Origin of the sequence: Pseudodesulfovibrio aespoeensis Aspo-2, from assembly GCF_000176915.2 — a bacterium.
In the GTDB taxonomy this organism is placed as follows: domain Bacteria; phylum Desulfobacterota; class Desulfovibrionia; order Desulfovibrionales; family Desulfovibrionaceae; genus Pseudodesulfovibrio; species Pseudodesulfovibrio aespoeensis.
In genome coordinates, this window is sequence record NC_014844.1 from 2,115,501 (window position 1) to 2,344,994 (window position 229,494).

The following is a 229,494-nucleotide window of genomic DNA, read 5'->3' on the forward strand; positions in this document are numbered from 1 at the left end:
GATGACATCGCCGTCGTTGGCGCGGCCCACGGACTTGACGCCGTCGTGCTCGATGCGCACCGCCACGCCGGCCAGGGCGTCGGACCCCTCGGTCACGGCGTTGACCGAATAGAATTCAAGTTTCGGAGACATCCCCACAAGGGAGTAGATGGACTTGAACACCGCGTCAACAGAACCTTCGCCGAATTCGCTGGTGCGCCTGATCGCGACCTCATCCCCTTCGCGGCCAAATTCCATGACCATGGCCGAATGGGGCGGCACGATGCCGGTGCCGGAGAAGACGCTCATATCCACCAGCCGGAACCGGTCGCGGCGGCGGTAGACCTTCTCCAGGATCAGGGCCTCCACGTCCTCGTCAAAGACCTGCTCCTTCTTGTCGGCCAGTTCCTTGACCGCCTTGAAGAGCACCTGCACCTGTTCGTTGTCCAGCACGTAGCCCAGTTCCTCGGCCTTCCTGCGCACCGCGTGGGAGCCGGAATGCTTGCCGATGACGATGTCGTTGCTGGTGCGGCCAATGGAGGCCGGGGTCATGATCTCGTAGGTCAGCCGGTTCTTGAACACCCCGTCCTGATGCACGCCCGACTCGTGGGCAAAGGCGTTGGCCCCGACAATGGCCTTGTTGGGCGGGATGGGCATGCCGATGATCTGCGAGAGGCGGCGGCAGGACGGGAATATCTGCTCGGTGACGATGCCGGTCTCGACATCGTAGAGTTCCTTGCGGGTGTTCAGTGCCATGACCAGATCCTCCAACGCGGCGTTGCCCGCCCGCTCGCCAATGCCGAGTACCGTGCACTCCACTTGGCGCGCCCCGGCCCGGATGGCGGCCAGGCTGTTGGCCACGGCAGAGCCGAGGTCGTTGTGGCAGTGGACGCTGATGATCGCCTTGTCCACGTTGCGCACATTGTCCATCAGGTACTTGATCAGCTCAAAGTATTCAAAAGGCTGGGTATAGCCAACGGTGTCCGGGATGTTGACCACCCGCGCCCCGGCGTCGATGACCGTCTCGGTGACCTTGACCAGGAAGTCCCAGTCCGATCGCGAGGCGTCCTCGGCAGAGAACTCCACATTGTCGGTGTATGAGGCCGCGTGGCGCACGGCCTTCTCGGCCATGACCAGCACCTCGTCTGCGGTCTTGCCGAGCTTGTATTTCATGTGGATGTCGCTGGTGGCGAGGAAGGTGTGGATGCGCGGGTTCTCCGCCTCCTTGATGGCCTCCCAGCAGCGATCGATGTCACCGGTCACGGCCCGGCACAGCCCGGCCACCTGGACGTTGGAGACCGCCCTGGCGATGGCCTGCACGGCCTCGAAATCGCCCTGGCTGGCGATGGGGAACCCGGCCTCGATGATATCCACGCCCAGGGTCTCAAGCTGCCGGGCCATGCGGATCTTCTCGTCCAGATTCATGGTCGCGCCGGGCGACTGCTCGCCGTCGCGCAAGGTGGTGTCGAACACGTATACTCTGTCAGCCATTGCGTCCTCCGTTGCGGCCCTTTGCCAAGGGCCCTGAAAAAAGTTCGTGAATATGAATAAACCCGCCAACGCGCATCGTGTGCGCGGCGATCAGGGGTCAGTACGACGTACCAGTATGGGATGAGTGAGAGCTAGCCCAGCTCTTCCTTGGAGCTATCCCGTAGTAGTCGCTTGCCTCTGCGGGATAGTAGGAAAAGGGTGTAGAGCGGCCCGGAAACGATATAGCCCAGGAAGAAGACGAACCCCAGGAGTCTGGGACGGGAGGCGATCAGGGAAAAGACCAGGATCGCCGTGACCATCCAGCTGAAAGGATGGGCGGTGAACGCGCTGAGTTCCTTGAAGGAATAGAAGCGGATGGTGCTGACCATGAAGAAGGAGAGCACGTAGACCAGCACCAGGGTGGCGGTGGGCAAGAGCGTCTCCATGGCCGATGCTGGCAAATACACGGTGAACAGCACCAGGGTGGCCAGGGTGCAGGCCGCAGCCGGGATGGGCAAGCCCACGAAATGTTTCTTGGAGGTGGTGGCGGTCTGGACGTTGAACCGGGCCAGCCTGAGCGCGCCGCAGGCCATGAACAGAAAGGCGGCGATCAGCCCCAGCCTGCCGAAATCCTCAAGCACCCAGAGATAAGCCATGACCGCAGGCACCACGCCAAAAGCCACCAAGTCGGCCAGGGAGTCGAGCTGGACGCCGAACTCGCTGGTGGTGTTGGTCAACCGCGCCACCTTGCCGTCCAAACCATCGAACACGCAACTCGCCAGGATGCACAGGGCACAGGAAGTAAAATCCCCCTGGATGGCCCAGATCAGTCCCAGAAAGCCGATGAACAGGCTGGCCGTGGTCAGCAGGTTCGGCAGAAGGTAGACGCTCTTGTGTCGTGGCAGGCTCATTTCTCCAACCAGATTGATCTGTTATCCAACATTCTCCGGGGTTACGCCTTGCGCTTTTCCGCCAGAGCCGTCTCGCCTGCGACCACCGTGTCGCCGACCTTGACAAGTGATACATAGCCATCAGGCATGTAAAGGTCAACTCTTGAACCGAACTTGATCAAGCCAAACCGCTCTCCCCGCTTGAGCTTGTCCTGTGGCTCGGCCCAGCAGACGATGCGCCGCGCGATGAGCCCGGCGATCTGGACCACGGTGAAACGCTGGTTGCCCTTGCCGGTGATGACCATCACGTTGCGCTCGTTGTCCGTGCTCGCCTTGTCAAAGGAGGCGTTGAAGAACTTGCCGGGGATGTAACGGACCAGCTCGACCTTGCCGGAAACAGGCATGCGGTTCACATGGACGTTGAAGACGTTCATGAAGACGCAGATGACCTGGCGCAACTCGCCGCTGACCGGGTCCGACGCCTGGCCGACCTTGATCACCTTGCCGTCTGCGGGCGAGCACACGGCCTCGGCGTCCTCAGGCCCGACCCGCTCCGGGTCGCGGAAGAAATGGCCAATGAAGCAGGTGATCCCCAGACCGATGACGGCCATGGGCCAAAAGCCGATGACCGCGAATATCAGGGTCGCGAAGGCCGCGATGAGTATATAGGGAAGACCCTCAAGGGCAACGCCCACGGACGGTTTCAGCATGTCGTCTCACTCCTTTGTCTTTCCCGGATATCTACCCGCCACAAGCACAAACCGCAAGTTCGTTTTACAATTCGGGCCTCATGGCATATCATGGGCCATGGACCCGGTCACCCACATATCCTCGGGCGTCATGGGCGCGCTGGCGGCCCGCAGGTGGCTGCCAGGGGCGCGATATCTCGTCCCCTTTGCCATGCTCTGCGCGTGGATTCCGGACGCAGACATCTTCTTTGGCGACGGTGACCCGGAATTCGACCTGCTGCACCATCGGGGCATCACCACCTCTTTCTTCGGCGGGCTGGTCATGGCCCTGGCCCTGGCCGCGATCTACCGGCGCATTTCAAGGAACACCTCCTTTGCCGCAGCCGCTTTTTTCGCCTATGCCATGATCCTGACCCACATCTGGCTCGACCTGATCACCACCTACGGCACCCAGATCCTGGCCCCGTTCTCCACCCACCGCTTCGCCCTGGACGGCGCGTTCATCATCGACCCGCTCTTCACCCTCATGGCCCTGGCCCTGATCGGTCTCGCCATTGTCATGAAAAAATCCAGGCACGCCATCGCCCTGGCGGGCATGGTCTGGTTCTTCGCCTATCCGCTGGCCAACATGGCCGCAGGCGCGTATCTTGAAGGGGTTTACGCCCGCCAACTGACCGCGAGCGGCGTTGACTTCGACGAGGTCCACGTCACGCCCGACGCCCTGTCGCCCCGGTACTGGAAGGTGGTCACCACCCTTGACCAGGACTACCTGCTGGACACCATGGACCTGCTGGGCGGAGCGGTTGAACCGCCCCGCCGCTACCGCCGGGCCGACACCGGCGAGCTTGAAACCCTGGGCGGGCAGGAGTCCATGTTCGCCACCTACGCATGGTTCGCCAAATGGCCCTATGTCACCCGCGAAGCCTCGCCCGACCCCGCCGGGACCGCGGTCGCTTTTGGCGACCTGCGCTTTGCCAGCACCAATCCGGTCCTGGCCCGCCACTTTGGCGGCAGGCGGCAGCCCTTCGTGCTCACGGCCTTTGTCGACGAGGCGGGCAGGCTCAAGCGCTGGAGCTTTGCCAAGGGCGCAAGCTCCTTTGACGAATCCCTGGAGCATTGATCCGATCAAACGAAAAGCCCGGCACAAGGCCGGGCTTGAACGTCATCATCCCGAAACATCTAGGTCAAATACCGATAGAACCCCGTGCCCAGCCGGTGCATGGGCAGCACCCGCCCCTCGATGATCAGCCCCTGGGGGATGAACTCGGCGTTCATATACTCCGGCGGGGCCTGGAAGGCGTTCTCCTTGGCAAAGATGAGGGAGATGCCCGCCTGTCCACTGTGGGCGATGAGCCCCTCGGGGAAAAAGGCGGCCCGGTCCGCATTGCCTGCCACTGCGCCGAAAAAAGCCTTGTACTTGTTGAAGAAGTTTGCCTCGCACAGGGACTGCTGCATCCCGGCCACCATCTCGTTGGCCACGTAGCTGATCATGCGGCCGCGCAGGATGTTGTAGGCCCCTTCGCGGGTGGGGTCGGCCAGCATGACGCTGCCCGCGCCCAGCGAGTGGACCAGATCGTGGGTGCGCTCGCCCGAGACCGGGTCGGCCTGGAAGCCGAGGGTCTGCACGTCGGCAAAGCCGTTGCGCCGCGCCTGGATCTGCTGGGCCAACAGCATGATGCCGGTCCCGGCCCCGATGTCTACTCCGAGGTAGGGTCCAAGATAGGGTCCGTCATGGGGGTGGGATGGGCGGGGCGCGTCGCGCTGGCCGATGACCGCGCGCATGACGTGGGCCGCCCTGGGCGCGTCCGCCAGAGCCCGAAGCACCGGCGACCACTGCCTGAGCCGGTTCATGATCTCGATGTCGTCGCCCGGCTCGTTGAGGCTGTGATGCCGGGAGAACTGCCCATACAGCCCGGCTATCTCGCCGTACTCCACCCGCTCCCCGTGCGCCCCGTCATGGACGTAGGCAAAAAAATACTTCACCGCCACGTTGAGAAAACACTCGTCGGTCGCCACCTGATCCGGGTCGCACAGCCGCTCGATGTCCTGCGCCAGACTGTCAGGGGTGTAGAAATCCGGCGCAATGCCCGATCCCGCATAATCCAGGGCGGTCGTGAAATTCCTGGCCTGCATGCCTGCCGAGGCAAGCGGCGAGCCGTTCAGAAGGAACGCCGGGCGTTCCTCCCCGGCCCGGCGCGGCCCATGTGTCTGATGCGTCTTGTTCATATGTGGTGTGCGACGGTGTTTCGGTTTGGGAAATGTTTGCCGTCGCACGCCACTTTGCAGAGACCATACCGCCACGCGCGATAATCGTGACAAAAAAACAACCTTTGTCAATATTGCCAAAAATACCCTGTCCGCACAATATGTTGGATAATGGAGAGAAAGGAAGGCCTGTCGCTTGGCCAGGGAGAAAAAAGCCGACCCTCGGATAAGGGCCGGCTGGCATGCTCTGGAGCGGGAAACGGGATTTGAACCCGCGACTTCAACCTTGGCAAGGTTGCACTCTACCACTGAGTTATTCCCGCGCGTGGTGTTCGGGAAAGGGGCCGACCCGTAGGTCGGCCCCGAATAGCCTGGAGCGGGAAACGGGATTTGAACCCGCGACTTCAACCTTGGCAAGGTTGCACTCTACCACTGAGTTATTCCCGCGCTGTGGAGGCGACATCCGGATTTGAACCGGAGAATGGAGGTTTTGCAGACCTCTGCCTTACCACTTGGCTATGTCGCCTCTTCTGGAGCGGGAAACGGGATTTGAACCCGCGACTTCAACCTTGGCAAGGTTGCACTCTACCACTGAGTTATTCCCGCTCTCAAAAGCGAAACACTGTTTACCCACGCCACCTTGAGGTGTCAAGCCTATTTTGCATTTTGGCCGTAAAAGCAAAGAGTATGAACTCCTTGAATTTTTTCGACTAATGGAAAGGCTTTACTTTTGGGTCAGTTTTGGTATACCTACGCGCTTTAATTCGTTGATTTCCAATCGACGAAACCCCTCAACCGACCCGCTGCCAATCCAGGGGAGACGTATGGACGCACAAGACCTTCAGTACTTCAAGGATGCCCTGAACGGAATGCTCGATGATATTCTCAGGAAGAGCGAAGAGACCATCGAGGACATGACCGAATCGGGCGAAGTCTACGCCGACCCGGCTGACCGCGCCACTGCGGAGTCCGACAGGGCCTTCACGTTGCGCCTGCGCGATCGCGAGCGCAAGCTGATCAAAAAGGTCCAGAAGGCCATCAACCGCATCGAGGACGGTAACTTTGGCGTCTGCGTAGAGTGCGGCGACGACATCTCCATCCCGCGCCTCAAGGCCAGGCCCATGACCACGCTCTGCATCAACTGCAAGAGCAAGCAGGAAGAAGACGAAGCTGTTCGCGGCGACTAGCCGCCCGTTCGTCGCGCCGCCCGCCCCGCAAACGCCATGGAAGCAAACTTCTTTCGCTTCCTCGCCGCCGAGCTGGGCCACACGCTCCTTGGCCGCCGCATCGACAAGGTGTTTGGCCCTGTCCCCGGAGTGTGGACGCTGACGCTCCAGAGCGCGGGCGAACCGCTCCACCTGCTCTTCAGACCGGCCAGACTGGCCGGTCTCCTTTTCCTGTCCGTTGTCAAACCCCCCAATCCCAAGGACGCCCCGGCCATGGCCATGTGGTTTCGCAAACGGCTGCGCAACCGCAAGATCATCGGCTGGACCATGGACTGGCCTTCCCTGCGTCTGGCCCTGGAGCTGACCCCGCGCCAGGATCCGCCTTGCGGCGACCATCTCGTCCTTGATGTGCGAAACGGCATGAGCCTTGTCGATTCCTTAGAGCCCGGGTTCGGCGCACAGCCCGACTGGCCCGCCCTGGAAGACGTGCTTGAGGACCCGGACATCTGGCGCGAGTATCCGCACATCTCGCCGCCGCTGCGCAAGGCTCTGACCGGCCTGCCGCCTGACGAGGCGCACCGGCTCTACCTGAACGTGGCTGGCGGCACGGCGCAGACCTTTCATCTCCCGGCCCAATCCGACACGCCCCAGCCGCCCCAGGCGTGGCCGGGCGGACAGGACGACGACTCGTTCAGCACGGCTATTGGGGCGGCCAACGCCTTTGGCCAGCGCACCCTCTTCCCGCTCCTGGAGATGGAAGAGGAACGACCGGAGCAGACCCGGCTCAAGCGCGAACGAAAGAAGATCAAACGGAATCTGGCCCGGCTGGACGAGGAAGAGGCACGCCTGCGGGAACTGGCCAACGAGAAGATCATGGCCGAGGCGTTGCAGGCCGAGCTGTACCGGTTCAAGGACGCAAAGTCTCTGGAAGCAATCACCGTGACCCACCCGGAACGCGGACCCATGACCGTGGCCCTCAACCCGCACCTCTCGCCCGTGGAGAACATGACCCTCCACTTCAAGCGGGCGGCCAAGGCCGAGCGCGGATTTCCCCATATCCACCGACGGCGCGCCGAACTGCTGGACCAGCTCGACCAGCTTGAGCGCGGCGTGATCCAGCCCCTGGCCCGGCCCGACGAATCCGACATCCCCCTGCCCCAGGGGCCTCCCCCCCTGCCCAAGCGGTATAGAGGACTGGCGGTCACGGTCTTCAAATCCAGCGACGGCTTCACCCTGGTGCGCGGCAAGAACAAACGAGCCAACCACGACATGCTCAGCCGCGCGGCCAGCCCCTTTGACTACTGGTTCCATCTGGCGGACGCCCCCAGCTCCCACGTCATCCTCAAGCGCGACCACCCGGCCCAGGAAGTGCCGGAGCGCACCCTGATCGAGGCCGCCCGGCTCTGCGCCATCAAAAGCCACAGCAGGGACGATGGCAAGGCCGAGGTCATGTACGCCCTGGTCAAAGACGTGCGCAAGGTCAAGGGGTTCGCCCACGGCCAGGTGGTGGTGGACAAACGGCTGGGCACCCTGCGCGTGGACCTGGACCCGGACATCGAAACCTCCCTTTCCCGATAAAAAAGGCGCGGTTTCCCGCGCCTCAGAGTATTGACAAAGCCCACTCTGGCAGGCTGCTGAGAAAGGTTCGAGTGCTAGGCGCGAAAAAAAGGCAAGACCGACGCGTATATATAATACGCGAGGGTTTGCCTTTTTTGAAGCAACGACGCAATCGGGCCTTTGTCAGCAGCCTGCTAGACCATGCGGCTGAGCGGCGTGTGCTCCAGCATGTTCAGGGCCAGCTGCTTCTCCTCGTTCAACCGGCTGACCACGCTCTGGCGGACCCGCTTGGTGGACGAGCCAAACTGCCCCTTGCGGGTGTCGTACACGCCCTCGATGAGCTTCTCGCTGAACTCCCCCTCGCTGGCCGAGGTGACGAACCGGTCGATGACCTTGCCGAAAATCCTGGCCGCGCCGGTGGGACCGTGCTGCACCGCCGTGCTCCAGAGCACCTCGCGCAGGGCGGGCGGCGCATTGTCGAAATCAAGCCCGGTCTGGTCGAGGATCATGGTCCTGGCGGGCGCATAGGTCTGGTCGACGATGAACTCGTGCTGCAAACGCCCGAACCTCTCCGGGTCCTCGGCGGCAATGGCCTTCCAGGCGGCGGGCATCCCCCCGTGTGTTGAGCCGGTGTCCGCCGATCCCGCGTTGCGCAGTCGCTCGCCCCAGGCCGGGGCGTGCTCGTCGAGATAGGAGAGAAATTTGTCCATGGTGCCGGGTTTCGAGGCGATCTGGTAGGTGCCGTAGGAGGTGCCGCCCACGCTGTCGTAGCCTATTGCGGCCACCCCGGCTTTGCCGGACTCGAAACGCGCCGAAAGCGCGCCCACATCAGCCATGTCCGCGCCGGTCGCATCTCCCGTGGCCGACAGGCCGGAGCGCGCCCCCGGCCTGCCCGCCCCGATCCGGGGCAGCCCGGCCTCGTCGCGCATGAGCCGGTTGATGGTGGCCAGGGCCTCGAACATCATGGCGTCGTTGACAATGGAAACATCCAGGCCGCCCCTGCCGCCCTCTTCATAGTCCCTGCCCCGTTCGCCGAACAGGCTCTGGGTCATGTGCATCTGCGTTTCAAAGGCCTTCTGCAACGTCGAGTCGCGGCGACCGGGCTTGCTGGTCCCGTCCGCCTGCCCGTCGCTTCGCAGGGATGCCATGGCATCAAAATTCGCACTGGTGCCAAAGGTCATGACGATTCTCCCAAGTCAAAAGTTTGGCATGAAACCATGCCTCCGACCTGGATATAGCAAAGGGCGTGCCTTTCGCGGCAACAATCTGTTTTGACGGAAGAAACGGAATCAGTCGTGCCGACCGGCATCAAACCATCCGGCAGCGCGGGCATCGCGCTCCATGAACTCGATGAGCCGCCTGTGCCCGGCCGGAAAGGCGTACTCCGCCAGTTGCGCGGGCAGGACAAAGCCCCCTTCCGCGGCCTCGTTGAACACCGGGACCGGCTCGGCATCGCCCGTCAGGCGGCACCGATAACAGTGCATGGTCACCCGGTAGCGGGTGTAGGAATAGGCGACCACCGTGATCTTCTCCACCGGCTCTACCACAAGCTCGACCTCCTCGCGAAACTCGCGGGCCAGGGCCTGCCTCGGCGTCTCCCCCGGCTCGACACAGCCGCCGGGGAACTCCCACAGACCGGGCCAGACATCGCCGGGCCGCCGCTTCTGGATGAGCACCCGCCCGTGGCGCACCAGGACGCCGGTGGCCATCTCGATGCGGATGGCTTTGCGGGAGGGCGGAAGGACGGGCCGTGAGTCCGCCACGCCGCGGGCATGGGCCAGACAGTGCGCCCGCACCGGGCACTCCCCGCACCGGGGGCGCTTGGCGCAGACCAGCGCGCCCAGCTCCATGAGGGCCTGGTTGAAATCGCCGGGCCTGTCTTCGGGGATAAGGGCGCGCACAGTCCGTTCCACGGTCTGCCGGACACCGGTTTCGGCCACTGGCGCGTCCAGGTCGAGCAGCCGGGCAAAGACGCGCAGGACATTGGCGTCCACCGCCGGTTCGCACAGGCCAAAGGCGATGCTGGCCACGGCCCCGGCAGTATACGCGCCCACGCCGGGCAGGGCGCGGATGGCAATGGGATCGGACGGAAACACACAGCCGTGCGCATGCGCCAAGACAGACGCACTCTTGAGGATGTTGCGGGCACGGGAATAATAGCCCAGCCCCTCCCAGAGCTTGAGGACATCCTCCTCGCGGGCCAGGGCCAGGGATTGCAGGTCGGGATAACGGGCCATCCACCGGTCAAAATATCCCACCACGCGGTCAAGCTGCGTCTGCTGGGCCATGATCTCGGATATCCAGACGCGGTAGGGGTTGGGCTCGCGCCGCCAGGGCAGGTCGCGACCGTTGGCGTCGTACCAGTCGAGCAGATGTGAGGTGAAAAGGTTCCCGTCCATGACGGGCCAGCACTACCCGCCCTTGGCCTGATTGGCAACCGCCTCGGCAGCCCTGGCCGCAGCCTCCTGGTCGCCCAGGTAATACCGGTTCAGGGCTTTCAGGCTGTCGTCCAGCTCGTAGACCAGGGGCAGGCCGGTGGGGATGTTCAGCTGGGTGATGGCCTCCTCGTCCATGTCGTCGAGGTATTTGACCAGTCCTCGCAGGGAGTTGCCGTGGGCCACGATGAGCACGCGCTGGCCCGCATGGATTTGCGGGGCCACGGTCTCGAACCAGTAGGGCATGGTCCTGTCGATGGTGGCCTTAAGGCTCTCGCAGCGCGGCACCTCCCCCGGCGAAAGGGCGGCATAGCGGGGATCGTGGCCCGGATAGCGGGCATCGTCCGGTTCGAGCGGCGGCGGGGGCGTGTCAAAACTGCGTCGCCAGGCAAAGACCTGCTCGTCGCCGTAGCGGGCCGCGGTCTCTGCCTTGTTCAGCCCCTGGAGCGCGCCGTAGTGGCGTTCGTTGAGCCGCCATGTCTTGAAGACCGGCAGCCACATGAGGTCCATCTCCTCCTGGATCAGCCACAGGGTGCGGATGGCCCGCTTGAGATAAGAAGTATGGGCGATGTCAAAGGCAAATCCGCCGTCGCGCAGGAGGGCCGCGCCGTCCACCGCCTCGCGGACGCCCTGGGCCGTCAGGTCCACGTCGGTCCAGCCGGTGAAACGGTTTTCGAGGTTCCACTCACTCTGCCCGTGCCGCACCAGTACCAGCTTGTGCATGTCCCCCCTCCGTGTGCTGTGACAATACCTGCCCTGCATTGTTATCCGCAAACCGCGACAAATGGAAGAAGAGGGGAAGAAGAATCAGTAACGACGCGGGGCCGTGTCGCGCATCTCTTCGTCAAGCTGCTCGAACAGTTCCCGTTTTCGCTTCTCGAAGGTGAAGGCGCTTTTGATGGCCGCCATGGCGAGGCAGAGGATGCCCAGGATGATGACCAGCCCCTTGGTGAACTCCCACTGCTGGCCCCGGATGACATCGAGGATCCAGTTGCCCTGCACATCGCGGGTGAAATAGATGAGGCCGGGGATGGAGACCAGGGCCAGACCAAGGCCGATCAGCTCGAACCAGATGAAATTGCGCCCCAGCATGAGCACGAAGAGGGTGCCGTCCCGGATGATCCGCAGGGTCACCAGCCGCCCCTGCAGGGCGTCTATGCGCTCCTCTATCTCGTCGAGATAGCGGATGGATTTCCTGAAGTTGTCGGCGTCTTTCAAATGCTGGGTCTTGACCCAGTTGATCTTGTCGACGCAGAAGTTGAAATCCTTGTTGAATTCAAGCAGAAGCCGGGGGAAAGGAAACCAGGCCGCCTCCTTCTGGATGTTTCTGACCCGGTCGGCCTGATACTCCAGGTTGGCGTTGATGCGCTTGATCTCGCGCTTGACCTCGTCGTCGAGGCTGGACCCGAACTTCTCGGCCCCCCGGATCAGGAGCCTGAAGGCCACGAAGTTGTTGGTCGCGCCAAGCTTCTTGAGCCGCTCCAGCTCCTCGCTGGCCGTCTCAAAATAGGGGTGGCTCTCGTCGAACCGCTTGCCAATGTCCTCGGTCAGCTTGATCACGCGCTCGCGGACCTCCACGGCCTCCTTCTCGGCCTCGGCCCACCACTCCCACAGCGAGCTCATGAGCTGCACGCGCCCCCGGTCGAGTTCCGGGTCGATCAGGATGCGGTTGAACACATGGGGGTCGCGGCCTATGAGATCGTAGAACATGTCCATGGCCTGGCCAATGAAGCCCATTTTGACCATGCACACGGCCTGCCGGTAGACCGGATCGATCCATGTGGGCGAAAAGCTGTTGGCGTGCCTGTACCCGTTGATGGCGTCCTTGAGGTTGCCCTGCACCTCCATCAGGCGGGCCTGGAGATAGGCGAAATACCCCTGCTGAAGCGGGGTGTAGCTCATCCGCTCCGCCTCCTGCCAGTGGAAGAATGCCTGATCGGAATCGCGGCCTTCCATGTTCCAGAAGCCGAGCAGGGAATGCGGCTGGTAGCTGCGCGGGTATTTGAGCTGGGCCTGCTTGATCAGCTCCTCGGCTGCCTCCCGATCATTGTCCAGCAGGCTTTGCAGCGCATCCCAGACGTATTCCCCCTCCTGTGGTGCCAGCTGCTTGAGTCCCTCGCCCCACTCCTTGCCCCGGCTGCGCCAGACGAGCTTGAGGGTCCGGATCTGGCCGGGGCAGTTGATCTCGTACACGGACCGGGCCAGGACGCTCTCAAGACTGTTCTTGGTGTGGACCACATCGTGCATTGCCGAGGTGAAGTCCTTGCCCTGCACAGCGGCGTCTATGGCTGTAAACCCTTTGGTGAACTCCTTCATGTCCGTCTTGGCGAGCAGATGCCAGACCTGGGGCTGGGGTGTGGTCAGCTGCTTGGCCGGGCACTGCTCCGGCCTGTGGCTCTTCTGGCCGCAGTAAAAGCACTCGTTGCCCTCGGGGGTGGTGAAGGCGGCAGGCAGGGTCACCTGCATGGTGCCGTGGCCGAACTGTTCGCCACCCTCGCGCAGGCCGATGGTGCACCAGGAGTCGAGGGAGACCGCCTCGGTGCCATACCGGGCCTCGTTCATGCGGAACCATTCCGAGAGGAGAAACCCGTCCATGAACCGGACATGGGGGAAATCCGGGGCCATGCGATTCCAGTCCAGCCCTATCTTCTTGGGCAGATCGCCTGTGAACTGGAGGTTGCCCTGGGCCACGGCGACCATGACCACCGGCCAGTACTGCTTGGCCGGATCTTCCTTGAGGGTCTTGATAAGCGTCAGGATTTCGCTGCAAAAGGAGCGCAGCAACCGGAAGTTGTCCAGGGGAAAGAAAATGAAGCCGTCCTTGACATCGGAGATGTAGCGCAGCCCGTTCTTCTTGAGCAGGTCCACGATCTCGATGGAGAAATCCCGCCAACCGAGGATGCTGTCCTTGTCGGACATCTTGCCCAGGGGCTTGATGACGAAGTACCACTTGCGCACCGTCTCGTAGTCGAGACCATGGTCTGCGTGCAGGCCGAGCCAGTCCACCGGGGCAAGGCCATCCACGGTGCCGACGACCGGCGAGGTCAGCCCTGGAATGGTGTTCACCCGCTCCTTGAGCTTGGGATGAATAAACACCTCAAAATCTTCGGGAAAACGGCATTCCTGCCTGTCCAGCTCCACGGACAGGGAGACCGAATGGGCCATGTCATACCCCACCAGCAGGGTCAGGGGCACCACCTGGCAGAAGACCGGCACCGGATTGACCTTGGCCCATATCTGCAAACGGGCCAGAGCGCGAAAAATCTCGTTGGTGTTGCAGAACCAGAGGGCCTGGTCGATCTCGCGAGCCACCACGAGAGCACCGTACTCGCGGAAGGTGTTCTCCACCGCGTTGTTGAGGTTGCCTCTCCAGGCCACCCAGACGCCAACGCCGGATGCGACCAGACGTGATTGGCTGATCTCCGGCAGACTGTCTATGAGCTTGGCGATGGAAGGCACTCTCAACCTCCATCCCGGCGGGGCGTGGCCGCAAAGGCGCGGCAACGGGACCGGGCGTGTGTGTCAGCGGCGCGGGCCGACGTTTTCGTCATGAATTCAGGGGAACTTCCTTCCCCTCGCGGGCCATGCAAAACAGATTCCAAACGCGCTGGGCGTCTTCTGTTCTTCCCCTCTTTTCGCACCCTTGCGTATAAATGGCAACCTTGCGCTCCAATTCGTCCAAAGCCGCGGCGCGTTGCCGGGCGTCAAGTCCGCCACCCTGCAGGATCTTGAGCAGTGCGCGAATCCGGTGCTCGTCCGCACAAGGCACGCAGTTGGAGAGCTGGTCCGGCCTGCCGCCGTGCTTGACGGTCAGGGGCTCGGCCACCAGCCCGACCGGATAACGCAGGCAGGCCCGCAGCCACATGTCATAATCCTCGCAGGACGGCATGGCCTCGTCAAAGGGGCCGATGTCCGCCCAGGCGCGCCGGGTGAACATGGCGCACGAGGGGCTGATCAGGCACATCTTGAGCGACTCCTCGAAGAACCACCCCTCGGGCTTGGCGTACTTGTTCTTCTGGTTGACGCGCCTGCCATTCCTGATCCAGATCTCGTCCGTCTGGCATATGTCATAGCCGTGCCGCCGCATGTAGGCCAGCTGCCTCTCCAGCTTGTCGGGGAGCCACTGATCGTCGGAGTCGAGGAGGGCGATCATGGCACCCGAGCTGGCGCGGATGCCCGTGTTGCGGGCTGCGGAGACGCCCCGGTTCTCCTGGCGCAAACGGACCATGCGCGGGTCGTCATATTGGTCGAGCACGGCCTCTGTTCCGTCGGTGGAGCCGTCGTCGATGACCACCAGCTCCCAGAGCGGCCAGGTCTGGGCAAAGACCGAGTCCAGCGCGGTAGGGAGGAACCCGGCCCTGTTGTAGGTGGGGAGAATGATTGAAACGAACGTATCGTCCATGAAGGTCAGCCCTTGCATTCACGGTCGCGACCTGTCATGCTTTGTACACGACAACCCCTGACCGGTGGAATCAATGAAAATCTTCCAAGTCATCAACGTACGCTGGTACAACGCCACCGCGTGGTACGCCATCACCCTGAGCCGCCTGCTGGCCGATGCCGGGCACGAGGTGACCGTCCTGACCCAGGCCGGCACCCCGTCCGAGGAGGCCGCGCGCGGATTCGGCCTGAACACCGTGGCAGTGGACCTCAACACCAACAATCCGGTCCGCCTCGCCATCGCCGCAAGGCATATCATACAACTGCTCAAAGCGCACCGCCCGGACATCGTCAACTGCCACCGGGGCGAGGGGTTCTTTCTTTGGGGGCTGCTCAAGCTCCTGCGCTTCGACTACAGGCTCGTGCGCACCAGAGGCGACCAGCGCCCGCCGCGCAGCGACGCCTTCAACCGCATGCTCCACGCCGAGGTGGCCGACGCCGTGGTGGTCACCAACCGGCGCATGGCCGACTATTTTCTCCGCAAGATGCGCACCCCGGCCCACGGACTGTGGCTCATCCACGGCGGGGTCGATACCGCCCGCTTCGCCTTTGACGCCAAGGGGCGCGACAGGGTCCGGGCGGAATTCGGCTTCGGCCCCGGCGATGTCGTGGTCGGGCTGGTCGGACGGTTCGACCGGGTCAAGGGGCACAAGGAAACCATCGAGGCCGTGGCCCGGCTCCGCGACCGGGGCATGGACACCGTGCGCCTCTTCCTCATCGGGTTCGACACGGCCATGACCAGCTCCCAGATACAGGCGTCCATCGACGAACACGGCCTGGGCGACATCACCCGCATCAGCGGCAGACGCGATGACGTGCCCGCCTGCATCTCGGCCCTGGACATCGGCGTGGTCGCCTCGCTCTGGTCCGAGGCCATCGCCCGGTCCGCCCTTGAGATCATGGCCGCCGAGCGGCCCATGGTCTCAACCAGCGTCGGCGTCATGCCGGACCTGACCGCCCCGGCCATGCTTGTGAAGCCGGGCGACTCCACCGGGCTGGCAGACGCCCTGGCCGGGCTGATCAACGACCCTGCCCTGCGCAGACAGGTACTTGAGGCACAGAGGCGGACCCTGTCGCAACTGACGCTGGAGGAATTCCTCAAGCGCAGCCTCAACCTCTACACCAGCCTGATCGACGGCGGCTAGTTCCCGAAAAATTCCCCAGCCTTTCCTATCCTGTCGGCCACGGCCATGATGGTCAGGGCGTAACTCTGCGAATGATTGTAGCGGTAAATGACCTTGAGTTCGGCCTCGCGGTCGAGCCCGGTTTTCCAGCCGTGGCGCATGACGAAATAGGCCATGCTGTGCAGGGCGTCGGTCATGTCGAAGAGATCAACGCGGCCATCGCCGTTGCCGTCCCTGCCGTAGCTGACCGCGCTTGAGGGGATGAACTGGCACAGCCCGATGGCTCCGTACATGGAGCTTGGCATGGTCAGCGGGTCGAGGCCGTTCTTGTCGGCGTACTCGATCAGGGCCTTCAGTTCCTCGTAGGCCCAGTTGCCCTTCTGCTCGGTCCTGCTGACAAGCCACCCGGCCATCTCCGGCGAAAGGTCGGTGCGCGCGACAAGGGGCCTGATCAGCTCAAAGTCACGGGCCAGGGCCATGCTCGCCAGGATGGTCATGGCGTTGTGCTTGCCCACCTGCGTGCCGAGCTTGGTCTCCACCAGCAAGAGCGCGGTAAGCACGGTTCCCGGCACGCCGTAGCGCTTCTCGATGGCCGCGAGCACCTTGTTGTGCTCCAGGTAGAAGGCGTAGGCCCCGGCAATGAGGATGGGATTGAGGTAGCGCTCCATGACCTGGGGCTCGGCAGGCGGGCCGGGCTTGCGCGCCGCGAGTTTGGTCTTGAGCAGCGCGTTCATCTTCCTGGCCATGATCTCGGGCGAGAATTTCAGGCTGTCATCGGCAAACAGGGCGTTGACGCGGCTCTTGTCCAGGCCGTCGTCTGCCAGCCGCCGGACCAGCGGTGCCCAGGCAGGGTCACCGGCCAGGGCCGGTGTCCGGCAGGTCGCGACAAGGAGGAAAATGAAAACGGCGGCCAACGAGATGACGCTGGCCGCGCGTTGCATGTGTCCTTTCAGGTCGCGGTCAAATACGGTCCATGGGTACAAAGCCCATCTCCTCTTCAAAGTCGTCATCCATCTCCGGGACAAACTCCTTGAGGGGGTAGATCGTGCCACAGTTCGGGCAGCGCAGCATGACTTCGCGGCATTCACGATGGGCGGTCAGGTCCAGCCTGCACTTATCGCACACCATGCCCTTGGCCTGCCACGTCCTCTTGCGACGGGCGAACACCCCGGCTATTCCCCGGTGGTCAGGCCGAGGTTTTTCTCGCCCATGGAGACATAGAGCGAGGAAATGGCGGTGCCATAGTCGGCCAGAGCCTGGGAGAGCTGGGCCTCGCTGGTGGTCAGGCGGGCCTGGGCGTTGAGCACGTCGGTGTTGGTGCCCACCTGGGCCTGATAGCGGGCCACGGCCATGCGGTAGGCCTCTTCCGCGGCCTCCACGGACTTGTCGGCCACGTTGATGCGGTCGGCGGCCTCGTAGATGTTCAGCAGCGACTGCTTGACCTCGAACCCGGCATTGAGGCGCGTGTCCTCAAGCTGGGCCTCGACCTGCTTCACGATCTCCTCGAACTGCTTGTAGTCGTAGTAGTCCGCGCCCCACTCGAAGATGGACATGGAAGCGCCCACGCCGACAGTCCAGTATTCCTTGGAGGTGTATGGATAGACCCCGCCCCGGCTGAGACCGGCGTCCACGCCCTTGTTGTAGTAGTTCCAGTCCGCCTCCACCTGGGGGTAGAAGCTGCTGGCCGCGATGGTGGAGTCCTTCTTGGCGATCTCGACGCTCTTCTGGCCGATGACGAGGTCGGGCCTGCCCTTGTAGGCGCGGGTCAGGCACTCCGGCAGGGTCAGGCTGAAGGGAATATTGACCAGCTCGCCGACGTAATCGACGTTGGTTTCAATGGGAATGTTGAGCAGCGTGTTGAGCTGCGCCTGCTGGGTGGAGACATTGTTGCGGGCGATCAGGAGATCCTGTCTGGCGGTGGCCAGGTCAACCTCGGCGTCGAGCACTTCGGACTTGGGCTTGAGGCCGACATCGTAGAAGGCGGTGATGACCTTGAGCTGGGATTCGAGGCGGGCCACCGAGTCCTCACCGCTCTTGACATCCATGCGCGCCTTGAGCAGCGACAGGAAGTTGGACTGGACGCTGGAGATCAGGGACAACTCGACATCGGTCAGCGAAGCCTCGTTGGACTCCTCTGTCAGCTTGGACTTCTGCCAGGTGGCGAGTAGGTTGAAACCCTTGAACACCGGCTGATTGATGTTGACGTTGGAGACCCAGTCGTCATGCTTGTCGGAAGTGGACAGCCTGCGGCCATAATTGGTGTAGCCGTAGCTGCCGCTGACCGAAGGCAGGAACTTGCCGAAGGATGAGCGGGTGCCGAATCTCGAACCCTGGAGTTGGGCCCGGATGGCCGTCATGTTCGGGTTGAGGGACAGGGCGCGCTTGACACTGCGCTCAAGATCAAAGGAACCGGTGATGTCCTGTGCCTCGGCAGCCGCGTCCGTCCCCGGCTCGGGGTCCGCATCCGCGGCTATCGCCAGGCTGCCAATGGCCAAGAGGGCGGCAAGGGCCAGAATCATGACCAGAGACCGGGTGAAGCGCATAATGTCTATCCTGCTTTCATTTCAAGTTTTAGTTGAACTAGCAACAATTGATCTTGGGGAATATACCAATTCTCCCCCCGGCCTGCAACCAGAAAATGAGCGATTTACTTGCGTAAAACAGCGCAATCCGAGGGATCGCCCTGGAGTTTTTCCAGGGCGTGGCGCAAGGTTGGCAGGATCGGCTCCAGGCATTCGGCCACGGCCCTGGGGCTGCCGGGCAGGTTGACGATCACCGCCTGCCCCAGCGTCCCGGCCACAGCCCGGGAGATAGCCCCGTGCGGCGTCTTGGCAAGGCTGGCCGAGGTCATGGCCCGCTCGAATCCGGGCAGCCGCTTCTCGATGACGGCCAGGGTGGCCTCCGGCGTGATGTCGCGCGGGCCGACGCCAGTGCCGCCGGTGGTCAGGATCAGGTCGAACCCCTGGACCAGGGCGAGATCGACCATGAGCCCCTTGAGCAGTCCGGCCTCGTCCGGGATGACGAACCCCTGGACAAGACCGAGGTCGAGCTTCCCGGCCACCAAGGCGCCCACCAGGGGGCCGGACTCGTCCGTGCGCTTGCCAGCCGCGCCCTTGTCGCTCAGGGTGATCCAGGCCAGGGCATAGCCCGGTCTGGTCACCGTGAAGGGTCCAGTACCCGCAGGCACTTCGGTTTCGGCCCGCAGCAGGTACAGGGGACGCGAGGCGCGCCCCTCTCCGCCGGGCAGCCAGCCCACGGTGAGCAGGCACAGGGCCGCGCCCCCGCTGTCAAGCCGGTCGCCAGCCCGCAGGCCGGGCAACAGTTCCATGACCGTGGCCCATCCCGCCAGAGCGCCCTCGCCTTCCTGGCACAGATGCACGCACTCGCCCGAAGCGAGTGGAGCCGCAAAACTCACAGTGATCATACGATCGGACATGGCAACTCCTCCTGAGATCAGGCCAGCAGCACGGCGAGCACCCCGGCCACCAGCACCCCGCCAAAGGTTCCGGCCCCGCCGATGGAGACCAGGGGCGTGGCGATGCGGTTGCGCAGGCGCGGCGTCAGAAGCAGGGCCACGTTGCCGCCGAGGATGGTGCCCATGGTCCCGGCCACGTAGGCGGCCAGCGGGCGGATCGGCTCAGGCACGAAAAAATAGACGGACACGAAGGTCATCAGGGCGGGCATGAACAGCGGCACGCGCATCCCGGTGAGCACATCGGGCCTGGACACGGCGTAGCAACCAGCCGCCACCGCGACCAGGGCAAACCCGATCCAGCCAAAACCAACCGCTCCCACGGCATCGGCCATGCCGAGCAGGAAGGTCAGGCTCAGGAGCAGCGGCAGGACGCAGCCGCCCAGGTTGACGGCAAAGACCTGCTTCTTCAGCTCGTTGGCCGGTTCGTCCTCGACACACGCTCCCTGTCCGCGCGTATCCATGACGCAGCGCACGGAGATCGGGCGGCGGACCATCACCAGCCTCTGACTGGTATGAACCGGGATGTTCACGGTCCTGCCCACGACAATGGCCATGAACATGAGCACCCCCTGAAAAGTGGTCAGCCCCAGGCGCGAGAACGCCTCGGCCACAATACTCACAGGCAGGAAGACGAGGATGAAAAACAACCCGGCCAGGAAGAGCAGGGCTCCGATCACGCCGCCGGAAAATTGGAAGTATGGATTATTCATGTTTTTTTGTCATGTCGCGCGCGCCAGTTGCGGGTTGCTTTTTGGACTGTCCCGGACCTATAGTGCAATGCGTCCGCGCAGATGGGATGTACCCCAACTCGCATGCGAAGTAAATCACAGGACCAGCGAGGCCCCTTATGAAAGGAATCATTCTGGCGGGCGGCTCCGGCACCCGGCTGCACCCCCTGACCCGTGTGGTCAGCAAGCAGCTCCTGCCCGTCTACGACAAGCCAATGATCTACTATCCCCTATCCACCCTCATGCTGGCGGGCATCAGGGATATCCTGATCATCTCCACGCCCCACGACCTGCCCCGGTTCCAGGAGCTGCTGGGCGACGGCTCACGGCTCGGCATCAACCTCGAATACCGGGAGCAGCCGAGCCCGGACGGCCTGGCCCAGGCGTTCCTCATCGGCGAGGAGTTCATCGGCGACGACACCGTCTGTCTCGTGCTGGGCGACAACATCTTCTACGGCCACGGCCTGGGCTCCATCCTCAAGCAGGCTGGCTCCCTGACCCGCGGAGGCATCGTCTTCGCCTATCTGGTCAAGGACCCGGAACGCTACGGCGTGGTGGAGTTCGACGCCGCCTACCGCGCCCTGTCCATCGAGGAGAAGCCCGCCCGGCCCAAGTCGAAATACGCGGTCACCGGCCTCTATTTCTATGACAACGATGTGGTCAGGATCGCCAAATCCCTCACGCCCTCTGCGCGCGGCGAGCTGGAGATCACGGACATCAACAAGGCCTACCTCGCGCACGGTGACCTGGAGGTCCAGACCCTGGGCCGGGGCTACGCATGGCTCGACATGGGCACCCACGAATCCCTGCACGGTGCGGCCAGCTTTGTGCGCGCGGTACAGGAGCGGCAGGGCTATGTCATCTCCAGTCCGGAGGAAATCGCCTTTCGCATGGGCTTCATCGATGCGGCCCGGCTCCAGGAACTGGCCTGCGCCATGAGCAAAAACAGCTACGGCCAGTACCTGCTCAACATCGTGCTGGAAAGCGACGCCCGCCCCTGCGAAGCCTGACGCCCACAGCCCCGCGCACGCCCACAGACGAAAAGAGCCGCATTCCCTAGGGAATGCGGCTCTTCGCGGAAAAATGGCCGGGCGACACAGGGTCGCGCCGATTCTTCGTGTCTAGTGGTGATCCTCGGCCATGGCTTCCTTGACGCGGATAACGCCAATGGTCAGGATCCATGCGAGATAAATGAAAATCAGGGACACGCCGACAAAGCCGGCGCCAGTGCTGTGTGCCATCCCGGAAAGCAGTTCGCCAATCATGTCATTCCTCCTCGGTCAACCCGTCTATGGCTTGAAAAGATATATGTTCTTTGTCTTCTCGGCCACGAAATGTCAACCCCTCAGCCGGGAAAATGCGCATCGACGAACCGCCCTGGCCTGGCTGCCCCCTTGCCAAAGTCGCCTGTTTTGCATAGGCTCGGTCCGCAGTCCCGCTCCACGACAACACAACGGTGAATCATGGGTTTTCTTGACTTCTTCACAAACCTCTTCGCGCGCTCCGGCAAGGCGAAATCCAGGGCAAAGAAAAAATCCGCCAAAAAGACCCAGGCTCCAAAATCCGCGCCAGCGGCCAAGGGCGGCAAAAAAGGCAGCGGCGACGAATTTGGCGTGAGCCTTGCCAAGGCCAAGGAGAAAAAGCGCAAGAAATCCACCCAGGTCTCCGCCGCGCCCATCGACGAGAAAGCGCTTGGCTTCAGCATCTCCCTCAAGGGCGAGGACGCCCAGTCCAAGAAGCGGGAGGCCCTGCGCATCCGGGTGGACAACCTGTTCGTCCATGTCTCGCGGCTCAACAAGAAATATCCCGTCACCGACATCAGCGCCACGGGCCTCGGCTTTGCCTTTGAAAAACCGCGCGTCAAAGGCGGGGTGGAGCTGGTCATGACCATCATCGTCGATGGCAAGGTGGCGGCCAAGGACGTGCAGTGCAAGGTCATGCGCCACGAGCGCGGCTCGGTGGGCTGCGTGTTCGTGGACCTCGACCGCGCCCAGGATGATGCGGTCCACGCCATCGTGCTGCGCGGCCAAAAAGAGCAGGCCGCCAGAAAGGCCGCCCAGAAGAACCGCGACTTCAAGATTCCGGAGTGATCCCGGCTAGACTTTGCGCCTCAACTCCCCGATGAACACATCCAGATCGTTGGGCTCCCCCGGCGCGTGGTCCTCCGGATACAGCAGCGCGGTCATGAAGAAAACGCTGCCGATGCGCAGGGCCGTGCTCGCGCTCATGGAGAACTGCTCAAGCCGCTGGGCAATGGCCTTGCCCTCGTCCCCTTCCAGTCTTTTGGTGATTTTCCAGGCGTCCTCGTTCAGAGAGGCCAGCAATTCGGCCTTGGCCTCGGCCTTGATCTGAAAGGCCCGCTGTCCTTGGCCCGCCAGGACCGCGTCGGCCTCCCGCTCCAGCCGCCGGACCTCGTCCGCCTTTTTCTCAAGAAACTCTATCAATTCTTCAAGCACTTGTTTTTGCATGATCTCTCCTGGTTCTCTCCAGTGTAACCGCCCCTGCTCAAGAAAACAAGGACAGCGGCCACCACAGGCGCTCCGCCTGCCCGCGCCACTGCCGCGCGGCGAGGATTTGCTGGACATCGACACCGATTGGTCATACCTCATGGGCTGCCAGAAAACGGTCATTACGGGTATTTCGGAGGACAGGAAGTTGAGCATTCTCTCCGCCAGCCTCGGGCTGACGCGCTACCGGATCATCGAGGACGTTCCTGCGGACCTGCTGCGCCAGGTGCCGGAGAAACTGCGCCAGTTCTGCTTCGTGGACATCGACGCCACAGCGGAGGAGCGCTCGTTCGGCTGGACCAACATCGACGACATGCTGGACATGAACTGGACCAAGTCGCCACCGGAAAAAGCCGAGTATTTCGCCTTTGGCCTGCGCCTCGACACCCGCCGGATTTCGCCCGCGGTGCTCAAGAAGCACACCACCATCGCCCTGAACAGGGAGCTTGAACACAACAAGGAGCAGGGCAAGAACTTCGTCTCGCGCGACCGCAAGCGCGAGATCAAGGAACAGACCACCCTGCGGCTGCGCGCCCGCACCTTCCCCATCCCGGCGGTCTTCGACCTCATCTGGAACCCAGGTGCCAACCGCGTCTACCTGTCCACCACCAACGCCAAGGTGCGCGCCCTGTTCGAGGACTACTTCACCCTCACCTTCGATCTGCACCTTGAGCCGCTGACCCCGTTCTTCATGGCCATGGACCTGCTTGGCGAAGACGCCGCGCCCAGGCTCGAACACCTCGACCCGACCATCTTCGTATAAGGATCTGACGCCATGGATCTCTCCCTCGTCGAACGCGAAAACGTCCTGCTGGGCCAGGATTTCCTGACCTGGCTGTGGTTCAAGACCGACAGCGAAACCGTCCTCTTCTCCCTTGCGGACAAGCGCACCTTCAGCCTCCAGATGGAGCAGCGCGTCTCGGTCCAGGGCGGCGAGGGCGAGGGGCTGGAAACAGCCACCGTCTCCAGCCCGCGCGGCGAGCTGACCGAGGCCAAGACCGGCTTGCGCACCGGCAAGAAGGTCAACAAGGCCCAGCTGCTCTTCACCATGGATCAGGACCAGTGGCTGGTCCAGGTCAATGCTGCGGATTTCGGCCTCTCCGGCCTCAAGACCCCCAAGATCTCGACCAAGGACGACGAGGGCGAGGACACGGACGGCAAGTTCCTCGAAAAACTCTTTCTGCTTGAGCGGTGCCTGGAGATGTTCGACATCGTCTTCGCCCAGTTCCTGGGGCTGCGCATGAGCAAGGACTGGGCCGCTGAAACGGCCAGGGTCAAGCGCTGGATCAACGACTGAGACCAGGGAACCCCATGACATCCCCGGTTCGCATAGCCTGCTTTGGCGACAGCCTGACCGAAGGGTACGGCCTGCGCCCCGGCCAGGCCCTCCCGGCGGTGCTTGAACGGCTGCTCGACGAAGAGGGGATGCGCACCCGGTGCCTGAACTTCGGCGTGTCAGGCGACACCGCCTCCGACGGCCTCAGGCGCATCGACACGGTGCTCAAGGCCGTGCCTGACGCTGCTGTGGTGGCCTTCGGCGCCAACGACTGCTTTCAGGGCGACCCGGTCCCCCTGGTGCGGGCGACCCTGGGCCGGATCATCAAGACCCTGCTTGACCGCTCCATCCCGGTCCTGCTGGTGGGCATCACCGCCGCGCTCAATCCCGACGCAGAGTACAGACGCGCCTTTTACCCCATATTCACATCCCTGGCCGCAGAACACGGGCTGGACCTGTTCCCGGACATCCTTGTCAGCTACTCCGGCAACCCGGCCCTGACCCTGCCGGACGGGCTGCACCCCTCGGCCTCCGGGGTGGAAGCCATTGCCCGCGACCTGCTGCCCCAGGTCAGGCAGCTCGCTCTTTCCGCCCGCTAATCCCCTTTTTCGGCCTCGACAATCCTGCGCTTCATCCGGTGGACAACCACCGCCAGGACCACGCCCGCCGCGAGAAGGGCCACCGCCGCCTCGACCGAGGCCCGGCCCGTGATGCCCGAATGGAGCAGATGGCCGCCCGAGGCCAGGAGCAGCGTCTCGGGCAGCATGCACAGCCATGTCAGAAACACGAAGGGCAGCGGCCTGACCGAAACAATGCCCAGAAGATAGCTGGTCGCGGGAAACGGCATAACCGGGATCAGACGGCTCAGGGCCAGGACTCGAAGCGGATGGGAGACGCTCAGCCGCTGCATCGCCCTGAAGACCGGATGCTCCCCGTAGCGCCGGACAATGACCCGGCGCAGCCCGTGGCGGGCGGCCAGGAACGCGCCCAAAGCCCCGATGGTCATGCCGATGCTCGCCAGGAGCCCGCCGAGCTTCCAGCCGAACATGGCCCCGGCGGCCACGGTGAAGAGCGATTGCGGCACCAGCAGCATGACGGCCACGGCGTTGATGGTCACAAAGACCGCACCGGCAAGACTGCCCTGGGCCGCCACAAAGGCGGAGAGCAGGGTCATGCCCCCGCCGCCCCAGTGCTCCATGGCCCACGAGACCGCGCCGAGCACGGCCAACACCGCTCCGACCTTGAGGATAGTCCGCCACACCCCGCCGTTATGCCCGTGTTCCATGTTCACAAGAGATCGCTGCTCCGGATTTTGCGTCTTGAACTCGCCGCGCGGATACCATAGCGTACCGCTCAGGATTCCCCTGTCCGGCCATGATCTCCTGTGTACGGCGAATCGGCCGGAAATTGAAGAGGGAAAATCCGCAGAGGAGCACCATGCGCTACAAGCTGCAAATGATGAACACGGACTTCGGGGTCGGCATGTTCGCCGCCCTGCCCGATGTCAACCTGAGCTTCAACGAGATGGCGGCCCATCTCCGCACATATCCGTATGACGACTTCATGCACGAGTTCGTGCTCCAGGGGTTCAAGGAATTCCGCCCCCGCAAGATCGAAAAACTCATCAGCGAGGTCATGGCCGACACGGGCGCGTCCGACCCGGTCATGACCGCGGTCATGTACGAGGCGTGCCTCTGCCACCAGCGGCTGCGCTCCCTGCTGCCCCTGTTCGACGGCCTGGACCCGGCAAGCCTGCTGCCGCACACCCCGGCCATCCACATCCGCTCGAACCTGCTCGCGGACCAACCCCTGCACCGGGAGTGGATCAAGGTTTTCAGCGACAACATCTTCGGCCTGGCCCCCCTGCCCGCACCGGACGCGACCGGCCTGCCCCCGCTCTTTTCGCCGCAGGATCTGGAGCGGCCCGCGCCCATGGCCGCCGCCGAGGTGCGGCGATCCCTGGAGGGGAAACTTCCAGAGCCAAAACCCAGGCGCCCCCTGGCCGAGACCATTCAATTCGCCCTGGCCGCCCTGGAAAAGGCGGACGCCTTTCTCGGCCCGGCCATGGAACACAAGGCGTCACTGTCGCCCGTGGCCCGGCTGCGCCACTGGATGCCCAAGACGCGCTGCGTCAATGGCCGGATGAACAATGGCCTGGAAGGCATCCAGACCTGCTATGGCCGGGGGCTCACGCCGGAACGGGCCGAGGCGTCCTACGCCATGGAGATGGCCGAGCGGTTCTCGTCCTATGCCAGCTTCGGCCCCAGGGGCGTGCTGGGCTATGCCAACGACTACCCGCTCACCCGCGCCACCCAGGACGAGCTTGCAGCCGAGGCCCTTGATCTGCGCGCCATGCGCCTTGAGGTGCCCTATGCCGGGCAGACCCTGCACTGGTTCACCGGGCACACGCCGGACAGCGCGGGCGGCACGGTCCCCCTGCTCATCCCGGCCCAGCTCGTGTTCCTGTTCTGCAACCTCGACGAGCAGTCGCTGTTCTCGGCCCTGGGGTCCACCGGGCTGGCCTCGGGCAACACCCTGGCCGAGGCCAAGGTGGCCGCCCTGACCGAGGTCATCGAGCGCGACAGCGACGCCACCACGCTCTTCGACCCGGCCCGCTGTTTCCGCCTGGAGTCCGGCGACCCGGAGATAGCCCGGCTGCTGGCCGCCTACGAGGCGGACGGCGTCCATGTCTGGTTCATGGACGTGACCACCGAGCTGGGCGTGCCCTGCTACAAGTCCGTGGTCCTGGGCAACCTGGGCGACGTGAACAAGGGGTCCGGCTGTTCGCTGAACGGCAGGGCGGCCCTGGTCTCGGCCATGACCGAAACCGCCTACCCCCACCCCGGCCCCAAAAGCGGCCCGGCCCCGGACAACCTGCCGGTGCGAAGGCTCGAAGACCTGCCCGACCTCTCCACAGGCAGCGCCGAGGGCGACCTGATGGTCCTCGAAGCGACCCTGCTCGCCAACGGCTGTTGCCCTGCCTATGCCGACCTGACGCGCAAGGATCTTGGCATCCCGGTGGTCCGCGCCCTGATCCCCGGCCTGGAGATCATCTCGGATTTCGATCAATACTCTCGCGTCAGCCCACGGCTTTATGCAAACTATCTCGATATGTTCCGTTGACAACAACAGGCCGCACGGCCCGATTCCCGCCTCGAAGGGCGAAATCGGTATGCATTTGCGGAATGTTGATATTCCTCGACTGCGACTTGGACTATGATTTCTCTTGTACGCAAATTGATTCTTGCATATAGAGGACAGGAAACGCGTTTCTTTTTCCATCGTTCAATGAGCACTGTGACCTCCCCGGACCACCATTCTCCTCAGGAGGCCTCCATCCCCTGTGCTCATTGTTCATCGAGGGCATTCCCACCTCCCCGGGGATGCCCTCACCTTTTTGTCCGTCACCCCGGCTTTTCACCGCCCCCATTGTCCGCCACCGTCCCACCCGGCAAAAGACATTGACGCCGCGCCGCGTTGCGGGATAATGGAAAAACCCTTGCCGAGCCGCGGGGCGCAACGGCCCGTGGCCCGCGCCCGCCATCCGCGCCCCGCCTCCGCAACCCCAAGCCTGGGTGGTGGAAATGGTAGACACCCGAGACTTAAAATCTCGTAATCTTCGGATTGTGCGGGTTCAATTCCCGCCCCAGGTACCAAATTTCGATCCGGCACTGCCCGGGATTGTCCAGAAGGCCCCCGCACTACGGGGGTTTTCTTGTCCACTTGCAAAGGAGACGGACTTTCACCTAGCCCGATCAAAGGACAACTGGTCCGCGCTGAGGCGAACAGGATGCGGGTGGCAAACACCGGCGCGGAGCACTTGCCGGAGGCAAATAGATGATGCAGCATGGGCCGACTCCCTAGACAGCTTTAAAGGTGCGGCACGATTATTCCCATCCAAAGCAATGCCCGGCAGTTGACTGATGTTACCTGTGAGGTTACAACGTGATCAAGAGCTTTTCACACAAAGGGCTTGAAGTCTTTTTCAGGAGCGGGAGCACCAAGGGCATACAGGCCAAGCACGCGGACAGGCTCGGCAGGATATTGGACCGACTGGACGCCGCCGCCGAGGCCCGAGACATGAACGCGCCGGGCTACGATCTTCACCCTTTGAAAGGGAATCTGGCCGGGCATTGGTCCGTGAAGGTATCCGGCAACTGGCGTGTGACCTTCCGCATGGACAATGGCAACGCCCACATCGTGAACTATCAGGACTACCACTAGGAGACCGCACCATGGGCACCACAACCCGCAAGCCGACCCATCCGGGGGCAATCATTCGCCAGGACTACATGGAGCCGCTGTCTTTGACCGTCACGGGTCTGGCGGCACACTTGGGTGTCAGCCGCAAGCATCTTTCCCAGATTCTCCATGAAAGGGCCAGCGTCACATCCGGCCTTGCCCTTCGCCTTGCCAGGGCTTTCGATACCACCGCCGATCTTTGGCTCAACCTCCAGCGCAAGCGCGACCTGTGGGAAGCCGAGCGGGACACGCCCGGCCTTGAAAACGTCGAGCCATTGCCAGGGTTGCAGGGGATGGGCAGGGACGCACGATAGACAATATTTACGCGCGCTGGCTTGAGGGTAGTGACCTTCCTCCAAGTGAAAACCCCGGCCTCCCCCGAGGTTGGGTGTGACCTCACATAAGGGAACAGGTCGATGGAGGGGAAACAGTGAGTTCATTGCTAATAAGATTGGTTCCTCGACGCGGCGTGTGGAATTGACCCCATTGGTCTGTTCCAGCCTGGTCAGCGGGTAGCCGGGCAAGGCAAGGATGTTACCTACACAAGAACACCCCTCTTGAATAAAGAGCCTTTTCGGGTTATGGGTTTCCTCAAAAAAGGGACTCCCCGCTGTAAAGTCCCCTTTCATAGGGCCAGTTAACGGTAGAGACTCCCGACAGTTTTCGGGGGGGTTGCCCAGAGGGCAGGGGGTACCCCCTGCCCTCTGGGCAGCAAAATTTATCGGCGACATATTCCCCAGGGATTCATGAGGACGTCCCTCGTTGTACTCACGGATAAAGTCCTCCGTAATGGCCCGAACTTCGCTCAGGCTGTTGAACACGTACAAATCAAGCACTTCTTCTCTGTAGGTCCGGTTGAACCGCTCGATGTATGAGTTCTGGGTGGGCTTGCCAGGCTGAATGAACTCCAGATTCACGCCATGCGATTCTGCCCAGGCCGCCATGACAGTCCCCGAGAACTCCGGACCATTGTCCATTCGCAACCTTTCGGGATAGCAGCCACGCTCTTCGGCGACCCGATCCAGCACCCTTACCACTCTTCCTGCTGGCATATTGGTATCGATTTCCACGGCCAAGGCCTCACGGTTGTAATCATCTACAGCGTTGAAAGTCCTGAAGACGCGACCGCTGTAAAGGGTGTCCCGCATGAAATCGATCGACCAGCAATGGTTTGGCGCAAGCGGCTGGGCCACTGCCGTCCGAGAGGCTTGCGGAAGCCGCTTCTTGGCCTTGCGCTTCAGGTTCATTTTCAAGAGGCAGTAAACCCTCCAAACCTTCTTGTGGTTCCAGGGCTTGCCCTGCTGTCGAAGGACGTTGAAAAGTTTACTGAAGCCCCATGTAGGCTTTTTCTCGGCCAGTTCAGTCAAGGCTGCGATGACATCGCTATCGTCCCGCGGGTGCGGCTTGTAGGCGTAGTAGCTCCTACTGATGCCCATGGCCGCGCAGGCCTTGCGCGAGCTCAGCTCAAACGCGTTGACCATGTGCGTGACAACTTCCTTGCGTTGAACTGGCCTCAGAGTTTTTTTTCGATTACATCCTTGAGCGCCATGTTTTCCAGGCTGAGGTCGGCGAACATCTGCTTGAGCTTACGGTTCTCCGCTTCGAGATCCTTCATCCGTTGGATATCGGATGCCTCCATGCCGCCATACTTTGACTTCCACTTGTAGTACGTGGCGCTGCTCACGCCGTGCTCGCGGCAGACATCGACGACAGTCCGTCCGCCTTCCACTGCCTTCAGGATCTTGACGATCTGGTACTCACTGAACTTCGATTTACGCATACAAAACTCCTGTCCCATTTTGGGCCAGAAGTCTCTACTTGGCAATGGACCTAGTTTACGGGGACTTTACACCCGCCATGACCAAATCCAAGGTTCTTTTTCCTTTACTATTGCTGGTCTTTATTGCCGCAACCACACCCGTTCCGGCTCAAAAAAACTCCTTTGTGGAGGGTTTGATTAAGGCTGCCGAGCAGGGGGATGTGGATGCGCGATTTTGTCTAAGATTCAGAATGATTCAGTCTGAGTCAGACTCCCGCTGCCTACCTGATGAAAGCTAGCCTGAAAAGGTGGGGCTGTCTGGACGGATATCCGATTGATGAAAGGATGTGTATTGGTTATGAAAAATTTTGAGACGATCAAGGATGCTTTGTTCACCTTTTTAATGGAGTCTGTATTTTGATGACGATCATCGCCATCATGCTTGCTTGCATCTTGTTTGTCATGCTGTTCGGTAAAGACAAATTCTTTTGCTTGGCCATTATCGCAGGAGGTCTGTTACTGCTTGCCATCGTGCTTGGAGTCGCGGCCATAATCCTGTATTTTGCCTACGAAATCATTGTCAACAAAAGCGCCCCATTCTCGATCAGCCAAGAGACCAAGGAACTGTTCTGGCTGTGCATCTTGGTTGTTGGTGGAATTTTCGCCATTTGCTTGTTTGTCAGAGTTAACTTTATGCGAATGCGAGAGAATGGCAAGCCGCACAGGTCACTGTACATCGTGATAATTTATGGCGTCATTGGCGGATTTGTATATTGCTATTACGATTTTTTAAACACATTGATTGGCAATAATATTATTGGCTTAGTTTTTGGTAATATCGCATGGGTGGCCTACATTTTTGGTGTCCCATTTCTGGCTGTAATAGTCGAGGCATACATAGACAAGCGGAACAATAAAAATTAAGGGGCTGTCCTAGCTAAACACTCCGCTTAGGCTTAGGATGGCATCATGTACCAGAGGACGCTCCTCCGGGCCGCATTGGCGGTCCGGAGGATTTTTCGATTCCACGAAATCACGCAGCGTATCAACCGGGGCCAGTACCCCGGCCCGCTCCTCCTCCTTCCGACCTTTCTTTTAGCCTCGCAACAGGCTGATATGACAATGAAATACTGCCTCACCTTAGTGTGCACACGCACCTTGGCAATCCCACTCTCCCGATGACGCCACGGACTTTCCCAGCCCAAAGGCCGGGTTGCGTTATTTTGAACATATGCTCATTTTACCACTTGACAAACGGCCACATGGTCGTATCATCACATGAACACATACTCATGGAAGGGAGGCGTGTTGGGCAGGCGGAAAAAAAAACGAATGGTCGAGTCGGCCCCCTGTGCGGTGTTCTACAAGCCGCAGGGGATTCCCATGCGGGACCTGGAGAGCCTGGTGCTCTCCGTGGAAGGCCTGGAGGCCCTCCGGCTCGTGGACGGCGAACGGATGCAGCAGGTCGTGGCGGCGGACAGGATGGGCGTATCGCGCCCGACCCTGAGCCGAATCCTCGGCGAGGCGCGAAACACGGTGGCCACGGCCCTGTTCGAGGGCAAGGCCATCCGGGTGGATGGCGGAGAATATCTGCTGTCCTCAGAGCCGTGCTGCAAACGCAAACGCAAACGGCGCTGCCAGATGACGGACGAAATGCCGGACGAAATGCCGGTGGAAATGCCGGATCAAGGCGCGCCGCACGGAAAAACCGGCCCTTTTGACGCCGAGGACCACAACACGGGAGAATGACAATGCCAAGAGGTGACAGTCAATCAGGCAACGGACCAAGGTGCGCGGGCGGTCGCGGACGCGGCATGGGCGGCGGCGGTGGTCGCGGCATGGGCGGCGGCGGTGGCCAGGGCGGCGGCCAGGGCGGCGGCCAGGGCGGCGGCGGTCGTGGTGTCGGCGGCGGCGGTCGCGGTGTTGGCGGCGGCGGTGGTCAGGGAATGGGCGGCGGCGGGCGCGGCAGCGGCCAGGGAATGAATCAGATTTCCCCGTCCCAGGCCGACAGGCCTGTGCAGCCCCTGAACGATATCCGGAGCGGACAGGAATTTGCCGGCATCCGCAGGCTGGCCGTCACCAGCGAGGGACCGGCCATGACCGACCGCGTTGACCCGCGCTTTGGCCGGGCTGCCGGGTTCGTGGTCGTGGATCTGGAAACCATGGAGACCTCCTATGTGGACAACGGGGCGTCCCAGGCCCTGGCCCAAGGGGCTGGAATCCAGGCTGCCGAGACCCTGGCCAACGCGGGAGTCCAGGCCGTGATCACCGGCTCTGTCGGCCCCAAGGCATTCACCGCCCTGTCGGCGGCAGGCATCAGGATCGGCCAGGGGGTCGAGAATGTCACCGTGGCCGAGGCGGTCAGGCTCTTCACCTCGGGCTCGGTTCCCTTTGCCGACACCCCGAACAGCCCGTCCGGGGTCAACAAGTGATATACGCCATTGCGAGCGGCAAGGGAGGCACGGGCAAAACCACCGTGGCCTCGTCGCTGGTCTCCCTGTGGGACCGTCCGGTCACTGCCGTGGACCTCGATGTGGAAGAGCCCAATCTGCACCTCTTCCTCAAGCCGAACATCCACAGAACCGACCCCGCCTACATCGAGATACCGGAAGCGGACGAATCCAAGTGCACCCTGTGCCGGATCTGCTCCACCCTGTGCCAGTTCAAGGCCATCACGGTCATGGGCGACACCCTGCTCATCTTCCCGGAAATGTGCCACGGCTGCGGCGGCTGCCTCGCCGTCTGCCCGGAAGGGGCGCTGACGCCCGGTCGGCGGCAGCTTGGCGAAATCTGCCACGGACAGGCGGGCGACGCCCGGTTCATCATGGGCAGGCTGCGCGTGGGCGAGGCCATGAGCCCGCCGCTCATGCGCCAGGTCAAGGCGCTCTTCGGCGACATCACTGCCAAAGACCCCCAGGCGGACATCATCGTGGACGCCCCGCCCGGCGTCAGTTGCCCGGCGGTCAGCGCGGTTATCGACGCGGATTGCATCGTGCTCGTCACCGAGCCGACCCCGTTCGGCTTCCATGACTTCAAACTCGCCTGGGAGGCGTTCTCGCCCTTTGGCATCCCCATGGGCGCGGTCATCAACCGGGCCGGGATCGGCGACGACACGGTCAAGCGGTTCTGCGAGGACAAGAACATCCCCATCTGGGCAGAAATCCCCTTTGACCGGGCCATTGCCGAGGCCTATTCGCGCGGCGAGGTGGTGGCCCAGGCCCTGGCCCCGCTCAAGGAGACCTTTCACCAGCTCCGCCGCGCCATGCGCCAGGCGGCCCAGACACGACAGGAGGCCGCGACATGCGCGAAATAGTCGTCATCAGCGGCAAGGGCGGCGCAGGCAAGACCTCCATCACCGGGGCCTTTGCCCACGTGGCCGAGAATGCCATTATCTGCGACCTGGATGTGGACGCCCCGGACCTGCACCTGCTCCTCGACCCGCGCCACAAGGTCGAGCACGAATTCCACTCCGGCAACGAGGCGGTCATCGACCCCGAGGCGTGCATCGGATGCGGCCAATGCGCCGAGCTGTGCCGCTTCGACGCCATTGCCGGACCGGATTGTAATCATCCGGGCATAGCCTACCGCGTCCTTCCTTTCCGTTGTGAGGGGTGCAAGGTCTGCGTGGAGCTCTGCCCGGCCAAGGCCATCGCCTTCCCGCAGCGACACTGCGGGCAGTGGTATGTCTCGGACACGCGCTTTGGCACCATGGTCCACGCCCAGCTCTTTCCGGGCGAGGAAAACTCCGGGCGGCTGGTCACCCTGCTCAAGCGCGAGGCCCGGACCATCGCCCAGAGCCAGGGCATCGACCTCGTCCTGTCCGACGGCGCGCCCGGCATCGGCTGCCCGGTGATCAGCTCCCTGGCCGGGACCGATCTGGCCGTACTTGTCACCGAACCCACGCCCTCGGGCATCCACGACCTGATGCGCGTGGCCGAGCTGTGCGACGGGTTCAAGGTCAAGGTCGGGGTGATCATCAACAAGTGGGATATCAACCCTGGACAGGCGGACGCCATCGAGTCGTACTGCACCGGCAAGGGGTACACGGTGATCAGCCGCTTCCCCCACGACCGGGCCGTGACCGACGCCATGGTCAACCGGCAGGTGCTGACCGAATACGACCACGGTCATCTTGCCGACACCCTCAAGGCGGCCTGGGCCGACACCCTGGCCTTGCTCGACGCGGGCAAGGGCACGTAGCGACAATTTTTGGCCCCGGACGCGGCTCGTCCGGGGCATTTTCAGCACAACGCACACAATAAACCTGTCAAGGAGACCTGGATATGAATACTCTCGTAGCCCTTCCCACTGCCAACCCCGGCGGCATGGACGCCTCTCTGGACGCCCACTTCGGCCACTGCGACCTGTACACTGTCGTGGAGATCGAGGACGGCAAGGTCAAGGATGTCCGCACCCTGCCCAACGTCCCGCACCAGCAGGGCGGCTGCATGGCCCCGGTCAACCACCTGGCCCAGAACAGCGTCAAGGTGCTCATCGCCGGCGGCATGGGCATGCGCCCGCTCATGGGCTTCAACCAGGTGGGCATCGATGTCTACCACGGCAACGGCATGGCCACTGTCTCGGCGGCCATCCAGGCCTTCATCGAAGACAAGCTGCCCCGCTTCACGCAGGAGTTCACCTGCGGCGGCGGCCAATAGGCAAGATCATGACGCGGGCGGTCTGTTCACACAGACCGCCCGCGTCACGCGACAGACACCGACACGGAGAAGAGCCATGCCCATCTATGACATCCGCTGCGACGCCTGCGGCTATGAAGGCGAGGTCATCGTGCTCAAGAGCGACGCCCCGGCACAATGCCCGGAATGCGCCAGCCAGCGCACCACCAGGATCATGTCCCCCACCAGTTCCTTGACCGGAAAAAGCGCATCACCGCTTCCCGGCCCAGGCGACACCGGCTGCTGCGGCTCCGCGCCCGGCCACTCGGGATGTGCCGGACCCGGCTCCTGTTGCGGCAGAAACGTCGGCTGACCACGAACGATCCCCGCAGTCGCGCCATCGCCGCGCCTGCGAGGCTGACAGGCCGCTCCAAGGCGACCACCACATTGCAACGCTCCCCCGGAGAGACACAGCCATGCTCATCGTCATCGCATCCACCCGCGCCCAGGAACTCGGCCCGTTCCTCGCCCCCCTGAAACGCATCAAGGGGTGCAATCTCGTCTTTGCCCCCACAGGGTCTGCCACCCTCGAAATCGTGCGCACCGGCGCGCCGTCCTTTGTCGTGATTGACGAAAAGCTGCCCGACTTGGATCCGCTCAAGCTCGTGACCGAGATCATGATGGTCAACGCCATGGTCAACACCGCCGTGGTCACGCCCCTGTCCGACGAGGAATTCCACGAAGCCAGCGAAGGGCTCGGCATCCTGGCCTCGATCCCGTCCGCCCCGACCGCGAGGGACGGCGAGCGGGTCGCGGAGATATTCTCGCGCTTCATGTAGATCACGGGACACGGGGGTCCGCCCCGCGCCCGCTCAACCGCATATGGAGGACTGCATGGAAAAGATTCTGATCATCGGTTGTCGCAACACCATGGACGACGTGTGCATTGGCTGCTCCCGGTGCATGGTCGCCTTCAACCGCAGGGAAGGGTATTTCGCACGCTACAAGGACATGGATGCCGAGCTCATCGGCATCCTCAACTGCGGCGGCTGCCCCGGCACGAGCATCGTCCAGCGGCTGGTGCAGGTCAAGCTGTGGAACCTCCCGCTGCATGAGCAGCCCACCAAGATCCATGTCGGCCCCTGCCTGGTGGACCACTGTCCCTACTACGACGACCTGGTCACCAAGATTCACGCCAAGGCCGGAATCGAGGTCATCGAGGGCGCGCATCCGTACATGCCCGCCACTGTTTTCGCCTGACAACCGGGGTGCGCCCCGCAGGGCGGACCCCCATCCGGCCATTCCCGACGGCTGTTCATGAGGCCGGGACTGCGCGAGCGGCGACACGGCCCTGACGCACACGCGAATGCGCCCGTCCCGCCACCGTTCACCCCGCGGCCCGCTTCGTGAACAGCCGGTTGACTCCCGCGCCGTCCCCTGCCCGATGATCCGCCTTGCCCCCGCCGCGCCGATGTGGTGAAATGCCCCCACACATCCACCCCCGGACCGAGGCATTAATGCACACGACATTCCGCATTTCCACAATCTGGCGGACCTTCCTGATCCTGACCCTGCTGACGCTGACCGCCGCGCCCGCCCTGGCCGCGGTGATCGTCACCACCAAGACCGAGCACTATCCGGTGAACGGCCTGACCCACAAGGAGATCGCCGAGAACCTCAAGCGCCAATCGCCCATCGTCATGGACGGACGCACCTTCCAGGCCCACACCCAGTCCAACATCCGCTACGAATTCTCCTGGACCAGGCGAAATGGCCGCTGCGCCATGAAGCAGGCCACGGTCTTCATCGACATCACCTACAAATATCCAAGGCTGGCTGAGACGCCGGACAATGAGACCCTGCGCTGGTGGCAGGGCCATCTGGACAAGCTCGCCGAGCACGAACAGGTCCACGGCAAATATGCCCTTGAGGCGGCCCACGAGCTGGATAAGGCCCTCAACAGCTTAAGCGACCTGGACTGCGCCACGGTCAAGGAGGTGGTCAAGGCCCTGGGCGACGCCACCCTGGAGTCCTTGCAGGAGCGCCAACGCACCTACGACGCCCTGACCGAGCACGGGTTGCAGCAGCACGAGTACACGGGCCAGTAGCCCCCATTTTCCAACGCCACACGAAAAGGGCGCCGGGAGTGATCTCCCGACGCCCTTGCCGATTCGTTTTCAGGCCCGATTATCCCAGAGGCTCGGCTTCCTTCAGATCCCAGATGCCGCAGGGGCAGCAGTTGGCGCAAAAGCCACAGGCTATGCACTTGTCCGCGTCCACCACGCGCTCAAACGCCCCGCCCTCAAGCTCCACCCGGCGGATGGCCGACTGGGGACAGACGGTCTCGCACAGGTAGCAGTCCCGGCAGGCGCCGCAGGACGAGCACTCGGACGCGCACTGCTTCATGTCGCTGAACTCGATGACACGCGGGTCGAAGTATTCAAGCGTCATGCGCGAGTAGTCGATCATCTGGCGGGTGTCGGACTGCGGACGGCGGTTGTTGAAGATGTCGTCAATGACCTCGGCGGCGCGGCGGCCATGGCCGATGGCGTGGGTCAGCAGGCCGGGGCGCACGAGATCGCCGATGGCAAAGGTCCGGGAATCCGTGGTCTGATAGTCGCTGTTGACCACCACATGGCCGCGGTCCAGCGCGATGGTGTCGGGCAGGAACCCCACGTCCGGCTGGTCGCCGATGGACATGATGACCGTGTTCGCCTCCAGCAGCTCGCCGGACTGGAGCAGCACGCCCTTGTCCGTGATCTCCTTGGTGAAACAGGGCCACTTGAAGCGCGCTCCGACCTCCTCGGCCTCCTTGCGCTCCTTGCCGAAGGAGGCGGGTTCCTGGATGTCGATGAGGGTGATGTCCTCGGCTCCGAGCCCGGCGGCCACGGTGGCCACATCGCAGCCCACGTTGCCCGCGCCGATGATGACCACCCGCCTGCCGGGCTTGGCCTCGCCCCGCTTGGCCTGCTTGAGGAAGGTCAGGGCCGGGATAATGCGCTCATGACCGGGCACCGGGATGATGCGCGGCTTCTGCGCGCCCACGGCCAGGATCACGAAGTCGAACTCCTCCCTGAGCCGGACGAAATCTTCCGCCTTCAGCTCCTGACGCAGGTGGACGTGGGGCAGCACCTCGGCAGCGCGCTTGATTTCCGCCTCTACCACTTCTCTGGGCACCCGGCTGTTGGGAATGGCCGAGGCGATCTTGCCGCCCAGGGTCTCGGCCATGTCGTAGACCACGGCCTCGTGCCCCTTCATACGGATCTGCCACGCCACCGAGATGCCCGCCGGACCGCCGCCGATGACGGCCACGCGCTTGCCGGACAGGGGCGGCAGCTTGGGAGCCGCGCTCTTGTACCCTTCACGACCGAGCTTGGTGATGTCCACCGAGGCCATGTCGCCGGTCTTGCGGGTACAGCCGTCCATGCACAGGTTCGGACACAGGTAGCCGCAGACCGTGGCCGGGAACGGCGTGTAGGCCAGGGCGAGGTCCATGGCCTCGTCCACCAGCCCGTCGCGCACCAACTGCCAGCGCTCCTGCACGGGCATGCCCGTGGGACAGCTGGACTGGCACGGGGCCATGTACTTGCGGTTCTCCCACACCGGCACCTTGCGCCGCAGGTCGCCATGGACAATGAGCGGGATGGGCGAACGGTCGAGGCTGGTCAGGTCGCCGATGAGGCCGCCCCGGCCAAGCTCCGCGTCCCAGACTCCGGCCCGGAACTCGCGCATGGACCGGCGCGCCTTGCCCTTTTTCTCAAAGGGCGTCCTGGCCCGGATGAGCTGCCACTCCTCGCGCCGGGTCAGTTTCTTGACCAACCGGGTGCGTTTGATCTTGTTGAGGAATTCTGAGATGTTGACGGTCAGCCACTCCCAGGAGGCGTCATCGATGGGTTCCATCAGGGCATCGGCCTGGGAGAATCCGTCGATAGGACCGCGCACGAAGATGCGGCCTCCGACCATGCCCACGCAGGGACGGTAGCCGAGCACGTTGGCCGGGTTCTGCGGCTCGTGGCCGCAGACCACCGCCGTGCCGCCGGCCATGAACTCGCCAAAGTAGTCGCCCACCGAGCCGAGCACCCAGAGTTCGGGCGGGGCAAAGCGCGGGTTGGTCTTGGTCATGGTCATGGCGCGCGCGCCGAGGTTGCCCGCGATACGCACCTTGCCCTGGGCCATGGCGTTGCACGCGCCGTTGCTGCCATTGCCGTGGACGATGATCTCCGCGCCCGCGTTGAGCCAGCCCACGTCGTCGGAGATGCCCCCCATGACCTCAATGGTGGTGCCTGGGAATCCCTTGGAGCCGATGCGCTGGCCCGGCGAACCGGTGATGGTGACGTGGATCGGCTCTTCCCTGGATATCCAGAGCCTGCCGCCGATGCCGTGCTGACCCACGGCCTCCACCTCGATCCGACGCGCGCCCTCGCGCACGGCGCGCTGGATGCGCTCCTCAAGGATGCGCGACTCGATGCGGACCCCGTCGTCGTGGCCGCTGATGCGATGTATTCTTTTTGCCATATTGATTACTCCCGTACTCCCTGGAGCCTAGATCACGTATTTGATGTCCAGGCGTTCGGCGGCGTCCTTGTCGCTGATGCCGAGGCCGTCGGACATGCCGATGGGCAGCGAGGTGGACCGGCCAAGGGGCGCGAACACCTTGCGCAGCTCGATGTCGAAGGCGAGGTAGAAATCCACCACCCTCTCGGCCACCTGCTCCGGGTCCAGGCGGCGGTAGATGCGCGGGTCCTGCGAGGTGATGCCCTTGGGGCAGACGCCGATGTTGCAGACGTTGCAGCGATCCTTCTCGCTGCCCACGCAGCCCGCGCCCGCCTGCATGACATACTTGCCGATCTGGACCATGCTCGCGCCCAGCATGATGAGCGCCGCAGCGTTGGCCGCCAGGTTGCCATGCTTGCCGATGCCTCCCCCCGCGATGAGCGGGATTTCGTTCTGCGCGCCCGCCTGGCACAGGGCCTTGTAGCAGTCGCGCAGGTTGGAGGCGATGGGATGGCCCATGTGGTTCATGGACACGTTGTAGGCCGCGCCCGTGCCGCCGTCCTCGCCGTCGATGGCCAGCCCGGCGGCATACGGGTTGCGCACCAGATTGTTGAGCACGGCCAGCGACGTGGAAGAGGCCGATATCTTGGGATAGACCGGCACCCGGAATCCCCAGGCCATGGACATGGACTGGATCATCTTGGCCACAGACTCCTCGATGGAATACTGGGTCTGGTGGGTGGGTGGGCTGGGCAGGCTGACGCCAGTCGGCACGCCGCGGATGGCCGCGATGAGCTTGTTGACCTTGTACCACATGAGCAGGCCGCCGTCGCCCGGCTTGGCTCCCTGGCCGTACTTGATCTCGATGGCGCAGGGGTCTTCCTTCATCTCCGGGATGGCGTGGATGATCTCGTCCCAGCCAAAGTAGCCCGAGGCGATCTGCAAAATGACATATTTGAGAAAGCGCGAGCGCAGCAGGCGCGGCGGACAGCCGCCCTCGCCGGTGCAGATGCGCACGGGCATGCCCAGTTCCTCGTTGAGGTAGGCCACGCCCATCTGCAAGCCTTCCCACATGTTGGGCGAGAGCGCGCCAAAGGACATGCCGCCAATGACCAGGGGGTGTATCTCGCGCACGGGCGGCTTCCACCCGTTCTCGCGCTGGCAGCGGATCTCGTCTTCGGGCGAGAGGACGCGGCCCAGCAGCGTGCGCATGTCGAACTCGTGGCGGCCCGCGTCCAGGGCAGGGTCGGTGAGCATGGAAATGCGGATGAACTTGATCTGGTCGAGCAGGCTCTCGCCGCTGTTCCTGCGTCCGCCGCGGGTGCGCGGCTGGCCGCCCCGGTTGTTGTGGAATTGCAGGGTGGTGGAGTCGTACTGGCGGGTCGGCTCAATGGCGTTGTTCGGGCAGACCATGGCGCACATGGCGCAGCCGATGCAGGCATAGGCCGGGTCCGTGCGCTGGCGGATGCCGTAGTAGACGGAAAAGGTGTTGGACGGCTTGGCCTGAAGCCCCATGGGCGCGTTGATCTCGCGCTTGCGGAACACGCCAAGCTCAATGGCGTTCACCGGACAGACGGCGGTGCACCGGCCACATTTGGTGCAGGTGGCGATATCCCATTTGATCTGCCAGGGCAGATCCTTGACGCCTAGCGTTGCAGGGGTAACGGGTCGTTCTGAGAGCATTGGACAACCTCCCGGCAATCGGGTCCGACGATTGCGGTATCGAGATGCATGGGTTGAAAATCTTTGCTTCTGTCACGGTCGGGGATGGCGGCGTTGAGCCCGCAGATCTCGGACGAGAAGGCGAAGATGCCGGTCTGCGGATTGCCGCCCACCACGCCGGGGCGCAGTTTCTTGCGGTCCTGCACCATGAACATGGTGCCGTCGGGCAGGCAGCCGATGACGCAGTTGGGGCCGTCGATGATCAGCTTGCGGCATGACCGCTTGAGGCTGACGAGGAACTCCCTGTCCTGGTGGGTGCGCATCTCATCGTCGCTCAAGGGGGTGATGACGTGCTTGTAGGCGCGGATGTTGAGGCCCAGCTTGCGGGTCGCGAAATGGGCGATGTGGGTGAAGACCTCGGAATCGGACTGGTAGCCGGAGTAGCCCTCCACCCCGCGCGACATGAGGTATTCCCTGATGGGCACAAAGGCGGTGTTCTCGCCGTTGGTCATGGTGCTGATGCCTTCGATGAAGAAGGGATGGCAGGCATAGAGGTTGATGGCGTAGTTGGTGTTCTGCCTGCCCTGGGCCAGGATGCGCCGGGCGTGGAGCTCCTCGCGGCCAAGCTCCAGGTAGCTGCCCATTTCCAGGGGGTCGCCCACTTCCTTGATCATGATGGTGTCGGGCCACAGCGAGAAGGCCATCATGTCGCCGGTCCGCTCGCCCTCGGCGCGCAGGCCGAGCCGGGTCCGGACCAGAAGCCCGCCGCGCTCGTCGTCGGACATGTCCGCCCATGCGGCAGGCGGCTCGTAGGCGATGGCGGCGTAGGTGCCGCGCCTGGGCGTGCCTGTCGGCGGCGCTGACTTGGGCATGAAAAGCACGCTACGTTTGGGTTTGAAGCCCCGGCCCTCCATGTATTCATCCAGACGGCCCAGCCCGGCCTCGGTGAAAATGCCCGAGAGGATCGGGGACTCTCTCATCTCCCCGAAGGGGCCGCCTAGCCCGCTGAGGTACAGCCCCACGCCGGAACCGTCATGCCCTTCCTTCATTACATTGAGGGCGTCGATGGCAAGCATGGGAGACACCGGATCGCGGCTCGTGAGCGCAAATAAACGGCACATGATCTCAAGTCACTCCGCAGTTAAAGGGTTGGGCTGCCAAAAACGGCAGCGCGGCGCACACCGGCGGCACCGCCCTGCGCGGTTCGCCCGCGTCCAAAGGCGGCGCGGAACCGACGCCTGCGGACGGATAAGATAAAAATCAACGCAGTTGCATGCCGTTTCGCACCACCGCGTTGCAGGCGATTGACATTTTTGCAACTAGGCGTAGCCGCCCATTCAAACCGGGCCGCCCGGCCACGCCACCTGTACCGGCAGGCGAACGTAGACCAAAACCCAAAAGCCTGCAACCCGGTCGTTTGCGGCCATATTTGCATTTTTGGCAATTTGATAATGAAACAGGATTCAAAAGTGTCGCTGGTTTGCCGACTGCCAGATTGCCGACCACAAAACGCGCCACCAGGGCCGGTCTCTTATTCGGAGAACGGGTCGGACTTGAGGGCGTGCCGGGCGGCCACCCCCAGGAAGTCGGCGGGCGAGATGCCGTACTGGCGGCAGTATTTCTCGATGCGTCCGAGCAGGTAGGCGTGCATGACCACCCCGATCTCGACGAAATCGCCGTCTTCGGCCTGCACGGTGATGTTGATGGCCTTCTTGCCCGCACTGCCGGGCAGGGCGGCCACATCCTTCTTGGACATGGGCGCGGGCAGCTCCCCACCCTCTTCCAGAAAAAACTCGATGTAGAGCGAGAGCGCCTCATGGGCCTGATCCACGGCCTCGTCCAGGTCATCGCCAAAGGTAGTGCAGTCGGGAAAGTCGGGGAATGTCACGGAATAGCCGTGCTTTTCCTTTTCAAAAATGGCGACGTATTGCATCGGAATCGACTCCTGCGGGGGATGCCCGGTTCAGCCCGTCTATACAGCGGATCGCCCCGGCAGGCAATGGCCGTCGGCTTGACGGGCATACCCGATTGTTTTACTCAGATATTGACAAGGCACCGGACGCATCCGGCGCAAACCCCAGCCCGGACGCCGGGACACAGGCCATGAAACTCTCCGCACGCTCCCGCTACGCCGCACGACTCCTGCTCGCCCTCGCCATGCACAAAGGCGACGGACCGGTGCGCACCTCGGATCTGGCCGACCGCACCGGCATCACGGCCCAGTTCATCGAGCAGATCATCCGCCCGCTCAAGCAGGCGGGCATGGTTGCTTCGGTGCGCGGCGCATCCGGCGGCCACCTGCTCGACAGGCAGCCCGCAGCCATTACCCTGGGCGAGATCGTCCGGACCATGGAGGGCTCGGCCAACATCGCGAGCTGCCTCGACTGCGACACCGCCTGCGACCGCACGGGCGACTGCCTGACCAGAACCGCCTGGGAGCGGGCCTCGCGCGCCATGGAACGCGAACTGGACGCCATCACCCTGGCCGACCTGATGCCCGGCGGTGACTGCTGCGCCACCCCCTGCGCCGACATCTCCTGATCCCTGCCCAGCAAACCAGACGCGCCTGGAACGCTCCCCGGTACAAACCGACCGCTCACCGGGCCGCCCGGCGGCCCATCGTGCGCCCGACCGTTCGCCAGTTCCAACCGGCCATCCACCAGAGAGAACTTCGTGAACCGCCCCCCCCTATCGTATTGATGCCCATGCGCCGACAAGACGGACAGCGCACCACAAACTCGGGAGGTCGAAATGTACGTCTACTTCTGCAAGGATTCCAATTGCAAGGGACACACGAAAAGCTGGGAGCGATGCTGCGATCTGCGCGCCTTCTCCGCCATCAGAGCCGCACCCGGCGGGCACGCCGCGTCCAGAGTCGAATCCGCTCCTCCGAAACACGGGGCTTCCACTAGGCCGCTGCCGGTTTAGCCGGCTTGCAGACGCCCTGCCTGATCGCCTGGTTGTGAAGTTTCAAAAGGCTGTTCGCTCGCGCCGCCAGCCCCTGCCCCTGGCCGCCTAGTTGACCGAGGCAGAGGTCTGATCCGTCCGCGCGTCGAGAACCCGCCTGCTGACGAGCATGAAGACCTCGGATTGCTCCTGAAGATGTCCGGCCAGGGTCTCGGCCTCGCTGCCTGATCCGCAAAAGAGGTCCATGCGCGTTCCCTGGATGGCCCCGCCCGTGTCCTGGGCCAGGACAAGGGACATGAACGGCTCGGACTGGCCGGTGGCATAATCCATGAGCGAGGTTTTGAGGGCGAGCACCGACCCCAGCGGGGTCATGGCCCGGTCCACGGCCACGCTCACGCGCGGGGTCAGGATGGTATTCATGGCCCCGAACGGCCCGACATCCGAGAGACGAAAAAAGACATAGCTCGGGTTGGCGAACATCACTTCGCCCGCCTTGTCCGGGTTGGCGCTCAGGAACTCCCTGATGCGCTGCATGCTCATCTCCTCCCTGGGCACATGGCCCTGGTTGATGAGCACCTTGCCTATGGACACGTACTCGCGCCCGTTGCGCCCGCCATACAGGATGTGCCGCACCGATCCGTCCGGCAGCACCAGCCGCCCCGAACCCTGGACCTGCAAAAAGAAGATGTCCACCGGGTCCTTGACCCAGGCAATCTCGTGCCCCCTGCCCGCCAGCGCACTCTTGGCGTCTATGGCCGCCCGGTCATGGTACGGCTCAATGCCCTCCTGCCCCACGCGATAGACCAGGGACTGCCCCTGCCAACGCGGATGAAACTTGCCCAGGTCCACGGTCTTCAGATCGTCCGGCTGCGCGTACAGGGGATACTTGTATTCCCCGCCGGGGGTCAGCGAGGCCTCCAGCCAGGGCTCGTAATACCCTGTCAGGAGCGTGCCCGGCTCGACCCTGAGCCAGGCGAACCGCTCGGCGACCAGGCCGGGGTCAGCATCAAGCCCGGGCAGCAGCCCGATGAGCTCGGCCACGCCGTCGCCAAGCTGCGCCCAGGTCAGGGTCAGACCGGGTCGGCTGACGCAGACCGCGTTCTGGGGCCGCCTGAGTATATAGCGCAGACTGTCCTCCAGACCGGGACGGAGCGCGGTCCACGAACCGAGCCCCTGGACCCGGACGGACAGGGACGCGGCCAGCCCGGCGGCCTCGGCATCGCCCAGCAGGGCGTAGGCCGGGGTCATGTCCTTTACCGGGGCCGGTTTCGCCCCAGTCTCCGGGGCAGGCACCCCTTTGGCGCAGCCAGACGCAAACACCGCCAGCAGCAGAACCAGGGCAAAGGCCGGGAACAGTCGGAGCGTCATCGGCATCATTCCTCGCAATCCTTGAGGTCTTCGGCGTATTCCTCGACATATATCTGCAGCATGACCATGACCAGACTCAGGATGAGCGGACCGTAGAAGATCCCAAGCATCCCGAAGGTGTACACGCCGCCGAGGATGGCCAGAAAAATGTAGAAGGTGGACACGCGGGACGCCTCTCGCATGAAAATGGGCCGCAGGATGGTGTCGATGCCGACCACGACTATGCCGCACCACAGGGCCAGCAGGGTGGCTTCCTTCCACTGCCCTGACAGGAGGAGGAAGCCCACGGCAGGCACCCAGACCAGCCCGGTGCCCAGCACCGGAATGAGCGAGGCCAGCGCCATCATCGCCCCCCAGAAAAAGGCCGGGATGCCGACCACGGCCAGCCCGGCACCGCCCGCCAACCCTTGGAGCACAGCCACGAGCAGGCAGCCCATGAGCACCCCCCGCGCCACCCGCCTGAGGCTGTCGATGATGTAGTCCTCCTGCCTGGGTCGCAGGGGGGAGAGGAGCTTGACGTAGGCCACCATCTTGGCCCCGTCGCGCATGAAATAAAAGAGGATGAAGACCATGAGCAGGAAATGAAGCACCAGAATGGCCGCGTTCCTGACCAGTTCAGTGCCTGCGCCGATCATGAGCTGGGCGAAATCCCTTGAATACTGGATGATGCTGGCCTGGAGATCAATCTCGCTGATGCGCAGGAACGGCAACTCCCGCTGAAACCACAGCAGATACCCCTCCAGCCTCTCGCTGCTGGCCAGGGAGTCCAGCCCGCCCTTGGCCACCCAGGCGTTCAGGGTCACCAGGGATTCCACGCCCTGGCTGATGAGAGCCATGACCAGAAACGTCATGGGCAGGAGCAGGCAGAAGACGATGATGGCCACTGTGATCAGCGAGGCTATGTTTCGATGGCCCTTGACCGCAGGCAGCACCCAGGCGAACACCGGCGAGAAGAGCACGGCCAGGACCGTGGAAAAGATCATGGTGTGCAAAAAGGGCTCGACTATGGAAAAACCGAGATACAGCGCAAAAAGCAGCAGCAGGATGAAAAACACCTTGTAGATGCCGCCATCAAGCAGAGACGAAGATCCATTCAAACCGCTCATGGGGGTACGCTCTCCGGGGGGTTTCGCCGCCGCTTCGGCGTCTGGTTCATATCCTCAGAGTGGATTGTATGATTGCAGGGGCGGTGTCAACATCAACCGAACCGATCCCCACGGAACGCGGACACCCTCCCCTGCCGAGGACTTGGCACAAACATTCCTGCGCCTCCTCAAAACAGAATCTTCAACGTATTTTCCCGTGACTTATGGGCTGGAAACCGCAGCTTGTTCCCCGCATCGGACAATTCCCAGCACAAATGCCAATCCACCCCCGGAACAGGAGGAGCGCGGCAATTCCCGCATCTTGTTTTTTCCGGCGTTTGAAGCTAAAGGGAAATGTCGCGCTGTGATCAAAAGCCGTTGTTCCCGCGGCAACAGCAAAGGGACCAAAGACCCGACGCCGCCGTTTCAACCCGGACGACGGCCTGGGGCGAAGGGATACCAATCTAACTTTAGTTTCACTGGAGGAAAGGATGAAACGCGTACTCGGCCTTGTGGCGGCCCTAGCCACCCTCGTTTTTCTCGTCGCCTGTGGCCAGCAGCCCGAGCAGCAGGCCGGAGCCCCGGCCCCCAAGCAGGACATGAACGTCCGTCTGGAACTGAGCAAGGCTTCCGCCCTTGAGAAGATCATGCAGCGCGGCACCCTGCGCGTGGGCCTCGAAGCGGGCTACATGCCCTTTGAGATGACCGACAAGAAAGGCAACATCGTCGGCTTCGACGTGGACATGGTCACCGAAATGGCCAAGGCCATGGGTGTCAAGCTGGAACTGGTCAACACCGCCTGGGACGGCATCATCCCGGCCCTGCTCTCCGACAAGTTCGACATCATCGCCTCCGGCATGACCGTCAACCAGGAGCGCAACCTGAAGATCAATTTCGCCGACCCGTACATCATCGTTGGCCAGACCGCCCTGATCAACGCCGTGGACGCGGACAAGATCACCAGTTGGAAAGATCTGAACGCCGAAGGCATCACCATCACCTCCAAGCTCGGCACCACCGGCGAACAGGCTGTCAAGCGGCTGATGCCCAAGGCCACCTACAAGTCCTTTGAGACCGAGTCCGAGGCCATGCTTGAAGTCCTCAACGGCAAGGCGACCGCCACGGTTTACGACCTGCCCATGACCTCCATCTTCTACGCCGAGCGCGGCAAGGAAGGCGGCATGAAGTTCCTGAGCGAACCCTTCACCTACGAGCCCCTGGGCTGGGCCATCAACAAGGGCGACCCGGACTTCCTGAACTGGCTCAACAACTTCCTGCGCCAGACCAAGAACGATGGCCGCTACGAAGCCATCTATACCAAGTGGTTCGGGAGCAACGACTGGCTCCAGGACGTCCAGTAACCGCAAATTCATGACCTGCCGGGGATCGTACCAACGATCCCCGGCCTTTTTTTCTATGTTTTAAATCCATAGAGCTTTTTTCAATGAACGACATCACCCAGACCCTCGCCAGAGGCATTCCGAGCCGGAATACCCTCTGGAAGCTCCTGTTTATCGCGGGCCTCTCGGCCCTGTGCTTCGGCTTCTACATCGCCACGGAGCAGGCCAACTACATCTGGCACTGGAACCGGATTCCCCGATATTTCTATTACACCGAAACCATCAACGTCCGCGCCGAGATCGAGGGCAGGGTCTCCAAGATCACCCACAAGGGCAACGACGCGGTGGTCATCGTCGAGGGAGACGGCGCCTCCGAATTCTACGCGGTTCCCGGCTCGGACCTGAAGATATCCGAAAACGACACCCTGTACATGGGCGACATCATCGGCACGTATCAGGAGGGCAGACCGGGGCTCATGACCGAGGGCATGCTCATCACCATCGAGATAAGCATCATCGCCATCGCCTTCGGCATCGTGCTTGGCCTGTTCACGGGGTTGGCCAGGATATCGAGCAACCCGTGCCTCAAATGGTCGGCCATCACCTACATCGAACTCATCCGGGGCTCGCCCCTGCTTGTCCAGCTCCTGATCGCGTACTACGTCATCGGCACGCTGATAAACAACCTGCTCGTCAACGCAGGCCTGCCGCAGGTGCCGGGAATGTGGTTCGGCATTGCCTCGCTAGCCATTTTTGCCGGGGCCTACGTGGCCGAGATCGTGCGGGCGGGCATCCAGTCCATCCACAAGGGCCAGAGCGAGGCAGCGCGCTCCCTGGGCATGACCAAGGCCATGGCCATGCGCAAGATCATCCTGCCCCAGGCGTTCCGGCGCATCCTGCCGCCGCTGGCAGGACAGTTCATCAGCCTGATCAAGGACTCCTCGCTACTCGGCGTCATCGCCATCCGCGAGCTGACCAAGGCCACCCGCGAGGCCGTGACCACGAGCCTGATGCCCTACGAGCTTTATTTCGTATGCGGCCTGATGTATCTCCTGGTCACCTTCAGCCTGTCCATGTTCGTCCAGTATCTTGAAAAGAGGTCGGTGGAATAAGATGATAGATGTCAAGAACATATACAAGACCTTCTTCGTCCCCCACGAGGTGCAGGCCCTGCACAACGTCTCGTATCATGTCAATTCGGGCGACGTGGTTGTGGTCATCGGCCCTTCGGGCTCGGGCAAGTCCACCTTCCTGCGCTGCCTGAACAGGCTGGAGAAGGCCAACAAGGGACACATCACCATCGACGGCGTGAATGTGCTTGATCCGAAAACCGACATCAACAAGGTGCGCATGGAGGTGGGCATGGTCTTCCAGTCCTTCAACCTCTTCCCGCACCTGACGGTGCTTGAAAACGTCACCGTAGGCCAGGTATCCGTCCGCAAACGCCGCAAACTTGACGCCATCGAGAACGCCATGGACCTGCTCAACAAGGTCGGCATCCACGAGAAGGCGAGCAACTATCCGTCCCAGCTCTCGGGCGGCCAGCAGCAGCGCGTGGCCATTGCCCGCGCCCTGGCCATGGACCCCAAGGTGATGCTCTTTGACGAGCCCACCAGCGCGCTCGACCCGGAAATGGTCGGCGAAGTGCTCGAAGTCATGAAGACCCTGGCCAAGGAAGGCATGACCATGGTGGTCGTCACCCACGAAATGGGCTTTGCCCGCGAAGTGGCGGACCACGTCGTCTTCATGGACGAAGGCAAGATAGTCGAGGTCGGCCCCCCCGAGCACTTCTTCACCAACCCCACCCACGACAGGACGAAATTGTTTTTGAGTCAGATATTGTAGAAAAAGAACGACTGCGGATTGCGGCGCTTGCTTTGCAATCCGCGGTCTTCAAGATCGCACACTACATATTTCGCCATCACGACAATGAACCGGACAAGCCGACACTCCCATCTTCAGGAAAGCGACAGTCAATGAGCAAATACACCCGACCATTTTTAGATTATTATCAAGAGAACAGCATTTCACCCGTTTCTCAGGACATCAGCAACCTCCAGGCGCATTTCGCCCGCCGTGAAGCGCTGTATCGGCACCTGGGAATCATCCCCTCCTTTCTCAGAGGACTCACAATCCTTGAGTTCGGACCGGGGAGTGGCCACAATGCGCTGTACACGGCAAGCCTTTCGCCCAAACGCTATGTTCTCGTTGACGGCAACCCGACAGGGTTGGAGGAAACCAGAAAAAACCTACAGGCAGCCAAAACGGATGTGGTTGTCGTCGAAAGCCTCATCGAGTCGTTTTCCACTGACGAACGATTTGACATGGTTATGTGCGAAGGCGTTCTCCCCTGGCAAAAAGACCCGGAATCAATGCTCAGGAAAGTCGCTGAGTTTGTCGCCCCCGGCGGACTTCTCGTCGTCAGTTGTAACAATGAGATTTCCGCCCTCAGCGAGAGCCTTCGACGTCTCCAGGCCCGTCTCATCATCGACAAAAGCCTGCCGCTTCTTGATCAAGCCGAGCAATTGAAACCCGTTTTCCGGCAGGATCTCGAATCCCTCAACGGGATGTCCAGACCACACCAGGACTGGATTCTTGATCAGATTTTGCAGCCTTTCATCGGGCGCTGCCTAACGCTGGAGAACACCATTGCCGCTCTGGACGACGACTACAATACGTACTGCACCTCGCCCCACTTTCTCCTGGACTGGGCATGGTACAAGGAAGTTCCGCTTCGTCGGATGCCAGCCAACGAATTCGCCATCAGCACAATCCGCCGGAACAATCACAACTTCCTTGACTATCGGGTACAACTTGATCCCCGCGAGGAAGAAGGAAACATTCTGCTCGACACCCTTGCCCGACAGATTACCGAAGACGGCCTTCTCTTTGAAACCACGGGCGAAACTACATACCTGAAATCCGTTCGCGCTAAGCTTTCCGAGCTTGTGGTCCAGGCACGCACCTTCTCGCCTGTGACCGCCGAGAGCCTCGACAACTTCTGCCAGGGCCTGGGCGCATGGCTCGATACCGGCTCCTTCCCGGAACTGACGGCCTTCAAACCACTCTTTGGGAGAGGCCAGCAGTATATTTCTTTAATAAGAAAAGACCGCTGAGTCGCTCAGAACCAGTCAAGCCAGTATCCGGGATCATAATGAAGAACGCCCCAACCTACAAAATGAACCTCAAGTGGTTCAGACCTCTGTATTTTCCCATTCTGCTTCCGGTGGCCTTGCTCATAGCGCTTTACAACAAGCTCTCGCCGATCCCGTTCAAAATTTACGTTTTGCGAGTCGACAGAGTGGGACAGTTGGCGGCCAACCAGGAAGAATTCTGTTGCCACAGAGACCTGGGCATGCTGCCAAAAGAGTACAGGGTCTATATCTACCGGCACCGCCCGAGCAACACGACCCTCATGAACATGTGGAAACGGGTTCTCCGGGTCAGGCAGTCGGCTCTTCCGCTCTTCGACGTGTGCAACAAACTCGGCGGACTCGGAATAACTTCAATGTACATCCACCGCGTGACCACTGGATACGACCCGAATCACTTGGTTGAAAAGACACCGCAGCACATCGACTTCACCCAGGAAGAGGAAAGAGAGGCGCAAGCACAGTTATCCCGGCTGGGCATCGACATGGGCAAACCAATGATCCCGGTGCTGGGACGCGACTCGCTCTATCTCAAAAGCATTCGAGAAACCACCGACGAAGACAGCTACAGAAACGTAGACATCAACACCTTCATCCCGGCCATGGAACACCTTGCCGCCCGGTTCAACGTCATCAGGATGGGCCATGTCGCAGGCACACCTCTCAAAACAGACACTCCGGGCATTCTGGACTACTCCTTCTGCGGCGGCAGGACCGAATTGCTGGACATCTACATTTCAGCCCGGTGCCATTTCTTCTTCAGTACCGGCACGGGACTTGATAGCATCGCCTCACACTGCTTTCGAAAACCGGTCCTGTATGTCAACCTGATTCCCATGGAGGCAGCCATTGCCTTCAACACGAATTCGCTGATTATCTTCAAGCAGTTATGGCATGTTGAAAACAAAAGGTATCTCACTCTGAGCGAAATATTCTCCCTGGACATAGGGCTTGCCTGCACACCACGGGAGCTTTCGCCCCACGGCGTGGTGGCTCACGACAACAGCCCTGAGGATATCACCGCTGTGGTTGTGGAAATGGAGGCGAGGCTGGACGGGACCTGGGAAAGGGGCGAAGAGGGCGAAGCACTCCAAGCGCGATTCTGGTCGCATTTCAAGAAGAAATATCCGGACTCTCCGCCGGTCTCCAGGATTGGAACGGCCTTTCTGCGAAAGTACCCGCACTGGCTCGAGTAACCCTGCGCACCATTCTTCAAACGCTACGGCCTCAGACCGGATGGGCAGGAGCCGTGCGGAATCGGCTGGAAGCGATGGCCGCTATCCGACGACTTTGATCACTGCGGTTGTCCCGTCTTCCGCCTGAGCCCACGTCTCGATGAAACGCCCGCCCCTGTCGACGAAATCCTGATACTTGCGCATCACCTTGGCTTCATTGATCTTGGAATTGAATGGAAGGACGATGCAATAGTCAACGGGATGCGTGACCAATCTGTCTGGCGGGAATATTCCGAGATTGGATTTCGGCATGAAGAGGCCGTGCTTGCGCGGATCTTCATCGACAATGTAGTCAATGTACTGATAAACATCTGCAAAATTCAGATATCCGGAGCAACGGGCGCCCGAGCCGAAGCCAGCGATTTTTTTCCCTTGGGCACGCAAAGCCTTCAGGCACTCCCTGGCCGCATGCATGCTCTCAAGGAATCTGTCGCGCAACGCCAAACGGGCCGCCAGACGTTTCTGATCGCGGCCGCCATCAGTCAAGACCCTCTTGCCGCGCTTTGAGGTAGTTATAAGCGAACCGCCCGTGAAGGGAACTGTCCGCCACTTCCTGATCTCTATTCCGAAACGGCCAAACAGGGTGCGCAGGCTCTCCACATCAAAATAGTTGACATGCTGCTCCCATATACTGCTGAAATCGGCCCGCTCCTCAACCGGCGCAAAATCAGGCACTTCAAGAAAGAGCGTGGTTTGGTCGTCCATGAGGATGGAAAGTCCCTCGACAAAAGAGTCCAACTCCTGAACGTGTTCCAAGACATGCCGGGAAATGACGAGCCTGGGATGCCCATGCTCCCGGACGAAACGCTCGGCCTCTTCCTTGGAGAAATATACATTGCGCACGTTCAGTCCGGACGCCACCGCCTCTTTGGCGCAGTGGCGCGCAGGCTCTATCCCATAGAGATTTTCGTACCCGGCCTTGCGCAATGCGTTGAGAAAATATCCGTCATTACAGGCGATTTCCAGGATCATGTCAGACGGGGAAGACAGATGTTCCCCAACTATCTCGTCGATCTCTTCGCCGATATGCTCCGCCGGAAACATGGAGGTTGGGAGTTGGACATAATCATAGAACTCTTCACGTTTCGACGGCGTCTTGATAAAAACGAACCCGCATGTTTCGCAAAGAGACAGCGTCAGGTCCATGAGCTGCCCCTGCTGCCCCTGCCTGAGCAGGCACATGGTGTTGGGCTGCTCGCCCAAAGGCAAAAAGGGAACGACCTTGTCAGACAGGCACACTCTGCAAACAGAACTCATCTCAACAGACCCCTATAATAAAAAATGGAATGAAAACACCGGCTACGCCGACACTTCCACCGTTGGCAGACAGGAAATGAAGTGCCCGCCCTCTGCGACGTACCGGGCGTGCCTGCGATAAATGGGCCCGGCATATCGCCAGGCGAGATTGAGCACATAGTCCGGTCGATGCTCGTAGATCTCGGCGGAATCGTGTACCGGGATATGCTGGACCGGGCTGTAGGTTCCGATCTTGACCGGGTTGTCGTCGTAAAGCCGATCGAGAAAGGGCTCAAGACCAAAATAATAGATCAGCGAAGTCGAGCCGATGGAGGCTCCATATCCGGCAATGCTCTTGCCCTGCGCCTTGAGGCGGGTCAGCATGTCAACAAGCTCTGTCTTGACGGATTCGGCATATCTGGCGAACACCGTGAACGGTGCCATTCCCTCGAAACCAAGCTCGCGCTCAAGGGTGGCCAGACCCGAAACGTTGGACGAGACCGGCCTGGGCCCGCCCTTCTTCTGGACCATGCCCCTGATGGAGCCGCCCTTGGTCGGCACCCGCTTCACGTCGATGAGTTCCAGGCCGTGCCCATCGAAGAAAGAGAGCAGCGGCAGGATAGAAAAATAGCAGAGGTGCTCGTGGGTGAAATTGTCGATGACGCCGTTCTGCACGGTATCAACCATGTAGCCGGTCTCGAAGACAAACACCCCGTCGTCGCTCAACAATTCAAGGATGCCGTCCATGATGTCGGTGAGGTCATCAATGTTCGCCATCACGTTGTTGGCCGTAATGATGGCGGCGCTCCCCTTCTCGCTCCTGATCCGCCCCGCCACCTCGCGATTGAAAAAAGCCGCCCAGGTTTCCAGTCCTGCCTCGGTCGCCTTCCTGGCCAGGGCGCGGGCAGGGTCAATGCCGAGCACGGTCATGCCATGGGCCTGCATGCCCTTGAGCAGAGCACCGACATTGGAACCGATGTCGACCGTCAATGCCCCCTTAGGCGGTCTGACCTTGTCCATGAGATAGGCTGCGTAGTCCTCGAAATGCCTGACCAGTCCGAGCGACGAACTGGTTTCGTAGAGATAATTTGAGTAGATGATGTCGGGATTGATGACACTGGTAGACTGCAACAAACCGCAATCGTTGCAAAAATTGATCTCCAGCGGGTACTCGCCCTGCGGCCTGTCCAACTGTTCCCTGGTCACGAAGTCATCGCCCAGAGGAACAGCCTCCATGTCCAGAACCACAGCCATGTTGCGGGAGCCGCACAGCCGGCAGTCTTCTCTCTTGAAAAATTCCTTCACCTTGCATCATCCTTTATTTTTTCTGGTGACATCAATGTTGAGGCCAGCCAGCTCCCGGCACACGCCCTCGGGCCACTGGAGGGATGTCCCGCCATCCATCGTCAAATTCTGTCCGGTCACAAAGGAAGCCTTGTCGGAAAGCAGAAAGGCCACGACTTCAGCGCATTCAAGCGATGTCCCCATGCGGCCAAGCGGGGTCAGCTTCTCGTACAACGAGGTCAGCGCTCTGTTCTTTTCGTAGAATTCCCTGGACTCTTCCTTGAGCATGTTTCCGGGACGCACACAATTGACCCGGATGCCGAGCGGGCCAAGGGTCACCGCGTAGTAGCGCACGATCTGCTCGATGCCGGATTTGCCAAGGTGATAGCTCAACGGCTGCTCCGAGGCGACAAACTGTCCGGCGATAGAGCTGACCGCCACAATCGCCCTGTTGCCGCCAGTGGCAAAGCGGGGAACAGCCAGTTCGATGATATTCTTCGTCGCGGCAAGACTCACGGCGATCTCGCCCTGCCAATCGTCACCCGCGCCGCGGAATCGCTGGAAAAAGGCGACTTTCAAGAGCGGTCCGTTTTGAGCGACGGCGGCGTCGAGCATGGAGGGCAACGCCGCGGCATCCGTAATGTCGGCCCGCAGGAAACTGACGCCAGAAATTCCGGCATCGTCTGCCCGGGGTTCCCGACGCCCGACCACGGTAACATTGTCACCACGGCCTGCCAAAAGACGCACGAGCTCGCGCCCTGCGCCATGGGTTCCACCGATGATCAGCGCGTGGGCATTACCGCTCATGCCTCCTCCCTTGCCTTTCTGCCTGTCTCGGCAACAAAATCCCAAGCCCGCTCCTCGCCGTCCGCTGGAGCCCAGGAAGCGAACACAGCATCGTCCCTGTTGAACGGACCAAGGGTCGCCTCGCAAAACACCAGCACATCAGACTTAATGATCAGCATGTGCATGGTCCCCTTGGGGATGCGGCAATAAAACGGCCTGCCGCTTCCGTAGTCGCCCATGGTCATAAGTTCCAAAATGGTGCCGTCCTGCTCAAAGAGAACAATGTCCACCTCACCAGCAAGGATATGGATTGATTCGTCCCGGCCACGGTGCATATGCGGGCGCACATAGGCGTCGCGCCGATGGATGATGAACATCTCGTGCAAGGCCGAATCGGGCGTCTCGTGCGTGCACAGCCGGACGCGATGCCGCGCCGTCTCCGCAGCCATTCCGGCCAGGACAGCCATGTCTGTCTTCCCGAGCCGGGTCACGGCCTCGGTCGTGTACAAGACTTCCTCGTTCAATTTCTTGTATTTCATGCCTTCCATCCCAGATCGCAAAAACCCCTACACAAACCCCAGATGTTCCTCGTCGGCATCCAGGTAGTCGAGCAGCAGCTTGTTCTTGGCGTTGGCCACGCAATGATGGTTGCAGTGGACCGACGGATTGGTGGCGAAGAACTTGTCCTTGCCGGTCATCCAGAAATCCTTGAAGCCCTTGTGGGCGATGCTGCCGATCAGCCCCTGGTCGAGATTGTACGCCTTGTCCTGGCAGGAGTAGACGTTGAGGTCGGCGCCAATGACCGGCAGCACCTGGAGGTAGGGACACCATGTGTATTTCTTGTCGAACCGCTCGTCGAGCAGATGGTAGGCGTCGAACACCTCGAAGTCCGGCCCGGCAAGCTCGGCCATGACCCGGTCCACCTGCTCCCGCGCCTTATCGAAGAACGGGGCGTGATAGGCGTTGTTGGCCGAGCCCTCGTTCTCCACGATGCAGGGGGAAACCTTGACGCTGTCGCCGCCCATGTCGCGCACGCGCCGGGCCGCCTCGAAAATATGTGAGACATTCTCCTCGTCCACGATATAGCTGACGCCCAGGCGGCATGTGCCGCCATACGCCTTGAATTCGGCGATGTTCCTGAGAATGGCGTCGTACTCGCCATCGGCCACGCCGCGGTAGCGGGTGTAGCTGGCATTGTCCCAGCCGTCCATGGACACGCGCACCCAGGAGCCGTGATGCGCGAACAGTCGCGCCACCTCGCCGCGCAGCAGCCCGCCATTGGTCAGCGTGGCGAACTTGACGGGCGAATCGATGAGTTTGTGCAGCACGTCCACCAGATGCGGGTAGAACAGCGGTTCCCCGCCGCCGCTGAAGGTGACGCCCTTGACCCCCATGGCGATGATGTCGTCCACGATTTCGAGCATCCTGTCCCTGGGGATGGAGTCGGAAATGCGCATGTCCTTGCCCAGTTGCAGGGAGTCGGCGCGGTAGGCGCAATAGCGGCAGCGGTGGTTGCACCCGTTGATGGGCTTGATCCGGATGTGCAACGGGGGCAGGATCTCACCCGTCTCCCTGGGCAGCGAGTCCACTTTCTCCTTGAAGTGGAATATCTTCATCGGCGTGTAAATGTTGCCCACAGCGTCTCCTACTCGAAATAGATGAATTCAAAATCGCCGGTATACCCGAACTGGTCGAATATCCACTCCCACTCGCGCTGGCTGAAAAACGACTCGCAGGTCAATGCCCAGCACTGGAGATTGAATTGTTCCAGCTCGTTGCGATAGCTCTCCACGCAGACGTACTTGTTTATCCCCACCCGTTCGATTTCCCGCAACGCGGCCTTGAGGTCGAACAGCTCCAGGTTGTGCAGCGTGGTGATGCTGATGACCAGATCGAACTCGCCATCCTTGAACGGATACGCGTCCTGGGCGCGGTGGAGGAACAGGGTGTCCCTGATCTCCTCCTTGGCGTCGGCCAGCCCGTGCCGGGAAATGTCAAACCCATGCACGTCCATGCCCAGCTGCGCAAGCTCGTAGAGCAGGTAGGCCTTGCCGCAGCCCACATCCAGAATTCTGGCGCCCGGCTTGAGTCCGTAGGCGTCGATCATGGCCTGGGCCACAGGCTTCCAGCGGCCAGGCATGTACCGGTAGCCGCCATATCCGTACCTGCGGTCCCCGTCCCAGTAGTCCGCCTCGTACTCCTTGGCCTTGAGCATGCAATGGACCTTGTCGTCCACCATGCGGGCCAGATAGTCGCGGTTGGTGCCGGTATGCAGTTTGGTGACAAAATCCCTCAGCGTGCCCATGGAAACTCCGATACTATATGGAATGATATGTCCGCCGGATTCTGTCGCCTCAGACCCGGCACGGAATGAAGCGCGCCCGCGCCGACTATGCGCCGCCCTTGAGCAGGTCAAGGGCTGTCTCGGCCACCGGCTCGGGCCAGATGCCATAACGCTCCATGATCAGTTCCTGCGTCCCGTAGTGGTCCGGGAAAACATCGGGAACGCCGACCCTGCGGAACGGACGGAAGAGCCCGGCCTCCAGCATGGTCTCGCCGATGGCGCTGCCCAGCCCGCCGATGACGGTGTGCTCCTCCACACAGACCACGGCCCGCACCCCGCCGACAGCCCGAAGCAGCAGCTCGGTGTCCAGGGGTTTGACCGTCGGCAGATGAAGGACCGAAGCATTGACGCCCTGCCGGTCGAGAATCTCCGCCGCCTCCAGGCAGACGCGCAGCCCAATCCCGGTGGTAGCCAGGAGCACGTCGCCGCCCTGACGATACATCTGCCCCCTGCCGATGACAAAGGGAACCGACGGATCGGTGACGACCGGGTCATACCCCTTGGCCAGCCGGATGTAGATGGGATGGGGCCAGTCCACGGAAACATCCATGAACCGCTCCATCTCCTCGGCATCCGCCGGGCAGACCACGGTCATGTTGGGCAGGGCGCGCATGAGCGCGATATCCTCCACCGCCAGATGGGTGGAGCCGAGAGGGGCGTAAACAAGCCCGCCGCCGTTGCCGATCAGGCGGACCGGAAGATCGTGCAGGCACAGGTCCATGGCCACCTGCTCCAAGGCACGGCGGACGATGAAGGTGGCTATGGTGTTGACATAGGGGATGCGCCCTTCCAGGGCCATGCCCGCCGCCATGCCGACCACGTTCTGCTCGCTGATTCCCTCGATGAAGAACTGATCAGGCAGCTCCTCGCGAAAGGCGTCGAGAGTCTTGAATCCGAGATCGGACCCAATGAAGACGACCCGCCCGTCCCTGCGGGCGAGTTCGTGCACCATATCGAGACATTTCTTGCGCATGAATTATCCTTGGAGGCACTGACGCATGGCCGCGATGTCGTCTGCCGGAAGCTTGCTCTTGTGATGCCAGGCCAGATTGTTCTCGGCAAAATCCACGCCCTTGCCCTTGACCGTGTGGCAGATGATGGCGGAAGGCCTGCCCGCAGTGAACGGCACGGAACCGAGCGCGCTCCTGAGCGCCTCGACATCGTGGCCGTTGACCTCGACGCAGTGGAACCCAAAGGCCTCCCACTTGGCGGCAAAGGGCTCCAGTTCCTGGACCTCGCTGGTTTCGCCGTAGGACTGATATTTGTTGTAATCGACCATGGCCACGAGGTTGTCCTGGCCGCGCTTGCCTGCGCTCATGGCCGCCTCCCAGATCGACCCCTCGTTGCACTCCCCGTCGCCCATGACGACGAAGACGCGGTTGTCGCGTCCCCGGACCCTGGCGTCCACGGCCATGCCCAGGCCCACGGAAAGACCGTGGCCCAGGGCGCCGGTGGAGACCTCCACGCCCGGAATCTTGTTGGCACTTGGGTGGCCGCCGAGCAGCCCGTCGCAGGCGCAGAACTCCCGAAGGCGCTCGGCAGGGAAATACCCCTTGTCCGCCAGCAAGACGTACTGCGCCAGGCACCCGTGCCCCTTGCTCAGGATGCACCGGTCGCGGTCCATCCAGCCCGGATTCGCGGGATCATGCCGCAGGATGTCGTCGTAGAGCACGCGCATGATCTCGATGAGCGACATGGAGGAGCCGATGTGGCCGCGACCCGCGCACTCCAGCATGTCAACGACCCTCTGCCGCAACGCAACCCCGCGACTGTCGAGCGGGGTTGCCAGCGACGCCTCATGTGTCTGACGGACAGAGTCTTTCACTATTGCTCACCGTTATTTGGCGTTGAGGGACTGCATGCGCTTGATGTTGAAGTACTTGTCGTCTGTCATGGAGTCGGGGATCAGCCCCTTTTCAAAGGCGTCCTTCAGATCGAGAACGGCCTCCTCAATGGTATGCTTGGGCACGAACCCCAGCTCGTTTTTGATCTTGTCGGAGTTGACATGGTAGGACCGGTTGTCATTGGTCGGGGTGACCACGATTTCCACGTCCTTGGCAAGGGTCTTCCTGACCTTCTCGGCGATCTCCATGACCTTGAAGTTCTCGTAGCCGACGTTGTAGATCTTCTTCTGGATCTTGGCGGTATCCTGCTTGAGCATGAACAGATACACGCCAACCATGTCCTTGATGTGCAGGTTCGGGCGCTTCTGCTGGCCGCCGAACACGGTGATCTTGCCGTTGTTGATGGCGTGGTTGGTCAGGATGTTGACCGTCAGGTCCAGGCGCAGGCGCGGTGCCCAGCCGCACACGGTGGACGGGCGGATGGTCGTGGCGGTGAAGACGTCACTGGCCGCCCCATTGAGATATTCCTCGCACATGGCCTTGTACTTGGAGTAGTCGGTCAGCGGCTCAAGCGGCAGATCCTCGGTCACCTCCACGCCCTCCTTGATGCCGTAGACGGACGAGCTGGAGGCGTAGATGAACCGCTTGACACCGGCGGCCTTGGAGATATCGACCAGGGGCAGGAAGGCGTCGTAGTTGATGGACTTGGCCAGATCGGGGTCCAGCTCGTAGCTCGGATCGTTGGAGATGCAGGCCAGATGGATGACGGCGTCGCTGCCGGGAATGGTCTTCCCAAGCAGCGCGGCGTCCCGCAGATCGCCCTCGATGATGGTCAGGTCCGGGTTGTCCTTGACCGCGTCGAACACGTCCTTTCCATACCAGAAGATATCGTGCGCACGGACCTTGTACCCCTCGCCGAGCAGGGCGGGAATCAGCAGAGAACCAACATAACCGCCTGCGCCGGTAACAAAAACAGTCTTGATATCACTCATCGTATAACTCTCCATTTCTGGCGTTTGGTTGCATGTGTTCATCAAAGGACGACCGGAACCCGATACGACCCTGCCCAGAGGTTCAGGGTGAATCCCGATGCCCTGTTAGGGATAAAGGCCATCGGGTCAAAAAGCAATAGAACCGTTGGAATGCCCGCCTGCCCAGACGGGGGGAGGAGGCGCTGCCAAGCGCTCCGCCGCATCGGATGCCGCCCACGCCCATATGGACAGACCGTTCAGAAATCCTTGCTCAAAAGAGATCGACAAGGTGATGCAGGGCGATCCCGTGGCCGCATTCGGCCATGCCGTAGGTCTGAGCCGGCAGGTAGAAATTCAGATCGCCCAACGAGCGCATGGCGTTGTCCGGCGACATGGCGGTAAAAGTGACGGTGCGACCGGAAAGCCTGCCAGCCATCCTGACCGCCGCCACGGCGTTGGGCGAATTGCCAGAGCTGCTGATGGCGACCAGGATCTCGCCGGGCACCATGCGCTGTCCAAGGGGATAGGCAAAGGTCTGGTCATAGCCCATATCATTGCCTGTGGCCGTGATCAGGGCGCAGTCGGTAAACACCTCGGTGGGCACCCCGGCCATCTTGCCCAGGTCAGCCGAAAAATGGCTGGCCATGGATGCGCTCGCCCCATTGCCGACAAAATAGACGCGGCGTCTCTGTTCCCGGCATTCCTTGACCCAACCGACCAGCAGGCTGAAACCGGCGTCCGTGTCGAGGACAACGCCAGCACCGTCGGTGACAACCATGGTGTCCAGCACTTCAAACAAGTTGAGAAGGTTATGCTTCCACGGCATGTTCACTCACTCCTGTTTGCCAAGCCCTGTCCAGAGCTGGGGGATTGATTCGTCATGGGGAGCCCGCACGTAGTAGCTCTCCCCGCCGTCCCTGACCGTGCGCACCAGCATGGTCTTCCAGGGTCGGAAGTAGTAGTCCGCGCTGCCGCGTTCGGGCTCAGCCGAGACATCCTCGGGCAGGTTGCGCAGGTCACAGACAAGGGTGGTCAACCGACATATCTCCCGACCCTGCTGCATGGCTACATTGCGCGCCATGGCCAGCGCCTTGAGGTACACCTCAGGGGCCATGATGGCGCTGCCGAAATTCATGACCACGCCATTCTCCACTGTTTCCACCGCCGCCGCATAGTGGAGAAAATCGGTATACGAGGCCGCGCCCCAGGCCGCGCCGTCGCAATTGGGATGCTCGTGGACGATATCCGAGCCGATGCCCACATGCACGGTGAAGGGAATGCCCAGCCGATGGGCCGCCGCGAACAGGCTGATGTCCTTGTGCGGATACTCGCCGTCAAGGATCGCCCGACCAACGGACTCACCCACGCCCCACCCCTGGGCGACTCCATCGGCCACAATGTCGTTGAGCAGTCCGGTCTCCCGCCACAGCCCGAATTGTCCCTCGCTGATGTATTTCGCCACGCTCTCGGTGGTCCGGCCTATGAGCGCCAGCTCAAAATCGTGGATGGCGCAGGCACCGTTGCCCGCAAGGCAGGTAACGTACCCCCGCTCCATGAGATCAATGATGTATCGCTGCACGCCGGAGCGGATGACATGGGCACCCATCATCAGGATGACCGAGGCACCGAGTTCTCGCGCCCGGAGAATCTTCCCGCCGACCCTGGCAAGGCTCGGGTGGACAGCGGGCGTCGGGCGCAGGTCCGCGAGCACGGACAGGTCGAGGTCGTGCTCCCGCTGGCTCAAGGGCAGCACCCTGAGCCGCGATGTATCAAATTTCTTGAGCGTCACTTGAGCAGCGAGGTGACATGTTTCATGATCGCATCCCGCGTCACCGGCATCTTGTTGCCCACGATGCCCACGGCAATGGCCCCGACCACGTTGCCCAGGAAGGCCACCAGCTCCGGCCTGACCTTGAGACAGGCAGCCAGTGCGGCCACGGAAAAGAAGGCGTCGCCCGAACCGATCTTGTCCACAACCTTGCTTGCAAAGGCGGGCACCAGCACCCCCAGGCCGTCCACCGTCTGGACATAGGACCCTTTCTTGCCACGGGTCACGGCGACCATCGAAGCCCCCATCCGTGTGCGCACCATATCGGTCAGCGGGATGACGCCGGTCTGCTTGTCGCGGGTGTCCAGGCGCAATTCCGGCTCGGCAAGGCTGATAAAATCGCACCGCCCGTAGCTTGAGATGGTGTGAAACCCGCGATTGCCCGCGTTGGCCTGGGTGTTGACGGCCAGGAAGGGCACCTTGACAAGCTCCTCCCGGCACAGGGGACTGATGGCCCCGTGGCCGAAATCAGCCGCCACCACGAGATCGGTTTTCATGGCCCGCTCCATGAGCTTCGCGCGCAAGCGCTCGTCGGCCTGGCGGTCGAGCCCGGAGTCGTCCATGTGGTATATTTCGAAAAGCTTGGTCATGCTGTAGCCCTCGATATACCGCCGCTTGCGGATGGTCGGGGCATTCTTCTGATACTCAAAAAAAGGGGTGACGTTGGCGTTGAGGCTCTCCCTGATCATGTCCTCCCTGGTGTCGGTCTCGCCAAGCACCGTAAACAAATGAACCTGTTTCACCAGATTGGAGAGATGGTTGGCCACGGCCAGGACGCCGCCCGCAAACATATCGCTGTCAAGGTGGGAGAAGGCCATGACCGGCTCCTTGGACGACGCCCCCAGCGGATTGCAATAATGATAGTCGTCCAGGATGGTGTCGCCGACCACCGTCACCTCAAGGCTCTTCATCCTGTCCAGGATTTCCTCGATATCGCCAATGGTGTAGCGCGATCTGAAGATTTCCAGGTACTCCTTCACCTCGTCGGGAAACGCAGACATGAAACGGTTGATCAGGTTCGTTGAACTGAAGACGATCTCCTGGGTCAGCCGCAATTCGGCACCGATCTCCTCGCAGACCTCGGCCTCCAGTCGCAGCTTGCCCGTCGGATCGGAATCGATGCTCTTGAAATCCGATCCCTTGACATAGACATCCGGGCGGAGCTTCCTGAGCAGCTCCTCTGCCGTGGGCCACTGGTTGATGGCCACGAAATCCACCACGTCCTGGGAGGCCACGGCCTCGGCGCGCAACACCTCGGTAAAGGCGGGCCGATGACTGCCCTTGTCCACGAAACGGTCCGGCGACACGGTGACCACCAGAACGTCGCCCCACTGGGCAGCCTGACGAAAATAGCGGATATGGCCGATATGGAGCAGATCAAAGACGCCGTGACAATGGACGACTTTCCTGCCCTGTTTCCTGAACTCGGCAACAACCTCGATAAGCTCGTCGAGCGATTTGATTTTCTTGTCAATAATCATATGGATATACGCGGGACTCCATGTAATGAAACGGCTGAATCAGGCAATTTCGACAAAAAATGAACACCCGGTTCCTATTATTTCCAAGCGGCAAATGCAATCGTCAATTGATGCGAATGAACATATCGGCCATTACCGGGAAGAAATCAGGCATCCTTGTCCCGATCTCCATACAAAAGTCGCGAAAACGCTCTGCTCCTGGCATCGAGGCCATCGAGCATGGAGCGGGCCTTGTCCAGCTGGCGGGCCAGGGCGGAAAGCCTCCCCACCGATGGCTCGTGTCCCGCGAAACTGCGACGGGCCTGATCCTTTGGCACAAACTCGTTGAGAAGAATGCAGCACCACTTGAGCCCGAACAGCGGAAACATGGCGCTTGCCCGTTCCCGCTTGTAGCCGGTTTCCTCAAGCACGGGCAGGACCAAGCCAAGAAAAGCCTCCTGGAGGTCTTCGGACAAGGCCATGGCCGGGTGCAAACAGAAATCGGCAAGGGTCTTGGATGGATCGTCCCAGCCGAAGTATTCGTAATCAAAGAAGGAAAGACCGCCATCTGGCCGACGCAAGGCATTGTGCATACCGAAATCCGATGGACTGAGAATTTTCCATTCGTCTGGAATGGGCCGGTCCATGCGCATGCCCGCCTGGGCGAGGAGGGCTTCGCACGCCGACACATGGCGCGCCAGCGCCGGGCGCACTCCCTGCCCCAGGAACCGGGCAAGCTCCTCGCACAGGGGGCAGGCGGCCCCGGCGGCGTCCAGTCTGGTCAGTCGCGTTTCGATATTCTCCACCACTTCCACGGCAGAGAAATACGCCTCGGACGCCGGGGCGAACCCTGCCTGGCTGGCTGCCTGACCATGGGAAAGGCGAATGAGCCGGTTCAAAAAATCAGCGGCGTGGCCGATGTCCTTGAACGATATCCGATCAATCTTCTCCCCCACCACATACGTCAGCATGGTGGCCTGACGGTCGAGATCCAGCGCCAGGAGCAGGGGAGCCTCGCGGACCCCGGCCTGTTCAAGAAACCTGAGCGCCCTGGCCTCGGCCCCCTGGCGATCGCGCTTGTCGCGGGGATCGACGAAGTACCGCTTGAACACGAGAGGCTCGCGGCCCGGCGGTTCCAGCAAAAAGACCTGGCTGTTGCGCCCCCCGCCCAACGGGCTGACGTTCGTGCCGCGGGGCATGCCGAAAAATTCCGTATCCACATAGCTGTTGCGTATCATTCGCGACCACCCACAAACAAATATTCCGAAATGCTCGGCCAGGGGCCTGCCAGCGCGTAGTCATGGGTCGCGTCCAGGCACTCGCGGTACAGGATTCTGCGGACCGAGCCGTTCAGGTCCGGATGATCAAGGACCTCTCTCAGGTCATCCACGAAAACCGCACATCCAAGTCGATTGATGCGCGCGACCTTTTCCGCCCGCCTAGCCTCAAAGAACACGTCCGACCGGGCAAAGCCGAAGCCCCCGTCATGCACGGGAACAAAGAATCCCTGCTCCTCCATCCATCCCAGCGCGGCCTTCCGGAGATTCACCCCGCCCGGATCAATGGCGGCATGCTCGCTCTTGTGACTGACGATGCACAGATCAATCCCCCTGGATCGGCACAGGCGCAGGAATTCGGGCGCGCCCTCCATGAACACGCCCCGGCCAATGCCGGGCCCGTACACGGCGGCCTGCAACTTCTGCCACTCGAGGTCGTCGAACCGCTCCCACACATGGGCGCGCACAGCCTCCTTGTCTGCCGGTATGGATGGCGGGACAAGCCCACGCTCCACGGCCAGCTCCCGAAAGACCAGACCGTAGTGGATGAGCGTGTTGTCGAAATCAATACCTATAAGCACAGTTTTTTCCGGGATGCCAGGAGTTGCCGGGATCGCGCACAGACATGCAAATCATAGACTACCTACAGATGAAACCGGGCCGAGGTCAACCACTCGCTGCCACGGCAGACGCCCTTTGCCAACCGCCCGGCAACGCCCGCTTGACACGGTGCGGACATCGGCTATTAGTATGCCGATTGTTCTGGACGCACAGACACCACGCCGAAGAACGGCAAAAACGCGTTACCGGAATATTGATGCCGCCCCTGCTCGCCAGTGGCTTTACCATGGCTCGAACGCCCAGGACAGAGCGACAGCCAGCCATACCCACAATCAAGGTCACCTATGAATACCGTCACTTTCCCCCGCCCGGTCCGGTTCACCGTTGTCGTCCCCTGCTACAACGAGGAGGAGACGCTGCGCGCGAGCATGGAGCGGCTGCTTGCCATCCAGGACGACAGGCTCACCCTTGAGGTGATCATTGTGGACGACTGCTCGCGCGATAACAGCCTGAAGATAGCCAGGGAACTGGCCGAGGAGCGGACCGAGGTCGTGGTCCTGGCCCACAAGGAAAACCAGGGCAAGGGCGGCGCGCTCCAGACCGGATTCGCCAGGGCCACGGGGGAGTTTGTCGGCGTCCACGACGCGGACCTGGAATACGACCCCATGGACCTGCGCCATTTGCTGGTGCCCCTGGTGGATGGCCGGGCCGACGCGGTCCTCGGCTCGCGCTACCTGAACGCCACCGGCACCCGGCGCGTCCTCTATTTCTACCACACCATGATCAACAAGGGGCTGACCTTTGTCTCCAACCTGTTCACCGATCTTGATCTGACGGACATGGAGACCTGCTACAAGGTCTACCGCCGCGAACTGATCCAGTCCTTCGACCTCCAGGAGAAGCGGTTCGGCATCGAGCCGGAGATGGTCTCGCGGCTGGCCCAGTCGGGCGCGCGGGTCTACGAGCGCGGCATCTCCTACGCGGGCCGCACCTATGAAGAGGGCAAGAAGATCGGCTGGCGCGACGGCGTGCGCGCCCTTTACTGCCTCTTCCACTACAACGCCCACTGCGCGCCGCTGCCCCTGCAACTGCTCATCTATTTCTTCATCGGCGTGACCGCGGCCATCGTCAACACGGCCGTCTTCCTGGCCCTGCTCCCGGCCATGGCAACGGGCATGGCCGCGGCCCTGGCCTTTGTCATCGCTGCCGGAGCCAACTACTGGCTGTGCATCAAGGTTCTCTTCCGCCACGAGAGCCGCTGGAGCGCGCCGGGGGAGCTGGCCGTGTACGGCGCATCCGTGGCCGTGCTCTGCGCGCTCGACGTGGGCATCACCCTGGGCCTGATCGGCCTGGGACTCTCGCCGCTGGGGGCCAAGCTCATCGCCACCCTGATCGGATTCGTCCTGAACTTCCTGGCGCGCAGGATGCTCGTGTTTCCGGAAAAATCCAGGCTCAATCTCTAGCCGTGGAATGAAGCGACAATGACCCCAATCAACGCCTCCACCAATGACCGCAACCGGACCATCCTCATCATCCTGGGCATCTTTCTGCTCAGCGTGGCCGTGCGCGTGCTCACCGCCGAATACATCGACATCGGCGGCGACAACTCGGAGAAATGGAGGCAGGCGCACCGGCTGGTCGAGGGGCTGGGCTACTCGGTCTGGTACCAGCAGACCGTGCGCTGGGCCATCATGCTCCCCCTGGCAGGCATCATCAAGGCGTTCGGCCTCAATCCGGTCCTGGCCTACATCCAGCCGATCCTCTTCTCGTCAGCCGCGGCAGTGTTCATCTTCCTCATCGGGCAACGGCTGCACAGCCGCAGCCTCGGCCTGACCGCCGCCCTGGCCACCATCATCTTCCCGCAGATGGCCCAGACCGGCAGCCAGCTCTGGCCCGGCGTCTTCGAGCTGGGCTTTCTGTCCCTGTGCGTCTGGCTGATCCTCGTCTGGCTCGACACCCGGTCGCGGACCACCCTTGTCCTGGCCGCCCTGGCCTTCTTCCTCGGCTGGGGGAGCCGGGTGACCATGATCTACGCCGCTCCGGGGCTGGCCCTGCTCATCTGGCTGCCCGGCAGGAACTACAAGGCCCTGTTCAGCTTCGGCGCCGTCGTGGCCGCCCTGTTCCTGGTGGAGTGGGCGGTCTTCTGGCAGATCACGGGCAACCCCATGGGCCGCATCGGCATCATTACCGGCACCCACATCCAGTCCGCCGGGCTGGACATCACGCTGACAGAATATCTCCTGAGCTTCCTCAAGCTGTCCAAGCTCAAGGGGCTGGTTGCGGTCTGGGTCGCCTGCCTTGGCGGCGCAGTCTATGTGGCGGCGCGGGGCGACAGCCGTTGGCGCGCCCTGGCCCTGCTCTATGTCATCTACACGTTCCTGCTGCTCTACATGATCTCCGGCGTTTCCCCGCTCAAGCTGGCCATGCCGGTAGGCACCCGCTTCTGGGGCGTTGTCGCTCCCTTTGGCCTGCTGCTCCTGCTGCGCGCGCTTTTCGACCTGAAAGAGGTCCGGCCACGGACGGCCATGGCACTCATGGGCCTCGTCTTCGCGGCCTTCCTCGGATTCACCGCCAAGAAGATCCCGCCCGTGAACTCCCTGGCCCAGATCAGCCGCGACTACGGCCTGCTCGCGCCCATCCTGGCCGAACGCAAGCCCGTGCTCATGCGCTACGAGCACTGGCAGCCCGACTTCATCGAGGAGCACATCATCGCGGCCATCACCGGCAAACGCGGCACCCGCGTCCCGCGCGAGGACCATGTGCTGGCGGCCATACACCGCAACCACGCGCGCATGATCGCCCTGTTCCTCCCGGACGTGTCGCAGTACGACGCCTATCTTGAGGCTGACACGCTCACGGCCACGGACTATACCACCTATCTCTTCACGCCTCCCGGCGCAGCCCCGGACGAACCGCCCGCCGCGGAAATCATCTACGGACGCAAACTGCACAGGGCGATCGCCCTGCCCCGATAGGCACGACCCCAACACGGGGCAGCGCGTTGACGCTGCCCGGCATGACATAATGAAAGACACCCTTGACCTGACCACTTACGAACCACGGCGCATACTCGTCTGCCAACTGCGGCAGATCGGCGACGTGGTGCTCGCCACGCCGTCCATCCGGATGCTGCGCCAGCGCTATCCCCAGGCGCAGATCCATGTGCTGACCGAGAAAAAATGCGCTTCGGTGCTGGAAAACAATCCGCACATCGACCATGTCTGGGCCATTGACAAGATAGCATTGCGCAATCCTCTGAAGGCCCTGGCCTTTTATGCCCGTGTCGGGCGGTCCGGCTATGACCTCGTGGTGGATTTCCAGCAACTGCCCCGGTGCCGCTGGGTGCTCATGTTCTCGCGCGCGCCGGTCAAGCTGACCGTGGAGCCCTCCTGGTACAACCGGCCTTTCTACACCCACTGGAGCAAACCGGTCTACGGCTACGCGGCCCTGTGCAAGGCAGGAGTGCTCGGCCCGCTGGGCATCGCCTGGGACGGCATGCCGCCGGAAATCTGGCTGACCGACAAGGAAAAGGACTGGGCCAAAGACTTCATCACCGCCGAGGGAATGGCCCCGGAGCGGTTCGTCACCGTGGACCCGAGCCACCGCCGAATCACCCGGCAGTGGCCCGCCCGGCACTTCGCAGGGCTCATCCGGCTGATGCGCGAGGCCCATCCGCAGCTCAAGTTTCTCGTTCTCTACGGCCCCGGCGAGCAGGAAGTGGCCCGCGAGGTGGCTGATCTGGCAGGAGAAGGCGTCATTGTCCCGGACCGCATGCTCTCCCTGCGCGAGATGGCGGCGGTGCAGGCCAGGGCCGCGCTGCACCTTGGCAACTGCTCCGCGCCCAGGCACTTTGCCGTGGCCGTGGGCACGCCCTCGCTGATCATCCACGGGGCCACCGGTTTCGGCTGGCGCTTCCCGTCCGAGCAGCACGTCAGCACCACCAACCGGCTCGACTGCTTCTCCTGCAACAAGAACCACTGTGAAACGAGACAATGCCTTGAGGAGTGCCATCCTGAGGAGTGCATCGCCGAAGCCCTCCGGCTCCTGACCTTCAAGATGGCCTGATCCGTCCCGCCTTATCCGTCCCGGCGGACCGGAGTCATCCCCGCCTTGCCTTCCGCGTGGTGCGGATATATATACTGGCCCAGCATACGCGCTTGTTTCCCCACTGCAAAAAGCGAAAGAGCCATGAATCTATCCAAGAAAAAAATCCTGGTCACCGGGGCCGACGGCTTCATCGGCTCGCATCTGGTGGAGCATCTTGTCCGCCAGGGACACTCGGTGCGGGCGTTCGTCCTCTACAATTCCTTCAACTCCTGGGGCTGGCTCGACGAGTCGGCCCGCGAGATCACGGACGCGATCGAGATATTCGCCGGAGACATCCGCGATCCCAACGGCGTGCGCGAATCCATGAAGGGGTGCGACGTGGTCCTGCATCTGGCCGCGCTCATCGCCATCCCCTACTCCTACCACTCGCCCGACACCTATGTGGACACCAACGTCAAGGGCACCCTCAACGTGGTTCAGGCGGCCCGCGACCTGGGCGTGGAGCGCGTGGTCCACACCTCCACCAGCGAGGTCTACGGCACGGCCCGCTTCGTGCCCATCACCGAGGACCATCCGCTCCAGGGCCAATCGCCCTACTCGGCCACCAAGATCGGCGCGGACCAGATCGCCATGAGCTTTCACAACGCCTTCGAGATCCCGGTCTCCATCATCCGCCCCTTCAACACCTATGGCCCCCGCCAGAGCGCGCGGGCGGTCATCCCCACGGTCATCACCCAGATCGCGAGCGGGACGCGCCAGATCAAGCTGGGAGCCCTCACCCCGACCCGCGACTTCAACTACGTCATGGACACGGTGCGCGGCTTCGAGGCCGTGGCCGCGTCCGACGCCTGCGTGGGCGAGGTGGTCAACGTGGGCAGCGGCTTCGAGGTTTCCATAGGCGACACGGCCCGGGCCATTGCCGAGGTCATGGGCGCGGACATCGAGATCGTCTGCGACCAGCAGCGGCTGCGCCCGGAAAAGAGCGAGGTCGAACGCCTTTTCGCTGGCAATGCCAAAGTCCTTGAGCTGTGCGGCTGGGCACCGGAATTCGGCGGACTCGACGGCTTCAAGCGCGGCCTTAAGCTGACCGCCCAGTGGTTCGCCGAGCCAGGGAATCTGCGCCGCTACAAGTCGGACACCTACAACATCTAGGATTCGCCGTGCAGCGCATCACCGCCTTTATCCGGCACCTCTACGGCGAGCCGGACGCCTTCATCCCGCTCCATGCGCCAGTCTTTGCGGGCCGCGAGCGCGAGTACCTGTGCGACTGCGTGGACACCACCTTTGTCTCCAGCGTGGGCAAGTACGTGGACCGTTTCGAACAGATGACCGCCGACTATACCGGAGCGGGACGCGCCGTGGCCGTGGTCAACGGCACCTGCGCCCTGGAAATGGCGCTCCGCCTGTTGGATGTCGGCCCCGGCGATCTGGTGCTGACCCAGGCCCTGACCTTTGTAGCCACGGCCAACGCCATTGCCCACACCGGGGCCACCCCGGTCTTTCTGGACTCAGACCCGGACACCCTGGGCCTGAGCCCGGACGCGCTCCTGCGCTTCCTTCAGAACGATCAGGCCACAGGCCGCCGCGTGGGGGCCTGCGTCCCGGTCCACATCCTGGGCCACGCCTGCCGCATCCGCGAGATCTGCGAAATCTGCGCGGCCTGGAACATCCCGGTGGTGGAGGACGCGGCAGAAGCGCTGGGCTCCACCCTGAACGGCAAGCACCTGGGCACCTTCGGGCAGGTCGGCGTGCTCAGCTACAACGGCAACAAGACCATCACCACGGGCGGCGGCGGAATGCTCCTGACCGACGACCCGGCCCTTGGCGCGCGGGCAAAGCACCTGACCACCACGGCCAAGCAGCCCCACCCGTGGGAGTTTCGCCACGACGAACCGGGCTGGAACTTCCGCATGCCCAACATCAACGCCGCCCTGGGCTGCGCCCAGATGGAGCGGCTGGACGACATCCTGCGCGACAAGCGGGAAATCGCCTCGGCCTACCGCGATTTCTTCACCTCGTTCAACGGCGCGCAGTACCTTGACGCGCCCACCGGGTGCGACGCCAACTTCTGGCTGAACACCGTACTCTTCGAAGACAACACCCGGCGCGACGAGTTCCTGGAATTTTCCAACGCACACGGCGTCATGACCCGTCCCCTGTGGACACTGATGCCGGAGCTGCCCATGTTCCGCGACAACGCCCGCGACGACCTGTCCGTTGCCAGGAACAGCTGCGACCGCGCCGTCAACCTGCCCAGCGGACCACGCCTGCGGGGGGTGCAATCATGAGCCACGCCCCGGTCCTGATCATCGCCGAGGCGGGCGTGAACCACAACGGCGACCTGGACATCGCCCGCCGCCTCATCGACGCGGCGGCACGCGCCGGGGCCGACGCGGTCAAGTTCCAGACCTTCCGGGCCGACGAAATCGTCACCGCCGGGGCACAAAAGGCTGAGTACCAGAAGCAGGCCTCTGGAGCGACCGAGCCACAGAGAAACGAGTCGCAGCTGGATATGCTGCGCAGGCTTGAACTGGACGAAACAGCCCACCGCCTGCTTGCAGCCCACTGCCAGAAGCAGGGCATCGAATTCCTGTCCACCCCCTTTGACGCGCACAGCCTGGACATGCTCCTTGGCATGGGCGTGCGGATCATCAAGATCCCCTCGGGCGAGATCACCAACCTGCCCTACCTGCGCCAAGCCGGGGCCAAGGGCAGGCCCGTCATCCTGTCCACGGGCATGGCAACCCTGGCCGAGATCAGGGACGCGGTGGCGGTACTCGAAGCGGCAGGCACCCCGCGGACCGCGATCACCCTGCTCCACTGCAACACCCAGTACCCGACCCCGTTTCAGGACGCCAACCTCCTGGCCGTGCGCACCCTGGCCCGCGAATTCCCGGACTGCCCGGCGGGCTATTCCGACCACACGGCGGGCATCGCCTGCCCCATTGCCGCCGTGGCCCTCGGCGCGCGCGTCATCGAAAAGCATTTCACGCTCGACCAGACCATGCCCGGCCCGGACCACGCGGCCTCCATCGTCCCGGACGAACTGACCGCCATGGTCGCCGCCATCCGGGAGATCGAGCTGGCCCTTGGCACCGGGGTCAAAGAGCCGAGCGACAGCGAACGCGCCAACATCGGCATAGCCCGCCGCTACCTTGTGGCAACCCGTCCCATCCGTCGCGGCGAACCTTTTGACGCGACCAACGTGGCGGCCAAGCGGACCGGCACGGGCGGCGTCTCCCCCATGCGCTGGGACGAGATCATGGGCGCGCCCGCGCCCAGGGATTTCGAACCAGGGGAGGCCATCGAGCCATGAACATCTGCGTCTTCACCGGCACCCGCGCCGAATATGGCCTGCTCAAGCCGATCATGGACCGTATCCGGGCGGACAACGGCCTCACCCTGTCGCTCATCGTCTCGGGTTCGCACCTTTCGCCCCGCCACGGCCACACCGTGGACGCCATCCTGGCCGACGGCTTCACGCCGGACGCCCTGGTGCCGCTCCCCCTTGAGGACGACACGCCGCTTGGCACGGCCCGCGCCCTGGGCGTGGGCGTGGGCGAATACGCCAATGCGCTGGAGCGCATCAAACCGGACATGCTCGTCGTGCTGGGCGACCGCTACGAGACCTTTGCCTGCGCCACGGCTGCGGCCCTGATCCGGGTACCTGTGGCCCATCTGCACGGCGGCGAGACCACCGAGGGTGCAGTGGACGAATTCTTCCGGCATGCCGTCACCAAGATGGCCCACCTCCACTTCGCCTCCTGCGAGAAGCACCGGCAGCGCATCATCCAGCTCGGCGAACACCCGGACACCGTGTTCGATGTCGGGGCAGTGGGTGTCGAGATCGCCCTGTCCCTGCCCCTCCTGAGCAGGACGGAGCTGGAATCGGCCATCGGTTTCGCCATGGGCGACAAGTGCCTGCTGACCACCTACCACCCCGTGACCCTCGGCGACGACGGACCGGAACAGGTGCAGCAATTCTTCGCCGGGCTCGAAACAGTCCTCGGGCAGGACCGGGAAGTCACGGTCATCCTGACCGGAGCCAATGCCGACCCAGGCGCATCAGCCATCGACGCCGCAGCGGCCCGACTGGCCGGGCGTCATCCGGGCCGGGTCCACGCGGCTGCGTCCCTGGGCCAGTTGCGCTACCTCTCGGCCATGAAGCACTGCGCGGCAGTGGTGGGCAACTCGTCCTCCGGCATCATCGAGGCGCCGAGCCTGGGCGTCCCCACGGTCAATGTCGGCTCCAGACAGCAGGGCCGCGAACGGGCGGCCAGCGTGCTCGACTGCCCGGCCAAGGCCGAGGCCGTGGCCCGGACCATCAGTCGTGCCCTTGCCCCGCCCACCGGCGACATTGTCAAGGCGGCCCGAAACCCGTATGAAAAGACCGGGACGAGCCAGCGCATCGTCGCGGAGATCAAAAAGCGTGGCCCGGGAACTGTCAAATCATTCCACGACATCAAGCCATGCCCGCAAGGCGGCAATGGCGAGGGACACCATTCATGAAGGATTGGAGAAAAGCGGTCATCCCCCTGACCGCCACCGTGCGCGACGCCGTGGAGGCGCTGACCCTGTCGAGCGTGCAGATAGCCCTGGTGGCCCGCGAAAACGGCCACCTTGACGGCGTCATCACCGACGGCGACATCCGCCGCGGCCTGCTGGCGGGCAAGACCCTGAAATCACCGGCCCGCGAAGTGATGGAGACCAATTTCTTCACAGCGCGCGAGAGCGATGATCCGGCGGTCCTGCTGGCCACCATGCGCGAGCGGGACTTCCGACAGGTGCCGCTGCTCGACGCGGACGGGTGCCTTGTGGGGCTGCGCACGCTCATGGACATGATCACCCCGCCCAAGCGCGACAACTGGGTGGTGCTCATGGCCGGCGGCTTGGGCCAGCGGTTGCGCCCCCTGACCGAGGACTGCCCCAAGCCGCTGCTGTCCGTGGGCGGCAAACCCCTGCTCGAAACCATCCTCGGCCAGTTCGTGGAGCACGGATTCGAAAAATTCTACATCTCGGTCAACTACCGGGCCGAGATGGTCGAGGCGCATTTCGGCGACGGCTCGCGCCACAACGTGGAGATCCGCTACCTGCGCGAGAACGAGCAGCTCGGCACAGCCGGAGCGCTCGGCCTGATGGAAGAGAAGCCCGAGGCGCCCATCTTTGTCATGAACGGCGACCTGCTGACCCGGGTGGACTTTCCCGGCATGCTCGACTTTCACCTCGCCCAAAAGGCCAGGGCGACCATGGCCGTGCGCAGCTTCGACATCCAGGTGCCATTTGGCGTTGTCCAGGTGGACAACCACCGGATCACCAGCATCGAGGAGAAGCCGGTCCACCAGTTTTTCGTCAACGCGGGCATCTATGTCCTGGCCCCGGACGTGGCGGCGGCCATCCCCAAGGGAAACTACCTGGACATGCCCACCCTCTTCAGCCAGCTCATGGACGCGGGCGAAACCACGGCGGCCTTCCCCATCCACGAATACTGGATGGACATCGGCAGGAAACAGGACTTCGATCAGGCCAACTGCGACTACGACATGCACTTCAAGGGCATGCCCCAGGGCCGGTAGGGGCAGCCGGATGCGCTCCCTGATCATCGGATACGGCTCCATCGGCGCACGGCACGCCCGCCTGCTCGCGGAGATGGGCCACGAGGTGCGGTGCGTGACACGCAACCCGCAGTGTCCGTTTCCGGTCTTCACCGACCTCGCCGACGCCCTGGACGGGAACATGCCGGGCCTGACCGTGATCTCCACCCCCACGGCAGACCATCACGACACCCTGCGCGCCTTGCTCGCTCACGGGTTCAGCGGCCGCATCCTGGTGGAAAAACCCCTCTTCGACCATGTTCCGGCGACCCTCCCGCCAGAGACGGCACACATTTTCGCGGCCTACAACCTGCGCCTGCACCCCCTGGTGCAGGAGGCCGCCCGGCTCCTGACCGACCGCCCAATCTTCTCGGCCCGTTTCTTTGTCGGCCAGTATCTGCCCGACTGGCGGCCCGGCACAGACTACACCGCCGGGTATTCGGCCCGGCGCGATCAGGGCGGCGGCGTGCTGCGCGACCTCTCCCACGAGCTGGACCTCGCCCTGCACCTGCTCGGCCCGTGGCGCAGGGTCGCGGCCATCGGCGGCCATTTCAGCGATCTGGCCATCGATTCGGATGATGTCTTTGACCTGCTCCTTGAGACCAGCCGCTGCCCGTCGGTGTCCATCCACCTCGACTATCTCAACCGCACCGCCCGGCGGGGGTTCGAGATCAACGCCCAGGAACTGAGCATCCACGCGGACTTCATCACCGGACGGCTCGAAGCCGAGGGGCAGGCCAAGGTTTTCGACCTCGACCGGGACGCCACCTACCGGGCACAACTTGCGGCGCTGACTTCGGGCGAGACGGCCCGGCTGTGCTCCTTTGAACAGGGGCTGGCCGTGCTCGGCCTGATCGAGGCCGCCGAACGCGCCGCAACACAGGGCCAATGGGTGACGGCATGAAGATTTTCGGATTCATCTTCGCACGCGGCGGATCCAAAGGGCTGCCCGGCAAGAACATCAAGCCCCTGGGGGGCATCCCCCTCATCGGCCATGCCATCAACGCGGCCCGCGACTCGGGGCTTGTGGACCGGATCATCGTCTCCACCGACGACCCGGCCATTGCCGCCGTGGCGCGCGAACACGGGGCCGAAGTGCCGTTCATGCGCCCGGCCAATCTGGCCCGCGACGATTCGCCGGAATGGCTCGCCTGGAGACACGCGGTCAACGAAGTCGGGGAGTTCGACGTATTCGTCTCCCTGCCGTGCACCGCGCCCCTGAGAACCGGAACGGATGTCAGACAATGCATCGAACTCTATCTGCAAGGCGACTGCGACATGGTTGTCACCACGCGCAAGGCTGAGCGGCACCCCTCGTTCAACATGGTCGTTCTGGATGATCGCGGCTACGCCTCGGTGGCCATGCCGCCCGGCGCGGCCATCACCCGGCGGCAGGACGCGCCAGTTGTCTTTGACATGACCACCGTGGCCTATGTCTCCAGCCCGCGCTTCATCCTTGAACACGACGCCATCTTCCAAGGCCGGGTCAAGGCCGTGGAGATCCCGACCGAGCGGGCCGTGGACATCGACACCGAACTGGATTTCGCCTTTGCCCAATTCCTGCTGGAGCACAAACAATGAAAAGCATCAAGCAACTGATGGACCTGACCGGGCGCACCGCCCTGGTCACAGGCGGAGCCGGTCACATCGGCATGGCCTTTTGCGAGACCCTGGCCGAGGCCGGGGCGTCCGTGGCCGTTCTGGACATCGACCCGGCGCGCACCGAAGAGTGCGCGACCCGCCTGACGAGCCAATACGGAGTCAAGGCCATGGGCCTCGCCATTGATCTGGCCGACACGGACGCCGTGATCGCGGCCCCGGCCCAAGTGGCAGGGGCTCTGGGCGGCCTCGGCATCCTGGTCAACTGCGCCGGATTTGTCGGCACCTCGGGCCTGAGCGGCTGGGTCACCCCATTCGAGGGGCAGAGCGTGGACACGTGGCGGGCAGCCCTTGAGGTCAACCTGACCGCCCCCTTTGCCCTGATCCAGGCCGCGACCCCGCTGCTGCGCGCCTCGGGCCATGGCTCGGTGGTCAACATCGGTTCCACCTACGGCGTGGTCGGCCCGGACATGTCGCTCTACGAGGGTACGGCCATGGGCAACCCGGCGGCCTATGCCGCCAGCAAGGGCGGCCTGACCCAGCTCACCCGCTGGCTGGCCACCACCCTGGCCCCGGACATCCGGGTCAACTGCATCAGCCCCGGCGGCGTGGAGCGCGGCCAGCCCGACCCCTTTGTCAAACGCTACGTGGCCCGCACCCCGCTGGCCCGTATGGGCACCGAGGAAGACATGAAGGGCGCCCTGCTCTATCTCGCCAGCGACCTCTCCGCCTACGTCACCGGCCAGAACCTCCTGGTTGACGGCGGCTGGACCGCTTGGTAAGCAGGCCCTTCATGAAATTCAGGATCATACCGCGGCTGGACATCAAGGGGCCGAACCTCGTCAAAGGCATTCATTTCGAGGGCTTGCGTGTCCTTGGAAAACCAGAGGACTTTGCCCGCCACTACTACGAAAACGGGGCGGACGAACTGTTTTTTCAGGACGCCGTGGCCAGCCTCTACGACCGCAACAGCCTGCACGACATCGTCAAGCGGACCTCGTCGGAAATCTTCATCCCCCTGTGCGTGGGCGGCGGGCTCCGCTCGGTGGACGACATCCGCGCGGTGCTTCGGGCCGGTGCGGACAAAGTCGCCATCAACACCGAGGCCATCAAGCGGCCTGAACTCATCCGCGAGGCATCCGTGGCCTTCGGCTCATCCACCATCGTCGTGTCCATTGAGGCGATCCGGCGCGCCAACGGCGAGTGGGAGGCCCTGGTGGAATACGGCAGGGAGACCACCGGGGTGAACGCTGTGGAGTGGGCCAAGCGCGCCTGTGAACTTGGGGCCGGGGAGCTGATGATCACCAGCATCGACCAGGAAGGCACGGGCAAGGGGTATGATATCGAATTGACCCGGGCCATCGCCTCAGCCGTCTCCGTGCCGGTCATAGCGGGCGGCGGATGCGGCAGTCCCGCCGATGCGGCCAATGTGATCACGCAAGGCCGGGCCGATGCGGTCAGCATGGCCTCGGTTCTGCACTACAAGACCATTGAGTCCCTGATGGAAAAATCGAAATCCCACGAATACCAGCAGGAAGGCAACATCGAATTTCTCAAGACCGGGCGCACGTTCACCCAGCTCACGCCGTGTTCCATCCGCGACATTCAGGAAGCGATGCAAGCGCGCAATCTCCCCTGCCGGATGAAGGAAGCATATGTCTGACATCGATGTGGCCATCATCGACTACGGCCTGGGCAATCTCTTCAGCATCAAGCACGCTTGCGAGCATGTGGGCATGTCGGTGGAGATCACCCACGACGCGAAGCGGGTACTCGCGGCCAGAGCGGTGATTCTGCCTGGCGTGGGTGCCTTTGGTGACGCCATGAACGCCCTGCGCAGGCTCGATCTGGTGGTGCCGATCAGGGATGTGGCCGACAGGGGCACCCCCCTGCTCGGCATCTGCCTCGGCCAGCAACTGCTCTTTACCGAAAGCGAGGAGTTTGGGTGCCACAAGGGGCTTGACCTCATCCCCGGAACAGTCCGGTACTTTCCAGTCCAGCAGATGGCCGGGCGGATGCTCAAGGTTCCCCAGGTGGGTTGGAACACCATTGAATTGCCCCTGTCGCGCGGTGCGGCAGGCTGGTCCGGATCGCTGCTTGAAGGCGTCAGTCCCGGAGCAGACATGTATTTTGTCCACTCCTGCCATGTCGTGCCGGAAAACTCCAACGCCGTCCTGAGCCAAACCACTTACGGCGACGTGATTTTCTGTTCAGGAAGCATGCTGGGCAACATCACGGCCTTCCAGTTCCACCCCGAGAGAAGCGGGGTTGTGGGGCTGCAAATCTACACCAATTTCGCAAGGCAGATCCATTCTGCGGAGGCAGCATAAATGACCAGACCAAAGACCCTCTTCGGCCTTCCCGAGGAAGTCCGCTTTTGCAGAAAATGTGTCATGTCCAACCAGCGGCCCAGCTCCTACCCGGAGTTCAAGCATACCCGCGACAGGATCACCCCGACTCTGCACATAGACGAGGACGGCGTGTGCGACGCCTGCCGCTACAATGAGCAGAAGAAGATCGACATCGACTGGAAGGCGCGGGAAGACCATCTGCTCGCCCTGTGCGACAAGCACCGCAGAAACGACGGCGGCTACGACTGCATCGTGCCCGGCAGCGGCGGCAAGGACAGCGCGCTGGCCGCCCATGTCATCAAGTACAAGTACGGGATGAATCCGCTGACCGTGACCTGGCCGCCGATCATGTACACGGACTACGGATACCGGAACTTCCGCAACTGGATCGAGGTCGGCGGGTTCGACAACATCACCTTCAACCAGAATGGCCGGGCGCACAAGCTGCTGACCAAGCTGGCCATCGAGAACCTGCTGCACCCGTTCCAGACCTTCATCCTGGGCCAGAAGAACCTCGCCCCCAAGGTCGCGCTCGAATACAACATCCCGCTCATTTTCTACGGGGAGCCCGAGGCCGAATACGGCAACCCCATTGCCGAGACCTCGTCCTCGCTGCGCGACAAGTCGTACTACAGCATGAAGAACATCGACGACCTGTACCTTGGCGGCGTGTCCATCAAGGAACTCATCGAAGTCCACGGATTGCGCCTGAACGAGCTCTCAACCTATTTTCCGGCAGACGCGGACCGGCTGGCCAAATCCGCCATTGAGGTTCACTACCTCGGCTACTACGTTCCCTGGACGCCGCAGGAAGCCTATTATTTCGCGGTCGAGAACACCGATTTCAAGGCCCGGCCCTTCAGGACGCAGGGAACCTACAGCAAGTACAACAGCATCGACGACAAGATCGACGACCTGCACTACTACACCACCCACATCAAGTTCGGCATTGGCCGGACCACCTACGACGCCTCGCAGGAAATCCGCAACAAGCACCTGACCCGCGAGGAAGGCGTGGCCCTGGTCCACAAATACGACGGGGAGTTCCCGGATGTCTATTTCAACGAGATCATGGACTACATCGGGATGACTCCCGAGCATTTCCACGACCTGTGCGACAAGCACCGCTCGCCCCACCTCTGGGAAAAAGTCAACGGCGAGTGGAACTTGAAACACCGGGTGGAAAACCTGTAGCGGGCAGCGCACATGCTTTGCGTCTTCCAGGTCGAAATCATCATCCGCGAGCTGGACGGCGTGCTCTATCAGGCCCTCCATCTCGCCTCGCGCGGTCTCCCCACCCTGCTGGGCGACCGAATGGCCAACGAATATGTCATGCACAGCCGCAGCCCGCTGATCCTCTTTGACAGCGACCAGCAGGAAGCCACCAACACCACGGTGCTGAACAACAACGGCATTGTCCTCAACCTCAACTCCGAGGGACAGGGCTTTGTTGACGATCCGCCGGAGATGCAGAGAAATTTCGCCAGAGTCATTGATCATGCCACGGCCATCTGCATGTGGGGCCAACGGCAGAAGGACATCCTGGATCAGCTCGTGCCTTGCGAGCGGACCGACGACATCCTGGTCACGGGCCATCCCTCTTTTGACCTGCTCGCGCCCAAGTTCGTCCCCTACTACAGGAACCAGGACATCGCTGGCCGTCACGGCGAAGACTACTCCCTCATCAACACCAGCTTCGGCATGTTCAACCACGAGATGGGGTTTGAACATTACATGCGGATGCTCAGCCGCATGGACGAATGGAAGGTGTACGGCTCGCCGGAGCACCGGGCGCACCTTGAGCGGCGGTGCAGGCATCAGGAAAAGACCGCCCTGGCCCTGATCGAACTGGCGCGGACCCTGGCGCACGCCCATCCGAAAAAACATGTGATCATCAGGCCGCATCCAGCGGAAAACAGTCGCTTCTACTCGGAAAGGCTGGGCGGACTGCCCAATGTCTTTGTCACCAAGCAAGGCTCCGCGCGGGAGTGGATCGCCTCTGCTGGAGTCGTCATCCATCACGACTGCACCACCGGCCTGGAGGCCATGCTCATGGACAAGCCCGTGCTGCAATACGAGCCTTATGAAGGCATCGAAGGCTCTGCCACGCTGATGACCGAAATCGGCATCAGGACCACATCGCCGGACAAAGCGCTGGCGCACATGGAATGCAGCGCGGCCATGGCCGACGACGCCCGCAAGGCGCTCCTGGCCCGGATCAGCCCCTGTCTGGCCAATGTCGAAAAGAACGCGGCCAGGACCATTGCCGAACTCGCGGCAGTTCATGCCGCAGGCCGCGAAACATGGCTGCCCGAGCCGCTGGGGTTCTGGGAAAACGCCAAATGCTGGCGCAAATACTTGAGCAAATTGCTGCGGGCGCGGCAGCCGGGCAGAAACGGGCGCAAAGTGCGCTATGCCCTGAACAAGTTCCCCAGGCTGCACAAGACCGAGGTGGAAGCCAGACTGGCCGGTCTGCGCCGGATCGAGCCCGATCTGCCGGAGGTGGACGTGAAGCAGTTGTGCCTCAATACCTTCCTGATCGAGCCGGCGCGTCGGTCATAAAAAAAGGTTCATCCGGGTCAACGCAAAGATTCGCAAAAACAGAAATACTCTGCTATACTGATTTGGCTCGGCAACCCACCTGCCGCGTGCGGACAGCGCGCCCTGTGCGACATCTCCTAGAAGGGGAGGCCACTATGGACCGAATCAGCAAATTCTTCAAATCCAAAAGCCTTGCCGTCCTGCTCTTTCTTGTCGGGATGCTGCTATTCAACTGGCCCATCCTCTCCATGCCGTCCGGTGCCGGTGAAACAAGTATATTCAGCTACCTGATCATTGCTTGGTTCGTGATCGTCGTCCTGCTCATCGCGATGGGGGAATTCACCAGGCGGACCGGGAAAACGGACGGGGAGAGGTAGGCCGTGTTCAGTCCGTTGACCGTGTTACTCGTGCTGCTCGTCTACTTCGGACTGCTGTTTCTCCTGGCCCAATGGGTCGAGGGAAGTTCCTCCCTGAGCAAGAAAATATCCGGCAGCCCGGTCGTCTACGGACTGTCCCTTGCCGTGTACGCCACTTCCTGGACCTACTACGGCAGCGTGGGCAAGGCAGCCACTTCGGGCATGCTCTTCTCCACGGTCTACATCGGCCCCACCCTGACCATCATCCTGTGGTGGCAGATCATGCGCCGCATGGTCCGCATCAAGAACCGCTACCGCATCACATCCATTGCGGACTTCATTTCCGCCCGCTACGACCGATCCACATCCCTGGCAGCCCTGGCGGCGTGCGCCGCACTGATCGGAAACACGCCATATATTGCCCTGCAGATCAAGTCCGTTGTCGCTACCTTCACCATCATCGCGGGCGACCCCGTCCATGCCTCGTCCTGGATCCATGATCAGATTGGCCCCATCACGGTCGTCCTCATGATCACCTTCACCATCATGTTCGGCGTGCGCCGCATCGACCCGACGGAACGGCACCAGGGAATGATCACGGCCGTGGCCGTGGAGTCCATCGTCAAGCTGACCGCATTCCTGGCCTGCGGCATATTCGTCACTTACATCGCCCACAACGGGCTGGACGACCTCTTCCACAAAACCCAGACCATGGGCCATGATCTGGGAGAAATCATCACCCTGTCAGGCAAGAGCGAAACGCCTTACGCCACCTGGACCACATACATGATCCTGTCCATGTCTGCCATCATGTTCCTGCCGCGTCAGTTCCATGTAGCCGTGGTGGAAAATTCCGACGAAAAACACATCGCCACTGCCATGTGGCTGCTTCCGCTCTATATGCTGCTCATTTCGCTCTTCGTCATACCCATCGCCTTGGACGGACTGCGCATCGGCTTTGCCAAAACCATGGCCGATACCTACGTCCTTCGCCTGCCCATGTGGTATGACCAGCCCTGGCTGGCCCTGTTCGTCTACATCGGCGGAGTGTCTGCAGCCCTGGCCATGGTCATGATCTCATCCATGACCCTGTCCACCATGTTGACAAACCACATCGTATTGCCGGTCATTCGAGCCGTAAAGCCCCTTGAGCCCCTCCGACATCATCTTCTCCGAATCAAGTGGTTCGGGGTGGCCCTGGTCATTCTGACGGGATACTGGTTCAATGCCGCAGTGGGAGACTCGGTCATGCTGGTGAACATGGGCATGATCTCTTTTGCCGCCGCCCTCCAGTTCGCGCCCTCCATCCTCGGCGGGTTATTCTGGGAGCGAGGCAACAAAGTGGGGGCTCAGTTAGGCCTCATCAGCGGCTTTGCCATCTGGTTCTACACTCTGGTGATTCCTGTCTTTGCCGAGAGCGATTGGGCATTCCAGAGCCTCGTCCAAAACGGGCCCATGGGCATCGAACTCCTCAAGCCGGAAACGCTGTTTGGCATGATCGGCATGGACCCGCTCAGCCAGAGCGTGTTCTGGTCCATGCTGTTCAACGTGGGGCTCTACATGGCCGGATCCATGCTCTTCGAGCACAGAGCCACGGGCATGACCCTGGCCAAGGATTTCGTCACTATCCTCAATCAGGGAAGCAGCCCCACCCATATGGCTGGCGAGGCTACCATCGATCTCAAGGCCAAGACCAAGAAAATCATCACCACCCTGACCAGCTATGTCCCCATTGATGAGGCTGAAGCCATGTTCCTTGCCTGTGCTAGCCGCGTCGGGCTTTCGGGAAAAAGTGCGGTTTCGCTCACTCAGCTGGCAGAATTGCTCGGCGAGGTGGAAAAAACTTTGTCCGGCTCCGTGGGGGTGGCCGAAGCGCATTTGGCCCTCAAGAATGCCGAGGTGTATACCTCGGAGGAAAAGGCACGCCTTTCCAACATGTACGCCGAGATTCTGGCCGACCTGAAACTGACGCCGGGCGAACTCAAGCTCCGGGTGGACTATTACCGGGAACGGGAATCCATCCTGGTGCGTCTGGCCTCAGAGCTGGAAAACCGGGTCAAGGCGCGCACCAGGGCACTGGAGGCGGCCAACCAGGAACTCGAAGCCTTTTCCTATTCCGTTTCCCACGATCTGCGTACGCCGCTCCGGGCCATCGACGGATTCAGCCAAGCCCTGATCGAGGACTATGGAGACAAGTTCGACGCCAAGGGGCTAGACTTCCTGGACCGGGTCCGCAAAGCGAGCCAGCGCATGGGTGAACTCATCGACGACATCCTGACCCTGTCGCGCATGACCCGCATGGAAATGAAGCGCGAGACCGTGGATCTCAGCCGGACAGCCCTTGAGGTGGTGAACGCCATCCTGGAGGGCTCCCCCGAGCCCCACGTCAACATGCATATCCAGCCCGGCCTCACCGCCGAGGCGGATGAACGCCTTGTCAGGCTGCTCCTCGAAAACCTGCTGGGCAATGCGTGGAAATTCAGTGCTGGCACCGACACCCCCACCATTTCGTTTGGCACCGAAGAGACTCTGGGGACGACATGGTTCGTCGTGCGCGACAATGGGGCAGGATTCGACATGCAGTATGCTGACAGGCTGTTCCAGCCTTTTTCGCGCCTGCATTCCCAGGAGGAATTCGAGGGAACGGGCATAGGTCTGGCCATAGTGGACCGTGTCATACGCAAACACGGCGGGAAGATCCGCGCGGAAGGGCAGGTCGGCAAAGGCGCCGCATTCCTATTTACACTGCAAGAGGAGTAATTGATGCTCAACGCCACATCCAAGATCATTTTGCTAGTTGAGGACAACCCTGATGACGTTGCCTTAACGCTTCGGGCATTCAAGAAGAACAACATTATGAACACCGTTGTCGTGGCCAAGGACGGAGCCGAGGCGCTGGACTACCTGTTCTGCACCGGCGAATACTCCGACCGCGACATTAAAGATTCTCCGCAGATCATCTTGCTCGACCTGAAGCTGCCCAAAGTCAACGGCCTTAAGGTTCTCCAGAAGATCCGGGACGATGAACATACCCGGCTGTTGCCGGTGATCATCCTGACCTCGTCCAAGGAACAGCAGGATCTGCTTGACAGCTACAGCCTCGGCGCCAACAGCTACATCCGAAAGCCCATTGATTTTGACCAGTTCAGCGAGGCCGTCCGTCAGCTCGGCCTTTACTGGCTGGTGCTCAACGTGGGTCCGACAGAGGAATAGACCATGGAACCCACAGACTGCCAACGCATGCTCGACGAATTGAATCAAGAGATGGACCAGTTGCTTTACGTTCTTTCCCATGACTTGCGCGCACCTCTTCGAGCCATTGATGGCTTCAGTCAGGCCCTGATCGAGGATTGCGGCGACCAGATTGATGAGACCGGACGTGACTACCTCGAGCGGATTCGCAAGGGCGGCATAAGGATCAACGAATACATCGACGGGCTGCTTACGATGTCGCGCCAATCGCGGGGCGACATGCGGATCGAGATAGTCAACCTCTCGAAGCTCGCTCGGGAAACGGCGGACCGGGTGGCGAGTTGGCACGACGCCCACGCACCGAAGTTTTCCGTAACCGATGGGATCACGATGCCCATGGACCGCAGGCAAGCGGGCTTCCTCCTGGAAAAGTTGCTGGACAACGCCTGGAAGTTCACGGTGGGACTGGACCATGGCCAAATTGAGTTCGGACGCATGGACATAGACGGCGAAGCGGTCTGCTTCGTCCGCGACAACGGGGTCGGCTTTGACATGGAGTACGCCCGAAGCAGACTGTTCGGTCCATTCCAGCGCATGCATCCGGACCAGGAATACCCTGGGCTCGGCACCGGACTGGCCACGGCCAAACGCATCATCAACCGCCACGGCGGCCGCATCTGGGCCGAGTCGGAGAAAGACAAGGGGACCACGATCTTTTTTGTCGTTGGCCGGGAATAGGAGGTCGCCATGTCCACACCGATACGTATTCTAATCGTCGAGGATTCGGAAGACGACGCCCTGCTCACCCTGCGCGAGTTGAAAAAAGGCGGCTACGATGTGGAATGGAAGATGGTGGATACGCCGCAAGCCCTCGACAGGGCGCTGGATGAAGGGCACTGGGACATCATCCTCTCCGACTTCCAGATGCCCGCATTTGATGGCCGCGAGGCATTGCGTCTGGTCCACGAGAAGGGCCTCGACGTGCCGTTCATCGTCATCTCCGGTGTGCTGGTGGAAGAAAATGCCGTGGAGATTCTCAAGGCCGGTGCCAGCGATTACGTGAAAAAGGGCAACTGGGCACGGCTCATCCCTGCCGTGGAGCGGGAGCTGCGCGAGGCCGAGAGCCGTAAGGAGCGCAAACGCGCGCAAAAAGAGGAAGCCAAGGCGCAGGAGCGCTACCGCACCCTGTTCGAAAGCGCGGTGGAAGGCATCTTCCAGTCCTCGCCATCCGGACGTTTCATATCGGTCAACCCGGCCATGGCCCAGTTGCACGGATACAAGACGCCTGACGAACTCATCAACGCGATCACCGATATCCCCCATCAGCTATATGTCGACTCCTCCACCCGCGAGGAACTGCTCCATGCCGTGCGGACCACCGGCCAGCTCTCCGGCTTCGAGGCGGAATTCTAACGCAGGGATGGATCCCGCATGTGGATATCCATCAATTGCCGCGGCGTATTCGACGACGACGGAGACCTGGAACTCATCGAAGGCTTTGCCATGGACATTACCGAGCGCAAACGGGCCGAACACGATCTGGCAGAAATGAACCGTCAGTTGGAAAAACTGGTGGCCGACCGAACCATGGACCTGGAACGTAAGGCCGCGGAATTGGAACAAGCCAACCTGCGCCTCAAGGAACTGGACCAACTCAAGACAGACTTTCTCTCCTCGGTTTCCCACGAACTACGCACCCCGCTGACCAGTGTGCTCGGCTTTGCCAAGCTTATCCATCGCGATTTCTGCAAGAAGTTCCTCCCCGGGGCCGGATGCGTGGTCGATGCGACAGTAATGGGCAACCGTATCTGTGCCAATCTGGACATCATCGTCCACGAGGGCGAGCGGCTGACCCGGCTGGTTAATGATTTTTTGGACTTGGCCCGCATTGAGGCAGGACGCATGAAGTGGAACGAACAGTGTGTCCTGCCGTCCCAAGTGCTGGCCCAGGCCGCCAACGCCGTGTCGGGGCTCTACATCGAAAACACCAACCTGGAACTGATCACCGATGTGCCAGCGGACTTGCCGGAGATGCTCCTGGATCCTGACCGCATGACCCAGGTGATCATCAATCTCCTCAACAATGCGGCCAAATTCACCAAGACTGGGACCGTCACCCTCCGGGCGGGCCTCAACGATGCCCGCGACACCTTGGAAATCCGGGTCATCGACACCGGCGTGGGCATTCCCGAAGAGGACCTGGAAAAGATCTTTACCAAATTCCACCAAGTCCAGGGGCAGGAAATCCAGGACATCGGGATCCGCGGATCAGGCCTGGGACTGTCCATTTCGCGCCATATTGTTGAACACTACGGCGGGACAATCCGGGCCGAATCCGAAGTGAACAAGGGAAGCACTTTTGTCCTGACTTTCCCCCTCACCACAGCTGCGGAGTGCGCCGAAGCGAAGCCATAGCGCCCCCCAACAGAAAAGCCCTACTTATCCCGGCCCCGCTTTTTCTGATCCAACTTTTCCCGGTCCATTTTTCCCTTGTCCCGCTTGTCGTCGCGCCGGTTCTTGAAGGTGATGGAGGCGAGGCAGCCGGCCAGGCCGCCGAGGACCACGGCCTTGGCCGGCGGGAGCAGACCGGTCAGGCTGAAGAGATAGCCGAAGGCGCACCCGGCGATGATACCCTTGGTCAGGGCGTCGATCCATGCCATGAATTCTTTGGAGTCGTCGCTCATCCGGTCCGTCCCTTTGCTTTAGAGAAATGAGTGCAGTTGCACGTACTGGTGCGTGGTCATGGCCTCGAAGGTCGTGCCGATGCCGGGCAGGAGCATGGCCTCTCCCCAGACGCGCCGCCAGCGGACGCGAAGCTCGATGGGCGTCTTGTCCTCAAACTCGCTGATCACGAGCCAGGCCGGGGCGTTCAGCCGCCACTGCGCAGCGGTGAAGACGAAGCACCCGTGCTCCGAGACATTGATGGTCACGGTGCGCTCCGCCCCGGCATCGAGGCTGGCCGGATCGACCAGCAGCAGGACATTGAAGATCACCTCCTGACGCCGCGTCACCCGGATCGAACGCGGCGCAAACGGCACGCACTCGTTCAGGACAAACTCCGCCAGATCGCGGTTGTCACGCAGGGTGCCGCCCCTGGCAAGGCCGCGGATACCGCCAAACCCCGGATTGTACATCAGCCGCAGCACCGGAAAGCGCTGCATGATGCTGTTGACCCGGTTCTTGTCCACGCACTCGCACCGGATCATGGTCGGCACGTCTATGAGCAGCCCGCTGTAAGGGACCTCGATGATGGCCCCGCCGATCTCGTCGGGCGAGGCCACGCAATCGACATCAATGTCGATATCGCGCAGGACTTCGAGGTAGGCGTCCCTGGCCGGACCCTTTTCAGCGATCAGTAAAAGCTTGGTTCTCACCCGTAGGGTTCTCCTTGATCAAGGGGCTGGATATAAGCCAAATAGCGGAAATTGACAAGCCGGACCCAGTCCGGCCCCCCGGAGGCGAGGCACACGGCCACCTGGCGCGCACTGTCTCCACCCAATTTGACAAAGTGCATCCCGGCGCTTGACATTGATTCTCAACATCACTATTTTCCACCTGTCCGTCCAAAGAGGAATCAGAAAAGTGAGGGAAGCCATGTCAGACACGATACTCGTCGCAGCCATAGTGCTCGTCGCAGCCGGATATGTGGGCCGCAGGATTTACCGGCAGTTCACGGCCAAATCCGCGTCCTGCGGATGCGGGGGATGCGGCGGCTGCTCCGGGACGCAGGACAGGAACGAGACCCGCTCCTGCTGCGAAAAGTAATTTTTTTGCCACTTAATTGAAAATGATTTTCAACACATCGCACAAGGGAACACCAGCATGGACAACAGTTTTTGCCTGAGAAAGGCCAAGGTCAACCAGATGCTAAAGATCGTGACCGTGACCGCCGAGGGCGAGCTTGGCAGGCGCATCCGCGACCTGGGGCTGATTCCGGGCACGCAGTGCAAGGTCATCGGCAAGGCGCCGCTCAAGGATCCCGTGGCCCTCAGACTCAAGGATTTCACCCTGACCCTTCGCAACAGCGAGGCGGATCACGTCACCGTAGCCCCCCTGGAGGACTAGGCATCATGGGCAAATACACCCTCGGAATCGCAGGCAACCCCAACTGCGGCAAGACGACCATGTTCAACGCCCTGACCGGCGCGCGCCAACATGTGGCCAACTGGCCCGGCGTCACGGTCGAGAAGAAGGTCGGCATCATCAAGGCAGGCGAGGACACCATCGAACTGGTGGACCTGCCCGGCACCTACTCCCTGACCGCCTACACCCAGGAGGAGCTGGTCGCCCGCAACTTCCTGGTGGAGGAGCGGCCCCAGGTGGTCATCGACGTCATGAACGCCGACGCCCTGGAGCGCAACCTCTACCTCGCCGTGCAGATCATGGAGCTTGGCGTGCCCCTGGTGCTGGGCCTGAACATGATGGACGAGGTCCGCAAGAGCGGCAAGGACATCGACAGCGAAAAACTGGCCGCCTTGAGCGGCTGCAAGGTGGTGGAGACCGTGGCCAGGAGCGGCAAGGGCGCGGACGAACTGCTGCGCACCTCCCTGGCCCTGGCCAAGGAGCAGCACGGCCAGTGGAAGCCGCTGAACATCTCCTACGGCCCGGACCTCGACCCGGTCCTGGACGCGATGCAAAAGCTCATCGAGACCGAATCCTTCCTGACCGACAAGGTCCCGGCCCGCTGGACCGGCATCAAATACCTGGAGCGCGACGAGGATGTGATCATCAGAGGGCGCATGGTCAACTCCGCCCTCTCAAGTACCCTTGAAAACATGGCAAAGGAAGTGGCCACCCACACCCAGAAGACCCTCAAGGCCCAACCCGACGCCCTCATCGCCGACCACCGCTACGGCTTCATCGCAGGCATGATCAAGGACGTGGTCACCTACCCGGTTCTCGACGCCGACCGCATCAGCCGCTCGGACCAGATGGACAAGGTGCTCACCCACACCTTCCTCGGCCCGCTCATCATGCTGGGCATTGTCTACATGATCTACCAGATCACCTTCACCGTGGGCGAGGTGCCCATGGGCTGGCTCGAATCCCTGTTCGGCTGGCTCGGCGACACGGTCACCAACGCCCTGCCCGAAGGGCATCTGCGCTCCCTGCTCGTCTCGGGCATCATCGACGGCGTGGGCGGCGTGCTCGGCTTCGTGCCGCTGATCATGTTCATGTTCCTGATGATCTCCGCCCTGGAGGACTCGGGCTACATCGCGCGCATGGCCTACATGCTCGACCGCGTCTTCAAGATCTTCGGCCTGCACGGCACCTCGGTGCTGCCCTTCATCGTCTCCGGCGGCATCGCGGGCGGCTGCGCCGTGCCCGGCGTCATGGCCACCCGCACCCTCAGGAGCCCCAAGGAAAAACTGGCCACCATCTTTGTCGCCCCCTACATGACCTGCGGGGCCAAGGTGCCGGTCTTTCTCATGCTCACCGCGGCTTTCTTCCCGAACAACGCGGCAGCGGTCATGCTCACCATCACCCTGGGCGCCTGGGTCATGGCCCTGGTCGTGGCCCGCATCCTGCGCTCCACCATCATCCGCGGCGCCTCCACCCCATTTGTCATGGAGCTGCCCCCCTACCGCATGCCCACCCTGCGCGGCGTGCTCATCCACACCTGGGAGCGCACCTGGGAATACGCCAAGAAGGCCGGTACCATCATCCTCGGCATCTCCATCCTCATCTGGGCCATGATGACCTTCCCGCAACTGCCCGAAGAGCGCACGGCGACCTTCGAGGCGCAGCGCGCCCCCATCGTCGCCCAGCTCGAAGCCCTGAACACAGACGCAGACGAAAATGCCATGGCCGCCCTGGAGGAACAGCTCGCCCAAGTGGACAACGCCGAGGCAGAGGCATCCATCCACCACACCGTGGCCGGACGCATCGGCACCGCCCTGGAACCGATCACGCGCTTTGCCGGGTTCGACTGGCGCACCAACATCGCCCTGACCGGCGGATTCGCGGCCAAGGAAGTCATCGTCTCCACCCTCGGCACCGCCTATTCCCTGGGCGAGGTGGACCCCGAAGACACCAACACCCTGGCCCAGAAACTGGTGAACGACCCCATGTTCACCCCGGCCTCGGCTGTGGCGCTGATCCTGTTCACCATGCTCTACGCCCCCTGCTTCGTGACCGTGGTGGCCATGGCCCGCGAATCGAGCTGGACCTGGGCCGCCTACAGCGTTGTGGGCTCCACCGTCCTGGCCTACGGCATGGCCGTGGCCGGATACAACCTGGCCCGGCTCCTGCTCTGATCCGGGACAGCCACAGAAAAAAACAGGGAGCCCAGCCGGGCTCCGGAATCCAATCAAAAGGCCGGACAGATGTCCGGCCTTTTCTCGTTTCTTTTCCAGAACAGGGGGCGCTGGCCGCGCCGGGTGGGTCAGTCGGCGAGTCGGCCCCAGGGGATGGCGGCCAGGATCGCCTCCACCACCGGCTCCAGCGAGCTGCGGTTCAGGGCCGAGGCCGGGATGCCACCGGGGAAGACATTGCCCATGGCTTCACGCCCCTCCTCGTCAAGGCGGTCCCACTTGTTGAGCACCAGGATGGACGGGATGGCGTCAAGCTCCATGTCGGCCAGGATGGAGCGCACGGCCTCCACCTGTTGCTCGGCCTCGGGGTGGGCCGCGTCGCAGACGAGCACCAGCAGGTCAGCGGACTCCAACTCCTCCAACGTGGCCCGAAAGGCCTCCTTGAGGTCCGGAGGCAGGCGGCGGATGAAGCCGACCGTGTCGGTCAGCACCACCTCGCGCTCCTGGGGAAAGCGGATGCGGCGGCTGGTGGGGTCCAGGGTGGCGAAGAGTTTGTCCTCAGCCAGCACCTTGGACTGGGTCAGGGTGTTGAGCAGCGTGGACTTGCCCGCGTTGGTGTAGCCCACCAGCGAGACGATGGGCAGCCCGGCCTTGGCCCGGCGTTCGCGCGTCTGGGTCCGCCGCTTGCGCACCTGCTCCAGTTCCTTCTTGAGCCGGGTCAGCCGGTCGTCGATGCGGCGACGGTCGATTTCGAGCTTGGTCTCGCCCGGCCCGCGCCCGCCTATGCCGCCCATGAGGCGCGACATGGCCCTGTTCTTGCCCACCAGACGCGGCAGGGTGTACTTGAGCTGCGCCATCTCCACCTGGAGTTTGCCCGACGCGCTGGTGGCGTGCTGGGCAAAGATGTCGAGGATGAGCTGGGTGCGGTCGAGTATCTTGCGCTCCGTGATCTCGGCCAGGTTGCGGATCTGGGTGGGCGAGAGCTCCTGGTCGAAGATGACGACCGAGGCGTTGGTCTGCAACGCCTTGACCTCAAGCTCGGCCAGCTTGCCCTTGCCCATGATGAATTTCGGATTCTTCTTGCGCACGCGCTGGATCATGGTCCCGGCGGCCACGAGCCCCGCCGTGTCGGCCAGCTCGGCCAGCTCCTCCAGGGAAAGCTGCTGCACGGTTTGCGGGGTGTCGTCCACGCTGACGAGCAGAACGCGCTCTTCGGAGCTGTCCAGGTCGCGGGCACCGATCTGGCGGCTGAACTCGTCCTCCAGTGCCTCGATGAGCTTGGCCAGATCGAGGTCGAGCCTGTCCCAGCGGACCTGATCAAAGACCTCGTAGCTCTTGTCGTCGGGGTTGGGCGGCAGCAGGTGCGCCACCTGGGCGGTCTGCGGGCCACCCTCGGCCACGGTCAGCGCGGTGACCGAGTCAAGCCGCAGGAAGACCATGTCCATGAGGTCTTCCTGGGAGAGGGATTCACCCGCAAGATGCGTGTGCAATAGGCGCAGGCCGCGCAGCCTGCCGGAGCTCATGCGCGCCCTGGGCAGCTCGGGGATGTAGATGGAGCGATTGTCGCCCACCAGGACCATCTCCACCCTGCCCTGGCGGTCGATGAGCAGGGCTATCTGGCGACCCGTGTCCGCGCTCAGGTCGGCCAGCTCGCGCGCCTGTTCAATGGTGTAATTGGAATCCGGCGGAAACTGCCGCTGGTAAAGCCGGACAAGTCGTTTGATCTGATTGGGTTTCAACCCTTGCAGGTTGCCCTTTGGTTTCTGGGCTATGGCCCGCTCCTTTCAGACCGGCGAGGACGGCACCGGGCAACGCCGTCCGCTCCCGGCCCGTTACGCGTCGTTCTCCGCCAGATAGCTGGCGATCATGGCATCATACTCTGACACCAGCTTGAAGGTCAGGGCGGCCATTTCCTTGCGCAGTGCGAGGGACACGCCCCCGGACTCGGCGATCTCGGCCATGACTCTGGGATAATACTGCGGATCGGGGACCACGAGGATGGAATGGAAATTCTTGGCCGAGGCGCGCAGCATGGTCGGCCCGCCGATGTCGATCTGCTCGACGGCGTCCTTGAGGCCCAGCCCCTTGCTCACGGCCTGGGCGAAATTGTAAAGATTGACGCAGATGAGGTCAAAGGGCTCGATGCCGAAGTCGCGCAGGGTTTCCATGTGTCCATCGTCGTCCTTGTCGGCCAGGATGCCGCCATGGATCATCGGATGCAGGGTCTTGACCCGGCCCCCCAGGATCTCCGGGAAATCGGTCACATCGCTGACCGGGGTGACGGGCAGACCGGCCTCGGCCAGCATCTTCTTGGTGCCGCCGGTGGAGATCAGCTCGCAGCCGTTTTCGACAAGGAACGAGCCGAACTCGGCCAGGCCGGACTTGTCGGTGACGGACAAAATCGCTCTTTTGACAGGCAACAGGTTCATGCGCAGTCCTCTCTGTGTGTTTTGAGAGGCTGTGCCAGATTTGCCGTTCAAAGGCAAGCTATGTCCGGGGCAGCACCCCTGTGACGGTCTCCAGGGAGAGGCTGATTTCCCGCCCCGTCCAGCCGAGGCGGGCAGGGCGGGAAATCAACGGGGAGGGGAGACCGCAGTTATGCCTGGAGCTGCTCGAGCAGTTCCCTGGCAGCGCTGAAATCGGGATTGGCTTCGAGAATGAACTCGAGCTGTTCCCGCGCCGCATCGGGCTGCCCGGAGCACATGAGGCAACCGGCCATGGAGAAGCGCACTTCGTGCTTGGCCGGGTCTATCTCAAGATAGTTCCTGAGATAAGGAATGATGTCTGCCACACGCTCCAGTTCATGGCCGAGCCTGATCAGGCTGAACAGGGCGACCATGTTTTCGGGGTTCATCCTGACGGCTTCGACGAACAGGGAATAGGCATTCTCCTTTTCGCCGTTTTCCATCCTGATGAGCGCGATTCCGGAAAGACTCTTGTCGGTCGGCTCGATCTTGTGGGCCTTCTCGTACATGATCAGGGCGTCGGCCAGATTGCCGCGCTGCACGGCCACGGTGGCCAGCCCCAGGTACGGATCAGGGTGGATGCCATTGGAGCTGACGGCTTTCTTGTAATACTCTTCAGCCTTGTCGAGCTCACCCATGAACAGGTAGCACTCACCGAGTTCCTTGTTGATTTCGTAATCCAGATGTCCACTCATGACATTCCCCTCCATTTCTCCTTTACCCGGCGGCCAGGTCGAAAGTCTCCTGGGCCTCAATCGGCCCGCGCATGTGCCAAGCAAACGGTGTGCCAAACGCGAAAAGCTTTGCGAACCATAAAGAAAACCCACCTTGTGGGGATGCACATTTTTTTGCCCACACAGGACAAACAGCTGAAATAACAATGTTATCATATTCACAGGGCAAATAGTGCCCTGCCCCGCCCCCAAGTGTCGGCAGACCACCCTGCATATTGTTCCCACCCATTACCTATAATTTATGTCGCATGGTCGTCGCCCAGCAATGGGCCATCTGAAAGCGGGACAACCACTAGCTATCCGCTTAAATCAATAAGATCAAGTAATTATGCAATTGGAACGCTAGTTGCTAATCACCTCGCGAGATCGGCGGAAAAATATGCCCGCCGATGCCGGGATGCCAGGAAACGCAGGAGGAACAAGGCATGAAGGGACTTTTCGGGAATCACATCCAATTGACGGCAAAGGTCCTCGACCTGAGGCTGGAACGTCAAAATGTCGTCATGGGCAACATCTCCAACGTCGATACGCCCGAGTACAAAGCCCGCCGTCTCGAATTCGAGGACAAGCTCCAGCAGGCGCTCAACCACGACGCGCGCGGCAAGATGACCCGGACCCAGCAGAGCCATCTGCCCGCAGTCTTCAACGCGGACGGGTTCCAGGGCGACGGCATCAAGGACTTCAAACCCCGCCATGTCCATGGCGAAGACAGCGTGGACATGGACAAGGAGATGGCCATCATGGGCAAGAACGGCCTGATGTACAACGCCCTGGCCAGTGTCATCAAAAAGAATTTCGAAGGGTTGCAGAAAGTCATAATGGAAGGAGGCAAGTAAATGGACTTCATGACCGCACTCGACATCGGCGCGTCAGGGCTCAAGGCGCAACGCGCCACGCTCAATGTCATCTCCATGAACATGGCCAACATGCGGACTACCAAGACCCTGGAGGGCGGCCCCTACCAGCGCAAATCGGTCTCGTTTGAATCCACCCCGGTCTACTCGCCCTTTGACGAAGCCATGAACAACCAGCTCAACCGCGAGCTGCACGGGGTCAAGGTGCTCGGCGTGACCGCTGACGAGCGCCCCTTCAAGCAAGTTTACGAGCCGCATCATCCCGATGCCAACGACCTGGGCTATGTCTACTACCCCGACATCAACGTGGTCGAGGAAATGACCAACATGATGAACGCCACCCGAGGCTACGAGGCCAACGTGCAAACCATCGAGTCCGTCAAGCAGATGTTCAACAAGGCGCTGCAGATCGGCGTGTAAGGATCAAGGAGCAAAGCAATGGTTGTCAAAAGCATCGCCATCAACGCCTATCAGAACGCCATGGACATGCGCCGCAGGTCGGTGGATTCCACGGTGGCCTCCCGGTTGCAGAAGCCACAAGCCCCGGTGGAGGGATTCAGCAACACGCTGAAGAGCTCCCTTGACAAGGTCAACAACATGCAGGCGGAAAAGAATTTGATGATCGAGGAGTTCGCCTCGGGAAAACGGCAGAATGTCCACGAACTCATGATCACCATGCAAAAGGCCGGGCTGGCCATGTCCATGACCAGCGCCGTGCGCGCCAAGGTCATGACCGCATATCAGGAACTCATGAAGATGTCGTTCTAGCGGCTTACCAACGCATCGGTTCGAAAACGAATAATTCCTCGGGAGAGAAGAGATGTCTCCGTTCATCGCTGAATACTGGACGAAAATTCACGGCTTCTGGTCGGACCGCACGGCGGCCCAGCGCATCCTCATAGGCGGCCTGGCTGTATCCGTGGTCATCGCCTTCGCGCTGATGATCTACTGGATGAACAAGCCCGACTACAAGGTGCTGATGACCAATCTCTACCCCGAGGACGCCTCCCGCATCGTCGGCATGCTCCAGGCCGAGAAAGAGCAGTATGTGCTCGACGACAACGGCAAGACAATCCTGGTGCCTGCCGACCGCGTCTACGAGCTGCGCCTGAAGGTGGCTGGCGAGGGCAACCTCCACGGCCAGGGCATCGGCTTCGAGATATTCGACAACGTCCAGATCGGCCAGACCGACTTCGTGCAGCACATCAATTTCCAGCGCGCCCTGCAGGGCGAGCTGTCGCGCACCATCACCGAATTCCCGCAGATCGAGCAGGCGCGCGTTCACCTGGTCATCCCCAAGAAGAGCCTGTTCATCGAGGACCAGATGCCGCCCTCGGCCTCGATCATCCTCCAGCTCAAGGACAACGCCAAGCTGGCCGCCAACGAGGTCCAGGGCGTGGTCAACCTCGTGTCCATGGCCGTGGAGGGGCTCGAACCCAAGAACATCACCGTGACCGACATGAAGGGCCGCCCGCTCTACACGCCCGAAGACGACTCCGGCGGCCTGGCCCTGTCCAATACCCAGCTTGAATACAAGGCCGACATCGAGAACACCACCCAGCGCCGGATCATGGAACTGCTCGGCCCGGTGGTCGGTCCCGAAAAGGTCATCGCCCGCGTCAACGCGGACCTTGATTTCAGCCAGAAGACCATCCGCAAGGAGAGCTACGACCCCGACGGCTCGGTGGTCCGCTCCGAGACCCGCAGCGAGGAAACCACTGCTGGCGCGGCCTCCCTGGCCGGCGGCGAGCCCGACGCCAACTTCCGCGGCGACGGATTCACCGGCACGCGCACCACCCAGGACTCCACCCGCGAGTCGCGCACCACCAACTTCGAGATCAACAAGCAGGAAGAAAACATCATCGCCCCTGTCGGGGAGTTGAAACGATTGAGCGTTGCGGTTATCGTGGACGGAACGTGGCAGACCGAGGAGGATACCGGCAAGTCCGTGTATGTCCCTCGCTCCGCCGAGGAGCTTGAGCGCATCAAGAACCTGATCGCCGGGGCCGTGGGCTTTGACAGTGTTCGCGGCGACTCCATCGAGGTGAGCAACATCTCCTTTGGCGAGCCCTCCCTGTACGACGGCGACTCGCTCATGCGCACCATGCTCGAATACGCGCAGCGGCTGGGCAAGCCCTTCCTCAACGGCCTGCTCATCTTCCTGTTCCTCATCCTGGTGGTGCGGCCCGTGATCATGGCCCTGATCCGGCCCCGCGTCGCCGAGCAGGAGATCGAGGAGATGGCGGGCCTGCCCGGCTCCCAGCGCCTCGCCCTGGAAGAGGAAGAGATCGACGAGGAGGCCATGGACATGTCCAGACGCCTCGAGAACGCGAAAAACCACGCGGTGCAGCTGTCCGACGACAACATGGACCAGGCCGTGCATCTGCTCAAGAGCTGGCTCGCCCAGGAGGCATAGGAAATGGCCGACTTCACAGGACCGCAGAAAACAGCCATCGTGCTGCTCGCCCTGGGCGAGAAGTTCACGTCGGACGTGTTCAAGCGGATGGAGCGCAACGAGATCGCCGCCGTGTCCAAGGCCATGCTCTATACCGACTCCATCCCCAGGGAGCAGGTGCTTCAGGTGCTCAAGGAGTACAACGAGGCCCTGGCCTACGGTGCCGAGCTCCTGGTGGGCGGTGCGGAAACGGTCAAGCGTCTGCTGACCAAGTCGCTCGACAGCGAGACGGCCAAGTACATCATGGATTCCCTGGACCTGGACACCGGCCCCACGCCCTTCCAGGAGTTGCAAAACGTCAGCCCGCGCATCCTGGCGCAGATACTCAGGAACGAGCACCCCCAGACCCTGGCGCTCATCCTGGGCCACCTGCACCCGGATCAGGCCGCAGAGCTGCTCCAGAACCTGCCCGCTGGCGTGCGCGCCGAAGTGCTCATGCGCCTTGCCAAGCTGGAGGCCGTGGCCGAGGAAATGCTCATGGAAGTGGACAAGGTGCTGCAAAGCCAGCTCATCGCCATGGGCGGCAAGGAAGGCAAGAAGGTCGGCGGCGTCTCTGCCGTGGCCGAAATCCTCAACGCTGTGGACCGCAACACCGAGGAGGAAGTCCTCTCCGAGATCGAAGAGGAATCCACCCAGATGGCCGAGGACATCCGAAACCTCATGTTCGTCTTCGAGGACATCAAGGCCGTCGACGACATCGCCATCCGCGAACTGCTCAAGGAGGTCTCCAACGAAGACCTTACCGTGGCCCTCAAGGGCGCGTCCGACGACCTCAAGGACAAGTTCTTCAAGAACCTGTCCGAGCGCGCCAGCACCATGATCAAGGAAGACCTGGAAATCATGCCGCCCAAGAAGCTCTCCGAGGTCGAGGCGGCACAGCAGAACATCGTCAAGACCGTCCGCCGCCTGGAAGACGAAGGCCGGATAGTCATCAACAGAGGTGGCAGCGATGTCTTTGTCTAGACCACGCACCGACACCCGCCTCCCACTGACCGGCAAGGTCGTCATCGGCATGGACTCGCCCGGCCCCAACCAGATGACCATCCAGGAGCTGGAGGGCAAGCGCCAGCTCATCTGGGACGAGTCCACCGATGAGGAATACCTGAACCGGGTACAGGAGCGTGCCAGAGAAAAGGCCAAGGAAATCATGCTTTTCGCCGAACTTGAAGCCGAAGCCCTGCGGGCCACCGCCCGGCACGAGGGCTACGCCGAGGGGCTGGCCCAGGCCCAGGCCGATGTGGAGCAGCACACCCGGACCATCTCCGCAGAGGCGGAAAAACTCTTTGCCCGCATCGGCTCCCAGGGATCGAATATTTTCGAGGCCCGCCGCAAGGACATCATGGACCTGATCCGGCTGGCCGTTGAAAAAACCCTGCGCATCGAGATGAGCCAGAGCCGCAAGGCGTCCCTGGAAGCCCTCATGCGCCAGGCCCTGGAGCGCATCGAATCCCGGCACCAGCTGGTCATCCGCTGCGCCGGGGAGGATGCCGAGGGTCTTGATGCCTTCCTGAAAACCATCCAGGAGCGCAACCCGGCGCTGAAATACTGGACCATCAAGGGCGACCCGGCACTGACTGCGGGCGGCGTGGTGGTCGAGACTCCCGACGGCAAAGTGGACAACTCGGTTGCCACCCGCTGGCAGGGTGTGGAAGCGATCCTCGACCAGATGGCCGAGGCCGCCACCGCCGACCTGGACAAGGACTAGCCGTGGCGTCGAACTCGCGACTGGGACTGCTCGAAAGCCTGGACCCCTGCCAGACCTTCGGCAAGGTGACCAAGGTCGTGGGCCTCATCGCCGAGGGCCACGGCATCCGGGCTCCGCTTGGCTCGGTCTGCTATCTCATCCCGGAGGAAAGCCCGCCCATAGCAGCCGAAGTGGTCGGCTTTCGCGACGGCGCCTGCCTGTTCATGCCCTATTCCGACATGCGCGGCATCGGGCCGGGCAACCTCATCCAGAACGCGGCCACCCCGCCCCACATGCCCGTTGCCAAGGCCATGCTCGGACGAGCCCTGGACTGTTTCGGCACGCCCATGGACGGCAAGGGGCCGATCACGCCGGACGCCTTCGTGCCCCTGCACCGGGAGCCGCCCAACCCCCTGGAACGGCCACGCATCAACGAGCCGCTCGACGTGGGCATCCGCTCGGTCAACGCCCTGCTCACCCTGGGCAAGGGCCAGCGCGTGGGCATCATGGCCGGTTCGGGCGTGGGCAAATCCACGACGCTGGGCATGATGGCCCGCTACACCAAGGCGGACATCAACGTCATCGCCCTGGTGGGCGAGCGCGGCAGGGAGGTGGTGGAATTCATGGAGCGCGATCTCGGCCCCGAGGGCATGGCGCGCAGCGTACTGGTGGTCGCCACCTCGGACAAGAGCCCGCTCATCCGCATGCGCGCGGCCTATGCGGCCACAGCCGTGGCAGAATACTTCCGCGATCAGGGCAAGGATGTGCTGCTGATGATGGACTCGGTCACCCGGTTCGCCATGGCCGGTCGCGAGGTGGGTCTGGCCGCTGGCGAGCCGCCCACGCGCGGCGGCTACACCCCGAGCGTCTTCGCCCACCTGCCCCAGCTCCTGGAGCGCGCGGGCAAGAGCGCCAAAGGCTCCATCACCGGCATCTACACCGTGCTCGTGGACGGCGACGACTTTACCGAGCCCATTGCCGACTCGACCCGCTCCATCCTCGACGGCCACATCGTACTCACCCGCGAACTGGCCGACCTCGGCCATTACCCGGCCATCGACGTGCTCCGGTCCGTCAGCCGTCTGCGAGGCGACATCACCACAAATCAGGCCCAGGCAGACGGCCAGGCCTTGCTGCGGCACATGGCCACCTTCAAGCGGGTGGAAGACATGGTCAACATCGGCGCCTACCAGAAAGGCGCCAACGTCGAGGTGGACAAGGCCATTGCCATGGTCGCACCCATCAATGGATTTCTCCGGCAGTTGGTGACGGAACGGGAGCCGCTCGACTCCGCTTTCGCCAAACTGCACGGGCTGGTCGCCGGCAACGATCCGCAGCCACAGGCCCAGCCAAAGCAGAACGCCCCGCAGCCACAGGCCCGGCCGCCCAAGCCCCCGCCGCTCAAGCGGGTGCCACCGCCCCCCTCGTCCATTCCTGTGAGAAGAAAATAGTTTTTGACGCAGGTCCGGTTCCAGGTCTGTCCTGATCCAGACTGGTCCGAATCAATCCTCAAGACTCCCCGGCAGCCCCTCGACCATGGCCCGGATCTCGTCGCGCACCCGACGGTAGATCGCCAGCCGGTCCTCCTCGTTCTCCAGCCCGGCGGCCAGTTCCGGCGGATCGTCAAACCCGCGATGCACCCGCTTTGCCCGCGACGGAAAATATGGGCAGTTCTCCGCAGCGTGGCCGCACAGGGTGACCACAGAGTCGAACTCCACCTCGGGCAGATCGTCCACGGTCTTGGATGTCTGGGCAGAGATGTCCACCCCGGCCTCGCCCATGACGCGAACAGCGTCCTGATTCATGCCGTGCCGGACCACCCCGGCGGACCAGACCCCGATCTCTGGATGCAGGTGGCGGGTCCACCCCTCGGCCATCTGGCTGCGGCAGGAATTGCCGGTGCACAGAAACAGAATATTCATTCACGACTCCTTGAAATAGCGTCAAAAAGCAGCTCCCACAGTGGCATGATCGAGCAAAACCGACCCCGCAGATTTCACACGATCTGGCAACGGTCCGGTGTCAGAAAAGTCCGAAAAAGCCGCGCTTCTTCTCCTGCCCGTTTGTGTCCGTGGCATTGTTGTCGCCGCCCACAAACGCCTTGCCCACATCCTTGATGACCCCGGTGACACCGCCAATGACACTGCCCGCAGTGCCGATGACGCTGCCCGCCGTGTCAAGCACCGCGCCGCCCAGGGCCTTGGCGTATTCCGTGAGGGAGACCCGGTAGACAGGCTCGGCCAGGGTGCCTGTCACCCGGATGGGCACAAGAACCCCGTAGAGGTCGCTTGATGTCTTGCCACCCTGCCCCTGCGCCGTGGCCACCAGCTTGGCCTTGATCAGATAGTCGAGCGCGCCCGTGGGCAGGAACACCGCGCCCTGACCTTCGGCGCGCAGTCCCGGGGCCATGATCTCCAGATCGCGGTTGTTGAGAACGCCGTTGGTGATCACGCCCGTGCCGGTGATGGAGCCAAAGGCGGTGGAATCGGTCTTGGCCGCCTCCACGGTCCCGTCGGTGCGGCTGCGGCTTGCATGGGTGGTCCTGGCCATGCCGAGCAGGTCGACACCGGGGAACACGCCATTGGCAAGGGCAAAGGAGGTTCTGCCGCTCATGGTGCGGAGCATGGCGTCACGCCGCGCGCCCTCGCAGGCCACCGCGCCGTTGAAGGTGAGCAGCCCCTGATATTCGTCGGAACCCAGGGCATCCCGTGACAATCCGCCCACGTCAACGCGGTCCAGGCCGATGATGAGGTCAGACTTTGGGCGGTCGCCGATCACGTTGATGGTCGCCCCTGCGGCCAGGGTGCCGCCGTAGAGCGTTGCCTTGACCGGGCTGACGCGGACCAGTCCGTGACGCGCCTTGACCACGGCCTGCACGTCGGAGAGCCGCACCCCGCCCGCACGCAGGCTTTTCGCCGAGGCCTCAAGGTCCAGGCTCAGGGCGCGCAGGACTTCGGTGTCGATGAGCATGTCCGCGCCCGGCGAAGCGGCTGCCGACTTGGCTGCATTGTCCGGCCCGTTCGCGGCAAGGTACCGATCCAGGTCAAGGGTGTCGAGAGCCAGCCGCACCACATTGTCGGGCCTGTCCTCGCGCACGCGATGGGCAAAGCTGCCGGAAATCCGCGTGTCGTCCACGGTCGCGTCGAGTCCCCTGATCTCGAACCCGTCCGCATCGACAACCACATCCGCCGTGCCCTGCACCCGCGTCAGGGCCGATGGGTCGCTGGTGGACGGCACGTCCAGGCCCAGGGCGGCCAGGGACTGCCGGGCGTCGAAGGGGTCCAGCCCGACAGTGGCCGCGAGTCTGCCGCCAGCGCCGAACCCGGTCAGCGAACCGGCCAGCCGAATGGCCGCCTGATACCCGCTCACAACCAGCCCATCGACCCGGACGGTCTGCCCGCGCATATCCACGGAGACCGCGTCCGCCGCAACCTCCACCGTGGCGCTTGATCCGGGCACGTCCTTTCCCTCGGCCTTGGCCGTGAGGACTATTTCGCTCAGGGATATGACGGCGGAGTCGACCACCGTGCTGGCTGAAAATTCAACAGTGCCGGACAATTCCGGGTCCACACTGCGCACCCCGCATTGCGCTGTCACAGGAAACGGCTCCGCCCCGCCGATGGTCCCTGTGGTCAGGCTGACGTTGTCCAGAGTCACGGAGACCCCGGACCGGCGGTCGTCCCAGATCAGGGTCGATTCCGTCAGGCTCACGCCCGCGATCTCCAGCACGAACGAGCCGGTGTCCTGACCGGACTGCGCCCCGCCCGCCGCGCCGCCCTGGTCCGGGGCGGGCGGGTCACTGGTGACCCGGTCCGTCAGGTCGCCCCAGTTGGTCCGGCCTGTCGCATCGCGTTCCAGGCCGACAACGACCCCGTCGAGAGCCAGATGGCCGAAGCTGACCCTGCCTGAAAGCAGCGGCAGAATCCGCACTTCGAGCCGGGCCTGCCGGGCCGAGAGCATCTGGGGCTGCCCGAAGCCGGACGCGTTGCTCAGGGAGATGTCGGCCATGCGCACGCCAAGGCGCGGAAACAGCGTCATGGCGATGTCGCCGCCAAAGGTCACGGTGCGCCCGGTCTTTTCGGCCACGAGCCGGGAAATGGCACCCTTGTAATTGTTGATGTCAAAGGTGTAAATGAAGACGCCCAGCGCCAGGACGGCCAGCGCCGCCAATATGCCTGCTCCAATCATGCCCAGTTTCACCACTTTTTTCATTGTGAGGCCCTCGCTTGGGCGGTGAAACGACTCAGCGCTTCAGAAGTTTTTTGATGAAGACGAGTTCGTCGTGGATTTCCCGGAGAATGCCGCTCTGTTCGCGGGTGCGCAGCTTGCGCTTGGCTCCGTCGATAGTCAGCTTTTCGTCGTAGAGCAATCGCTTGATCTCGCGGATGATCTCCAGGTGTTCTTCGGTGTACAGCCGCTGGCCGCTCTCGGTGCGGATAGGCTCGATCTCCTCGAACTCCCCTTCCCAGAAACGCAGGACATAGGTCTTGACCCCTATCTCACGCGCGGCCTGGCCGATCTTGTACCGTTTGAACCCCTGTAACTCTTCCATTTGGCATATCTAGCAAATCGGCAGGTTCCCTTCAACAGCTTTACGCCATCGTTTCAGGCCGTTCTCATGCTCGGGACACAAAAACGGCCCCGCCCCCTTGTGAGGGAAGCGGGGCCGGATGATTCCTTGCACTGGGCCTCCAGAGGCCGAACCAGCGCGGACCGGGCTAAAAGCGGACCGGCAGGGACGCGGTCAGGGCTTCAAGCACCCTGGCGTGTTCCTTGTCCACCTGGGTGTCCTTGAGGGTCCGGGCCGGGTGGCGGTAGGTCAGACGGAAGGAGAGATTGCGCTCTTCCCGCTCTTCTTCCTGCCCTTCGGGCACGAACTCGGCCACCAGTTCCACGGATTCGAGGATGTCCACGCCAGCGCCCGCGATGACATCGCGGATGGCCTGGGCCTTGAGGGTGGCCGGGCCAATGACCGTCACGTCGCGGCGGCTGGGCGGGAACACGGGCAGCGGCGCAAAGCCCACCTTGTTGGCCGCCACCAGCTGGCGCAGTCCGTCAAGGTCAAGCTCGGCCAGCCACACTTCCTTGCGGGCGTGGTAGAAATCGGCCATGGACTCGCGCACCCGGCCCATGACACCCACGGACTGTCCGCCCACGCGCACGTCCACGCACGGGTTGAGGAAGGGATGCTCCCCGGCCAGAACGCACTCCGGGGCGGCCAGCTTGAGGTGGTTCTCCACCAGATGCTCCACATGACCCTTGAGGTCCAGGTAGTCCACGTCACCCCCCAGCCAGGGCCACTCGGCGGCGTGGCGCGGACCATAGAGCAGGAGGCCCAGGCCGGAGCGCTCGCTGGTCTCGGTGTCGGACTGGGCATCGGCCACAAAGCGTTTGGCCACTTCGAAGACACGGATATGGGTATTGCCCTTGGCAAGGTTGTGCTTGAGGGTGTTGAGCAGGCCGGGCGCGAGATCGGTGCGCATGACGCTCTGGTCTTCGCTCAGGGGATTGGCGATGAACACGCGCCCCCCGGCAGGCAGGCCGAGGCGGTCGAGATCGTCCGCGCCCACGAAACTGTAATTGATGGCCTCGTTGAGGCCCACGCCCGCGCCCCAGGTCTTGATGCGGCCTATGAACCCGTACTCGGTCTCGGCGGTGACCGTGCCGTCCAGGGACTTGGCCACCCTCGGCAGCACCGCGGGAATGCGGTCCAGCCCGTAGACGCGGCCCACCTCCTCGTACAGGTCCACCTCGCGCTCCAGGTCGAGCCGGTGCGAGGGCGAGGACACGGTCCAGTTGGCCGGGTCGCTGTCGTCCACGCCGCACCCTTCGAGCACAAAGACCTTTTTGGCGAAAGCCGGCTCCAGGTCGAGGCCCAGCAGACGCATGCACCGCTCGTGGCGGTAGGTGTGGACGCGGTCGCGCCACGGTCTGGGCTCGGCGCTGGCCACGCCCGCGACCACCGTACCGCCCGAAGTCTCGGCCATGAGCTGGGCCGCGCGGTCAAGGCAGAACCGGTTCATGACCTGATCCACCCCGCGCTCGAAGCGGTAGGAGGCGTCGGACGGCAGGGCCAGCCTGCGCGCGGTCTTGCGAATGGTGCCGGGCCGGAAAATGGCGGCTTCGAGCAGGACATTGGCCGAGTCGCCCCCCATCTCGGAATTGAGGCCGCCCATGACGCCAGCCAGGGCAACGGGTTTGGCCCCGTCCCAAATGAGCAGGTCAGCCGCGGTCAGGGTGCGCTCATGGCCGTCCAGGGTGGTGAATCGCATGCCATCGCTGGCCGGAGCCACGCGGATGGTCGCGCCCTCGATCCGGTCAAAATCAAAGGCGTGCAGGGGCTGGCCTAGCTCGAACATGATGTAGTTGGTGCAGTCCACGATGTTGCTGATGGGCCGCTGGCCCAGGGCCAGGAGGCGAAAACGCATCCAGTCCGGCCCCTTGCGGGTCTTGACGCCGCGGATGACGCGGGCGTTGTAGAGGGGGCACAACTCCGGGTCGTCGATGACGATGCGCACCTCGTCTGCCGCGTTGCCGCCCGCTTCCTTGAGGTCAAGGGCGGGCAGGGTCAGGGGCAGGTCAAAGGCGAGCGCGGTCTCGCGGGCAAAACCGAGGATGGACAGGCAGTCGGCCCGGTTGGGCGTGATGTCGAAGTCGAAGACCACGCGCTCCAGGTTCAGGGCGTCCACCAGCCGCGCGCCGGGGACCAGGACATCGTCGAGCACCCAGATGCCCTCGTGGTCGTCGGAAAAGCCCAGCTCGCGCTCAGAACAGATCATACCGTTGGACTTCACGCCCCGCAGCTTGGCCTTCTTGATCTTGAGCCCGTCAGGCATGGTCACGCCGACCTTGGCCACAGGCACCTTCTGCCCGGCGGCCACGTTGGGCGCGCCACAGACGATGTCGAGCACCTCGTCGCCCACGTCTACCCGGCAGACAGAGAGCTTGTCCGCCTCGGGATGGGGCGAACGCTCGACAACATGGCCGACCACCAGATCCTTGACGGACTCGAAGGGGTCCTCGATGCCGTCGAGTTCGAGGCCGAGCATGGTCAGCCGGTCCCCCAGGGCCTGGGGTTCGCCCTCATAGGGCACAAATTCACGCAACCAATCTAAGCTGACACGCATTGCATTACCGTAAGCTATGAGAAGTTAAAAGAAAACGGTCGGAGCAAGCCCCGCAGCCGTCCAGACTCCCGGCTAGGCGAACTGTTCGAGAAATCGAACGTCGTTCTCGAAGAACATGCGCAGGTCGCCGATGCCGTACTTGAGCATGGCCACCCGCTCGATGCCCAGGCCAAAGGCGAATCCGGTATACAACTCGGCATCGTAGCCCACGGACCGAAAGACGTTGGGATCGACCATGCCGCAGCCCAGGATCTCGACCCAGCCCGTGCCCTTGCACACGCGGCAGGTGGAGCCGTCCCTCGACCCCGCGCCCCCGCACAGGACGCAGGAGATGTCCACCTCGGCGCTGGGCTCGGTGAAGGGGAAGAAGCTCGGCCTGAACCGGACCTCGGTCCTGGCTCCGAAGAGCTGGCGGACAAAGGCGGTCAGGGTGCCGCGCAGGTCGCCCATGGACACGTTATGGTCCACGAGCAGCCCCTCGATCTGGTGGAACATGGGGGTGTGGGTCAGGTCCGAGTCGCGGCGGTAGACCTTGCCGGGCGCGATGACCGCCAGCGGCGGCTGGCGCTTGAGCATGCTCCTGATCTGCATGGGCGAGGTGTGGGTGCGCAGCACGATCCGCTCGGAGACGTACAGGGTGTCCTGCATGTCGCGCGCCGGATGCTCGGGCGGGATGTTCAGGGCCTCGAAGTTGTTCCAGTCGTTCTCGACCTCCGGCCCGGCAGCGTGCTCGAACCCGAGCCCGGTCAGCACGTCGCATATCTCGTCCATGACCAGGGTCACGGGGTGCAGCGAACCGGCCCAGGGCCTGCGGCCCGGCATGGTGGGGTCGAATCTGGACAGGGCGCGGCCCGACTCGGCCTGGGAAAGCTCGGCCTGCCACGCGTCGAGCAGCGTGGTGATGCACTGCTTGACCTCGTTGGCCTTCTTGCCACCCGCAGGTTTTTCCGTGGCGTCGAGACGGCCAAGCTGGCCCATGGATTGGGCCAGCTTGCCTTTGCGTCCGAGAAACTCGATGCGCAACTCGTCCAGTTCCTTCAACGAACAAGCCTGGCCCTTGCGAGACTCGCAATCCTGGGCCAGGCTGTCGAGTCCTTCCAGGAAGGACTTCAATGCATCGTTCACGTCTAGCTCACCTTGACTTTGGCGGCCTCTGCGATTTTCGCGAACACCTGCGGATCGCGCACTGCCATGTCGGCCAGCACCTTGCGGTTGAGCTCGATCCCGGCCTTCTTCAGACCGTCCATCAGACGGCTGTAAGACATGCCGTTGATCCGGGCGGCGGCGTTGATGCGCATGATCCACAGCTTGCGGAACTCACGCTTCTTGGCCTTGCGGTCGCGGAAGGCATGGCACAGGGCCTTCTCCACGCGTTCGCGAGCGGTACGGTACAAGCGGCTGCCGGCTCCGCGGTACCCCTTGGCCATCTTGAGATATTTCTTGTGACGCTTCTTGGCGACAACGCCGCGTTTAACTCTCATGTCGAACCTCCATCTCTTAATACCTCCCGGGCTGGACGGATTCCCCCAGCAAGGCGGATTGCTTTAGATTGTTTCTGGATTCACGCTTCGATTCCGACCGACTCCGGCCCGGCGCGTTGAATCCCGGCCATCCGGAATTCATGAGGAACGCACCTGACACGCGGCCCGAAACGAACTAACCGTTGGGCAGCTGGCGGCGGACCGCCTTCATGTTCGTGCTGTCCACGAGGGTGGACTGGCCCAGGCGGCGCTTCCTCTTGGCATTCTTCTTGGTCAGAATGTGCCTGAGGTTCTTCCTGCGGCGCTTGAACTTGCCGGAAGCGGTCTTGGAGAACCGCTTGGCGGCAGCGCGTCTGGTTTTGATCTTGGGCATCGTATCCTCCTTGAAAGGGAACAGGTCCCTTGCGGGTCTCGACTATTTTTTCACGGGAGCAAGCATCATTGTCATCGTCCGTCCCTCCGACATGGGCCTGCTCTCAACTTTGGCGACATCCACGGTATCCGTCACAACCCGCTCAAGCATTTTCAGCCCGCGGTCCTTATGGACGATCTCGCGTCCCCGGAAGAAGACGGTGACCTTGCAGCGATCTCCATCATCCAGGAATTGTAAAATTTTATTGAGCTTCGTCTGGTAGTCGTGCTCATCGGTCTTGGGCCGGAATTTGACTTCCTTGATCTTGATCACGGTCTGCTTCTTCTTCGCTTCCTGCAACTTTTTCTGCTGCTGGTACTTGAATTTGCCGTAATCCATGATCTTGCAAACCGGCGGGTCGGCGTTGGGCGCGACCTCGACAAGGTCAAGGCCCTTTTCTTTGGCGCGATCCAGAGCATCGCGGGTGTCGAGAACACCCAGCTGCTCGCCGTCCTCATCTACAACCCGCACCTTGGGGATGCGAATTCGCTCATTGCGCCTGACCAGATCTTGCTTTTTCTGGCCTCGGCGGTCGTTACCCCGAAAAGCTATAGCGCATGCCTCCTCGTTTGAAAGGGGCCTGGGCAGCGTCGAGAATGAGCTGCGCGGCCTCTTCCAGTGTCACCAAGCCAGGGTCGTCGCCATCGCGCGAGCGAATGTTGACGCACCCGGCCTCAACCTCTTTGTCGCCGACTACCAGCATGTACGGGATCTTTTCAACCTGTGCTTCCCGCACCTTGTACCCCAGCTTCTCATTGCGGGTGTCCGCTTCAACGCGGATTCCCCTGCCCGCCAGATAGGCCCTGGCCTTTTCCGTAAATTCGCCCTGCGCATCCGTCACATTCAACAAACGCGCCTGAACCGGAGCCAGCCACACAGGCAGAGCCCCGGCGAAGTGTTCGATGAGTACGCCGATGAACCGCTCAATGGAACCGAGAATGACCCGATGCAGCATGACCGGGCGGTGGCGTTCACCGTCCTCGCCCACATATACCAAGTCAAAGCGGTCTGGCAAGGTGAAATCGCATTGGATTGTAGCGCATTGCCAGCGCCTGTCCAGGGAATCGCGCAGAATGATGTCGATCTTGGGCCCGTAGAACGCGCCGTCTCCCTCGTTGACCGTGTAGGGCTTGCCCAGGGCGTCAAGCGCGTCCTTGAGAGCGGCGGTGGCCAGTTCCCAGTCGGCGTCGGTGCCCACGGACTTCTCCGGGCGGGTCGATATCTCGGCCTCGAACTCGAAGCCGAAAAGGCCCATGATGTCGCGCACGAAGTTGAAGACGCCGATGATCTCCGTCTGCAACTGGTCCGGACGGCAGATGAGGTGGGCATCGTCCTGGGTGAAGGAGCGCACGCGCATCAGGCCGTGCAGCACGCCCGATTTCTCGTGGCGATGGACCACGCCCAGCTCGAAATAGCGCTGGGGCAGGTCGCGGTAGCTCTGGATCTTGCGCTTGAAGATGAGCATGTGCGACAGACAGTTCATGGGCTTGATGCCGTATGACTGCTCGTCGATCTCGGTGAAATACATGTTTTCGCGGTAGTTGTCGTAGTGGCCCGACTTCTCCCACAGCTCGCGCTTGAGAATGAGCGGCCCCTGCACGATCTGGTAGCCGCGCTTGAGGTGCTCCTTGCGCTCGAAATCCTCGAGGATGGTACGGATCAGTCCGCCCTTGGGGTGCCACAGGATCATGCCGCCGCCCACATCCTCGTGGGTGGAGAACAGATCAAGCTGGACGCCGAGCTTGCGGTGGTCGCGCTTCCTGGCCTCCTCCAGCCTGTCGAGGTGCTTCTTGAGCGCCTTGGGATCGGACCAGGCCGTGCCGTAGATGCGCTGGAGCTGCTTGTTCTTCTCGCTGCCGCGCCAGTAGGCCCCGGCCACGGACAGGAGCTTGAACGCCTTGAGCATGCCGGTGCGCGGCACATGCGGCCCGCGGCACAGGTCGGCGAATCCGCCGTGGGTGTACACGGTGTAGACGTCCGCGCCCAGGTCGTCGATCAGCTCGCCTTTGTAGGTCTCGCCCATGGCGTCGAAATAGGCCCTGGCCTCGTCCGCGCTCATGGCTGTGCAGGAAAAGTCCTTGTTGGCGCCGACCGAGCTGAGCATCTCCTTCTCGATGGCTTCCAGATCCTCGGGCGTGAAGGACCGCTCGAAGTCGAAATCGTAGTAGAAGCCATCCTTGATGGCCGGGCCGATGGTCACCTTGGCCGCGGGAAAGAGCTTCTTGACCGCCTCGGCCATGAGGTGGGCGGTGGAGTGGCGGATGATGTGCAGCCCCTCCTCGCTCTCGGCGAAGACGGGCTCGATGGTGGTGCAGGTCTGGGGAACGGGCGTGGTCAGGTCGAGAACGGCCTCGCCGCAGCGGGCGGCGACAACGTTCTTGAACTGCTTCTTGGAAACGCCCTGTTGCAGGGCGTCGGCGCACGATGCGCCCTCGGCCAGGTCAACCTGTTTCCCGGAGACTTCGATCTGCACTATCCGGCTCCTTCCCCGCAGCAGCGTGCGGGACACTTAAATAATGAAAGGGAGGCACGAGGCCTCCCTTCCGGGGATTTCTGGTAGGCGCGGAGGGATTTGAACCCACGACCCTTTGCACGTCAAGCAAATGCTCTCCCCCTGAGCTACGCGCCTTCTCGTCGAAGCGGAGTGAATATCTATCCGCGAGCCGTCCGGTTGTCAAGCGCGGGGTGGACATTTTTTGCCTTTTTTCCAGCCAATCCGCCACACGACCCGAATCCCCCGGCTGGGCAGCCGACCTTGCGCAGGGTTGCCCCCATCTCCTCTCCTTGCTATAGACAACGTCAATCCAAAATCAAAGGAGTTGTGGCGGATGCAAATACTCATCACCCTGACCAGCCAGAATCCCGAGGTCAAATGGAACGCCCTGCGGTTCGGCAACTTTCTGCTCAACGCAAACGAGGACGTGACCATATTCCTCAACGGCCCTGCCGTTGATCTCGCGTCCGGCGACTGCGAGCAGTTCCCCATCGTGGAGCAAGCCAAGCTCTTTCGCCTGAGCGAGGGGGTGCTCACCGCCTGAGGCAAGTGCATGACCGTCCACGGTGTGGACGGAACCGAAGCCGTCACCCTGTCCAACATGCAGTTCCTCTACGAGGCCATGCGCAACGCCGACAGGATCATGAACTTCTAGCGACTCCAGGGGCTCGTCTGAGCCGGGCGACTCCCTTGTCTCCCCCGTCACCCCAGGGCGGCCAGGGCCTCGGTGGCCAGGGCGCCCACGGTGGTGTCCACCATCTCCCCACCGCGGAAGGTGCGGATGGGCGCGGTGTCGCCCGTGAGCGCGGCCAACCCGTCGCGGGCCGCCTGTGCGCCGATCAGACCCAGGGCACGGGCCGCGTAGGCCCGGTTGTAGGGATCACTCTCGGCCAGGGCGACCAGCAGAAACCGCTCGCCGTGGGCCACCAGCTCCGGGCGCACCTCGGCCAGCCGCCCAAGCCCCCAGAGCGCGTCGCGCCGCAGCTCCTGATGGTCGATGAAATTGCCATCGCAAGCCTCGTCACAAAAGATGTATGAGGCGAGTATTTTATGGAATTCCAAGGCGATCCGCTCGTTCTTAGCCATGGCCTCGCCCATGAAATGAGGGATGCCCCAACCCAGGTTGCCGGACTCCTCGTTCATGTGCCACATGCAAGTGCGCATGAGCACGCGCGCCTTTTCCATGGACGCTTCGGCCATGCGCCCGGCCACCAGCCCAAAGGCCGTGACCGCGCGCCAGCGCACCGCCTCGTCGCTGTCCAGGCGCAGCGAGAAGAGCGGCGGCGCGAGGATGCCTGGGGGCCAAGCGTCCAGCTCGCCCAGCCGGGCCCGCCAGTCGGCGGCGGCGAGGATGGACCTGAGATCGCCCTTCACTTGACGGAATCTGGACATGACACCTCCGGCAGCGGCTGAAACCCGACCGCGACCCTATCGCGACCCGGCCCCGGCCCGATGAAACCCAATGAAAAGGGGGACCGCGCAATGCGATCCCCCTTACCATAATCATCTTTTTCCGTTTCGCAACCGCTGCCGGGCCGCGCAGGGAATTCAGGCTAGCAATTGGCCTCGACTTCCTTCTTGAATTCAGCGGGAACGTCGAATCCGTTCTCCTCGGCCTTGGCCATGCACTTGGCGGCTTCGGCCCATTCCTGCCTGCTGGCGTGGATGAGGGACTTGTTGTTCCAGGCCGGGCCGAAGTTGGGATACTTCTCCAGGATCTGCTTGAGCAGCTTGTCCGCTTCCTCATAGTCGCCAGTGGTGATGTGGAGACTGGACATGGTGGCCTGCGCCTGGACAAAGTCCGGGTCGAGCTTGAGCGCCTTCTTGAGCGACTTGTGGGCCTTGTCCGTGTCGCCGAGCTGGAGCTGCACAAAGCCGATATTGCCCCAGGGCACGGAAAAGAAGGGGCGCTGCTGCGTGGCCTGGAGATTGTAGCTCAGACAGCTTTCCAGATCACCGCGCTGCATGGCGATGCCGCCGAGCTGCACATAGCCTTCGGCCAAGCGCGGCGAGTGGGCCACGGCATCGAGAAACTCGCGTTCGGCTTCCATGAAATCACGGCGGGAGAGATAGGCCACGCCAAGATTGTAGTGCGAGTTGCCGCACTGGGGGTTCTTCTTCAGCTTGGCCTTGAGGCTCTCGATGTATTCGTCGATGTTCTCGAATTTTTCCATGGGGACCTATCCTTTGGTTACGGCTTGATGCCGTGTTTTTTCAGATGTTCCGCATACCAGAGGCAGTATTCGAAGACCGGTCTGACCTTCTCGAAGTTCATGACCAGCATGACGTTGAACTCGTTGACCGCGTCGGTGTACTCCTGGTTGGCATTCTTGCCGCAGTGCCGCATGAAGAGCTGGGTCAATTGGTCCGAGGTGAACCCGGCCCTGTCACGGCGGATATCGATGGGATCAAAGGGGGCGGCAAACGGGTCCCAGTTCTCAAACCCCACGCGGTCCACGAACGTGCGCCGCCTGGGCGACATCTTCTCGTACATGTAGAGCTTGCGCTCGGCGAGCTCCTCCGGGGTGAATTCACCGGGGTCGATGGAATCGGTCATGGGCTACTCCGTGCCATCTCCGCCGAGAACGATGGTCTTGCTCGTACATGATTCACAGGCCGACTTGCTCTCGGTGCAGGACGAACAGGCCTCCGCCGCACCGGGAGCCTTGATCTCCACCGGTCCGGCCCCTTTGGCGGGACTCCTGACGGAGCTCTTGGCGGCTCCTTGTGCCGAGACGGCTCCGGCAGCCTCCGCCGCAGCGGGTGCCCCGTCCTTGGCCGCCTCGTTCACGCCCAGGTAGTCCTCGTCGTATTCGGTGACCAGGGCCATGGACAGGGGTACGAGCATGTCGCCCAGCTCCCTGAACCGGCTGCCGATCCCCTTCTGCATGTCCCGGCCAACGGTGATGAGCCGGTCGAGGACGATGTCCATGTTCACCGTGGGGTATTTCTCTCCGCCCTTGAAACCCGCCAGATTGCAGGTATGGGCTTCGCCCGCGATGGAGGTGGGCACGCCGTAGAGGCGGCAGGTGATGGGACGAAATTCGTACAGGACGCAGAGGTTGTCGTCCGAGAGCATGGGACAGCGCACGCGGGCCCTGGAGACCTCCATGAGGATCTCGGCGGCGGGGCGGCCTTCCTGGCTGGCCTTGTAGACCTTGCGCTTGAGCTTGTGGATCTGGCGATCGGCGGCGTCGGCCCGGGTCATGACGGTGCTGCGCTTAAGGCCGGAAAACCGCTCGTTGAACTTGTGGTTGATGTAGATGGCCTCGACCAGAGTGATGTCGAACAGGGCGTGGCAGCAGTCGCTGCACCCCTTGCCGCATTTGACCAGGTCGCCCATCTCGGTCTCAAACTTGACAAAGACCGTATCTATCTCCGCAACAACGGCCTCGTATCTCTTGAAATATTCTGAAAAATCTATCGCCATACTCTCACGCTCCTCGTCTGGCCCGTATCGTGCCGGGGTGTGGGGCGGCATCGTGCCCAGTTAGATAAGTCGCAAATCAGGGCCGTCAACCGCGCGGGCGGGAAACACAGACCGGAACCGGCCCGAAAGAATGAACATGCGCCCGGCGACGCGAATCGACGCGCCAGGGGCGCAAAGCCCACGGCATGGCTGGTGCGACGGGCCATGGCTGAAAAAGGAAACGGGAGCAACGGTGACCCGCCGCTCCCGGAGCCATAGCAAGAATGCCGGGACTAGTTCTCTTCGACGGTGATGGCGTCAGACTCGCAGACTTCGACGCAGGATTCGCAACCGAGGCACTCGTCTTCGTTCACGGCAACAGCCTTGCCGTCCTGAAGCTCGTAGACTTCCACGGGGCAGACATCGACGCACTCGCCGTCGCCGGTACATTTGTCGTGATCAACAGTGATAGTGTAGCCCATTGTTCCCTCCAGAATAATTTGGGATGCCCGCGTCTTACGGGGCTGGTTTATCACGCCGACAGCCGGACCACCGACCATCCTCTGGCGCAACGGATTGTTGTACGCTTCCGACCCGAAAGGCCGGGCACGAATTGCAGATATATTCAAGCCCGCCGTGTGTCAAGACATGAAAACCCATTTCACAGGCGTTGCCAAAACAGGGGCATATACAGGGATGTTGTGGTGCGGGGCCGAGTCGTTTATCCTGCCCAGGAACCAGTGACACCCTCAACGAAACAAGGAATCCCATGTTCACCGAAATCGAATTGAAAAAATATGCCCAAACCCTGTGGTGGGGCCTGACCACCGCCCGCACCAGGCCATACGCCCCAGGCGACAACATCCTGCTCCGCTTCGACGCCCCTGCCCTGCCCCTGGCCGAAGCAGTCTTTGACATGCTCATCGAAAAAGGGCTCAACCCCGTGGCCCGGCAGAACATGACCACGGCCATGGACCTGTCCTTCTACGGCAAGGGCAGCCAGGACCAGCTCACGGCTGTCCCGGCTGGCGACAAGGAGCTGGTGGGCAACCTGAACGGACTCATCTCGCTCATCGCACCCGCCTCCCTGACCCATCTGCAGGACGTGGACCCAAAAAAGATCGGCCAGGCCGCCGTGGCCCGCAAGTTCATGCGCGACATCATGGAGCAGCGCGAGCAGACCGGCGACTTCGGCTGGACCCTGTGCGTGTACCCGACCGCGGCCCTGGCCGAGTCCGCCGGGCTGACCATGGCCGAGTTCAAGGCCCAGGTGGTGCGCGCCTGCTTCCTCGACCATGAGGACCCGCCCGCCAAGTGGACCGAAATCTTTGCCGAGGCCGAGAAGGTCAAGGCGTGGCTCAACGGGCTGGACATCAAAAGCCTGCGCGTCACCTCCGAGAACACCGACCTGACCGTGACGCCGGGCAGGGACCGCCGCTGGCTCGGCGTCTCGGGTCACAACATTCCGAGCTTCGAGATATTCCTCTCGCCCGACTGGCGCGGCACCGAGGGCGTCTACTACGCGGACCAGCCCTCCTATCGCTCCGGCAACTACGTCGAAGGCGTACGCCTGACCTTTGAAAAGGGCATTGCCGTCAAGACAGAGGCCAAGGTGGGCGGCGAATTCGTGGCCAAACAGCTGACCCTGGACGAGGGAGCCAACCGGCTGGGCGAATTCTCCCTGACCGACCGCCGCTTCTCCAAGATCACCGCTTTCATGGCCAATACCCTGTTCGACGAGAACTTCGGCGGCGACCAGGGCAACTGCCACGTGGCCGTGGGAGCGTCCTATTCCGACACCTATGCCGGAGACCAGTCCACCCTGGACGCGGACAAGAAGCGCGACCTCGGCTTCAACGACTCGGCCCTGCACTGGGACCTTGTCAGCACCGAGCGCAAGACCGTCACCGCCACCCTGGCCGACGGCCAGGAACTGATCATCTACAAAGACGGGGAATTCCAGTATTAACAGGCAGTCAATGCCGCAGGAACAGGACATAACCAGGGAGGCCCGCATGGCCAAACGGAACATCTATCTCGAAACCATCCCCGTGGAGGAGGCCGTGGACCGCGCCAAGGCGGCGCTTGACCGCATAAGCCTGCTCGCCACCGAAACCGTGCCCACCCATCTGGCCGCGGGCCGGGTCACGGCAGGGCCGATCTATGCCCGCTGCTCGTCGCCCACCTTCCACGCCGCGGCCATGGACGGCATCGCCGTGCGCGCCGAGGCCACCTTTGCCGCGCGCGAGGACCAGCCCGTATCCCTGAGCCACGGCACGGGATTCGTCTTCGTCAACACCGGCAATCCCCTGCCCGAGGGCATGAACGCTGTGATCATGATCGAGAACGTGGTCCAAAAGGACGATATCACGGCGCTCATCGACGCCCCGGCCTTCCCCTGGCAGCACGTCCGCCGCATCGGCGAGGACATCGTGGCCACCGAACTGCTCATTTCCCAGTTCCGCCAGCTCATGCCGTGCGACATCGGCGCCCTGCTCTCGGCAGGCATCTACGAGGTCCAAGTGCGCGAGCGCGTCAGGGCCGTGTTCCTGCCCACGGGCGACGAGGTGCTCGACTTCAAGGACAGGCCAGAGCCGCAGGCCGGGCAGGTCATCGAATCCAACTCCCAGGTGTTCATGGCCTACGCCGCCTCCTGGGGCATCGACGCGAGCTATACCCCGCCAGTGCCCGACCACGAGGAAACCTTGCGCCAGGCCGTGCTCGACGGGCTGGCCGCAGGCAACCATGCGGTCATCGTGGGCGCAGGCTCCAGCGCGGGCAGCAAGGATTATTCGAAGCGGGTCTTCGAGTCCCTGGGCCGGGTGCTGGTCCACGGCATCTCGGTCATGCCCGGCAAGCCGACCCTGGTGGCCGTGACCGACGAACGCAGCGGCCATCCGGGCCGCCTGCTTGTGGGCGCGCCCGGCTACCCGGTCAGCGCCGTGGTCTGCCACGAGAAAATCCTGGCCCCGGTCCTCTCCTGGCTCATGGGCGCGACCCCGCCCGAACGTGCCACCGCCGAAGTGGTGCTGGCCCGCAAGACACCCTCCAAGCCGGGCATGCGCGAGGCGTTGCGGCTGGCCGCCGGACGCATCAATGAACGCATCGTGGCCGCCCCGCTGGCGCGCGGCGCGGGCATGATCACCACCATGACCCGGGCCCAGGCCGTGACCTACATCCCCGAGGAATCCGAAGGCGTGGACGAGGGCGAGACCATCACCGCCGAGCTGCTGGTCCCCCTGGCCGATCTTGACCGCGTCCTGGTCCATGTGGGCAGCCACGACAACACCATCGACCTGCTGGCCAACGAGCTGATGGGGCTGGCCGAGCCGCTGCGGCTGGTGTCGAGCCACGCCGGGAGCATGGGCGGCCTGAACGCCCTCAAGGCCGGGTCCGCCCTGTTCGCGGGCGCGCACCTGTTCGACCCGGAGACCGCCGACTTCAACTTCCCGTTCATCGCCCGCTATCTCAAGGGGCTGGACGTGACCGTGGTCAACCTCGCCATCCGCCACCAGGGGTTGATCGTGGCCAGGGGCAACCCCCTGTCCATCCTCGGCGTCGAGGATCTGGCGCGCGAGGACGTGCTCTTCATCAACCGCCAGCGCGGGGCAGGCACCCGCATCCTGCTCGACCATCACCTCAAGACCGCCGACATCTCGCCGCGCGTGGTCCGGGGCTATGACAACGAGGAATTCACGCACATGGCCGTGGCCGTCAACGTGCTCACCGGCGCGGCCTCCTGCGGCCTGGGCATCTTTGCCGCGGCCAAGGCGCTTGATCTCGACTTCGTGCCCCTGGCCCGCGAGCGGTACGATCTGGTCATCCCCACGGCGCACATGGAAGACCCACGCATCGTCACCCTGCTGGCGACCATCCGCAAAGAGGCCGTCAAGACCGCCATCAATGCGCTGGGCGGCTACGAAACAGATCTCACCGGCCAGATCATGCGCCCCGGCATGGGCCTGGGTTGAGAAAAGGAAGCAAAGCCCATGTCGTCACACACGGCCCTCGTGGTCATCGATGTCCAGAACGTCATGTTCGAAACCCCTGGTTACGACCTGTATCAGGCGGCCCAGGTCCTGGATGTGATCACGAGGCTGATCGGATCAGCCCGCGCGGCCAGTGTGCCAATTGTCTACATCCAGCACACCACCAGGGAGCCGGGCAGCGAATTCGAGCAGGATTCGCACAACTGGCGGATACGCCCCGCCATCGCCCCGCAGCCCGGCGACACCATCTCGCTCAAATACTCCTATGACGCGTTTTTCGACACGGGCCTCGACGAGGCGCTCAAGAGACTCGGCGCACAGCGGCTCGTCTTCTGCGGCCTCCAGACCGAGATCTGCGTGGACACCACGGTGCGCAGCGCCCTGGCCCACGGCTATGCGAGCGTGCTCGTGGCAGACGGCCACTCCACCTACGACACGGACGCGGCCCCGGCCCGCACCATCATCGCCCACCACAACGCGGTGCTCAAACGCCGGTTCTGCACGGTCACGCCCTCGGGCGAGGTCCGGTTTTAGCCGACGCGAAAGGCACATCTTCGGACAAAACAAAAGGCCGCTCCCGTGAGCGGCCTTTCGCGTGTCCTTTGATCCGGCATCATCCCCCGCAGGCCGGGATGGTGCCGCTGGTGGTGTCGGTGTGCATGACGCGCTTGGCCACCCGGTCGAAGTGCAGGCCGAGGATGGCAAGCTCCACGGCCACGGGGAAGGCCTTGCGGTTGGTCAGCATGGTCTTGAACATGAGCTTCCAGTAGTTGAAGCGGGCGCGCGAGACCACGCCGATGTGCCACATGCTCCTGGCCAGGGCCAGCAGCTCGGCCGGATCGGTCCGCCGCCGGGCGGTGGGGATGTACTCGCTCAGGAAGGTGTTGATCCGCTTGTAGTATTTGCGGGGGGAATAGATGACGCCGAGCAATTGCTTGAAGCCGTCCAGCAACGCCTTGCGGCCCATGGTCGGGATGAAGTTCAGGCAGGCGTCGGTGTTCTCGCCGCTCGCCTCGCCAAAGAGCCGCCCTTCCCTTTCCAGCCGTCCCCACAGCCGGGTCTGCGGCATGGCGTTGAGCACGCCGACCATGGCCGTGACCACCCCGATCTCCTGGATGAACCGGATCTGCTGCTCGAAGATGGACTTGGTGTCGTGATCAAAGCCCACGATGAACCCGCCCATGACCTGCATCCCGTGACGGTGAATCTCCCTGACCGCGCTGGCGAAATCCATGGCCACGTTCTGCTTCTTGCCGCACTCGATCAGGCTGTCCACCGACGGCGTTTCAATGCCGATGAAGACCTTGTGGAAGTTGGCCTCGCTCATCATGGTCATGAGCTCCGGGTCTGCGGCCAGATTGATGCTCGCCTCGGTCATGAGCATGTAGGGATAGCCGCGTTCCCGCTGCCAGTCCGCCAGCCGGGGCAGCAGCCGCTTCACGTGGGCCACGTTGCCGATGAAGTTGTCGTCCACAATGAACACGGTGTCGCGCCAGCCCGCGTCGTACAGGCTCTGCATCTCGCGCAGCATCTGGTCCGGGCTCTTGACCCGCGACCGCCTGCCGTTAAGCGCCATGATGCCGCAGAACTCGCAGTCAAAGGGACAGCCGCGCGAATACTGCACGGACATGGACACATAGTCCTTGAAATTCAGCAGTTCCCAGAGCGGAAGCGGCGTGGTCGCGAGATCAGGCCACCGCTCCGACTGATACATTTCCCTGGCCACTCCGCTTTGCAGATCCTCCACAAAGGCGGCCATGATCTCCTCGGCCTCGCCCACGATGAAGTGATCGACGCCGGGAAACGTCTCACGCCCGGTGCCAAAGGCCGGACCGCCCGCGACCACGAGCTTGCCCGCCTCCCTGGCCCGCCCGATGATCTGGCGCGCGCTGGGGGCCTGGACCAGCATGGCGCTGACCATGACCATGTCCGCCCAGGCCAGATCCGCCTCGCTCAGGGGCGCGACATTGGTGTCCACAAGCCGCTTCTCCCACTCCGCCGGAAGCATGGCGGCCACCGTGAGCAGCCCCAGGGGCGGAAAGGCCGCTTTTTTGGAAATGAATGGAAGAACGTGCTTGAAACTCCAGAAAGTATCCGGATAGGCGGGATAGACGAGCAATGTTTTCATGGCGAATGACCTCTCCATAAGCATAGAAAGGGTGCAGGGAATTGCAAGGGTCATCCGCAGATTATAACATGGGTTCCGGTCACTCCCCCGTGGACCATGGCGCACGCGCCACTTTCGCGCGGGCCGGCCTGCAACAGGGCCGCCCTCTCCGTCTCATGAAAAAGTCTCAGCTACCCCAGCTTCAGGCCGTTGGGTACCGGCTTGTCCGGCACGGCCAGAACCACGCCGTCGTCGCGGTAAAAGCCGGCGATCAGGCACTCGGAGCGCATGGGGCCGATCTGCTTGGGCGCGAAGTTGACCACAGCCACGATCTGGCGGCCCACCAGTTCCTCGGGGGCATAATGCTCCGTGATCTGCGCACTTGATTTGCGCTCGCCAATCTCCGGGCCGAAATCCACCCACACCTTGTAGGCCGGATTGCGCGCCTCAGGGAACGGCTCGACCCTGGCGATGGTCCCCACGCGCAGCTCCACCTGCTCGAAATCATTCCAGCTTATCGTCTTCATGCGCCCTCCGTCTCGGCTAACAGCACCCTAACACGCTCTGCGGACTGCGAAAAGGGGCAAACGCCTCAAGCGCTTCTTTTCATTTGGCAACAAATCCCCTATCGTGCGCGACCAGACACCAAGGAGAACCATGCGCGACCTCATCACCCCCACCAAAGACCTGCTCCGGGACGCCTTCAGCGCCAGCTATGAGATGTTCAAGGTCATGATCCCGGTCATCATCGTGGTCAAACTGCTCCAGGAGCTGGGGCTCATCGCCTGGCTGGCCTGGCCGCTCAAGCCGATCATGGGGCTGGTGGGGCTGCCCGCCGAGATGGGGCTTGTCTGGGCCACGGCCATCGTCAACACGACTTACGCGGGCCTCATCGTCTTCCTCTCCCTGGCAGCGGACAACCCGCTCACCGCGGCCCAGGCCACGGTCCTGGCCGTGCTCATCCTGGTGGCCCACTCCCTGCCCGTGGAAAGCTCCATCGCCAGACGATCCGGGGCGCGCTTCCTCTTTCAGTGCGTGGTGCGGCTGGCCGGGGCATTCCTGCTGGGCTGGCTGCTCCACCACATCTACACGGCCACCGGCACCCTGCAGGAACCGGCCACGGTCCTCTTCCGCATGGACCCGCAGGCCGCAGCCGACCCGTCCCTGGCCGCCTGGGCCGTGGATCAGTCCATCAACCTCCTCTCCATCTTCGGCGTCATCCTCGTGCTGCTGGTCATGATGCGCCTGCTCACGGCCCTTCGGATCATCGAATTCATGAACACCCTGCTGCGACCGGTGCTCAAGCTCATCGGCATCGGCACCAAGGCATCGGCCATCACGGTCATCGGCCTGACCATGGGATTATCCTATGGCGGCGGCCTGATCATCAGCGAGGCGCGCAAGGGCAACGTGGGCAAGGAGGACATCTTCTATTCCCTGACCCTGATGGGCTTGTGCCACTCGCTGATCGAGGATACGTTGCTGCTGGCCCTCATCGGCGGCCACGTCTCCGGCATCTTCTGGGGACGGCTGGTCTTCGCCGTGGTGGCCGTGGCAGGCATCGTCCAGATCGTGCGCCGACTGCCCGCCCGCGTCCAGAACACCTACCTCTGGGTCGGCAAATGACCGCCCGGAGCCTGCGAGGAGAACCCATGTCGGACATCGCCCTCATTCACACGGACACAGCCCCGGCTGCTGTCGGCCCATACTCCCAGGCCACCCGGACCGGGAACATGCTCTTTGTCTCCGGCCAGCTCGGCATCATTCCAGGCCAGGGCAAGCTCGCCGAAGGGTTCAAGGCCCAGACGCGCCAGGCCCTGGACAATCTCAAGGCCATCCTCGAAGCGGCAGGGTCGTCCCTGGACCGGGTCCTGGCCGTGGACGTGTTTGTCATGGACATGGCCCGCTTTGCGGACCTCAACGCCATCTATTCGGAATACTTCGGCAACCACAAACCGGCCCGGGCGGCCATCCAGGTGGCCGGGCTGCCCCTGGGCGGACTGGTCGAACTCAAGTGCATCGCCCTTGCGCTGTAGGGCCGCAACAGAAACTCCGCTTGACACCGCCAAACCAAGTCCGGTAAGCCAAAAACCATGACACGCACCACCGCCGCCCGTTTCTTTTTCTTTAGCTTTTTTAACAGGAACGCCTGCGGTCCCGGTGTGCGCTGACATCTGACGAAATGGAATCAGCAACCAAGAGGCCGCGGGCATAGTCCGCGGCCTCTTTCATTTTGGGCCGCACACGCGACCGAAAACCAAAAAGGAGAGCGTCATGCACCTGGGAAAAGCCATCCGCATGGAACGGATCATGAACCGCAACAACGGGCGCACCATCGTGGTGCCTCTGGACCACGGCGTCACCGTCGGCCCCATCTACGGGCTGGTGGACCTGCGCGAGACCGTCAACCTCGTGGCCGAGGGCGGGGCCAACGCAATGCTCATGCACAAGGGCATCCCCCGCTGCTCCCACCGCGCGGGGGGCAAGGACATCGGCCTGATCATCCATCTTTCGGCCTCCACGACGCTTTCGCCCTTTCCCAACGCCAAGACCATCGTGGGCACGGTCACCGACGCCATCAAGCTCGGCGCGGACGCGGTGTCCGTGCATGTCAACCTGGGCGACGAGGCCGAGCCGCAGATGCTGGCCGACCTCGGCAGGCTCTGCTCCGAGGCCAATGAATGGGGGATGCCGGTGCTGGCCATGATGTACGCGCGCGGCCCCAAGATCACCAACGAGTACGACCCGGACGTGGTCTCCCACTGCGCGCGCGTGGGCGTGGAGCTCGGCGCGGACATCGTCAAGGTCAACTACACCGGCGACATCGACTCCTTCGCGCGGGTGGTGGACGGCTGCTGCGTGCCTGTGGTCATCGCGGGCGGCCCCAAGCTGGAGAGCGAGCGCGATCTGGTCCAGATGGTCCACGATTCCATCCGCGCGGGCGGCTCGGGCCTCTCGGTGGGCCGCAACATCTTCCAGCACGAGAGCCCGGCCAAGATCGTGGCCGCCCTACACAAGGTCGTGCACGAAGACTGGGACGTGGATGCGGCCATGGCTCTGCTGTAACAGGAAGTGCAGGCAGGCGGGACGGAACGGCAACGCCCTGTCCGCATGCATGAATATGGAGATGAGTGAAACAGGGCGGACCGGATGCCGGTTCGCCCGTGTCATTGCAGCCTATCGCACGAATTCCACCCGGACGGTGGCCAGATAGCGGGCCATGCCCTCGATAAGAACGAGGCATTGCGCCTCGTCCCCGGCCTTGGCCGCATTCTCAAGCGCAAGGCCGATGTCGCCCATGCCGCGGAACCCGTAGCCATAGCCAGTGCCTCTGGCCGTGTGGCCAAGTCGCTCGAGCGCTGCGAAGTCGCGGGCCGTATGGGCGGCCCGCATGGTATCCACATCCTTGTGCGAACTGGCGAAGAATCGCTCCATCAGTTCCTCAAGGTCGGAATCAATGCGTTCTATGATGGCTGTGTCGTCCATGGTATCCCTTTGCCCGGAGGCGTCCGTGCCGGGTATTGCCCTGACTTGAACTCACCGGGAAATGCCCCTAAGGTTTGCCTGACATTCACCTCTGACACGAACCCTGTCAAGCCTAGGGGTATGGCGCATTTCATGAAACATCTCGTCCTGATGATTGTCCTCTCCCTGCTGCTCCTGCCGCTCGCCTCCTGCTCGCGCTACGACGCGGTCAGGATAGCCAGAGCGGCGGCCACGGGCAGCCCGGCGGCCGCAGCCGAGTCCCTGGCCCGCGACAAGGCCATGGGCTACGCCACCAATCCAGCGGCCCTGGCTACGGACCTGAAACAACTCAAGAAGACCATCGAGGACTTCATCAAGGCCGTGGAATCCGTGTGGGGCAAGCAGGATGCCCGCCTCCCCAGCCCCAGGGAATACGTCAAGTACACCCACAACTATCTCTCGCGGGCCAGCGTGGATTTCGACCAGGGCATCATCACCGTGGAGACCCTGGACCAGCAAAAGCCCCTGGACAGCCTCAGGACAGCCATCGTCACCACCCTGCTGACCCCGGCAGACCCGCGCTCCGTGGACCTGTACACGGCCAAGCCGGTCAAGCTGGGTGACACGCCCTTTCTCTATGGCGAGGTCAAGGACCAGCAGAACGAGGACATCCGCTGGGCGTGGCGGGCCGAGCGGTTCGCGGACCACCTCATCGCCACACGGGTCGCCACGCGGACCGTGGACGGCAGGACCGTGCGCTCCGTGACCATCGCCATGGTCGGGGGCCACCTGGACATCCGCGCCCGCAAGTATCAGGCCCTGGTCGAGGCGGCGGCAAGACGGTTCGACGTGAGCCGGAGCCTTGTATACGCCGTCATCCGGGTCGAGTCGGATTTCAACCCCTTTGCCGTCAGCCACGCCATGGCCGTGGGGCTGATGCAGGTGGTGCCCTCCACCGCCGGGAGCGACGTGTACCGCCTGCTCAACGGGCGTGACGGCCAGCCCAGCCGCGAGGGACTCTTTGACCCGCCCACCAACATCACCTACGGCACGGCCTACCTGCATATGCTCGACACCCGCTTCCTGTCCGGCGTGATCGACCCCGTCTCGCGCGAGTACTGCGTCATCGCGGGCTACAACGGCGGCGCGGGCGCGGTGCTCAGGACATTCGACAGCGACCGGTCGCAGGCCGCAGCGCGGATAAACTCCATGCATCCCGGACAGGTCTATGATACGCTGCGCGCAAGCCTGCCCCACGGAGAGACCAGACGCTACCTGGGCAAGGTGGTCGAGGCCAGAAGACACTTCATCAACTTCTAACCGGTCGCCATCAATGAATATCAACGAAACCATCGCCAGCCTGAGGGAATCGGCCTCGAACTTTGCCGCAGACTTCCTGCCCGGCCTGACGCCCGAGACGGTCCGGCTGGCCGTGGCCGTGACTCTCGGTCTCGTGGCCGTGTCACTCTTCCTCGTTGCCCTGCGCCTGCTCTTTGGCGGTCGCAGGAAACCGGGGCTGGCCAAGCGGGTCAACATCGCCCGCACCCTCCAGCAGCAGGGCGCGATCATCGACCTGCTCGGCAACGGCGACGAGATTGTGGCCGTCCGCTTCGTGATCACCGCCGCCGCCTCGGGCAGGCTCCAGTGCGAGATCATCGAGCGCCTGGATGTCATCCGGACGCCCGAGGGCACGGACGCGGTCTGCGTCTTTGCGCCGGTCAGGGCCGAGGGAGGCCAGGTCAATTCCTTCACCGCCCGGCTCATCGAATCCGACAGGTCGGGCCGCAGGGTGGACCGCATCACCCTGGCTGCGCCCAGCGGATATGCCATGATCCCCCGCCGCAGGCACACGCGCAAACGGGTGGCCGACCAGCAGTTCATCCGCGTCAAGCTGTGGGCGGAGGACCCCTACGCCTCGGACATCCTCTTTGAGGACGCGGCCCCGCACATCGGAGTCAACTCGCTGACGCCCGAGGGCGCGAACCAATCGGCCAACGCGGTGGTCAACATCTCAAACGGCGGGCTGGGCCTGAGCGTTCAGGACCGCTTCATCCCCGAGACCTGCGCCGTGGGCGCTGCCGTGACCCTCAACCTGTTCATGTTCAATTTCCGGGAAAAGACCTTCAAGCCCTACTGGTACAGCGGCTCGGTCCGCTCCATGAAGACCGGGCGTCCCGGCTTCACGCGCATGGGCATCGAGTTCGACGGGTCGGCCCAGCCCCTTGGCCCGGCAGGCGGACTGCGCTGGACGCGCTTTTCCGACGACTGAACCGGCGACGCGAAAAAGCCCCGGCATACACCGGGGCTTTTCGTATTCCAGCCTTTTCGAGGGGAAGGAAGAATCAGCTCTTCTTGCTGACGAAGCGGTCCCTGGCCAGCCGGGGCATGTTGCCCGAGCCAAAACTGTAGCCCGCTATCCTGCGGTTCTGTTTCTTCATGGCCGCAAGGTCGGTCTTGATCGAGGAGTGGAGCTTTCTGGCCTCGCCCGTGATCTTGTCGTGCAGGGATTTCATCTCCACGAGCTGGTCGGCGAGCTGCTCCAGGTGGTCGCGGTCCAGGTCGTTGACGGCCTCGTCAAGAATGCGCTCGCGGTCGCGGGCAAGTTTCTCGGCCTCGTACACGTCGCCCACCACCAGGAAGCCGAGCTCCTTGCGGCCAATGGACAACGCCTCGTCGAGCATCTGGCGTCTGGCGGTCATGTCTACCTCCTGGCGGCCCGGATGTCGTCGCGCAGATTTTTGATGACGCTTTTCCATTTCTCCACCGCGGGCAGAAATTCATATTCGAGCAGGTCGGCCAGCAAAATCCAGTCCTCGTTCTCAAGGACCGAACTCATCTCGGTGAACAACTCGTTGAGGTTCTCGGCGGCCTTTGTGTACTGCGCGTTGTCCTTGAGCGAATACTCGTCGCGCAGCACGCCGATGGTGCGCAGGAAGTTCCTGATCACATCGAGCAGATCCTGGTAGGTGTCCAGGGCCTCGGAGTCGTCGGCCTGCCGGAACAGCTGGGCCACGCGTTTGCCGCCCTCGGCCATGATGTTGACGACCTTGTAGAGCTCCAGAGTGACCTCCACGGCCATCTCGCCCGCGGACATGGTCACGATCTCCAGGGACTGGACTTCGGACATTTCGATGTCCTCGGACTGGTGGGGGTATATCTCGGTGAAGGGCTCGTTGTTGAGCAGCACGTCGGTGACGATGCGGTCTTCAAGATGCCCGTCCTCCACAACCTTGTTGAACACCTGTTCAAGGTTCTGGAAGTTCACGGCTCCAATGTCATACTGCTTGCCATCGATAACGATCATTTTTGTCTCCTCCTCGAAAAGAGATGTTACTTTTTTCCGTAAAAGTCGGTCCCACAAAACCATTCAATATCCATGCCGACTACGAAAAATCATCCGCCAGAGAGGCGAACAGGGCGTGGTATCGCTCGATCAGCCCCAGCAGGGACCCGACATCCTCGCCGCACCGCTGCGACTCGAACATCCACAGCAATCCCAGAATATTGAGCTGATCATTGGCGGCCAGCACGTTTTGCAGCCGCTGCCAGGAGGCCAGGAACTTGGCCTTGGACTGGGACCGGGGCGCGCTCGCGAGCAGCATCCCCTGCCGGGAGAGCAGGAGGAGCATGTCCCTGGCGCTCGTCAAAATTTTGGACAACCCGGCGGCCATGTCCGGGCTCAGACGACGGCCCAGGCCGGTGCCGCAGGGGAGCGCCCCGCCGTCGAGAAAGGGCAGGTAGCTGGCGCGTTGCATGGCGATCCACAAAGCGCGGTCCGTCTCGCCGTGGCCGGACAGGGATTCAAGGTCCGCGATGCCCTGGGGCGCGAGCCGGGTCAGCCAGACGCGCGCGCCAGAAAAGCGACCAGTCTCGTGTGCAGTTTCGTCGCCAGCCAGGAGCCGGTCCAGGGCCGCAGCCATGGCCTGGGGGGTCACGGCGCGGCGGCAGGCGAGATCGTGCGGGCAGGCAACGCCGAATCCGCAGGGATGGCAGGCCATGTCCGGTTCAAGACAGATATTGCCAGGACGATACGGCCCGGTGTCCCAGGGCTGGGCTGTGGCCAGGAAGACCGCGCACACGGGCACGCCCAGCCCGGCGGCCAGATGCATGGTGCCGGTGTCGTTGGTGACCAGGGCGCGGCAGCGGGTCAGGACGCCTGCCAGCTCGACCAGCGAGGTCCGGCCCATCAGATCGACCGCTGGGAAATCCACGCCCGCCCGAATCCGCTCGCCAAGCCCGGCCTCGCCCTGGGCGCCGAGCAGGACCGGGACCAGCCCGTGGCGATCCCAGGCCAGCCGGGCCAGGGCAATGAAATGGTCCACGGGCCAGCGGCGGCGGTCCTCGCTCGCTCCGGGTTGCAGGGCCAGGAAGCCGCCCCCCTGTCCGGCCTCGTGTCCGGCCTCGTGATCCCCGGCCAGCAGGGCGTCGGCCCTGGCCAGGGTTGCGGCGTCCGGCCTGGCCAGGGTCAAGGTATTGCCCTCGTCCCCAAGCCCGGCGGCGCGGCGGAAGATGTCGCAGAGGTTGAAGGGGCTGGCCCCGCGGTTGGCCCCGGCCATCTGGAGAAAGGCGGCCCAGGCCGAGGTGTCGGCATTGAACCCGAACTCGTCGAGGCTGAATCCGGCCACGTCGGATCCGACCGGGGCCAGGACGCGGGTGAGCAGGCGCGACGAAATGGAGGGGGTCAGGTTGACCACCAGCTCTGCCGGAAACGCCGCCAGGACCTCGGCCCCGAAACCGGCCATGTCGCGCACCGCCAGACGCCAGTCGGCGTCGAGCCGGGCCAGCAGCCCGGCACCGGGCAGCGGAAAGACACGGTCCACCCCGTCGAGCAGGCTGGCCGCCGAGGCGAAATTCTCAAGACAGACCAGCCCCACCCTGTACCCAAGACCGGCGTAGCCGGAAATCACGGGCTGTGTCTGGATGAGGTCGCCGAACCGGGTCAGGTTGATGATCAGAACATTCACAAGGGCATCCTTGAATTGAACGGGCGTCAACAGAGCGTCATCAAACAATCGGTCCAAAGGGCCGATGCAAATATGACGCCGCCCGGCACAGCCGGGCTGCTCACAGCCCGGCTCCGGCCTGAACCAGCCGCACCAGCTTCTCGACGGCCTGGATGGCCGCCTTGAGCCGCGCCCGCTCCGCAGCGTCGAGCTGCGACGGATCAACATAATTGTGGGGCGGCACCCCCTCGGCGTCGCAGGCCAGCCCGATATCGAGCCGCTTGCGCTGGAGGCATTCCCAGGCGTCGAGCAGCCGCCCGCCGTGCCCGGCGGTGACATGCCCGGCCTGGGCAATGGCCCGGATGCGGTCGCAGGTGTTGTGCGGAGCGAGGTTGTATTTGAGGGCAAGGATGCGCGCGCTGTTGGTCAGGTGCGCCAGCACGCTGTTCTTTATATTGATATGGCCGTGCCACGGCCCGGTGCGCTCGGTGATGAACGCGCCGTAAAAGGTCAGGGGAAGCTTGTAGTCCGTCAACTCGCCGATGAGCAGGGACAGGGCGATGGGCTTGGTGCGGACGTATTCCCACAATCGCGTGCGTAGCCGCGTCACCTCGTCCTGGGGACCGAACACGCCCTTGAAGTCGAGGATCAGGCCCGACTGCCAGGCACCCTTCTCCGCAGGGTTGGAGAGCCAGCCCGTGAGCCGGGCCAGCCAGGTGTCGAAACTGCCCCGCCACGCCTCGTTGCTGACCATGACCCCGCCATCGCACAAGGGGATTCCCGCCCCGTCCAGAGCCACCACGATGGACTGGGCCACATCGTCAAGATCATCCGGGTCAGGGTCCACGCCCATGAGCAGCCCGTTGTCCTGGTCCGAGCCGATGACCTGCTCGTCGCGACCGCCAGAGCCGAATTCGAGAAAGGTGCACTGGCGCAGCCAGGGATACTCCTGGGCGTGCGCCTCCAGCACGGCCTGGATGACCGAGCGGTTGTAGGCCGAAAGCCGCTTGCAGGTCTCCTCGGCGGTCAACCCGGTATCGAGCCAGTCCTGCACGAGATCGCGCCGAGTGCTGCGCAACCCGGCCAGCTTGCCGTCGCGGGCCATCTGGAGCAGCTCGCGATCAAGCCCGGCGGGCGCACCGAAATGACCGCCTGAAAGCGCTCCCGGAAGACGCGAATGCCCTGATTCGTCGCTCAATTTCGACTCCATGGCCGCCCTGGCGACCGCTTACCTGTCAAATGGACCCGTTAACCGCAGGGGCCAATGGTCCGATTCCCGCGACCGGGCGAGTTTGACCGTTTACCTGAAAAGCCATGCATCGTGCATCAATCCTACTTTAAAACAGGCTCAACAGCAAACCTGCCAACCAACAAGGGGGAACAATCATGGATCAAATCGAGGCCATCAGAAAAAAACAGCTCAACTTCGCGCTTGGTATCGGCATCCCGTACTTTGCCTTTGTCATCGGCATCTTCCTGCTCGTCTACCTGGCAAAGGACGCGGTCACCCAGATCAGCATCCTGAACTTTCCCCTGCACTACTGGCTGGTGGCGGTAGCCATCTACCCCATCACCTGGGGACTGTTCATCTGGTACGTGGGCAAGGCCAACGCCATTGAAGACGAAATCGAATCCATCGTGCAAGGAGACTGATCATGGAAGCTGGATATCAAATACCCATCACCGCCCTGGTTCTCATAGGGCTCATGCTGGCATTCACGGTGGTCACCACCGTGATGTTCCGAAAACAGAAAACCTCAGCCGACTATTACCTGGCCGGACGCAAGGTCAACTCGTTCATCAACGCCTCGGCCATCTCGTCCGACTACCTCTCGGCGGCCTCGTTCCTGGGCGTGGCCGGCGTCGCCTTCCTCTTCGGCTTCGACGGCATCATCTACGCCCTGGGCTTCTTTGTCGGCTACATCGCCCTGCTCCTGTTCCTGGCCAGCCCGCTGCGCAAGTTTGGCCGCTACACGGTGCCCGATTTCGTGTCCGAGCGGTTCCACTCCAAGACGGCGCGCATACTCGGCGTCGTCGGCGTGCTCTTCATCTCGCTCTTCTACATGGCCCCGCAGATGCTGGGCGCGGGCAAGGTCATGGGCCTCTTGCTGGGCATGGAATACAAGACGGCCATCATCGTCATCGCCCTGATCATCACCGTCTACGTCACGGTGGGCGGCATGAAAGGGACCACGGTCAACCAGCTGGTCCAGTTCTGGATCCTGTTCGGCGCCATGTTCCTGCTCGCCTTCATCCCGTTCGTCATCAAGGGATACACCTACACCGACGTGGTGCAGTTCCTCGCCTCCTTCAAAGGCCCGGCTCCCGAGGCAGGCAAGATGTTCGACGGCGCGGCCTACACCTCTCCCGGCTTCTGGCTGACCAGCCTGAAGGACACCCTGTCCCTGCTCCTGGCGCTCATGTTCGGCACCGCCGGACTGCCCCACATCCTGGTGCGCTTCTACACCGCGCCCGACGGCAAGGCCGCGCGCCGCACGGTCATCTACGTGCTGCTGCTCATCGGCATGTTCTACATCCTGAGCCCTTACGTGGGTCACGTCATCCGCTACATCTATCTGCAGGGCGACACCCTGGGCGTCAGCCAGCACCAGATGGCCTGGCTGGCCGACAACGGCCAGAACCTGGCCGTGCCCGTGGCCGGTTCGTACTTCGGCGGCCAGATCCTGCTGGGCATCGTGGTGGCCGGAGCCTTTGCGGCCATCCTCTCCACCGTGGCCGGGCTGATCATCGCCTGCGCCGGGGCCATCGGCCATGACCTGGTGGTCAATGTCTTCAACCCGACCATGCCCGAGGTCTCCCGCGTCAAGGTGGCCCGCGTGGCCTCGGTCTTCGTCGGCCTGCTGGGCATCCCGCTGGGATTGTGGGCCGAGAACATGCAGATCGCCATCCTCGTGGGCCTGGCCTTTGCCATCGCCGCCTCCACCTTCTTCCCGGTGCTGGTCATGGGCGTGTGGTGGCCGAGGATGACCAAGAACGGTGCCTGCGCCGGGCTGGTGGTCGGCATCACCGGCTCATTCGCCATGATCCTGGGCAAGGACATGCTCCCGACCTTCCTCCAGTTCAACAACCCCGGCGGATTCGTCATGCTCGTGAGCTTCCTCGCCATCTACGTGGCCTCGAAGCTGGAGGTCGCCTCCAAGGGCGAGGCAGCCCTGCCCCACGACACCAAGGAAGTCATGGCCATTCTGCACGGCCCTGAACGGGCATAGCTCCACTCACTCACACGGTCGTGTCCGTGACCGGGGATGGACACGGACACGACCCAGGCGGGGGCCGTCGCAGCAGCGACGCGCCCCCGCCGCCTTTTCACCCGGCCCGCCCGCCAGGGCACTGGCCGCTTGACACCACGCCATGCCATACATACTTAAGAGGCCGACCCACAACACCAAGGAGACTTTTCCATGAGCTATGACATCAGGCTGGTCAAACTCGTCAGCGGCGACATGGTCGTCGGCAAGTTCGACACCGCGGCCAACAGGATCGAGGACCCCGCGACCATTCAGGCCATGCCCACGCAGCAGGGAACCCAGATGGTGCTGCTGCCCTTCGGCTACCCCTTTGACCAGGAAATGCACGGCTGGATCTCCATGGACCACGTGCTCTTCGAATACAAGCACTGCCCCGAGGAACTGAAGAACAAGTACATCGAGGCCGTCACCAACATCTCCCTGTCCAGCGGCGGGCTCGACCTTTCGAGCACGGGCGGCGGACTCAAGCTGGTCTAGCTGACCCCGATCCGACACACCAGGGAAGCGGAGCCGGTTCCTGAACGGACCGGCTCCGCTTTTCATTGAAACCCGCGCGAGGCTCTTGGAACATGAAGGAATTGCTGCCCATATTGCCCCGCCCCTCCCGCTATATCGGGAGCGAATGGGGGGCCGTGCTCAAGGACCCGGCCACCGTGACCGTGCGCTGCGCCCTCGCCTTTCCCGACATGTACGAAGTGGGCATGTCCTACCTGGGGCAGAAAATCCTCTCCGAGGCGGTCAACGCCCATCCAGGGTTCTGGGCCGAGCGCGTCTACACCCCGTGCCAAGAGACGGCGGCCATCCTGCGCAGCCACGGCGCGCCCCTGGCCACCCTGGAATCCGACACCCCCCTGGCCAAGATGGACGCCATCGCCTTCAGCCTCACCCACGAGCTGTGCTACACCAATGTTCTCTACATGCTCGACCTGGGCTTCATCCCCCTGCGCTCGGCAGAGCGCGACGAGCACCACCCGCTGATCATCGCCGGGGGCGGCTCCACCTTCAACGCCGAGCCCGTGGCCCCGTTCTTCGACGCCATGGTCCTTGGCGACGGCGAGGAAGCCCTGCCCGCCATCCTGGCCCGCATCGAGCAGAGCCGAGAGGCCGGAGAATCCAGGGCGCAACTGCTGCGCGGACTGATCGACATCCCCGGCGTCTATGTGCCGTCTTTTTTCGAGGATCAAGGGCCGGGCCTGCCGCTCAAGCCGCTGGTGGCGGGATACGAGACGGTCGAAAAGGCCGTGGTGGACGATCTTGACGCAGCCCCGTTCCCGCGCCGCACCGCCGTGCCCTATGGCGCTGTCCACGACCGGCTGACCATGGAGATCGCGCGCGGCTGCACGCGCGGCTGCCGGTTCTGCCAGGCGGGCATGATCTACCGCCCGGTGCGCGAACGCTCGCTCGACACCCTGGACGACATCCTGACCAGGGGACTGGCCGAGACCGGCTACGAGGAGACCTCGATCCTCTCCCTGTCCACAGGCGATTTCTCGGCGCTCGACACCTTCTTCACCCGCAGCTTCGACAAATGCGCCGCCGAACAGATATCCATCTCGCTCCCCTCCCTGCGCGTGGGCTCGCTGTCCGCGCCCATCATGGAGCGCATCTCGTCCATCAGGCGCACCGGCGCCACCCTGGCCCCGGAGGCGGGCAGCCAGCGGCTGCGCGATGTCATCAACAAGGGCGTGACCGAGGCGGAACTGGTCGAGCACGTCCGCCTGCTCTTCGAGAACGGCTGGCAGGGGGTCAAGCTCTACTTCATGATCGGCCTGCCCACCGAGACCGACGCGGACCTGGACGCCATCGTCGATCTCTGCATCAAGGTGCGCGACGCGGCGGGCTGGCACATCAAGCGGCTCCAGGTCACGGCGGCGGTATCGCCCTTCGTGCCCAAGCCGCAGACCCCGTTCCAGTGGGACCCGCAGCTTCCCTATGCGGAAATATACCGGCGCATCGGCTACCTGCGCGACCGGTTCCGCGCCCACAAGCGGATCAATCTGAAATTTCACGAACCAGAGATGACCACCCTCGAAGGGCTGTTTTCGCGCGGCGACCGACGGCTGGCCGAGGTGGTCGAGCGGGCCTACCGCGAGGGCGCGCTCTTCTCCAGCTGGAAGGACCACCTCTCCCTTGCCCCGTACAAACGGGCCGTGGAGGAACTGGGCCTCTCCTGGGACGAGTACACCGGGCCACGCGACCCGGAAGCCCCCCTGCCCTGGGATCACCTCTCCTGCGGCCTGACCCGGGGGTTTCTGCTGACCGAGCGCAAGCGCGCCCTGGCGGGCAAGGTGACCGAAGACTGTCGCTACGCCGCCTGCCGCAACTGCGGGGTGTGCGGCCATGACGACCATGTCTCGACCCTGACCGCCCAGCGCCACAAGGACATCCGGCCCAGGCTCGTCTTTGCCGGGCGCGACCAGGAGGGCGAACAGCCACCCTATTCGGTGGAAAAGCCGGACCTGACCGTCCGGGGCTCCCATTTTCGCATCTGGTACGAGAAGACCGGACCAGCGGCCTACCTGAGCCAGCTTGAGTTGCAGGCCGTGTTCGAGCGCGCCCTGCGCCGGGCCGGGCTGCCGCTGAGCTTCTCCGCCGGGTTCCACCCCATGCCCAAGCTCTCGTTCGGCATGGCCCTGCCAGTGGGCGTGTCGAGCCGGGAGGAGTGGATCAACGTCTTCCTGCGCCAGGATTTCGACCCCGAGAACGTGCTCGAAGGGCTGCGCCGGGCCATGCCCCTGGGGCTTGCCCCCCTACGGGTCGAACGATTGTCCATGGGCAAGAGCCAGCCCCAGCCCGTCGAGGAAACGTATGCACTGCGCGTGCTCGACAACGTGGCCGGGCGCATGGCCCAATGGGCCGCATTCCTGGCCAGGGACCAGTGGCTGATCACGAGACAGGCCAGGAAAGGAACCAGGGAACTGGACATCCGCCCCCTGATCCGGGAGGCGGCCATGGAGGGCGACACCGTGACCATGACCTGCGACTGGCGCGCGGGCTACTTGAGCCCGCTGGCCCTGGTCCAGGCCGTCATGGACGGGGCCTCGCTCCTCGACTTCACCCTGACCAAGACGGCCCAGCGGTTCGCCTGAGCGGTCAGAACAGGCTGGTCCCGGTGCCCACGTTGACGCTCACCCGCTTGTAGACCTGCGCACTCCCGCCGCCCGCGGGCTCCATCCTGATCAGCACGTCCGTCAGGCCGTTCTCAAGGGTGGTGAACATGTACCGGGCGCGCCGCCCGCCCTCGTCATACTCCAGGTAGTGGTCCAGCCGGAGCACGCCCGGATCGAACGCGGCCCCCGTGAGCGTGTGCCCGTTCCTCGGCTGCGGCATGACCAGGGCGAGCACCTGCCCCTTTTCGATGGTCACGGAAAAATCAAAACCGTCATCCAGCGCAAGAACTTTCGACGGCCCTGGCCGGGTGATCGGACCGTAGGACGCGGCGCAACCGGCCACAAGAAAAACAACCAGCACAAAACAACTGTTTAAAAACATTTTCCTGAACATTATTCTCCCGATGCTCCTTGCACAAACAACGTGTCCGCTATTGTTAAAATCCTGCGAAGCGTGTATTCATTTCATGTTTTCGTCAGCCCCTTATACAGCGTTGCCCGGCCAAGGCAAACCCCTGGCCGCGTGCGCAATACGCACGGCCCGCTGCGTCGGGGGCATGGAGAGGTTTGGTTACGCCCACCCCGTTTGGCGTATTATTTCACTTATGGAGGAACCCCTATGAAACTGTCGTCGATGAAATCCGCCGGCACCTTCTCCCTGTTCATTCTCGCCACCGCCCTATGCGCCCTGCTGCTGGCCGGGTGCGGCGCAGACGAGCCCAAGGAACAGGCCGAGAAAGCCGCCCCCGAGACCCCTGCCGCCCCCGCAAAAGTGACCCTCAAACTCGCCTTTGACGCCGACCCGGTGTCGCTCGACCCGCATGTCCAGCTCTCCGGCGGCATGCTCCAGCTCTCCCACATGGTCTTCGACCCGCTGGTCCGCTATGACAGCAAGGACATGCACTTCGTGCCCCGCCTGGCCGAGAAATGGGAGCGCATCGACGACCTGACCATGCGCTTTTTCCTGCGCAAGGGCGTCAAGTTCCACTCGGGCAACGAATTCACCGCCGAGGACGTGGCCTTCACCCTGGACCGCCTCAAGAAGAGCGACGACTACAAGGGTCTCTTCGAGCCTTTCGTGGCCGCCAATATCATTGACCCCTACACCGTGGACCTCGTCACCTCCAAGCCCTATGGCCTGGTGCTGAACATGGCCACCTACCTCTTCCCCATAGACAAGAAATTCTACACAGGCACAGATGACAAGGGCAAGCCCAAGGACCTGATCATCAAGACCGACTACTCCTTTGCCAACGACAACGAGTCCGGCACCGGCCCGTTCGCCGTCACCTCCCGCGAGCAGGGCGTCAAGACCGTGTTCACCCGCTTTGCCGACTACTGGGACAAGAGCGGAAACGTGGAGGAGATCGTCCTCACCCCGATCAAGAGCGACGCCACCCGCGTGGCCGCCCTGCTCTCCGGCGACGTGGACTTCATCAACCCCGTGCCGCCCCAGGATCTGGACCATCTCGGCAGCGCCCCGGACATCAAGCTTGTCACCATGTCCGGCACGCGCATCATCACCTTCCAGCTCAATGGCGAGCGCAACCCGGCCCTGAAGGACCCCAAGGTCCGTCTGGCCATGGACTACGCCTATGACAACAATGGCGTGGTCGAGAAGATCATGAACAACTTCGCCACCGCCGCAGGCCAGATGAGCCCGGCCAGCTATGTGGGCCACAACCCCGCGCTGACCCCCCGCTTTGACCTGGAAAAGGCCCAGGCCCTGATGGCCGAGGCCGGGATGGCCGACGGTTTCGAGGCGACCATGATCGCCCCCAACAACCGCTACGTGAATGATGCCCAGATCGCCGAGGCCTTTGTGTCCATGATGTCCAAGATCAACATCAAGATCAGCCTCAAGACCATGCCCAAGGCACAGTACTGGGACGAGTACGACGCCCAGGCAGCCGACATCCAGATGATCGGCTGGCACGCGGACACCGAGGACTCCGGAAACTTCTACGAGTTCCTGTCCATGTGCCGCAACGCCGAGACCGGCTACGGCCAGTACAACTCCGGCAACTACTGCAACGCCAAGGTGGACGAGCTGACCCTGGCCGCGCAGACCGAGACCGACCCGGCCAAGCGCGCCGCCATGCTCCAGGAAGTGGAGCAGATCCAGTCCGACGAGGCCGGATACATCCCCCTGCACTGGCAGAACCTCTCCTGGGCCTCCAAGAAGAACATGAACACCGAGGAAATCGTGAACGTCATGGACTTCCCGTACTTCGGAGACCTGATCATCCAGTAGCCTTCGGGCCGCACTTGCATACGACGTAAAAGAGAACTAAGGGGAACCCTGGCTGGACCGGGGTTCCCCTTTGACGCAACACTTGGGGCCGCGCCAGCGCCCCGGGATGCAGCCCATCCGGGAGCCGCATCGCAAAAACGCCTAGCAAGAAACGAGAAGCCATGTTCGCATTCGCAGTCAAACGAATCCTTCAGGCGATGATCGTCATGCTGATCATCAGCTGCATCGGATTCGCCATCAAACACAACTTCGGCGACCCGGTCCGCGACCTCGTGGGCCAGCGCGTCACCCCTGCCGAGCGGGCTGAAATCCGTGAACAGCTCGGTCTCAACGACCCCTTCCTGGTCCAGTATGTCCGATTCCTGGGCGCTGCGGCCAAGGGAGACCTGGGGCTCAGTTATTTCTTCAAGAAGCCGGCAACGGAGGTCATCCTCAAAAAGGCCCCGGCCACCCTGGAGCTGGTCTTCTGCGCCGCGCTGATCATCACCCTGCTCTCCGTGCCGCTCGGCATCTACGCGGCCATCAAGCCAAAGAGCCTCCTGAGCCGGATCGTCATGGGCGTGTCCACCGTCGGCGTGTCCATGCCGGTCTTCCTGACGGCCATCCTGCTCATCTACATTTTCTCGGTGGAGCTGAAATGGCTCCCCTCCTTTGGCCGGGGCGAGACCGTGCTCCTGTTCGGCTGGTGGGAAAGCGGGCTGGTGACCTGGGACGGCCTGCAACACCTGATCATGCCGTCCGTGGCCCTCTCCTCCATCATGCTCCCGCTCTTCATCCGCCTCATCCGCTCGGAAATGATGGAGGTGCTTGAGAGCGAGTACGTCAAGTACGCCTGGGCCAAGGGGCTCAGGCCCCGGCGCATCTGGTGGGTCCACGCCTTCAAGAACACGCTGCTCCCGGTCATCACCGTGGGCGGCGTGCAGCTCGGCATCATGGTCGCCTTCACCATCCTGACCGAGACCGTGTTCCAGTGGCAGGGCATGGGTTCCATGTTCATCGAGTCCGTGGAGCGGTCCGACACCTCGCTCATGGTCGCCTATCTCGTTTTCGTCGGCTTTGTCTTCGTGCTCGTCAACACGGCGGTGGACATCATCTACGGACTGGTCAACCCCATGGTCCGCGTGGCGGGGAGGAAGTGATGCGCGCCAGATGGAACCGTTTCAAGGAATCCTACATGCTCCACAGCTTCCTGCGCGACCCCGTGGCGCTGGGGAGCTTCATCATCCTGGCGCTGCTGGTGTTCTCGGCCTTTGCCGCGCCGGTCATCGCCCCGCACAATCCCTACGACTCGCGCACCATCAACGTCATGGATGCGCAGATTCCCCCCGCCTGGACAGAGGGCGGCAACGCCAAGTTTCTGATGGGCACCGACGCCCAGGGCCGCGACATCCTGTCCACCATGCTCTACGGCATGCGCGTCTCGCTGCTCATCGGCGTGGGCGCGGTCTGTCTGCAGGCATTCATCGGCATCATCGTGGGCCTGCTCTCCGGCTATATCAGACGGCTCGACACCATCCTCATGCGCATAGCCGACGTGCAATTGTCCTTCTCCACCTACATGGTCGCCATCTTCATCGGGGCCATTGTCCAGACCATATTCGGCGTGGCCGGGTACAACAAGGTGGCCGTGCCGCTGCTCATCGTCATCATCGGCCTGGCCGAGTGGCCGCAATACGCGCGCACCGTGCGCGCCTCGGTGCTGGCCGAGCGCAAGAAGGAATACGTGGAGGCAGCCAGGGTCATCGGCCTGCCGCGCATCCGCATCATGTGGCGGCACATCCTGCCCAACACCCTCTCGCCGGTGCTGGTCATCTCCACCGTGCAGGTGGCCAACGCCATCATGAGCGAGGCCGCCCTCTCCTTCCTCGGCCTTGGCATGCCGGTGACCAAGCCGTCGCTGGGCTCGCTGATCACGGCGGGTTTCCAGTACATATTCTCCGGCTCGTGGTGGATCACCATCTTCCCCGGCATCCTGCTCGTCACCCTGATCCTGGTCATCAACCTCCTTGGCGACTGGCTCCGGGACTTCCTCAACCCCAAACTGTACAAGGGGTAGATCGTGGAACCACTCATTGAAATCAAGAACCTGCGGGTGGACTTCGCCCTGCGCTCCGGCATTGTCCGGGCCGTGCGCAACGTCAGCCTGACCATACACAAGGGCGAGCGGCTCGGCATCGTGGGCGAGTCCGGGGCGGGCAAATCCGTGCTCGGCTTCTCCATCATCAATCTCATCTCCAAGCCGGGCCGGATCACCGACGGCCAGATCATCTTCAAGGGCGAGGACATCGCCAAATTCCCCTACGAGAAGATGCGCACGATCCGGGGCAACCGCATCGCCATGATCTTCCAGGACCCGATGATGACCCTCAACCCGGTCCTGACCATCGGCACCCAGATGAAGGAGACCATCCACGCCCACATGAAGGTGTCGGACAAGGAGGCCGAGGCCATCTGTCTGGACAAGCTGCGCAAGGTCTACATCCCCTCGCCGGAAAAGCGGCTGACCCAGTATCCCCACGAGTTCTCGGGCGGCATGCGCCAGCGCATCGTCATCGCCATATCGCTTTTGACCAGCCCGAGCCTGATCATCGCCGACGAGCCGACCACGGCCCTTGACGTGACCATCCAGGCCGAGATCATGGATCTGCTCCTTGAGCTGTGCAAGACCGAGAACATGGGCCTGATCCTCATCACCCACGACCTGGCCGTGGTCTCCGAGGTCACCCAGCGCATCGCCGTGCTCTATGCGGGCAAGGTGGTGGAGGTCGGCCCCACCCGGCAGATCATCGACAACCCCCAGCATCCCTACACCCAGGGGCTGATCAAGGCGCTGCCCCAGATGGCGGGCGGCAAAAAGCGGCTCAACCAGATTCCCGGCATGATGCCCTCGCTGCTCGACATGCCCGCCGGGTGTCCTTTCCAGACGCGTTGCCCGGAGCGCATCGAACGATGCGCCAGCGACGTGCCCGTGCTCTTCGAGAGCCCCCGCGGGGCGCAGGTCGCCTGCTTTGTCCGCGAAGGAGGCAGATGACCATGAATCCCATCCTGGAAATCAAGGACATAGACAAGCACTTCGACATCTCCGGCTCGATGCTTGACCAGCTCAGGCTCAAGGGCGGCAGGATCGTCCGCGAGCGGACCGTGGTCAAGGCCGTCAACGGGGTGTCCCTGGACGTGCAGCCCGGCGAAACCCTGAGCGTGGTGGGCGAGTCCGGGTGCGGCAAATCCACCCTGGCGCGCACGGTCATGGGCCTGTACCAGCCCAACCGGGGCGAGATTCTCTATCGCGGCAAGCGCATCGACAACCTCGGCTCCACGGCCATGCTCCCCTACCGCACCCGCATGCAGATGGTCTTTCAGGACCCGTACGCGTCCCTCAACCCGCGCATGACCGTGCGCCAGATCCTTGAGGAGCCGGTGCGGTTCCACAACCCGGGAATGACGGCCAGCGATGTCAGGAAAAAAGTGGCCGAGGTCATGCTCCAGGTGGGCGTGGACCCGGTCTGGGCCAGCAACTTCCCCCACGAGTTCTCGGGCGGGCAGCGCCAGCGCATCTCCATTGCCCGCGCCCTGGTGGTGGGCCCGGAGTTCATCGTGGCGGACGAGCCCATCGCCGCGCTCGATGTCTCCATCCAGGCGCAGATTCTCAACCTGCTCATGGACGCCCAGGAGCAGTTCGGCCTGACCTACCTGTTCATCAGCCACGACCTGAGCGTGGTCCAGCACATCTCCACCCGCGTGGCGGTCATGTACCTGGGCTGCGTCTGCGAGCTGGCCACGGCCAGGGAGCTCTTCACCAGCCCGCGCCACCCCTATACCCAGGCCCTGCTCTCGGCCATCCCCCGCCTCGGTGGCCGGGCCCACGACCACGTCAAGCTCTCCGGCGACGTGCCCACCCCCATCAACCTGCCCTCGGGCTGCGTCTTCCATGGCCGCTGCCCCCACGTGGGCGAGCGGTGCAGGCGCGACATCCCGGCCCGCCTGACCCTGCCCACCGGCTCGGTAGTGGCCTGCCACGCCGTGGAGGAAGGCCGCATCTGATTGGAGTTCATCCATTGAAACAAGAAGGGGGACGGCCATACAGGCTGTCCCCCTTTCCGGTTGGCGGTTTTAGAAATATCTGATTTTGATACTTCGCATGTGACAGATGTCAAGAAATTGGTATGGTGTCCCTCTAATTCGTGAAAGGCAAGGAAACGGAAACCGAAGAAGCCGCGGAACTCACCCCGCCAGGGGCGGCGGTGTCAGGTGAATACTATCTCTGTACATACATATCTTCAGTGTTAAGGCTTGGTGAAATGATGCACAGTGAAATTAAAGCTACTACTGAAAGAGACACTAAGAAATATGGAAGAAATTCAAGACGGTAAGGTTATTTGGGGCGAGACTCTCTGGAGATATTTTTCTACTGATCGATTCGTCGATTTCTTGGAGTCATCTTCTCTTTACCACGCAGCCGCGTCTCAATTTGAGGATATATTTGAAGGAGCTGCTACTATTACTCACCCAGCAGTTGAAAATGATGAAACGAACAAAGGTGTTGAGCCTCTTGAAAGGGCTTTTGCCGATTTGCGACGCATGACAAAGATTAGTTGCTGGCATCGGTCATCATATGAAAGCGATGCTATGTGGAAGCTATATGCTCAGTCTCGAAAAGGAGTAGCTATATGCACCACTCCTGAACTTATATCACTTTCAGCGGAACCATTTAGGCTGAAGCCTGAGTATGGCATCGAAGTTCTCCGAGGTGGTCCTGTTGAGTATGTTGATCTTTCGAAAGAAAAACTAAGGCGGTCGATGCTAGGCATTTTTTATTGCAAGCATATGGCTTTTAGCTGGGAAAAGGAATTTCGTTTGACTATATCATTAAGGTTGGCATCAGAGTTCGGCGTGCAAATCCCAGATGAAGGGATCAAGGTTGGATTTGATCTTCATCGTCTTATTAATCGTATAGTTTTAGGACCAAATTTAGAGGACGATGAGAAGAAGAGAATCATAGACGCAGCAGGTGAACGAGGTCTTGAGGATAAAGTGGAGCTTTCAACGCTAGTTTATACCCCTCGATATATAGCAATTTAGGGGGTGTCTTTCCTAGCCATTGGAAATGAAGCTTTGTTCCAAATAATGGCCAACCATCTGTTCAAGTGAGTAGAAGCAATATCCTGAGTCTGTGAAGTAAGTGGTCTCGTTTTCGGATATGTATGATTGATCTGTTAAGCCAAGCTGTGTGCGTTTTGGAAATCCTCTACGAATGTCTTCAATAAGTTGTGGCGTCATATGGTACATTAGAAATTTCACTTGGCTGTCAGGCATTACTCGAATTAAGCCGATTCCTAGATTTCTAGCAAGAGTTAGCGCTGCTTTTTGAAAACTATTAGTTGTAACCATGTACCCCTTGGTGCGGGAGCCTTTGATCTGTTGAAGTTTGCTTGAAAACTCTTCGAAATTAGGGGGACACCATACCTATTTCTTGCTGGAAATTAGTGACGATGTAAAGTCCCCGTAAACTAGGTCCATTGCCAAGTAGAGACTTCTGGCCCAAAATGGGACAGGAGTTTTGTATGCGTAAATCGAAGTTCAGTGAGTACCAGATCGTCAAGATCCTGAAGGCAGTGGAAGGCGGACGGACTGTCGTCGATGTCTGCCGCGAGCACGGCGTGAGCAGCGCCACGTACTACAAGTGGAAGTCAAAGTATGGCGGCATGGAGGCATCCGATATCCAACGGATGAAGGATCTCGAAGCGGAGAACCGTAAGCTCAAGCAGATGTTCGCCGACCTCAGCCTGGAAAACATGGCGCTCAAGGATGTAATCGAAAAAAAACTCTGAGGCCAGTTCAACGCAAGGAAGTTGTCACGCACATGGTCAACGCGTTTGAGCTGAGCTCGCGCAAGGCCTGCGCGGCCATGGGCATCAGTAGGAGCTACTACGCCTACAAGCCGCACCCGCGGGACGATAGCGATGTCATCGCAGCCTTGACTGAACTGGCCGAGAAAAAGCCTACATGGGGCTTCAGTAAACTTTTCAACGTCCTTCGACAGCAGGGCAAGCCCTGGAACCACAAGAAGGTTTGGAGGGTTTACTGCCTCTTGAAAATGAACCTGAAGCGCAAGGCCAAGAAGCGGCTTCCGCAAGCCTCTCGGACGGCAGTGGCCCAGCCGCTTGCGCCAAACCATTGCTGGTCGATCGATTTCATGCGGGACACCCTTTACAGCGGTCGCGTCTTCAGGACTTTCAACGCTGTGGATGATTACAACCGTGAGGCCTTGGCCGTGGAAATCGATACCAATATGCCAGCAGGAAGAGTGGTAAGGGTGCTGGATCGGGTCGCCGAAGAGCGTGGCTGCTATCCCGAAAGGTTGCGAATGGACAATGGTCCGGAGTTCTCGGGGACTGTCATGGCGGCCTGGGCAGAATCGCATGGCGTGAATCTGGAGTTCATTCAGCCTGGCAAGCCCACCCAGAACTCATACATCGAGCGGTTCAACCGGACCTACAGAGAAGAAGTGCTTGATTTGTACGTGTTCAACAGCCTGAGCGAAGTTCGGGCCATTACGGAGGACTTTATCCGTGAGTACAACGAGGGACGTCCTCATGAATCCCTGGGGAATATGTCGCCGATAAATTTTGCTGCCCAGAGGGCAGGGGGTACCCCCTGCCCTCTGGGCAACCCCCCCGAAAACTGTCGGGAGTCTCTACCGTTAACTGGCCCTATGAAAGGGGACTTTACAACGACACCTAGCTGACTTTCTTCTTCCGCCCTGGCTTTCGGGGCCGCATATCAAGTCCGGTAAGAGATAAGATGCGATCAAAAAAAGCCAGGTTCCCCAACGGCCTTCCCGTTCTTTCGTGCTTATGAATCACTCCTTCGATTGCTTCAACTACCTCGCCGTCAAGAAACGATTTCCTGGTAAATAGGTATGGTGTCCCCCTAATTCTGAGTACGCCCCCACCTCACGGCGGCGAAAAACAAAGTCATCTACATCACTCCTTCGGTTCGGGACGCGTTGGTGCGGGCCGAGGTTGACGCAGCGTTAGCTGATACGGATTGACGTTTTCCCTGTTCGCAATGATGCACATTACGATCAAATAAACAACCACAAGGATAGCAATTACCCAGCCCATCACGCACCTTCCTCTTGTGTGAGGTCCAATTCATCAACAACCGTGAACGCAGGCCTCTTGCCGCTGAACCGGGTCATGGATTTGGCTTTCTTGAAAACTCTCAAATGGACAGTTTAGGTCACCAGAAAGGCCCCCTGCCACGTGGTTGGCCGATACCACAGATAAACCAATTCGGCAACACGATATCAGCCACGGACGTAATGTCCGGTCTATCCCATCTCTCCCTGTCAGAGAATGAGATTCTCCCGCAGTTCGTCCAGGATCGTGGCCTTGTCAAAGGGCTTGACCAGGTAGCAGGTGGCGTGGGCCTGGAAAAAGGCCCGGCTGACGTTGGCATCGTCCACCAGGGAGGTGATCATGACCAGCTTGAACGCCTGCAAGGGGCCGACACCCAGCGCGGCCTCGCGGGCGCGCATGGTTTCCGCCGCCTGATGGCCGTCCATGCCCGGCATCAGGATATCCATCATGACCACGTCGTAGGGATCGCCCGCGGCGTGGGCCCCGTCGAACACGGCCACCCCGGCCTCGCCGCTGGCCGCGCCGTCGCAGCGGGCAAACGGGGCCAGGACCGCCTGGAGGTAGAGCTGGATGCTCTCGTCGTCGTCAACGATCAGAAAACGCACGTTTTATCCGCTGGCCGATGCCGATTAGAGGTCGATCCCGTATTTCCTGATGGCGGCCATGCCGCCCTGGACATTGACCACGTTGCCGAACCCCTGCTCGTCGAGGATGATCTGCGCCTCGTAGGAGCGCGCGCCGGTGTTGCACACCAGGACCACGGGCCTGTCGCGCGGCACCTCGGCCAGCCGCTCGCGCAGCTTGCCCTGGGGGATGTTGTGCCACTGGCCGGGATTGCGGGCCAGATACTCCCCGGCGTCCGCCTCCTCGCGGCAATCGAGAAAATAACACGAGCCGTTGTCGCGCTGGTCCCACAGCTCGGCAAAGCCGTCCGGGCCGACCCCGCGATTGATGCCGAGCAGCACGTTGTCCGCCAGATTGGCCAGGGAGTTGAGCACGTCCATGGCCGAGGCAAACGGCGGGGCGTAGGCCATCTCCAGGTTGGAGATGTCGTCCACCGTGGGCTGATGCCTGAGGATGGCGGCCACGGCGTTGATGCGCCCGACCATGGCGTCGCCCGAGCTGCCGAACCCCTGGACCCCGAGCACGCGGCGGGTGGTCTTCTCCACGATCATCTCCAGGGTCATCAGCTCCTTGGTGGGGTAGAAATGCGCCCTGTCCAGCTGGACCAGGAGCACGCTCACGGCATCGAACCCGGCTGCCAGGGCCGCTTCGAGGCTCAGGCCGGTCCCGGCCAGGGAGGTCTCGAAGAGCTTGACCACAAAGGAGCCGACCACGCCGTCGAACCGGGCGTCGCCGCCAGCCAGGTTGGTGCCGATGACGCGCCCCTGGCGGTTGGCCATGGACCCCAGCGGCAGGAACACGGGCTGGCCGGTGATGAGATGCTTGACGATGGCGCAGTCGCCGCCTGCATATATGTCCGGGTCGCTGGTGCGCATGAATTCGTCAACAAAGACGCCGCCGCGGTCATGGACCGCAAGTCCCGCGTCGCGCGCCAGATCCGAGATGGGCACCACGCCCGCGGCGATGATCACCGCGTCCGCCTCCAGGGTCCGCTTGTCCGTGACCACGCGGGTGACGCGGCCATCCTCGCCCTCGATGGCCTTGACCGACTCGCCAAAATAGAACTCGACCCCGTTCTCCTCCATGTGCTTCCGGGCCATGGCGGCCAGGGCCGGGCTGACCAGCCTGGGCATGAGCTGGCCGGTGATCTCCACCACGCTGGTCTCCACCCCCCACATGTCGGCAAAGGCCTCGGCCATCTCAAGGCCGATGAAGCCCGCGCCGATGATGACCGCCTTGCCCACCTCGCCCTTGGAGATGCCCTCGCGGATGCGCGTGGCGTCGTCCGGGTTGCAGACAGAGCTGACCCCGGCCAGATCCTCGCCCGGCAGATTAAGCCTGCGCGGGGTCGCGCCCGTGGCGATGACCAGCTTGTCGTAGTCGAGGACCGAAGTCACGCCGCTGGTCACGTCCTGAATGTGGACCTGCTTGTTTTCCCGGTCGATGCGCGTGGCCCTGGTCAGGGTGCGCACGTCCACGCCCTTGACCTCCTTGAAGAACTCCACGTCGCGCACCATGTGAAAACTGGTGGTGCTCAGCTCGCGCGCCTCGGAGACCTCGCCCGAGACATAGTAGGGAATGCCGCACCCGCCATAGGAGATGAGCGCGCTCTGGTCGATCATGGTCACTTTCGAGCCGGGTTCAAGCCGCTTGAAGCGGCAGGCGGCCTTGGGCCCCAGGGCCACGCCGCCGATCACTACGATATGCTGTGACATGCTGTATTCCTTGTCTGCTTCAGGCCGCGCCCGTCCCCCGGCGGCCAGGGCCGTTATTCCAAAAAGGCTTCGATGCTCTTGCCCAGGCGCTTGATGCCCGCCTCGATCCTGGCCTCGTCCGAGTTGGAGAAATTGAGGCGCATGGTGTTCTCGCCCGTGCCGTCCACATAGAACGGCCTGCCGGGCACAAAGGCGACCTTGTCCTTGATGGCCACATCAAAGAGGTCCATGGACGAGAACCCCTCGGGCATGGTCGCCCACAGGAACATGCCGCCCTCGGGCTCGATGATGGTGACACAGGACGGGAAGTATTGCCGGATCATCTCCACCATGACCCCGCGCTGGTAGCCGTAGCGTTCGCGGATCAGGGCCACGTGGCTCTCGATGTCGTTGGTCTCCAGGTAGCGGCGCATGATGGCCTGGGCCACGGTGCTGGTGTGCAGGTCCGCGGCCTGCTTGGCGATGACCAGCTTGTCGTAGGCGGCCTGCCCGGCCACGAGCCAGCCGATGCGAAAGCCCGGAGCCGCGATCTTGGAGAACGAGCCGCACAGGATGCCGGGCTTGTTGCAAAAGGAATAGATGCTCGGCAGGTCCTCGCCCATGAAACGCAACTCGCCGTAGGGGTCGTCCTCGATGAAGAGCACGTCGTACCTGTCCAGCAGCTCGGCCACCCCCTTGCGCTTTGCCAGCGAATAGCTGACGCCCGACGGATTCTGGAAGTTGGGCACCGAGTAGAAACACTTGGCCCCGTCACGGAACGCCGCCTCAAGCTCGTCGAGGTTCGGCCCGTCCGGCTCCAGGGACACGGTGACAAACTCCGGCTCGAACAGGGAAAACGCCTGGATGGCCCCGAGATAGCCGGGCCGCTCGATGACCACCTTGTCGCCCTGGTCGATGAAGACCTTGGCCACGATGTCCAGGATCTGCTGGGAGCCGGTGGTGATGAGGATGGAGTCCGGGTCCACGACAAGGCCCCGGTTCTCCCTGTAGCGCCGCGCGATGATGGCCCGCAGCCCGGCGTCGCCCTCGGTGGTGGAGTATTGCAGGGCCGACGCCCCGATGTTCGAGAACACCTCGTGGGCAGCCTTGCCCATGGCCGCCACCGGAAACAGCTCCGGGTTGGGCAGGCCGCCGGCAAAGGAGATTATTTCAGGATTGGCAGTGACTTTGAGGATTTCGCGGATGAAAGAACGGTGAACGGTGCCCATGCGCCGGGCGAACATTTCGGCCATTGTCTGTTTCCTCCAAATGTGGAGGGATACTCTGAAATGAAATCACTGGCAAGGGGTGGACGCAGGGTATCGAACAGTCCGTGGATGCGGCGCGAAACCGCGCCCGCCCTGAAGACAGCCGGGCAGTCGCGGCTCGAAACGAATGCCGCAACGCGCAGCCAAGGGCAGGCAGGAAAAGGAAAAGGGGCTTACGCCCCTTGAATGCTATTCCTTGTCCGGAGACCAGCTGGGGTCACGATATTTGTCAGGGTTGTAGAGCCGCCAGTCGGAACCGTCGTCATACTTCTCGTCCGCACCGGGGAACGGCGTGTAGATCTTCTCTTGATTGTGGTCCTGGTCCCGACAGTCCATCTGTCCAACATACGCCTTTTCCATGACTAGAAAACCTCTGCGATCTCGGAATTGCGCCCACACAGCGGGCAAAAAGGGCCGGGCGACAGCGCCGCCCAGCCCCTTGGTGAATCAATTATCCGGCTGTGTCAAGCTTGGGTTTGACGTATAATTCGCCCCCAAAACAGTCGTTGATCACAAGCAGCGGAAAGTCCTTGACCTTCATGGCCCGGATCGCTTCCGGACCCAGTTCGTCAAAGGCGATGACCGTGGATTCGACAATGGAATTGGAGAGCAGCGCACCCGCGCCGCCCGTGGCCCCGAAGTAGACGCCCTTGTACTGCTTCATGGCCTCCTTGACCTCGTCGCTGCGCTTGCCCTTGCCGATAGACGCCTTCATGCCCAGGCTGTGCAGCCTCGGCGCGTAGGTGTCCATGCGATAGCTGGTGGTGGGGCCGGCAGAGCCGATGGGACGGCCCGGAGGGGCCGGGCTGGGGCCGACGTAGTAGATGGCCGCGCCCTTGAGGTCAAAGGGCAGCTCCTTGCCCGCGTCGAGCAGTTCAATAAGCTTCTTGTGGGCCGCGTCGCGCGCGGAATAGATGATCCCGTTCAAAAAGACGACATCCCCGGCCCGCAATTGCTCGACATCCGCATCGGTCAGCGGCGTGTTCAACGTGTATTCAGCCATCAGAGCACCACCTCCTCGTGACGTTGGGAGTGACACTGCACATTGACCGCCAGCGGCAGGCTCGCCAGATGGCAGGGTTCCATGGCGATCTTGACGCCGAGCACCGTGGTCTTGCCGCCAAGGCCCATGGGGCCGATGCCCAGATCGTTGAGCGCGTCCTCAAGCTCCTGCTCCCTGGCGGCGATGTCCGGGTCGGGATGCGTGTCGTCCAACCGGCGCATGAGCGACTTCTTGGCGATCCTGGCCGCATGGTCAAAGGTGCCGCCGATGCCGATGCCGATGACCGTGGGCGGACACGGGTTCGGTCCGGCCTCGGCCACCCGGTTGATGACGAATTTTCTGACGCCCTCCCAGCCCTGGGCCGGGGAGAGCATGGTCACGCGGCTCATGTTCTCGCTGCCGCCGCCCTTGGCCATGTAGACCAGCTTCAAAGTGTCGCCCGGCACCATGTCAAAGTGGATGATGGCCGGGGTGCCGTCGCCGGTGTTGGCCCGGGTCAGCGGATGACAGGCCGACTTGCGCAAAAAGCCGTCGGCGTATCCCTTGCGCACGCCCGCGTTGATGGCCTCGCGCAGGTTGCCGCCCACCACACGCACACCGTCACCCACCTCGACAAACAATACCGCCAGCCCGCAGTCCTGACACAGGGGCAGCTTGGTGTCCCTGGCCAGATCGGCGTTCTCCAGCAGTTGGCGCAGGACCTCTTTGGCCGATGCGGATGTCTCCGCAGCCATGGCCTGCTCCAGCTTGGCGCGGACGTCATCGGGCAGCTCGGTGTTGGCCTTGATGCACATGGCCGCCACCGCGTCGATCACGTCCCTGACCTGAATCTCTCTCATTGTTGCCTCCCTTTGGTGAGAAGGCCGGAGGGGAATGCCTCCGGCGGCCAGAGAACCTTTTGAAAAAGGTTCTCTGGACTCTCCAAAACTTTTTGGCGAAAACGGCGGGGACGCCGTTTTGGGGTTGTTTCATTCATACGCGGGGCGACGAAACTTCATCGCGCGCCCTCCACGCCGCCGTCCGGCTCTCCCGCCTCCCCTACCCTTCCTGGCGGCGTGGCGCCAAGAAATTCTGGAAGGGGGGTCCAGGGGGGAAACCTCTTTCAAGAGGTTTCCCCCCTGGCCGCCGGAGGCATTATTCCAAGTTACTTCCTGAATATCCGTTTGAGGGACGTGATGCCCATCTTGCGGCGCAGGAAGCCGAGCTGGTTTTGCAGCGGCAGATGCTTGGGGCACACGTCCTCGCAGGCCAGCAGGCCCATGCAGCCGAAGATGCCCATGTCGTTGCCGATGATCTCATAGTAGTCGGCATCGGTCCGCTGGTCGCGCGGATCGATGAGGAACCGGGCCACGCGGTTGAGGGCCGCCGCGCCGAGGAAGTCCTCACGCAGCCGGGCCGTGCCGCAGGCAGAGATGCAGCAGCCGCACTCCACACACCGCTCCAGTTCATAGATGCCCACCGCGACCTTGTTGTCCATGCGCTCCTCAAGGGCGGCGGGATCGAACTCCTTGTCGGTGTGAATCCACGACTCGGTCTTGGTGTACATCTCGCGGAACCAGCTGCCGGTATCTACGGACAGGTCGCCCACCAGCTTGAAGACCGGCAGGGGCAGCAGCGTGATCTCGCCGGACAGATCCTTGGTCTTGGTGTGGCAGGCCAGGCCGGGGCGGCCATTGATGACCATGCCGCAGGAACCGCAGATGCCCGCCCGGCAACAGAAGTCGAATTGCAAGGACGGGTCCTGCTCCTCGCGGATGCGGTTCAGAGCGATGAACAGGGTCATGGAGTCGGTCTCTTCGAGGACAAACTCCTCCATGTGCGGCGAAGACAACGCGTCCTCGGGATTATAGCGGAATATGTTGAATTTGAGCAGTCTGGACATGGGCTATTCCTTCTTGTCGTCGGCGCTGATGATTTCGGACTTGCCGTAACCGCGGTCTCCGGGCGGGATTTCCACCACGATGGTGGCCGGTTCGTACTCCAGGGTTGGCAGGGTGTCGTCCGGCTTCTTCCAGTAGGCCAGGGTGCGGGTCAGCCAGTCGCGGTCGTTGCGCGCCTGGAAATCCTCCCGGTTGTGCGAGCCGCGCGACTCGGTGCGCATGAGCGCGCCGTAGGCGACCATGAGGGCCAGCTTGACCTGCCCTTCGAGCTTGAGGGCTGCGGCCAGCTCGGGATTGACGCCCTTGCCGTCGGACCGAAGACCCACGTTCCTGGCCCGGACCAGGGTGTCCTGGAGCGAGGCCACGCATTCCTCCAGCCCCTGCTGGGTGCGGAAGATGTTGGCCCCCTTGTTCAGCGCGTCCTGCATGGCCGCGCGCACCTTGTAGACGTTCTCGGACCCGTTGGCGCAGCTGACCAGGGCGTCGATGCGCGCCTGCTGGCGGCTCACGGCGTCGTTGATCAGCGCAGTCTTGAAGATGGTCTCGCACCCCTTGAGGTACTCGGCAATCTTGCGGCCCACGATGCCGCCCGCCACCACGGTCTCGGCCAGGGAGTTGCCGCCCAACCGGTTGAAGCCGTGCATGTCCCAGCAGGCGGCCTCGCCCGCCGAGAAAAGCCCCTTGAGGCCGTAGGCCGCGCCGTCCCTGTTGGTGCGCACGCCGCCCATGGAATAGTGCTGGGTGGGCCGCACCGGAATGAGCTGATGGATGGGGTCCACGCCCAGGAAGGAGGTACAGATCTCGTAGACCTCGCGCAGCTTGCCGGTGATGTGCTCCTCGCCCAGGTGGCGGATGTCGAGCCACAGGTGCTCGCCGTAGGGGCTCTTGACCCCGTGCCCCTCGCGCATGTGGTGGGTCATCCAGCGGGAGACCACGTCGCGCGAGGCCAGCTCGGCCTTTTCCGGCTCATACACGTCCATGAACCGTTTCTCGTTGACGTCAAGGAGCGTGCCGCCGTCGCCGCGGCATCCCTCGGTGACCAGGATGTCGGTGGGCACAATGCCCGTGGGGTGGAACTGGACCGCCTCCATGTTGCCCAGGGGCACCACGCCGCTCTCCACGCACATGGTGTGCGCCCCGCCGTCGCAGATGACCGCGTTGGTGGTGTTGGGATAGATGCGGCCAAACCCGCCCGCCGCGATCATGACCGCCCTGGCCAGATAGACGCGCAACTCGCCGGTGCGCAGGCAGCGGGCGACCACGCCGGAGCAGGTCTCGCGGTCGTGGATCAGGGCGATGGCCTCGGTCTTGTCGTGGACCTCGACGCCCATCTGAGCGCAGCGGTTGTCCATTGTGCACATGACCGCATGGCCGGTGCCGTCCGAGGTGTAGCAGGTACGCCACTTGGCCGTGCCGCCAAAGGAACGGGCCATGATCAGCCCTTCCCTGTCCTCCTTCTCGACCTTCTCGAACTGTTTGCCGCCCTTGTAGTAGATGGACTTGCCCGGCACCACGCGGTTCCAGGGCACGCCCCAGTGGGCAAGACGGCGCATCTCGATGGGCGCGGCGTCGGCAAAGAGGCGGGCGACCTCCTGGTCGCAGCCCCAGTCAGAGCCCTTGACCGTGTCGGCGAAGTGGACGTCGGGACCGTCGCCCTCGCCCATGACACTGTTGCCAAGGGAGGCCTGCATGCCGCCCTGGGCAGCCGAGGAATGGGAGCGTCTGGCGGGCACCAGACTCAGACAGATGGCGGAGAAACCGGCGTCGGCAGCCTCGACGGCTGCGCGCTCGCCCGCAAGACCCGCGCCGACAACAAGCAAATCGGTGTAGATAGTCTGCATGGCAATTTCTCCGTTAGTTGACGCTCAGGAAGAGGAAGCGGATCAGGGTGATCAGGCCGATGGCGATGAACATCAGGGTGATGATGTTCTCGCCGCGCTTGAAGCGGGCGCGGTCCACGTCCTTGACGAATCCCCACTTCACGGCGATGCGGTAGAGGCCGATGCCCACGTGCAGCTCCACCAGGGGCAGCAGGATCAGGTAGAAGACGGCCCAGAACCCCGACTGGATGCGCGCCGCCGACTTGATGGCAGTGATGGGCAGGTCGGTCAGAACCACCCACATGTGGATGGCGCCCATGATCAGGATGATCATGGCCGACACGGCCTGGACGATCCACAGCCAGGTGTCGCCATGGTGCAGCATCCGGGCGTGCTGCCAGATGGTCTTCTGGCCGTCGAAACGGAAGGGAATCTTGCGGGCGGCAAGCACGAAATGGGTCAGGAACAGGAGAAAGACGAGGGGGCCGCCGACCTGGGCCATGCCGGTGGCTTCGAAGAATTCCGCGATGGCGTCCATGACGCCGGGGCTGATGACGACGCTCGACACCAGTATCATGTGACACCACATGAACAGGATCAGACCGGCTCCCGAGAGCATCTGGACCCAGTCCATTGCGCCATCCCACTTACCCGTTTTGCCAGCAGGTGCGTAGCTGATGGACATTCAATTCCTCCGTTGGGTTAAACACACATATTCCCTTGACAAGCAATCGGAATTTTGTAAGCCGGACGCACGTTTCTTGTCAACAATTCCAGAAACCGCACCACAGGGAAAACCCAGCAATTCCGTGCCATGATAGGACGTAAACCCCCTTGATTGCACGGTCAAACAGGCCAATGGACCAAGAGATATTTTTCACCCGGCCACCGGCCCGAACCCGGAGCATCGTCAAGCACCTGTTTGAAACCGAAAACCCCGCCCCGGCCCCGGATAGTGGTTTTCATTTGGCCCAGCCTCGGATACATTGCTTGGCGCTTCCAAGTCATGACGCCACTTGCCTGAGCATTATCCGGTATTACTATTCCATGAAACGACCGACAGAACCGAAGGCAACCAATCCGACGCCGCCCGCTGGCGGACGCCACGGGGAAGAAAAATGTTCAAAAAAATCCTGCTATTGGGAGGACTCATCATGGTCCTGACCGGGTGCCAGATGCACACCAACAAGAAAAACACAGCAGCAGCCAGGATGCCCGCCCTGCCGTCGCTGGCCGAGCGAGACGCGAGCGAGACCCACATCGTCAGGCTTGAGAACGGACTGACCGTGCTCATCCGGCAGGACGACCGGTTCCCGCTGGTCAACGCCCGCCTCTATGTCCATGCGGGCAGCGGCTACGAAACCCCGCAGATCGCGGGCATCAGCCATCTGCTCGAACACATGGTCTTCAAGGGTACGAAGAAGCGCGGGCCGGGACAGAGCGCCCGCGACATCGAGGCCGTGGGCGGCAGCATGAACGCGGCCACCAGCTTCGACTACACGGTCTATTACGTCGAGGTGCCGGACGACCAGTGGTCGCTCGGCCTTGATGTCATCACCGACATGGCCTTCAACGCGGCCATCGACCCGGAGGAACTCAGGAGCGAGAAACAGGTCGTGCTCGAAGAGCTGGAACGCGGGGAGGACACCCCTGGCAGCAGGCTGTTCAAGACCCTCCAGGGCATGGTCTGGCAGGGCAGCACATATGAATGGCCCATCATCGGATACCGCGATACCGTGTCGGCCATGACCGACAAGGACATCCACGCCTATATCGCCGAGAACTACCAGCCCCAGTCCATGCTCCTGGCCGTGGTCGGCAAGGTCAACCCGGATGAGGTCCTGGCCGAGGCAAGGCGTCTGCTCGGGGGCCTGCGGAACACCCGGCCCGTGTCGCCGCCCGACACCATCGCCGTGCCCGCCACGGGCAGCGGCCCCAGGGTGACCAAGCTGACCGGCAAGTGGAACAAGGTCTACCTGGGCGCGACCTTCCCCATTCCCCAGGGCTCGTCGGCCAAGATCGCCGGGCTGGAGCTGCTGTGCCAGCTCATGGGCGGCGACGATACCTCGCGCCTCTACCGCACCTTCAAATATGACAAACAACTGGTGGACGACATCTCCATCTCGCCCCTGTCCCTTGAGCGCGGGGGCATGCTCTACTTGAGCGCCACCCTGGACGCGGACAAGCTCGAGACCTTCTGGACCGAACTCATGGCCGAGCTGGCCCGGTTCAATCCCGAGGACTTCACCGACCGCGAGATCGAACGCGCCCGGCTCAACCTGGAGGACTCCCTCTTCCTGACCAAGGAGACCCTGTCCGGGCTGGCCAGCAAGCTCGGCTACTTCCAGTTTTTCGAGAACGGCGAGCAGGCGGAGCAGAACTACCTCTTTGCCCTGGGCCAGACAGGACGGGCAGAGCTGAAGGGGCTGTACGACGAGTTCGTGCGCCCGGACCAGCTGGCCGCCTGCATCCTGACGCCCGAAGACACCGCCGTCACCCCGGAAGCGCTCACGGCGGCCACGCACAAGGCATGGCCCGCCAAGGCCCGCGCCGATGCAAAGCAGCAGGCGGCCACTACCGACGCGGCCCAGCAGATCGCCCTGCCCGGCGGCAACACCCTGGTCCTGCTGCCCGACGAGACCCTGCCCTACACCGCCGTGAGCATCTACTGGACGGGCGGCGACGGCGACCTGACCCCGGACCAGCAGGGGCTGGCCGCCCTGACGGCCAAGGCGCTCACGCGCGGCACCATGACCATGTCGGCCACCGATATCCAGGACTTCCTGTCCGACCACGCGGCCAGCATCGGTTCCAGCGCAGGACGCAACACCTTTGCCCTGGAGGCGAAGTTCCCCACCCGGTTCACGGACAAGGTTCTGCCGCTCCTGCGCGACACCCTGACCGCCCCGGCCTTTGACCAGAGCGAGATCGACCGCGCCCGCCAGGACCAGATCGCGGCCATCAAGCAGCGCGAGGACCAGCCGCTCGGCCTCGCCTTCCGCCACATCTTCCCCTTCCTGTACAAGACCGGCCCCTACGCCCTGCTCCACCAGGGGACCATAGAGGGCGTGGAGGCCATGACCCAGGCCGACATCATGCGCTACTGGGGCAGGCAGTCCATGCACCCCTTTGTCTTTGCCGTGTGCGGCCAGTTCGACAGGCAGGCGATCGAGGAATTCGCCGCCTCTCTGTCCAGAACCCTGACCGCGCCGGGCAGCGAATACCAGTTTGCCACCCCGGAGTGGAACACCGGACGCGAGATCACCCTGCACCTGCCCGACCGCAGCCAATCGCACCTGATCATGGCCTTTCCCGCGCCCGGACGCGACGACCGCGACACCTCGGCCCGGCTGGAACTGCTCAAGGCGATCCTGTCCGGCCAGTCCGGCCTGCTCTTCCGCGACCTGCGCGACAAGCAGGGTCTGGCCTACTCGGTCACCTCGCTGCTGTGGCAGAGCCACAACACCGGCTTCCTCGGCCTGTACATCGGCACCCAGCCCGACAAGGTGGACCAGTCCCTGGCAGGTTTCCGCACCATCCTCGCCGACCTTGCGGCCACCCCGCTGCCCGAGGCGGAGCTGGAGCGCGCCCGAAACATCCTGACGGGCGACTACTACCAGGAGCACCAATCCCTCATCTCGCGAAGCCGCGAAGCGGCCAGCCTGCTGACCCAGGGCTTTGACCGGGAATACGACCAGGACATCATCGAGCGCGCCAAGCTGGTGACGCCCCAGGACATCCGCGAACTGGCCCGCCACTACCTGACCCAGGACAAGGCGTACCTGATGCAGGTGACCCCCTGACGGACGACACACCCGAACTCGGCAAATGGCCCGGCCTCCCTCGCGGAGGCCCGGCCATTTCCGTTGGCCAGGCACCCGGCGGAACAGCTCCAAACACTTGCCCATGTTCGCAGACTAGGCTACAAAACGTCAGCACAGCATTCCAACAACCACATTCGCATTCCGGCAACCGCATTCCAGCAACCGCACCGGGGGACTGACGCATGGCGCTCATTTTCGGCTCGCCCAAGAAGCAGGGCACCCTCAGGGAAGACGTCAAGAACGACCACCGCCTGACCCTGGCCAAGGACATCTACATGGCCGGGAAGCTGAAGATCATGACCACGGAGACCATTCCTGGCCGCGAAATCCAGTCCGCCTTCGGCCTCATCGTCTGCCGCAGCTACGCCTTTGACAACGCCTTTTACGGCCTCATGGCCCAGGCCATGGATGTCAATGCCGACGCCATCATCGGCTACCGCGAAAACGTGGCCTTCCATCCCGAGGGCGACAAATACTACTCCTGCTACGGCACTGCCGTGCGCATGAAAAAGGCCAAGTAGGCGGATCGCTTTTTCCCGGAGCAGGAAAGCCCGGCCCTGGCATCTGCCAGGGCCGGGCTTTCCTGCTCGTACCACTGAAAAAGGTGACCGCTACTCGCGCAGGCCCAGCCGCCTGTCCATCAGGAGCAGGTCGGCCAGGGTCAGGGCGGTCATGGCCTTGAGCACTGGGTTGATGCGCGGGATGGCGGCGATATCGTGCCGCCCGCCCACGGTGATGGTGGCAGCCTCGCCTGTCCGGGTCACGGTGCGCTGCTCGCGGGCAATGGACGGGATGGGCTTGATGTAGGCCCTGGCCACGATGTCCTGGCCTGACGAAATGCCGCCGAGGATGCCGCCCGCATTGTTGGAGGCAAAGCCCTCCGGGCTGATGGGGTCATTGTTTTCACTGCCCAGCGACCGGGCCGCGCCGCAGCCCGAGCCGATCTCCACCGCCTTGACCGCGCCCACGGACATGAGCGCATAGGCCAGCCGGGCGTCGAGCTTGTCAAAGACCGGCTCCCCCAGCCCGGCGGGTACGCAGATGGCGCGCACCTCGACCACGCCGCCCAGGGTGTCGCCCTGGCCCTTGACGCGCTTGATGCGCTCTTCCCAGGCAGCCGGGGCGTCCGGGTCAGGGCTGAAATAGGGCCTGTCCTGCGCTCCTTCCCAATCAATGAGCCGGGCCGCTATGCCGCCCAGTTCCACGGTATAGGCGAAAATCGAAATGCCCTCGGCGCGCAGCAGCTCCTGGGCGATGGCCCCGCCCGCCACGCGGCTGACGGTCTCCCGGCCCGAGGACCGCCCGCCGCCCCGATAGTCGCGCAGGCCGAACTTGGCGTTGAAGGCAAAGTCCGCGTGACCGGGACGGAAAATGTCCCTGATGGCGGAATAGTCGTTGGAGCGGTGATCGGTGTTCTCCACATGAAAGCCAATGGGCGTGCCCGTGGTCACCCCCTCGAAGACGCCGGAAAGGATGCGCACGCGGTCCGCCTCCTTGCGCGCCGTGGAGGCCAGACCGCCCTGGCCCGGTTTGCGCCGGTCCAGCTCGCGCTGGAGCATGGCCTCGTCCAGGGGAATCCCCGCCGGGCAGCCGTCGATGACGCCGCCCAGGCCGGGTCCATGGGACTCGCCATAAGTGGTCAGCCGAAACATGGTGCCGAAGACGTTGCCGCTCATGGCCGCTCCCTAATAATTGTTGATCTTGATCACATCTTTGGTGTTGCCGAGCAGGACAAGCACGTCCCCTTCCTCAAGCGCCTTGTCGGCCTGGGGCACAAAGCTGAAATCTGCCTCGCCGCTGTGGCGGTAGGCGATGACCTGAACGGAATACGTATTGGTCAGGTTCAGTTCACGCAAGGTTTTTCCCGTCCACTTGCTGACCAGTATCTCGCGCGTGACCACGTCCTTGCCCAAACCGAGGTAGTCGTGCAGTCCGGGCGCGGCCAACCGGTGGGCCATCTGAAAAGCCACATACGCCTCGGGAAAAACCACAAAGGGCACGCCGAGCTTGTAGAGCACCCGCTCGTGTTCCTCGCTCATGGCCTTGACCCAGATGCGGCCCACGCCCAGGGCCTGAAGATTGAGCACCACCAGGATGCTCGCCTCCATGGACGAACCGGTGGAGACCACCACGGTCTCAAGCTCCTTGAACCCGATCTGCTCCAGAGCCTTCTCGTCCGTGGCGTCGGCCTGATAGACTTGGCTCAGCACTCCCTGCGCCCTGCGGATGTTGGCTTCGCTGCGATCCACGCCGATCACGTCGTGCCCCAGGTCAACCATGGCCTTGGCCAAGGTCAGGCCGAACTTGCCCAGCCCGACAACCCCTATCTCCAATTTCTGCGCCATATGACCTCCATTGCATCAACCTATCGGGAACACTGCGGGCCGCCTGCCATGCCGCGCCGGGGCGCGGTCAGGAAACGCGCAACGCCTCCTGCACCGCCTTGAGCGCCTTGACCTTGGACAGGGCGCTGTAGAGCTGGTCCAGGTCCTTGACCTCCACGGTGAACTCCAGCACCGAGGTGCCGTCCACCTTGGACTCGAAGCTGCCCGAATCGATGTTGACGTTCTGCTCGGCCAGCATGGAGCATATCTTGCCAAGCATGCCGGTCTTGTTCAGACACTTGATCTTGATCTTGGCCGGATACGGCTTCTCCTCGACGCCTTCCCAATTGACGCCGACGAGCCGTTCCTCCTCGAAATTCTTGACGTTATGACAATCGATGCGGTGGACGGTCACACCCCGGCCACGGGTGATGTAGCCGATGATGGGCTCGCCGGGCAACGGATTGCAGCAACTGGCGAATCGGACCAGGACGTTGTCCACACCCGAAATCTGGAGACCGTCTGTCTTGGGCTTCTTCTTCGGATCCGGCGCAGGGGCGCTCTCCTCCTCCTTATCCCGGACCTTGCGCAGGTCCATACTCTCGCCGTGGATGACCGAGTAGAGCTTCTTGACCACCTTGCGCGGGGTGAAGCGCGAAAACCCCACCTGGGTCAGCAGGTCATCCACGCTGCCGCAGTTGAAGCCCTCCACAAGCTTGATGAAGTCGCCGTCCTTGATCGCCTTCTGGACGTTGATGCCCAGGCGGCGGCCCTCTTTCTCCAGCAGTTCGCGGCCCAGGGCGATGGCCCGCTCGCGCTCCACGGTGCGGATGTACTGCTTGATGCGTGTGCGCGCCTTGGCCGTCTTGACGAACTTGAGCCAATCGCGGCTGGGCATCCGGTTCTTGTCGGTGATGATCTCCACCGAGTCGCCGTTCTTGAGCGGGCTGTGCAGCGGCACGATGCGGCCATTGACCTTGGCCCCGGCACACTTGTCGCCTACCTCGGAGTGAATGGCGTAGGCAAAATCCACCGGGGTCGCGCCTTCTGGCAACTCCTTGATGTCGCCGCTGGGCGTGAAGACGTAGACCTCCTCCTGAAACATCTCAAGCCGCAGCGAGGCCATGAACTCGCGCGGGTCCGAAAGCTCGCGCTGCCAATCCATGATCTGCCGCAGCCAGGTGTAACGCTCGGCGTCGCGGGTGTCGGCGCTCCTGGCCCGCTTGCTCCCCTTGCCCACCTCCTTGTACTGCCAATGGGCGGCCACGCCGTACTCGGCGATGCGGTTCATCTCCTCGGTGCGGATCTGCACCTCGATGCGCTCCCCGTCCGGGCCGATGACGGTGGAGTGCAGGCTCTGGTACATGTTGGCCTTGGGGATGGAGATGTAGTCCTTGAACCGCCCCGGCACGGGCCGCCAGATGGAGTGGATGAGCCCCAGCACGGCGTAGCAGTCCTTGACGGATTCGAGAATGATGCGGAAGGCGATGAGGTCGTATATCTCGTCGAAGGTCAGCCCCTGCTGCTCCATCTTCACATGGATGGAGTGCAGGTGTTTGGTGCGCCCGTAAACGCGCCCCTTGATCTTGTTCTTCTTGAGCATGTCGTTGATCAGGTCGATGACCTTGTCAATGTACGGCTCGCCGGAGGCCCGGTGCTCGGACACGGCCTGGCTCAACTGGTCGAAGACATCGGGCTTGAGATACCTGAGGCAGAGGTCCTCAAGCTCGGTCTTGACCCGGTGCAGGCCGAGGCGGTTGGCCAGGGGTGCGTAGATGTCCTGTGTCTCCTGGGCGATGAGCCGCTGCTTGACCGGCTTCATGAACTCCAGGGTGCGCATGTTGTGCAACCGGTCGGCCAGCTTGACCATGAGCACGCGGATATCCTCGGCCATGGCCAGGATCAGCTTGCGGATGTTCTCCGCCTGCTGCACGGCCTTGGATTCGAAGTCCATCTGGCTGATCTTGGTCACCCCGTCTACGATGTCGGCCACATCCGAGCCAAAGAATTCCTCGATCTCGTCCACCGAGGCCTGGGTGTCCTCCACCGTGTCGTGCAGCAGCCCGGCGGCCACCGTGGCCTCGTCGAGCTGCATCTCGGCCAGCAGGTAGGCCACATTCATGGGATGGGAGATGTACGGCTCGCCGGAGCGGCGGACCACGCCGTCGTGCGCCTGGGCGGAAAAAACATAGGCCCGCTGGATCAGATCCAGGTCAGGATTATCTATATATGACGCCACCTTATCGGTGATCTGGTTGATGCGAATCATGAAGCCTTCTTGATCCTACGGCTGCATCTGCAGCGATTTCGGTATCCACCATTTGGGAAAGTTGTAGGCAATGCCCGCCGGGGCGGCCTGGATATTGCGCACCCTGGCCTGCACAATGGGCAGGGATTTGGGAACATACAGGAAGCAGTACGGCACCTCGTCATGCAATATGCGCTGCACTTCGTCGTAGATGGGCTTGCGCGCCTTCGGATCGACCAGCCTGCGGCCCCGCTCCAGCAGCGCATCCAGTTCAGGATTGACGTAGCGGGTGAAGTTGAGCCCCCGCTCCACGGCCTGTGACGAATGCCAGACGCTGTAGATGTCCGGGTCCTGGAGGATGTTCCAACTCAAGATCACGGCGTCGAACCGCCCCTTGTCCACGAACTCCTTGATAAAGGCCGCCCACTCCACTGTGCGCAGCTCCACCTTGATGCCCACGTCCCTGAGCCGCTGCTGGATGATCACCCCGGATTTGATGCGCTGGGTGTTGCCCTGGTTGGTGATGATGGAAAAGGCAAAGGGAACCCCGTCCCTGTCCAGGATGCCGTCGCCGTCGCTATCCGCCCAGCCCGCCTCGGCCAGCAGCTCCCTTGACCGCTGCGGGTCATAGGTTCGGGGCTTGACGGCCTCGTTGTACTGCCAAGTGCCGGGCTTATACGGCCCGTTGGCCATCTCGCCCAGGCCGTAGAGCACGCCCTTGACGATCTCGCGCCGGTCAATGGCGTGGTCGATGGCCCGGCGCACCCGGACATCCTTGAAAAACGGATGGTTCATGTTGAAGCCGAGAAAGGCGTAGCCAGAGGCCAGGTACTCGAACTTGTTGAAGCTGCCGTCCCAGCCCGGCCCGCTGGTCTGGTAGAGGTATTGCAGCGGGGTCAGGTCCATGGTGTCGAGGTTGCCCGCCTTGAGCTCCAGGAACTGGGTGGAGAGGTCCGGAATCATCCGGTAGATGACCCTGTCGATGTACGGCCTGCCCTCGAAATGGTCCGGGTTGGCCTCCAGCACGATGCGGCTGCCGGGCGTCCACTCCTTGAGCATGTACGGCCCGGCCCCCAGGGGCTCGCGGCTGTACTTCGTGTTGAGCAGATCCTCGCCCTCCATGGCGTGTTTGGGCAGGATGTCCATGGCCCAGGTGATGAGCGCCTTGGCAAAGGGCTGGTCGTACTCCACCTCAAACGAGTACCGGCCCGTAAGCCGGAACGCCTTGACCGCCTTGAAATTCTCGGCATAGGCCGTGGGCGTTGTCGGGTCGATCATCAGCCGGTAGGTGAATTCCACGTCCTCTGCCGTGAGCGGCTCGCCGTCGAACCAGCGGATGTCCTCGCGCAGGGTGAACCGGATGAGCCGCCCCTCGTCGAGCACCTCGAAGGACTTGGCCGCGTAGGGCACGAGCTCAATGTCCTTGTCATACTTGATCAGGCCGACGAATATCTGCGAGGCCACGGAATGGGAGGCTCCGCTGGTGGAAAGGGCCGAGATGAGATTGTCCGGCTCGCCGAGCATGGCCTCGACAATGCTGCCCCCATATTGCGGTTCGGACGGGAGCGCGGCCTGATCGACCGGCCTGACGGGCGTGGCCGGGCCGCCCCCCTCGCCGCATGCCGCAAGAAAGGCCATGGCAAGGGCCATGGCAAGGGAAAACATCAGGGGGGTTGGCAGTCTCATTTTTTCTTGCAAAACTACGGTGGTTGGACCATATAATCGGGAGAGCGTCGGCCACTTGGTACACTATGAACCAATGGGCCTGAAAAGCCAAGTGGGCGAAAGGCGGCGCAATGGTTTTTATACATCTTGCCGAACGGCGTGGATACGGGTAATCAAACGTGTTCAAATATCCCGGCAAGCGACAGAGAGTGTTTGAATGACCAGTGGCGAAGAACAAATAGTCAAATCCATCCTCCAGAACTTCATTGGCGACAGCATCCCGGAATACATCCTGGAAAGCGCCAATGAAATGGTCGCGGCCAATGGAGTGTCCAAGCTCGACCTGAAGAAGCGCGACCAGTACTGGGACATCGACGGTCAGGTACAGGGCGACGAATTCCAGAACTACACCTCGGAGATCGGCCTCAACCTGAACGACCGGAGCATCAACTTCTACTGCAACTGTCCGGATTCCTTCTCCGGCGTCTGCCGCCACGTGGCGGCCACTGCGGTCAAGCTGCTCAAGTCGCTCAACTCCGAATCGGGCGAAAAGGCCCCCACCCCCCGCACCGACTGGCGCCAGACCTTCCGCCCCTTTTTCGCCACCGAGCTTGAGCCGGAGGCCGGGAGGCACTATCTCATCTACCGCATCTACCCGGAGCTCGGGCGGCTCCAGGTGGCCTTTTTCCGCGCCCGCCAGAACAAGTCGGGCATCTCCCAGGTGCAGAACGAAGTCACCCTGACCCAGATCGTGGAGAACCCGGACTGGTGCGACACCTCGCCCGCCCTGCCCGGCGTGGCCGAGCAGATAGGCCACTACCTCGACTACTGGGGCCACCGGGTCGAAATCCCGGCGGGCCTGCACTCCTGGTTCTTCCGCGCCGTCAAAAACGAATATTATCTCTTCCTGCGCGAGACCGACCAGCCTGTGACCATCGAGTCCAAGACCATGCAGCTCAAGCTCTCCCCGACCTTGAGCGAGGACGGACTGATGTTCGACATCCTCCTGTCCAGGGAGGACAAGCTGCCCTTCTCCATCACCGACGAGGAGGAGATCTATTTCTACGGGCGGCTGCCGCTTTGGGTCTACTACAAGAACTCCTTCTACCCGGTGCAGACAGGGCTGGACCCCAAGCTGGTGCAGAGCATGGTGGTGAAGAAACCCATTGTGCCCCATGCCGACGTGTCGGAATTCCTCGACCGCGTCTGGACCCGCATCCCGGTCTCTGACCTCTACGGCCAGGAGGACTTCCTGGAGCGCGTGGGGCCGATATTCCAGAAGGCCGAGTACAATCCCAAGCTCTTCCTGGACGAGGAAGGCAGCCTGCTGATCCTCAAGGTGCAGAACATCTACGAGAACGAGCACGGCGAATTCATCATGCCCGGTCCCAACCCGGACCTGCAGACCGGCAGCTACCACGTGGGCGGCAAGAGCTACCTCATCAGACGCTCCCAGGAGGAGGAAGCCAACCTGCTGGCCGAGCTGCACGACATGCGCTTCCAGCCCAGGAACAACCACATCTGGTTCATGGAGCAGGAGGAGGCCATCAACTTCCTGCTCGACCACTATCCCCAGCTGGTCGAGGCATACCGCGTCTTCGGCGAGCAAAACCTGACCCGCTACAAAGTGCGCACCACCCAACCCATTGTCATCGCCGAGGTGGAATCCGACGAGGCGGACAAGTGGTTCAACCTGGAACTCTCGGTGGAGTACGACGACCAGCGCGTGCCCATCGACGAGATATGGGAGGCGTGGACCAAGGGCAAACGGTATGTCCAGCTCAAGGACGGCTCATACACCAGCCTGCCCGAATCCTGGCTCAACAAGCTCGGCCACAAACTCAAGGCCCTGGGCTTTGATCCCGAAAAGGCGCCCAAGAAGCAGTTCAACCAGTTCGAGGCCCCGGTGCTCGACAAGATACTGGAAGATCTGCCCCAGGCGCACACAGACTCGTACTACGTCAAGCTCAAAGAAAAAATAAACAATTTCAACGAAATAAGACTAATGGAGCAACCCCGGAAGCTCCAGGCCACCCTGCGGCCCTACCAGCTCCAGGGCATGAGCTACCTCAACTTCCTGCGCGAGTACGGGTTCGGCGGCATCCTGGCCGACGAGATGGGCCTGGGCAAGACCATCCAGACCCTCTCCTACATCCAGTCCCTGGTGGACTCCGGCGTGGATGGCCCCAACCTGATCATCGTGCCCACCTCGGTCCTGCCCAACTGGGAGCGCGAGGCGCAAAAATTCGTGCCCGAACTCAAGCGGCTGACCATCTACGGTGCCAAGCGCGACGACCTCTTCCAGCACATCAAGGACTCGCATCTGGTCATCACCACCTATGCCCTGCTGCGCCGGGATCTCGAAGAGCTGCTCAAGTACAAGTACACCAGCGTCATCCTCGACGAGGCGCAGAACATCAAGAACCCCAACACCATCACGGCACGCTCGGTGCGCAAACTCGAAGCCGGGCTGCGCGTCTGCCTTTCGGGCACGCCCATCGAGAACAACCTTTTCGAGCTGTGGTCGCTCTTCGAATTTCTCATGCCCGGCTTCCTCGGGTCGCAGCATTCCTTCCAGCGGGGCATCGTCAAGCCCATCAAGGACGGCGACGAGGAGACCCTCGACTACCTGCGCTCCAGGGTCAAACCGTTCATCCTGCGCCGCACCAAATCCGAGGTGGCCAAGGATCTGCCGCCCAAGATCGAGACCACGCACTACTGCGAGCTGGTGGACGAACAGCGCGACCTCTACAACGCCCTGGCCAAGAAGCTCAAGGATCAGGTGCTGCGCGACGTGGAGGAAAAGGGCATGGCCAAGAGCCAGATGTCCATCCTCGACGCCCTGCTCAAGCTGCGCCAGATCTGCTGCCACCCGCGCCTGCTCAAGCTCGACATGCCCGGCGTGTCCACCAACCTGCCCTCGGGCAAGTTCGACGCCTTCAAGGACTTGGTGATTGACATCATCGAGGGCGGCCACAAGGTGCTGGTCTTCTCCCAGTTCGTACGCATGCTCCACGTCATCCGCAGCTGGCTCCAGATCCGCGAGATTCCCTTCGCCTACCTTGACGGCTCGTCCAAGGACCGCTTCGAGCAGGTGGACCGGTTCAATGACAACCCGGACATCCCCATCTTCCTCATCTCGCTCAAGGCGGGCGGCACGGGCCTCAACCTGACCAGCGCCGACTACGTCATCCACTACGACCCGTGGTGGAACCCGGCGGTGGAGAATCAGGCCACGGACCGCACCCACCGCATCGGCCAGAAGCGGCAGGTCTTCGCCTACAAGATGATCTGCCAGAACACGGTGGAAGAGCGCATCCTCAAGCTCCAGGAGCAGAAAAAGGACGTGGCCGAGTCCATCATTCCCGGCCAGTCCGCCCTCAAGGGGCTGACCCGCGACGATCTCGAAATGCTCTTCGAAATCTAGGCCAGACGTGCTGTCACAGGAAAGTAAGAAAGATTCCCATTTACTCGCGCAGCGCCCTCTGCTAGGTCAGGGCTGGGACGCTCCCCCGCGCCCGGCACACACGCCAGCAGGATGTGACGCATGTATGTGATGGACAGGCTTTACAACGGGGTCACCTATGTCTTTGACCCCCTGCACCACTACTGGGAGAAGGATTCCACCCAGCGGGCAGTGGGCGGCATGCTCATCGCGGTCTTTTCCCTGGCCCTGATCGCCATCGAGCTGAACCGGGAGGGGTTGCTCCCGGACCGACTGGCCGAGCTGACCCCCACCAGCCACTACATGGCCATCAACCTGGCCTTCACCCTGGTCCTCGTCCTCGAAGTTGTCAGCCTGATCTTCACCCTGCCATGCTCCATCTCGAAATCCGTGGGCAAGCAGTTCGAGATACTGGCCCTGATCCTGCTGCGTAGCGCCTTCAAGGGGCTGGCCGACTTCCCCGAACCACTGACCATCATCGGGTATGAGAAGGAACTGCTGGTCATCCTGGCCGACGGGGGCGGGGCCGTGATCATCTTCGCCCTGCTCGGCGTCTACAGCCTGCTGCGCCTGCGCATGGAGGAGACCCGGATGGCCGGGCCGACCCTGTTCCGGTTCGTGGCGGCCAAGAAGCTCGTGGCCCTGATCATCCTGGCCATCTTCATCGGCATGGGGGTCAAGAACTGCCTGCTCCTGGCCTCGGGCCACATTCCGCACGCGTTCTTCGAGAAATTCTACACGGTCCTCATCTTCAGCGACATCATGCTGGTGCTCATCGCCCAGCGCTACCTGCCGGAATTCCGGGCGGTCTTCCGCAACTCCGGCTTTGCCCTGGCCACCCTGCTCATCCGCGTGGCCCTGACTGCTCCGCCTTACTCCAATGTGATCATCGGCATCGGCTCGGCCTTCTTCGCCTGCGTCCTGACCCTGGTCTACAACACCTTCTACTCCAACGCGGCCCAGCCCAAACGGACCAAAGCCCCACGCTAGACAACGCGCCCGGTCAGCGGGCCGCCGTCACTCCCGCCACTTCGCCACCCAAGCCGCAAGGCTCCTGGGGATTTTCTGAAAATGCATGGGGTCAACCCGGCCCCGGCTGCCCCAGTGGCCGCCCCACTTCCAACCAAGACGCCTGAAGCCCAGGACCACGGGGTGATCGGCGGTCAGAGTCCCCGCAACAGCGGGATCATAGGTCGCGCCCGGCGGCAGCGCCAGATCACCCCGGACATACGGATTGAGGCGCGGGTTGATGTCGATGGCCAACCCCAAAGCGTGCATGGACAGACGGTTCTCGCCCACCGCGAATCGCCAGACATAGGCGGAGGTGTTGTTGGTGTCCGGCGACAGGCCGTACACCCCTTGCTCCTGTATCAGGGGATGAGCAACGGGGATGACGGACTCCACTGGAAACCGGGTTGCCCTGATCACCGCAAAGACCATGCGGATGTCCTGCGCCAGATCCCTGTGGATGACCACCTGCCCCTGGTGCAGCCGTCCGTCAAAACCGTAATACCGCACCGGGACGAGTACGAGGCGGTCCTGAACTTCTGCCGCAACGCCAGGAGGCTGATTGTCCCAGATGGCCTGAGACGCATTCAAACGGCTGTCAAAGACAACAGGAGCGCAACCGGCGGCAAACAGCAGACAGACCAGGATGATATGCACAACGCAGTGCCGGAGCATAGTGGGCAGCCAGTCCATGAGCGCGCACTCCCGATCAAAAAAATGCCACAACAAAAAAGAGGGCGGTAAGCCGCCCTCTCATGATCATTGATCTCTTGCAGGAGCAAAAATCGCCCGCCATGCTCGACCAGTCCGCTTCATCAGAACGGCACGTCGTCCATGCCGCTGGCTTCGGAGGGAAAGGCCGGACCGAGGTCTTCGTCGGGCTCCTGCTGCTGGCGGCGCTGGCCCTGCCCCTGAGCCTGCTGCTGATAGCCGCCCTGCTGCTGGTTACTGTTCTGCTGATAGCCGCCCTGCTGAGCCTGCTGGCCGTCAGGGGCGCGGTCCAGGCCCTGCACGTTGTCGGCCACGATCTCGGTCATGTAGCGGTCCTGGCCAGTGGCCTGATCCTGCCACTTGCGGGTCTGCAACTTGCCCTCCACCAGGACCAGACGGCCCTTGCCGAGATAGTTGCCGCAGAATTCAGCCGTCTGCCGCCAGGCCACAATGTTGTGCCACTCGGTACGCTCGACCTTCTGGCCGGTCTGCTTGTCGCGGTAGCCCTCGTCCGTGGCGATGGAAAACTTGGCCCTGGCCTGTCCGTTGGGCGTATATGACAGTTCGGGATCGCGCCCGAGCCTGCCTATAAGAATCACTTTGTTCATACTGCCAGCCATATCGTCTCCTTGCGTAATATATCCAAAATTTGATCTCACCGAGTATCAAAATTTTCCGGCAATGTCTTCCAGGGCGTCAAGGCAATCTTCGAGTTCGTAGGAGATGGCGTCGGCCGCACCGGGCTGCCGGGCCGCCAGGGCGTCCTGGAACTTGAGACGCAAAACTTCCGCCTGCTCGGCCCTATGGCGCAGGGCTTGGCCCTGTTCCTTGGAGACGAGTCCGAGCCTCACCGCGTCGAACACGGCCTCGACCAGTTCCAGCACCCCCTTGACGGGCACGGCGTCCCCGCCCTCGCCCCAGATCAACTTCCACAGGGCGGGCCATGCCTGCCTGACCTCGTCCTCGCTGTATGTCCAGGCCGAGACCCGAACCTGCAACACCCTGCCCATGACGCCTCCCGGTTTCGAAGTTGACGGCCCCGGCGACAAGCCAGCGGTCGCGAGGGCTATTCCTCTTCCCATTCGCTCTGGATGCGGGCGACCACGTCCTGGATGACCGTCAGCTGGTCCTCGGGGCAGACGCCGATGAGCGGCTCGCCCTCGTCCACGTTGTCGCCGCGTCCAAAATACACGGAATAGATGATGCCACCCGGCCCGGAGTAGGCAAGGGGCGTCTCGCGCTTCATGCGGGAGACGATCATCAGCTCCATGCCCTCGTGCACCTTGACCGAGCGCTTGCCCGAGACCTTGAGCTTCTGGTCCACTTCGGGGACGAAATAATACTTGGCCCGCTCTGGGGCGCGGAAGAGGTACAGGGCCTTTTGCAGCACCAACTCGATGACCTCCTGACGGGTCAGGAAGTGCTTGATGGTGACCAGCGGCTCGCCCGCCTCCACGAAACGCCCCTCAAGGTCGTCGCGCACCGCCTCGATCTCGCCCTTTTCCGGCGCATGGAGGGGTTTTCGGTTCTTCTCGCGGGTCAGGTGGGCCAGCAGGGTTCCGGGCTTTTCCTTGTACTCGCCAGAGCGGCCATGCACGCGCTCCCCTTTTTTCAGGCCCGCGAATTCGACCACGCCGGTATGCGGCGCGTGGATGACGATCTCGCGGTAGGGCGAGGCTTTGACGGTATCGAGCAACTCTTTGATATTCAGCACGTAATGGTCCTTGATTGCAATTTGGATGGAACGCACGCCCCGACAGGCGGGCTAACGATAGTAAAGGTTGCGCCCACCCATGGTCAAGAGGGACTGGTGCAGGTTCTTTTTCACCTCGCGGCGGTCCCAGATGCCGTGGATGTGTCCGCGCGACAGGGCGTGATAGGCGCTGTGATAGTCCGGGGACACGGTCATGCCCGTGGTCTCGGCGATGACGCCCGGCCCGGCAAAACCGATGTTGGCCGACTGGACCGCGAACTGGTAGGGCGAACAGCCGAGGAAGCTGGCCACCGGCCCGGCATAGGAGTTGGTGTCGTAAAGCACCAGATAGAGACCGCCCGCGTCGATGTAGCGGCGCACCGCGATGGTGCAGCGCGGCATCTGGATGACGCCGTTGACCCCTTCCTGGATGCGGATGCCCGCGGTGCCGTGGACATAGGCGATGAAGGGCTGGCGCTTGCGCGCGGCCCGCTCGGCGGCCCGGATGAACTTCTCGCCCTCGGCTGCACCCACGCTGCCGCCGCGAAAGGGCGCGCAAAACACGGCTACCACGGTCTCGACACCGTTGATGGCGGTCTCGAAGGTGATGCAGGCGGATTTGAGGCCGGTCTTCTCCTTGGCCTGATCCAGTTTGGAGTCGAACTGCTCGTAGTTCAGCGGATTCATGGACTCCAGCCGCTGGTTGAACTCGCGGGCCGGGTCGAAGTTGAAAACATTATTTATATACCACTGGTATTCCATGGGAAAATGGTGGCCACAACTGGGACAGACCCCGGCAAAATCGCCGAACAGATCAGGCACCCAGAGATCCGGGCAGTGGTGGGTACGCACGTTGGGACAGGACATGGTCCTGTCCTCCTGGCTCCGGGGGCTGATCCACGCCCACTCGCTGCCCACAAGGCAGGCCCCGTCCTCCGGGCACGAAAGGCGGGTCAGTCTGTCCCTGACCTCGTCGCCCTTTTTCTGCTGCTCTCCGTTGCCCACCGGCAGGATCGTGTCCATGGCCCGCTTGAGCGGCAAGAGCAGCTTGCGCCGGACCAGATGGGCCTCGGCGCCCAGCTCCTCGAACATGGAGTCCAGCCGCTTCTTCTGCCGCCCCAGGAGGTCGTAGCGCAGGAACGAATGGGCGTCCCACACGGCCCCCCTGGCCGAGGTGGCGATACGCTTGAAAAACCCGGTGCCGTCCAGGCAGGCGTGGCGACTCATGGCCCGGTACTTGCGCTGGCGCAGCTCCACCAGCCGCCTGAGGGCGGACGCCGACAGGGTCCAGCGCATGAAGATGGCCTCGGCGTCGTCGGCCATGCTGGCGCGCACGGCCATGGCCCGGAAGAGCTTCATGGACTTGACCTCGCTGACAGCCTCGTTGGTGGCCTGGATCAGCTCGCGCCGCAGCTCGCGGAAAAATTCGTAATGGGTGGAGCGCGCGCCCAGCGGCGGCTCCTGAAGCACGCGGTCCACATACCCGTTGCGCAGGTTGTCCTGGGCCGTGATGCGCAACTGGCGGGCGCACTTTTCGATGAGTTCCGGCGTGGCCCTGGTCTCACCGCGCAGCCCGCCCTCGATGGCCGCCGCCCCCTCAGGCGAGATGACCGAATAGTAGCCATGCGAGAGCATGATCCGCCGGTCGGCCAGCCCCACGGCCTCGGCTCCGCCCGAGCCGCCCTCGGAAAAAACCGAAATGACCGGTGCCTTGAGCGCGGCCATTTCATAGAGATTCCTGGCGATCTGCTGGGCCGCGCCGGGCCAGTCCTCGATGGGGTATGCGCCGGGGGTGAAAACAAAGGTATGAACCGGGATGTTCTCGGTCTCCGCGACCTTCATGTAGTGCAGGGCCTTGGCGTTGCCCCACGGCTTGACCGACCCGCCGTTGCGGAACGCCTCGCCATGGCCCTTCTCCTGCCCGATGACCATGATCATCTGGTTGATGACCCGCTCGCCAACCCGGCGGGCGAAATAGGCCCTGGCAATGAGCATGCTCGGATCGATGTTGAACTCGCCCCGGCCACCGATCTCGGTGTAGTTGTCGTAGACGTTCTCCAGGATGTCCTTGAGACACATGCGCTGGGGATGACGCACGATGCGCACCCGGTCCATGGGCGTGAGCAGGGTGTCGAGCTTGCGCTCGGAAAAGTCGAAGAGATCCTCAAGGCGCGACAGCTCCTCGCCCTGCACGCTGCCGGGGTTGGCCGCCTCCCGGCCAAGCACCTCGCCGAGCTTGGCGGTGAGCAGCCGGATATGGTCGCCCTCCTTGCCTCCAAAGATGTCCCGGATGTAGGAGAGGCGGTCTTTGATGTCCTGGATTCGTCTTTCAGTGTCCACGTCAGAACTCCAGGATTTTCCCGGTCATCTCCCTGAGATACCGGATATTGGTATGAAACTCAGCGCCGCTGCCCGCCGGGATGCCTTCGAGCACGACCTCGTCCAGGAATTGCTGCCCGCGCGCCTTGGCCTCATCCAAGTCCCGCCCCCAAACGATGGCCAGGGCCAGGTTGGGATCGTACTCCATGGGGATGTCGTAGTCCCCGTCCCTGGGAACCTGGGTGAAGACCTGGAGCCAGTCATGCGCCTGCCAGGCAAGCCGGGTGACGGTCCCGGCGCAGGGCGTGAACCGGTTGTCGGTGTTCTCGGCCACAATGCGGTACTCGATGCCGATCCCAGCAAAATCGATGTCCTCCTGCCCGTAGCCCATGGGCGCGCCCAGGGCCAGACGGATCTGCTCGGTGATGATGTCCACCGGCTGGCCCTTGACCCGCGAAATGACCGCCGACACGCCGTTTTCCACCTGGATGCGGGTGTTGACCTCCATCAGGAACGGCTCGCCCTTGGGGGTCACGATCCACTCCCAGGTGCCCACGTTATCGAACCCGGCCTCCCCGGCCATGGCCAGGGAATACCCGGTGATGTCGGCCATGACCCGCGCCGCGTCAAAGGTATAGGGAATCACGCCGGGCGCGAAACCGGGCGCGACCTCGACCCGCTTCTGCTTGCCCGTGCTCTGGATCGAGCAGTTGCGGGTGCCGAAGTGGACATGCGTGCTCCCGCTGCGCTCGGAGACAACCTGCACTTCCAGATGGTTGAAATCAAAGATGCGCTGTTCGATGAGCACGCCCTCGTCGCCAAAATTGCGCTTGGCATAGTTGCGGATGCGCCGGAACACGGAGCGGAACTCGTCGAAGTTGCCCACTTCCTCGATGCCCATGCCGCCGCCGCCAGCCGAGGCCTTGACCATGATCACGCCGTCGATGATGCCCTGGGCCGCCTGGAACTCGAAGAGGCTGGCCGCGATCTCGTCGGCCTCCATCGCGCTGTAGACCGGCCTGTCGGAGCCGGGCACGGTGGGCACGTCGAGACTGCGGGCGATGCGCTTGGTATTGATCTTGTCGCCCAGGTCGCGGATGACCCACCAGGACGGCCCGATGAATTCCATGGGCCGGTCCCTGCGCACCACGCGCCGGGCAAAGCGGAAATCCTCGGCAAAAAAGCCGTAGCCGGGATGCACTGCCGTGGCCTTGGCCGCGTCGGCCACGGCAAACAGCTCGTTGGCGTCGAGGTAGGAGTGTATCCGGTAGACCGCCCGCTCACCGGCCAGCTCCCTGGCCAGCAGGACATGCCCGCACCGGCTGTCTTCGGCGGTGTGGACACAGACGAAGTCGAGATCGAGCCTGACACAGGCCCGCATGACGCGCATGGCGATCTCGCCCCGGTTGGCGATGAGGACTTTGTGTCGGCCATTGGCCATGGGATATCCCGGCTAGCCTTGGTCGCGCTGCTTCTTGCGCAGCTCGATGAGCCGTTTCTGGACTTCAAGCACGAGCTTGTCGAGCTTGACCTGTTTTTGCCGCTCAAGGTCGATGAAGTTGATGCCCACGATGCCGTTGTCGAGCACGCGCATGACCTCGGACGATGCTGCGGCCAGAAAGAGCTTCTTGCCGATGAGCAGGTCCACCTCGACGGCCTGCCCCTCCTTGAATCCCCTGTCCAGATCGAGGACGGCAAAGCCTGTGGCGCTCAGGTCCTTGACCTCAAACACCTTGCCCAGGGCGGGAAACCGCGCCATCAAGCCCGGCACCTTGGTCCGAAAGGCCTTGCGCAGTTGGTCGTCCCCGCTCGGAATATCTAAGTCGAATCCCATAACTCCCCTCAATGTTTGAAATTCGAAAAACCCGTCAACCCCTACTTCCCGGTGACCCGTTTTTCAAGCACGAACTCGACCCGCCGGTTCTTGGCCCGGAACTCCTCAGAGGTGTTCGGGTAGATGGGGTTGAGGTAGGCCAGCCCCGTGGCAGTCAGCCGGGTGGACTCGATGCCCATGCCAAGCAGTTCGCGCAGGACGTTGACGGCACGCAGCGCGGATATCTCCCAGTTGTCGAGGAAGCGGGAATTCTTGCCTGGACTGATGTTGTCCGTGTAGCCGATGATCTTGATGTTCTGGTCCCGGTGCTGGATGAAGAAATCCTTGAGGGCGGTGACGAGCTCGACCCCCTTGGGGGAAAGGTTCACCTGCCCGGAGCCAAACATGACATCCCCCGGCACGCGGATGGTGATGAGACCGTCCTCGAAGTTGGCCGAGACCAGTCCTTCCACGCCCTTCTTGGTTTGCAGGGTCTTGACTTCGGCGAACACCTTGCGCTGCGACTCGATGATCTGCCTGCGCATGATGGCCTGATCGATGAGAACCCCCGCCTCCTCCTGGGTGATGCGGCTGGTGGAGACCTTTTCGAGCTTGCCCTGCAGAGCCTGGGTGACGGAGGAGAAGGTCTCGGAGAACTTCTCGGTGTCGATGGTGGACATGGAATAGAGCAGCACGAAGAACACAAGAAGCAGCATGGAGAGGTCGGCCAAGGTCGTCAGCCACTCCTGACCTGTGTCATCCTCCTCGTCACGGATTGCCAGGATGTCTTCGTAGTCTTCACTCATCAGCGTGTCTCACGCTCGTGCGGAGCCAGGAAGGACGAGAGCTTCTCGTACACGAGCCTTGGGTTGTTGTTCTCCAGGATCGATTTTGCGCCCTCGAAAATGACCTCAAGGTGCAACTGCTCCTGCAGGGTCCGGGCCTTGAGCTTGGCCGCCATTGGGATGAAGACCAGGGTGGACATGGCGCTGCCGTAGAAGGTCGTCAGCAGGGCCACGGCCATGGCCGGTCCGATGGACTTGGGATCGTCGAGCTTGGAGAGCATCTGGACCAGGCCGATGAGCGTTCCCATCATCCCGAAGGACGGAGCCAGGGTTCCCAGCCGTTTGAACACGTCCTGCCCCACCTGATGACGCCTGCGCATGGAGTTGATCTCGATGGCCAGGGTGGTGCGGATCAGGGCCGGGTCCGCGTTGTCGGCAATGAGCTGGCAGGACTTCTTGAGGACCATGTTCTCGGTCTGGACGTTCTCCAGCGCCACCAGCCCCTCGCGGCGGCTGATCTCGGCGACCTTGACCATGATGTTGACAACATCGCGGACCTTGGTCTTGCGCTGCACGAACATCTTGAACCCGGCGTTGAAGCCCTGTATGACCTCCTCAAACGGGAATGCCACCATGATGGAGGCGAGCGTCCCGCCGATGACGATCATCATGCCCGGAACGTTGATGAATACATCAATCGCCCCACCGATGACGATGGCACCCAGAATGAGTGACAAACCAACGGCAAGTCCCAGTAACGTCACGATATCCATAGATGAGCCAATCCTTGGGTTCTGTTTGATCCGTCAACAGACACACTGTCCCCGATCCAGCCTGCCGGGCCTGCCGGGCAAAAGGAGTCCGCATGAAATACCATGAGTTGGTACAACAGTCTGCCGCATACATACAGGAAAAGCTAGGCAAAATTCAAGCCGAGAGTACGGGGTTGGTGACCGGCACCGGCCTGGGCGGCCTGACCGACGCCATCGACAGCCAGACCGCGCTCTCCTACGGCGAGATTCCTGGCTTTCCGGTGTCCACCGTGGCGAGCCACAAGGGACGGCTCGTGGCGGGTGAAATCCACGGCAGGCCCGTCATTGCGCTGCACGGCAGGGTCCACCTCTACGAGGGATTCGACGCCCGGCAGGTGACCCACGCGGTGCGCACCCTGGGGGAGCTCGGCGTACGGACCCTGATCCTGACCAACGCGGCAGGCGCGCTCAATCCGTCGTTTGCCACTGGCTCGCCCATGCTCATCGAGGACCACATCAACCTGACCGGGGCCACCCCCCTGCGCGGCCACAACCACGACCCGTGGGGCGACCGCTTCCCGGACATGTGCCATGTCTACGATCCCGCCCTGCGCCAGCTGGCCGTGGACAAGGCCCTTGCGCTGGGCATCCGCCTGGAGCGCGGGGTCTACATGCAGGTGCCGGGGCCGAACATGGAGACCCCTGCCGAAACGCGCATGTACCGCGCCATGGGGGCCGACGCCATCGGCATGTCCACCTGCATGGAGGCCATCGCCGCCCGCCACATGGACATGCGCCTGCTCGGCATCTCCTGCCTGACCAACAAGAACCTGCCCGACTGCATGCAGGAGGCGTCCCTGGCCCAGGTCATCGCCCAGGCCCAGCAATCCGCCTCGGCCATGACCACGCTCATCACGGCGATCCTAAAGGAAATCTGACCCTTGACCGATGAGACACGAGAACCGCATACAAGACGACAGGGGACGCGCGTGACACACGTCAACACCAGCAGGCATCGCATGATCAAGACACCGCTCATTTTCCTGGCCCTGTCCTTCATCCTCGCGGCCCAGGGCTGCGGCAACAGGTTCTGGGAGGACACCAAGCGCAAGAGCTCGAACACCTATGATTACGTCTTCGACACCGCGCCCACGACCCGCTCCTTCCACGATCAGGCCGCCGTGCCCATCGAGGAGATCAACTATCAGGCAGCCAACGTCCTGTACTCCAATGTGGGCAAATACGAACTCTCGTCCAGGTCGCCCGTGTACGCCAAGCGATTCTCCAACAGGGACAACCCCGAGGACACGGCCATCTTCGGCACCGTGGTCATGGAGCAGGTGGTGGACAGGCTGGTGCAGCGCGGCCTGGTCATCACCGGCGGCGATCCCAAGCCCGCCGACTACTCCCTGCCCACGGGCGTGGACCCCGAGAAATACGCCCGCCCGACCACGGGCAGCCTGGATAACCTGCCGCCTCGCGCGGCCATGCTCTCCGGGGCGTATGTCATCGGCGACAACTTCGTCTATCTGTCCGCCAAGATCACCCGGCTCGACGACCGGGCCGTGATCTCGGCCCACACCTGGACCATCCCGGTCACCGACAACGTCCGCCAGCTCCTCCCGCAGCTGCGCCGAGACGACGGCCTGGAACCAAGCGTCAAGACCTCCTTTGACACGCCGTGAAAAAAGGGGCGCCGGTCATCCGGCGCCCCTTTGCTTGTGTCGTTCCAGCCGGAACTACTCGTGCTCGGTGTCCTCCACCCGCCAGACCTGCCCGGCGTTCTCGCCCCAATGCTTGCCCGCCAGCCGGTGGCCAAGGTTGAACGCCTTGACGTTGACAGCCCGGATCTTGGCCGGGAGCGTGGATTCGAGGCTCTTGCGCATGACCGACTGGTTGACGAACGGGAGCAGGTAGGCAAGCGCACCGAGGACCACGGTGTTCATGGCCTGGGCCACGCCCACCTTGTCGCGGGCCAGGGCGGAAAAGGGCAACCCCAGGAACTTGTTGGTGGGCGGCTGCTTGACCAGATCGGACTCCAGCACCAGGGCTCCGCCCGGCTTGAGGTAGGGATAGTAGGCGTTGCACGCCTCCTGGGACAGGGCCACCAGCAGGTCGAGGCTCTCGGCCTTGGGGTAGCTGATGGGCTGCGAGCTGACCACCAGATCGCACCGACTGGAGCCGCCGCGCGCCTCAGGGCCATAGCTCTGGGTCTGGGTGACGTTGTAGCCGTGGCCCAGGGCCAGCCCCTGGCCCATGACCTTGCCCAGGGTGATGATGCCCTGGCCGCCAAGGCCGGAGAAACGGATCTCGAAACGGTTGAGTTCCTGCTGCGATTTCATCTAGTTGCCCCCTTTTGAACCCTGCTTCAGCAGATCGGCCTGCAACTGAAGATACCGCTCCTCAAAGCCGGGCCTGTCCCTGGAGACAAACACGCCGATGGGCAGCCTGCCCTCGCGCTGCTCCTCGGACAGCTCGTTATACCGCTCGATGGGCACCGCGGCCTTTTTCAGCCATTTGTACATGTCCACCGGGGTCTTGTATTTGTTCTTGCGGCCATATTGGGTGTGGCAGGGCGTGATGGCCTCCACCACGCTGAAGCCGGGCCGGGAGATGGCCTCGGTCATGATCTTCTCCAGCTTCTTGACGTGAAAGACCGTGCCGCGCGCCACATAGTTGGCGCCCGCGCCCCGGACCAGCTCCACGGTGTCGAAGCTGCTGTCGAGCTGGCCGTAGGGGTTGGTCATGGTGGTCGATCCCTCGGGCGTGGCCGGGGAGCTCTGCCCGCCGGTCATGCCGTAGATGCTGTTGTTCAGGATCAGGGCAGTGACGCCGATGTTGCGCCGGGCCGCGTGGATCAGGTGGTTGCCGCCTATGGACAGGGCGTCCCCGTCCCCCATGATGCAGATGACGTTGAGCTTGGGGTTGGCCATCTTGATGCCCGTGGCAAAGGTCAGGGCGCGGCCATGGGTGGTATGGACCGTGTTGAAATCCACATACACGGCCAGTCGGCCCGAGCAGCCGATGCCCGCCACGATGACCACGTCGTCCTTGGGAATGGCCAGCGAGTGGATGGACCGAATCAAGGTTCCCAGCACAATGCCGTGGCCGCACCCGGCACAGAGCACATGGGGGAACTTCTTGTTATGCCTGAGATATTGATGGATTATTTCGTTGCCTGTAATGTCGTTCATCTGGCTACCCCTGCATGATGACCTTGAGGATTTCCGAGGGAGTGACGATCTGGCCGTCGATGCGGTTGATGGTCCTGACAGCCGCCCGGCCCATGTTGACGCGCTTCACCTCACGGGACATCTGGCCCATGTTCATCTCCGGCACCACCAGGGTTCTGGCGTGGGCCAGCACCTTTTCGGTCTGCCTGCGCGGATAGGGGAACAGGGTCTTGAGCTTGAGCAGCCCGGCTTTGACGCCGCTCTCGCGGGCCTGGCGCACGGCCAGCTCTGCCGAGCGGGCCACGCTGCCGTAGGCGATGACCACCACGTCGGCGTCGTCGGTCTCGATGGTGTCCACCAGCTGGATGTCATAGAAGAACTGATCGATCTTGCGGTGGAGGCGCTCCAGCAGCTCGACCACCTCCTCGGGCCGCTGGGTCGGGAACCCGTTGCGGTCATGGATCAGGCCGGTGACGTGAAAGCGGTAGCCCGAGCCGATGGGCGGCATGGGCGGCACCCCGCGCACGGTCTCCTCATAGGGCTTGTACCACTCCGGCGGCATGCTCGGCACGGCGCGCGAGAAGACCTCGTACTCGCCGGGGTTGGGGATCTGAATCTTCTCGCGGGTGTGGGCCGTGACCTCGTCGAGCAGCAGGATGACCGGGGTGCGGTATTTCTCGGCCATGTTGAAGGCCGTGATGGTCATGCTCAGACATTCCTGCACGTTGGATGCGGAAAGCACGATGATGGGATGGTCGCCATGGGTGCCCCAGCGCGCCTGCTGCACGTCGCCCTGGGCCGGGCTGGTGGGCAGCCCGGTGGATGGCCCGCCGCGCATGACGTTGACGAGCACCAGGGGCGTTTCGGCCATGATGGCGTAGCCCAGGTTCTCCTGCATCAGCGAAAATCCGGGACCGGAGGTGGCTGTCAGTACCTTGCGGCCAGCCAGGGACGCGCCCACGATGGCCCCCATGCTGGCGATCTCGTCCTCCAGCTGGAGGAACACGCCGTCCTTGATCCTGGGCAGTCTGGCCGCCATGATCTCCATGATCTCTGACGAGGGAGTGATGGGATACCCGCCGAAAAACGAACACCCGGCCAGGAGCGCCCCCTCGACCACGGCCTCGTTGCCCAGCGCGAAAATTTCCTTGCGTTTTCTTGGTCTGGCCATGAGCTACGCCCCCTTGCCGACTGGTTTCTTCTTCTCCGGCTCCTTGAGCTGGTCCGCTTCCACGAACTCCTTGTCCTGAACCACGATGGCAAAATCAGGACAGTGCAACTCGCAGAACCCGCACCGGATGCAGTCCTGCTCGCGCACCACGGTGGCCTTGCCCTGGTCGCTCAGCTCAAGCACCCTGCCGGGACAGAATTCGACGCAGATGCCGCACCCCTTGCACCAGTCGGGGTACACGGTGATCTTGCTCTTCCCTTTTTTCTTATTGGCCATGGCTCCTTCCAACACTGAAAGACGATTTCCGGGGTTATGCCCCACGTTTGCAAACAGGCCACCCAACACACTGAGACATCAGGAAAATCTCTTCACGTCAACAACACGCGGGCATCTGCGCCCGCGCCGGACGGATCGACAACAAAAAGAAGCACCTACACCGAAACACGGGTGCTGACAGAATAAGCGTCGGCAACACCGGCCCCTCGGCGACGTTTCCCCACCCGTATACGAAGAAAAAGAATAAATCCAGGGAAACTACCGGGCGAGGACGCACAGGGCGTTGATCACGCTGGCGGCCAGGGCCGAGCCGCCCTTGCGGCCTTCGATGGCGATGAAGGGAACCTGACGGCTCATGAGCAGCGCCTTGGACTCGGCGGCGTTGACAAAGCCCACGGGCATGCCCACGACCAGGGCCGGGGCAGCGGCTGCGGCGTCCAAGTGCTCGACCAGCCGGATGAGCGCGGTGGGCGCGTTGCCGATCACGTAGATGTCGGGCCGCAGGTCGCTCACGGCCAGATCCATGGCAGCGGTGGCCCTGGTGATGGACTCGGCCCTGGCCCTGGCGACCACGCGCCCGTCGTTCATCAGGCACTGCACCGTGGCCCCCAGCGGCTCGAGCCTGCGCACCGGGATTCCCTGCCGGGCCATCTCGGTATCGGTGACGATCAACGCCCCTTTTCGCAGCGCAGCCAGCCCGCTGGCAACGGCATCGGGGTGAAAACGGACGAGATTCAGCAGCTCGAAATCCGCCGTGGTGTGAATCATGCGGCGCACGATCGCCCACTTTTCATCCGCAAAAGGACGCGGTTCAGGCACCTCGGAGTCGATAATCCGAAAGGATTCGGCCTCTATTTCGTCCGGGGAAAAGAAATTCTGGAGGGGAAAACGCATCAAAAACCATCCCCGTTTATTGCGGAAACAATGGACACGGAGGCCGACGCGCCGATGCGATTGGCCCCGGCTTCGATCATGGCAAGCGCCTTTTCATAGGTGGATATGCCGCCGCTGGCCTTGACCCCGACCCCATCACCCACGGTCCGGCGCATGAGCCGGACAGCCTCGACAGTAGCCCCGCCAGGGCCGAAACCGGTACTCGTCTTGACGAAAAACGCCCCGGAATCCACGCAGATTTTGCACGCGGCGACGATCTCATCTTCAGTCAACAGTGCGGTTTCAAGGATCGTCTTGACCGGAAAACCCTGGGCCGCCCTGACCACGGCGGCCACGTCGGCGGCCACCAGCGAGTGGTCCCCGCCCTTGAACGCGCCCAGGTTGATGACCATGTCGATTTCCTGCGCGCCCAGGTCCACGGCCTGGGCCGTCTCGAACGCCTTGACCGCCGGAAGGGTCGCGCCCAGGGGGAACCCCACCACGGACACGGGCACGGGCGACTCGCCCGCCAGCCTGCGGCTGACATGGCCCACCAGCGACGGGTTGACGCACACCCCGTAAAAACCGAAGCGCACGGCCTGGGAGCAGAGTTCATCCAGCTCCCGGACCGTGGCGCCGGGTTTGAGCAACGTATGGTCGATGAAGGGGGCGAGCTGCGCCGGAGCCAACGTCATCTAGCGATCCCTGGCCTGATAGCGCGACAGGTGGGCCTCCATGCGGCGGCTGATGGATGTCAGCACGTAGCAGATGCAGAAATAGAGCGCGGCAATGGTGATCCATATCTCAAAGGAGGCGATCATCTCGCGGTTATCCACCTGAACTCCGGTGCGGGTCAGCTCGTTGACGCCGATGACCGAGGCCAGCGAGGTGTCCTTGGTCAGGGACACGAACTGGTTGACAAAGGAGGGGATCATGTTGCGTAGCGCCTGGGGCAGGATGACGTAGCGCATGGCCTGATACCGCGACAGCCCGGACCCGCGCGCGGCCTCCATCTGCCCGTTTGGCAGCGCCAGCACGCCGGCGCGCACGATCTCGCCGATGTAGGCGCCGGTGAAGATGATGAAGCAGGCCAGCGTGGTCGAGAACGCGGGCAGGGACCGGCCCAGCAGGACCGGGGCCAGGAAGAAGAACCAGAAGATGAGCAGCAGAAGCGGAATCCCGCGTATAATCTCTATATAAATGACAGCCGGGTATTTGATCCACCACCTTCTGGACAATCGCATCAGACCGGCGGCAAGGCCGATCCAGAACGCGCCGATAATGCCGAAGAAGGCCAGGATGATCCCTGAAGCCATGCCGCCCACATCGTGAACAAAGGGAAACACCCAGTCCACGGAGGCACGCCCCCAGAGGAAATAGTCGAAGTTGTCTATAACGACGTTCCAATGCATATCCGGCCTCCCCCTAATACCTGACCTGAATCAGGAAATGCTTGTTGTACATGGTGATGCCGAAGGACACGAAGAGCGAGATCACCAGGTAGATCAGCAGGGCTGCGGAAAAGGCCTCGAACGGCGCGCCGTGGTAGGACTCCACCTGTCGCGCCATGAACATCAGCTCGGTCACGCCGATGACCATGCACAGGGATGAATTCTTGATCAGGTTGAGCGACTGGGAGATGAGCGGCGGAATGACGATGCGCAGGGCCTGGGGCAGAATGACATACCGGTATGCCTGGGTGAAGGAGAGCCCCACGGCGCGCGACGCTTCGATCTGGGTCTTGGGGATGGAGAAGATGCCCGCCCGGATTTCCTCGGCAATGAAGGCCGAGGTGTACACGGTCAGGGCAATGACGCCGGTCATAAACTCGACATTGAACAGCATCCACTGACCGGCATACTCATGCCCGAACAGGGTAAAAGGACCGGGAAACCAGTAATACAGGACGTTCATCCACTTGTTGAGCGCTTCCGGAAGGACGAAATGGGACGCGTTGTACCAGAAGAAAATCTGCACCAGAAGCGGCGTGTTCCTGAAAAATTCGGTGTATGCGAGGCTAAACCACTGGAGCAGCTTGAACGGCGTCATCCTGAAGACACAGATGACGATGCCAAGCAGCATGGCGCACAAGAGCGAGATGGTCGCTATCTGCATGGTAGTGACCAACCCCTCCCACATCCACTGGGCTGGTTCGCCGGAGAGCATGATTTTCCAATTGAAATTGTAAGCCAAGACAGTATCCGTCGGTTAGGGGTCAGACAAACGGGAAAGCCGGGAGTGCCGAAGCACTCCCGGCGGGATGACTCAGAGCGGAATTACATGGGCCACAGTTCCATCTGCCAACCGGCAGGCAGATCATACCCCATCCACTTCTTGAACATGGCGTGGTAGGTGCCGTCGAGCCACATCTCGTTGAGGCACAGGTTGACGAAATCGCGGAATTTGGAATCATTCTCAGGAACGCCCAGGCCGTAAGGCTCGGAGGCGAAGAACTCGCCGACGATCTCCCACTTGTCGGGATTGTCGTCGCCAGCCTTGAGACCGGCCAGAATGCCGGAGTCGGTGGTCACGGCCACGACCTTGCCCTGCTTCAGGGCCATGAAGGCCTGCGGGTATTCGTCGTAGGAGATGACCTGGGAGGCGGGCTGGGCGTTCTTGATGTTCTTCTCGGAGGTGGAGCCCTTGACCGTGCCGACCTTCTTGTTGGCCAGATCAGCAGTGGACTTGATGCCCGCGCCCTTCTCGACCAGCAGCTTCTGACCATCCATGAAGTAGGTGATGGAGAAGTCGATCTGCTCGTCGCGGGAGAACTTGTGGGTCATGGTGGCGGCCAGGATGTCCACGGAGCCCTGCACCAGCATGGGAATGCGGTTGCTGGAGGTGACGACCTTGAACTCGGTCTTCACGCCAAGCTTGTCGGCAATGTACTTGCAGACATCGATGTCCAGACCGACCAGTTCCTTGGTGTCGGGATCGACAAAGCCGAACAGGTTGACGGAATCCTTGACGCCGCAGACCAGAACGCCCCTGGCCTTGACATCCTCAATCTTGCCTGCGTTTGCAGCGGCCACGCCGAACACAAACGACAGGACCAGAGCCAAAACAACAATCAAACGTTTCATGTCCTCTCCTCCTCTCTCTGGGGATTTCACTATGTATAACGGACCTAAAGAATTTCCTTCAGGAAGTTCTTTGTACGCTCATTCTGGGGATTCTTGAAGAATTCGTCCGGCGGAGCCTGCTCCACCACCACGCCGCCGTCCATGAACAGGACGCGGTCGCTCACCTCGCGGGCAAAGCCCATCTCGTGGGTGACGCAGAGCATGGTCATGCCCTCGCGGGCCAGATCCTTCATGACGTTGAGCACTTCGTTGATCATCTCCGGGTCCAGCGCCGAGGTGGGCTCGTCAAAGAGCATGACCTTGGGCTTCATGGCCAGGGCGCGCGCAATGGCTACCCGCTGCTGCTGGCCGCCCGAAAGCTCGGCAGGATACTTGTGCGCCTGATCGTGGATGCCGACGCGCTCAAGCAGGGCCAGAGCCAATTCCTCGGCCTCGTCCTTGGGGATATTCTTGACCTTCAGGGGGGCCAGGGTGACATTCTTGAGAACCGTGAGGTGGGGATAGAGATTGAACTGCTGGAAGACGATGCCGATCTCGGCGCGCAGGCTGTTGATGTTGACACCCTTGTCGTGGATGTCCTTGCCGTCAAAGAGAATCTGCCCTTTCTGATACTCTTCGAGCCTGTTGATGCAGCGGATGAAGGTGGATTTGCCCGAGCCGGACGGCCCGCAGATGACCAGCACCTCTCCCTTGTTCACGGATTCGGTAATGCCCTGGAGGACATGAAAGTCGCCATACCACTTGTGCAGCTTCTGCACTTCGATCATTGCCATGTATACTCACTCCGAACGTAATTGGGCAAAAAGTATGGCCCGAAAAGCCTGCAAGCCCCTTTCCGCAACCTCTCCGGGCATCGTTGTCGCCTGTATCTTGTTATCCGAATTCGCATAAAAGTCAAGGCGCTGGTCATTTTCCAACGCCAGATCAAGCCTATGGCAGATGTTTCCAATTGCAAGAAATCCTGCGCGAGGGTAAGAAATGGCCTATGTTTTTCCCATTCATCAGTCGAAACCCGGAGTATATATGCCGCGCAACCACCATCCCCACCGTTTGACACCGACGCAGAAAAAAAATGGGCTGCGGCCCGTAGCGGGATTCCTGCTCCTGGCGTTCCTCTCCCTCGCCCTCCCCGGATGCGGCGACAAGGAGGCCAAGACGACCCGCCCGCCCGCGCCTGTGGAGACTGGACAGGCCGTGGCCAAGGACACTCCGGTGGCCCTCAAGGCGGTGGGCAATGTCAAGGCATCCAATTCCGTGACCGTCAAATCACGCGTGGACGGACACATCCTGCGCATCCATTTCCTTGACGGCGACAACGTCACGGCGGGCCAACTCCTCTACACCATCGACCCGGAAACGTATATTTACACCCAGCAAGGTGCCCAGGCCAACGTGGCCGGAGACCGCGCCACCGCCGAACACGCGCAGAAAGACTACCTGCGCTACAAGGACCTGTTCGATCAGAGCGTCATTTCCAGGGACGAATACGAGTCGAAACTCACCGCCTACGAGACTGCCAGAAAGGCCATGGAAGCGGACGCGGCCCAGGTGGGCATCGCCAGCCGCAACGTGAAATTCACTCAGATCACCTCGCCCATCAACGGCATGGCCGGCAGCACCCTGCTCGACGAGGGCAACCTGGTGGCCGCCGACAAGGACGAACTGGTGGTCATCAACACCCTGGCCCCAGCCGACGTGCAGTTCTCGGTGCCGGGCTATGAACTGCCGCGCATCCGCGCCGAGTTCGTGGACAACCACCTGCCCGTGCTGGCCACCCCTGCCTCGTCCGGAGCCAAACCCTCGGAGGGCGTGCTCACCTTCGTGGACAACTGGGTCAACCCGGATACCGGCATGATCAACCTCAAGGCGCGCTTTCCCAATGATGACACCGCCCTGTGGCCCGGCCAGTTCGTGACCATCGATCTCATCCTCTCGGTGCAGAAGGATGCTGTCCGCATTCCGGCCCAGGCTGTGCAGCGCGGGCCAAACGGCAAATACGTGTTCGTGGTCGAGGATGGCAAGGCGCGGATGCAGCCGGTGACCACCGGCATGCGCCTGGACGACGAGGTCGTCATCGACACGGGGCTGAAAGCCGGAGAAATCGTGGTCGTGGAGGGCGCGCTACGCCTCTATCCCGATGCGCCCGTGGCCATCAAAAAAGGGCCGGGCAGCAAGCCTGAAGCGAACGCCAACGCCACCAAAGGGCAGGAGAACTCCTGATGCAGGTCACCGAACTCTTCATCCGGCGGCCCGTCATGACCGCCCTGACCATGCTGGGGCTGCTCTTCTTCGGCATCGTCTCCTACCTGAACATGCCGGTCAGCTACCTGCCAGCCGTGGAGTTCCCCACCATCCAGGTCACGGCCTCCATGTCCGGCGCCAACCCCACGACCATGGCCGCCAGCGTGGCCTCGCCCCTTGAGCGCGAGTTCTCATCCATCGCCGGGCTGCAATCCATGAGTTCGGTCAACTCCCTGGGTTCGACCACCATCACCCTGCAATTCGACCTCAACCGGGAGATCGACGGCGCGGCCCTGGACGTGCAGTCCGCCATCGCGCGCGCGGCCAGCGACCTGCCCGACCAGATCACCGAGGACCCGAGCTTTCAGAAGGTCAACCCGGCGGACACCCCGATCCTCTACCTTTCCGTGCGCTCGGACACCCTGCCCATGTCCACGGTCAACGACTACTCCAAGACCTTCCTGACCCAGACCATCTCCATGATCCCCGGCGTGGCCCAGGTGCTCATCTACGGCGAGAAGCAATACGCGGTGCGCATCCGGCTCGACCCGCGCGAGCTGGCCGCCCGGAGCCTGGGCATCGACGAGGTCAAGACGGCGGTCGAGCAGGCCAACGTCAACCTGCCCCTGGGCACCCTTGAAGGCACCGAGCAGTCGCTCATGATTCAGGACAACGGCCAGCTCACGTCTGCCGACCAGTACGCCGACATCATCGCGGCCTATCGCGATGGCCAGCCCGTGCGCCTGAGCGACATCGCCCTGGTGGAGGACGGGGTCAAGGACGAGCGGTTCAGCTCATGGCTCAACGACGACCACAGCCTGACCATCGCGGTCAAACGCCAGCCCGGCACCAACACCATCGATATCGTGGATTCCATCAGGCAAAAGCTGCCCTGGATCACCTCCCAGATGCCTGCCGGGATCAAGCTGGACATCGTCCATGACAACAGCAAATTCATCGAGGAGTCGGTCAACGACGTGAAGTTCACCCTGGGCCTGGCCGTGGCCCTGGTCATCCTGGTGGTCTTCATCTTCCTGCGCAACCTGGCCTCCACCTTCATCGCCTCGGTGGCCATCCCCTTTTCCATCGTCGCCACCTTTGCCGTCATGCACGCCATGGACTTCACCCTCGACACCTTCTCGCTCATGGCCCTGACCCTGTGCGTGGGATTCGTGGTGGACGACGCCATTGTCATGATCGAGAACATCATCCGCCATCTCGAAATGGGCAAGACCCCCATGCAGGCCGCCAGGGACGGCTCAAGCGAGATTGGCTTCACCATCATCTCCATGACCCTGTCCCTGGCCATCGTCTTTGTGCCCATCATGTTCATGGCGGGCATCATCGGGCGCGTGCTGCACGAGTTCGCCATGACCATCACCGCGGCCATCCTGGTTTCGGGCGTGGTCTCCCTGTCGCTCACGCCCATGCTCGGCAGCCGGATGCTCAAGAGCAAGAGCCGCATCGCCGAGTCAGACCCGGTCTTTGACCGACTCATGAGCTGGTACCGCTCAAGCCTCTCCCTGTGCCTGCGCCACCGCGCCGCCACCATGGTCGCCTCGGCCCTGCTCTTCGCGGCCACGGCAGCGGCCTTCATGGTCATCCCCAAGGGGTTCCTGCCCAGTGACGACCAGGGGCTGATCATGGGCTTCACCCAGGCGCGCCAGGGCATCTCCTACGATTCGCTGGAACGCCAGCAAAAGGAGACCATCCCCATCATCGCCGCCAATGCGGGCATCAGGGACCAGATCCAGATCATCGGCAACCCGCTCTCCAACCAGGGCATGATCGTGGCCCTGCTCAAGCCCGCCAGCAAACGCAAGAGCCTCGACGAGATCCTTGCCGAGCTGTGGGGACCGATCAACACCCTGCCCGGCCTCGAAGTCTATCTGGTCAACCCGCCCATGATCCCCATCGGCGGCAAGCAGGCCAAGGGCGACTATCTCTTCACCCTGCTCTCGCCCGATTCGGACACCCTCTACAAGAGCGCCCAGTCCTTTGATGTGGATATGCGCAAGCACCCGCTGCTGACCGGGGTCAACAGCGACCTGCAGATCAGCACCCCGCAGGTGGAGATCGACATCAACCGCGACATGGCCAGCAGCCTCGGCGTCTCGGCCAACGACATCGAGAACGCCCTGTTCACGGCTTACGGCGAGCGCCAGATATCGACCATCTACACCGTCACCGACGAGTACAAGGTCATCATGCAGCTCAAGCCGGAGTTCCAGAAGAACGCCGACGCCCTCTCCATGCTCTACATCCGCTCCAGCGCGGGCAATCTGGTGCGCCTCGACGCCCTGGCCCAGATCCGGGAATCCACCGGGCCGGTCACGGTCAACCACACCGGCCAACTCGAATCCGTGACCTTCTCCTTCAGCGGCAAGCCCGGCACCTCCATGGGCCAGATCACCGAGGCCGTGCAGGCGCTCGCCCTGGAGAAGCTCCCCCAGACCGTCAGTACCCTGTTCGAGGGCACGGCGGGCGCCTTTGCCGAGTCCATGAACTCCCTCTACTTCCTGCTCTTCATCGCCATCGTGGCCATCTATATCCTGCTGGGCTGCCTCTACGAATCCTTCATCCACCCCCTTACCATCCTCTCAGGCCTGCCCTCGGCAGCGTTCGGCGGCCTGATCACGCTCATGCTCTTCGGCTACGATCTCGACCTCTACGGCATGGTCGGCATCATCATGCTCATCGGCATCGTCAAGAAGAACTCCATCATGGTGGTGGACTTCGCCATCCAGGCGGAAAAGACCGGACTGACGCCAGAGGAAGCCGCCTTCCAAGGCGCGACCACCAGGTTCCGGCCCATCCTCATGACCACCCTGGCCGCCATCATGGGCGCGCTGCCCATTGCGCTGGGCTTTGGCGCGGGTGCGGAGATCCGCCGCCCCCTCGGCCTCGCCGTGGTCGGCGGGCTGGCCTTCTCGCAGATCGTCACCCTCTACCTCACGCCCATATTCTACACGTATATGGACGAGTTCCAGCACTGGCTCGACGCCCGCACAGCCCAGCCCGAAGCAACGGAAGGAGAGGCGTAGCCACACGACAAAAAGCCCCGGCTCCTTTGGAGCCAGGGCCGGATCAACAACCACCGAGCCTCCGGCGGTCAGGGAACAGCCCTGCCGCCGGAGGCTTGCTTATGTGTCGAGCATCGAGTTCACGGCCTCGGCCACCTGATCAACCGTGACATTGCCCACCTGCACGCCGGGCTGGCCCGACTGGACGATGCGGTGGATGGACGAAAGCGGACGCCAGCATTCAAAGGTGTAATCGGCCAGGATGGCGACCATGGGCGCGTCCACGGCAGCGGCCAGATGCATGGGACCGCTCGAACTGGTGACGAACAGGTCGCAGGTCTTGAGAAACGCCCCCAGCTCGGCCAGACTGCCGCCGGGATAGAGTCGGCACTCGTCGCTCCAGGCAAACCCGGCCAGCAGCCCCTCGTCGCCCGGTCCGGCCACGATCCAGGTTTCCGTGTCGCGGCGCGCGCTGATGCGGCGGACCAGTTCCTCGAATCTCTCTTCGGGCCAGCGGGTGTCGATCTTCTTGGCGTTGCCGATGAACACGGCCACGCGCTTTTTCCCCTTGATCCGGGGATAGCGCGCCCGTGCCCGGTCCAGGAGCGCGTCGCCCAACGGAAAGACCATGGACCGGTCATCGCTCGATGCGCCCAGGGCCGCAGCCAGCCGGAGCTGGAGGTCGATGGTATGGTCGCCCGGCTCCTGTCTGACGGTCAAGTCATAATACTTCTCGGTCTTGCGCGCCCAGGTTCCGGCCACCAGGGGGGCGTTCAGGAACCGCGCCAGCCGCGAGGTGGTGGTTGAGACCGCGTTGAGGGCCACCACCAGATCATAGCGGCGCAATTTCAACCGCATGAAATGATACGGCCACAGCCAGTATTGCCGGAGCGGGAAGGTAAAAAGCGTGTCGATATGCGGGTTGTCGGCCACCACGACCCGGTTGCCCGGACTGGCCACCAGGTCGATCCTGGCGTCGGGATAGGCGGCGCGAAAGGCGCGCAGGGCAGGCGTGGTGCAGAGCATGTCGCCGATGCGGTCCATGCGCAGGAGCAGGATTTTCTTCGGCTTGAGGTCTTTTATGTTTATCACTTTAGAATTATTGTAAAATTGTTTTTGATGCGCATTGCATCGTAGGTGCGAGAGCGGGTTTGTGTCAAGACCGTTGGCGACACCGGATGACACGCCGTGTGGCCCGCAGGGGCGGATTGCCCTTTTCAAGGAACCGGGTCATGGCATATGCTGGTCAGGCACCACCGCGCACAAGGAGCCCGCCGCATGGAGTATTTCGCCACCCTGTCCCCCATTGTTCAGGCCCTGCTGGCCACATTCTTCACCTGGGGGATGACCGCCCTTGGCGCGGCCATGGTCTTTGCGGCCAAGGACATCAGCAAGCGCGTGCTCGACATCATGCTCGGCTTTGCCGCGGGCGTGATGATCGCGGCCAGCTACTGGTCGCTGCTCGCCCCGGCCATCGAGATGAGCGAACACATGGGCGCGTTCAAGTTCGTCCCGGCAGCCGTGGGGTTCGTGCTCGGCGCGGCCTTTCTGCGGCTGGTGGATCGCTTCCTGCCCCACCTGCACATCCACGCGCCCCGGTCCGAGGCCGAAGGCGTCAAGACCGACTGGAACAGCTCTATCCTGCTGGTCCTGGCCATCACCCTGCACAACATCCCGGAAGGGCTGGCCGTGGGTGTGGCCTTTGGCGCGGTGGCCGCCGGATACGACTCGGCCACCCTGGGCGGGGCCCTGGCCCTGGCCATCGGCATCGGCATCCAGAACTTCCCGGAGGGCACTGCCGTGTCCGTGCCGTTGCGCAGGCAGGGGTTGTCGCGCGCCAGGAGCTTCTTCTACGGACAGGCGTCGGGCGCGGTGGAGCCCATCGCGGCGGTCATCGGCGCGGCCACGGTCTTTCTGGCCAAGCCCATCCTGCCCTATGCCCTGGCCTTTGCCGCCGGGGCCATGATCTTCGTGGTGGTCGAGGAGGTCATCCCGGAATCCCAGGCCTCGGGATACGGCGATCAGGCCACCATGGGGTGCATCTTCGGCTTCACGGTCATGATGATCCTTGATGTCGCCCTCTCCTGAACCATGGTCCGGGGCAACCCCTATCTGAAATCCACCCTTTGGGGACCGGTCCCCAGGTCCACGCTGGCCGCCACCTCCGGGGTGGCAGCTATCACGCGGCCCCTCCGGATGACGAAAAGCCGGGCCGGACGCAGGCGCAAGGCCTCCATCTTCGTCGTAGCCTGGAGCACGACCATGTCCGCGTTGCAGCCGGTGGTCAGGCCGTAGCCAGTCAGCCCCAAGGTCTTTGCCCCGTTCGCGGTCACTGCGTCAAAAAGCGATTCCTGCTGGGTCACGCCGGTCATATGCAGGGCGTGAGCGCCCATATGGGCCACCTCCAGCATGTCGTGGGTGCCCATGGGGTACCACGGGTCCATGACATCGTCGTGGCCGAGGGCCACATTGACGCCGCAGGCCATCAGTTCGGGCACGCGCATCAGACCGCGCCGCTTGGGATAGGTGTCGTGACGGCCCTGAAGATTCATGTTCACCAGCGGGTTGCAGATACAGTTGATCCGCGCCTCGGCCATGAGCGGCAGGAGCTTGGACACGTAGTAGTTATCCATGGAATGCATGCTCGTCAGGTGCGACCCGGCCACCCGGCCATGCAGGCCGAGCCGCTGGGTCTCGAAAGTCAGGGTCTCTATATGCCGCGACAGGGGGTCGTCGGACTCGTCGCAGTGCATGTCCACCATCAGGCCTCGCCCGGCGGCCAGCTCGCACAGGATTCTGACCGACTCGCGCCCCTGCTCCATGGTCCGCTCGAAATGGGGGATGCCGCCGACCACGTCCACGCCCCGGTCCAGGGCCGCATGCATCAGGCGCACCCCGTCGGGCGAGCGGAGCAGGCCATCCTGGGGAAAGGCGACCAGCTGGATGTCCACCACGTCCTTCATCTCGTCGCGCACCTCAAGGAGCACATCCACGGCCATGAGGCTCGGGTCCGTGGTGTCCACGTGGGTGCGGATGGCCAGGTTACCGCGGGCCACGGACCAGGAGAGCAGCTTCATGGCCCGGGCCTTGAGGCCCTCGGCGGTCAGGTCCGGCTTCAGTTCGCCCCAGATGCGGATGCCTTCGAGCAGGGTGCCGTCCTGATTGAGGCGGGGCATGCCCATGGACAGGGTGGCGTCCATGTGGAAGTGGCTGTCCACAAAGGGCGGGGTGACAAGGTTTCCCCCGGCGTCCACCTCCTGCCCGGCCTCGCCCCGGATGGCCGGGCCGATCTCGACGATCTTCCCGTTCCGGCAGGCGATGTCCTGCGGTTCCCGCTCACCGTGGATGGCCGCGTTCCTCACTATCAGGTCAAGCATGCGCGTTTCTCTCCTGTTTCAGTACCAGTGCGTAATCCCATCCCGGTCTTTCTACCCTACTGCGCGCCGAGAATAAAGAACTTGGCGGTAGCCACGGCGGATAGGCCATAAAGGCGCTGGCACAGCGAAACCCGGTGCGTGATCCGCCAAGAGTGTCTGAGCCCGCGTCGGCCAGCAAAAAGGCCCGCTCTTGCGAGCGGGCCTTGGGAGTGACGGGAAAACCGCGCCTACTTGGACTGATAGTTCAGCTTGGTCTCCAACGGGAAGACCGGCAGGTAGCGGTAGCTGAGGCTCAGGACCAGGAAGCCGTAGGCCACGATCATGATGGACGAGGCGTACTCGACCCAGTTGGGGTAGTAAAACTGCCAACTGTCAAAGGGCATGACCGGGAAGGCGATGGTCTGAACCGTGAACACGTAGCGGTTGATGCACACGCCTACGCAGGCCAGAATGGCAGCGGTGTGCAGCCAGACGGACCGGTTGCGTATGGCGGGAGTCACCAGCATGATGGCCGGGACCACGCCGCAGACGACCAGCTCGGCCCAGAGCAGCCATTTGCCGTAGATGAAGCCGTAGAACATCTGGTCAAAGGTCAGACCCACGGAGGGCAGGTAGCCGGTGGCCCAGGCCCAGGTGTCGAGGATTTTGAAGAACATGTAAACGCAGAGCATGGAGCCCGCGATTTTGCCCATCAAAGCCTTGGTCTTGTAGTCGACCAGCTTCTTGCCCGTGAGCTTTTCCATGAAGGTGGAGACCAGGACGGTGAAGACCGGGCCGGTTCCGACAGCGGAAAGCACGAACAGGAAGAAGGTCCACGGCCAGATGAAGAAGCCCTCGCGGAAGGCATAGGGACGGCCGATCAGCACGCCGTACATGCCACCGAGAGAACCCTGGTGGAAGGTGGACAGGAACGCGCCAAGGCCTGCGAACAGGGCCATGTTGACGTGCATGTTGTGCGTCAGGGCGTGGATGAAGGGAATCTTGTTCAGCTGCTTCTGCTCCAGGACCAGCGGGACGAACTCGATGATCAGGACGGTGCAGTAGCAGGTGATGCAGAAGATAACTTCCGTCAGCATGGAGTGGACGTTGGGATGCCAGTAGCCGAACCACGCGCGGCCCGGCTGGCCAATATCGAGCGTCAGCACCAGCATGGCGCCTGAGTAGCAGATGAAACCGACGATGACCGTCAGGTTGATGATCTTCTCAAGCTGCTTGATCTTGAGGATGTACTTGAGCAGACCGGTGAAGAACGCGCCAGCGCCCAGGGCGATGACAGCGAGGTCAAAGGTGATCCAGGCACCGAACCCGAAGTAGTTGTCCAGCCCGGTGGTGCCGATGCCGTTGTAGAGAACAAGTACGGCGGCGTACAGGCCCCAGACGAAGAAGCCGAGGATCACCGCCAGCCAGATGATAAACTGGCCAAACGAGCACCGCTGCGTCCCTTCCGGGAAGAGTTTGCTATCCATTGTTCAGCCTCCTAGCCGTGGTTGGACGGTGTGCCGTGGCCGCCGTCGCCATTGTAGTTGTCGCCCTGCAGGCGGACCCATTCGCGCTCGGAAGTGTAGTAGACCTGGGGGTCCAGGCCCAGCTTCTCAAGCAGGCGGAAGGCGTTCTTGCCCTTGGCCAGTTCGTGCACCCTGTGCTCGGGATTGTTCAGATCGCCGAAGGTGATCGCCTTGGTCGGGCATATCTCAGCACAGGCCGTGATGTACGCGCCATCGGGCAGATCCATGGGATCATTGCCCTCGGCACGCGCCTTGTCCTTGGCGCCCAGATACCGGCTGTGGCAGAAGCTGCACTTCTCGACAACACCGCGCGGACGGACCGAGGCATTGGGGCTCAGCCCCTTGTCCATGCCTTCGGGCCAGAGGGGATCCCACCAGTTGAAGTACCGGGCGTGGTAGGGACATGCCGCCATGCAGTACCGACACCCGATGCACCGGGGATAGATCTGCGAGACGATGCCGCCTTCCTCGTTCTTGTCCGTGGCGACGACCGGGCACACGGGCACGCAGGCAGGATGACCGCACTGCATGCAGGGCCTGGGCAGATACGCCACCTCGTGCTCCGGAAAGGCCTTCCGGTTGGACATCTCGTACACGTTCATCCAGGTCAGGGTCCTGAGCTTGTTGGCCGCGTCGTCGCGATCCGTGGTCAGGGCCTGCACGTAGTTATAGGGGTCCTTCTTGGTCATGGGAGCGATATTGTTTTCCACCTGGCAGCCGACCATGCAGGCCCCGCACCCGGTGCACTTGTCAATATCAATGACCATGCCCCATTTGATTTTGAACTCTTTAATTTCCATGTCGGTTCCCCCTAGATTTTGGCGATGTTCACAGTGGAACCGGCCCATGTGGAGGTGCCAGTGGCAGCCTCCGAGCTCACCGTGAGGATCTTGTAGACATTATCGCCCTTGCCTTTCGAGAACTCATCGCCAACGGTGTGGCCCAGGCCCAGGGGGGCGGCCACGACGCCAGGCAGAACGCCCTCGTATATCTGAACCAGGGCCGAGCATTCGCCGCTACCGCCGGAGAGCTTGACCTTGGAGCCTACGTCCACGCCAAGTTTCTTGGCGGTGACAGAGGCCATCATGACGACCAGGAAGTCGCCAACGAGCTGGTTGTTGCTGATGGTGCAGGGCGCATTGGGCGTGGTGGCCTGGTTGGCGGTGCCCACATTGAGCAGCGTGTAGGGGGCCAGGGCCACTGCGCCGCTACCCTTGACGGGAACGGCGGCCTTGCCCAGCACGCTGGAGGCCAGGGTGACTCCGGACAGGTCCGGGGTCTCGGCCAGAACATGGACGGCTCCGCCGACCAGCGCACGCTTGTCGGCACCGATGGCTGCGACCTTGGCATCGAGCACATCCTCGAAGGTCTCGAATCCGAGAGCGGCCAGTCCGAGGACGAAGTCGCCCGCATTCATGACGCTGACGGTCGGCTTGGAAACCGGCGCGCCAAGGGCGTATGTGGCTGCGGCCAATCCATAGGGGCTGGCAAGATCATCGAAGCGCTCAAAGGAATGCGGCGTGGGGAGCACGAGGTCCGCGGCAGCGGTGGTCTCGGTTTCCACGCAGTCAAAGGCCACGGTGAACCCGGCCTTGACCTGCTCAGGCAGGGCGTAGGCGGGGTTGGCTTCGTAAACCAGCAGCAGATCGGCGCTCACGCCCTGGAGGATGTCCTTTTTCAGCATCTCGCTGCGGGACATGGCTCCGTCAATGGCCTTGGCGAACTCCGGCAGCACCTTCATGGCACCGCCAAGGAGCAGGTTCAGGGCAAAGGCGGCAGCGTCGGCAGCCACGGAACCGGACGGGACGACCACCGGGTTGCTCGCCGAGAGCAGCGTCCTGGCGATATCGGCCATGGTGTCGGCGGAAACGCCGGTGGCAGCCTCGACCTTGGCCGGGGTGTACCCGCTCATGACCATGGCCTTGAACTGCTCGAAGTCGGCGGCAGGCACGGACCTGCCAGCCTGCATCACATAGTAGCAAAGGCCCAGCGTGAAGGCGGCCATGCCCTCGGTCGGAACCGGCACCCACTTGCTGGTGACGGCTGCGGTGCGGGTCTGCACCGGTCCGGCAAAGAGGAACTTGCCGGACTCGTTGGCGGCAAAGGCCTTCATGTTGGCAACGGTGGGCCCCCAGGATTCCAGGGCGTCAGCACCGGCCAAAAGGACCACATCGGCGTTTTCAAGATCATACCCGACCTGGCCGGAACCGCCCATCAGGCCGCTCCATGCCTTGTCGGCTGCCTGCATCTCGCAGGGCATGACATAGAAGGCGTCGCTGCCCTGGCTGGTCAGCAGCGCCGAGAAGACCTCGTTGATCGTGCCGGTCTGATCGCCGCTGATAACGGCGACCTTGTTGCCTGCGGCGGCCAGCTTCTCGGTGACGAGCTGTTTGGCTTCGTCCCAGGATATCTCGGCACCTTTGAGCATGGGGGCCTTGATCCGGGTGGGGCTGTTCATGACCTGGACGCCGTTGGCGCACAGGGGGCAGATGCCACCGCCGGATATCGGGTTGTCCACATTGCCTTCGGTGCCGAACGCCTCGCCAGCAACGGTACGAACCTTCACGGCACAGCCGGATTCACACATTTTGGACACAGTCGGCACGCCCTTGACTTCCCCGTATTTCAACGTGGGAATCCAGGGCCAGTTCTGCGTCCAGATGGACACATCGTCCAGAGCGGTCCAGACCGTCGGTGTAAAAAGGATACCGACGGTGGCGCCCACACTCATCTGAATAAAAGCTCTGCGTGCTACGCTCATCTTCAGTTCCCCTTTACTTATGACAGGTGTAGCAGGCGTTGGGCTGGCCCTTGAGGGCGTGGCACCGTTCGCACTTCCACATCTTCATGGTCATCTTGCTGTAGCCGGAGAGGACGTTCCGCTCAAAGGGCGGCGGAGTGTCGCTCTTGTCAATGTCCTTGAGGTGGCACAGGTTGCAGTTCTGCTCTGCGGGCTCATCGAACACGGACTTGTCGACCACGCTGGACAGCTCGTTCTTCAGCTCGGCCATTTCCGCGATGTCGAGAGCGGCATGGGCCTGGTGGGAGAAGTAGACGTTGTCCGGCTGATACTGGTAGTTCAGCCACGGCACTTCCTTGCCCTGGATGAGGTACTTGACGACATACTCACGCTCGGCCTGCTTGTTCTCGTCGGACGAGGACAAGAGACTTCCCTCAATGGCATCAAGTTCGGCTTTCATGATGGCGTCATAGTCGGCGGGGTCGATACCGGCTTCGGCGATGGCTTCCATCACTTCCTCGGCTTCGACCGCGTGACAGTCCGCGCATCCCTCGTTGGAGGGAAATCCGGCGTAGGAGCCGTCCTCCCTGAAATTGTGGCAGCTGTCACACTCCATTCCCTGGTCCTCCACGTGAATGGCGTGGCTGAACCGGATCGGCTGTTCAATCTCTTCGAAGAACAGTCCGGGAATCACAGCCCACCCCAGTACACATGTGGCCAGAAAGCCGATGATGAAAGGGAGAACCCCTCCACACCGTTTCGATGATTTTCTTTCCTCCATAACCTCGCCCCATCACTCTAATGTTTAAGTGAAAACCACACCTATTGAACAACGATCTCATACGGCACGGATTGATTTTATGTCAAGAGAATATGAAAATTTTCACGATCTCCCAAACCAGAAAATAGCAATTTATAACAGCATGTTCACTGAAGAAACCCAGGCCATGTTTATTTATTTACACGCCCGTAGACGTCCTCGAAACGCACGATATCGTCTTCTTCGAGATACGGTCCGCTCTGAATCTCGATGATGTTGAGCGGCACCTTGCCCGGATTGGCGAGACGGTGCTGCGACGCCTTGGAGATGTCCACCGACTGGTTCTCGACCATGACCCGGGCATGCCCGTCCACCTCGACCTCGGCGGTGCCATCCACCACGACCCAGTGCTCGCTGCGGTGGTGGTGCATCTGCGAACTCAGCCGCGCTCCCGGATTCACCTGAATGCGCTTGATCTTGTAGTGGGGGCCTTCCTCCAGCACGCAATAGCTCCCCCAGGGGCGGACCACCGTGGGATGGCTCTCCACCAGCTGGCTGCCCTGCGCCTTGAGCGCGTCCACCACGCTGCGCACCGACTGCACCCGCTTCATGGGGCAGCTCAGGGTGGCGTCGCGGGTCTGGACCATGATCATGTCCTCAAGCCCCACCGCCGCGAGCTTGCCGCCCTGGCTGATGAGCAGCGAATTGCGGCAGTCCATGGCCAGGACATCGCCCTGGATGACGTTGCCGTTTTCGTCCTTGACGCCAAGCCGGTACATGGCCTCCCAACTGCCGAGATCGTCCCAGGCAAAGCCCGCGCGCACCACGGCGATGTTGTCTATCTTCTCGACAACGCCATAGTCCACGGAAATACCTGGAATATCCCGATACCCCTGCACCAGGGGTCTCTCTTCCCGGGCCATCCACCAGTCCCACAGTTCGGGCTGGCATTTGGCCACCTGCTTCAGAAAATCCTTGGCCCGGAAAAGGAACATGCCGCTGTTCCAGTAATGGCTCCCGTGGCGCAGAAACCCCTCCGCCGTGGCCAGATCGGGCTTTTCCACGAACCCGTCCACCTCAAAGACCCCTGTGTCCAGCGGCTTGCCGAGGGTGATGTACCCATATCCGGTTTCCGGCTTGGAGGGCTCCACCCCAAAGGTCACGAACCGCTGACGCGCGGCCAGATGCGACGCCTTGACCAGGTCCTCGATCCACGCCTCGCCGTTGCCGATCAGATGGTCCGAGGGAAACACGGCGGCCAGCACCTTGTCATTGCCGCCGATGAAGCGGTCCAGGCCGAGCATGATGGCCGGGAGCGTGTTGCGGCTCAGCGGCTCGGCAAGCACCTGCCCATCCAGGCCCGAATGCATGGCCGATATCTGCTTGCGCACCTCGAAGAGATGCTCCTCGTTGGTGACGACCCAGATGCGCGAGGGATCGAAGGCGGCGAGCACCCGCTTCACGGTCTGCTGGAGGAGCGTCAGCTCCCCGCCCAGCACGAGGAGCTGCTTGGGCAGCAGGTTGCGGCTCAGCGGCCACAACCGCGTGCCGGAGCCGCCAGCCAGGATGATCGCGTGGCACTCCTCGGCGAACTTGGCCCTGGGCTTGAATTCGGGCATGTCAGTTTTCCTCGTGGGTAAAGGGGGAATCGAATTCGGCAAGGAAACCCAGCCTGCGGTCCTTCTCGGACAGGACCGGCATCCGGCCATCCAGGGCCGGACTCCAGTCAAAGCCGATATCCGGGTCGTTCCAGGCCAGACCGCACTCGTGATCAGGCCTGTAGGGGGCGTCCACCTTGTAGAGAAATTCTGTGTCGGGCATGATGGTGACATAGGCGTGCCCGAACCCGCGCGGGATGAACATGCGCTTGAAGTTGGCGGCGCTGAGAATGACGTGCTGGCATTTTCCAAAGGTCGGCGACCCCTTCCTCAAGTCCACCACCACGTCGAGCACCGCGCCCCGCGTCACCCAGACCAGCTTGGCCTGGGCATGGGGCGGGAGTTGAAAATGAAAGCCGCGCAGCACGCACACATCCCGCGAATAGGCATGGTTGTCCTGCACGAATTCGCAGTCGATGCCGACCCGGCTGAACGTCTCCCGGCTGTAGCTTTCCAGAAAGAATCCCCGCTCGTCCTGGAAGACACGCGGTTCCAGGACGAGAAGGCCGGGAGATTCGGTCGAATAGACCTGCATCCGATCCTCCTTTTCACAATTTCGGGCAGTTGGTCGTATCAATTAGCCGAGTTCGAATGCAGACACAAGCCCACACCAGGGAAACCGGGTGCCAATTCCAAAAAATGTTGGTTTGCCCGGTTCCCATTTCCCCCTCAGTTTGCTAGGTGCTTCGTCAGAGGGTTCATCTTCATAAACCAGCAGGATGCGTTCGCATGAATTTTCTGGACATTCTCCTCATCGGCATCGTCGCCATCTTCTTTATCCGGGGCCTCTTCAGAGGACTTGTGAAAGAGGTTCTCTCGCTCACGGCGGTCATCCTGGGCGTGTTCCTCGCCTCCCGGTACCAGCACCTGCTCGTTCCCCATCTGGAGATGTACATCAAGAGCGAGATGACCGTGGACGCCCTGGCCTATGTCAGCGTGTTCCTCGGCACCATCATCATTTTCTGGCTGCTGGCCAGATTCGTCAGGGCGGCCCTCGACATCTCCCTGCTCGGCTGGGTGGACAGGGCCGCGGGCGGCGTCTTCGGCCTGATCGAGGGCATCCTCATCGGCCTGATCCTGCTGACCTTTGTCCAGGCGTTCGCCCCGGAGTCGCGGTGGTTCAAGGAGTCCTACATCGCCCCGCGCTCCCAGCACATGGTCGGCATCGTGGTCGAGCTGACTCCCGAATCCATGCGCGAAGCGCTCCAGTCCAAAGGATTCGAGCTGCCCTCGCCGCAGGAGGCCCTGGATTCGGCCAGGGAAGCTGTCGACATTGAGGACGAGCCCGCTCCCGAATAACCCCGGCCACGGGCCGTCCGCACGGTCAGAACACAAGGAACATACGCCATGAGCGGAAGAAACACTGACGCGCACGCCGCGGCCATGCAGGAACTGCTTGATGTCATCGACGCGCTGCTGGGGCCGGGCGGCTGCCCGTGGGACCAGGAGCAGACACCCGAAAGCATGTGCGACTATCTCGTTGAAGAAGCCTTCGAGCTGATCGACGGCATCCGCCGGGGCGACAGGAACGAGGCCAAGGAGGAACTTGGTGACGTCTTCTTCATCCTCCTCTTCATCGCCACCCTCTATGAACGCGCGGGCGGCTTCACCCTGACCGACTCCCTCAGGCACAGCGCGGCCAAGATGATCCGCCGCCACCCCCATGTCTTTGACGACACGACCTTCGGCTCCATCCAGGAGCTGTGGGACAACTGGGAGCGTACCAAGCGCAAGGAAAACGAGGGCTCCGACCGCAAACGCGTCTTCGACTCCCTGCCAGCCGGGCTGCCGCCCCTGCTCAAGGCGTACCGGATCAACTCCAAGGCCGCGCGCAACAACTTCACCTGGAAGGCGGACCAGGATGTTCAAATCCAACTGGAAAGTGAATGGCGCGAATGGCAGGAGGCCATGGCCGAGGATGATCAGGAAGCAGCCGAACGTGAATTCGGCGACTACCTCTTCACCCTGGTGGAGCTTGGCAGGCGCAAGGGGATCAAGGCCAACGCGGCCCTGGATTTCGCCAATCAGAAATTCCTGCGCCGGTTCGCGGCCATGGAGGAACTGGCCGAAATGCGCGGCCTGACCTTCTCAGACCTTGACCTGGACGCCATGAACACCCTCTGGGACGAGGTCAAGACCCAAGACTGACACTGGCCCTCTTCAGCGTCACGGCAGGGTCAGCGAAGCAGCAGTCCAAGAATGGTGTACACGGCGAAACCCGCGCCGAGCGCAATATACATGAACATTCACGGCGCGCACCGGTCCCTGAATTTCCATGCCGCCAGCCCGGCCAGCCCCAGCCCGACAATGGCCGATATCACTATGTAGCCGATCTCTCCCATACTCCCCTCATACACCAGCCGCGCCCCCCTGTCACGTCCGGACGGGAGAAGGAGGGGAATGCCTCGAGCGGCCAGCTTGAACTCCTTTGACTACTTGGAATGTCTTCCAATGCGCTACTCCTCATGGGCGGACAATAACCTCTCACTTCATGTCCGTCATCTCTGGACACTTCACCCTCCACCGGCCTGCTCCTGCCGGACGGCGAGTTCTGAAAGATGGTCGTGACCACGCCACTGAGGCGCGGCATGCCCCTCATCCGCTCCCGGACCGGCGACATGGGCCGCATACTTGCGGGACAGTGCGCCTGCTCACCCCCTTTGCGCCGCCGCGATCCGCTGGTATGGAGAACCTCGGACGGCGTGAGCATCGGCGACCGCACCCTGACGCTACGGGCGATCAGCGAGTGTCTGTATGCCCTGCCGGGTCTGGACGATTTCGCGGCATGGTTCGGGCAAGGCGTGTTGCGCATCGGGGCCTGCGGCGGCAGCGGCCTGTCGGCAGCTGTGGCTTCAGCCCTGGCCGATCTCCCGGCGGTGGTGCAGGGGCTCGTTTCAGGCGCGCTCGAACTGGAGATCGAAACACGAAGCAACGGCGCGCCAGCCATCGCGGGTCTGGGCAAACGTTGTCTGAAAATTCTCGGAGGAAAAGACGAATGAAAGCCCTAGTACGCTCCCTGTGCGAACTCCTGACCTGCGGCGAAACCGTGGTGGTGGCGACCGTTGTGGAGAGCGCCGGGTCAACGCCGCGCTCCTCGGGCGCCAAGATGATCGTGCGGGCCAACGGCTCCATCATCGGCACCGTGGGCGGCGGCTTGGTCGAGGCAATGACCTGCCGCGACGGCCTCGCCCTGCTCCAGGCGGGCGACGGCGCGGCCCGGCTCATCTTCGTGAACCTGACCAGCTCCCTGGCCGCCGAATCGGACATGATCTGCGGCGGCGGCCTCTCGGTGCTGCTGGAGACCGTGGAGCCCGGCGGCTCGTGCGCCATTGCCTACGCGCGGCTGGACGACTGCATGCGGCGCGGCGTCCGCACGGCCCTGGAAACCCGGCTGGAGGAGGCCGACACCCTGCGGACCATGCACCATGCGGTCCTCGACGCCCCTGCGAAAAACAGCATCGCCTTTGAGCGGCAGGCCGGGATCATGCGCCTGGTGGAACCCTTCATCCCCCCGTCGTCCCTCTACATCTTCGGGGCCGGGCATGTGTCCCTGTTCACGGCGCGGGTCGGGGCCATGACCGGGTTCCGCACCGTGGTCCTCGACGACCGGGCCGATTTCGCCAACCGGGAACGCTTCCCCGAGGCGGACGAGGTGATCGTTCTGCCAACCTTTGCGGGCTGTTGCGACGGCCTGAATGTTTCCGGCAACGACTTCGTGGTCATCGTCACCCGGGGACACCTGCATGACCGCACCGTGCTGGCCGAAACGCTTCGCACCCCTGCCGGATATGTGGGCATGATCGGCAGCCGCAGCAAGCGCGACAAGATTTACGCCTCCCTGCTGGAGGACGGGTTCACCCGGCAGGACATGGACCGCTGCCATTGCCCCATCGGGTTGCCCATCGGCGCACACACGCCCGAGGAGATAGCGGTCAGCATCGGCGCGGAGCTTATCAGCGCGCGTGCCGGGATGGGCAAATGAGCGGGCTGGCCGCAATCATCCCGGCAGCCGGGCTCTCCTCGCGCATGGGCCGGTGCAAGCCGCTGCTCCCTCTCGGCGGGGGCACGGTCCTGTCGCGCTGCATTGCCCTTTTTCAGGAGAATCGCATCGACCCGATCCTCGTGGTCACCGGCAAAAACAGGGATGCAGTGTCGTCCGAGGCGGTCAGGGCCGGGGTGATACCGATTCACAATAATCACTTCGAGCAGGGCATGTTCTCCTCGGTGCTGACAGGCATCGGCGCACTGCCCCCAGATGTGTCCGCGTTTTTTCTCTTGCCCGTGGACATGCCCCTGGTCAGGCCGGAGACGATCAGCCGACTGGTCGACGAGTACCGCCGCACCGCCCCGGCCCTACTCTATCCCCGTTTTCTTGGCGAGCGCGGCCATCCGCCGGTCATCGGTCGGGAGCTGCTGCCCGATATCCTGCATCACGACGGCTTTGGCGGCCTGCGCACCGTGCTGCAACGCCACGAGGCCGACGCCCTAGACCTGGACGTGGCCGATTCGGGTACGCTCCTCGACCTGGATCATCCCGAGGACTACGAGCACGCCCTGGCCCGCTTCGACACCGCCTACCCCAACGAGCGCGAGTGCCGCCAGCTCTGGGCCATGCGCGATCTGCCGGAACACATCGCCGACCACTGCCGGGCCGTGGCCAGGGTGGCCGCAGCCCTGTGCGCCCGTCTCAACACCCGAAGCGGCGTGGCTGCGCTCAATCCGGCCCTGGTCCGGGGGGCCGCCCTCACCCACGACATTGGCAAAGGCACGAAGCGACACGAAACCGTGGGCGCGAATCTGTTGCGAACACACGGGTTCCACGCCGCCGCCGACATCGTGGCCGAACACTTTGACCTGACGCTCCCCCTGGACCAGCCCATCACGGAAAAGGAAGTGGTCTTCCTGGCCGACAAGCTCGTGCGCTGCCAATCCCCGGTCGCCCTGGACGCGCGTTACCTCGAAAAACTGGCCGCCCATCGCCACGAGCCTGGAGCCGGGCAGGCCATCCTTGGTCGCCTGGAGAGGGCCAGAAGCCTCCTGTCCCGCTTTGATCGCGAGATGGGTATTCCGGCAGAACTCCTTGCCAGGGAAGCCCTGGCCTGAATCGCGCACATCAGACTCGCTCCCGGAAAGACTCGCAGACCCCGTGCACTGAGGCCGACCCCGCCATCCCTCTCGCCATCGCCTGCACAAACGGCGGGACAGCATGCACCGTAATTTTCACCCCGCCCACGCCCTCCCCCTAAAGATATGCGAGTTTCTGCCGATGGAGCGAACACGGGGTATTCTTGTCCGCGTCTGCGGATGGGATTGATCCAGTACGGTCGCCGCCTATTCATGTGTGTTGATGCGTGTGAGAAATTTCCATTCGTGATGAATGGAGAGGCGTTGTTTCCGGCCAGCAGGCGGGAGGGTAGACTATGACCATGGCAATCGGCGGTTTCGGGGGCGGTTCGCCCTTTGATCAGCAGACGTTCGGTGCAGCCGTGGTATCGAAGACCATGGACTACATGAACAATTCGGGCGGCAGCTCGGGTTTCGCCCCGGTGGACAAAGCCTCCACCGAGGGTTCACTCGTCAGCAAGACCCTGGATTACATGAACTCCGGGTCCTTGTTCGGCGACAGCACGGGCATGGCCCAAAGTTACGACTTCCAGACCAGTGTCCTTGGCGCCCACGCCAAGGGCTCCATCATCAACACCATCATCTGACAGCCGGGGAATGACGCCAACAAAGAACCCCGCCCCCCTGAACAAGGGAGGCGGGGTTCCGAGTGTTCAGGTCATACCCGTCTCACTACACACTTAAAACCGCTCCCTTTCCGACGGGGAAATAGGCCGCGGCCCGCTGCGAAATGGGTTTTCTACTTGGTCTTTTTCAGCCGTATCTTATTGTCGATGATCAGCATTCCCTTCTCAAGCTGCCACTTCATGGAAGTCGGCGGAGCGTTGACAGGGTTCCAGATCATGGTGTCGCCGTTGAACGTGTACGTTCCCTTCTGCGCGGCGATTGTCTCTTTCATGGTGCCCTTGGGAAATTGTTTCATGATCTCGGGCGTCAATTTCGAATTGAAATCAAAGGTGCCGTTCTTGTTCAACACAACCGTGTACACGGCCTGCGGCATCCCATCCTGAAATCCTTTCCATGTGCCGAGCAGCGCATCGACGATGACGCTCTTGCGGACAATGGGAGCCTCCGGCTTGACGCCTTGTGATTCGAGCAGTGATACGCTGCCCGTGTTGCCCGCCCGGTTGGCGTAGCTCATGACCGTTTCGCCTGCGCCGTTTGTCTTCTGGGCGTCTGCGCCCTTCTCCATGAGGAGTTTCACGAGCTTTTGATTGCCTGCTCCGGCTGCAAGCATCAGTGCGGTTTCACCCTTGTCATTCACCATGTCGAGATTCGCGCCCTTGCTGATCAGCAGGGCAGCCCGTTCGTATCCCTGCCCGGTGTTGGACTGCTGGGCCGCGGCCATGAGCGCGGTCCAGCCGTTTGCGGCCTGGAAGTCGACGTTGCCCGGTCCGGACAAGAGGTGTTTGATGATGGCGAGGCTGTCCTTGTTCTTGAATGGATCAGGATTCGTTGCCGCTGCCACCAGCGGGGTCACGAGCACGTTCACTGGCGACTTCACATTTATCTCCGCCCCGGCATCGACCAGAGTCTTGACCATGTCGGCATGGGCCTGATGCACGGCAAGCATGAGCGCGGTGGAGCCGGATTTGTCGAAAATATCGAGCTTTGCCTTGCACTTGATAAGATATTTGGCTGCGGCCACCTGGTTTGCCCCTGCCGCGTAATGCAGCGGCGTTCCGCCCGTGGCCAGACCCTCAAGGTCGATGGCGGCACCATTGTCCAGCAAGAGCTTGGCGGCATCGACAAAGCCGAACTGTGAGGCCAGGTGCAGGGCGGCCATACCTCCGCCGTTCTGCCCGATCTTTTGCAAATCGAGTTGTGGCTTGAAGGTGATGAATTTTTCCATAAATTTGAAAATTGTCTTTGAATCATCGCCGCCGAGGCTGCTGATGGCCGTCATGAGCGTCGTGCTTCCGCCATTATCCACATGGTTGATGTCCGCTCCATTGGCCACGAGGTAGTCGAGCACTTCGCGTTTCTTGTGCAGAAATACCGTCGTCAGTACGGACTTGCCGGAGTTGTCAGCAGTATTGATGGTCGCGCCGTGCGTGTGCAGGAACTTCAACGTCTCTAAGTCTTCGTATTCAGAGATGAACCAGAGTGACGACTCACCGTCCTTGGTCCGTGCGTTGATGTCGATGCCCTTTCCCTGGGTGACGAGCACCTGGATCACGTCCGCGTGGTCCCGCTGTGCGGCCTTGATGAGCGCCGTATTGCCCCGTGATTCCGGGGTGCTGTCTGTCTGATCCTTCGCGTTTACCTTGGCACCCATCCGCAACAGGATGGCAACGATGTCCGCCTGCCCTGTGTGCGAGGCGAGGATGAGCGGCGTGCGCTCCCAATCGCCCCAGGCATCATAACTCACGCTGCGTTTGTTCACGTCCACTCCGGGAGATTGCAGAATCAGCCTGGTGATGTCCGGGTTTTGGCTTCGCAGCGCCCAGCACAGCATGGAGTCGCGGTCGTATATGGCGTTGATATCGGCGCCGCGCCCTATGGCGTCTCTGGCCTTGGCCAAATCATTCCTGTAGATGGCTTCATACAGCGGTGGCCAGGGGGCATTCTCCGAGTATGCGAGAGCCGGAACTGACGTACTCAACACCCAAAAAGCCACCACGGCGATCTGGAACACTGCCTTGACTCTCACTGGATACTCCTCAAGATTTCCCTTGGTGCTGGATCGCTCTCGCTCTCCCGTCTGCCTGCCGTGGCTTTGATTTCCACGTTGGGCATCTGAAGTGAGAGTGTGCCGAGGTCGGCTGAAACATGATGGACAGACGGAGCATACCAGTTGGAAAAACTGAAGGAAGCGTTTCATGGCGTGCCCGCGGCGATTGCCGTCAAAGTCGCCTTGCTGCCTGCAACGCCCGTTTGGGAGATTTTCACGCTCGCGACTTGAGCGCAAGCACAATAACCAGTTCGAAGAGAGAAGTGATCTCGGTCCGTCGGACCACCTCTGAAATCAAATTGATTTTACATCTGTCAACGGCATGAATTTTCTCCTGCGAGTGGCATAACGAAACGCGACAAATTTCGATCTACACCACATTTTGTACCTCCATGCCAGCCACGCCAGGGCATGGAATGACACATCAAGACGTGCCTAAAGCAACAAAAAAGCCCTCATTTTGAGGGCTTATGACACTTTGTCGTGTAAAGTGATTTCAGACTATGGCGGAGAAGGAGGGATCAGAAAACAAAGAAAAAAATGTTTAAATTGTACCCTTTATTGCACCACTTGCAAACACGTACCCCGACAATTCACATCTCTTACACGCCGGTGGTTGCTATTTCTAAGATCAAAGCAAATTGCTCTTCAGCAGACTCGACTGCTTTCTTTAACTTGTGACTCTTTTTAATACCAGGCTCATCAAGCTTTTGGTTGTAATTATAAATATGTGCCTGTTTAGAAAATGCATCTAATGCCTTTTGAGCATCTGATGATACATAGCTTTCCATGGCAGCCCCTCTTCTCAGTAATGATTCAACAAGATTTAAGTTAATATTTTCATACTTTTTCATTGAACTCATCACTACGGCAGCATCCAGCCTCACATTACGGATAAACATTGCTTTTTCAATGCGATACTGTGATTTTTGCAATTCGCCTAAGCTGTGCTGGGTTCTATAAGTAAAAAAAGCAATAGTTGCTGTAGCCATAGCGAATACTAAATTTATCACATCTCCGACTGTAAATGATAAAAACCATTGACGAAATTCCCAAGCTTCAAGCGCTGTCACAGCTCACTCCATTGACCAGTCTTTTCAAATACATTTTCGCCTTTCATTCATTTCCTCAGCCTCACAACCAGCCAAAGTTAGAGCACCATCGCTATTATTTCAGTTCATCCAACTCATCATAGAGACATATAGGCAACCGCGGCTTTCTTTCAAACCCCTTCCCAAGCAGTGTGTGAAGTTTACATCCGAGTCGGTTTCCCAATCCAGCTCGCTTAGCCTTTCCGCAACTTCGTAGTCGAATGCAGTTCCGCGCTTAGTGTGGCCAGAGTGGTATAACAAAAAGCGACCGATTTTGACTTATACCACTTTTCGTCCCTGTATGCCAGCCACGCCAGGGCATGGAATGACACATCAAAACATGCCAAACGCAACAAAAAAGCCCTCATCTTGAGGGCTTATGACACTTCTTGACATGAAGCGATTTTTTAGAATGGCGGAGAGGGAGGGATTCGAACCCCCGGACGGGTTGCCCCGTCTCTGGTTTTCAAGACCAGCGCATTAAACCGAGCTCTGCCACCTCTCCGTGGGGGCCGGACGGCCATTGCAGGACGCCGGATTCAGGCAACTGGTTGTAGGAACCGGGCCGGAGAATGTCAAGAATGAATAGGCTGTCAGGGCCGGAACCGGCTGAAATGACACGGGGCGCGCCTGGCACTTGGCATTTGACAGGCTCCCCGGCTTCCCGTAAGGGAGGATGAAGACGATATTCAAACAAAACGAACGGATATAGTATGAAATCTCCGCAAGAAGTGTTTGCCGACTACCTGGCTGGCAAGAATCTGAAGACGACGCCCCAGCGTCGGCTCATCCTGGACACCCTGCTCAAGCAGGGCGGCCATCTCTCTTCCGAGGAGCTCTACGCCAAGGTCAAGAAGCGCGACAGTTCCATCGGACAGGCCACGGTCTACCGGACCCTCAAACTGCTCAACGAATCCGGGCTCATCGAGCCGCTGGACTTCGCCGACGGCGTGACCCGCTACGAGCCGAGCTATGGCGAGGAGCACCACGACCATCTCATCTGCGAGCGGTGCGGCAATAACATAGAGATCCTCGACAAGACCATCGAGAATCGACAGGAAGAGCTGGCCAAAGAGCACGGCTTCACGCTGGTGCGGCACAAGATGTACCTGTACGGCGTCTGCCCGGAGTGCCGCAAGAAAAAAGGCTAGCCTGCCTTCAGTCTGCCGGGCCAGCCTGGCTTATCGGCCCCGGCCTATTGGACTCTTTCCAGGAATTCGGCCAGGGCCGTCATCTCGCCCTGGAGCGACTTCCACACATAGCCACCGCCGCCCTGCTCTCCCTCTGCCGTGAACTGGATGCCCAGACCGATGGAGCCTCCCTTGCCCTTGAAACGGGTGCGGATGGTCCCGATCACCGTAAAATAGGTAAACTTTTTCGCTGATGGATTCCACACGCTCACTCGCATGACCAGTTGGCTGCCCACGGCGAGGGGCGGCAGGTGCCCCTTGGGATTGATGATCAGCAGGCGGATGCCGCCAGGCGAGATGTTCTCCACGGCAAGACGCATCTTGTCGCCGTAGTGGGCCGGATTGTTGATGGTTTGCAGGTCGGCCTTGACCATCCAGAAACTGCCGCGCTTGCGCACATCCCACGCCTTGACGCGCACGGCCCCCTCGCGGGAGACTTTTTTGCGGTCATGCCTGCGCCGGATGATGAACCGGTAGCGGATGGGCGTGAGCAGGGTCATCGCCTTGATCACCGAGCCGCGCTTTCTGACATGGCCGACCAGGGTGATGAAGGAGTTGAGCTTCTTGCCGGAGTAGGCGAAAGGCTTGCAGAAGCAGATGACGCGGGTGTTCTTGAGCTTCAGGCCGGTGGGCCTGGCATTGACCAGTTCGAGCTGCATCTTGCCGCCTACCACCGCCGTGATCCGAGCGTTGGTCAGGAACTTGCCCACCACGCCGCCGGAGTAGAGGAATATGTCGAGCATGATTCCCTTGGAGACAAGGTAGTTCTCGACAATGGCCTGGCTGCGGCCAGCCAGGAGATGGGAAATGAAGCGGAGAAAGGCGAACCCCACGGTGTGCCGGTAATACCAGGCCGCCATGAGCAGCACCACCGGGCCGGCCACGACAAGCATGGAGGAGAACACCTCAAGCAGGTCGAGCCGCGACGGGCCGCTGCCAAAGGTGCGCTGCACATCGCGCAGGTAGTCCAGTTGCACAAAAAAATCGAGCATTGTCCCGCCGTCAGGGGTTCAGGGATTTGACGCTGCCAGCCGATGGGCAGCGCCCTGCAATTTCAGGACCTTTTCGCAGCCGCTTTCGATTCTGATCGGTTATACGTCGCACCCGGCCCGATGGCAAGGAGTCGGGAGCGCGCCCTACAGCTCCGCCACCCGCAGCAGCCGCCGCACATCAACGGCATCGAGCAGGTACAGGGAATCGAGAAAATGGAGTTGCATGGTGCCCGGCCCGGTCGCCTTGACTCCGGCCATGGCTCCGGCCACGGCCATGGCCCCCATGCCGTGGACAGCGGCCTCGAAGGGGTCGGGATTCACGGCGGCAAATGCGGCGCAGAGGGCGGTGGCCGTGCAGCCCAGGCCGGTGACGCGCGGCATGAGCCGATGGCCGCCCAAGACCCGGCAGCTCCGGCCCCCGTCAGTGACCACGTCAGACTCGCCGCTGACGCAGACCACGCAGCCGTGCGCCCGCGCCAACGCCTGCGCCCCGCTCAGGGCCGCATCCGTGGAGCGGGTGCTGTCCGCACCCTTGGCCCCGCCGGATTCCCCGGCCAGGGTCAGTATCTCGGAGCCGTTGCCCCGGATGATGGCCGGCCTGTGGTCGCCGAGCAAGGAGAGCGAGGTGGCGGTACGCAGCCCGGATGCGCCCGCGCCCACCGGGTCGAAGACCACGGGGATGCCCTTTGCCTCGGCAGCGGCCCAGGCAGCGGCCATGGCCCGGATGTCGGGCTGATTCAGAGTGCCGATGTTGATCACCAGCGCGTTGCTGATGGCCACGAGATCGGCGACCTCCTCCTCGGCGTGAGACATGAGTGGCGACGCACCAAGGGCCAGCAGCGCATTGGCCGTGGAATTGGCGACCACCACGTTGGTGATGTTCAACACCAGCGGCCCGTTGGCGCGTATCAATCCGAGATCATGAAGAAATGTATCGACATTCGCCACGGTGCTCTCCTTTTCCTGGTTGTGGTCACAAGGTATACCGGCCTCCCCCAAAGCACAACGCCCCGGACGCCAAGCCAATGGCGTCCGGGGCTGAAGATGTCTGCGGGTCCGTTATCAGGACGCTCGCGCCGAGCTTCTGCGGCTGCGCTGCGGGCGGCGATTCTGACTCGCCGGGACAGCGGCCCGGCCCTGGGAGCGACCGCGATCCCTGCTGCCGCCGCCACCGCCACCGCCGGGCTGGGCCTTGAAGGGCTGGTCGTAATCAAAGCCCTCGACCGTGCGCTGGTCCACGCTGCGGCGCAGCACGCGCTCGATGTCGCGCACCACGAGGTGGTCTTCGCGGGTGATCAGGCTCAGGGCCTCGCCCGTGCGTCCGGCTCTGCCGGTGCGGCCAATGCGGTGGGTATAGGCCTCAGCCGTATCGGGCGCGTCAAAGTTGATGACGTGGGAGATGCGGTCGCAGTCGATGCCACGGGCCGCGATGTCCGTGGCCACCATGATCTCGAAATCACCGCAGCGGAACCCGTCAAGGGCGCGCTGGCGCTGATTCTGGCTCATGTTGCCCTGGAGGAAGGTTGCGCTCATCCCGCGCAGGCCCAGCCGCTTGGCCAGATTCTTGGCCCGGTGCTTGGTGCGGGTGAAGACGAGCACGCTCTCGCGCTCCATGGATCCGAGCAGCGCCTCCAGCAAACCGCCCTTGAGGTGGTCGGCCACAGGGTAGAAGGTCTGGGTCACACTCTCCACGGGCACGGTGTTGGACACCTGCACCCTGGCCGGGTCCACGAGGATGGTGTCGGCCAGCTTGCGGATATCAGCGGGCATGGTGGCCGAAAAGAGCAGGTTCTGCCGCTTGGCGGGCAGGCGCGACAGGATCCGCTTGAGGTCGGGCATGAAGCCCATGTCCAGCATGCGGTCCGCCTCGTCCAGGACCAGGGTGTCCACATGGTCGAGCCGGATGTCGCCCTGCTGGAGCAGGGCCACCAGCCGACCGGGGCAGGCGACCACCACGGTGGCCTTGCGCGCGGCGTTGATCTGGGGGTTGAAGCCCACACCGCCGAACACGCAGGAGCTGCGGATGCCGGCCTGCCTGCCGAACACGTCAAAGGTCTCCTGAATCTGCAGGGCAAGCTCGCGCGTGGGGGCGAGAACGAGGCAACGGATCGGCCCCTGGCCCGTGGCGCGCGAGTCGAGCAGGCGCTGCAAAATGGGCAGGGCAAAGGCCGCGGTCTTGCCGGTGCCTGTCTGGGCCAGGCCCATGACATCGCGCCCCTTCAGGACTTCGGGGATGGCAAGGGTCTGGATGGGGGTGGGAACGGTAAAGCCACAGGACTTGATGCCTGCGTTGATGCGCAGGTCAAAAGAGAAATGATCAAAGGTCACAAAATATCCTAGGGTGAAAAGAAATATCGACGACTGCGCGTGACGGCTGTCGTTTTCCGGCTGCGCCGGATTGTCATTGCAGGGCTCTGGGACGGGGTGTTGATCATATGCCCGGGTGGGGCAGAGAGGATTTTCATGCGTCCAGTCACGCTGAGATTTTCCTTATATACGCATTCGCACGCCTTTGTAAAGGGGCATCGTGCCAAAGCCCGGCGCCGCCCTACTCGGCGTCGAGGATGACCGAGAAGGCGTTGAACTCCACCCGCGCCCGGTCGCCCTCGCTCAGGGCTAGCCGCCTGCGGCTCTCCTCGCTGATGATGGCGCAGACCTCCAGGCCGTCGCCAAGCACGACCACCACCTCGGTGGTCAGTGCCCCCGGTTCGACGCGGGACACGACCCCGGCGAGTTGGTTGTCGGCGCTGCTCTTCCCCGGCTCGGCGCTGGCGACGATGACCCACGGGGCCTTGACCTCCGCCATGACAAACCCGCCCTCCCGGAAGCCGAGCCGGTCGAGACTGGCGTTGGTGATGATGGACATGATCTCGTGCCCGCCCACCGAGGCGATGCGGATGCCGGACTGGATGTCGCCGCGCGTGATGCGCGTGATCTGGCCGAAAAAGCTGTTGCGCGCGCTGGTGCGGCGGCTCTCCCTGTCCACCACACGACGCAGGGTGCTGGCCATGTCGGCATCGGAAAAATCGAGATACTCCCCGGCCAGGTTGGGCGTGGACTGGCCGAGCATGCGCTGGACCACGGGCAGGGGCACGTTCTGGCGCAGCAGCTCGATGCCCCGCGAGCGGCGGATAATCGATGGATTGACCAGCTCCCTGGGCAGGCCGCACTCGTCGGCCCGCTCGTAGAGCTTGCGCCGCAGGTGGCCCTGGTCCACGTTCAGGGGCGCGCTCTCCGTACCGCCCAGCACACCGGCCTGCACCGCGTCGAGCAGAGCCTCGCCCAGGGCGGCGGCCACGGGCACCTCGCGCCGGGTCGCGCCCTGGCCCAGGGCCAGGGTCCGGGCCTCGGCCCGGTAGTCTTGCACGGGATGGCAGGCGCACGCCTCGCCCAGCCGCGCCCCGGCATGGCGGATGAGCAGATAGAGCAGGAAAATCCTGCGCCGCGACGCGGCCACGTCCTGCCGCCCGGCCTTTGCCACCCATTCGCCAAGGCTTTTTTCCAGGTCCGCGAGCTGGCGGGTGTCCAGGTGCTTCACATCGCCCGGCACCGAAAAAATGCGCGCAGCGGCTCCCTCGCTGCGCCGCGACCACGCCCTGGCCAGTTGCTCGAACAATGCGTCCATCCGCTTCCCTCCGGTCAATTACACCCGCGTTCGCCGATTCTTACGCCGACTCGCACGGCCTGCCAACCCCCTGACACCCTCTCTACCCAGGCCGCCGGGATTTTGCTTGCCCCTACTGACACGATTATGCTATCAATCGTGTGAGTGCAAGCCGCAGGAGGATGTGGACATGTATTTTCCGGTCGCAGGCATAGAGGTTTCCCCGTGGGTTCCGCCGCTGGTGGCGATGGTGGTCTCCTTTTTCACCTCCATGGGCGGGGTGTCGGGCGCGTTCCTGCTGCTGCCGTTCCAGATGTCGTTCCTCGGCTACACCGCTCCCTCGGTCAGCGCCACCAACCATCTCTTCAACATCGTGGCCATACCCAGCGGGGTCATCCGCTATCTGCGCGAGGGCCGGATGGTCTGGCCGCTGACCTGGATCGTGGTGGCGGGCACTCTGCCCGGCGTGCTCATCGGCGCGGTCGTCCGCGTCACCTGGCTGCCCGATGCGGACAGTTTCAAGCTCTTTGCCGCAGCCGTGCTGCTCTACATCGGCATCAAGATGGTGCGCGACCTGACGGGCAAGGCCAAGGGATCGGGCAAGGCCGAATCCGAACGCCGCTTCCAGGAACTGGTCAGGGAACACCGGAGCAGAGCCGGAGAAGACAGAACGCTCCCGGCGGTCAGGACCATCGCCTTCAACTGGAAGCGCACCTGCTATGAATTCTATGGCGAGCGGTACGATGTTTCCACGCCGGGCATCTTTGCCCTGAGCTTTGTCGTGGGCATTATTGGCGGCACCTACGGCATCGGCGGCGGCTCCATCGTGGCCCCGTTCTTTGTCACGGTCTTTGGCCTGCCGGTCTATACCGTGGCCGGGGCCGCGCTCATGGGCACCTTTGTCACCTCGGTGGCGGGCGTGGCCTTCTACCAGTTTCTGGCCCCGTTCCACCCGGATCTGGCCGTGGCCCCGGACTGGCTGCTGGGCATCCTCTTCGGCCTGGGCGGCATGGTCGGCATGTATCTGGGCGCGCGCTGCCAAAAGCACGTCCCGGCCCCGGTCATCAAGTGGATGCTCACCGTCATCGTCCTGGGAACGGCCCTGAAATACGGGTATTCTTCGCTGTTTTAGCGCCCCGCCCGCTCCCCTTCCGGCCTAGCGGCACACACAGGAAAAGGGCTTACGATTTTCATCGCAAGCCCTTGAAATCTGGCGGAGAAGGAGGGATTTGAACCCTCGTATGAGCTTTACACCCATAACACGCTTAGCAGGCGTGCGCCTTCAGCCAACTCGGCCACTTCTCCATGCCTCAACGCGGGCCGCCGGAGCGGGCCGGGTCGAGGAAGAACGCTCTACCCTTTTCACTTGTTCCTTGTCAACACGCTGGCCCTATTTCTCTTTCTTTTCCCGATCTTCGCGACGACGCTTGCTCTTGAGAGCCTTGAACTGGTCCTCGTGGCGGCGCGTCTTGGCCCCGCCGATGCGCTCGCGGCCAGGGCCGCGCTTGCCCATGGCCGAGATGCCCCGGTTCTTCTCCCACTCCTTCTTGTCGTGGCTGGAGCGGAAGACGACATCGACCGGCGCGGAATTGATGCCCAGCAGCTTGCGGAACTGGTTCTCCAGGTACCGGGCGTAGGATTCCTTGACCAGGGTGTGGTCGTTGCAGAAAAAGACAAAGGTCGGGACCGGCTCGTCAGCCTGGGTGACATAAAAGAACTTGGGCCTGCGCCGCTTGACCACGGGCGGCTGGAGCTTTTCCAGCACCTGGGCCAGGGCGCGGTTGAGCACGCCGGTGCCGATGCGGATCTCGCACTCGCGGCGCAGGGTCTCGGCCAGGGGGATGATCTTGCCGATGCCCACGCCCTTGTTGGCCGAGGTCATGATCAGCGGCACGTAGGGAATGATCCGCAGCTCCTCGCGAAACGCCTCCAGGGCGCGCTTGGTCTCGCTTCGCGGGATCAGGTCCGCCTTGTTGCACACGACCATGAACGGCGTCTTCTCCTTGGCCAGGAACTCGATGAGCCGCTTGTCCTGCCTGCCTACGCCCAGGGTGATGTCGATGACCAGGATGGTCACGTCCGAGCGCTTGGAGTTCTTGAGGGCGCGGATGACGCTGATCTTTTCCAGGTGTTCCTGGATGTTGGCGCGTCTGCGCACGCCTGCGGTGTCCACAAAGGTATACCGCTTGCCCTGGCGCTCGAAGGTCACGTCGATGGAATCGCGGGTGGTGCCGGCCACATCGCTGACGATGAGCCTGTCGGTGCCGATGATGCGGTTGATGATGGACGACTTGCCTGCATTGGGACGGCCCAGCATGGTCAGGCGCAGCCCGCGCTCGGTGGTGTCCTCCTCGTCGGTGTCCATGCCCAGGTCGAGGACAAAGCGGCGGACCTTCTCGCGCACCTCGTGCAGATTGTAGCCGTGGGCCGCGGAGACCGGGAACACGGGCAGCCCCAGGGCGTGGAACTCCGCCGTGCCCTGGGCCGCGACCTCGTGGCTGTCCACCTTGTTGACAAGAACCATGACCGGCTTGCCGCTGCGGCGGACGAACTCGGCGGCCTGCTCGTCCAGGGGACTCATGCCCTGCTTGCCGTCCACCACAAAGAGGATGGCGTGGGCCTCGTTGATGGCCTCGCGGGCCTGCTCGAAGATCTCATCCTCGAAATCCTTGCTCAGTTCGGGCGTGGCTTCGGATTCGAGAACCATGCCGCCGGTGTCCACGAGGTCGAACTTGACATCGCCCATCTGGCATTCGCCGTAGATCCGGTCACGCGTCACGCCGGGCAGGTCGTGGGTGATGGCCCGCGACTTCCTGAGCAAGCGGTTGAACAGGGTGGATTTGCCGACATTGGGGCGTCCCACGAGGGCGACGATGGGCAGCATAGGACAGACTCCAGGGATGATGTGACTGCGGGCCGGGGCAGCGCGAAACCCGCGCCTCCCGATATGGGGGAAGCGCGGGCTTAACGTACCTTCAATCAAATGTCGAGTCTATTGTTCCCGACATCGGCTTTGCGATTGTCAATCCTTGGCCGACATGCGCTCGATGACTAAATTGAGCCGGGAGGCCATGGACGCCACCTCCTGGATGGCCTGGGCCGATTCCAGCATGACCTGCGAGGTCTCCATGGAGATGCGATTGATGTCGTCTGTGGCGCGGTTGATCTCCTCGCTGGTGGCCGACTGCTCCTCGGACGCTGTGGCGATGGAGCGCACCTGATCGGCGGCATTGTCCACCCGGCTGACGATCTCCTTGAGCGCCCGGCCCGACTCGTTGGCCAGCTCGGTGCTGTGGGCCACGGCCTTGACGGCCTTCTCGGTGGCGGCCACGTTGCCCTTGGTCATGGACTGGATGCGGCTGATGGCCCCGCCCACCTCGCTGGTGGCAGCCATGGTCTTCTCGGCCAGCTTGCGCACCTCGTCGGCCACCACGGCGAATCCCCGGCCAGCCTCGCCCGCGCGGGCGGCCTCAATGGCCGCGTTGAGCGCCAGCAGGTTGGTCTGGTCCGCAATGTCGGTGATCACTTCAAGGATGTTGCCGATGCCCGCCGCCTGCTTGCCAAGCTCTTCCATGGACACCTTGAGGTTGTCCGCCTGGCTTTGCACGTCGCCCACAGCCATGATCACCTCGCCGACCTTCATCTCGCCGAGCTGGGCGTTCTCCTTGGCGGTATCCGCCTCCTCGGCCGCCTGGCTGGCGCTCTTGGCCACCTCAAGCACGGTGGAGTTCATCTGCTCCATGGCCGTGGAGGTCTCGGCCACGCGGGCCTTCTGCTCTTCCGCGCCCCGGCTGGCCTGCTCGATCTGGGCCGAGAGCTCCTCTGCCGCACTCGACAGGTATTGCGAAATCTCCTCGGCCTCGCTCACGGCCACGGCGATGCGCGCGTTCTGCTCCTCGATGAACCGTTGCTGGCTGCGGATGTCTGTCATGTCTATCCACACGCCCAGAGAGCCGAGCATAACCCCGTCCATGTCAAAGAAAGGCGTCGTGGTACGCATGATGTTCTTTTTCACGCCGCCCATGGTCTTGTACTCGACCTCTGATGAAAGCTGGCGTTTTTCCTTGATGGCTTTGTCGGCCATGGTCTCGCGCTGCTTGTCCTCATAGAAGAACTGGCCCGGTGCCATGCCGACGTAGTCCTCGGGCTTGCCGTCGCGCCCGATCAGCTCGCACATCTGCTGGTTGACCCAGAGCATCTTGTGGTCCGCGCCCACCAGGGCGCACGGCAGGGTCAGCCCCTTGAGCACGCCCTCGGAGAAGCCAAGCTTGCTCTTGAGGTCCGCCACCATGGCCTCGATCTGGTCCGCCAGCTCCTTGAATTCAAACCGGTACACCCCGCTCAGTTTCGCATTCAGGTCGCCGCTGGCGATCTCCGAGGCATAGCCGAGCAGCCCCTGGACCGGATGGGTGACCAGCAGCCTGACAATGACCACCAGCACACCGGCCAGCAACAGGGCCACCACCGCCCCGCCGATGGCGAGATAGGCGCGCTGGGTCAGGGCTGCAGCACCCATGTCGGATTCATACGCGCTCATGACCATGACCCAGCCGGTCCTTTCCAGGGTCTCGAAGACCATGTACTTGTCTCGCCCTTCCCAGACGTACTCGGCGCTGCCGCTGCGCTTGGACAGGGCGGTGCGCACAAAGTCGAACTCGCTCAAATCCTTGAGGTAGAGATCCTTGTTCACGGCGTGGGCGATGATCCGCCCCTTGGCATCGAGCATGAACCCGTAGCCGTTCTCGGCGATGCGGAAGGGATCAATGAACCTGGAGGTGAAGAAATCCCATTTGGGGAAGATGCCCACCCCGCCAATGACGCTGCCGTCCGGCCCGTGGACCACGCTTGCCGCCGCGAAGATGAGGTTGCCCTGGCCGCTCGCCGCCGTGAGAATGTCGTTAGACAGGTAGCTCTCATGCTGGCCGCTCAGGATGGCCTTGACGTATTCGCGACCGCTCCGGTCCGCGCCGCTCATGTTGGCCCCGGCAGCGTTGCTCCCGGCCACCACCTTGCCGTGGGTGTCAAAAACAAATGCCGCCCAGTACCCTTCGGTGCTTGTCAGCAGATCCTTGAACAGCCAGTCCGCGCCCAGGGGATCGCGTCCCATGAGCGCATCGACCACCACCTGCTGCGAGGCGAGCATCCTGGTCATGCTCTCGGTCTGTTCCATGTAGGCGTCCAGGGCGGTCATGGTCTGCTCGACCACGTTGTGCATGGCCACGGTCTGCTCCTTGAACACGGTCTGGTAGGTGTGGCTGCTGACCCACCAGACGCCCGACCCCACAGCGGCGACGATCACCACTGATATCAGAGCAGCGATGACTGTATTGACGCTTCGTATCTGCATAGGATTTTCCTTCTCTCTGCTAAGGTATCGGCACTCCCCAGTACCGCGTTGGTCCGCTCTTAGCCCTATCACAGAAGACTTGAAACTTGTCAAATGACAGGCCACTGATTCCCACCCAAAGTGCCTGTATTTCCCATGCATTTTTCAGGGTAGGGACCGAAGCCCCCCCATGAGAAGAGCCGGACCGCCAAGGCGGCCCGGCTCCCGGACAGTCGTAACAGCCTCGCAAGCTATTGTCATTTATCAAAAAGCTTTCTGATGGCCTCGGTGTAGGGCGGATAGAGCACGCCTTTTTCGGTGATGATGCCGGTGATGAGTTCGTTGGGGGTGGGATCAAAGGCGAGGTTGTAGACCTCCACGCCTTCTGGAGGAATGCGATGGTCGCCGATGTGGGTGACCTCGCGCGGGTCGCGGTCCTCGATGGGCACGTCGTCGCCAGTGGGTGTCTCCGGGTCGATGGTGTAGACCGGGGCGGCCACGTAGAACGGGATGCCGAAGCGCTGCGCCATGATGGCCACACCAAAGGTGCCTATCTTGTTGACCGCGTCGCCGTTGGCCGCGATGCGGTCCGCGCCCACCACCACCTTGTCCACCAGCCCACGCTTCATGAGCAGGGCGCAGGCGTTGTCGCAGGCCACCTTGACCGGGATGCCATCCTTGTGCAGCTCGTAGGCGGTCAGGCGCGCGCCCTGGAGAAAGGGCCGCGTCTCGTTGGCGATGACCGAGACCTTCTTGCCCTGGTCCACGGCCCCGCGCACCACGCCAAGCGCGGTGCCGTACCCGGCGGTGGCCAGCGCACCCGCGTTGCAGTGGGTCATGATGGTGTCGCCGTCGTCCATGAGCGCGCCGCCAAACCGGCCAATGGCCTCGCACATGGCGATGTCGTCCTCGTGAATCTCCCTGGCCCGGGCCAGCCAGACCGTAAGCAGCGCGTCCAGGGACACGTCCCCGGCCTCCTGCCAGACGCGGCGCATCTCGCGCACGGCCCAGCGCAGGTTGACCGCCGTGGGTCGGGCCTTCTCGATCTGGTCGAGCTTGGCGTTCAGGTTCGCCTTCCAGTCGCCGTCCATGCCCTGGACCTCGCGGCCAGCCAGATAGCAGCCATAGGCCGCGGTCACGCCGATGGCGGGCGCGCCGCGCACCACCATGACCACCAGGGCAAAGCAGATGTCGTCCGTGGTCCGGCACTCGAACCACTCCTCGCGATTGGGCAGATAGCGCTGATCGAGCAGGACGAGGGCGTCCTTGTCGGGAGAATACTGGATATGTTCGGTCATGAAGTCGCCTCCGGAAAGCTGTGGGTCAGGAACAAGGGGACGCCCCGGCGCAGGGCCGGTGGCGTGCCGAACAAGCCGCGACTGGCCGCGACTGGCCGCGACTACGAGAGTTTCTGCTGGAGCAGTTTGGTCACCACACCGGGGTTGGCCTGCCCCTTGGAGAGGCGCATGACCTGGCCCATGAAGAAGCTTATGAGCTTGATCTTGCCGCCCCGGTAGGCCTCGGCCTCGGACGGGTTCTCGGCGATGACGCGGTCCACCATGGCCTCCAGCTCGCCGGTATCCGATACCTGGGCCAAGCCCCTGTCCCGGACGTACTCCGCCGGGTCGTCGCCACTGGCGCACAGGTCGCGAAAGCTGTCCTTGCCTATCTTGACCGAGATGGTCCCGTCGTCCACCAGCGCGAGCAATCCGGCCAGTCTGGCGGGCGTCAGCCGGCAGTCGCCCGCCGCGATCCCGGTCTCACCCAGAGAGGGCAGCAGGTCGCCCACCACCCAGTTGGCCACCTTTCTGGCCTCGCCGGAATAGGCCCTGACCGCGGCCTCGTAGTAGTCGGCCACGGCCAGCTCGCCGGTGAGCAGGTCGGCGTCGTAGTCGGCCAGCCCGTAGTCGGCCATGAAGCGCGCCCGCTTGGCAGCGGGCAGCTCGGGCAGCTCGGCGCGCCACTGCTCCACCCAGGCCGGGTCCAGAACGAGCGGCACCAGATCCGGGTCCGGGAAATAGCGATAGTCGTGGGCCTCCTCCTTGCCGCGCATGGAGTGGGTGGTGCCCTTGTCCGCGTTGTAGAGACGGGTCTCCTGCACCACGGCTTCGCCGTCCTCGATCAGGTCGATCTGACGAGCCACCTCGTACTCGATGGCTTTTTGGACGTGCTTGAAGGAGTTGAGGTTCTTCAGCTCGGCACGGGTGCCAAGGGTTTCCTGGCCCGCCGGGCGGATGGAGACGTTGGCGTCGCAGCGGAAACTGCCCTCCTCCATGTTGCCGTCGCAGATGCCGAGGTAGAGCAGGATGGAGCGCAGTTCCTTGAGGTAGGCCACGGCCTCCTCGGCAGAGCGCATGTCCGGCTCGGACACGATCTCGATGAGCGGCACCCCGGCCCGGTTCAGGTCCACGAAGCTGGCGTTCTCGGCGGCGGAGTGGATGTTCTTGCCCGCGTCCTCCTCCATGTGGATGCGCGTCAGGCCAATGACCTTGCGCTGGCCGTCCACCTCGATGGCCACCTGCCCGCGCTCGCAGATGGGCAGCTCGAACTGGGAGATCTGATACCCCTTGGGCAGGTCGGGATAAAAATAATTCTTGCGCGCGAACACGGATGTGAGGTTCACCTCGCAACCGGTGGCCAGCCCCATCTTGGCGGCGAATTCCGGCACCTTGGCGTTGAGCACGGGCAACACGCCGGGCATGCCGGAGCAGACCGCGCAGACGTTCTCGTTGGGCTCCCTGCCAAAGGTGGTGGAGCAGGAGCAGAATATCTTGGACCGGGTCTTGAGGTGGGCGTGCACTTCCAGGCCGATGACGGTTTCGTACCGGGGCATGTCGGACTCCTTTCGGCTACTGGCGTTTCCTGCCGTACAGTTCCGGGTTCAAGCTCGGGTCGTTGTACATCTTGAACTGATAATAGACCTTGGGCCGCTTGGTGCCCGCAGCGTACTCGTCGATCAGCTCCAGCACAGCGGTTTCGAGGTCCGCGTGCTGACGCCTGAGCACGCCGACCTTGGCGTCGCATTGCGCCACGTGGGCTTCGTCCACGTCCCGTCGGGAGCACTGCTCCTTCATGTGGTAAATCTTGAGAGCCTGGATGGACAATCGGTCCAGGGCCGCGCCCACGGTCTCGGTGTTGTACCGCTCGGCGGCGTCCGCGGGCAGGAACGGGGCCAGGACGTCGTTGAGACAGACATCGGCCCGCTCAATCAGGTCGTTGCGTCTCTGGTTGAGCTTGTCGATGGCGTATTTGCAGTCCGCGATGACCTCGGGACTGACATCCTTGCGCCGGGCGCGGTCCTCGACATGCCAGAGTTGGAAGTTGGCCCAGTGCTGGCGGCCCACCAGCTCGCGAAAGCCGGAAATTCCGGCCAGATCACCCGGCTCGCCCTCGTACACGGGCTCGCCGAAGTGCCAGTCGGTGACGGAGCGCAACTGGTGCGCGATGGCCTCGCGCAGGGCGTCCTTGACGGTGTCGTAAGTAATGTCAGCCATTGATGAGCGCTTCTTTGCTTATGAGGAGGTAGACGGTGGCCTCGGTCATGATGTTGCTGGCGATGGATTCCACCTGATTTCCCTCGCCGATGTAATAGTCGAGCCTCGGTCCCCGAATGGCGCTGCCCACATCCTGGGCCAGCCCGATGCCGGTCACTGTCCGCTTGCCCACGTTCCTGCCATTCTCGGCCCTGGGAATCTCGGCCTCGAAGGCAAGCAGGCTGCCAAGCGGGAGAAGTTCACGGTCTGTAGCCAGCGAAACCATCGGCGTCAACGGCTTTCCCATGGCCCCCTCGGGCGGGGCATCCTCCATGCGGAAGAAGACATAGCTGCGGTTCTCGGCCATCAGCTCGAACATCTGCTCGGGATGGTTGACAAAGTATTCCTTGACGTGGGCCTTTGACAGCTTCGCCCACGGCAGCAGCCCCTTGGCGTGCATGACCCGTCCCAGGCTCGTGAATCCGTGGCCGTTTTTGGCCCCATAGAGCACGTTGCGGGTGGTGCCGTCGGGCAGGCGCAGCCGCCCCGCCCCCTCGATCTGCATGTAGAAGACGTCGATCGGGTCCCTGGCCCAGGCGATCTCCAGCCCGCGCCCGGTCAACACGCCCCGGACATCCACGTCGCGCCGGTCATGATACGGCAGCACCCTGCCCCGCTCCACCCGGTAGACGGCCTGCCTGCCCCGCACCGCGCCGGAGCGCAGATCGTCCGGCACACCGTAGATGGGGTATTCATATCCGGGAATCCTGGTCAGACTGGCCGGGATTTCCGGCGTGAAATAGCCGGTCATGAGCGGCTTCTTGCGCATGCCGAACCAAACGAACCGGCTGGCCAGCAGCTCCGGGTTGCCGTCCAGATGCGGCAACAGGACAAGGAACTCCTCAAGGCTGCACACCACCTGCCCCCAGGTCAGCGACATGCCGGGCCGGGTCAGGGCCAGCTTGTCCTGGGGCATGTTCAGGGCGTATTCAAGGCTGCGCTGCACCGGCCCTTCAAGGGCGGTCCAGGAGGTCAGACCCTGGCTGGCCAGATCGATGCGGGCGGTGCTCTCCAGCCCCTCGGTGCCGGACAGGGGAAAGAACAGGTCGCAGGCCGGGAGGGTCAGCGGCTCGATCACGGGCCGAAGGGTCAGCGAACCGGTCACGCCGGGCTGACACAGGCCGACCCCGGCGCCCGAGACCGCCCCCAGGGTCGCGTTGCCGGCCATGGCGGACGGGTCTGCCTTGGCTCCGAAAAGCGGCCCGCCCCTGGCGCAGGCGGCAAGACCGACCACGCACAGGGCGAAGAAGACAAACCTGATCGCGCGCCCGGTCTTCATGTCACGACTCTCTGATTTCATATTCCACACTGTCATGCCGCATTGCGATCACATTCCACGAACCAAGCGGCCCACACTTTCACAACGGTTACCTGACGCACGAATCAATGGCCACGTCGCAGTACTTGCCCACCCCATACTCCCGCCTGCGGAAGAACTTCTCGGCGCTGGGGCCGATGATCTGCAATTCGGGCGAGGTCTTGAGCACGTCGAGCGCGATGTGCATCTCCTTGGTGCAGCCGGTGGAGTAGGTGGCGTCCTTGCCGGTCCAGACCGGCGGCACCTTCCTGCCCATCAGCGCGAAGCTCTTCTCAATATCGAAATGCGTCTGGAAACGCCAGACATCGATGTAGCCGCTGCGCTGCACCTTCTCCCACATGAACATCAGGTCGTCGCCGTCCATGCCTTCCTCGAAGTGCTCGCCGGGATTGATGATATGAACATCGTCAAGCTGGGAGCGCAGATGGGCCACAAAGGAGGTCATGATCTTGATGGCCGCCTTGGTCTGGCCGGGCACGCTGCCGATGATGCCGGAGTAGAACATGACCGTCTTGCCCTCGTGCTTGGCCCGACGCATCTCGGTGATGATCTCGTCCGCCTTCTCGTTGATGTAGCGCTCGCTGAACTTGTACACCCACTCGGCCTTGGGCCGGTGATAGAGGTGGAAGACGCCGGAATCGTCGCGAAAGAAGTTGACGATGTCCCGCGTGAAACTGTGGCTGCACTGAATCAGCCGGTTGTAGAGGTCCGCCCCCCTGGCCATGATCAGGTCGCACTCTTTCCAGGCCCTGGAAAAGGTGACCGAACACCGGTAGGGGTTGAACCGCTCCCGTGTGCCCTCGGAGAGGACCACGAACTGGTGCTTGGCCATGACATTGAGCAGTTCGTTCTTGGAGAGCCGGTCCTCGCTCACAAACCAGGCGCCGTTGAAGGCGGCGGCCAGGATCGGGTCGCTGTCCCGGTCCCAGAAGGTCGGGTGCTCGAAGAAAAACCCCTCCTTGAGGGCCATGACCACGCGGTGACCGAGCCGCAGCAGGCAGCGCACCACCTGCAGGTCGAAAATCAGACTCCCGGCCCGGCTGGGGATGTAGAGGATGCGCTTCTCGCCGTCCCTGGCCACGTTCAGGGAATCGTAGACCGGGGCGAACAGCTCGGAAGAACCCCGCAACTCTTCCTGGACACGAGGTTCGAGGAGCGCCTCTTCCACAAACCCGTCCTCGGCCCAGTTGTCGCTCAAGGTAGCCACGCGCATGAGCCGCTCCACCTCGAGCATGTCGAGGCTGAACCGCTTGGTGTCGATGCGGTCGCACGGCCCGCAGTTCTCGGCGTAGGCGTTGATCACGCCGCCAAAGGTCTGGCTGCGGACAATGGCGTCGGCCCGCCTGTTGAGACTCCTGCGGATATCCCGGTAGGGGTCGTCGATGCCGCTCTGGGACATGAAGATGGTCATGAACCGCTTCAGGAGCCGGGACGGAATCAGGATGGGCGAGGCCAGGGCCATGCGGAACTTGTACCGGGCGAGCTGGATGAAGCGGCTCGACACGTTGCGGTCCGGACAGAAATCGCGCGAAAGCTTGATGAAGGCCCGCCACTGGAGGATGTATTCGTGCAGGAGCAGACGCGGCAGCCCCTCCTTGAGGAGCATGAGAAACATCCAGTCCGAGCACGGGGCGTAGAACTCACCCTCCCTGAGGGCCACCATGAACTTGAGCTGCTCTGCCGAGGCGTTCTTGTCCGGATCAATGGTGTATTCAAGATTGTTCTCGGTCATGAAATGCAGCAGCAGCGCGTCCAGCGAGGAGTCGCCGCCGAATCTCACATCCAGGACAGACTGGAAGTTCCGGTTGAATCCCATGTCATTTCTCCGTCAAAAAGCCGTGACGCTTCAGTTTTTCAAAATACGCCCGCGGCCCCATATCGACCACGAGCAGATCGGACGGGCTGCGCCCCACGCGCACCTCGTCGCCGGTCTCAAGGGCAAAGGAGGCCTGCCCGTCCTCGGTCAGGGTAATCCCGCTGGCCGCGTCCTCCACCCGCACCGCGCACTCGCCGGTGGCCGGGAGCACCATGGGCTTGAAGCCGCTCAGGAACGGACACACCGCGGTGACGCAATAGGCGAACAGGTCGGCATGCACCAGCGGTCCGCCTGCCGACGCCCCGTAGGCCGAAGAGCCTGTGGGTGTGGCGATGATCAGCCCGTCGGCCCGGAAAGAGGCCACATCGATCCCGCCATAGGCCAAGCCGAGCCGCACCAGCCGGGCCAGCACGCCGCGCCCCACCACGATATCGTTGACGGCCAGCCCGGAGTGGACCACGCCCCCCCCACGGACCACATCGTAGCGCAGGGCCAGCCGCGAAGAGACGGACACGCCATTGCCGATGGCGGCTTGAAGCCACGGTTTCCACCGGTCCCGGGCCAGCTGGGCAAGAAAGCCCACCCGGCCAAGGTTGACGCCCACGAACGGGACACCCAGGCCGAGCATCCCCCTGGCCACGGCAATGAAGGTGCCGTCGCCGCCCAGGACCACGACGAGATCGGGCTTATCGCCGGGTCCAGGGCCGAAACCGACGCGGTCCGACCCTGTTCCCAGGGCCGGGCAGGTGTCCGGGCGATGCTCGCAGACAGCCGCGCGCACGCCGGATGCGGACAGGAATCCAGCCATCTCGGCCCCCAGCGCGGTCGCGGCCACGTCATTGGGTCGCGTGACGACGAGTATTTGAGCCAGTCTGTGCGACATACCCTGAATTTGTAGCTAAAATTTTATAACCATTCAACCTTTTTCCATTTGCGCGGCGCAAAGCGCACAAGGGATTGCAACCCCTTCTGGCTTTTTTTTTGGTTTCACCCTAAAGTTAATTTGGCAGAAGACGATCTTATCAATCAAGGAAGGGTATAAAGCGTGAATACATCGTCAGCCAATGTTCGCACAATGCTGCGCACCTACGGCAAGCAGCTCACGAACGCCAAGCGCCTTGCCCGATTCCGGCAGGCACTTGGAACGGCCCAGCCCGTGGACGATGTGGCCAGGCAGGCCAAGCGGCGCGAACTGGTGGAACGGATCGCGCGGGAGGTCATTGAAAACCTGATCGTCAGCTCGACCTTGTCCCCCGTGGTGGGCGCCATCCTGGGACAGATGGAACAGGAATTCGGACATGCATTCGTTTTTGACTACCCGGTTGACGGGACCGACGTTCAGATATTGCGGGAAACAGCTCAGGGCCCGCTCGAAATAACCGGCTCCGAGAGGAACCGGATCATGCGAAGGCTCTGGGAGATCACCTTGTCGAAGGTGGACGACACCATGCTTTGACAAGGACATGGATCCGGGAGGGAAACATGGTCATAAAGAACATCCTTGGGGATATGAGCCCCTACTCCAACAAGAAGATCGAGGGCCAGCGGTCCGGAGATCAGCAGCGCAGGACAGCCGAAACAACCAGGACATCGGGCGAGACCGCCGACCGGGTCGAGCTCTCTTCCGAGGCCAGGCTGCGCGGTGCCGCGCTCCAGACGGCCAGCGAAGCGCCGGACGTGCGCCGCAAGAAGGTGGACGACCTCAAGCAGCAGATCAAGGACGGCACCTACAAGCCGGACCTGAAAAGGGCTGCCGCGAACCTGATCCGCGACGACCTGAACCTTCTCGGATAGCTGACAGCCAAGACGCAGGCTTTCAGGAAAACGCGGCGGCATAACGATCAAGGCCAGCGCATGATGCTCTCATGCGCTGGCCTTGATCGTTTTGTAGAAAATCCGTCACTCTTGAATGATTTCAACCAAGTGGACGTGCAGAAGGTGCCGTAAGCACCCGTCAGCCGCCGATGGGATGGAAATGGGTGGGATAGCCGCCATCTGTCTGCGGCACCTGAAGTCCTATCCTCGCCTCGGTGTTGATGACGATCGGTCCCTGGAGGTTGAGGGTGGTTTGTTCCGGCTTATTTTGCGGGATGGTCACCGTGACCAGGATGGCCAGCTGCTTGATGTTATTGATCTTGAGGGCCTTGCGGTCAAGGTTTTCAAGCTTCACGTCGTAGTCGTCGAGGAACGAGTACGGGTCGGCCACGAGCAGGCCGAGCCCCGGATCGGTGACGCACTGCAGGAGCAGGAACGGCGAATCCCCTTCCCTGACGCTCAAGAGGGCGAATTCACGCTTGTCTTCCAGGCCGATGAGGCCGCGAGGGAAATACACGATGCCGTCCGGGCTTATTTCCCTTTCGCCCAGCCTCGTCATTATTTTTTTTGTTCTTTCTTTTGCCATAGCGCAGCCGCCGCGAGCAGGTCCTGCTGGCTTGTTTCCAGCGCCTGCCTGTTCTGTTCCTTGATCTTCAGATACACCTCTTCCCGATAGACGGTCATGTCCTCGGGAACATCCAGGCCGATCTTTATCTGCTTGCCCTGAACGCTCAGGATCTTCAGCTTGATGTTATCGCCCAGGTAAAGGCTCTCTCCCGGTCTCCGGGTAAGTATCAGCATATTGCCACCAAATGCTCGTCCTACGGCTTGTGTCCCGCATGGGTGCGGATACTGCCTTGCCGACTACATCACGTTGGTCGGGAAGTCCAGCGGACAGAACTTGTTATATGAACTTGGTCAGGTTGAGCTGCATGATCATCGAGGTGGAGCGCAGCACGGCCTCATAGACCATCTGCTGCTGCACCAGATCGGTCATCAGCTCACTCACGTCGGCGTCCTCGATGGAACTGAGCAGCGCCTCCTCGTTGAACTTGAGGCCTGTGAGAATGTTCTCGGTGACGGTGAGCCGGTTTTCCCGCCCGCCGACATCGGCCAGCTTGTTCATGATATGGGACTGGGCGTTGGTCAGGTTTTCCAGCATCTGCTGGACGCCGGTCTGGTTGTTGGTCTCGGCAAAGGCCACCAGATTGCCCATGACCTCGAAGAGGTTCTTGGAAAACTCGTCGCTGCCCTGGACCGTGATGGACATGGTGGGCGCGCCGTTGGAGCTGAACACGCGGCTGGCGCTCAGGCTGCCCAGGGTGACGATGGAGCCTCCTGCGGACAGGACCGCATCGGGGTCCATGTAGATGCCCCCGAAGATATCCTTGCCCACGTCGTTGACGCGCACCTGCTGGCTGGCCGAGATGTCGAGATTGATGTCCGCAGACCTCGGCCTGATGACGAACTGCTGTCCCGGCTGGAGCGTGTTGCCGCCGTTGGAGGTGATGGTCAGGATGCCGCCGTTGGCGATGCTC

219 protein-coding genes, 8 tRNA genes and 3 pseudogenes (2 of these 230 running past the window's edge) are annotated in these 229,494 nt (G+C 62.4%); 101 read left to right on the plus strand and 129 right to left on the minus strand.

Annotated features, from left to right (window positions below):
* The 3 genes from DAES_RS09625 to DAES_RS09635 all read right to left on the minus strand — a co-directional run.
* A protein-coding gene (locus DAES_RS09625; protein ID WP_013514835.1) for a 2-isopropylmalate synthase crosses the window boundary here: on the minus strand, nt 1-1,470 show its 5' portion. Its footprint begins 66 nt before the window's first position; the window shows 1,470 of its 1,536 coding nt (coding positions 1-1,470); it begins with the start codon at nt 1,468-1,470; its stop codon lies beyond the left edge, outside the window.
* 131 nt (nt 1,471-1,601) lie between these two features.
* Nucleotides 1,602-2,360 carry a CDP-diacylglycerol--serine O-phosphatidyltransferase gene (pssA, locus tag DAES_RS09630; protein WP_013514836.1) on the minus strand — a complete coding sequence of 253 codons (759 nt, stop codon included), beginning with the start codon at nt 2,358-2,360 and terminating at the stop codon, nt 1,602-1,604.
* Between the two features lie 41 nt (nt 2,361-2,401).
* The gene (locus DAES_RS09635; RefSeq protein ID WP_013514837.1) at nt 2,402-3,049 is read right to left on the minus strand and encodes a phosphatidylserine decarboxylase family protein; all 648 of its coding nucleotides are present in this window, start codon (nt 3,047-3,049) and stop codon (nt 2,402-2,404) included.
* 97 nt (nt 3,050-3,146) lie between these two features.
* On the opposite strand from DAES_RS09635, the gene DAES_RS09640 reads away from it, so the two are divergent.
* Complete coding sequence (locus DAES_RS09640; protein WP_013514838.1) at nt 3,147-4,148, plus strand: metal-dependent hydrolase; 1,002 nt, start codon at nt 3,147-3,149, stop codon at nt 4,146-4,148.
* A 59-nt stretch (nt 4,149-4,207) separates the two neighbouring features.
* Here the strand turns inward: DAES_RS09640 and DAES_RS09645 are convergent, their stop codons facing one another.
* From DAES_RS09645 to DAES_RS09665, 5 genes are all read right to left on the minus strand, one after another.
* Entirely contained in the window at nt 4,208-5,254 is a 1,047-nt protein-coding gene (locus tag DAES_RS09645; RefSeq protein WP_013514839.1) for a hypothetical protein, read from the minus strand.
* A gap of 227 nt (nt 5,255-5,481) precedes the next feature.
* Nucleotides 5,482-5,556, minus strand: a tRNA-Gly gene (locus DAES_RS09650).
* Nucleotides 5,557-5,605: 49 nt separating this feature from the next.
* A tRNA-Gly gene (locus tag DAES_RS09655) sits at nt 5,606-5,680 on the minus strand.
* A gap of 4 nt (nt 5,681-5,684) precedes the next feature.
* Nucleotides 5,685-5,759: transfer RNA gene (locus DAES_RS09660), tRNA-Cys, on the minus strand.
* Between the two features lie 5 nt (nt 5,760-5,764).
* Nucleotides 5,765-5,839, minus strand: a tRNA-Gly gene (locus DAES_RS09665).
* Nucleotides 5,840-6,057: 218 nt separating this feature from the next.
* On the opposite strand from DAES_RS09665, the gene dksA reads away from it, so the two are divergent.
* Nucleotides 6,058-6,420 (plus strand): RNA polymerase-binding protein DksA, encoded by a 363-nt coding sequence (gene dksA, locus DAES_RS09670; protein WP_013514840.1) that lies wholly within the window; start codon nt 6,058-6,060, stop codon nt 6,418-6,420.
* Between the two features lie 36 nt (nt 6,421-6,456).
* Nucleotides 6,457-7,977 carry an NFACT RNA binding domain-containing protein gene (locus DAES_RS09675; RefSeq protein WP_013514841.1) on the plus strand — a complete coding sequence of 507 codons (1,521 nt, stop codon included), beginning with the start codon at nt 6,457-6,459 and terminating at the stop codon, nt 7,975-7,977.
* 173 nt (nt 7,978-8,150) lie between these two features.
* Here DAES_RS09675 and DAES_RS09680 read toward each other — a convergent pair whose 3' ends face one another.
* The 5 genes from DAES_RS09680 to DAES_RS09700 form a co-directional block, all read right to left on the minus strand.
* A complete protein-coding gene (locus DAES_RS09680) occupies nt 8,151-9,137 on the minus strand; it encodes a VgrG-related protein (RefSeq protein ID WP_013514842.1) in 987 nt (328 codons plus the stop codon).
* 108 nt (nt 9,138-9,245) lie between these two features.
* Nucleotides 9,246-10,355, minus strand: a complete 1,110-nt coding sequence (gene mutY, locus DAES_RS09685; RefSeq protein ID WP_013514843.1) for an A/G-specific adenine glycosylase — start codon at nt 10,353-10,355, stop codon at nt 9,246-9,248.
* A gap of 12 nt (nt 10,356-10,367) precedes the next feature.
* Complete coding sequence (gene gpmA, locus DAES_RS09690; protein ID WP_013514844.1) at nt 10,368-11,114, minus strand: 2,3-diphosphoglycerate-dependent phosphoglycerate mutase; 747 nt, start codon at nt 11,112-11,114, stop codon at nt 10,368-10,370.
* Between the two features lie 84 nt (nt 11,115-11,198).
* Entirely contained in the window at nt 11,199-13,850 is a 2,652-nt protein-coding gene (locus DAES_RS09695; protein WP_013514845.1) for a tetratricopeptide repeat protein, read from the minus strand.
* 88 nt (nt 13,851-13,938) lie between these two features.
* Entirely contained in the window at nt 13,939-14,793 is an 855-nt protein-coding gene (locus DAES_RS09700) for a glycosyltransferase family 2 protein (RefSeq protein ID WP_157864840.1), read from the minus strand.
* A 73-nt stretch (nt 14,794-14,866) separates the two neighbouring features.
* Between DAES_RS09700 and DAES_RS09705 the strand changes: the two genes are divergently transcribed.
* Entirely contained in the window at nt 14,867-15,976 is a 1,110-nt protein-coding gene (locus DAES_RS09705; protein ID WP_013514847.1) for a glycosyltransferase family 4 protein, read from the plus strand.
* On the opposite strand, the gene DAES_RS09710 is transcribed toward DAES_RS09705, so the two are convergent.
* The 5 genes from DAES_RS09710 to DAES_RS09730 form a co-directional block, all read right to left on the minus strand.
* Entirely contained in the window at nt 15,973-16,896 is a 924-nt protein-coding gene (locus DAES_RS09710) for a lytic murein transglycosylase (RefSeq protein ID WP_236608395.1), read from the minus strand. The genes DAES_RS09705 and DAES_RS09710 overlap by 4 nt on opposite strands.
* A 19-nt stretch (nt 16,897-16,915) precedes the next feature.
* Entirely contained in the window at nt 16,916-17,122 is a 207-nt protein-coding gene (locus DAES_RS09715; RefSeq protein ID WP_013514849.1) for a dual CXXC motif small (seleno)protein, read from the minus strand.
* A 5-nt stretch (nt 17,123-17,127) separates the two neighbouring features.
* Entirely contained in the window at nt 17,128-18,498 is a 1,371-nt protein-coding gene (locus tag DAES_RS09720; protein ID WP_013514850.1) for a TolC family protein, read from the minus strand.
* Nucleotides 18,499-18,602: 104 nt separating this feature from the next.
* The gene (locus DAES_RS09725; RefSeq protein ID WP_013514851.1) at nt 18,603-19,391 is read right to left on the minus strand and encodes a MogA/MoaB family molybdenum cofactor biosynthesis protein; all 789 of its coding nucleotides are present in this window, start codon (nt 19,389-19,391) and stop codon (nt 18,603-18,605) included.
* A gap of 17 nt (nt 19,392-19,408) precedes the next feature.
* Nucleotides 19,409-20,140, minus strand: a complete 732-nt coding sequence (locus DAES_RS09730) for a DUF1614 domain-containing protein (protein WP_013514852.1) — start codon at nt 20,138-20,140, stop codon at nt 19,409-19,411.
* Between the two features lie 137 nt (nt 20,141-20,277).
* Between DAES_RS09730 and rfbA the strand changes: the two genes are divergently transcribed.
* Nucleotides 20,278-21,168, plus strand: a complete 891-nt coding sequence (gene rfbA / locus DAES_RS09735; RefSeq protein WP_013514853.1) for a glucose-1-phosphate thymidylyltransferase RfbA — start codon at nt 20,278-20,280, stop codon at nt 21,166-21,168.
* Between the two features lie 111 nt (nt 21,169-21,279).
* Here the strand turns inward: rfbA and DAES_RS17795 are convergent, their stop codons facing one another.
* Nucleotides 21,280-21,423, minus strand: coding sequence for a hypothetical protein (locus DAES_RS17795; RefSeq protein WP_013514854.1), 144 nt, complete (start codon nt 21,421-21,423; stop codon nt 21,280-21,282).
* Between the two features lie 198 nt (nt 21,424-21,621).
* Here DAES_RS17795 and DAES_RS09740 point away from each other — a divergent pair, with 198 nt between their 5' ends.
* Entirely contained in the window at nt 21,622-22,248 is a 627-nt protein-coding gene (locus DAES_RS09740) for a PilZ domain-containing protein (protein ID WP_013514855.1), read from the plus strand.
* Between the two features lie 6 nt (nt 22,249-22,254).
* Here DAES_RS09740 and DAES_RS09745 read toward each other — a convergent pair whose 3' ends face one another.
* Nucleotides 22,255-22,626: a hypothetical protein gene (locus DAES_RS09745; RefSeq protein ID WP_013514856.1), complete on the minus strand. Its 372-nt coding sequence runs from the start codon at nt 22,624-22,626 to the stop codon at nt 22,255-22,257.
* Between the two features lie 187 nt (nt 22,627-22,813).
* Between DAES_RS09745 and DAES_RS09750 the strand changes: the two genes are divergently transcribed.
* From DAES_RS09750 to DAES_RS09760, 3 genes are read left to right on the plus strand one after another with little or no spacing between them, the layout of a single operon-like run.
* Nucleotides 22,814-23,428 carry a recombination-associated protein RdgC gene (locus DAES_RS09750; protein WP_041271728.1) on the plus strand — a complete coding sequence of 205 codons (615 nt, stop codon included), beginning with the start codon at nt 22,814-22,816 and terminating at the stop codon, nt 23,426-23,428.
* Between the two features lie 12 nt (nt 23,429-23,440).
* Entirely contained in the window at nt 23,441-23,962 is a 522-nt protein-coding gene (locus DAES_RS09755; RefSeq protein WP_013514858.1) for a hypothetical protein, read from the plus strand.
* Nucleotides 23,963-23,976: 14 nt separating this feature from the next.
* Nucleotides 23,977-24,540 (plus strand): arylesterase, encoded by a 564-nt coding sequence (locus DAES_RS09760; protein WP_013514859.1) that lies wholly within the window; start codon nt 23,977-23,979, stop codon nt 24,538-24,540.
* Here the strand turns inward: DAES_RS09760 and DAES_RS18035 are convergent.
* Nucleotides 24,537-25,226, minus strand: coding sequence for a TVP38/TMEM64 family protein (locus tag DAES_RS18035; protein WP_013514860.1), 690 nt, complete (start codon nt 25,224-25,226; stop codon nt 24,537-24,539). The two genes, DAES_RS09760 and DAES_RS18035, sit on opposite strands and share 4 nt — an antisense overlap.
* A gap of 152 nt (nt 25,227-25,378) precedes the next feature.
* Here DAES_RS18035 and DAES_RS09770 point away from each other — a divergent pair, with 152 nt between their 5' ends.
* The 4 genes from DAES_RS09770 to DAES_RS17340 all read left to right on the plus strand — a co-directional run bounded on the left by DAES_RS09770 (nt 25,379) and on the right by DAES_RS17340 (nt 28,497).
* Nucleotides 25,379-27,064 carry a YcaO-like family protein gene (locus tag DAES_RS09770; protein WP_013514861.1) on the plus strand — a complete coding sequence of 562 codons (1,686 nt, stop codon included), beginning with the start codon at nt 25,379-25,381 and terminating at the stop codon, nt 27,062-27,064.
* Between the two features lie 446 nt (nt 27,065-27,510).
* Nucleotides 27,511-27,597, plus strand: a tRNA-Leu gene (locus DAES_RS09775).
* 289 nt (nt 27,598-27,886) lie between these two features.
* On the plus strand, nt 27,887-28,165 hold the full coding sequence (locus DAES_RS09780) for a type II toxin-antitoxin system RelE/ParE family toxin (protein WP_013514862.1): 279 nt from the start codon (nt 27,887-27,889) through the stop codon (nt 28,163-28,165).
* Between the two features lie 68 nt (nt 28,166-28,233).
* On the plus strand, nt 28,234-28,497 hold the full coding sequence (locus DAES_RS17340; RefSeq protein ID WP_236608495.1) for a HigA family addiction module antitoxin: 264 nt from the start codon (nt 28,234-28,236) through the stop codon (nt 28,495-28,497).
* 390 nt (nt 28,498-28,887) lie between these two features.
* Here DAES_RS17340 and DAES_RS09790 read toward each other — a convergent pair.
* A pseudogene (locus DAES_RS09790) lies at nt 28,888-29,963 on the minus strand (IS3 family transposase); the annotation flags it as partial.
* Nucleotides 29,964-30,040: 77 nt separating this feature from the next.
* On the opposite strand from DAES_RS09790, the gene DAES_RS17630 reads away from it, so the two are divergent.
* The 11 genes from DAES_RS17630 to DAES_RS09855 all read left to right on the plus strand — a co-directional run bounded on the left by DAES_RS17630 (nt 30,041) and on the right by DAES_RS09855 (nt 36,666).
* Nucleotides 30,041-30,241 (plus strand): hypothetical protein, encoded by a 201-nt coding sequence (locus DAES_RS17630; protein WP_157864842.1) that lies wholly within the window; start codon nt 30,041-30,043, stop codon nt 30,239-30,241.
* A gap of 121 nt (nt 30,242-30,362) precedes the next feature.
* Nucleotides 30,363-30,866: a hypothetical protein gene (locus DAES_RS09800; protein WP_013514864.1), complete on the plus strand. Its 504-nt coding sequence runs from the start codon at nt 30,363-30,365 to the stop codon at nt 30,864-30,866.
* 381 nt (nt 30,867-31,247) lie between these two features.
* Nucleotides 31,248-31,691 (plus strand): DUF134 domain-containing protein, encoded by a 444-nt coding sequence (locus DAES_RS09810; protein WP_407635893.1) that lies wholly within the window; start codon nt 31,248-31,250, stop codon nt 31,689-31,691.
* Nucleotides 31,692-31,693: 2 nt separating this feature from the next.
* Entirely contained in the window at nt 31,694-32,374 is a 681-nt protein-coding gene (locus tag DAES_RS18040) for a NifB/NifX family molybdenum-iron cluster-binding protein (protein WP_013514867.1), read from the plus strand.
* Nucleotides 32,371-33,255: a nucleotide-binding protein gene (locus DAES_RS09825; RefSeq protein WP_013514868.1), complete on the plus strand. Its 885-nt coding sequence runs from the start codon at nt 32,371-32,373 to the stop codon at nt 33,253-33,255. The genes DAES_RS18040 and DAES_RS09825 overlap by 4 nt, the downstream gene beginning before the upstream one ends.
* Complete coding sequence (locus DAES_RS09830; protein WP_013514869.1) at nt 33,243-34,142, plus strand: ATP-binding protein; 900 nt, start codon at nt 33,243-33,245, stop codon at nt 34,140-34,142. Before DAES_RS09825 ends, DAES_RS09830 begins: the two co-directional genes overlap by 13 nt.
* An 83-nt stretch (nt 34,143-34,225) precedes the next feature.
* Nucleotides 34,226-34,600, plus strand: a complete 375-nt coding sequence (locus tag DAES_RS09835) for a NifB/NifX family molybdenum-iron cluster-binding protein (RefSeq protein ID WP_013514870.1) — start codon at nt 34,226-34,228, stop codon at nt 34,598-34,600.
* Between the two features lie 76 nt (nt 34,601-34,676).
* Nucleotides 34,677-34,931 carry an FmdB family zinc ribbon protein gene (locus tag DAES_RS09840; RefSeq protein WP_013514871.1) on the plus strand — a complete coding sequence of 85 codons (255 nt, stop codon included), beginning with the start codon at nt 34,677-34,679 and terminating at the stop codon, nt 34,929-34,931.
* 103 nt (nt 34,932-35,034) lie between these two features.
* Nucleotides 35,035-35,397, plus strand: a complete 363-nt coding sequence (locus tag DAES_RS16960) for a hypothetical protein (protein ID WP_013514872.1) — start codon at nt 35,035-35,037, stop codon at nt 35,395-35,397.
* Nucleotides 35,398-35,452: 55 nt separating this feature from the next.
* Nucleotides 35,453-35,818, plus strand: coding sequence for a CGGC domain-containing protein (locus tag DAES_RS09850; RefSeq protein WP_013514873.1), 366 nt, complete (start codon nt 35,453-35,455; stop codon nt 35,816-35,818).
* 257 nt (nt 35,819-36,075) lie between these two features.
* Nucleotides 36,076-36,666, plus strand: coding sequence for a DUF922 domain-containing Zn-dependent protease (locus tag DAES_RS09855; RefSeq protein ID WP_013514874.1), 591 nt, complete (start codon nt 36,076-36,078; stop codon nt 36,664-36,666).
* A 79-nt stretch (nt 36,667-36,745) separates the two neighbouring features.
* On the opposite strand, the gene DAES_RS09860 is transcribed toward DAES_RS09855, so the two are convergent.
* The 4 genes from DAES_RS09860 to DAES_RS09875 all read right to left on the minus strand — a co-directional run bounded on the left by DAES_RS09860 (nt 36,746) and on the right by DAES_RS09875 (nt 42,647).
* The gene (locus DAES_RS09860) at nt 36,746-39,073 is read right to left on the minus strand and encodes an FAD-dependent oxidoreductase (RefSeq protein WP_013514875.1); all 2,328 of its coding nucleotides are present in this window, start codon (nt 39,071-39,073) and stop codon (nt 36,746-36,748) included.
* Between the two features lie 27 nt (nt 39,074-39,100).
* Nucleotides 39,101-40,735, minus strand: a complete 1,635-nt coding sequence (locus tag DAES_RS09865) for a glutamate synthase-related protein (protein WP_013514876.1) — start codon at nt 40,733-40,735, stop codon at nt 39,101-39,103.
* The gene (locus DAES_RS09870) at nt 40,699-41,835 is read right to left on the minus strand and encodes a class II glutamine amidotransferase domain-containing protein (protein WP_013514877.1); all 1,137 of its coding nucleotides are present in this window, start codon (nt 41,833-41,835) and stop codon (nt 40,699-40,701) included. The genes DAES_RS09865 and DAES_RS09870 overlap by 37 nt, the downstream gene beginning before the upstream one ends.
* A 410-nt stretch (nt 41,836-42,245) precedes the next feature.
* Nucleotides 42,246-42,647, minus strand: coding sequence for a type II toxin-antitoxin system HicB family antitoxin (locus DAES_RS09875; RefSeq protein WP_013514878.1), 402 nt, complete (start codon nt 42,645-42,647; stop codon nt 42,246-42,248).
* Nucleotides 42,648-42,817: 170 nt separating this feature from the next.
* Here DAES_RS09875 and DAES_RS09880 point away from each other — a divergent pair, with 170 nt between their 5' ends.
* Nucleotides 42,818-43,255, plus strand: a complete 438-nt coding sequence (locus tag DAES_RS09880; RefSeq protein ID WP_013514879.1) for an RrF2 family transcriptional regulator — start codon at nt 42,818-42,820, stop codon at nt 43,253-43,255.
* 474 nt (nt 43,256-43,729) lie between these two features.
* On the opposite strand, the gene mltA is transcribed toward DAES_RS09880, so the two are convergent.
* Together mltA and DAES_RS09890 are read right to left on the minus strand one after the other, a co-directional pair.
* Nucleotides 43,730-44,989, minus strand: coding sequence for a murein transglycosylase A (gene mltA / locus DAES_RS09885; protein WP_157864844.1), 1,260 nt, complete (start codon nt 44,987-44,989; stop codon nt 43,730-43,732).
* 5 nt (nt 44,990-44,994) lie between these two features.
* Entirely contained in the window at nt 44,995-46,095 is a 1,101-nt protein-coding gene (locus tag DAES_RS09890; protein ID WP_013514882.1) for an AI-2E family transporter, read from the minus strand.
* 470 nt (nt 46,096-46,565) lie between these two features.
* On the opposite strand from DAES_RS09890, the gene DAES_RS09895 reads away from it, so the two are divergent.
* From DAES_RS09895 to DAES_RS09915, 5 genes are all read left to right on the plus strand, one after another.
* Complete coding sequence (locus tag DAES_RS09895) at nt 46,566-47,435, plus strand: transporter substrate-binding domain-containing protein (RefSeq protein ID WP_013514883.1); 870 nt, start codon at nt 46,566-46,568, stop codon at nt 47,433-47,435.
* An 83-nt stretch (nt 47,436-47,518) separates the two neighbouring features.
* A complete protein-coding gene (locus DAES_RS09900; protein ID WP_013514884.1) occupies nt 47,519-48,526 on the plus strand; it encodes an amino acid ABC transporter permease in 1,008 nt (335 codons plus the stop codon).
* Nucleotide 48,527: 1 nt separating this feature from the next.
* Nucleotides 48,528-49,259, plus strand: coding sequence for an amino acid ABC transporter ATP-binding protein (locus DAES_RS09905; RefSeq protein ID WP_013514885.1), 732 nt, complete (start codon nt 48,528-48,530; stop codon nt 49,257-49,259).
* A 131-nt stretch (nt 49,260-49,390) separates the two neighbouring features.
* Complete coding sequence (locus DAES_RS09910) at nt 49,391-50,530, plus strand: class I SAM-dependent methyltransferase (RefSeq protein ID WP_013514886.1); 1,140 nt, start codon at nt 49,391-49,393, stop codon at nt 50,528-50,530.
* Between the two features lie 38 nt (nt 50,531-50,568).
* Complete coding sequence (locus DAES_RS09915) at nt 50,569-51,762, plus strand: TIGR04372 family glycosyltransferase (RefSeq protein WP_013514887.1); 1,194 nt, start codon at nt 50,569-50,571, stop codon at nt 51,760-51,762.
* A gap of 81 nt (nt 51,763-51,843) precedes the next feature.
* Here DAES_RS09915 and DAES_RS09920 read toward each other — a convergent pair whose 3' ends face one another.
* From DAES_RS09920 to DAES_RS09985, 14 genes are all read right to left on the minus strand, one after another.
* Nucleotides 51,844-53,058 (minus strand): class I SAM-dependent methyltransferase, encoded by a 1,215-nt coding sequence (locus DAES_RS09920; protein WP_013514888.1) that lies wholly within the window; start codon nt 53,056-53,058, stop codon nt 51,844-51,846.
* A 42-nt stretch (nt 53,059-53,100) separates the two neighbouring features.
* Entirely contained in the window at nt 53,101-54,342 is a 1,242-nt protein-coding gene (locus DAES_RS09925) for a class I SAM-dependent methyltransferase (RefSeq protein ID WP_013514889.1), read from the minus strand.
* Nucleotides 54,343-54,348: 6 nt separating this feature from the next.
* Complete coding sequence (locus DAES_RS09930; RefSeq protein ID WP_013514890.1) at nt 54,349-55,128, minus strand: SDR family NAD(P)-dependent oxidoreductase; 780 nt, start codon at nt 55,126-55,128, stop codon at nt 54,349-54,351.
* Nucleotides 55,125-55,646, minus strand: a complete 522-nt coding sequence (locus DAES_RS09935) for a WbuC family cupin fold metalloprotein (RefSeq protein WP_013514891.1) — start codon at nt 55,644-55,646, stop codon at nt 55,125-55,127. The genes DAES_RS09930 and DAES_RS09935 overlap by 4 nt, the downstream gene beginning before the upstream one ends.
* A gap of 27 nt (nt 55,647-55,673) precedes the next feature.
* Entirely contained in the window at nt 55,674-56,744 is a 1,071-nt protein-coding gene (locus DAES_RS09940; protein WP_013514892.1) for a radical SAM protein, read from the minus strand.
* 8 nt (nt 56,745-56,752) lie between these two features.
* Nucleotides 56,753-57,412, minus strand: a complete 660-nt coding sequence (locus tag DAES_RS09945) for a class I SAM-dependent methyltransferase (RefSeq protein ID WP_013514893.1) — start codon at nt 57,410-57,412, stop codon at nt 56,753-56,755.
* A gap of 85 nt (nt 57,413-57,497) precedes the next feature.
* Nucleotides 57,498-58,424 (minus strand): transketolase family protein, encoded by a 927-nt coding sequence (locus DAES_RS09950; protein ID WP_013514894.1) that lies wholly within the window; start codon nt 58,422-58,424, stop codon nt 57,498-57,500.
* A 3-nt stretch (nt 58,425-58,427) separates the two neighbouring features.
* Complete coding sequence (locus tag DAES_RS09955; protein ID WP_013514895.1) at nt 58,428-59,276, minus strand: transketolase; 849 nt, start codon at nt 59,274-59,276, stop codon at nt 58,428-58,430.
* A 12-nt stretch (nt 59,277-59,288) separates the two neighbouring features.
* Entirely contained in the window at nt 59,289-60,287 is a 999-nt protein-coding gene (locus DAES_RS09960; RefSeq protein ID WP_013514896.1) for an NAD-dependent epimerase/dehydratase family protein, read from the minus strand.
* Between the two features lie 250 nt (nt 60,288-60,537).
* Nucleotides 60,538-61,092, minus strand: coding sequence for an SIS domain-containing protein (locus DAES_RS09965; protein ID WP_013514897.1), 555 nt, complete (start codon nt 61,090-61,092; stop codon nt 60,538-60,540).
* 6 nt (nt 61,093-61,098) lie between these two features.
* Nucleotides 61,099-62,055 (minus strand): ornithine cyclodeaminase family domain, encoded by a 957-nt coding sequence (locus DAES_RS09970; RefSeq protein ID WP_013514898.1) that lies wholly within the window; start codon nt 62,053-62,055, stop codon nt 61,099-61,101.
* Entirely contained in the window at nt 62,052-63,575 is a 1,524-nt protein-coding gene (locus DAES_RS09975) for a PfkB family carbohydrate kinase (RefSeq protein WP_013514899.1), read from the minus strand. The genes DAES_RS09970 and DAES_RS09975 overlap by 4 nt, the downstream gene beginning before the upstream one ends.
* A 146-nt stretch (nt 63,576-63,721) precedes the next feature.
* A complete protein-coding gene (locus DAES_RS09980; RefSeq protein WP_013514900.1) occupies nt 63,722-64,792 on the minus strand; it encodes a phosphotransferase in 1,071 nt (356 codons plus the stop codon).
* Nucleotides 64,789-65,412 carry an HAD family hydrolase gene (locus DAES_RS09985; RefSeq protein WP_013514901.1) on the minus strand — a complete coding sequence of 208 codons (624 nt, stop codon included), beginning with the start codon at nt 65,410-65,412 and terminating at the stop codon, nt 64,789-64,791. Before DAES_RS09985 ends, DAES_RS09980 begins: the two co-directional genes overlap by 4 nt.
* 324 nt (nt 65,413-65,736) lie before the next feature.
* Here DAES_RS09985 and DAES_RS09990 point away from each other — a divergent pair, with 324 nt between their 5' ends.
* The 22 genes and pseudogenes from DAES_RS09990 to DAES_RS18105 all read left to right on the plus strand — a co-directional run bounded on the left by DAES_RS09990 (nt 65,737) and on the right by DAES_RS18105 (nt 87,484).
* Nucleotides 65,737-66,855 (plus strand): bifunctional glycosyltransferase family 2/GtrA family protein, encoded by a 1,119-nt coding sequence (locus DAES_RS09990; RefSeq protein ID WP_013514902.1) that lies wholly within the window; start codon nt 65,737-65,739, stop codon nt 66,853-66,855.
* 18 nt (nt 66,856-66,873) lie between these two features.
* A complete protein-coding gene (locus DAES_RS09995) occupies nt 66,874-68,367 on the plus strand; it encodes an ArnT family glycosyltransferase (RefSeq protein WP_013514903.1) in 1,494 nt (497 codons plus the stop codon).
* Between the two features lie 49 nt (nt 68,368-68,416).
* Nucleotides 68,417-69,457 carry a glycosyltransferase family 9 protein gene (locus tag DAES_RS10000; RefSeq protein WP_013514904.1) on the plus strand — a complete coding sequence of 347 codons (1,041 nt, stop codon included), beginning with the start codon at nt 68,417-68,419 and terminating at the stop codon, nt 69,455-69,457.
* Between the two features lie 123 nt (nt 69,458-69,580).
* A complete protein-coding gene (locus DAES_RS10005) occupies nt 69,581-70,591 on the plus strand; it encodes an NAD-dependent 4,6-dehydratase LegB (protein WP_013514905.1) in 1,011 nt (336 codons plus the stop codon).
* Between the two features lie 8 nt (nt 70,592-70,599).
* The gene (locus tag DAES_RS10010; RefSeq protein WP_013514906.1) at nt 70,600-71,727 is read left to right on the plus strand and encodes a LegC family aminotransferase; all 1,128 of its coding nucleotides are present in this window, start codon (nt 70,600-70,602) and stop codon (nt 71,725-71,727) included.
* On the plus strand, nt 71,724-72,755 hold the full coding sequence (gene neuB, locus DAES_RS10015) for an N-acetylneuraminate synthase (protein ID WP_013514907.1): 1,032 nt from the start codon (nt 71,724-71,726) through the stop codon (nt 72,753-72,755). Before DAES_RS10010 ends, neuB begins: the two co-directional genes overlap by 4 nt.
* Complete coding sequence (neuC, locus tag DAES_RS10020) at nt 72,752-73,948, plus strand: UDP-N-acetylglucosamine 2-epimerase (RefSeq protein WP_013514908.1); 1,197 nt, start codon at nt 72,752-72,754, stop codon at nt 73,946-73,948. The genes neuB and neuC overlap by 4 nt, the downstream gene beginning before the upstream one ends.
* Entirely contained in the window at nt 73,945-75,012 is a 1,068-nt protein-coding gene (locus DAES_RS10025) for a nucleotidyltransferase family protein (protein ID WP_013514909.1), read from the plus strand. The genes neuC and DAES_RS10025 overlap by 4 nt, the downstream gene beginning before the upstream one ends.
* A gap of 10 nt (nt 75,013-75,022) precedes the next feature.
* Nucleotides 75,023-75,934 (plus strand): Gfo/Idh/MocA family protein, encoded by a 912-nt coding sequence (locus DAES_RS10030; protein WP_013514910.1) that lies wholly within the window; start codon nt 75,023-75,025, stop codon nt 75,932-75,934.
* Nucleotides 75,931-76,611 carry an acylneuraminate cytidylyltransferase family protein gene (locus tag DAES_RS10035; protein ID WP_013514911.1) on the plus strand — a complete coding sequence of 227 codons (681 nt, stop codon included), beginning with the start codon at nt 75,931-75,933 and terminating at the stop codon, nt 76,609-76,611. Before DAES_RS10030 ends, DAES_RS10035 begins: the two co-directional genes overlap by 4 nt.
* Nucleotides 76,608-77,411 carry an SDR family oxidoreductase gene (locus tag DAES_RS10040; protein WP_013514912.1) on the plus strand — a complete coding sequence of 268 codons (804 nt, stop codon included), beginning with the start codon at nt 76,608-76,610 and terminating at the stop codon, nt 77,409-77,411. The genes DAES_RS10035 and DAES_RS10040 overlap by 4 nt, the downstream gene beginning before the upstream one ends.
* Before the next feature lie 11 nt (nt 77,412-77,422).
* Nucleotides 77,423-78,292: an imidazole glycerol phosphate synthase subunit HisF gene (hisF, locus tag DAES_RS10045; protein WP_013514913.1), complete on the plus strand. Its 870-nt coding sequence runs from the start codon at nt 77,423-77,425 to the stop codon at nt 78,290-78,292.
* Nucleotides 78,285-78,959, plus strand: coding sequence for an imidazole glycerol phosphate synthase subunit HisH (hisH, locus tag DAES_RS10050; RefSeq protein ID WP_013514914.1), 675 nt, complete (start codon nt 78,285-78,287; stop codon nt 78,957-78,959). The genes hisF and hisH overlap by 8 nt, the downstream gene beginning before the upstream one ends.
* Nucleotides 78,960-80,174 carry an N-acetyl sugar amidotransferase gene (locus DAES_RS10055; RefSeq protein WP_013514915.1) on the plus strand — a complete coding sequence of 405 codons (1,215 nt, stop codon included), beginning with the start codon at nt 78,960-78,962 and terminating at the stop codon, nt 80,172-80,174.
* Nucleotides 80,175-80,186: 12 nt separating this feature from the next.
* Nucleotides 80,187-81,542 (plus strand): surface carbohydrate biosynthesis protein, encoded by a 1,356-nt coding sequence (locus tag DAES_RS10060; RefSeq protein ID WP_013514916.1) that lies wholly within the window; start codon nt 80,187-80,189, stop codon nt 81,540-81,542.
* A 134-nt stretch (nt 81,543-81,676) separates the two neighbouring features.
* The gene (locus tag DAES_RS10065; protein WP_013514917.1) at nt 81,677-81,898 is read left to right on the plus strand and encodes a hypothetical protein; all 222 of its coding nucleotides are present in this window, start codon (nt 81,677-81,679) and stop codon (nt 81,896-81,898) included.
* A gap of 3 nt (nt 81,899-81,901) precedes the next feature.
* The gene (locus DAES_RS17850) at nt 81,902-84,637 is read left to right on the plus strand and encodes an ATP-binding protein (RefSeq protein ID WP_013514918.1); all 2,736 of its coding nucleotides are present in this window, start codon (nt 81,902-81,904) and stop codon (nt 84,635-84,637) included.
* 3 nt (nt 84,638-84,640) lie between these two features.
* Nucleotides 84,641-85,090 carry a response regulator gene (locus DAES_RS10075; protein WP_013514919.1) on the plus strand — a complete coding sequence of 150 codons (450 nt, stop codon included), beginning with the start codon at nt 84,641-84,643 and terminating at the stop codon, nt 85,088-85,090.
* A gap of 3 nt (nt 85,091-85,093) precedes the next feature.
* Entirely contained in the window at nt 85,094-85,807 is a 714-nt protein-coding gene (locus DAES_RS10080) for a sensor histidine kinase (RefSeq protein WP_013514920.1), read from the plus strand.
* Nucleotides 85,808-85,816: 9 nt separating this feature from the next.
* On the plus strand, nt 85,817-86,482 hold the full coding sequence (locus DAES_RS16965) for a response regulator (RefSeq protein ID WP_049776396.1): 666 nt from the start codon (nt 85,817-85,819) through the stop codon (nt 86,480-86,482).
* A gap of 12 nt (nt 86,483-86,494) precedes the next feature.
* Nucleotides 86,495-86,599 (plus strand): annotated as a pseudogene (locus DAES_RS18100) (hypothetical protein); the annotation flags it as partial.
* 57 nt (nt 86,600-86,656) lie between these two features.
* Nucleotides 86,657-87,484, plus strand: a complete 828-nt coding sequence (locus DAES_RS18105; protein ID WP_287555096.1) for a sensor histidine kinase — start codon at nt 86,657-86,659, stop codon at nt 87,482-87,484.
* Nucleotides 87,485-87,504: 20 nt separating this feature from the next.
* Here DAES_RS18105 and DAES_RS10090 read toward each other — a convergent pair whose 3' ends face one another.
* Complete coding sequence (locus DAES_RS10090; protein ID WP_013514921.1) at nt 87,505-87,753, minus strand: hypothetical protein; 249 nt, start codon at nt 87,751-87,753, stop codon at nt 87,505-87,507.
* Between the two features lie 18 nt (nt 87,754-87,771).
* Entirely contained in the window at nt 87,772-88,443 is a 672-nt protein-coding gene (locus DAES_RS10095) for a PilZ domain-containing protein (protein WP_013514922.1), read from the minus strand.
* A gap of 220 nt (nt 88,444-88,663) precedes the next feature.
* On the opposite strand from DAES_RS10095, the gene DAES_RS17350 reads away from it, so the two are divergent.
* From DAES_RS17350 to feoB, 3 genes are read left to right on the plus strand one after another with little or no spacing between them, the layout of a single operon-like run.
* Nucleotides 88,664-88,834 carry a FeoB-associated Cys-rich membrane protein gene (locus DAES_RS17350; protein WP_013514924.1) on the plus strand — a complete coding sequence of 57 codons (171 nt, stop codon included), beginning with the start codon at nt 88,664-88,666 and terminating at the stop codon, nt 88,832-88,834.
* A 57-nt stretch (nt 88,835-88,891) separates the two neighbouring features.
* Nucleotides 88,892-89,134, plus strand: a complete 243-nt coding sequence (locus tag DAES_RS10100; RefSeq protein WP_013514925.1) for a FeoA family protein — start codon at nt 88,892-88,894, stop codon at nt 89,132-89,134.
* 5 nt (nt 89,135-89,139) lie between these two features.
* Nucleotides 89,140-91,326: a ferrous iron transport protein B gene (feoB, locus tag DAES_RS10105; RefSeq protein WP_013514926.1), complete on the plus strand. Its 2,187-nt coding sequence runs from the start codon at nt 89,140-89,142 to the stop codon at nt 91,324-91,326.
* Between the two features lie 128 nt (nt 91,327-91,454).
* Here the strand turns inward: feoB and hflX are convergent, their stop codons facing one another.
* The 3 genes from hflX to DAES_RS10120 all read right to left on the minus strand — a co-directional run bounded on the left by hflX (nt 91,455) and on the right by DAES_RS10120 (nt 94,483).
* Nucleotides 91,455-93,062 (minus strand): GTPase HflX, encoded by a 1,608-nt coding sequence (gene hflX / locus DAES_RS10110; protein WP_013514927.1) that lies wholly within the window; start codon nt 93,060-93,062, stop codon nt 91,455-91,457.
* 93 nt (nt 93,063-93,155) lie between these two features.
* Entirely contained in the window at nt 93,156-93,752 is a 597-nt protein-coding gene (locus tag DAES_RS10115; RefSeq protein ID WP_013514928.1) for an IMP cyclohydrolase, read from the minus strand.
* 167 nt (nt 93,753-93,919) lie between these two features.
* Nucleotides 93,920-94,483, minus strand: a complete 564-nt coding sequence (locus tag DAES_RS10120) for a tetratricopeptide repeat protein (RefSeq protein WP_013514929.1) — start codon at nt 94,481-94,483, stop codon at nt 93,920-93,922.
* A gap of 464 nt (nt 94,484-94,947) precedes the next feature.
* Here DAES_RS10120 and flgB point away from each other — a divergent pair, with 464 nt between their 5' ends.
* Genes flgB through DAES_RS10155 form a run of 7 tightly spaced genes read left to right on the plus strand, consistent with a single transcriptional unit; the run spans nt 94,948 to nt 100,966 of the window.
* Nucleotides 94,948-95,358 carry a flagellar basal body rod protein FlgB gene (gene flgB, locus DAES_RS10125; RefSeq protein WP_013514930.1) on the plus strand — a complete coding sequence of 137 codons (411 nt, stop codon included), beginning with the start codon at nt 94,948-94,950 and terminating at the stop codon, nt 95,356-95,358.
* On the plus strand, nt 95,359-95,796 hold the full coding sequence (flgC, locus tag DAES_RS10130; RefSeq protein WP_013514931.1) for a flagellar basal body rod protein FlgC: 438 nt from the start codon (nt 95,359-95,361) through the stop codon (nt 95,794-95,796).
* An 18-nt stretch (nt 95,797-95,814) separates the two neighbouring features.
* Complete coding sequence (gene fliE, locus DAES_RS10135; RefSeq protein WP_013514932.1) at nt 95,815-96,144, plus strand: flagellar hook-basal body complex protein FliE; 330 nt, start codon at nt 95,815-95,817, stop codon at nt 96,142-96,144.
* 52 nt (nt 96,145-96,196) lie between these two features.
* Nucleotides 96,197-97,792 carry a flagellar basal-body MS-ring/collar protein FliF gene (gene fliF, locus DAES_RS10140; protein ID WP_013514933.1) on the plus strand — a complete coding sequence of 532 codons (1,596 nt, stop codon included), beginning with the start codon at nt 96,197-96,199 and terminating at the stop codon, nt 97,790-97,792.
* A 3-nt stretch (nt 97,793-97,795) separates the two neighbouring features.
* Nucleotides 97,796-98,794, plus strand: coding sequence for a flagellar motor switch protein FliG (gene fliG, locus DAES_RS10145; RefSeq protein ID WP_013514934.1), 999 nt, complete (start codon nt 97,796-97,798; stop codon nt 98,792-98,794).
* Nucleotides 98,781-99,536: a FliH/SctL family protein gene (locus tag DAES_RS10150; RefSeq protein ID WP_013514935.1), complete on the plus strand. Its 756-nt coding sequence runs from the start codon at nt 98,781-98,783 to the stop codon at nt 99,534-99,536. Before fliG ends, DAES_RS10150 begins: the two co-directional genes overlap by 14 nt.
* 2 nt (nt 99,537-99,538) lie before the next feature.
* On the plus strand, nt 99,539-100,966 hold the full coding sequence (locus tag DAES_RS10155; protein ID WP_013514936.1) for a FliI/YscN family ATPase: 1,428 nt from the start codon (nt 99,539-99,541) through the stop codon (nt 100,964-100,966).
* Nucleotides 100,967-101,017: 51 nt separating this feature from the next.
* Here the strand turns inward: DAES_RS10155 and DAES_RS10160 are convergent, their stop codons facing one another.
* From DAES_RS10160 to DAES_RS10205, 10 genes are all read right to left on the minus strand, one after another.
* Nucleotides 101,018-101,437: an arsenate reductase ArsC gene (locus tag DAES_RS10160; protein ID WP_013514937.1), complete on the minus strand. Its 420-nt coding sequence runs from the start codon at nt 101,435-101,437 to the stop codon at nt 101,018-101,020.
* Between the two features lie 100 nt (nt 101,438-101,537).
* Entirely contained in the window at nt 101,538-103,727 is a 2,190-nt protein-coding gene (locus DAES_RS10165) for an AsmA family protein (RefSeq protein WP_013514938.1), read from the minus strand.
* Nucleotides 103,728-103,758: 31 nt separating this feature from the next.
* Nucleotides 103,759-104,067, minus strand: a complete 309-nt coding sequence (locus DAES_RS10170) for a MerR family transcriptional regulator (protein WP_013514939.1) — start codon at nt 104,065-104,067, stop codon at nt 103,759-103,761.
* Nucleotides 104,068-104,233: 166 nt separating this feature from the next.
* A complete protein-coding gene (pheT, locus tag DAES_RS10175) occupies nt 104,234-106,642 on the minus strand; it encodes a phenylalanine--tRNA ligase subunit beta (protein ID WP_013514940.1) in 2,409 nt (802 codons plus the stop codon).
* A 72-nt stretch (nt 106,643-106,714) separates the two neighbouring features.
* Nucleotides 106,715-107,767 (minus strand): phenylalanine--tRNA ligase subunit alpha, encoded by a 1,053-nt coding sequence (gene pheS, locus DAES_RS10180; protein WP_013514941.1) that lies wholly within the window; start codon nt 107,765-107,767, stop codon nt 106,715-106,717.
* Nucleotides 107,768-107,769: 2 nt separating this feature from the next.
* Nucleotides 107,770-108,123 carry a 50S ribosomal protein L20 gene (gene rplT, locus DAES_RS10185; RefSeq protein ID WP_013514942.1) on the minus strand — a complete coding sequence of 118 codons (354 nt, stop codon included), beginning with the start codon at nt 108,121-108,123 and terminating at the stop codon, nt 107,770-107,772.
* Between the two features lie 175 nt (nt 108,124-108,298).
* Nucleotides 108,299-108,496 (minus strand): 50S ribosomal protein L35, encoded by a 198-nt coding sequence (rpmI, locus tag DAES_RS10190; protein ID WP_013514943.1) that lies wholly within the window; start codon nt 108,494-108,496, stop codon nt 108,299-108,301.
* Nucleotides 108,497-108,538: 42 nt separating this feature from the next.
* The gene (infC, locus tag DAES_RS10195) at nt 108,539-109,087 is read right to left on the minus strand and encodes a translation initiation factor IF-3 (RefSeq protein WP_083808647.1); all 549 of its coding nucleotides are present in this window, start codon (nt 109,085-109,087) and stop codon (nt 108,539-108,541) included.
* Complete coding sequence (gene thrS, locus DAES_RS10200; protein ID WP_013514945.1) at nt 109,071-111,008, minus strand: threonine--tRNA ligase; 1,938 nt, start codon at nt 111,006-111,008, stop codon at nt 109,071-109,073. Before thrS ends, infC begins: the two co-directional genes overlap by 17 nt.
* A gap of 81 nt (nt 111,009-111,089) precedes the next feature.
* Nucleotides 111,090-111,164 (minus strand) — tRNA-Val (locus DAES_RS10205).
* Nucleotides 111,165-111,363: 199 nt separating this feature from the next.
* On the opposite strand from DAES_RS10205, the gene DAES_RS10210 reads away from it, so the two are divergent.
* On the plus strand, nt 111,364-111,684 hold the full coding sequence (locus DAES_RS10210; RefSeq protein ID WP_013514946.1) for a DsrE family protein: 321 nt from the start codon (nt 111,364-111,366) through the stop codon (nt 111,682-111,684).
* Nucleotides 111,685-111,731: 47 nt separating this feature from the next.
* Here the strand turns inward: DAES_RS10210 and DAES_RS10215 are convergent, their stop codons facing one another.
* From DAES_RS10215 to DAES_RS10235, 5 genes are all read right to left on the minus strand, one after another.
* Nucleotides 111,732-112,421, minus strand: a complete 690-nt coding sequence (locus DAES_RS10215) for a DVU0298 family protein (protein WP_013514947.1) — start codon at nt 112,419-112,421, stop codon at nt 111,732-111,734.
* Nucleotides 112,422-112,582: 161 nt separating this feature from the next.
* Nucleotides 112,583-113,203, minus strand: coding sequence for a tetratricopeptide repeat protein (locus DAES_RS10220; RefSeq protein ID WP_013514948.1), 621 nt, complete (start codon nt 113,201-113,203; stop codon nt 112,583-112,585).
* 17 nt (nt 113,204-113,220) lie between these two features.
* Nucleotides 113,221-113,586 (minus strand): hypothetical protein, encoded by a 366-nt coding sequence (locus DAES_RS10225; RefSeq protein WP_013514949.1) that lies wholly within the window; start codon nt 113,584-113,586, stop codon nt 113,221-113,223.
* Between the two features lie 3 nt (nt 113,587-113,589).
* Nucleotides 113,590-114,459 carry a YkgJ family cysteine cluster protein gene (locus DAES_RS10230; RefSeq protein ID WP_013514950.1) on the minus strand — a complete coding sequence of 290 codons (870 nt, stop codon included), beginning with the start codon at nt 114,457-114,459 and terminating at the stop codon, nt 113,590-113,592.
* A gap of 272 nt (nt 114,460-114,731) precedes the next feature.
* The gene (locus DAES_RS10235) at nt 114,732-114,920 is read right to left on the minus strand and encodes a ferredoxin (protein WP_013514951.1); all 189 of its coding nucleotides are present in this window, start codon (nt 114,918-114,920) and stop codon (nt 114,732-114,734) included.
* Between the two features lie 287 nt (nt 114,921-115,207).
* Here DAES_RS10235 and DAES_RS10240 point away from each other — a divergent pair, with 287 nt between their 5' ends.
* From DAES_RS10240 to DAES_RS10250, 3 genes are read left to right on the plus strand one after another with little or no spacing between them, the layout of a single operon-like run.
* A complete protein-coding gene (locus DAES_RS10240; protein ID WP_013514952.1) occupies nt 115,208-116,407 on the plus strand; it encodes an aminopeptidase in 1,200 nt (399 codons plus the stop codon).
* Between the two features lie 46 nt (nt 116,408-116,453).
* The gene (locus DAES_RS10245; protein WP_013514953.1) at nt 116,454-118,409 is read left to right on the plus strand and encodes a molybdopterin biosynthesis protein; all 1,956 of its coding nucleotides are present in this window, start codon (nt 116,454-116,456) and stop codon (nt 118,407-118,409) included.
* Nucleotides 118,410-118,427: 18 nt separating this feature from the next.
* On the plus strand, nt 118,428-118,961 hold the full coding sequence (locus tag DAES_RS10250; protein ID WP_013514954.1) for a cysteine hydrolase family protein: 534 nt from the start codon (nt 118,428-118,430) through the stop codon (nt 118,959-118,961).
* Nucleotides 118,962-119,040: 79 nt separating this feature from the next.
* Here the strand turns inward: DAES_RS10250 and DAES_RS10255 are convergent, their stop codons facing one another.
* A complete protein-coding gene (locus DAES_RS10255) occupies nt 119,041-120,555 on the minus strand; it encodes a B12-binding domain-containing radical SAM protein (RefSeq protein ID WP_013514955.1) in 1,515 nt (504 codons plus the stop codon).
* Nucleotides 120,556-120,725: 170 nt separating this feature from the next.
* Entirely contained in the window at nt 120,726-121,061 is a 336-nt protein-coding gene (locus DAES_RS10260; protein ID WP_013514956.1) for a tRNA-binding protein, read from the minus strand.
* Nucleotides 121,062-121,191: 130 nt separating this feature from the next.
* Here DAES_RS10260 and DAES_RS10265 point away from each other — a divergent pair, with 130 nt between their 5' ends.
* From DAES_RS10265 to DAES_RS10275, 3 genes are all read left to right on the plus strand, one after another.
* Nucleotides 121,192-122,160, plus strand: coding sequence for a nucleoside recognition protein (locus tag DAES_RS10265; protein ID WP_013514957.1), 969 nt, complete (start codon nt 121,192-121,194; stop codon nt 122,158-122,160).
* Nucleotides 122,161-122,186: 26 nt separating this feature from the next.
* Complete coding sequence (locus DAES_RS10270) at nt 122,187-122,570, plus strand: RidA family protein (protein WP_013514958.1); 384 nt, start codon at nt 122,187-122,189, stop codon at nt 122,568-122,570.
* A 238-nt stretch (nt 122,571-122,808) separates the two neighbouring features.
* Nucleotides 122,809-123,600 (plus strand): 2-amino-3,7-dideoxy-D-threo-hept-6-ulosonate synthase, encoded by a 792-nt coding sequence (locus tag DAES_RS10275; RefSeq protein ID WP_013514959.1) that lies wholly within the window; start codon nt 122,809-122,811, stop codon nt 123,598-123,600.
* A gap of 111 nt (nt 123,601-123,711) precedes the next feature.
* Here the strand turns inward: DAES_RS10275 and DAES_RS10280 are convergent, their stop codons facing one another.
* Nucleotides 123,712-124,020, minus strand: a complete 309-nt coding sequence (locus tag DAES_RS10280; protein WP_013514960.1) for an Hpt domain-containing protein — start codon at nt 124,018-124,020, stop codon at nt 123,712-123,714.
* Nucleotides 124,021-124,152: 132 nt separating this feature from the next.
* Here DAES_RS10280 and mltC point away from each other — a divergent pair, with 132 nt between their 5' ends.
* Together mltC and DAES_RS10290 are read left to right on the plus strand one after the other, a co-directional pair.
* Nucleotides 124,153-125,319: a membrane-bound lytic murein transglycosylase MltC gene (gene mltC / locus DAES_RS10285; protein ID WP_013514961.1), complete on the plus strand. Its 1,167-nt coding sequence runs from the start codon at nt 124,153-124,155 to the stop codon at nt 125,317-125,319.
* A gap of 13 nt (nt 125,320-125,332) precedes the next feature.
* On the plus strand, nt 125,333-126,268 hold the full coding sequence (locus tag DAES_RS10290) for a hypothetical protein (protein WP_013514962.1): 936 nt from the start codon (nt 125,333-125,335) through the stop codon (nt 126,266-126,268).
* A gap of 73 nt (nt 126,269-126,341) precedes the next feature.
* Here DAES_RS10290 and DAES_RS10295 read toward each other — a convergent pair whose 3' ends face one another.
* The 4 genes from DAES_RS10295 to DAES_RS10310 all read right to left on the minus strand — a co-directional run bounded on the left by DAES_RS10295 (nt 126,342) and on the right by DAES_RS10310 (nt 130,140).
* Entirely contained in the window at nt 126,342-126,698 is a 357-nt protein-coding gene (locus DAES_RS10295; RefSeq protein WP_013514963.1) for a hypothetical protein, read from the minus strand.
* Nucleotides 126,699-126,700: 2 nt separating this feature from the next.
* Entirely contained in the window at nt 126,701-127,303 is a 603-nt protein-coding gene (locus DAES_RS10300) for a hypothetical protein (protein ID WP_013514964.1), read from the minus strand.
* Nucleotides 127,304-127,382: 79 nt separating this feature from the next.
* A complete protein-coding gene (locus tag DAES_RS10305; protein WP_013514965.1) occupies nt 127,383-128,963 on the minus strand; it encodes a glycosyltransferase family 9 protein in 1,581 nt (526 codons plus the stop codon).
* A 100-nt stretch (nt 128,964-129,063) separates the two neighbouring features.
* Complete coding sequence (locus DAES_RS10310) at nt 129,064-130,140, minus strand: putative nucleotidyltransferase substrate binding domain-containing protein (protein WP_236608398.1); 1,077 nt, start codon at nt 130,138-130,140, stop codon at nt 129,064-129,066.
* Between the two features lie 188 nt (nt 130,141-130,328).
* Between DAES_RS10310 and DAES_RS10315 the strand changes: the two genes are divergently transcribed.
* The 4 genes from DAES_RS10315 to DAES_RS10330 all read left to right on the plus strand — a co-directional run bounded on the left by DAES_RS10315 (nt 130,329) and on the right by DAES_RS10330 (nt 135,300).
* Nucleotides 130,329-130,595 (plus strand): hypothetical protein, encoded by a 267-nt coding sequence (locus DAES_RS10315; protein ID WP_041271408.1) that lies wholly within the window; start codon nt 130,329-130,331, stop codon nt 130,593-130,595.
* Between the two features lie 2 nt (nt 130,596-130,597).
* Nucleotides 130,598-132,172 carry a sodium/solute symporter gene (locus DAES_RS10320; protein WP_013514967.1) on the plus strand — a complete coding sequence of 525 codons (1,575 nt, stop codon included), beginning with the start codon at nt 130,598-130,600 and terminating at the stop codon, nt 132,170-132,172.
* A 192-nt stretch (nt 132,173-132,364) separates the two neighbouring features.
* Nucleotides 132,365-132,688, plus strand: coding sequence for a hypothetical protein (locus tag DAES_RS10325; protein ID WP_013514968.1), 324 nt, complete (start codon nt 132,365-132,367; stop codon nt 132,686-132,688).
* A 92-nt stretch (nt 132,689-132,780) separates the two neighbouring features.
* The gene (locus DAES_RS10330) at nt 132,781-135,300 is read left to right on the plus strand and encodes a TIGR03960 family B12-binding radical SAM protein (RefSeq protein ID WP_013514969.1); all 2,520 of its coding nucleotides are present in this window, start codon (nt 132,781-132,783) and stop codon (nt 135,298-135,300) included.
* Nucleotides 135,301-135,304: 4 nt separating this feature from the next.
* Here DAES_RS10330 and DAES_RS10335 read toward each other — a convergent pair whose 3' ends face one another.
* On the minus strand, nt 135,305-135,682 hold the full coding sequence (locus tag DAES_RS10335; protein WP_157864846.1) for a hypothetical protein: 378 nt from the start codon (nt 135,680-135,682) through the stop codon (nt 135,305-135,307).
* Nucleotides 135,683-135,940: 258 nt separating this feature from the next.
* On the opposite strand from DAES_RS10335, the gene DAES_RS10340 reads away from it, so the two are divergent.
* The 7 genes and pseudogenes from DAES_RS10340 to DAES_RS10370 all read left to right on the plus strand — a co-directional run.
* Nucleotides 135,941-137,575, plus strand: a complete 1,635-nt coding sequence (locus tag DAES_RS10340; protein WP_013514971.1) for an ABC transporter substrate-binding protein — start codon at nt 135,941-135,943, stop codon at nt 137,573-137,575.
* A 161-nt stretch (nt 137,576-137,736) separates the two neighbouring features.
* Nucleotides 137,737-138,714 carry an ABC transporter permease gene (locus DAES_RS10345; protein ID WP_013514972.1) on the plus strand — a complete coding sequence of 326 codons (978 nt, stop codon included), beginning with the start codon at nt 137,737-137,739 and terminating at the stop codon, nt 138,712-138,714.
* The gene (locus DAES_RS10350; RefSeq protein WP_013514973.1) at nt 138,714-139,631 is read left to right on the plus strand and encodes an ABC transporter permease; all 918 of its coding nucleotides are present in this window, start codon (nt 138,714-138,716) and stop codon (nt 139,629-139,631) included. Before DAES_RS10345 ends, DAES_RS10350 begins: the two co-directional genes overlap by 1 nt.
* A 3-nt stretch (nt 139,632-139,634) precedes the next feature.
* Entirely contained in the window at nt 139,635-140,606 is a 972-nt protein-coding gene (locus tag DAES_RS10355; RefSeq protein ID WP_013514974.1) for an ABC transporter ATP-binding protein, read from the plus strand.
* A gap of 2 nt (nt 140,607-140,608) precedes the next feature.
* Nucleotides 140,609-141,616, plus strand: coding sequence for an ABC transporter ATP-binding protein (locus DAES_RS10360; protein WP_013514975.1), 1,008 nt, complete (start codon nt 140,609-140,611; stop codon nt 141,614-141,616).
* A 306-nt stretch (nt 141,617-141,922) separates the two neighbouring features.
* Nucleotides 141,923-142,654 carry a DUF2971 domain-containing protein gene (locus DAES_RS17355; protein ID WP_013514976.1) on the plus strand — a complete coding sequence of 244 codons (732 nt, stop codon included), beginning with the start codon at nt 141,923-141,925 and terminating at the stop codon, nt 142,652-142,654.
* Nucleotides 142,655-143,136: 482 nt separating this feature from the next.
* Nucleotides 143,137-144,212 (plus strand): annotated as a pseudogene (locus tag DAES_RS10370) (IS3 family transposase); the annotation flags it as partial.
* A gap of 714 nt (nt 144,213-144,926) precedes the next feature.
* On the opposite strand, the gene DAES_RS10375 reads toward DAES_RS10370, so the two are convergent.
* From DAES_RS10375 to DAES_RS10415, 9 genes are all read right to left on the minus strand, one after another.
* On the minus strand, nt 144,927-145,322 hold the full coding sequence (locus tag DAES_RS10375; protein WP_013514978.1) for a response regulator: 396 nt from the start codon (nt 145,320-145,322) through the stop codon (nt 144,927-144,929).
* Between the two features lie 24 nt (nt 145,323-145,346).
* Entirely contained in the window at nt 145,347-147,056 is a 1,710-nt protein-coding gene (locus DAES_RS10380; RefSeq protein WP_013514979.1) for an FAD-dependent oxidoreductase, read from the minus strand.
* A 53-nt stretch (nt 147,057-147,109) separates the two neighbouring features.
* On the minus strand, nt 147,110-148,288 hold the full coding sequence (locus DAES_RS10385; RefSeq protein ID WP_013514980.1) for an aminotransferase-like domain-containing protein: 1,179 nt from the start codon (nt 148,286-148,288) through the stop codon (nt 147,110-147,112).
* A 204-nt stretch (nt 148,289-148,492) separates the two neighbouring features.
* Nucleotides 148,493-148,639 carry a hypothetical protein gene (locus DAES_RS17805; protein WP_173358447.1) on the minus strand — a complete coding sequence of 49 codons (147 nt, stop codon included), beginning with the start codon at nt 148,637-148,639 and terminating at the stop codon, nt 148,493-148,495.
* 115 nt (nt 148,640-148,754) lie between these two features.
* Nucleotides 148,755-149,306, minus strand: a complete 552-nt coding sequence (locus tag DAES_RS10395) for a Fe-S-containing hydro-lyase (protein ID WP_013514982.1) — start codon at nt 149,304-149,306, stop codon at nt 148,755-148,757.
* Entirely contained in the window at nt 149,306-150,145 is an 840-nt protein-coding gene (locus tag DAES_RS10400; protein WP_013514983.1) for a fumarate hydratase, read from the minus strand. The genes DAES_RS10395 and DAES_RS10400 overlap by 1 nt, the downstream gene beginning before the upstream one ends.
* A gap of 305 nt (nt 150,146-150,450) precedes the next feature.
* The gene (locus DAES_RS10405; RefSeq protein ID WP_013514984.1) at nt 150,451-151,188 is read right to left on the minus strand and encodes a fumarate reductase iron-sulfur subunit; all 738 of its coding nucleotides are present in this window, start codon (nt 151,186-151,188) and stop codon (nt 150,451-150,453) included.
* Between the two features lie 3 nt (nt 151,189-151,191).
* Nucleotides 151,192-153,027, minus strand: a complete 1,836-nt coding sequence (locus tag DAES_RS10410) for a fumarate reductase flavoprotein subunit (protein WP_013514985.1) — start codon at nt 153,025-153,027, stop codon at nt 151,192-151,194.
* A 13-nt stretch (nt 153,028-153,040) separates the two neighbouring features.
* Nucleotides 153,041-153,691 (minus strand): hypothetical protein, encoded by a 651-nt coding sequence (locus DAES_RS10415; RefSeq protein ID WP_013514986.1) that lies wholly within the window; start codon nt 153,689-153,691, stop codon nt 153,041-153,043.
* Nucleotides 153,692-154,124: 433 nt separating this feature from the next.
* Here DAES_RS10415 and DAES_RS10420 point away from each other — a divergent pair, with 433 nt between their 5' ends.
* Both DAES_RS10420 and DAES_RS10425 read left to right on the plus strand, forming a co-directional pair.
* Nucleotides 154,125-156,809: a M16 family metallopeptidase gene (locus DAES_RS10420; RefSeq protein ID WP_041271410.1), complete on the plus strand. Its 2,685-nt coding sequence runs from the start codon at nt 154,125-154,127 to the stop codon at nt 156,807-156,809.
* A 203-nt stretch (nt 156,810-157,012) separates the two neighbouring features.
* Nucleotides 157,013-157,351, plus strand: a complete 339-nt coding sequence (locus DAES_RS10425) for a hypothetical protein (protein ID WP_013514988.1) — start codon at nt 157,013-157,015, stop codon at nt 157,349-157,351.
* 90 nt (nt 157,352-157,441) lie between these two features.
* Here DAES_RS10425 and aroC read toward each other — a convergent pair whose 3' ends face one another.
* From aroC to DAES_RS10445, 4 genes are all read right to left on the minus strand, one after another.
* A complete protein-coding gene (gene aroC, locus DAES_RS10430; RefSeq protein WP_013514989.1) occupies nt 157,442-158,506 on the minus strand; it encodes a chorismate synthase in 1,065 nt (354 codons plus the stop codon).
* Between the two features lie 9 nt (nt 158,507-158,515).
* Nucleotides 158,516-159,175, minus strand: a complete 660-nt coding sequence (locus DAES_RS10435) for a potassium channel family protein (protein WP_013514990.1) — start codon at nt 159,173-159,175, stop codon at nt 158,516-158,518.
* 67 nt (nt 159,176-159,242) lie between these two features.
* Nucleotides 159,243-161,423, minus strand: a complete 2,181-nt coding sequence (locus DAES_RS10440; RefSeq protein ID WP_013514991.1) for a RelA/SpoT family protein — start codon at nt 161,421-161,423, stop codon at nt 159,243-159,245.
* A 15-nt stretch (nt 161,424-161,438) separates the two neighbouring features.
* Nucleotides 161,439-163,088 (minus strand): peptide-binding protein, encoded by a 1,650-nt coding sequence (locus DAES_RS10445; RefSeq protein WP_013514992.1) that lies wholly within the window; start codon nt 163,086-163,088, stop codon nt 161,439-161,441.
* Nucleotides 163,089-163,284: 196 nt separating this feature from the next.
* Between DAES_RS10445 and DAES_RS10450 the strand changes: the two genes are divergently transcribed.
* Both DAES_RS10450 and DAES_RS10455 read left to right on the plus strand, forming a co-directional pair.
* Entirely contained in the window at nt 163,285-166,494 is a 3,210-nt protein-coding gene (locus DAES_RS10450; protein ID WP_013514993.1) for a DEAD/DEAH box helicase, read from the plus strand.
* Between the two features lie 120 nt (nt 166,495-166,614).
* Nucleotides 166,615-167,502 carry a hypothetical protein gene (locus tag DAES_RS10455; protein WP_013514994.1) on the plus strand — a complete coding sequence of 296 codons (888 nt, stop codon included), beginning with the start codon at nt 166,615-166,617 and terminating at the stop codon, nt 167,500-167,502.
* A 27-nt stretch (nt 167,503-167,529) separates the two neighbouring features.
* Here the strand turns inward: DAES_RS10455 and DAES_RS10460 are convergent, their stop codons facing one another.
* The 9 genes from DAES_RS10460 to DAES_RS10500 form a co-directional block, all read right to left on the minus strand.
* Nucleotides 167,530-168,213 carry a M15 family metallopeptidase gene (locus tag DAES_RS10460; protein ID WP_013514995.1) on the minus strand — a complete coding sequence of 228 codons (684 nt, stop codon included), beginning with the start codon at nt 168,211-168,213 and terminating at the stop codon, nt 167,530-167,532.
* Nucleotides 168,214-168,335: 122 nt separating this feature from the next.
* Nucleotides 168,336-168,851 (minus strand): single-stranded DNA-binding protein, encoded by a 516-nt coding sequence (locus tag DAES_RS10465; protein ID WP_013514996.1) that lies wholly within the window; start codon nt 168,849-168,851, stop codon nt 168,336-168,338.
* A 45-nt stretch (nt 168,852-168,896) separates the two neighbouring features.
* Nucleotides 168,897-169,241 (minus strand): hypothetical protein, encoded by a 345-nt coding sequence (locus DAES_RS10470; RefSeq protein WP_013514997.1) that lies wholly within the window; start codon nt 169,239-169,241, stop codon nt 168,897-168,899.
* A 56-nt stretch (nt 169,242-169,297) separates the two neighbouring features.
* Nucleotides 169,298-169,945: a biotin attachment protein gene (locus DAES_RS10475; protein ID WP_013514998.1), complete on the minus strand. Its 648-nt coding sequence runs from the start codon at nt 169,943-169,945 to the stop codon at nt 169,298-169,300.
* Between the two features lie 51 nt (nt 169,946-169,996).
* Nucleotides 169,997-172,264, minus strand: coding sequence for a carboxyl transferase domain-containing protein (locus DAES_RS10480; RefSeq protein ID WP_013514999.1), 2,268 nt, complete (start codon nt 172,262-172,264; stop codon nt 169,997-169,999).
* Between the two features lies 1 nt (nt 172,265).
* Nucleotides 172,266-173,684, minus strand: coding sequence for an ATP-binding protein (locus DAES_RS10485; protein WP_013515000.1), 1,419 nt, complete (start codon nt 173,682-173,684; stop codon nt 172,266-172,268).
* A 12-nt stretch (nt 173,685-173,696) separates the two neighbouring features.
* Nucleotides 173,697-174,077 (minus strand): PilZ domain-containing protein, encoded by a 381-nt coding sequence (locus DAES_RS10490; protein ID WP_013515001.1) that lies wholly within the window; start codon nt 174,075-174,077, stop codon nt 173,697-173,699.
* 41 nt (nt 174,078-174,118) lie between these two features.
* Nucleotides 174,119-174,862, minus strand: coding sequence for an OmpA/MotB family protein (locus DAES_RS10495; protein WP_013515002.1), 744 nt, complete (start codon nt 174,860-174,862; stop codon nt 174,119-174,121).
* Nucleotides 174,862-175,614 carry a motility protein A gene (locus DAES_RS10500; protein WP_013515003.1) on the minus strand — a complete coding sequence of 251 codons (753 nt, stop codon included), beginning with the start codon at nt 175,612-175,614 and terminating at the stop codon, nt 174,862-174,864. The genes DAES_RS10495 and DAES_RS10500 overlap by 1 nt, the downstream gene beginning before the upstream one ends.
* 92 nt (nt 175,615-175,706) lie before the next feature.
* On the opposite strand from DAES_RS10500, the gene DAES_RS10505 reads away from it, so the two are divergent.
* Both DAES_RS10505 and DAES_RS10510 read left to right on the plus strand, forming a co-directional pair.
* A complete protein-coding gene (locus DAES_RS10505) occupies nt 175,707-176,531 on the plus strand; it encodes a purine-nucleoside phosphorylase (RefSeq protein ID WP_013515004.1) in 825 nt (274 codons plus the stop codon).
* Nucleotides 176,532-176,582: 51 nt separating this feature from the next.
* On the plus strand, nt 176,583-177,278 hold the full coding sequence (locus DAES_RS10510; RefSeq protein WP_236608399.1) for a FlgO family outer membrane protein: 696 nt from the start codon (nt 176,583-176,585) through the stop codon (nt 177,276-177,278).
* Between the two features lie 54 nt (nt 177,279-177,332).
* On the opposite strand, the gene DAES_RS10515 is transcribed toward DAES_RS10510, so the two are convergent.
* From DAES_RS10515 to DAES_RS10560, 10 genes are all read right to left on the minus strand, one after another.
* Nucleotides 177,333-177,935: a 2-oxoacid:acceptor oxidoreductase family protein gene (locus DAES_RS10515; protein WP_013515006.1), complete on the minus strand. Its 603-nt coding sequence runs from the start codon at nt 177,933-177,935 to the stop codon at nt 177,333-177,335.
* Nucleotides 177,936-178,787 (minus strand): 2-oxoacid:ferredoxin oxidoreductase subunit beta, encoded by an 852-nt coding sequence (locus DAES_RS10520; RefSeq protein ID WP_013515007.1) that lies wholly within the window; start codon nt 178,785-178,787, stop codon nt 177,936-177,938.
* Between the two features lie 4 nt (nt 178,788-178,791).
* Entirely contained in the window at nt 178,792-179,937 is a 1,146-nt protein-coding gene (locus tag DAES_RS10525) for a 2-oxoacid:acceptor oxidoreductase subunit alpha (RefSeq protein ID WP_013515008.1), read from the minus strand.
* Between the two features lie 3 nt (nt 179,938-179,940).
* Nucleotides 179,941-180,213: a 4Fe-4S dicluster domain-containing protein gene (locus DAES_RS10530; protein WP_013515009.1), complete on the minus strand. Its 273-nt coding sequence runs from the start codon at nt 180,211-180,213 to the stop codon at nt 179,941-179,943.
* A gap of 258 nt (nt 180,214-180,471) precedes the next feature.
* Nucleotides 180,472-181,107 carry a precorrin-8X methylmutase gene (locus tag DAES_RS10535; RefSeq protein WP_013515010.1) on the minus strand — a complete coding sequence of 212 codons (636 nt, stop codon included), beginning with the start codon at nt 181,105-181,107 and terminating at the stop codon, nt 180,472-180,474.
* On the minus strand, nt 181,107-181,781 hold the full coding sequence (deoC, locus tag DAES_RS10540; RefSeq protein ID WP_013515011.1) for a deoxyribose-phosphate aldolase: 675 nt from the start codon (nt 181,779-181,781) through the stop codon (nt 181,107-181,109). The genes DAES_RS10535 and deoC overlap by 1 nt, the downstream gene beginning before the upstream one ends.
* Nucleotides 181,782-182,498 carry an amino acid ABC transporter permease gene (locus DAES_RS10545; protein ID WP_013515012.1) on the minus strand — a complete coding sequence of 239 codons (717 nt, stop codon included), beginning with the start codon at nt 182,496-182,498 and terminating at the stop codon, nt 181,782-181,784. It lies immediately after the preceding gene.
* Between the two features lie 13 nt (nt 182,499-182,511).
* Nucleotides 182,512-183,279, minus strand: a complete 768-nt coding sequence (locus DAES_RS10550) for an amino acid ABC transporter permease (RefSeq protein ID WP_013515013.1) — start codon at nt 183,277-183,279, stop codon at nt 182,512-182,514.
* A gap of 83 nt (nt 183,280-183,362) precedes the next feature.
* Nucleotides 183,363-184,169, minus strand: coding sequence for an ABC transporter substrate-binding protein (locus DAES_RS10555; protein ID WP_013515014.1), 807 nt, complete (start codon nt 184,167-184,169; stop codon nt 183,363-183,365).
* Between the two features lie 44 nt (nt 184,170-184,213).
* On the minus strand, nt 184,214-184,942 hold the full coding sequence (locus tag DAES_RS10560) for an amino acid ABC transporter ATP-binding protein (RefSeq protein ID WP_013515015.1): 729 nt from the start codon (nt 184,940-184,942) through the stop codon (nt 184,214-184,216).
* Between the two features lie 250 nt (nt 184,943-185,192).
* Between DAES_RS10560 and DAES_RS10565 the strand changes: the two genes are divergently transcribed.
* Both DAES_RS10565 and DAES_RS10570 read left to right on the plus strand, forming a co-directional pair.
* On the plus strand, nt 185,193-186,389 hold the full coding sequence (locus DAES_RS10565; RefSeq protein WP_049776398.1) for an efflux RND transporter periplasmic adaptor subunit: 1,197 nt from the start codon (nt 185,193-185,195) through the stop codon (nt 186,387-186,389).
* Nucleotides 186,389-189,454: an efflux RND transporter permease subunit gene (locus tag DAES_RS10570; protein WP_013515017.1), complete on the plus strand. Its 3,066-nt coding sequence runs from the start codon at nt 186,389-186,391 to the stop codon at nt 189,452-189,454. Before DAES_RS10565 ends, DAES_RS10570 begins: the two co-directional genes overlap by 1 nt.
* 99 nt (nt 189,455-189,553) lie before the next feature.
* On the opposite strand, the gene DAES_RS10575 is transcribed toward DAES_RS10570, so the two are convergent.
* Complete coding sequence (locus DAES_RS10575) at nt 189,554-190,525, minus strand: glycosyltransferase family 9 protein (protein WP_013515018.1); 972 nt, start codon at nt 190,523-190,525, stop codon at nt 189,554-189,556.
* A gap of 186 nt (nt 190,526-190,711) precedes the next feature.
* Here DAES_RS10575 and DAES_RS10580 point away from each other — a divergent pair, with 186 nt between their 5' ends.
* Nucleotides 190,712-191,521, plus strand: a complete 810-nt coding sequence (locus tag DAES_RS10580; protein WP_013515019.1) for a ZIP family metal transporter — start codon at nt 190,712-190,714, stop codon at nt 191,519-191,521.
* Between the two features lie 20 nt (nt 191,522-191,541).
* Here DAES_RS10580 and DAES_RS10585 read toward each other — a convergent pair whose 3' ends face one another.
* From DAES_RS10585 to rfbC, 7 genes are all read right to left on the minus strand, one after another.
* Nucleotides 191,542-192,810: an amidohydrolase family protein gene (locus DAES_RS10585; RefSeq protein ID WP_013515020.1), complete on the minus strand. Its 1,269-nt coding sequence runs from the start codon at nt 192,808-192,810 to the stop codon at nt 191,542-191,544.
* 227 nt (nt 192,811-193,037) lie between these two features.
* Nucleotides 193,038-194,276: a menaquinone reductase integral membrane subunit QrcD gene (gene qrcD, locus DAES_RS10590; protein WP_013515021.1), complete on the minus strand. Its 1,239-nt coding sequence runs from the start codon at nt 194,274-194,276 to the stop codon at nt 193,038-193,040.
* A gap of 11 nt (nt 194,277-194,287) precedes the next feature.
* Nucleotides 194,288-195,115 (minus strand): menaquinone reductase iron-sulfur cluster-binding subunit QrcC, encoded by an 828-nt coding sequence (gene qrcC / locus DAES_RS10595; RefSeq protein WP_013515022.1) that lies wholly within the window; start codon nt 195,113-195,115, stop codon nt 194,288-194,290.
* Nucleotides 195,116-195,126: 11 nt separating this feature from the next.
* Nucleotides 195,127-197,076 carry a menaquinone reductase molybdopterin-binding-like subunit QrcB gene (gene qrcB / locus DAES_RS10600; RefSeq protein WP_013515023.1) on the minus strand — a complete coding sequence of 650 codons (1,950 nt, stop codon included), beginning with the start codon at nt 197,074-197,076 and terminating at the stop codon, nt 195,127-195,129.
* A 13-nt stretch (nt 197,077-197,089) separates the two neighbouring features.
* Complete coding sequence (locus DAES_RS10605) at nt 197,090-197,836, minus strand: cytochrome c3 family protein (RefSeq protein WP_013515024.1); 747 nt, start codon at nt 197,834-197,836, stop codon at nt 197,090-197,092.
* A 170-nt stretch (nt 197,837-198,006) separates the two neighbouring features.
* On the minus strand, nt 198,007-199,434 hold the full coding sequence (locus tag DAES_RS10610) for a mannose-1-phosphate guanylyltransferase/mannose-6-phosphate isomerase (RefSeq protein ID WP_013515025.1): 1,428 nt from the start codon (nt 199,432-199,434) through the stop codon (nt 198,007-198,009).
* A 1-nt stretch (nt 199,435) separates the two neighbouring features.
* On the minus strand, nt 199,436-200,008 hold the full coding sequence (rfbC, locus tag DAES_RS10615; protein ID WP_013515026.1) for a dTDP-4-dehydrorhamnose 3,5-epimerase: 573 nt from the start codon (nt 200,006-200,008) through the stop codon (nt 199,436-199,438).
* 194 nt (nt 200,009-200,202) lie between these two features.
* On the opposite strand from rfbC, the gene DAES_RS10620 reads away from it, so the two are divergent.
* From DAES_RS10620 to DAES_RS10645, 6 genes are all read left to right on the plus strand, one after another.
* Nucleotides 200,203-200,772, plus strand: a complete 570-nt coding sequence (locus DAES_RS10620) for a CvpA family protein (protein ID WP_013515027.1) — start codon at nt 200,203-200,205, stop codon at nt 200,770-200,772.
* Between the two features lie 48 nt (nt 200,773-200,820).
* The gene (gene mazG / locus DAES_RS10625; protein ID WP_013515028.1) at nt 200,821-201,621 is read left to right on the plus strand and encodes a nucleoside triphosphate pyrophosphohydrolase; all 801 of its coding nucleotides are present in this window, start codon (nt 200,821-200,823) and stop codon (nt 201,619-201,621) included.
* A gap of 416 nt (nt 201,622-202,037) precedes the next feature.
* On the plus strand, nt 202,038-202,472 hold the full coding sequence (locus DAES_RS10630; RefSeq protein WP_157864847.1) for a hypothetical protein: 435 nt from the start codon (nt 202,038-202,040) through the stop codon (nt 202,470-202,472).
* A complete protein-coding gene (locus tag DAES_RS10635; RefSeq protein ID WP_013515029.1) occupies nt 202,469-203,455 on the plus strand; it encodes an XdhC family protein in 987 nt (328 codons plus the stop codon). Before DAES_RS10630 ends, DAES_RS10635 begins: the two co-directional genes overlap by 4 nt.
* A complete protein-coding gene (locus tag DAES_RS10640; RefSeq protein ID WP_013515030.1) occupies nt 203,452-204,576 on the plus strand; it encodes a DVU_1551 family NTP transferase in 1,125 nt (374 codons plus the stop codon). The genes DAES_RS10635 and DAES_RS10640 overlap by 4 nt, the downstream gene beginning before the upstream one ends.
* A gap of 317 nt (nt 204,577-204,893) precedes the next feature.
* Nucleotides 204,894-205,184 (plus strand): hypothetical protein, encoded by a 291-nt coding sequence (locus DAES_RS10645; protein WP_013515031.1) that lies wholly within the window; start codon nt 204,894-204,896, stop codon nt 205,182-205,184.
* Between the two features lie 152 nt (nt 205,185-205,336).
* Here DAES_RS10645 and DAES_RS10650 read toward each other — a convergent pair whose 3' ends face one another.
* The 3 genes from DAES_RS10650 to DAES_RS10655 form a co-directional block, all read right to left on the minus strand.
* Nucleotides 205,337-207,250, minus strand: a complete 1,914-nt coding sequence (locus DAES_RS10650; RefSeq protein WP_013515032.1) for an ankyrin repeat domain-containing protein — start codon at nt 207,248-207,250, stop codon at nt 205,337-205,339.
* Nucleotides 207,251-207,873: 623 nt separating this feature from the next.
* Nucleotides 207,874-208,344 (minus strand): hypothetical protein, encoded by a 471-nt coding sequence (locus DAES_RS17640; RefSeq protein ID WP_157864849.1) that lies wholly within the window; start codon nt 208,342-208,344, stop codon nt 207,874-207,876.
* A gap of 431 nt (nt 208,345-208,775) precedes the next feature.
* Nucleotides 208,776-208,867, minus strand: a tRNA-Ser gene (locus tag DAES_RS10655).
* Nucleotides 208,868-209,075: 208 nt separating this feature from the next.
* Between DAES_RS10655 and DAES_RS10660 the strand changes: the two genes are divergently transcribed.
* Nucleotides 209,076-209,513 (plus strand): Fur family transcriptional regulator, encoded by a 438-nt coding sequence (locus tag DAES_RS10660; RefSeq protein ID WP_013515033.1) that lies wholly within the window; start codon nt 209,076-209,078, stop codon nt 209,511-209,513.
* A gap of 44 nt (nt 209,514-209,557) precedes the next feature.
* Here the strand turns inward: DAES_RS10660 and DAES_RS10665 are convergent, their stop codons facing one another.
* The 4 genes from DAES_RS10665 to DAES_RS10680 all read right to left on the minus strand — a co-directional run bounded on the left by DAES_RS10665 (nt 209,558) and on the right by DAES_RS10680 (nt 214,169).
* Complete coding sequence (locus DAES_RS10665; RefSeq protein ID WP_013515034.1) at nt 209,558-210,544, minus strand: hypothetical protein; 987 nt, start codon at nt 210,542-210,544, stop codon at nt 209,558-209,560.
* A gap of 144 nt (nt 210,545-210,688) precedes the next feature.
* Nucleotides 210,689-211,492, minus strand: a complete 804-nt coding sequence (gene thiM / locus DAES_RS10670) for a hydroxyethylthiazole kinase (protein ID WP_013515035.1) — start codon at nt 211,490-211,492, stop codon at nt 210,689-210,691.
* A 114-nt stretch (nt 211,493-211,606) separates the two neighbouring features.
* The gene (locus tag DAES_RS10675) at nt 211,607-212,872 is read right to left on the minus strand and encodes a DEAD/DEAH box helicase (protein WP_013515036.1); all 1,266 of its coding nucleotides are present in this window, start codon (nt 212,870-212,872) and stop codon (nt 211,607-211,609) included.
* 220 nt (nt 212,873-213,092) lie between these two features.
* On the minus strand, nt 213,093-214,169 hold the full coding sequence (locus tag DAES_RS10680) for a TOBE domain-containing protein (protein WP_013515037.1): 1,077 nt from the start codon (nt 214,167-214,169) through the stop codon (nt 213,093-213,095).
* A 169-nt stretch (nt 214,170-214,338) separates the two neighbouring features.
* On the opposite strand from DAES_RS10680, the gene DAES_RS10685 reads away from it, so the two are divergent.
* Entirely contained in the window at nt 214,339-215,280 is a 942-nt protein-coding gene (locus DAES_RS10685; RefSeq protein WP_013515038.1) for a sulfite exporter TauE/SafE family protein, read from the plus strand.
* Between the two features lie 79 nt (nt 215,281-215,359).
* On the opposite strand, the gene DAES_RS10690 is transcribed toward DAES_RS10685, so the two are convergent.
* From DAES_RS10690 to DAES_RS10730, 9 genes are all read right to left on the minus strand, one after another.
* Nucleotides 215,360-215,453, minus strand: a tRNA-Ser gene (locus DAES_RS10690).
* Nucleotides 215,454-215,538: 85 nt separating this feature from the next.
* The gene (gene der / locus DAES_RS10695; RefSeq protein ID WP_013515039.1) at nt 215,539-217,032 is read right to left on the minus strand and encodes a ribosome biogenesis GTPase Der; all 1,494 of its coding nucleotides are present in this window, start codon (nt 217,030-217,032) and stop codon (nt 215,539-215,541) included.
* Between the two features lie 138 nt (nt 217,033-217,170).
* Complete coding sequence (locus tag DAES_RS10700; protein WP_013515040.1) at nt 217,171-219,495, minus strand: methyl-accepting chemotaxis protein; 2,325 nt, start codon at nt 219,493-219,495, stop codon at nt 217,171-217,173.
* A 236-nt stretch (nt 219,496-219,731) separates the two neighbouring features.
* Nucleotides 219,732-220,772 (minus strand): S-methyl-5-thioribose-1-phosphate isomerase, encoded by a 1,041-nt coding sequence (gene mtnA, locus DAES_RS10705; RefSeq protein ID WP_013515041.1) that lies wholly within the window; start codon nt 220,770-220,772, stop codon nt 219,732-219,734.
* A 101-nt stretch (nt 220,773-220,873) separates the two neighbouring features.
* The gene (gene gatB / locus DAES_RS10710) at nt 220,874-222,307 is read right to left on the minus strand and encodes an Asp-tRNA(Asn)/Glu-tRNA(Gln) amidotransferase subunit GatB (RefSeq protein WP_013515042.1); all 1,434 of its coding nucleotides are present in this window, start codon (nt 222,305-222,307) and stop codon (nt 220,874-220,876) included.
* A 16-nt stretch (nt 222,308-222,323) separates the two neighbouring features.
* On the minus strand, nt 222,324-222,968 hold the full coding sequence (locus tag DAES_RS10715) for a DUF4254 domain-containing protein (protein WP_013515043.1): 645 nt from the start codon (nt 222,966-222,968) through the stop codon (nt 222,324-222,326).
* Complete coding sequence (locus DAES_RS10720; RefSeq protein WP_157864850.1) at nt 222,961-224,307, minus strand: MltA domain-containing protein; 1,347 nt, start codon at nt 224,305-224,307, stop codon at nt 222,961-222,963. Before DAES_RS10720 ends, DAES_RS10715 begins: the two co-directional genes overlap by 8 nt.
* A gap of 67 nt (nt 224,308-224,374) precedes the next feature.
* Nucleotides 224,375-226,141, minus strand: a complete 1,767-nt coding sequence (locus tag DAES_RS10725) for a hypothetical protein (RefSeq protein WP_013515045.1) — start codon at nt 226,139-226,141, stop codon at nt 224,375-224,377.
* 1 nt (nt 226,142) lies between these two features.
* A complete protein-coding gene (locus DAES_RS10730; RefSeq protein ID WP_236608402.1) occupies nt 226,143-226,949 on the minus strand; it encodes an NAD(+)/NADH kinase in 807 nt (268 codons plus the stop codon).
* Between the two features lie 237 nt (nt 226,950-227,186).
* Here DAES_RS10730 and DAES_RS10735 point away from each other — a divergent pair, with 237 nt between their 5' ends.
* Nucleotides 227,187-227,597, plus strand: coding sequence for a DVU0524 family FlgM-associated protein (locus DAES_RS10735; protein WP_013515047.1), 411 nt, complete (start codon nt 227,187-227,189; stop codon nt 227,595-227,597).
* 26 nt (nt 227,598-227,623) lie between these two features.
* Entirely contained in the window at nt 227,624-227,935 is a 312-nt protein-coding gene (gene flgM, locus DAES_RS10740; RefSeq protein ID WP_013515048.1) for a flagellar biosynthesis anti-sigma factor FlgM, read from the plus strand.
* A 160-nt stretch (nt 227,936-228,095) separates the two neighbouring features.
* Here flgM and fliW read toward each other — a convergent pair whose 3' ends face one another.
* The 3 genes from fliW to flgL all read right to left on the minus strand — a co-directional run.
* On the minus strand, nt 228,096-228,515 hold the full coding sequence (fliW, locus tag DAES_RS10745) for a flagellar assembly protein FliW (protein ID WP_013515049.1): 420 nt from the start codon (nt 228,513-228,515) through the stop codon (nt 228,096-228,098).
* Nucleotides 228,515-228,757, minus strand: a complete 243-nt coding sequence (csrA, locus tag DAES_RS10750) for a carbon storage regulator CsrA (protein ID WP_013515050.1) — start codon at nt 228,755-228,757, stop codon at nt 228,515-228,517. Before csrA ends, fliW begins: the two co-directional genes overlap by 1 nt.
* A gap of 103 nt (nt 228,758-228,860) precedes the next feature.
* Nucleotides 228,861-229,494, minus strand: the 3' portion of a protein-coding gene (gene flgL / locus DAES_RS10755; RefSeq protein ID WP_013515051.1) for a flagellar hook-associated protein FlgL. It continues 1,031 nt past the right edge of the window; the window shows 634 of its 1,665 coding nt (coding positions 1,032-1,665); its start codon lies off the right edge, out of view; it ends in the stop codon at nt 228,861-228,863.

Bases quoted from the DNA above. Each gene is read 5' to 3' on its own strand.
- DAES_RS09710 (WP_236608395.1), bottom strand. From the start codon at position 16,896: ATGCAACGCGCGGCCAGCGTCATCTCGTTGGCCGCCGTTTTCATTTTC.
- DAES_RS10090 (WP_013514921.1), bottom strand. From the start codon at position 87,753: ATGAGCGACGACTCCAAAGAATTCATGGCATGGATCGACGCCCTGACC.
- DAES_RS10005 (WP_013514905.1), top strand. From the start codon at position 69,581: ATGAATCTATCCAAGAAAAAAATCCTGGTCACCGGGGCCGACGGCTTC.
- DAES_RS09770 (WP_013514861.1), top strand. From the start codon at position 25,379: ATGCGCTACAAGCTGCAAATGATGAACACGGACTTCGGGGTCGGCATG.
- DAES_RS10060 (WP_013514916.1), top strand. From the start codon at position 80,187: ATGCTTTGCGTCTTCCAGGTCGAAATCATCATCCGCGAGCTGGACGGC.
- DAES_RS10635 (WP_013515029.1), top strand. From the start codon at position 202,469: ATGAAAGCCCTAGTACGCTCCCTGTGCGAACTCCTGACCTGCGGCGAA.
- DAES_RS09905 (WP_013514885.1), top strand. From the start codon at position 48,528: ATGATAGATGTCAAGAACATATACAAGACCTTCTTCGTCCCCCACGAG.
- DAES_RS10385 (WP_013514980.1), bottom strand. From the start codon at position 148,288: ATGGCCGAAATGTTCGCCCGGCGCATGGGCACCGTTCACCGTTCTTTC.
- DAES_RS09935 (WP_013514891.1), bottom strand. From the start codon at position 55,646: ATGAAATACAAGAAATTGAACGAGGAAGTCTTGTACACGACCGAGGCC.
- DAES_RS09800 (WP_013514864.1), top strand. From the start codon at position 30,363: ATGACGATCATCGCCATCATGCTTGCTTGCATCTTGTTTGTCATGCTG.
- DAES_RS10345 (WP_013514972.1), top strand. From the start codon at position 137,737: ATGTTCGCATTCGCAGTCAAACGAATCCTTCAGGCGATGATCGTCATG.
- DAES_RS10150 (WP_013514935.1), top strand. From the start codon at position 98,781: ATGTCTTTGTCTAGACCACGCACCGACACCCGCCTCCCACTGACCGGC.
- DAES_RS10555 (WP_013515014.1), bottom strand. From the start codon at position 184,169: ATGAAACGTTTGATTGTTGTTTTGGCTCTGGTCCTGTCGTTTGTGTTC.
- feoB (WP_013514926.1), top strand. From the start codon at position 89,140: ATGGGCAAATACACCCTCGGAATCGCAGGCAACCCCAACTGCGGCAAG.
- DAES_RS10560 (WP_013515015.1), bottom strand. From the start codon at position 184,942: ATGGCAATGATCGAAGTGCAGAAGCTGCACAAGTGGTATGGCGACTTT.
- DAES_RS09960 (WP_013514896.1), bottom strand. From the start codon at position 60,287: ATGAGTGATATCAAGACTGTTTTTGTTACCGGCGCAGGCGGTTATGTT.
- DAES_RS09860 (WP_013514875.1), bottom strand. From the start codon at position 39,073: ATGGCAAAAAGAATACATCGCATCAGCGGCCACGACGACGGGGTCCGC.
- DAES_RS10120 (WP_013514929.1), bottom strand. From the start codon at position 94,483: ATGAGTGGACATCTGGATTACGAAATCAACAAGGAACTCGGTGAGTGC.
- qrcC (WP_013515022.1), bottom strand. From the start codon at position 195,115: ATGGAAATTAAAGAGTTCAAAATCAAATGGGGCATGGTCATTGATATT.
- DAES_RS10330 (WP_013514969.1), top strand. From the start codon at position 132,781: ATGAAGGAATTGCTGCCCATATTGCCCCGCCCCTCCCGCTATATCGGG.
- DAES_RS10520 (WP_013515007.1), bottom strand. From the start codon at position 178,787: ATGAACGACATTACAGGCAACGAAATAATCCATCAATATCTCAGGCAT.
- DAES_RS10450 (WP_013514993.1), top strand. From the start codon at position 163,285: ATGACCAGTGGCGAAGAACAAATAGTCAAATCCATCCTCCAGAACTTC.
- DAES_RS09945 (WP_013514893.1), bottom strand. From the start codon at position 57,412: ATGGGCACGCTGAGGGATTTTGTCACCAAACTGCATACCGGCACCAAC.
- DAES_RS10405 (WP_013514984.1), bottom strand. From the start codon at position 151,188: ATGTCCAGACTGCTCAAATTCAACATATTCCGCTATAATCCCGAGGAC.
- DAES_RS10035 (WP_013514911.1), top strand. From the start codon at position 75,931: ATGAAGATTTTCGGATTCATCTTCGCACGCGGCGGATCCAAAGGGCTG.
- DAES_RS17805 (WP_173358447.1), bottom strand. From the start codon at position 148,639: ATGGACTGTCGGGACCAGGACCACAATCAAGAGAAGATCTACACGCCG.
- DAES_RS10265 (WP_013514957.1), top strand. From the start codon at position 121,192: ATGCGCGACCTCATCACCCCCACCAAAGACCTGCTCCGGGACGCCTTC.
- DAES_RS09635 (WP_013514837.1), bottom strand. From the start codon at position 3,049: ATGCTGAAACCGTCCGTGGGCGTTGCCCTTGAGGGTCTTCCCTATATA.
- DAES_RS10215 (WP_013514947.1), bottom strand. From the start codon at position 112,421: ATGTCCAGATTCCGTCAAGTGAAGGGCGATCTCAGGTCCATCCTCGCC.
- DAES_RS09950 (WP_013514894.1), bottom strand. From the start codon at position 58,424: ATGCGCAAGAAATGTCTCGATATGGTGCACGAACTCGCCCGCAGGGAC.
- DAES_RS10515 (WP_013515006.1), bottom strand. From the start codon at position 177,935: ATGAAATCGCAGCAGGAACTCAACCGTTTCGAGATCCGTTTCTCCGGC.
- DAES_RS10490 (WP_013515001.1), bottom strand. From the start codon at position 174,077: ATGGGATTCGACTTAGATATTCCGAGCGGGGACGACCAACTGCGCAAG.
- DAES_RS10350 (WP_013514973.1), top strand. From the start codon at position 138,714: ATGCGCGCCAGATGGAACCGTTTCAAGGAATCCTACATGCTCCACAGC.
- DAES_RS09880 (WP_013514879.1), top strand. From the start codon at position 42,818: ATGAAACTCTCCGCACGCTCCCGCTACGCCGCACGACTCCTGCTCGCC.
- DAES_RS10235 (WP_013514951.1), bottom strand. From the start codon at position 114,920: ATGGGCTACACTATCACTGTTGATCACGACAAATGTACCGGCGACGGC.
- DAES_RS10465 (WP_013514996.1), bottom strand. From the start codon at position 168,851: ATGGCTGGCAGTATGAACAAAGTGATTCTTATAGGCAGGCTCGGGCGC.
- neuB (WP_013514907.1), top strand. From the start codon at position 71,724: ATGAGCCACGCCCCGGTCCTGATCATCGCCGAGGCGGGCGTGAACCAC.
- DAES_RS09995 (WP_013514903.1), top strand. From the start codon at position 66,874: ATGACCCCAATCAACGCCTCCACCAATGACCGCAACCGGACCATCCTC.
- DAES_RS10025 (WP_013514909.1), top strand. From the start codon at position 73,945: ATGAAGGATTGGAGAAAAGCGGTCATCCCCCTGACCGCCACCGTGCGC.
- DAES_RS10485 (WP_013515000.1), bottom strand. From the start codon at position 173,684: ATGGCCAATGGCCGACACAAAGTCCTCATCGCCAACCGGGGCGAGATC.
- rplT (WP_013514942.1), bottom strand. From the start codon at position 108,123: ATGAGAGTTAAACGCGGCGTTGTCGCCAAGAAGCGTCACAAGAAATAT.
- DAES_RS10395 (WP_013514982.1), bottom strand. From the start codon at position 149,306: ATGGCTGAATACACGTTGAACACGCCGCTGACCGATGCGGATGTCGAG.
- DAES_RS10320 (WP_013514967.1), top strand. From the start codon at position 130,598: ATGGAAGCTGGATATCAAATACCCATCACCGCCCTGGTTCTCATAGGG.
- DAES_RS09640 (WP_013514838.1), top strand. From the start codon at position 3,147: ATGGACCCGGTCACCCACATATCCTCGGGCGTCATGGGCGCGCTGGCG.
- DAES_RS10410 (WP_013514985.1), bottom strand. From the start codon at position 153,027: ATGCAGACTATCTACACCGATTTGCTTGTTGTCGGCGCGGGTCTTGCG.
- DAES_RS10660 (WP_013515033.1), top strand. From the start codon at position 209,076: ATGAAATCTCCGCAAGAAGTGTTTGCCGACTACCTGGCTGGCAAGAAT.
- DAES_RS10640 (WP_013515030.1), top strand. From the start codon at position 203,452: ATGAGCGGGCTGGCCGCAATCATCCCGGCAGCCGGGCTCTCCTCGCGC.
- DAES_RS10115 (WP_013514928.1), bottom strand. From the start codon at position 93,752: ATGAACCTGTTGCCTGTCAAAAGAGCGATTTTGTCCGTCACCGACAAG.
- DAES_RS10455 (WP_013514994.1), top strand. From the start codon at position 166,615: ATGTATGTGATGGACAGGCTTTACAACGGGGTCACCTATGTCTTTGAC.
- hisF (WP_013514913.1), top strand. From the start codon at position 77,423: ATGAAATTCAGGATCATACCGCGGCTGGACATCAAGGGGCCGAACCTC.
- DAES_RS10360 (WP_013514975.1), top strand. From the start codon at position 140,609: ATGAATCCCATCCTGGAAATCAAGGACATAGACAAGCACTTCGACATC.
- DAES_RS10160 (WP_013514937.1), bottom strand. From the start codon at position 101,437: ATGAATATTCTGTTTCTGTGCACCGGCAATTCCTGCCGCAGCCAGATG.
- DAES_RS10700 (WP_013515040.1), bottom strand. From the start codon at position 219,495: ATGCAGATACGAAGCGTCAATACAGTCATCGCTGCTCTGATATCAGTG.
- DAES_RS18105 (WP_287555096.1), top strand. From the start codon at position 86,657: ATGGACCTGGAACGTAAGGCCGCGGAATTGGAACAAGCCAACCTGCGC.
- DAES_RS10245 (WP_013514953.1), top strand. From the start codon at position 116,454: ATGGCCAAACGGAACATCTATCTCGAAACCATCCCCGTGGAGGAGGCC.
- DAES_RS09760 (WP_013514859.1), top strand. From the start codon at position 23,977: ATGACATCCCCGGTTCGCATAGCCTGCTTTGGCGACAGCCTGACCGAA.
- qrcB (WP_013515023.1), bottom strand. From the start codon at position 197,076: ATGAGCGTAGCACGCAGAGCTTTTATTCAGATGAGTGTGGGCGCCACC.
- DAES_RS10040 (WP_013514912.1), top strand. From the start codon at position 76,608: ATGAAAAGCATCAAGCAACTGATGGACCTGACCGGGCGCACCGCCCTG.
- DAES_RS10400 (WP_013514983.1), bottom strand. From the start codon at position 150,145: ATGAGAGAGATTCAGGTCAGGGACGTGATCGACGCGGTGGCGGCCATG.
- DAES_RS10545 (WP_013515012.1), bottom strand. From the start codon at position 182,498: ATGCATTGGAACGTCGTTATAGACAACTTCGACTATTTCCTCTGGGGG.
- DAES_RS10000 (WP_013514904.1), top strand. From the start codon at position 68,417: ATGAAAGACACCCTTGACCTGACCACTTACGAACCACGGCGCATACTC.
- DAES_RS10230 (WP_013514950.1), bottom strand. From the start codon at position 114,459: ATGGCGATAGATTTTTCAGAATATTTCAAGAGATACGAGGCCGTTGTT.
- DAES_RS09965 (WP_013514897.1), bottom strand. From the start codon at position 61,092: ATGCCGTGGAAGCATAACCTTCTCAACTTGTTTGAAGTGCTGGACACC.
- DAES_RS17340 (WP_236608495.1), top strand. From the start codon at position 28,234: ATGGAGCCGCTGTCTTTGACCGTCACGGGTCTGGCGGCACACTTGGGT.
- DAES_RS10380 (WP_013514979.1), bottom strand. From the start codon at position 147,056: ATGTCACAGCATATCGTAGTGATCGGCGGCGTGGCCCTGGGGCCCAAG.
- DAES_RS10645 (WP_013515031.1), top strand. From the start codon at position 204,894: ATGACCATGGCAATCGGCGGTTTCGGGGGCGGTTCGCCCTTTGATCAG.
- DAES_RS17350 (WP_013514924.1), top strand. From the start codon at position 88,664: ATGTCAGACACGATACTCGTCGCAGCCATAGTGCTCGTCGCAGCCGGA.
- DAES_RS10290 (WP_013514962.1), top strand. From the start codon at position 125,333: ATGAATATCAACGAAACCATCGCCAGCCTGAGGGAATCGGCCTCGAAC.
- DAES_RS10525 (WP_013515008.1), bottom strand. From the start codon at position 179,937: ATGGCCAGACCAAGAAAACGCAAGGAAATTTTCGCGCTGGGCAACGAG.
- deoC (WP_013515011.1), bottom strand. From the start codon at position 181,781: ATGACGTTGGCTCCGGCGCAGCTCGCCCCCTTCATCGACCATACGTTG.
- DAES_RS10415 (WP_013514986.1), bottom strand. From the start codon at position 153,691: ATGTCCATCAGCTACGCACCTGCTGGCAAAACGGGTAAGTGGGATGGC.
- DAES_RS10665 (WP_013515034.1), bottom strand. From the start codon at position 210,544: ATGCTCGATTTTTTTGTGCAACTGGACTACCTGCGCGATGTGCAGCGC.
- DAES_RS17355 (WP_013514976.1), top strand. From the start codon at position 141,923: ATGGAAGAAATTCAAGACGGTAAGGTTATTTGGGGCGAGACTCTCTGG.
- flgB (WP_013514930.1), top strand. From the start codon at position 94,948: ATGAAGGGACTTTTCGGGAATCACATCCAATTGACGGCAAAGGTCCTC.
- DAES_RS10605 (WP_013515024.1), bottom strand. From the start codon at position 197,836: ATGGAGGAAAGAAAATCATCGAAACGGTGTGGAGGGGTTCTCCCTTTC.
- aroC (WP_013514989.1), bottom strand. From the start codon at position 158,506: ATGAGCGGCAACGTCTTCGGCACCATGTTTCGGCTGACCACTTATGGC.
- DAES_RS10275 (WP_013514959.1), top strand. From the start codon at position 122,809: ATGCACCTGGGAAAAGCCATCCGCATGGAACGGATCATGAACCGCAAC.
- DAES_RS10730 (WP_236608402.1), bottom strand. From the start codon at position 226,949: ATGGCTGGATTCCTGTCCGCATCCGGCGTGCGCGCGGCTGTCTGCGAG.
- DAES_RS09720 (WP_013514850.1), bottom strand. From the start codon at position 18,498: ATGCGCTTCACCCGGTCTCTGGTCATGATTCTGGCCCTTGCCGCCCTC.
- DAES_RS10470 (WP_013514997.1), bottom strand. From the start codon at position 169,241: ATGGGCAGGGTGTTGCAGGTTCGGGTCTCGGCCTGGACATACAGCGAG.
- DAES_RS10325 (WP_013514968.1), top strand. From the start codon at position 132,365: ATGAGCTATGACATCAGGCTGGTCAAACTCGTCAGCGGCGACATGGTC.
- DAES_RS09910 (WP_013514886.1), top strand. From the start codon at position 49,391: ATGAGCAAATACACCCGACCATTTTTAGATTATTATCAAGAGAACAGC.
- flgC (WP_013514931.1), top strand. From the start codon at position 95,359: ATGGACTTCATGACCGCACTCGACATCGGCGCGTCAGGGCTCAAGGCG.
- DAES_RS10505 (WP_013515004.1), top strand. From the start codon at position 175,707: ATGAAATACCATGAGTTGGTACAACAGTCTGCCGCATACATACAGGAA.
- flgM (WP_013515048.1), top strand. From the start codon at position 227,624: ATGGTCATAAAGAACATCCTTGGGGATATGAGCCCCTACTCCAACAAG.
- DAES_RS10530 (WP_013515009.1), bottom strand. From the start codon at position 180,213: ATGGCCAATAAGAAAAAAGGGAAGAGCAAGATCACCGTGTACCCCGAC.
- pssA (WP_013514836.1), bottom strand. From the start codon at position 2,360: ATGAGCCTGCCACGACACAAGAGCGTCTACCTTCTGCCGAACCTGCTG.
- DAES_RS10055 (WP_013514915.1), top strand. From the start codon at position 78,960: ATGACCAGACCAAAGACCCTCTTCGGCCTTCCCGAGGAAGTCCGCTTT.
- fliG (WP_013514934.1), top strand. From the start codon at position 97,796: ATGGCCGACTTCACAGGACCGCAGAAAACAGCCATCGTGCTGCTCGCC.
- pheT (WP_013514940.1), bottom strand. From the start codon at position 106,642: ATGCGTGTCAGCTTAGATTGGTTGCGTGAATTTGTGCCCTATGAGGGC.
- DAES_RS09700 (WP_157864840.1), bottom strand. From the start codon at position 14,793: ATGGACGATACGTTCGTTTCAATCATTCTCCCCACCTACAACAGGGCC.
- DAES_RS09705 (WP_013514847.1), top strand. From the start codon at position 14,867: ATGAAAATCTTCCAAGTCATCAACGTACGCTGGTACAACGCCACCGCG.
- DAES_RS09740 (WP_013514855.1), top strand. From the start codon at position 21,622: ATGGGTTTTCTTGACTTCTTCACAAACCTCTTCGCGCGCTCCGGCAAG.
- dksA (WP_013514840.1), top strand. From the start codon at position 6,058: ATGGACGCACAAGACCTTCAGTACTTCAAGGATGCCCTGAACGGAATG.
- fliF (WP_013514933.1), top strand. From the start codon at position 96,197: ATGTCTCCGTTCATCGCTGAATACTGGACGAAAATTCACGGCTTCTGG.
- DAES_RS10260 (WP_013514956.1), bottom strand. From the start codon at position 121,061: ATGAAGACGATAAGCTGGAATGATTTCGAGCAGGTGGAGCTGCGCGTG.
- DAES_RS10580 (WP_013515019.1), top strand. From the start codon at position 190,712: ATGGAGTATTTCGCCACCCTGTCCCCCATTGTTCAGGCCCTGCTGGCC.
- mazG (WP_013515028.1), top strand. From the start codon at position 200,821: ATGAGCGGAAGAAACACTGACGCGCACGCCGCGGCCATGCAGGAACTG.
- DAES_RS10725 (WP_013515045.1), bottom strand. From the start codon at position 226,141: ATGGGATTCAACCGGAACTTCCAGTCTGTCCTGGATGTGAGATTCGGC.
- mltA (WP_157864844.1), bottom strand. From the start codon at position 44,989: ATGACGCTCCGACTGTTCCCGGCCTTTGCCCTGGTTCTGCTGCTGGCG.
- DAES_RS09725 (WP_013514851.1), bottom strand. From the start codon at position 19,391: ATGTCCGATCGTATGATCACTGTGAGTTTTGCGGCTCCACTCGCTTCG.
- DAES_RS10715 (WP_013515043.1), bottom strand. From the start codon at position 222,968: ATGGCTGACATTACTTACGACACCGTCAAGGACGCCCTGCGCGAGGCC.
- DAES_RS10080 (WP_013514920.1), top strand. From the start codon at position 85,094: ATGGAACCCACAGACTGCCAACGCATGCTCGACGAATTGAATCAAGAG.
- DAES_RS10030 (WP_013514910.1), top strand. From the start codon at position 75,023: ATGCGCTCCCTGATCATCGGATACGGCTCCATCGGCGCACGGCACGCC.
- DAES_RS10685 (WP_013515038.1), top strand. From the start codon at position 214,339: ATGTATTTTCCGGTCGCAGGCATAGAGGTTTCCCCGTGGGTTCCGCCG.
- DAES_RS17630 (WP_157864842.1), top strand. From the start codon at position 30,041: ATGACCAAATCCAAGGTTCTTTTTCCTTTACTATTGCTGGTCTTTATT.
- DAES_RS10495 (WP_013515002.1), bottom strand. From the start codon at position 174,862: ATGAGTGAAGACTACGAAGACATCCTGGCAATCCGTGACGAGGAGGAT.
- DAES_RS10065 (WP_013514917.1), top strand. From the start codon at position 81,677: ATGGACCGAATCAGCAAATTCTTCAAATCCAAAAGCCTTGCCGTCCTG.
- mltC (WP_013514961.1), top strand. From the start codon at position 124,153: ATGAAACATCTCGTCCTGATGATTGTCCTCTCCCTGCTGCTCCTGCCG.
- DAES_RS09865 (WP_013514876.1), bottom strand. From the start codon at position 40,735: ATGCTCTCAGAACGACCCGTTACCCCTGCAACGCTAGGCGTCAAGGAT.
- DAES_RS09990 (WP_013514902.1), top strand. From the start codon at position 65,737: ATGAATACCGTCACTTTCCCCCGCCCGGTCCGGTTCACCGTTGTCGTC.
- DAES_RS16960 (WP_013514872.1), top strand. From the start codon at position 35,035: ATGCTCATCGTCATCGCATCCACCCGCGCCCAGGAACTCGGCCCGTTC.
- DAES_RS10295 (WP_013514963.1), bottom strand. From the start codon at position 126,698: ATGACCGCCAGACGCCAGATGCTCGACGAGGCGTTGTCCATTGGCCGC.
- DAES_RS10440 (WP_013514991.1), bottom strand. From the start codon at position 161,423: ATGATTCGCATCAACCAGATCACCGATAAGGTGGCGTCATATATAGAT.
- fliW (WP_013515049.1), bottom strand. From the start codon at position 228,515: ATGACGAGGCTGGGCGAAAGGGAAATAAGCCCGGACGGCATCGTGTAT.
- DAES_RS10280 (WP_013514960.1), bottom strand. From the start codon at position 124,020: ATGGACGACACAGCCATCATAGAACGCATTGATTCCGACCTTGAGGAA.
- DAES_RS18035 (WP_013514860.1), bottom strand. From the start codon at position 25,226: ATGGAACACGGGCATAACGGCGGGGTGTGGCGGACTATCCTCAAGGTC.
- DAES_RS10420 (WP_041271410.1), top strand. From the start codon at position 154,125: ATGTTCAAAAAAATCCTGCTATTGGGAGGACTCATCATGGTCCTGACC.
- mutY (WP_013514843.1), bottom strand. From the start codon at position 10,355: ATGGACGGGAACCTTTTCACCTCACATCTGCTCGACTGGTACGACGCC.
- DAES_RS09890 (WP_013514882.1), bottom strand. From the start codon at position 46,095: ATGAGCGGTTTGAATGGATCTTCGTCTCTGCTTGATGGCGGCATCTAC.
- DAES_RS10535 (WP_013515010.1), bottom strand. From the start codon at position 181,107: ATGCGTTTTCCCCTCCAGAATTTCTTTTCCCCGGACGAAATAGAGGCC.
- DAES_RS09900 (WP_013514884.1), top strand. From the start codon at position 47,519: ATGAACGACATCACCCAGACCCTCGCCAGAGGCATTCCGAGCCGGAAT.
- hisH (WP_013514914.1), top strand. From the start codon at position 78,285: ATGTCTGACATCGATGTGGCCATCATCGACTACGGCCTGGGCAATCTC.
- rpmI (WP_013514943.1), bottom strand. From the start codon at position 108,496: ATGCCCAAGATCAAAACCAGACGCGCTGCCGCCAAGCGGTTCTCCAAG.
- rfbA (WP_013514853.1), top strand. From the start codon at position 20,278: ATGAAAGGAATCATTCTGGCGGGCGGCTCCGGCACCCGGCTGCACCCC.
- DAES_RS09830 (WP_013514869.1), top strand. From the start codon at position 33,243: ATGCGCGAAATAGTCGTCATCAGCGGCAAGGGCGGCGCAGGCAAGACC.
- DAES_RS10720 (WP_157864850.1), bottom strand. From the start codon at position 224,307: ATGAAATCAGAGAGTCGTGACATGAAGACCGGGCGCGCGATCAGGTTT.
- DAES_RS10445 (WP_013514992.1), bottom strand. From the start codon at position 163,088: ATGAGACTGCCAACCCCCCTGATGTTTTCCCTTGCCATGGCCCTTGCC.
- neuC (WP_013514908.1), top strand. From the start codon at position 72,752: ATGAACATCTGCGTCTTCACCGGCACCCGCGCCGAATATGGCCTGCTC.
- DAES_RS10680 (WP_013515037.1), bottom strand. From the start codon at position 214,169: ATGGACGCATTGTTCGAGCAACTGGCCAGGGCGTGGTCGCGGCGCAGC.
- DAES_RS09755 (WP_013514858.1), top strand. From the start codon at position 23,441: ATGGATCTCTCCCTCGTCGAACGCGAAAACGTCCTGCTGGGCCAGGAT.
- DAES_RS10570 (WP_013515017.1), top strand. From the start codon at position 186,389: ATGCAGGTCACCGAACTCTTCATCCGGCGGCCCGTCATGACCGCCCTG.
- der (WP_013515039.1), bottom strand. From the start codon at position 217,032: ATGCTGCCCATCGTCGCCCTCGTGGGACGCCCCAATGTCGGCAAATCC.
- DAES_RS09840 (WP_013514871.1), top strand. From the start codon at position 34,677: ATGCCCATCTATGACATCCGCTGCGACGCCTGCGGCTATGAAGGCGAG.
- rfbC (WP_013515026.1), bottom strand. From the start codon at position 200,008: ATGCAGGTCTATTCGACCGAATCTCCCGGCCTTCTCGTCCTGGAACCG.
- DAES_RS10165 (WP_013514938.1), bottom strand. From the start codon at position 103,727: ATGAAAAAAGTGGTGAAACTGGGCATGATTGGAGCAGGCATATTGGCG.
- DAES_RS10225 (WP_013514949.1), bottom strand. From the start codon at position 113,586: ATGACCGATTCCATCGACCCCGGTGAATTCACCCCGGAGGAGCTCGCC.
- qrcD (WP_013515021.1), bottom strand. From the start codon at position 194,276: ATGGATAGCAAACTCTTCCCGGAAGGGACGCAGCGGTGCTCGTTTGGC.
- gpmA (WP_013514844.1), bottom strand. From the start codon at position 11,114: ATGCACAAGCTGGTACTGGTGCGGCACGGGCAGAGTGAGTGGAACCTC.
- DAES_RS10250 (WP_013514954.1), top strand. From the start codon at position 118,428: ATGTCGTCACACACGGCCCTCGTGGTCATCGATGTCCAGAACGTCATG.
- DAES_RS09930 (WP_013514890.1), bottom strand. From the start codon at position 55,128: ATGAGCGGTAATGCCCACGCGCTGATCATCGGTGGAACCCATGGCGCA.
- DAES_RS10340 (WP_013514971.1), top strand. From the start codon at position 135,941: ATGAAACTGTCGTCGATGAAATCCGCCGGCACCTTCTCCCTGTTCATT.
- DAES_RS09980 (WP_013514900.1), bottom strand. From the start codon at position 64,792: ATGATACGCAACAGCTATGTGGATACGGAATTTTTCGGCATGCCCCGC.
- DAES_RS09745 (WP_013514856.1), bottom strand. From the start codon at position 22,626: ATGCAAAAACAAGTGCTTGAAGAATTGATAGAGTTTCTTGAGAAAAAG.
- csrA (WP_013515050.1), bottom strand. From the start codon at position 228,757: ATGCTGATACTTACCCGGAGACCGGGAGAGAGCCTTTACCTGGGCGAT.
- DAES_RS09915 (WP_013514887.1), top strand. From the start codon at position 50,569: ATGAAGAACGCCCCAACCTACAAAATGAACCTCAAGTGGTTCAGACCT.
- DAES_RS18040 (WP_013514867.1), top strand. From the start codon at position 31,694: ATGCCAAGAGGTGACAGTCAATCAGGCAACGGACCAAGGTGCGCGGGC.
- DAES_RS10100 (WP_013514925.1), top strand. From the start codon at position 88,892: ATGGACAACAGTTTTTGCCTGAGAAAGGCCAAGGTCAACCAGATGCTA.
- DAES_RS10220 (WP_013514948.1), bottom strand. From the start codon at position 113,203: ATGGAAAAATTCGAGAACATCGACGAATACATCGAGAGCCTCAAGGCC.
- DAES_RS10610 (WP_013515025.1), bottom strand. From the start codon at position 199,434: ATGCCCGAATTCAAGCCCAGGGCCAAGTTCGCCGAGGAGTGCCACGCG.
- DAES_RS09855 (WP_013514874.1), top strand. From the start codon at position 36,076: ATGCACACGACATTCCGCATTTCCACAATCTGGCGGACCTTCCTGATC.
- DAES_RS10315 (WP_041271408.1), top strand. From the start codon at position 130,329: ATGGATCAAATCGAGGCCATCAGAAAAAAACAGCTCAACTTCGCGCTT.
- gatB (WP_013515042.1), bottom strand. From the start codon at position 222,307: ATGCCCCGGTACGAAACCGTCATCGGCCTGGAAGTGCACGCCCACCTC.
- DAES_RS10170 (WP_013514939.1), bottom strand. From the start codon at position 104,067: ATGGAAGAGTTACAGGGGTTCAAACGGTACAAGATCGGCCAGGCCGCG.
- DAES_RS10565 (WP_049776398.1), top strand. From the start codon at position 185,193: ATGCCGCGCAACCACCATCCCCACCGTTTGACACCGACGCAGAAAAAA.
- DAES_RS10620 (WP_013515027.1), top strand. From the start codon at position 200,203: ATGAATTTTCTGGACATTCTCCTCATCGGCATCGTCGCCATCTTCTTT.
- DAES_RS10435 (WP_013514990.1), bottom strand. From the start codon at position 159,175: ATGGCGCAGAAATTGGAGATAGGGGTTGTCGGGCTGGGCAAGTTCGGC.
- DAES_RS09975 (WP_013514899.1), bottom strand. From the start codon at position 63,575: ATGATTATTGACAAGAAAATCAAATCGCTCGACGAGCTTATCGAGGTT.
- DAES_RS10270 (WP_013514958.1), top strand. From the start codon at position 122,187: ATGTCGGACATCGCCCTCATTCACACGGACACAGCCCCGGCTGCTGTC.
- DAES_RS09850 (WP_013514873.1), top strand. From the start codon at position 35,453: ATGGAAAAGATTCTGATCATCGGTTGTCGCAACACCATGGACGACGTG.
- DAES_RS10500 (WP_013515003.1), bottom strand. From the start codon at position 175,614: ATGGATATCGTGACGTTACTGGGACTTGCCGTTGGTTTGTCACTCATT.
- DAES_RS09835 (WP_013514870.1), top strand. From the start codon at position 34,226: ATGAATACTCTCGTAGCCCTTCCCACTGCCAACCCCGGCGGCATGGAC.
- DAES_RS09875 (WP_013514878.1), bottom strand. From the start codon at position 42,647: ATGCAATACGTCGCCATTTTTGAAAAGGAAAAGCACGGCTATTCCGTG.
- DAES_RS10075 (WP_013514919.1), top strand. From the start codon at position 84,641: ATGCTCAACGCCACATCCAAGATCATTTTGCTAGTTGAGGACAACCCT.
- DAES_RS16965 (WP_049776396.1), top strand. From the start codon at position 85,817: ATGTCCACACCGATACGTATTCTAATCGTCGAGGATTCGGAAGACGAC.
- DAES_RS10460 (WP_013514995.1), bottom strand. From the start codon at position 168,213: ATGGACTGGCTGCCCACTATGCTCCGGCACTGCGTTGTGCATATCATC.
- DAES_RS09895 (WP_013514883.1), top strand. From the start codon at position 46,566: ATGAAACGCGTACTCGGCCTTGTGGCGGCCCTAGCCACCCTCGTTTTT.
- fliE (WP_013514932.1), top strand. From the start codon at position 95,815: ATGGTTGTCAAAAGCATCGCCATCAACGCCTATCAGAACGCCATGGAC.
- DAES_RS10240 (WP_013514952.1), top strand. From the start codon at position 115,208: ATGTTCACCGAAATCGAATTGAAAAAATATGCCCAAACCCTGTGGTGG.
- DAES_RS09730 (WP_013514852.1), bottom strand. From the start codon at position 20,140: ATGAATAATCCATACTTCCAATTTTCCGGCGGCGTGATCGGAGCCCTG.
- DAES_RS09920 (WP_013514888.1), bottom strand. From the start codon at position 53,058: ATGAGTTCTGTTTGCAGAGTGTGCCTGTCTGACAAGGTCGTTCCCTTT.
- DAES_RS09675 (WP_013514841.1), top strand. From the start codon at position 6,457: ATGGAAGCAAACTTCTTTCGCTTCCTCGCCGCCGAGCTGGGCCACACG.
- DAES_RS10425 (WP_013514988.1), top strand. From the start codon at position 157,013: ATGGCGCTCATTTTCGGCTCGCCCAAGAAGCAGGGCACCCTCAGGGAA.
- DAES_RS10585 (WP_013515020.1), bottom strand. From the start codon at position 192,810: ATGCTTGACCTGATAGTGAGGAACGCGGCCATCCACGGTGAGCGGGAA.
- DAES_RS09680 (WP_013514842.1), bottom strand. From the start codon at position 9,137: ATGACCTTTGGCACCAGTGCGAATTTTGATGCCATGGCATCCCTGCGA.
- mtnA (WP_013515041.1), bottom strand. From the start codon at position 220,772: ATGACCGAACATATCCAGTATTCTCCCGACAAGGACGCCCTCGTCCTG.
- DAES_RS09870 (WP_013514877.1), bottom strand. From the start codon at position 41,835: ATGTGCCGTTTATTTGCGCTCACGAGCCGCGATCCGGTGTCTCCCATG.
- DAES_RS10255 (WP_013514955.1), bottom strand. From the start codon at position 120,555: ATGAAAACATTGCTCGTCTATCCCGCCTATCCGGATACTTTCTGGAGT.
- DAES_RS17795 (WP_013514854.1), bottom strand. From the start codon at position 21,423: ATGATTGGCGAACTGCTTTCCGGGATGGCACACAGCACTGGCGCCGGC.
- DAES_RS09645 (WP_013514839.1), bottom strand. From the start codon at position 5,254: ATGAACAAGACGCATCAGACACATGGGCCGCGCCGGGCCGGGGAGGAA.
- DAES_RS10300 (WP_013514964.1), bottom strand. From the start codon at position 127,303: ATGATCGTTATCGATGGCAAGCAGTATGACATTGGAGCCGTGAACTTC.